Below are 228,891 nucleotides of genomic sequence, written 5' to 3'. Positions count from 1 at the left end.
AGCAACAGGTCCCCAACGACCCACAGGCCGGCATCTATAGCAGCGACGCCAGCAGCGCCACCTATACCCGCCTGCATGAAATCGCCGCAGCGATCCTGCGCGCCGGATTCCCGGTGGTGATCGATGCCACCTACCTCAAGCACGATCAGCGCGACGCCGCGGAAAAAGTCGCCGAGGCCACCGGTACTCCGTTCCTGATCCTTGACTGCAACGCGCCGCAAGCGGTCATCGAAAGCCGGCTGGCACAGCGCCAGGCCGACCAGCAAGACCCCTCCGATGCGAACCTGGCGGTCATCGCCGCACAACAGTCCAGCCGCGAAGCACTGACCCCGGCGGAAATTCTCTGCAGCAAACGGGTCCAAACCAACGAAAGCGGCACGCTCGACATCGTGGTCGCGCAGATCCGCCAGCGCCTGCCAGGCCTGTAACTATTTTTGGCCGTGAAGCGATGCCCGGCTTCACGGCCGCCAAATAGTGGCACTATACTGGCGTCATAAAACCAACAGGTGATATGAAATGAGCCTCCCCAAGCTTCTCAATACCCCGCTTTATGCCTTGCTGCGCAAAGACGATATCGCCGGGTTCAACAGCGAACGCCCACAAGGCCCGATCGACATGCGCGGCGGCGACTTTCGAGGCCTTGATCTGCGAGAACTGAACGCGGACGACGTTGACTTCAGCGACGCCTACTTCCGTTCCGCCGATTTGCGTGGCATCGATTTTCGCAAGTCGTCATTGGAAGGCGCGAGCCTGGCCCATGCGCAAATATCCGGCGCCTACTTCCCGCCCGAGTTGTCTGCGGACGAGATCCTGATGTCGATGAACTTCGGCACCCGCCTGCGCTACCGCAGCCGCTGACAGGTAAACCAGGTCGGCCAACGCGCCGACCTGCCACCACCGAACAGATCTCCAGCGCCCCCGCTTGCGCTGGAGAATACAGCCTTTTCCCACCTCATCGTGCGTAATGCATTAGAAGCTTTTGCGTCGAATCCGACCAAAGAATCACGCTTTTCCTACTGACCGCTACACTGCTCAGAAGCTTGCCCACTGCACCAGTCGGCCGTCGCAAGGAGGCTCGATGAATGATGAACTGCAACACCTGAAGAATCTGGGCAAGACATCAGCCCAGTGGCTGCACGCCGTGGGCATTCACAGTGCCTCGGATCTACGCCGGCTTGGCGCGGTGGACGCCTATCGCGCCGTGCGTACTCGGGGCTTCCGGGCCTCCAAGGTGTTGCTGTACGCCATCGAGGGCGCGTTGATGGATGTGCATTGGAATGACATCCCCGCCGAGCGCAAAGAAGCCCTGAATAAACAGCTGGACGCCATTTCGACGCGCCATAAGACCTGACGCCCCTTTCGTTTCCAGCGCGAACCCTGGCCGCGAGGTTATTTCGGCGAATCGCAAAACAATGTTTGACATGGTAATGAGAATCGCTATGATTACCACATCCAGTCGCGAGACTGGTCGATATTTGAACAGCCCTTGGTTCGGACTCTCAGATATCTCCTCATCAGGCTAATCACGGTTATTTGACCCGGCTTTTGCCGGGTCTTTTTTTGCCTGCAATATCACTTACCGACGTGTTCGCGCATCTGCGCACAATAATCCTGGGCCGGCATGGCCGGCGTGTACCACACGTAATCCGCCATGGCCGACGTCACCTCACTGCCCTCCTCGGCCAGCATCAGGACGATAGGCGCCTCGCTGGCACCGAGATCCAATGCATGCAGCGGCACACCAACATCCTTTCGCGCATGCCAGGCACCGGCGAACAACAGTGCCGGTGTCGGCGCTTGCAACAGGCGCTCGGCCATGCGCCGGTCACGCTGTTGCTGCACGGCCAGCATCGCCGGCATTTGCGACTCTGGCAGCAAACCGCAGTGGGATTCACGGATTTGCCCCAACAACGCGTCCTTCACCGTGGCTGCATTGGAGCGAGTGCCCATCAAGTTGGGAGCTTGTCGATAGAAACGTTGGATCTCGGCGGCGTCCAGATTGGCGGCCAGCAACGGATAGCGCTGCGCCAGGGCAAACTCGACGACAGGGCCATACAGGCTCCAATCCCAGCCGGGCGACCAGTCCAGCGCGTCGGGCAGGTCCTTCGGCAAGGCGGGTAGCTGGCGGACTGAATCAACGCGTGGCTGCTGGGCGGGGGTGAGCATTTCCAGCAACAGGCTGCCCTGGGCCCGCTGCCCGGCCAGGGCCTGGAGCAGCCATACCTGCAGTGCGTGGTGATCGCGATTGTCGTGCCGCTCTCCCACCACCACCCGAGGCGCCGTGGCCAAGCGCTCGACCAGGGCCTGGGGCGTCACGGCCTGGCCAGTGTGCAAATCACGGATTCGTCCGCCGAGTGGGGGCGGTGCGATGCTCTGACACGCCGTCAGTACACTCAATGCCAGAATCAGGAGCAGGCGCACGTCCATATCCTCCAGGGCGCCCTCAGCGGGCAATGATCAATGGATGCCCGCGCTCCGGATGGTCTTGCACCAGCACGTCCAAACCAAACACCGCCTTGAGCGGTTCCGGGCGCAGCACGTGCCGGGGCGTGTCCAGGGCCACCGGCCGACCGGAGGCGAGCAGCAACAGGCGATCACAGTAACGCGCCGCCAGGTTCAGGTCATGCAGGATCACCAGCACGGCAGCGCCGCGACTGGCGAATTCACGCACCGCCTGGAGGATGGTGTGCTGGTGCAGCGGATCGAGCATCGAGGTCGGCTCGTCCAGCAACAGGGTTTGCCCCGCTTCACCCGGCCACAATTGCGCCAACACTCGCGCCAGATGCACCCGCTGGCGTTCGCCGCCGGACAACGCCAGGTAACTGCGACCGTGCAGATGCGCGGCGTCAGCCGCTTGCAGCGCCGCGGCAACGATTTGCTCGTCGCGCGCTCGACCACTCTGGTGTGGCAGGCGCCCCATGCCGACGACTTCCTCGACACGGAAGGCAAAATCCAGGGTCGAGGACTGCGGCAAGACCGCCAGGCGCCGGGCGCGCTCAGCACCCTGCCACTGGGCCAGTGGCCGGTCATCGAGCCAGACCTGCCCCTGGGCCGGGCGCAACTCGCCGCACAGCCCGGCCAAAAGGGTACTTTTGCCCGCACCGTTGGGCCCGAGCACGCCGAGCACTTCGCCAGGGTTGAGCTCGAGATCGACGTCCGCCAGTACCGTCTTGCGGCCGCGGTGAATGTGCAGGTTCTGCGCTCGCAGCATCAGGCGCGCCCTCGCACCAATAGATAAAGGAAGAACGGCGCGCCGATGAAGGCCGTGACAATGCCGATCGGCAATTCCGCGGGGGCCAGTGCCAGGCGCGCCACCAGATCGGCGAACAACAGCAGGCTTGCACCCGCCAACACCGAAGCAGGCAACAACACCCGGTGGTCGGGGCCGGCCACCAGCCGCACCAGATGCGGCACCACCAGCCCGACGAAGCCGATCATGCCCGCCGCCGCCACCGCCGCGCCAACCCCCAAGGCGGTACAAAACACCAGCTCACGCTTGAGGCTTTCGACGTTAACGCCCAGGTGGGCAGCCTCGGATTCCCCCAGCAACAGCGCATTGAGTGCCCTGGCCCGGCGTGGCAGCCAGAGCGCCACGCCGGCGCTGACCAGCAACAGCGGCCACAAGCGCGCATAGCTGGCGCCGTTGAGACTGCCCAGGTTCCAGAAGGTCAGGGTGCGCAGGGTCGCGTCATCCGCCAGGTAGGTGAACAGGCCGACGGCCGAACCGGACAGTGCGGTCAGGGCAATACCGGCCAGGAGCATGGTCGCGACATGGGTCTGGCCGTTGCGGCGGCCGAGACGATAGACCAGCGCCGTCACGCCGAGCCCGCCCAGGAACGCACACAACGACAACACGTAGGGGCCGAAGGCTTCCGGCAACCCGCCCAGTGCCGAGCCACCAACAATGGCGAACGCGGCGCCCAGCGCCGCACCGCTGGACACGCCCACCAGCCCCGGGTCCGCCAGTGGGTTGCGAAACAGTCCCTGCATCGCCACACCGGACAACGCCAATACCCCGCCCACCGCCAACCCCAGCAAGGTACGCGGCAAACGGATCTGGCCGAGGATCAGTTCGGCCTGCTCCAGACCATCGGCAGCCACAGGTAAACCTAACAAGCGCAAGGCGGCGTGCAAGGTATCGAGCAGCGGCAGGCTCACCGGCCCCAGGGCCAGGGATAGCCAGGTCGCCAGCAGACACAGCAGGCTCAGGCCAATGAACAAGGTGCGAGGCTTGACCAACGAGGTCATGGCGCCGTGGCCGACTCAGCTGGATAGAAGCCCGCCGTCAGTGTCGCCAGGCTTTGTGGCAACCGCGGGCCCAACCCGCCCACCAGCAGCGTCGGGTCGAGCTCCATGACACGTCCATCCCTGGCGGCCCGGGTCGAGGAAAGAATCGGGTTTTCCCGGAACAGTGCGGCACGCGCTTCCCCACCGCTCAGGGCACGGTCGGCAAAGACCAGTACTTCGGGATTCAGGCTGGCCAGGCTTTCCACGGAAAAAGATTTATAGCCGCTGTGGGTCGCCAGGTTGTGACCGCCGGCCTGCTGTAACAGCCAATCAGCAGAAGTGCCCTTGCCTGCGACCAGTGGCTTGCCGCCGGAACTGCCCACCAACAGCAATACACCGGGGGCCTTTTGTTTGCGCTGGGCCTCTGTCACCCGGGCCTGTTGCTGGGTGAGTTGTTTTTGATAACGGTCGAACAACCGCGCCGCCTCGGCCTCGGCCCCCAGCAACTGTCCCAGGTGCCGCAGATTGCCCTGCAGGGCCGGCAGGTCTGGTGTGGCCGAGAACAATTCGACCTGCACACCGGCGCTGCGAATTTGCGCCAGCACGGGCGGTGGCCCCATTTCCTCGGTGCCGACCAGGATCTGCGGACGCAGGCTCAGCACGCCCTCCGCCGATAGCTGTCGCTGATAACCGATACTGGGCAAGGCCCGCAAGGATTCAGGATGCTGGCTGGTGGAGTCCACGCCCACCAGCTTCGACTCGCCCCCCAGCGAACTGACCCACTCCGACACGGCGCCACCGGCGCTGACCCAGCGTTGCGGCAACTCAGCAGCGCTGGCCCCCTGGTTGAGCAACAGTGCGACACAGAGCGCAACAACGCGGATGTTCAGGCGCATCGGGCAGCTTCCTCAAAGAAGTTTTTCACAGGACCGGTCCCGGCCAAGTATCCTCAGCCACCTGCGAAGGAGGCGCCATTTGATAATTGTTTTCATTTGACCGTCAAGCATAGACATCTGTGGCATGAACCTCTGTGGGAGCGAGCCTGCTCGCGATAGCGGTGTGTCAGTCACATTAAGGCTGGCTGATCCACCGCTATCGCGAGCAGGCTCGCTCCCACAGGGGACTTTTCAACACAAATATTGAGACACCCATGAAGTTTCTTTGTACCGCCGCCGAAGTGCCCGACAACGGCAGTCGCGGTTTCGACATCAATGGGCGCAAAGTACTGGCCGTGCGACGCGCCGGCCAGGTGTATGCCTATCTCAACCGCTGCCCGCACCGGGGCGTGCCGCTGGAATGGCAACCCGACCAGTTCCTCGACCCCAGCGCCAGCCTGATCCAGTGCGCCACCCACGGCGCGCTGTTTCTGATCGAGAGCGGTGAATGCGTGGCCGGCCCCTGCGCCGGTCAGTTCCTCGCTGCCTTAGACAGCCGGGAGGACGAGCAAGGCATCTGGGTCGAGCTCTAGCAACACCGGCAACGCACGGTCCACCCACATCTGCTCGGGCGTCAACGTAACCCCGTAGGCCAGCACCTCCACACCCGCCGCCACCGCATCACGCAGGGCTGCGGCGTACACCGGGTCGATTTCCTGTGCCGGGCGCACCGCTTCGATGCCGCTCAGGTTCACACAATACAGCTGCACCGCCCGCACACCTTCCCGGGCCAGGCAGGCGAGTTCCCTCAGGTGCTTGGCCCCGCGCTGGGTCACCGCATCGGGAAACGCCGCCACATTCGTGCCATCGAACCCCAGCGTGACGCTTTTGACTTCGACCCAGGCCGAGCCTTGTTCATAGTCCAGGCGAAAATCGATACGGCTGTTTTCCACACCGTAAGCCACTTCACGCTTGAGCCCGGTAAACCCGTTCAATTCGCTGATGACCCCAGCGCGCAAGGCCTCTTCGATCAACGCGTTGGCCCGCGCGGTATTGATGCAGGCGAGCCGTCCCTGAGGGGTTTCGCCGATTTCCCAGGTGCCGGGCAACTTGCGCTTGGGGTCGCTGGAGCGACTGAACCAGACACGCGCGCCCTCAGCCATGCAATTGAGCATCGAGCCGGTGTTGGGGCAATGAATGGTGAGCAACTCGCCGTGAACGGTCTCGATATCGGCAAGAAAACGCTTGTAACGTCGAATCAAGCGACCTTCTTCCAACGCAGGGGAAAAACGCATCAGCCTTGCCAGCTCCGTAGTCCGCGTTCGATTCGTGCCACCGCTTCCTGTAGTCGCGGCAGGCTCTGGGTGTAAGCAAAACGCACATGATGGCCGGCCTGATGACGGCCGAAATCCAGGCCCGGCGTGAAGGCCACGTGCTCGGTTTCCAGGAAGTGCTGGCAAAACGCAAAGGCATCGCCGCCGAACGCGCTGATATCGGCATAGAGGTAAAACGCCCCTTCCGGCTCCACCGCAATACCGAAGCCCAACCCACGCAAGGCCGGCAGTAGAAAGTCACGGCGCCGCGCGAACTCGGCCCGCCGCTGCTCGAAGATCTCGATGGTCGCGGGCTCGAAACAGGCCAGGGCGGCGTACTGGGCCATGCTCGGCGCGCTGATGTAGAGGTTCTGCGCGAGCTTTTCCAACTCGCCGACGGCCGCCGGAGGGGCCACCAGCCAGCCAAGTCGCCAGCCGGTCATGCCGAAATACTTGGAGAAACTGTTAAGGACAAAGGCATCGTCATCGACTTCCAGCACGCTGGCGGCGTCGGTGCCGTAGGTCAGGCCGTGATAGATCTCGTCCACCACCAGATGGCCGTTGTGGCCCTTGATGGCCTTGGACAACCCCGCCAGCTCGTCCCGGGTGAGAATCGTCCCGGTCGGGTTGGCCGGCGAGGCCACCAACGCACCGACGCTGTCCTGGTCCCAATGACGGTTCACCAGGTCCGGCGTCAATTGGTAACGCACCTCCGGCCCCACGGGCACCAATTGCGCCGCACCTTCGACCAGGCGCAGGAAATGACGGTTGCACGGATAACCGGGGTCGGCCAGCAGCCAATGCTTGCCTGGGTCCACCAGCAAAGCGCTGGCCAGCAGCAACGCGCCGGACCCGCCTGGGGTCACGAGGATGCGTCGGGGATCAATTTCCACCCCATAGCGTTGGCCGTAGAAACCAGCGATGGCCTCGCGCAGCTCGGGAATGCCACGGGCCGCGGTGTAATGGGTCTTGCCCGCCGCCAGCGCGGCCTGGCCGGCCTGGATGATCGGCTCGGCGGTGGTGAAGTCCGGTTCGCCGATCTCCAGGTGGATGACGTCATGCCCGGCGGCCTGCAGCTCGTTGGCACGGGCCAGCAGCGCCATCACATGGAAAGGTTCGATGGCGCGGCTGCGCGCACTGTAGGGCTGAGCCATTGGCCTTCCTTCAGGGGAAAAGAGAACCGATTCTACCCAACTCTCCCGCCAAGTCAGAAACAACTGCGCGAACACGCGCGAACCGCAAGCGGTCTGAGCCCGTGGATTGCTGGAAATGACTCCCGCGATTGGCCCAGGCTTGACTAGAATCAAGCATTGAGCAGGTTTACATCCTCACCGAAGCGAACCCCGTCACGTTTTACAGGCCCCGGCCGCCGCAGGCTCGACAACCGGGAGTAGCGCGGCCCGATTTGATCTGGTAAGTTCGCCCGCTTGCAGCCGCAGGGCCGGCAGGTGTCGGTGATGGAGCAATCCTGCGTAGTGGATTACAAGAGTAGAGGCGGTCCATTCATGCCCACCCAAGCAAAGCAAAATCAAAATCAGTCGCTCAGCGGGTTTGAGCCTTACGTCCCGCAAGCTGGCGAAGAGTACATGGGCGCCCCCATGCGCGCGCACTTCACCAAGATCCTGAACAAGTGGAAACAGGACTTGATGCAGGAAGTCGACCGCACCGTGGATCACATGAAAGACGACGCGGCCAACTTCCCCGACCCGGCCGACCGTGCGAGTCAGGAAGAAGAGTTCAGCCTCGAGCTGCGCGCCCGTGATCGCGAGCGCAAGCTCATCAAGAAAATCGACAAGACCCTGCAACTGATCGAAGACGAAGAATACGGTTGGTGCGAGTCCTGCGGCGTCGAGATCGGCGTCAAGCGACTGGAAGCCCGTCCGACCGCCGACATGTGTGTCGACTGCAAGACCCTGGCGGAAATCAAGGAAAAACAGGTCGGTAAATAATCGCCTGGGCTGTCACCGAAACGGAGCGTTCATACGCTCCGTTTTTTATTTGCGTTGTTTACCCAAGCCTAGTGAGCCCTTGTGGGAGCGGGCTTGCTCGCGAAGACGATGAATCATTCAACCTATGCTTTACCTGACACACCGCATTCGCGAGCAAGCCCGCTCCCACAGGGGAATATCGTGATCACAAGATGTATGCCTCTGCCCGCCCGGACCCAGTAACATTCGCCCTATGACTGCCACCGCCCCCTACATCGGCCGCTTCGCCCCCACCCCCAGCGGCCACTTGCACTTCGGCTCACTGGTCGCCGCACTGGCGTCGTACCTGGATGCCCGCGCCGTGGGCGGGCGTTGGTTGCTGCGCATGGAAGACCTTGACCCTCCGCGGGAAGAACCGGGCGCGCAAACGGCGATTCTCAAGGCACTGGAAAGCTACGGGTTCGAATGGGACGGCGAGATGATTCGCCAGAGCGAGCGCCATGACGCCTACGATCAGGTGATCAGCCGGCTGTTCAGCCAGGGCCTGGCCTACGCCTGCACCTGTTCGCGCAAACAACTGGAAGCGTACCAGGGCATTTATCCGGGGCTGTGCCGCAACGCCGGGCACAGCACCGAGGACGCCGCCATCCGCCTGCGCGTCCCCGAGCTTGAGTACCACTTCACCGACCGGGTCCAGGGCGAGTTCCGCCAGCACCTGGGCCGCGAGGTCGGCGACTTCGTGATCCGCCGCCGCGACGGGCTCTACGCCTATCAACTGGCCGTGGTCCTGGACGACGCCTGGCAAGGGGTGACCGATATCGTGCGCGGCGCCGACCTGCTGGACTCCACGCCACGCCAGCTCTACCTGCAAGAACTGCTTGGGTTGCCGCAACCGCGTTACCTGCACGTGCCGCTGATCACCCAGCCCGACGGGCACAAGCTCGGTAAATCCTACCGCTCACCGCCCCTGGCAGGCGATCAGGCCACGCCATTGTTGTTACGGGCGTTGCGCGCGCTGGGCCAGCAACCGGGCCTCGAACGGGTCGATGCCAGCCCACGGGAACTGCTGGCCTGGGGCATTCGCCACTGGGACGCGGGCAAGATCCCGCGCACACTGAGCCTGCCCGAAGCGCAAATACGTTGACGGCCCTTGCAGCTTGGCGCCCATCCGTTACCATCGCCGCACGTTTTTTGGGCACGCGCATAAATTAGAGAGGCCGGGATGTATATCTATCGCTTGGTCCTGCTCCTGGTAGTGGGGATTTATCTGTTCTCCCCGGCCATCATGGATTGGTGGATCGATGCCACGGGTGCCTGGTATCGGCCGTATCTGCTCTGGCTGATCCTGATTGTCGTGACCTTCATCCTGCAGAGCCAAAAAGATGCCGATGAGCTTTAGCCTGACCCAGATGATCCTGATCAGCGCCGCCTACCTGGCCGTGCTGTTCGGCGTAGCCTGGATCAGCGAACGAGGCATGATCCCCCGGGCGATCATCCGCCACCCGCTGACCTACACCCTGTCGCTGGGTGTCTATGCCAGCGCATGGGCGTTCTATGGCACCGTCGGGCTGGCCTACCAGTACGGCTATGGCTTCCTCTCCAGTTACCTGGGGGTGTCAGGGGCGTTCCTGCTGGCGCCGGTGTTGCTCTACCCGATCCTGAAAATCACCCGCACCTACCAACTGTCGTCGCTGGCCGACCTGTTCGCCTTTCGTTTTCGCAGCACCTGGGCCGGCGCACTGACCACGATTTTCATGCTGGTCGGGGTGTTGCCGCTGCTGGCCCTGCAGATCCAGGCCGTGGCCGACTCCATCAGCATCCTGACCCGCGAGCCGGTGCAGCACCGGGTGGCGTTGAGCTTCTGTGTGCTGATCATCCTGTTCACGATTTTCTTCGGCTCCCGGCACATTGCCACGCGGGAAAAGCACGAAGGCCTGGTGTTCGCCATCGCTTTTGAATCGGTGATCAAGCTGATCGCCATCGGCGGCGTCGGACTCTATGCCTTGTACGGCGTGTTCGATGGCCCGCAGCAGCTTGAGCTTTGGCTGTTGCAGAACCAGACCGCCCTCGCCGCCCTGCACACGCCTTTGCAGGAAGGCCCATGGCGCACGCTGTTGCTGGTGTTCTTCGCATCGGCCATCGTGATGCCGCACATGTACCACATGACCTTTACCGAAAACCTCAACCCGCGCTCGCTGGTGAGCGCCAGTTGGGGCCTGCCACTGTTCCTGCTGCTGATGAGCCTGGCGGTACCGTTGATCCTCTGGGCCGGCCTGAAGCTGGGCGCCAGTACCAATCCGGAATACTTCACCCTGGGTATCGGCATCGCCGCCAACAGCAAGGCCCTGGCGTTGCTGGCGTATGTCGGCGGCCTGTCGGCGGCCAGCGGCTTGATCATCGTCACCACGCTGGCATTGTCGGGCATGGCCCTCAACCACCTGGTGCTGCCGCTTTACCAGCCACCGGCCGAAGGCAATATCTACCGCTGGCTGAAATGGACACGGCGGGCGCTGATCGTCGCGATCATCATGGCCGGCTACGGTTTCTACCTGATGCTGGGTGAGGGACAGGACCTGGCCAACCTGGGCATCGTCGCCTTTGTCGCCACCCTGCAGTTCCTGCCCGGCGTGTTGTCGGTGCTGTATTGGCCGACCGCCAATCGCCGCGGCTTCATCGCCGGTCTGCTGGCAGGGATCCTGGTATGGCTGGTCGCGATGCTGTTGCCGCTGATGGGCAACCTGCAGGGCTTCTATATTCCGCTGCTGAACATGATCTACGTGCTCGACGACACCAGTTGGCATATGGCGGCCATCGCCTCCCTGGCCGCGAACGTGCTGATGTTCACCCTGATCTCGCTGTTCACCAACGCCAGCAGCGAAGAGGCCAGCGCCGCCGAAGCCTGTGCCGTGGACAACGTCCGCCGCCCGCAGCGCCGCGAACTGCACGCCGCCTCGCCCCAGGAATTCGCCACGCAACTGGCCAAGCCCCTGGGCGCCAAGGCCGCGCAAAAGGAAGTCGAACAGGCCCTGCGTGACCTTTACCTGCCTTTCGATGAGCGCCGTCCGTATGCCTTGCGACGCCTGCGGGACCGGATCGAGGCCAACCTGTCCGGCCTGATGGGCCCCAGCGTGGCCCAGGACATGGTCGAAACCTTTCTGCCCTACAAGGCCGGCGGCGAGAACTATGTCACCGAGGACATTCACTTCATCGAAAGCCGCCTCGAGGATTACCATTCGCGCCTCACCGGCCTTGCCGCCGAACTGGACGCCTTGCGCCGTTACCACCGCCAGACCTTGCAGGAACTGCCGATGGGCGTGTGCTCCCTGGCCAAGGATCAGGAAATCCTGATGTGGAACAAGGCCATGGAAGAACTCACCGGGATCGCGGCCCAGCGCGTGGTCGGTTCCCGCCTGAGCACCCTGGGCGAACCGTGGAAAGGCTTGCTGCAAGGTTTCATCGATCTGCCGGACGAGCACTTGCACAAACAGCACCTGGCCCTCGACGGCCAGACCCGTTGGCTGAACCTGCACAAGGCAGCGATCGACGAGCCGTTGGCACCGGGTAACAGCGGCCTGGTGCTGCTGGTCGAAGACCTGACCGATACCCAGATGCTCGAAGACAAGCTGGTCCACTCCGAACGACTGGCAAGCATCGGCCGGTTGGCCGCCGGGGTGGCCCATGAAATCGGCAACCCGATTACCGGCATTGCCTGCCTGGCGCAGAACCTGCGCGAAGAGCGTGAGGATGACGGCGAGCTGACGGAAATCAGCGGCCAGATCCTCGAACAGACCAAGCGCGTGTCACGCATCGTCCAGTCGCTGATGAGCTTCGCCCATGCCGGCGGCCACCAGCACAACGATGAGCCCGTCTGTCTGGCCGAAGTGGCCCAGGATGCCATTGGTCTGCTGGCGCTCAACCGGCGCAATTTCGAGGTGCAATTCTTCAACCTGTGCGATCCGGATCACTGGGTCGATGGCGACCCCCAGCGGCTCGCCCAGGTGTTGATCAACCTGCTATCCAACGCGCGGGACGCCTCACCGGCCGGCAGCGCGGTGCGGGTCAAGAGTGAAGCCTTCGAACACACGGTCGACCTGATCGTCGAAGACGAAGGCAGCGGTATCCCACAGAACATCATGGACCGATTGTTCGAACCTTTCTTCACCACCAAGGATCCTGGCGAAGGCACCGGTCTGGGCCTCGCACTGGTCTATTCCATCGTTGAAGAGCATTATGGACAAATCACCATCGACAGCCCGGCCGATGTACAAAGCCAACGCGGCACCCGTATCCGGGTGACCTTGCCGCGTCATGTCGAAGCGACGTCCGCTGTGAACTGAGACCGTCGAGAGAATCGAATCAATGCCGCACATTTTGATCGTCGAAGACGAAACAATTATCCGCTCCGCCTTGCGCCGCCTGCTGGAACGCAACCAGTACCAGGTCAGCGAAGCCGGTTCAGTGCAGGAAGCACAAGAACGTTTCAGCATTCCCACGTTTGACCTGATCGTCAGCGACCTGCGCCTGCCTGGCGCCCCGGGCACCGAGCTGATCAAGCTCGGCCAGGGCACCCCCGTGCTGATCATGACCAGTTACGCCAGCCTGCGCTCGGCGGTCGACTCCATGAAAATGGGCGCGGTGGACTACATCGCCAAACCGTTCGACCACGACGAGATGCTCCAGGCCGTGGCCCGCATCCTGCGCGACCGACAGGCGGCGACCAGCAACCCGGTGGAGCCCGCTGGCAAGGCCAGCGCCTCGGCGAAAGCCGGCGCCAGCAACAATAATGGCGAAATTGGCATCATCGGTTCCTGCCCACCCATGCAGGACCTGTACAGCAAGATCCGCAAAGTGGCGCCAACCGACTCCAATGTCCTGATCCAGGGCGAGTCCGGTACCGGCAAGGAGCTGGTAGCCCGTGCCCTGCACAACCTGTCACGCCGGGCCAAGGCGCCGATGATCTCGGTGAACTGCGCGGCGATTCCGGAAAGCCTGATCGAGTCCGAACTGTTCGGTCACGAGAAAGGTGCGTTCACCGGCGCCAGCGCCGGGCGGGCCGGGCTGGTGGAAGCGGCGGACGGCGGCACGTTGTTCCTCGATGAAATCGGCGAGCTGCCGTTGGAAGCCCAGGCGCGGTTGCTGCGGGTGCTTCAGGAAGGCGAAATCCGCCGGGTCGGCTCGGTGCAGTCACAGAAGGTCGATGTCCGCCTGATCGCGGCCACCCACCGCGACCTCAAGAGCCTGGCGAAAATCGGCCAGTTCCGCGAAGACTTGTATTACCGCTTGCACGTGATCGCCTTGAAGCTCCCTGCCCTGCGCGAGCGCGGCGCGGACGTCAATGAAATTGCCCTGGCGTTTTTGGCCCGCCAGAGCGCGCGGGTCAACCGCACCGACCTCAAGTTCGCCCCGGACGCCGAACAGGCCATTCGTCATTACGCCTGGCCGGGTAACGTTCGCGAGCTGGAAAACGCGGTCGAGCGGGCGGTGATCCTGTGCGAGAGCCCGGAAATCTCCGCCGACCTGCTGGGCATCGACATCGAACTGAGTGACCTGGACGATGAAGAATTCATCGGTCTGGCCCCGCAACAGGGCGGCGCTGCCAACAACACCAGCCACGAACCCACCGAAGACCTGTCCCTGGAAGACTACTTCCAGCACTTCGTCCTGGAGCACCAGGACCACATGACCGAGACCGAACTGGCACGCAAGCTGGGCGTCAGCCGCAAGTGCCTGTGGGAACGTCGCCAGCGCCTGGGGATTCCACGACGCAAGACCGGTGCGACCAGCGAAAGCTGAGGTGTGGGGGTAACACCGCTGAATGTGAAAAAACTGTTACCTCAGCTTTTTCACGTAACAGAAGCCGGGGTTTACGGTAACGAAACCCCGGCTTTTTTTCGCCCCGAAAAAATGGTTATAACCCTAGAACCCCCAGTTTCTCTGGGCCTCGCAAAAGTTGGCACGCACCCTGCTATAGCTTTGGTACAAGAACAATAACAAGCAATGCAAAAGACAATAAAAATAAGACGAATCGACTCACGCACAATAAAAACAAGACGGCGAGAGGCGCAGCTAACTGATTCTTTTGGAGAGGCGTTGTATTTGGGGCTTGCCCCACAACCAGGCCGAGAACAATAAAAACTGTCTCAAGACAGGTGCCTGAACTGGTTGGATCGATAGATCACTGCAACACAGCGATCAAAGCAATCCGTTTGCTCTTGGCTCCCGATTGGGAGGGTCACGAAGGGAAAACCTCGTGACGCGGGCACTCAACAAAAACAAGAAGCCCGAAACCAATAATAAAAACAGAGCACGCAACTAATTCTGGGGGAGCTTCGGCTCCCCTTGTGGTTTCTGTCGTTCCGCCTCCCCGCAGCCTACAAGGCTTGTCGCTGAAGCTTGCAGCTCTAAACTGCTCCGTCCTACACCATCCCTCGACTAAATGCTAGAATCTCGGCCCATCATGCGGTCATTCTTCGTTTTTGGCCGAATATTCCTTCAAACAGTGCATCCCATGCTGAAGAAGCTGTTCCAGTCATTCCGTTCTCCCTTGCGTCGTACGCAACACATTCGCAGCACGCCTGAAGTGCTCAACAGCGGCCAGCATTCACTGCAAAAGGCCCAGTTCAGCCGTTATGCGGTGAACATCGTCGAACGCTTGCAGAACGCCGGCTACCAGGCTTACCTGGTCGGCGGCTGCGTGCGCGACATGCTGCTCAACATCACCCCCAAGGATTTCGACGTTGCCACCAGCGCCACGCCGGAACAGATACGGGCCGAATTTCGCAATGCGCGGATCATTGGCCGGCGCTTCAAGCTGGTCCACATCCACTTCGGTCGCGAAATCATCGAAGTGGCGACCTTCCGCGCCAATCACCCGCAAAACGATGAAGAGGAAGACAGCAACCAGTCCTCCCGCAACGAGAGCGGGCGCATCCTGCGCGACAACGTCTACGGCACGCTGGAAGAAGACGCGCAACGCCGCGACTTCACCATCAACGCCCTGTATTACGATCCGGTCAGCGAACGCATCCTCGATTACGCCAACGGCGTACACGATATTCGCAATCGCCTGATCCGCCTGATCGGCGATCCCAAGCAGCGCTACCAGGAAGACCCGGTGCGGATGCTGCGGGCCGTGCGTTTCGCCGCCAAGCTGGACTTCGGCATCGAAAAACACAGCGCCGTGCCCATTCGCGAACTGGCGCCGATGCTGCGGGAAATCCCTTCGGCGCGCCTGTTCGAGGAAGTGCTCAAGCTGTTCCTCTCGGGCAACGCCGCAGACACCTTCGAGATGCTCGTGGACCTGCAGCTGTTCGATCCGCTGTTCCCCGCCAGCGCCGAGGCCCTGGAGCACAACCCGACCTACACCCACACCTTGATCAGCGAAGCCCTGATCAACACCGACCTGCGCATCAAGCAGAACAAGCCGGTGACGCCTGCGTTCCTGTTCGCCGCGTTGCTCTGGCCTGCCCTGCCCGCCCGGGTGCTGCGCCTGCAAGAGCGTGGCATGCCGCCGATCCCGGCGATGCAGGAAGCTGCCCACGAGCTGATCGCCGAACAGTGCCAGCGCATCGCCATTCCCAAACGCTTCACGATGCCGATCCGCGAGATCTGGGACATGCAGGAGCGCCTGCCACGGCGCAGCGGCAAACGTGCCGACCTGCTGCTGGACAACCCGCGCTTCCGCGCCGGCTACGACTTCCTGCTGCTGCGTGAAAGCGCGGGCGAGCAGACCGATGGCCTGGGTGAATGGTGGACCGATTACCAGGACGCCAACGACAGCGAGCGCCGCGACATGATTCGCGAGCTCAGCGGCAAGGATGACGGCGCCAGCGGCCCGCGCAAGCGCCGTCGCAGCAGCGGTGCCAAGCGCAAGCGTGCCGGTGTACCGAGCGCATCGGGCGAGTAATCGATGGAACGCATCTACATCGGCATGGGCAGCAACCTGGCCGAACCTACCGAACAATTGCGCAGTGCCGTCCAGGCGCTGGCGCAATTGCCCGACACCCAACTGGTGGGGGTCTCGGCGTTTTATCAAAGTGATTCCCTGCTGCCCGGCCAGCCGCGCTACACCAACGCGGTGGCGGCGCTGGACAGCCGCCTGGCACCGCTGGACCTGCTCGATGCGCTGCAAGCCATCGAAACCGGACAGGGTCGCGAACGCCTGGAACGCTGGGGTCCGCGCACCCTGGATCTGGACATCCTGCTGTTCGGCGATCGCCTGATCGACGAGCCTCGCCTCAAGGTCCCCCACTACCACATGCAAGCCCGGGCCTTTGTGCTGTACCCACTGGCCGAGTTGGCACCCGCCGACCTGCGCCTGGCCGATGGGCGCTCACTCAAGGATCTGCTCGCGGCGTGCCCATTCGTTGGTCTGGAACGCTTTCCGCCGCACTGAAGCAGTTCCTCTTGTGGGAGCAAAGCTTGCTCGCGATTGCGGTGGGCCAGTGAACATTCATGCCGTCTGATCCACCGCCATCGCGAGCAAGCTTTGCTCCCACAGGATGCGGTACTGGACCGTCATGCCGGGGACACGCCTCTACGCTGAAACGCATCAGTAACCCCGGTAACACCCGGCGGTAACACATCCAATTGACTTCCCGAGTGCTCCTCACGACTATAGGCGTCCCGTTGCCGCCAATACGGCGCTGAAGGGCGCAATCCAGGCCTTACAAGCACCACACATAAGAAGGTGCGCCTGTATCGATAACGAATCATGCGCGTTACTTGCAGTAATTCACGAGCGCCTAATGAGGACTTTTTCATGCCAGCTATTACCCTGACCACGCTGCAAGGTCTCAAGCAAAAAGGTGAAAAAATCACCATGCTGACCTGCTATGACGCAACTTTCGCCCACGCCTGCAATGAGGCCGGTGTCGAAGTGTTGCTGGTGGGCGATTCCCTCGGCATGGTGCTGCAAGGTCACGACAGCACGCTGCCGGTGACCACCGCCGAGATGGCCTACCATGTGGCCGCCGTCAAACGCGGTAACACCGATGCACTGATTCTCGCCGACCTGCCGTTCATGGCCTACGCCACCCTCGAACAAACCATGACCAACAGCGCCATGCTGATGCAGGCCGGAGCCCACATGCTCAAGGTCGAAGGCGCGTTGTGGCTGGCCGATTCGATTCGGCTGCTGGCCGAGCGGGGTATCCCGGTATGCGCGCACATGGGCCTGACCCCACAATCGGTCAATATCTTCGGTGGCTACAAGGTCCAGGGTCGCAATGAGAACCAGGCACGGCAGATGCGCGCCGATGCAATTGCGCTGGAGCAGGCTGGTGCGGCGATGTTGCTGCTCGAATGCGTGCCCAGCGAGCTGGCGGAAGAAATCACCCAGGCGGTGAAGATCCCGGTGATCGGGATCGGCGCCGGCCACGCCACCGATGGCCAGGTACTGGTGCTGCACGACATGCTCGGCCTGTCGATCACCGGTCGCGTGCCCAAGTTCGTGAAGGACTTCATGGCCGGGCAGACGTCCATCCAGGGCGCCTTGAGTGCCTACGTCGCCGAAGTCAAGGCCGTAACCTTTCCTGGCGCCGAGCACGGGTTTTCTGCATGAACACCGTCAAAACCGTACGCGAACTGCGGGCCGCCGTGGCCCGTGCCCGCGGCGAAGGCAAACGCATCGCCTTCGTGCCGACCATGGGCAACCTGCACAGCGGTCATGTGGCGCTGGTCACCAAGGCCACGCAACGGGCCGACTTCGTGGTGGCGAGCATTTTCGTCAATCCGCTGCAATTCGGCGCAGGCGAAGACCTGGACAAATACCCCCGCACCCTGGCGGCCGACCAGGAGAAACTGCTCCAGGCCGGCTGCCATCTGCTGTTCGCGCCCAGCGTCGAAGAGATGTACCCCGACGGCATGGCCGGGCAGACCCGGGTCAGCGTCCCGCAATTGTCCGAAGGCTTGTGCGGCGCCAGCCGTCCAGGGCATTTCGAGGGTGTGGCGACGGTGGTCAGCAAACTGTTCAACATGGTCCAGCCTGACCTGGCGGTGTTTGGCCAGAAAGACTTCCAGCAACTGGCGGTGATCCGCGCACTGGTCCATGACCTGAACATGCCGATCCAGATCATCGGCGAGCCGACCGTTCGCGCCGAGGACGGCCTGGCACTGTCCTCGCGCAACGGCTTCCTCAGCCCGGATCAACGTGCCGTCGCGCCCGTGGTCTATCGCGTCCTGAGCCAGATCGCCGAGGCCATCAAACAGGGCCGACGAGATTTCCCGGCACTGATCGACGAGCAGCTCAAGCAACTCGAAGCCGCCGGCCTGCGTCCCGACTACCTGGAAATCCGTCACGCCAAGACCTTGCGTCCGGCATTGAGCGAGGACCGTGACCTGGTGATTCTGGTGGCGGCCTTCCTGGGCACCACGCGCCTGATCGACAACCTGCACCTGGACCTCGACACCCCCGCCTAAACCCACACCCGTCCCAATCTGGGAATTGGCCTTGTGGGAGCAAAGCTTGCTCGCGATAGCGGCCTGATATTCGGCATACGTGTCGAATTTGACCCCGTCATCGCGAGCAAGCTTTGCTCCCACATACAGACTGCACTTGCAAATCCCTCGCGTATTGCCGCCCCACAAGCCTTCAGGCAGACTGCCCGCCGTTCGGACCCGACCAGAGGAAACATTCATGCATGCCATCATGCTCAAGGCCAAGCTGCACCGCGCCGAAGTCACCCACGCCGTGCTCGATTACGAAGGCTCCTGCGCCATTGATGGTGAATGGCTGGACCTGTCGGGGATCCGCGAATACGAACAGATCCAGATCTACAACGTCGACAACGGCGAACGCTTCACCACCTACGCCATCCGTGGCGAGGAAGGTTCGCGGATGATCTCGGTGAACGGTGCCGCAGCGCACAAGGCCAAGGTCGGTGACCGCGTCATCATCTGCGCCTACGCCCACTACAGCGAAGCCGAACTGGTCAACTTCAAGCCCCGCATGCTGTACATGGCCCCGGGCAATGAACTGAGCCACACCAGCAATGCGATTCCGGTGCAGCTCGCCTGATCGAACCCGAACGATATCTGTGTACAAGCCTGTGGGAGCAAAGCTTGCTCGCGATAGCAGTGTGTCAGACGACATCCATGCAACTGGTCCATTGCAATCGCGAGCAAGCTTTGCTCCCACAGCGAACCATTCCCGCCCCCTGCTGTATAAAAAAGTACCGGGAATCGGTCAGACAAAGCCAAGACAGATCGCAACACGAGGTTTACTGTAGTCGCCCTGCGTCCGGCGATCGTGTCGATGCAGTGTCCGGACGCCCACCTCGAGCCGCGTCGGAATTTTTAGTGTACAAAAGGCCGTTCAAGTAAAAAGGAAACCCGCAGCGATGGCGTATTACCGAACCCCTCATGACGTGACCGCTCTGCCAGCCTGGCAAGCGCTGAATGATCACCGCAAAGCCATGCAGGATTTCAGCATGCGCGAAGCGTTCAATGCCGATCCGCAGCGTTTCACTCAATTCACCCTGTCGAGCTGTGGCCTGTTTCTCGACTACTCGAAAAACCTGATCAACGCCCAGACCCGCGACCTGCTGGTGGGCCTGGCCAACGAAGTCGACCTCAAGGGCGCGATCAAGTCGCTGTTCGAAGGCGAAATCGTCAACGCCTCGGAAAACCGCCCTGCCCTGCACACCGCCCTGCGTCGGCCGGTGGGCGACAAGTTGCTGGTCAACGGCGTCAACGTGATGCCGGACGTGCACAAAGTGCTGAACCAGATCACCGACCTGGTGGGCCGCATTCACGACGGCCTGTGGCGCGGCTACACCGAAAAGCCCATCACCGACGTGGTAAACATCGGCATCGGTGGTTCTTTCCTCGGCCCGGAGCTGGTGTCCGAAGCGCTGTTGTCCTACGCGCAAAAAGGTGTTCGCTGCCACTACCTGGCGAACATCGACGGCAGTGAGTTCCATGAACTGACCATGAAGCTGCGCGCCGAGACCACGCTGTTCATCGTCTCGTCGAAATCCTTCAACACCCTCGAAACCCTGAAGAACGCCCAGGCCGCCCGCGCCTGGTACCTGGCCCAGGGTGGCTCCGAAGCGGAGCTGTATCGCCACTTCATCGCGGTATCGAGCAACAACGCCGCCGCCGTGGCCTTCGGCATCCGTGAAGAAAACATCTTCCCGATGTGGGACTGGGTCGGCGGGCGCTACTCGCTGTGGTCGGCCATCGGCCTGCCGATCGCCTTGGCCATCGGCATGTCGAACTTCAAGGAGTTGCTCTCCGGCGCCTATTCCATGGACCAGCATTTCCAGAGCGCCCCGTTCGAGCAGAACATGCCGGTGCTGCTGGCGCTGTTGGGCGTGTGGTACGGCAACTTCTGGGGCGCGCAGAGCCATGCGATCCTGCCGTACGACCACTACCTGCGTAACATCACCAAGCATTTGCAGCAGTTGGACATGGAATCCAACGGCAAGAGCGTGCGCCTGGACGGTACGCCGGTGTCGACCGACACGGGCCCGGTGATCTGGGGCGGCGTTGGCTGCAACGGTCAGCACGCCTACCACCAGTTGCTGCACCAGGGCACCCAGTTGATCCCGGCCGACTTCATCGTGCCGATCGTCAGCTTCAACCCGGTTTCCGATCATCACCAGTGGCTGTACGCCAACTGCCTGTCCCAGAGCCAGGCACTTATGCTCGGCAAGACCCGCGCCGAAGCCGAAGCCGAGCTGCGGGACAAGGGCGCCAGCGAAGAAGAGGTGCAGAAACTGGCCTCCCACAAGGTGATCCCGGGCAACCGTCCGAGCAACACCCTGGTGGTCGAACGCATCAGCCCACGTCGCCTCGGCGCGCTGGTGGCGCTGTATGAACACAAGGTGTTCGTGCAGAGCGTGGTCTGGGGCATCAACGCCTTCGACCAATGGGGCGTGGAACTGGGCAAGGAGTTGGGCAAGGGCGTCTACAACCGCCTGGTGGGCAGTGAAGAAAACCCGGCCGAAGATGCTTCGACCCAGGGCTTGATCAACTACTTCCGCGGGCGTCATCGCGGCTGATCGTCCCCCCGCTCCCACAGCTCACCGCTGATCCCTGTGGGAGCGAGCCTTGTGGGAGCAAAGCTTGCTCGCGATAGCGGTCTGACATCAACCTATCTGTTGAATGTGACGCCGTCATCGCGAGCAAGCTTTGCTCCCACCAAGCTCGCACACAGTTGCTTTGTGCCTGACTTGAACCCTCTGGCTACTGGGCGCATCTTTATATCTTGTCGCAAAACAAGAATAAGGAACCGTCATGTTCGATATCAGCCAGTACCCCCAAGCCGATGCCGTCCGCCGGGCTGCGCAACTGAGTCAGGACGAGTACAAGCGGCTCTACAAAGAATCCATCGAACACCCCAGCGCCTTCTGGGCCGAGCAGGCCACGCGCTTTCTCGACTGGATGACGCCCTGGCAAACCGTCCAGCGCTATGACCTCAAGAACGGCGACGCGACCTGGTTCGCCGGTGGCAAGCTGAACGTCAGCGCCAATTGCATCGACCGTCACCTGGAAACGCGCGGCGACCAGACGGCAATCATCTGGGAAAGCGACGACCCCGCCGAATCGGCAGAAATCACCTACAAAAAACTACACAACCATGTGTGCCGCCTGGCCAACGTGCTGAAAAGCCGTGGCGTGAAGAAAGGCGACCGGGTCTGCATCTACATGCCGATGATCCCCGAGGCCGCCTACGCCATGCTCGCCTGTACCCGCATCGGCGCGGTGCATTCGGTGGTGTTCGGTGGTTTCTCACCGGACTCCCTGCGCGACCGGATCCTCGACGCCGATTGCCGCACCGTGATCACCGCTGACGAAGGTGTCCGCGGCGGGCGCTTCGTACCGCTCAAGCGTAACGTCGACAAGGCCCTGGAAAGCTGTCCGAACGTCAGCACCGTGCTGGTGGTCGAGCGCACCCAGGGCGAGGTGGACTGGGTTGAAGGTCGTGACCTCTGGTACCACCAGGCCATGCATGACATCAGCGACGATTGCCCACCCGAACCGATGGACGCCGAAGACCCGCTGTTCATCCTCTACACCTCCGGCAGCACTGGCAAACCCAAGGGTGTGCTGCACACCACGGGCGGCTATCTGCTGCAAGCGGCGATGACGTTCAAGTACGTGCTCGACTACCGCGACAACGAAGTGTTCTGGTGCACCGCCGATGTCGGCTGGGTCACCGGCCATAGCTACATCGTCTATGGCCCGCTGGCCAATGGCGCCACCACGCTGATCTTCGAGGGCGTGCCGAGCCACCCGAGCAGTTCGCGTTTCTGGCAGGTGATCGACAAGCATCAGGTCAACATCTTCTACACCGCGCCGACCGCCCTGCGCGCGTTGATGCGCGAAGGGCCCGGACCGTTGCAGGAAACATCGCGCAAAAGCCTGCGATTGCTCGGCACCGTCGGTGAGCCGATCAACCCGGAAGCGTGGGAATGGTATTTCAACGTGGTCGGCGAACAGCGCTGCCCAATTGTCGATACCTGGTGGCAGACCGAGACTGGCGGCATCATGCTCAGCCCGTTGGTGAGTGCCCCACGGCTCAAGCCAGGCTGCGCCACCCGGCCGATGTTCGGCGTGCAACCGGTCTTGCTGGATGAAGTGGGCAAGGAAATCAATGGCCCCGGCAGCGGCGTACTGGCGATCAAATCCAGTTGGCCCGGGCAGATTCGCAGCGTCTACGGCGATCATCAACGCATGGTCGACACGTACTTCAAGCCCTACCCCGGTTATTACTTCACTGGTGATGGGGCGCGCCGCGACGAAGACGGCGATTACTGGATCACCGGGCGCATCGACGATGTGATCAACGTCTCCGGGCATCGCATCGGCACCGCCGAGGTGGAAAGCGCCCTGGTACTGCACGACAACATTGCCGAAGCCGCCGTCGTCGGTTACCCCCACGACCTCAAGGGCCAGGGCATCTATGCCTTTGTCACGCCGATGAACGGGGTCGAGGCCAATGACGAGTTGAAGAAGGAACTGCTGGCCCACGTCAGCAAGGAAATCGGCAGCTTCGCCAAACCGGAACTGATCCAGTGGGCACCGGCGCTACCCAAGACCCGTTCGGGCAAGATCATGCGGCGCATCCTGCGCAAGATCGCCTGCAACGAACTCGACAGCCTCGGCGACACCTCGACCCTGGCCGATCCAAGTGTGGTGGAGGGGTTGATCGACAAGCGCCTCAATCGCTAAGCCAAACAACTCGGTTCCCCTGAGGCATCGAGTCCTTGCGCCGCTGGACTGTGGGAGCAAAGCTTGCTCGCGAAACAGGCACCTCGATTTCTGAAAGACCGCATCGCCTGCATCGCGGGCAAGCCTTGCTCCCACAAAGCACCTGGCCATTAGGGGGACTAGCTCACATCTGTATGCAATACCCGTGTTTACAGAACTGCTAAACTCCCGCGCCTCATTTCTCTAAGGCGCGCCCGGCATGTCTTCCTTGAATCAGGCGCTGCGCGCCGCCCTCGACCAGCGCCAGGAGCTGCTCGGCCAACTGCACCAGCAAGGCACCGACTGCTATCGCCTGTTCCATGGCAGCCAGGAAGGCGCCCCCGGCCTGACCATCGACCGCTACGGCCCGCAACTGCTGGTGCAGAGCTTCCACCAGTCGCTGGAGCGCGACGACCTGCTGCAACTGCACGGCATCGTCAACGAACGGCTGGGCCTGGACACTCTCTTGGTCTACAACGATCGCGCCCGGGGCAATTCGCGTGTCGACCGCCAGGACACCGTCTATCAGGCGGACGAGGCCGCCCTGCAAGACCTGGTCGGGCATGAATGGGGCTTGAATTATCGCGTCCGCGGTCGCCATGCCGGGCAGGATCCACTGCTGTTTCTCGACCTGCGCAACGCCCGGGGCTGGGTCAAGGCACACAGCCGCGACAAAAGCGTGCTGAACCTGTTCGCCTACACCTGCGGCGTCGGCCTGAGCGCCGCGGCCGGTGGTGCGCGGGAGGTGTGCAACCTGGACTTCGCCGAAGGCAACCTGGCGGTGGGCCGCGAAAACGGCCTGCTCAACCCCGATTTGCCGCCGATGGAATTCGTGCAGTCGGATTACTTTCCGGCGATTCGCCAACTGGCCGGCCTGCCCATCAGCCAGCGGCGCGGGCAGAAACTGCCCAGCTACGTGCGCCTGGAGCAACGCCAGTACGACCTGGTGCTGCTCGATCCACCGGCCTGGGCGAAAAGTGCGTTCGGCACCGTCGACCTGTTGCGCGATTACCAAAGCCTGCTGAAACCGGCGCTGCTCACCACCGCCGACAATGGCGTGCTGATCTGCTGCAACAACCTGGCAAAAGTGCCCATGGACGACTGGCGCGAACAAGTGCTGCGTTGCGCGGAAAAGGCCGGCCGCCCGGTGCGCGAGTGGAGCGTGCTGACGCCCGGCAGCGATTTCCCCTCCCAGGACCAGCAGCCACCACTCAAGACGCTGATCCTCCAGCTCTAGGCCCGCGTCGGAATTCTCACCGAGAAAACCAGACAAATCTCATAAATCACAGTGGCTTCGGAACCGTAAACGCATGCCATACTCCAAGGCATTCCGAATTCACACCAAGATGAAGCCGCACATGCCCAAAGGATTGATTCGCGCCATCGGCGCTCTGTTGACCGCACTGGCCCTCTACAGTCTGTTGGGCTTTCTGATTTTGCCGGGCATCGCCTTGCGCATCGCCAACCAGCAATTAGCCGCCCTTGCGACGGTCCCGGCCCAGATCCAGCGCATCGAACTCAATCCCTTCAGCCTTGAAGTCACCCTCTGGGGCCTGAATATCGGCGAACCGGGCAAGGAACAGGTCGGCTTCGAACGGCTGTACGCCAATTTGCAACTCGACAGCTTGTGGTCCGGCGCCCTGCACCTGGTCGACATCGAGCTGGACAAGCCCAAGACCGAAGTGGTGTTCGCCAAGGACGGTCAGTTGAACCTGCTGGGTCTGTTCAAGCTGCCGGCCAGCGAACCGACGCCCGCCGACCCCGAGGCCAAGCCGTTCCCCCTGCGGGTCGATCGAATCAAGTTGGCCGGCGGTTATGTGCATTTCCAGGACCTGCGCCCCAGCGAGCCCATTGAGTTTCTCTACGACACCCTCGATTTCGAGCTGAAGAACCTCAGCACCCTGCCCGACGACAATGCCGACATGACGCTGGTGGCGGTAGGTCCCAACGGCGGACAGATCGACTGGACCGGTAATTTCAGCCTCACCCCGATTGCCTCCCAAGGCACGCTCAAAGTCACCGACGGCCAGATGAAAGCCTTTTGGCCCTACGTGCGCGACGCCGTACCGCTGGTGTTGGAAAACGGTGTCCTGAACCTCAGCACCGACTACAAGCTCAACCTGGCCAAAGGCACCGAGCTGCTGCTCAACAACATCGCGGTCAGTGTCGCGCCCTTCGCCATCAAGGCGCCCGATGGCCGTCCACTGGTGAAGCTCGAACGCCTGGACGTGAGTGAAACCTCGGTGGACCTGGCCAAGCAGCAAGTTATCGTGGGCAAGATCCGCAGCCAGAAGCTGGAAACCTGGGCCGCTCGCGAGGCGGACGGGCAACTGGACTGGCAGAAACTCTTCGCCAGCCAGCCGGCCAAACCGCAGGTCAAGGCTGAGCCGGCATCTGCCCCGGCGGCGGCCGACTCGCCAAAAGCTGAACCGGCACCGCCGAGCAAACCATGGCAGGTGATGTTGAAGGACGTGCAGCTACGCGACTATAAGGTGCACTTGGCTGACCGTCAGGCCCAGCCCGCCGTGGCACTGGAGGTCGGCCCGCTGAACCTCGACCTGCAGAACTACGACACCCTCAACGGCTCACCCTTTACCCTCAAGCTGGACACCGGGATAGGCAAGCAGGGCAAGATCCTCGCCGACGGCGAGGTCAACCTGAACCCGATCACCGCCAAGCTCAAGGTCAAGACCCAGGACGTCGACCTGCGCGTCGCCCAGTCGTACATCAACCCGTTCATTCGCCTGGAGCTGCGCTCCGGGATGCTCGGCAGCGACCTGGCAGTCGACCTCAAAAGCACCGTGCCACTGGCATTTGCCGTCACCGGCCGCGCCCAGGTCGATCAGTTGCACACCCTCGACACGCTCAAGACCCGTGACTTCCTCAAGTGGCAGCGCTTGGTCCTCGAAGGCCTGAACTATCAGCACGGTGACAGCCTGTCCATCGACAAGGTCAACCTGTTCCAGCCTTACGCGCGCTTCATGATCAACGACGACCGCACCACCAACGTCGATGACCTGCTGATTCCGCAACCGGCCGACAGCGGCACCAAGAAAACTGCGGCAAAACCGGCGTCCCAGGAAAAACCGCTGGGTATCCACATCGGCGGCATCGCCATCAATGACGGTTCGGCCAACTTCGCCGACTTCAGCCTGACGCCCAATTTCGCCACCGCCGTCCAGCAGCTCAACGGCCAGATCGGCACCATCGACAGCCACCAGGCCAAACCGGCCAGCGTCGACATCAAGGGCAAGGTCGACCGTTACGCGCCTGTCACCATCAAGGGGGCGGTCAACCCCTTCGATCCGATGGCCAGCCTCGACATCGCCACCAGTTTCAAACGGGTCGAGCTGACCACCCTGACCCCCTACTCCGGCAAGTTCGCCGGCTATCGCATCCGCAAGGGTCGGCTCAATCTCGACCTGCATTACCGGATCACCCAGGGCAAGCTCCAGGCGGAGAACAAAGTGGTGGTCGAGCAACTGCAACTGGGTGAGAAAGTCGACAGCCCGGACGCCGTGAGCCTGCCACTCAAATTGGCCGTCGCATTGCTGAAGGATTCCGAGGGCAGGATTTCCATCGAACTACCGGTTTCCGGCGATCTCAACGACCCGCAATTCAGTGTCATGCCAATCGTCTGGCAGACCCTGCGCAACCTGGTGGTCCGCGCGGCCCAGGCGCCGTTCAAGCTTATCGGTGGGCTGGTGGCCGGTGGCGGCTCGGAAGATCTGGGCAGCGTGGCGTTTGCGCCGGGCTCCAGCGACCTGAGCAAGGACAACGAAGGCACACTGCTCAAACTGTCCGAAGCCCTTGGCAAACGTCCGGAGCTGCGCCTGGAGATCGAAGGCACCGCCGCCGAAAGCAGCGACGGTCCGTTGCTCGCCGCCCAGCGCCTGGAGCGCGAGTACCAGTACAACTACTACAAGATGCTGCAGCGTCGGGGCGACAAAGTCCCGGCCCAGGCCTCGCTGATACAGGTGCCCGAGGACGAAAAGGCGCCGCTGCTCGAAGGCATCTACCGCACCCGCCTCAAGACCCAACCGCCCGCCGAATGGACGCAACTGGACAAAAAGGCGCGCATCGAGAAACTGCGTGAAGGCGTGATCAAGTTCTGGAGCGGCAGCGACGTGCTGTTGCGTCAACTGGGCCAGGAACGGGCCAGCAGCATCAAGGACTTCCTGGTAGACAAAGGCCAGTTGGCCGACGACCGCGTGTATTTCATCGACGCCAGCCTCGGCCAGGCCGAGAGCGATGGCCGGGTGATTACCCCGATGCATCTGGATGCCGAATAAGATGAAACCCTGGTTCGGGCTCTGTCTATTGCTAGCCGCCGGCCAAGCCGCGGCTGCCGATACGCTGCGCTGCGGCAGCCAGTTGATCAGCGTCGGCGACCGCTCGAGCGAAGTGCTGCAAAAGTGCGGTCAGCCAGCGGCGCGGGATGACCTGGGCTACAAGCGCAGTGTCAATCGCCGGGAGGAATACCCGGTGGAAGAATGGACCTACGGCCCCAACAGCGGCATGTATCAGTACCTGCGTTTCGAGGGTAATCGGCTGGTGCAGATCACCAGCAAGCGGGGGCGGTGACCGGGCCACTACACAACTAGCTGGCATGTGTGTTGATTGTGCCGCCGCCTTCGCGAGCAAGCCCGCTCCCACAGTGGATCGCATTCTTCCTGAAGAAACTCGGTCCACTGTGGGAGCGGGCTTGCTCGCGAAAAGGGCAACTCGACTCTCCAGACTGCCCCAGCTACTTTTTGCACCCCAGAATAGAACAGGCCCCCGGCACGAATGCCGGGGGCCTGTAATGGCCACGTCCGTGTGGCCTTTCGCATGAACTCCAAAGCGACGGCAAACGTATATCCTGGCCCGCTTGCCGCGCCTTCTCCCAGTCCAGGCGAGAAGTCTTGGCCTTACTCGGCTTTCAGGCCGTCAGCCGATACGGCCTTGACGCCTTTGATTTTCTTGGCAATTGCCACAGCGGTGTCTTTTTGTGCATCAGTGACTTTGGTCATCGAAGACAGGGACACAACACCTTTGTTGGTTTCGACTTTGATATCTGTGCCTGGAATGCCTTTTTCAGTGACCAGATCAGCTTTGACCTTGGTGGTGATCCAGGTATCGGAAACGTCTTCCTTGGCCTCTGTCACTTCGCCTGCAGCCAGCATCATTGGCGCCTGAGTTGCTTGAGTGGTCTCGGCGAATGCGCTAGCCATGGTCAGGGTCAGAGCGGTAGCAGCGGCGGCAGTGATAGCGAACTTCTTCATACGAGTAACTCCTGTTTTTCTCAAAAACTGCCGGAGGTGCATCCCGGCAGGGTTATCAGGAGTAGTGCGAAGGTTGTGCCAGTTTTAAGAAACTAATTAATTCTTTATAAATCAATCAGTTAAGCGAAACGGTGAAATTCAGAATCATGCAAATTGCATGAGCCTCCCATTTTCAACATGCAACATGCCGATCCTGCCTTGCCGCTAAGCCGATAAATCAAGAACGGTTTGCACGGCGAGGGAGCGGCCCCCCTCGCCGCGCGAGTATCAGGTGCCAGGGCAAGCGGTCGGCAGGTATTCCTTGGCTGCGGTGGATGCGCATGTCCAGGCGCCGTCGACATCACGGCTGAGGGTGATCGTCTTACCTGCTACGGAGGCAGGGGCGTTCAGGAGGGTACAAACGATGGTGCCTGCCGTCGTAGCCGTACCTGTTACCGAAACTGTGCAGTTGCTGGTTGTGGTCGGGGCGTTCATGAGGGCCAACGTTGGAGTAACGCCCTGATTCATCTGATCCTCGTACGCCACCTTCAGCGCCGAGATTTCCCCCAGCCCGGCGGTAGCCTTCGCCCGCGCTTGGTACCTGGAATATTGCGGCAACGCAAACGTCGCCAGAATGCCGATGATCGCCACGACGATCAGCAGTTCGATCAGCGTAAAACCCTTCTGCTTACTCATAGATATCTCCGTAGCATGAGTCGAAATCTCATGACCTGAAATGGCCTTTGCAGGGCACATGCCAACCCTCAAGCCTCATCAATAAAGGGGGTTGAACCCGCACAATGGCAACGTCCTACCTCAACAACCGCACTATCTGACGTTTTTTGTCACCCTGCCCCGCTGGTTTGGCGCCAAGCCTTGACTAGGCTATAAGTCATGAATTGTTCGCCGCCGGGATTCCCATGAATGACATCGCCCTCAGCGGCCTGACCAAGCAATTGGTGTTGGCCGAACTGCTCACCGAGCAAAGTGCGCAACAGGCGTATCAACAGGCCCAACGCAGCCGCATCCCCCTGGTCAGCTACCTGGTGCAGAACAAACTGGTCCAGAGCCGCCAGGTCGCGGAGATTGCTTCGGAGCATTTTGGCGTTGCCCTGCTGGACCTCAACAGCCTCGACAAGGAAACCCAACCCACCGGCCTGGTCAGCGAGAAACTGGTGCGCCAGCACCACGCCCTACCGCTGTGGCGGCGTGGCAACAAGCTGTATGTAGGTATCTCCGACCCCACCAATCATCAGGCCATCAACGACATCCAATTCAGCACCGGCCTGACCACCGAAGCCATCCTGGTGGAGGACGACAAGCTCAGCGACGCCATCGAAAAGTTTTTCGAGTCCAGCAGCACCGGCCTGGAAGGCATGGGCGATGTCGACCTCGACGGCCTGGACATCGAATCGATCGACGACACCAGGCAGGACTCCATCGCCGGCCAGGACACCGACGATGCGCCCGTGGTGCGCTTCGTCAACAAGATGCTGCTGGACGCAATCAAGGGTGGCTCTTCCGACTTGCACTTCGAGCCCTATGAAAAGATCTACCGGGTGCGGGTGCGCACCGACGGCATGCTGCGAGAAGTGGCCAGGCCGCCGATCCAACTGGCCAGCCGTATCGCCGCACGCCTGAAAGTCATGGCCAGCCTGGATATTTCCGAGCGGCGCAAACCCCAGGACGGGCGCCTGAAAATGCGCCTGTCGAAAACCAAGTCCATCGATTTCCGGGTCAACACCCTGCCCACGCTCTGGGGCGAAAAAGTGGTGATCCGGATCCTCGACCCGTCCAGCGCACAAATGGGCATCGATGCCCTGGGCTACGAACCGGACCAGAAAGACCTGTACATGGCCGCCCTCAAGCAACCGCAAGGGCTGATCCTGGTGACCGGCCCGACCGGCTCGGGCAAGACCGTGTCGCTGTACACCGGGCTGAATATCCTCAACACCGTGGACATCAACATTTCCACCGCCGAAGACCCGGTGGAAATCAACATGGAAGGCATCAACCAGGTCAACGTGAATCCGCGTCAGGGGCTGGATTTCGCCCAGGCCCTGCGCTCGTTCCTGCGCCAGGACCCGGACGTGATCATGGTCGGCGAGATCCGCGACCTGGAAACCGCCGAGATCGCCATCAAGGCCGCCCAGACCGGGCACCTGGTGCTCTCCACCCTGCACACCAACAGCGCCGCCGAAACCCTGATCCGCCTGCAAAATATGGGCATTCCAGGGTTCAACATCGCCACCGCAGTGCACCTGATCATTGCCCAACGGCTGGCGCGCAAGCTGTGCAACCACTGCAAGAGAGCCATCGAGATTCCCGAAGAAACCCTGCTCAAGGAAGGTTTCAGCCGGGAACGCATCGGCACATTCACGATCTATGAGCCGGTCGGTTGCGAACAGTGCAACCAGGGTTACAAAGGGCGCGTGGGGGTTTACGAAGTGGTCAAGAACACGCCCGAGCTGCAACGGTTGATCATGGCCGAGGGCAACTCGCTGGAAATCGATCTGCAGATGCGCAAGGACGGCTTCAATGACCTGCGCACGTCGGGGCTGCTCAAAGTGATGCAGGGCGTCACCAGCCTCGAAGAAATCAACCGGGTCACCAAGGATTAAGCATGGCGGTCAAGGCAGTAAAAACCGACGTCTATACGTGGGAAGGCAAAGACCGCAAAGGCGTGAAAATGACCGGCGAGCTGACGGGTCAGAGCCCGGCCCTGGTCAAGGCACAGCTGCGCAAACAAGGCATCAACCCGCAGAAGGTGCGCAAGAAATCCACCTCGATATTCAGCAAGGGCAAGCGCATCAAGCCGCTGGATATCGCCCTCTTCACCCGCCAGATGGCCACGATGCTCAAGGCTGGCGTACCGCTGCTGCAAGCGTTCGACATCATCGGCGAAGGCTTCGACAACGCCAACATGCGCAAGCTGGTGGACCAGGTGAAGCAGGAAGTTGCCGCTGGCAACAGCTTCGCCGCCTCGCTGCGCAAATGCCCACAGTATTTCGACGACCTGTACTGCAACCTCGTCGACGCCGGTGAACAGGCCGGCGCCCTGGACACACTGCTGGACCGGGTCGCGACCTACAAGGAAAAGAGCGAAGCCCTCAAGGCCAAGATCAAGAAAGCCATGACCTACCCGACGGCGGTGATACTCGTCGCAGCGGTGGTCACCGGCATCCTGCTGGTCAAGGTGGTGCCACAGTTCGAATCGGTATTCTCCGGGTTCGGTGCGCAGCTGCCGGCCTTCACGGTGATGGTCATCGGCCTGTCGGAGTTCATGCAGGAATGGTGGTGGATGCTGCTTGGCGGCTTGGCGGGGGCTTTTTTCGGGGTGAAATATGCCCTCAAGCGTTCCCAGGCGTTTCGTGACTGGCGAGACACATGGCTGCTCAAGCTCCCGTTGATAGGTACCTTGATGTACAAGTCTGCGGTGGCTCGCTATGCCCGCACGCTCTCGACGACATTCGCCGCTGGCGTGCCGCTGGTCGAAGCCCTCGACTCGGTATCGGGTGCCACCGGCAACGTGGTATTCAAGCGTGCCGTGCAGCGCATCCGCCAGGACGTCTCGACCGGCATGCAGTTGAATTTTTCCATGCGCGCCTCAGGGATCTTTCCGAACCTGGCGATCCAGATGACCGCCATCGGCGAGGAATCCGGCGCGCTGGACGACATGCTCGACAAAGTGGCGAGCTTTTATGAGGCCGAGGTGGACAATCTGGTGGACAACCTCACCAGCCTGATGGAACCCTTCATCATGGTGGTCCTGGGGGTGGTCGTCGGTGGCCTGGTGGTTGCCATGTACTTGCCCATCTTTCAACTCGGCTCTGCGATCTGACATGCCCCTGAGCGAATTCTTCGTGCTGTACCCCCTGGCTTTCGTGCTCGTTGCGGCATTGCTCGGCCTGATCATCGGCAGTTTCCTCAACGTGCTGGTGTGGCGCCTGCCGAAGATGCTCAACCGCGAATGGCGCCTGCAAGCCCACGACCTGCTGGGCCTGCCGGCCGAAACCCCGGGCCCGGTCTACAACCTGATGCTGCCCCACTCCCAGTGCCCGCACTGCGGCCATCGCATCCGCGCCTGGGAAAACATCCCCCTGCTCAGCTACCTGATGCTGCGCGGTCGCTGCTCAAGCTGCGCCGCGCCCATCGGTAGGCGTTACCCCCTGACCGAAGTGGCCTGCGGCGCGTTATCGGCGTTCGTCGCCTGGCATTTCGGCTTTGGCTGGCACGCCGCGATGGTGATGGTGTTGACCTGGGGCCTGCTGGGCATGAGCCTGATAGACGCCGAGCATCAATTACTGCCCGATACCCTGGTGCTGCCGTTGTTGTGGCTGGGCTTGATCATCAACAGCTTCGGACTCTTCGTGCCCTTGAACCAGGCGATGTGGGGCGCCGTGGCCGGCTATCTGGCGCTGTGGTCGGTGTTCTGGGTGTTCAAGCTGATCACCGGCAAGGAAGGCATGGGCTACGGGGATTTCAAGCTACTGGCGATGCTCGGCGCCTGGGGTGGCTGGCAGATCCTGCCGCTGACGCTGCTGCTGTCGTCGCTGGTGGGTGCCGTTGTCGGGGTGATTGTGCTGCGCTTGCGTGATGCTCCCGGGTCGACGCAGATCCCCTTTGGACCTTATCTGGCCATTGCCGGCTGGATTGCCTTGCTCTGGGGTGGTCAAATAACCGACTTCTATTGGCAGTCTGTCGGTTTTTAATGAATACCTCAGTGAAAAAACCCTGGATTCTCGGCCTGACCGGTGGCATCGGCAGCGGCAAGAGCGCAGCGGCCCAGCATTTCATCGACCTGGGCGTGCACGTCATCGACGCCGATCATGCGGCGCGCTGGGTGGTCGAACCCGGGCGCCCGGCGCTGGCGAAAATCGCCGAGCATTTCGGCCCCGGCGTATTGCAGGCCGACGGCGCCCTGGACCGGGCGGCGCTGCGCAAGCTGATCTTCGAGAATGCCGATGAACGCCGCTGGCTCGAGGCGCTGCTGCATCCGCTGATCGCCGAGGAAATCGCCCATCATCTGGCCCAGGCACAATCGTCCTACGCGATTCTGGTATCGCCACTGCTGATCGAGTCAGGGCAGTACACCATGACCCAGCGGATCCTGGTGATCGATGCGCCGGAACAACTGCAGATCGAACGGACGTTGCAGCGCGACCAGACCAGCGAACAGCAGGTCCAGGCGATTCTCAAGGCCCAGTCCAGCCGCCAGGATCGCCTGGGCCATGCCGACGACGTGGTGGTCAATGATCGCGACCTCGCCTGGCTGCACAGCGAGGTCGAGCGCCTGCATCACTTTTACCTTACTTTGCGTGGAGGCCAATCATGAGCCAGACCCCAACCGTTGATTGCCCAACCTGCGGCGCCCCTGTGGAATGGAGCCCGGAGAGCACATTCCGGCCGTTCTGTTCTGATCGCTGCAAACTGATCGACCTCGGCGCCTGGGCGTCGGAAGAACACAAGATTCCGGTCAGCCCCGACGCCGAGGACGAGCTGTTCAGCGAAGACTTCGAGCCTCGCTCACATCATTAAGGCCGCATGAAACCGTAGTCCTGTTCATCGTCGAGGTTTTCCGCCAGGAAACTCAACTCATCGGCCAGGTCTTCAGGGCTGCGCACTGTCTTGCTCTGTTGCACGATCGCACTGAGCAAGGCACGCAGGCTCAAGCCCGGGTCAAAACCGATCTCCATCGCGGCATCGTGACTACGCCTGATCTCTTGTCTCGCCCACTCATAAACACTCATGGTTGTGCTCCTGGAAATTTTCCAAAGCATGAAGGGCGTGTGGTGGTGCAGCCTTGACGTGAATCAAGGCTTGTCATCATCGTTCCACGGAGCCGACAGGTAGCGCGTGCGGTTGAAGGTCTCCAGCCATTCGGGACTGAACACCACCAACGCACTGATCACCATGCCGTTGATGAAGGCCTCGGGGAAGATGATCAGCCAGAGGTAGCCGACAAAATCTTCCAGCCAGTAAGGCATGGCGAATATACCGTCGTACCACAGCAGGCCAAGTCCCAGCAGCAGGCACGCCAACGCCGAAAGCGCGGCGGCGAGAAACCCCGAGCAGAAGATATACACAAACAGATTGCGCGGCTGGGCGCGCTCCACCAGGATCGCGCAACATTCGGTGATCAACACCGGCAACAGGATCAGCAGCGCACCGTTGATCCCTACCGCCGCCATGTCCTGACGGCCCAGCAGCACCAGCGCGAGCTGCGCGCACAGGCCACCGAGGATCGCCAACGGCCAGTCCAGCAACAGCGTCACGGCAGTCATGCCGATGAAGTGATACGAAACGCCGGTATCGAAATCCCGGCGCACCAGCCACAGCATGAACAACGCCAGCACCGTGCCGAACAACAGATGCTGGCGACGGCTGTCGGTGAACAGCTCGACCCACGGCGCCCGCACCACGGCCCAGACCAACACCGGCACATACATCAGCCAGCCGGCCGCCAGGGTCTGCGGTGAAAGCAGTTCGGCACCGATCATGGGCTACTCCTGCGAGAACTTGAACGCCGTCCGCGCGCTACTTAAGTAGCGACACTTCCTGGCTGTTGTACCAAGGCCATTGCAAACTTGCCAAAGCCTACCGACCAATCCGAATAGTCATTCTCGTGCATGAAGATGAAAACGTCTTGCGGACGAACCTGGGCTTGAACCCCGAGATTGTCCGCGATTTTTTTGTAGAGCTCGCGCTTCATCGCATCACTGCGGCCCCTGCGCATCGTAATCTCAATCACGATCAAATGGTCTGAACGAGCCACACCGTTAAAAGTGCGGCTGTAGAAAAACTGTTCAGGGTCGTAGTCCGTGACCAGGTTGAACAATTCATCCTCGGGCATACCAATGCTCTCGACCAGCGCTTGGTGTATGCCATCGACGATGCGCTGACGTTGTTGTTGGCTGGTGCCCTTGATGACGGCGGTACGAACGAATGGCATGTGAGGTGCTCTCAATTTTATAGGGAATGCCCCTCAATCCTGGCGACCCGGAACAGTCGGCAAACACTGCAGGAACTGGGGAATTCTGCAAAATCCGCGCGATACCTGATATCGATTTATGCGCTCTATGTAATTGAGTTAAAGTCACTTTATGAAACGTCGCCTCCCCCCATTGAATGCACTGCATACCTTCGAGGCCGCTGCCCGACTGGGCAAAATGATCGCGGCCGCCGAGGAGCTGTCTGTCACGCCTGGCGCTGTGAGTCGCCAGGTACGCCAGCTGGAGCTGAGCCTTGGCGTGGACCTGTTCGAAGGCCCAAAAAACAAACCTCAGCTCACCGTAGCCGCAAGAGAACTGCTGCCGGAACTGACGGCCGCACTGGATCAGATCGAGGCTGCGGTGAGCAGGGTCCGAGACACGGCGACAGGCACCTTGGACGTGTCCTGCTTCAGCACCTTTACGGTCAAGTGGCTGATACCGCGTCTTTTCGACTTCAATACGACTTACCCAGAGATCAAGATTCGCCTGAGCTCACCGGTTCACGGGACCGATCCGGGCCGGGATCGCTATGACGTGATGATCACGGCTGAACAGGGCATCGTGGGCGAACAGAAAAACACCGTCCGGCTGTTTCCTGAACGATTGGGCGCCGTGTTGTCGCCCACCTTGTCCGCGCGAATTCAATTGACCGACTTGGGCTCGATTTTCCGCCATCCCCTCCTGCATACCAAAACCCGTCCGGATGCCTGGGCAAATTGGGGGGATGCGATTGGACACCAGGCCACTGCGCCGGCCGGGCTGGAATACGAGCATTATTACTTTACGTTGGAGGCGGCGATTGCCGGCCTGGGGATTTGTGTCGCACCGTGGCACTTGGTGGCTGACGACATTCGCCTGGGTCGTCTGGTGGCGCCGTTCGGGTTTCGCCCGAGCCGCTACGTCTATGTCGCTAAGCGCAGCGCGCAGCAGAGCAAGAAACTGGATCTGTTTTGCGCTTGGTTGGCGTGTCAGGCTGAACAGGATGATCTATTGGGCCCTGCCTGGGGGTAATGCTGTTCACTTGAGCGCTTATCGGAATTTTATCTTCCATTCCTAGGGCTGTTTCAGGGTGGTGCGTATATCCATTTCTTCGGTAACGGCTACTTAGGGTTGCGCCCTGACGGCGGGTCACTTTCGAAAAGCCCGGAAGCCGGCCCAGTCGAAAGTAACCAAAGCGCTTCTGCCCCACCACTCGGTGCCTCGCCCAGGCTCGGCATGCCTGAACGAAGGCATTGCTCCGTGGGCCGCCGCGAAGGGCTATCCATGGCCCAGCGCGGCTAACCCGGTCGTACATCCGTTAGCTCTGTGGGAGCAAAGCTTGCTCGCGATAGCGGTCTGTCAGGCAACATCAATGTTGAATGCGCCGACGTCTTCGCGAGCAAGCCCGCTCCCACAGGTTTTGCGGTATGCATGAGTTTTGTGTCTGCTGAAGATTCAGTGTGGGAGCGAGCCTGCTCGCGATAGCGGTCTGTCAGGCAACATCAATGTTGAATGCGCCGACGTCTTCGCGAGCAAGCCCGCTCCCACAGGTTTTGCGGTATGCATGAGTTTTGTGTCTGCTGAAGATTCAGTGTGGGAGCGAGCCTGCTCGCGATAGCGGTCTGTCAGGCAACATCAATGTTGAATGCGCCGACGTCTTCGCGAGCAAGCCCGCTCCCACAGGTTTTGCGGTATGCATGAGTTTTGTGTCTGCTGAAGATTCAGTGTGGGAGCGAGCCTGCTCGCGATAGCGGTGGTGCAGATGCATGGAGGCTTGGCCCCTTGCTTTAGGCTCTAAGTGAGCAGCATTACCCGGCCCGGGCGGAAATTTGCCCCTTCACTGCACGCTTTATTTTTTTTGATCACATTTGAACGCTAAGCTTGGGCTCATGGATGACTCCGATTACTTACGCCTGCTGACCATCGCGGCCGAGCAAGCCAACGCCTTTCTCTCCAATGCCCGCAAATGGGAGCGTGAGCGTTGGGTCTGCCAGCGCCTGCTGCAGGGGCTGAACGTGCCTTACCGCGCCGACGAGTTCGCGCCGGCCGGCGAGCCGCCGGACGTGTTGTTTCGCGATGCCAACTTCGAGGTGTTTTTCGTGCTCGACGAGGGCCGGCGCCTCAATGACGAATGGCGCGATGAACTGCAACGCCGTCGCAGCGCCTTTTCCCTGAGCCAACTGGTGCGTCGCGAGGCCAAACCGCGGCGGATCCCGGCCAATGAGTTCCTGATGCGGCTGGCCCCGACCTTGCGCAAGAAAGCCCATAACTACACCGAGCGCGGCATGGACTTGGGCGACCTCGACATCATCGCCTTCGCCAGCCTCAAGCGCGAAGTGCTGGACCTCAACAGTCACTTCCCACCGCCGACCGAATACCTGCGCCAGGGCTGGCGCTCGCTGTCACTGGTAGGGCCGACGTTCGCCCGGGTGCTGTTCGCCCACCCTGACGCGCCGGACTTCCTGCGCAGCAACCTGGGTCGCAGCATTGTTTTCGATGTCGGGATCAGCCTGTGAGCCCACTGCAGGAACTGATTGCCGCTGTGCCCCAGCAAGGCCGCGTACGCTGGATTGGCGTAAGACCTCAGGGCCATGCACCGATGATCGAACTGGACGCCGTGGAGGCCCGCCTGGAGGCTGGGCTGACCGGCGATCATGCCCGTCCCGGCGTGCGCAATACGCGGCAAGTGACGCTGATCCAATGGGAGCACCTGGCCGTGATCGCCTCGCTGATGGGCCGTCCCGAGGACCGGCCCGTGCTGCCACAGGAGCTGCGACGCAATATTGTGGTCAGCGGCATCAATCTGTTCAGCCTCAAGGGCCGGCGCTTTCGCATTGGCCAAGCCATTTTTGAAACCACCGGCTGGTGCCAGCCGTGTGCCCGATTGGAGCGAAACCTCGGCGAAGGTACGTTCCAGGCGGTACGCGGCCATGGCGGAATCACCGCCCGGGTGTTAAAAAGTGGAATCATTCGCCTGGACGACAGCCTGATCGTCGAACCCGTTCCGGCGAGCGGCTACTCTGCTTTCAATGCCGGCTAGCCGGACGCTGTAACGTCTTCACATTCCGCAACGTCTACCTGACGAGGCCTTTATGACCAGTCGCCTGAACCCAGATGACCAGAAGCATGTCGAAGAGTACCTGCAACTGTCCCAGCACCGAGTCGAGCGCCGGCCTTTCCGGCCGTGGATGCTCCTGGTGGTGGTACTGGCCGTGACCATCGGCCTGGGCCTGTTGAGCCGACTGATCAGTTACCTGACGCTATGAGCCGCTTGATGCTCGCGCAGGTAACGGCACTGATTTCCTTTAGCCTTGCGAGATATCCCCATGACTCATCGTATTGTCATCGTTGGCGGCGGCGCCGGCGGTCTGGAGTTGGCTACCCGTCTGGGTAAGACTCTGGGCAAGCGCGGCACGGCCAGTGTGATGCTGGTCGACGCGAATCTGACCCACATCTGGAAACCGCTGCTGCACGAAGTGGCCGCCGGCTCCTTGAACTCCTCCGAAGACGAACTCAACTATGTCGCCCAGGCAAAATGGAACCACTTCGAGTTCCAGCTGGGGCGCATGAGCGGCCTGGATCGCGAGCGCAAGAGAATCCAACTGGCCGCCACCTATGACGAGGCCGGCGTCGAGCTGTTGCCAGCCCGGGAACTGGGCTACGACAGCCTGGTGATTGCCGTCGGCAGCACCACCAATGACTTCGGCACCGAAGGCGCGGCGCAGCACTGCCTGTTCCTCGACACCCGCAAACAGGCGGAGCGCTTCCATCAGCAATTGCTGCACCACTATCTGCGCGCCCACGCCGGGCAAACCGATATCGTCGAGCGCATCAGCGTCGCCATTGTCGGCGCCGGTGCGACCGGGGTCGAACTGGCCGCCGAGCTGCACAATGCCGCCCACGAACTGCACGCCTACGGCCTGGACCGGATCAAACCGGAGAACATGCACATCACCCTGATAGAGGCGGGCCCAAGGGTCTTGCCGGCACTGCCGGAGCGTATCGGCGGCCCGGTGCACAAGACCCTGGAAAAACTCGGCGTCAACGTCATGACCAACGCCGCCGTCAGCCAGGTGACCGCCGACAGCCTCATTACCGCGGACGGCAAAGTGATCGACGCGAGCCTGAAAGTCTGGGCCGCCGGGATTCGCGCACCGGACTTCCTCAAGGACATCGACGGACTGGAGACCAACCGGATCAACCAGTTGCAGGTGCTGCCTACGTTGCAGACAAGCCGCGACGAGAACATCTTTGCCTTCGGCGACTGCGCCGCCTGCCCGCAACCCGGCAGCGAGCGCAACGTCCCGCCCCGCGCCCAGGCCGCGCACCAGCAGGCCTCGCTGCTGGCCAAATCCTTGAAGCTGCGGATCGAAGGCAAGGCCCTGCCCGAATACAAATACACCGACTACGGTTCGCTGATCTCGCTGTCGCGGTTCTCGGCGGTGGGCAACCTGATGGGCAACCTGACCGGCAGCGTGATGCTCGAAGGCTGGCTGGCGCGGATGTTCTACGTGTCGTTGTACCGCATGCACCAGATGGCGCTGTACGGCATGTTCCGCACGGCCATGCTGATGCTGGGCAGCAAGATCGGGCGCGGGACCGAGCCTCGGCTGAAGTTGCACTGAGGCCTTACTGACGATCGTTCCCACGCTCTGCGTGGGAATGCAGCCCGGGACGCTCCGCGTCCTTTGTGACGCAGAGCGTCACTGGATTCACTCCCACGCAGAGCGTGGGAGCGATCATCCCTTCATGTCCCTTCAATAATCAAACCTGAAACCGCTGCACCATCGTGCGCAGCGAATTCGCCAGCTGCGACAACTCATGGCTGGATGCACTGGTCTGGTCCGCGCCAGACGCCGAGCGCACCGACAAATCACGAATGTTCACCAGGTTGCGATCCACCTCGCGGGCCACTTGTGCCTGCTCTTCGGCGGCGCTGGCGATCACCAGGTTGCGTTCGTGGATTTCATTGACCGACGCCGTGATGGTCTGCAACGCGTCCCCCGCCCGCTCAGCCATGGCCAGGGTACTGGCGGCGCGACTGGAGCTGGCCTGCATGGAGTCGAGTGCCTGGGTGGCACCGCTGCGCATGCCTTGGACCATTTGCTCGATTTCCTGGGTCGATTGCTGTGTGCGATAAGCCAGCGCCCGCACTTCATCGGCCACCACCGCAAACCCACGTCCGCTCTCACCCGCCCGGGCCGCTTCGATGGCCGCGTTAAGGGCCAGCAGGTTGGTCTGCTCGGCGATGGCGCGGATCACGTCCAGCACCTTGCCGATATCCTGCGATTGGTTGGCCAGGGATTGCACCAGGCCACCGGTCACCTGCACATCGCTGGCGAGGGCGCCGATGGCGTCGACCGTATCGCTGACCCGCTGCTGCCCAAGGGACGCCGACTCACTGGACTGACGCGTGGCATCGGAGGTGGAGACCGCATTGCGCGCAACCTCCTCCACGGCAGTGGTCATTTCGGTGACGGCCGTGGCGGCCTGTTCAATTTCGTTGTTCTGCTGTTGCAGGCTGTGGGTGCTGTCGAGCGTGACCGCGTTCAGTTCATCGGCCGCGGTGGCCAACTGCGCGGCCGAGCCGCTGATGCCCTGCAACGTCTCACGCAGATTCTGTTGCATGGCCGCCAATGCCTTGAGCAAGCGGCTCACTTCGTCGTTGCCATGGGTCTCGATTGGCCGGGTCAGGTCACCCCGGGCGACGTTCTCCGCAGCGTTGAGCGCCTCACCCAAGGGCTTGACGATACTGCGCGTGAGCAGCATGGCCAGGGCCACCGTGGCCAGGGCAGCGAGCACAACGAACAGGCTGACGATCATGCGGGAATTGGCGTAGTGCTCCTGGGACTTCTGGCTCTCGATGGACACCTGCTTGGAGAATAGCTCCGCCAGGTCGTTGAGCTGCTTGCCGGAACCGTCCACCACGGTCTTCATGTCCACCAGCAGCAGCTTGATCAACTCGTCCCGCCGCCCTTGTTCGGCCAGGGTGAAGGATTGGGCGATACCCGTACGGTAAGCGGCAAAGGTTTGCTTGAACTGGTCGTAGAGGGCCTTGCCTTCAGGCGTCACAACGAGCTTTTCGTAGGCCGCGATTTTTTCGCTCAGCTCCTTGTCACGCGTGTCCATCTGCCCGCGATACACCACAACGTTCTTCGGGTCCTGGTCCAAGGCCATGCGCAGGGAAATGGTGCGGATCCGCAGCATCCACTCGCGGATCTCATCACCGCCGCGAATGCTCGGCAGCCACTGGGTTTCCACCGCGACTTCACTGTCACGAATACTCGACATCTGCCCCAGCGCGAACACCCCGAGCAATGCCACCAGCACGGCGATCAAGGCAAAACCCAACGCGGCACGTGGGGCGATATTCAACTGACGAAGAACCATAGGGAATGCCTTTTTTTATTGTTGGCCTGAAGTGGGGCCAGGCCCCTGTCGGCGGGTTATCGGCAGGTTGTACGATGTCTTAAGTCCTACCCACTTTATCGCAGGCAAAAAAAATCCCCGTATCTTTCGATACGAGGATTTTTAATATGGTCGGGGTAAGGGGATTCGAACTCCTGACATCCTGCTCCCAAAGCAGGCGCGCTACCGGACTGCGCTATACCCCGGTAAAAAAAAGGCGACCTTTGCAAGTCGCCTTCTCGATCAGGGCTTTTGGCCTCTGATCTTAAGATTCGATTCCAGCGAACTGGTTTCAAAAATGGTGGGTCGTGTGGGATTCGAACCTACGACCAATTGGTTAAAAGCCAACTGCTCTACCAACTGAGCTAACGACCCAAAGATGGTCGGGGTAAGGGGATTCGAACTCCTGACATCCTGCTCCCAAAGCAGGCGCGCTACCGGACTGCGCTATACCCCGATTGAAATGGCTCCGTGACCAGGACTCGAACCTGGGACCCAATGATTAACAGTCATTTGCTCTACCGACTGAGCTATCACGGAACTGATATTTCAAGTTGCAACATTGAAGCTAGCTTCAACCTCTTCTACCCTTACGCATCGCTGCGTTCGTGTGTCTGAGGCGCGCTATTCTACAATCTTAAAAACCTCTGTCAACCCCTTAAATTGCTTTCAAGACAATGATTTGCAACTTATTTTGGATTCCTTCTCAGCGAGAAGTAACCCTTGGGGTGACGTACTGCGGGGCGCACTTTACAAGCCTTTTCCTTTGAGTTCAACGGCCTGATGAAAAAAATGGCCTCGCAAAGCAAACACGCCCTGTGGCAAGCGATGGACTGTGCAGGAGCTGCCGAAGGCTGCGATCTTTTGATCTTTCGCTTGAGACTCAAGTGTCTGGGGAAAGATCGCAGCCTCGTTGCACTCGACAGCTCCTACATAGCTCCTACAGCACCCTCCAGCGAGAGCAAGTTCCCTCGCCACAAAAGCCCTGTCAATCGACTCAGTCAAAGACGATTTCGTCGTTCTCCACTGTACCGGTCACGGTTTCGCCCGGCATGAAACGACCCGACAGGATCAACTGCGCCAGCGGGTTTTCGATCCAGCGCTGGATCGCCCGCTTCAGCGGCCGTGCGCCATAGACCGGGTCGTAACCCACCGCAATCAGCTTGTCCAACGCCTCGTCGCTCAACTGCAGTTTCAGCTCACGTTCGGTGAGGCGACTGCGCAGGCGACCCAACTGGATCTCGGTAATGCCGGCAATCTGATCACGGGCCAACGGCTCGAAGATCACCACTTCGTCGACCCGGTTGATGAACTCCGGCCGGAAGTGCGTAGAGATCGCGTCCATCACCGCCGCGCGCTGCGCCTCGCGGTCGCCCACCAGTTCCTGGATCTGCGTCGAGCCCAGGTTGGAGGTCATCACGATCACCGTGTTGCGGAAGTCCACCGTGCGCCCGTGGCTATCCGTCAGGCGACCATCCTCCAGCACTTGCAGCAGGATGTTGAACACATCCGGGTGCGCCTTCTCGACTTCATCGAGCAGGATCACCGAGTACGGCTTGCGACGCACGGCCTCGGTGAGGTAACCGCCCTCTTCATAACCGACATAACCCGGTGGCGCACCGATCAGCCGTGCCACGGAATGTTTCTCCATGAACTCGGACATGTCGATGCGCACCATGGCCTCTTCGGTGTCGAAGAGAAACTCGGCCAGCGCCTTGCACAGCTCGGTTTTACCGACCCCGGTCGGGCCGAGGAACATGAACGAGCCGCTCGGCCGGTTCGGGTCCGACAGCCCGGCACGGGAACGACGCACGGCGTTGGACACCGCCACCACTGCCTCTTCCTGGCCGATCACACGCTGGTGCAGCAGACTTTCCATCTTCAGTAGCTTGTCGCGCTCGCCTTCGAGCATTTTCGAGACCGGAATGCCAGTCCACTTGGAGACCACTTCGGCAATCTCTTCCTCAGTGACCTTGCTGCGCAGCAACTGGTTTTCGCTCTTGCCATGCTGGTCGACCATTTGCAGGCTGCGCTCCAGGTCCGGGATCACCCCGTACTGCAGCTCGGCCATGCGGTTGAGGTCGCCTTTACGACGGGCCGCCTCCAGTTCCTGACGGGACTGTTCGATCTTCTGCTGGATCTGTGCGGAACCCTGGACTTCGGCTTTCTCCGAGTTCCAGATTTCCTCGAGGTCGGAATACTCACGCTCGTGACGAACGATCTCTTCCTGCAACCTTTCCAGACGTTTCTTCGCCGCTTCGTCGCTTTCTTTCTTCAGGGCCTGGGACTCGACCTTGAGTTGAATCAGGCGCCGCTCCAACCGATCCAGCACTTCGGGCTTGGAGTCGATTTCCATGCGAATGCGGCTGGCCGCCTCGTCGATGACGTCGATGGCCTTGTCCGGCATGTGCCGGTCGTTGATGTAGCGCGAGGCCAGCTCAGCCGCCGCGCGCAGGGCTTCATCGCTGTACTCGATGTTGTGGTGCAGCTCGAAACGCCCTTTCAGGCCGCGCAGGATACCAATGGTGTCTTCCACCGAAGGCTCCGACACATCGACCTTCTGGAAACGCCGGGCCAAGGCACGGTCTTTCTCGAAGATCCCGCGGAACTCCTGGAACGTGGTCGAGCCGATGCAACGGATATCACCCGACGACAGCAACGGCTTGAGCAGGTTCGACGCATCCATGACCCCACCCGACGCTGCACCGGCACCAATAATGGTGTGGATTTCGTCGATGAACAGGATGATCTGCCCTTCCTGCTTGGACAGCTCATTGAGCAACGCCTTGAAGCGTTTCTCGAAATCGCCGCGGTACTTGGTACCGGCCAGCAAGGCACCCAGGTCGAGGGAATACACCACGCTGTTGGCCAGCAGGTCCGGCACCTGGTTGTCGACGATGCGCTTGGCCAGGCCTTCGGCGATTGCGGTCTTGCCCACACCCGCCTCGCCCACCAGCAATGGGTTGTTCTTGCGACGCCGAGCCAGGATCTGGGCAACACGCTCGACTTCCGCTTCGCGCCCGACCAGCGGGTCAATGCGGCCCTGGCGTGCCAGTTCGTTCAGGTTGCTGGCATAGGCATCCAATGGGTTGCCTGAAGAAGAAGACTCACCGCCCTCGTCGTCCTGCATATCCTGCTCACCCTCGGAATGATCGCCATGCCCCGGCACCTTGGAGATGCCATGGGCGATGTAGTTGACGACATCGATACGCGCAACGCTCTGCTGCTTGAGCAGGAACACCGCCTGGCTTTCCTGCTCGCTGAAGATGGCAACCAGCACGTTGGCGCCGGTGACTTCACGTTTGCCCGAGCTCTGTACATGGAAGACAGCACGCTGCAGGACACGCTGGAAGCCCAGGGTTGGCTGGGTTTCGCGATCCTCGTCATGCACGGGGATCAGTGGCGTGGTGGAGTCGATGAACTCCTGCAGATCATGCTTGAGTTTGTCGAGGTTCGCGCCGCAGGCACGCAAAACGGTGGCGGCAGCCTCGTTATCCAATAGGGCCAGCAGCAGGTGTTCGACGGTCATGAATTCATGACGCTTCGAACGAGCCTCCTTGAAGGCAAGATTGAGGGTGACTTCGAGCTCGCGGTTTAACATAGCTTCACCTCATACCCAAGTGGTCGGCGTTAACCGTCCTTCTCGATTTCACAGAGTAGCGGATGCTGGCTTTCCCGGGCGTACTGGTTGACCTGCATGGCCTTAGTCTCGGCGATGTCGCGGGTAAACACTCCACATACTGCCCGTCCCTCTGTATGGACGGCCAGCATGACCTTGGTCGCCAGCTCCCGATTCAGGTTAAAAAACACCTCGAGCACTTCGACGACGAAATCCATCGGTGTGTAGTCATCGTTGAACAAAACCACCTTGTACATCGGTGGCGCCTGTAATGCGGGCTTTGCTTCCTGAACAGCAATGCCTGCGGAATCGTCGTCGTGTAGATCCGGGCGATCCTGATTGAATGTTAGTCGAATCTGGCTGACTGCATGCATGGAAAGAAAGGTTCGTTTAGTTGGCGAATACAGTGATGGGGGCGCTTGTGGGTGATTTCAACCACGACCACCCGGCCACCTTGACTATCGGCAAAACGGTGTTACAACCAATAGAGCCCATCGTGGGTTAAAAAGGTCCGTGGAATCTATCCTTACTTCAAGATTAGCCTGCGGATGGACTGGATGATACTCCAGTGATGGAGTGCGTTGCAGAGGGAAATGGCTTATGTCGGTCGTCAAGATGAATGGCAAGGTGAAATGGTTCAACAATGCCAAGGGCTACGGTTTCATTATCGCGGCCGGCAGGGACGATGAAGACCTTTTCGCCCATTACTCGGCCATCAACATGGAAGGCTATAAAACCCTGAAGGCCGGACAGCCTGTGACGTTCGACGTCATCCAGGGACCCAAGGGCCTGCACGCGGTCAACATCAGGCTTGTCACCGCCGAAGATGTGCCCGCTCCTGTCAATGTCAGGGTCACCGAGACTCATTGACCGACCGCCGCACCGGACAAATGAAAATGCCCGACTCGATCACTCGAGCCGGGCATTCGCGCTGAGCGCCGATTCGCTTACATGTGCGAGATCAGGGCGTCACCGAAGCCCGAGGACGACACCAGCTTGGCGCCCTCCATCAGACGTTCGAAGTCATAGGTCACGGTCTTGGCCGAAATCGCGCCGTTGGTGCCCTTGATGATCAGGTCGGCCGCTTCGGTCCAACCCATGTGACGCAGCATCATTTCCGCCGACAGGATCAGCGAGCCCGGGTTGACCTGGTCCTTGCCGGCATACTTGGGCGCGGTACCGTGAGTGGCTTCGAACATTGCCACGGTGTCGGACAGGTTGGCGCCCGGCGCAATACCGATACCGCCCACTTCCGCCGCCAGGGCGTCGGACAGGTAGTCACCGTTCAGGTTCAGGGTGGCGATCACGTCATATTCAGCCGGACGCAGCAGGATCTGCTGCAACATCGCATCGGCGATGGCGTCCTTGACGACGACATTCTTGCCGGTCTTCGGGTTCTTGAACTGCATCCACGGCCCGCCGTCGAGCAGGGTCGCGCCGAACTCCTCGGCTGCCACTTCGTAGGCCCATTCCTTGAAGGCACCTTCGGTGAACTTCATGATGTTGCCTTTATGCACGATGGTCAGCGAATCGCGGTCGTTGTCGACAACATATTGCAAGGCCTTGCGAGCCAGGCGCTGGGTGCCCTGCTTGGAAACCGGCTTGACGCCGATGCCGCAATCCTCGTCGAAACGGATCTTGGTCACGCCCATTTCTTCTTTCAGGAACTTGATGACCTTGGTGGCTTCGGCCGAACCGGCCTTCCACTCGATGCCAGCGTAGATGTCCTCGGAGTTCTCGCGGAAGATCGTCATGTCCACGTCGCCAGGCTTCTTGACCGGGCTTGGCACGCCTTCGAACCAGCGCACCGGACGCAGGCACACGTACAGGTCGAGCTGCTGGCGCAGGGCCACGTTCAGCGAACGGATACCACCGCCCACCGGCGTGGTCAGTGGGCCCTTGATGGAAACCACGTAATCCTTGACCGCGTCCAGGGTTTCCTGGGGCAGCCAGGTGTCCTGATCGTAGACTTGAGTCGCTTTCTCACCGGCATAGACTTCCATCCAGGAAATCTTGCGCTTGCCGCCATAGGCCTTCTGAACCGCAGCGTCCACAACCTTGATCATGACCGGACTGATATCGACGCCAATGCCGTCGCCTTCGATGAAGGGGATGATCGGGTTGTCGGGAACATTAAGAGAATGGTCTGCATTGACGGTGATTTTGTCACCGACGGCTGGAACCTGAATCTTTTGATACCCCATGCTGAACTCCATTGCTTGGATTGAACATCTGGCTGCGTTCGAGCGTACCCCACTTGAATCGGCGCGCAAACCCTACGTTAGGCTCATCCGGGGTAAAGCGTTGCAGTTCGCGGTGTACAACCCTGAAAACCAAGGGAAAAGCGCCAAACATGAGCATAGTCCGCGCCTTGGGTACTGCGACGTTTAGACCAATGGACGTGTACGGAAGTCTATGAACCATCGGCAGATTGCCAGCTACCTATGTATAATGCCGCCGCTGACCACAGGGTCACACTGGCTGAGCGCTCTATCACAGGACTTTCCGTCAGTTTAAAAGCCGGACCGTTACCGCGGCCCAACCGCTTGACGCTCGACTGATGCACCCAACATCACCGCGAAGAAACCTCGACATTCGGTTCACGGATGACTTTGAACGAACGCGCTTACCCGGCGCCCCTCGAGTTTCTGCGCATGCTTTAGCAAAGAAGAGAGTTAATCCGAATATGCCCACCCGCTCGAAGATCATCTATACCTTCACCGACGAAGCGCCCGCCCTCGCCACCTATTCGCTGCTGCCGATCGTCGAAGCCTTTACCGCTTCGGCCGATATCGCCGTGGAAACCCGCGATATCTCCCTCGCAGGGCGCATCCTGGCCAGCTTCCCCGAGCAACTGGGTGACAAAGCCGTAGCCGACCACCTCGCCGAACTGGGCGACCTGGCCGTTACGCCTGAAGCCAACATCATCAAGCTGCCGAACATCAGCGCCTCGGTGCCGCAACTGCAGGCCGCGATCAAGGAATTGCAGGCCCAGGGCTACGCACTGCCGGACTACCCGGAAACCGTGAGCAGCGACGCCGAGAAAGACGCCCGCGCCCGCTACGACAAGATCAAGGGCAGCGCCGTGAACCCGGTCCTGCGCGAAGGCAACTCCGATCGTCGCGCGCCGCTGTCGGTCAAGAACTACGCCCGCAAGCACCCGCACAAAATGGGCGCCTGGGCAGCCGACTCCAAGTCCCACGTGGCCCACATGAGCACCGGCGATTTCTACGGCAGCGAAAAAGCCGCCCTGATCGACGCCGCCGGCAGCGTGAAAATCGAGCTGATCGCCCAGGACGGCACTGCCACTGTCCTGAAGGAAAAAACCACCGTACAAGCCGGTGAGATCCTCGACTGCGCCGTGATGAGCAAAAACGCCCTGCGTGACTTCATCGCCGCTGAAATCGAAGACGCCAAGCAAAAAGGCGTCCTGCTGTCGGTTCACCTCAAGGCCACCATGATGAAGGTCTCCGACCCGATCATGTTCGGCCAGATCGTTGCCGAGTTCTATAAAGACGCCCTGGCCAAGCACGCACAAGTGCTGGAGCAGATCGGCTTCAACCTGAACAACGGCATCGGCGACCTGTACGCCCGCATCAAGGCCCTGCCGGCCGAGCAGCAGGCGCAGATCGAAGCCGACATCCAGGCGGTCTACGCAGCGCGCCCATCCCTGGCGATGGTCAACTCCGACAAAGGCATCACCAACCTGCACGTGCCGAGCGACGTCATCGTCGACGCCTCGATGCCAGCCATGATCCGTGACTCCGGCAAGATGTGGGGCACCGACGGCCAGCTGCACGACACCAAGGCCGTGATCCCGGATCGCTGCTACGCCACCATCTACCAGGCGGTGATCGAAGACTGCAAGCAACACGGCGCCTTCGACCCAACCACCATGGGCAGCGTGCCGAACGTTGGCCTGATGGCCAAGAAAGCCGAAGAGTACGGCTCCCACGACAAGACCTTCCAGATCAAGGTCGACGGCGTGGTCCGTGTTTCGGACAGCAACGGCCGCACCCTGCTGGAGCAGAGCGTCGAAGCTGGCGACATCTTCCGCATGTGCCAGACCAAAGACGCGCCGATCCAGGACTGGGTCAAACTGGCCGTCAACCGCGCCCGCGCCAGCAGCACCCCGGCGATCTTCTGGCTGGACCCGATGCGCGCCCATGACGGCGTCGTGATCGAGAAAGTCCAGACTTACCTGAAGGACTACGACACTGCCGGCCTGGACATCCGCATCATGTCGCCGGTCGACGCGATGAAGTTCACCCTGGCCCGCACCCGCGAAGGCAAGGACACCATCTCGGTGACCGGCAACGTACTGCGCGACTACCTGACCGACCTGTTCCCGATCATGGAACTGGGCACCAGCGCCAAGATGCTGTCGATCGTGCCGCTGATGAACGGCGGTGGCCTGTTCGAAACCGGCGCTGGCGGCTCGGCCCCCAAGCACGTGCAGCAGTTGCTGGAAGAAAACTTCCTGCGCTGGGATTCCCTGGGCGAGTTCCTGGCCCTGGCCGCGTCCCTCGAGCACCTGGGCGTGACCTACAACAACCCGAAAGCACTGGTGCTGGCCAAGACCCTGGACCAGGCTACCGGTGAGTTCCTGGACCGCAACAAGTCGCCTTCGCGCAAGGTCGGCGGCATCGACAACCGCGGCAGCCACTTCTACCTGACCCTGTTCTGGGCCCAGGCACTGGCCGCCCAGGACGACGACGCAGCCCTCAAGGCCCAGTTCGCTTCCCTGGCCAAGACATTGACCGACAACGAAGAAAAAATCGTTGCCGAACTCAATGCCGTCCAAGGCAAGCCCGTGGACATCGGCGGCTACTACTTCGCCAACCCGGAGCTGACCAGCAAGGCCATGCGCCCGAGCAACACCTTCAACGCGGCGATTGCTGCGCTGGTGTAAGGTTGTAGGCAGTACCACAAACCCCGGCCTAGTGCCGGGGTTTGTGTTTCTGGCATTTGGAACCCACCCCTGTGGGAGCGAGCTTGCTCGCGATTGCAATTCATCATTCAATTCAAATATTGACTGACACACCGCTATCGCGAGCAAGCTCGCTCCCACAGTTGGATTGAAGTACAACCGGCAGAAACAGGCCGGCCGTTAGGCCGCCTCGCGAGCAAGCTTTGCTCCCACAGATCTGATGGGTGTACGACCGGGAGAACCAGGTCGGCTACTAGGCCGCCTCGCGGTGGACGTTGATCTGGGCCGCCCCGTTAACCACGATGGCCGAACGCAGGCATTGTGGAGTGGGCATCCCGGCATGGATGCCGGGATAGCCGCGCTGGGCCATGGATGGCCCTTCGCGGCGGCCCACGGAGCAATGCCGGAGTGAGGGCATGCCGAGCCTAAGCGAGGCACCGAGTGGTGGGGCAAAAGCGTTTTGCTTACTTTTGCGCTTCTCAAAAGTGAGCCGCCGTCAGGGCGGAACCCTAAGCGGCCGTTACTACAAAAACGGATATGTACTCGATCCCCCCCAATCTGAGCAATGAAGGAACCTTATGAACTGGCACCCCCACATCACCGTCGCCACCATCGTCGAAGACAACGGCCGCTTCCTGATGGTGGAAGAATCCAAGGCCGGACGCGCAGTACTCAACCAGCCCGCCGGCCACCTGGACCCCAACGAAACCCTCATCGAAGCCGCCGTACGCGAAACCCTCGAAGAAACCGGCTGGGACGTCGAACCCACCAGCGTCACCGGCATCTACCTCTACACCGCCCCGAGCAACGGCGTGACCTACCAGCGAGTCTGTTTCGCCGCCAAGGCCTTGAAACACCACCCCGAGTACCAACTGGACGACGGCATCCTCGGCGCCAAATGGCTCACCCGCGACGAACTGCTCGAACAGCGCGAACACTGGCGCAGCGAGCTGATCATCCGTTGCATCGACGATTATCTGGCCGGCCATCGCCATAGCCTGGAGCTTATCCGTCCTTCTCTTTAGCCTTGCGCGCCCGGGCCTGATAGAATCGCGTCCTTTTTCAAGACACTCATTGAATTCCTATGCGTGATCCAGCCTCTTCGAACACTCCCAAGCAACGCGTCATTGTCGGCATGTCCGGCGGCGTGGACTCTTCCGTTTCCGCCCTACTGCTGATCGAGCAGGGTTATGAGGTGGAAGGCCTGTTCATGAAGAACTGGGAAGAAGACGACGGCACCGAATACTGCACCGCCATGGACGACCTGGCGGACGCCCAGGCCGTGTGCGACAAGATCGGCATCAAGCTGCACACCGCCAACTTCGCCGCCGAGTACTGGGACAACGTGTTCGAGCACTTCCTGGCCGAATACAAGGCCGGCCGCACGCCGAACCCGGACATCCTCTGCAACCGCGAAATCAAGTTCAAGGCGTTCCTCGACTACGCCATGATGCTCGGCGCCGACCTGATCGCCACCGGCCACTACGTGCGCCGCCGCGACATAGACGGCCGCACCGAACTGCTCAAGGGCCTGGACCCGAACAAGGACCAGAGCTACTTCCTGCACGCCGTCGGCGGCGAGCAGATCGCCAAGACCCTGTTCCCGGTAGGCGAACTGGAAAAGCCCGAAGTGCGTGCGATCGCCGAAAAACACCAGCTCGCCACCGCCAAGAAAAAAGACTCCACCGGGATCTGCTTTATCGGTGAGCGGCGCTTCAGCGACTTCCTCAAGCAATACCTGCCGGCCCAGCCGGGCGAGATCAAGACCACCGAAGGCGAAGTCATCGGCCGCCACCATGGCCTGATGTACCACACCATCGGCCAGCGCCAGGGCCTGGGCATCGGCGGCCTGAAAGACGCCGGGGAAGAGCCGTGGTACGTGCTGGTCAAGGACCTGGAGCACAACGAGCTGATCGTCGGCCAGGGCAACGACCACCCATGGTTGTTTTCCCGCGCCCTGCTCGCCTCCGACATTTATTGGGTCAACCCGATCGACCTCAGCGAACCTCGTCGCCTGACGGCCAAGGTTCGCTACCGCCAGAGCGACCAGCCCTGCACCCTGGAAAAAACCGCCACGGGCTACCGCGCCACCTTCGATGACCCGCAGCGGGCAGTCACGCCCGGCCAGTCCGTGGTGTTCTATGACGGCGAAATCTGCCTGGGCGGCGGCGTGATCGAAGTCGCAGAACCCTGGAGCAGCAAGGCATGAGCCCCATCCAGGAACAACTGACGGCATTGGGCGGTGTGTTTCTCGCCGCTGTGCTGGTGGACAGGATCGCCAAGACCGGCCAGGCCACCGAAGCGGGCGTGGCCTGCATGCTCGGCAGCCTGCTGGTTCGCGACCCCAAGGACACCCTGGAAGTCTACGGCGGCGACGACTTGAACCTGCGCGAAGGCTATCGTGCGCTGATCGGCGCCCTGGAGCGCGATCCCAGCGCCCTGCAACGCGAACCGCTGCGCTACGCCCTGTCGATGCTGGGCCTTGAGCGCCAGCTGGCCAAGCGCGACGACCTGCTGGAAACCATCGGCAAACGCTTGCCGCAGATCCAGTCCCAGGTCGAGCACTTCGGCCCGTCCCACGAAAACGTCGTCGCGGCCTGCGGCGCGCTGTACCAGGACACCCTGAGCACCTTGCGCCAGCGCATCCAGGTGCATGGCGACATGCGCAACCTGCAGCAACCGAGCAACGCCTCGAAGATCCGCGCCCTGTTGCTGGCCGGAATTCGCTCGGCACGGTTGTGGCGGCAGTTGGGCGGCCATCGCTGGCAACTGGTGATCAGCCGGCGCAAATTGCTGAAAGAGCTTTACCCGTTGATGCGCAACGAATAAGTCGCCTCGACCGTTTTTTTTGGTGGACTTGAAGGCTGCCTTGCAGCTCAGCGGGAGCAAGCTCCCTCGCCACAGGTATTAAAAGTTTTATCTCGTTACGCGTAACACGCCGGTCAGTTGGCGACGGACCGGCGATTGTTTTCATGTATGATACGCGCCCCATTTCGTTGCCCGACTGTCCGAGAACACCCTATGCAGCTCTCTTCGCTCACTGCGGTTTCCCCTGTTGACGGCCGCTACGCCGGCAAAACCCAGGCCCTGCGCCCGATTTTCAGCGAGTACGGCCTGATCCGTGCCCGCGTCCTGGTTGAAGTGCGCTGGCTCCAGCGCCTGGCCGCCCACCCTGCCATCCCTGAAGTCCCGGCGTTCTCCGCCGAAGCCAACGCGGTGCTCAACACCCTGGCGGACAACTTCGCGCTGGAGCACGCCGAGCGCGTCAAAGAGATCGAGCGCACCACCAACCACGACGTCAAGGCCATCGAGTACCTGCTCAAGGAGCAGGCGGCCAAGCTGCCGGAACTGGCCAATGTCAGCGAGTTCATCCACTTCGCCTGCACCAGCGAGGACATCAACAACCTGTCCCACGCCCTGATGCTGCGCGAAGGCCGCGATGAGGTGATGCTGCCACTGATGCGCCAGACCGCCCAGGCCATCCGCGAGCTGGCGATTCGCTTCGCCGACGTGCCGATGCTGTCGCGCACCCACGGTCAACCGGCTTCGCCGACCACCCTGGGCAAGGAGCTGGCGAACGTGGTCTACCGCCTGGAGCGCCAGATCGCCCAAGTGGCCGCCGTGCCGCTGCTGGGCAAGATCAACGGCGCCGTGGGCAACTACAACGCCCACCTGTCGGCCTACCCGGACATCGACTGGGAAGCCAACGCCCGCGCCTTCATCGAAGACGAGCTGGGCCTGAGCTTCAACCCCTACACCACCCAGATCGAACCGCATGACTACATCGCCGAGCTGTTCGATGCGATCGCGCGCTTCAACACCATCCTGATCGACTTCGACCGTGACATCTGGGGCTACATTTCCCTGGGTTACTTCAAGCAGCGCACCATCGCCGGCGAAATCGGTTCCTCGACCATGCCGCACAAGGTCAACCCGATCGACTTCGAAAACTCCGAAGGCAACCTGGGCATCGCCAACGCGCTGTTCCAGCACCTGGCGAGCAAACTGCCGATCTCCCGCTGGCAGCGCGACCTGACCGACTCCACCGTGCTGCGTAACCTGGGCGTGGGTTTTGCCCACAGCGTCATTGCCTACGAAGCCAGCCTCAAGGGCATCAGCAAGCTGGAACTGAACGAGCAGAAGATCGCCGCCGACCTGGACGCCTGCTGGGAAGTCCTGGCCGAGCCGATCCAGACCGTGATGCGTCGCTACAACATCGAAAACCCGTATGAAAAGCTGAAAGAACTGACCCGTGGCAAGGGCATCAGCCCTGAAGCGTTGCAGACTTTCATCGATGGCCTGGACATGCCTGCCGCGGCCCGCGCCGAGCTGAAAAAGCTCACGCCAGCCAATTACATCGGCAACGCAGCGGCACAAGCCAAGCGCATCTGATCTACGGCTTACCCTTGAGACGCCCGGCCGCGCCGGGCGTTTTTATTCGCGTCTGAAAAGTATATTTTTTCAATAGGTTACACATGAATCCTGATATTCCTCTGCAACTCCTGGGCGGCATCACGGCACGGGAGTTCCTGCGCGACTACTGGCAGAAAAAACCCCTGCTGATCCGTCAGGCGATTCCTGACTTCCAAAGCCCGATCGATGCCGACGAACTGGCCGGCCTGGCCCTGGAAGAAGAAGTCGAATCGCGCCTGGTGATCGAGCACGGCGAGCGCCCCTGGGAATTGCGTCGCGGCCCGTTCGCCGAAGACGAATTCAGCAAGCTGCCAGAGCGCGAGTGGACCCTGCTGGTGCAGGCGGTCGATCAGTTCGTACCGGAAGTCAGCGAGCTGCTGGAGAACTTCCGCTTCCTGCCGAGCTGGCGCATCGACGATGTGATGATCAGCTTCGCTGCTCCGGGTGGCAGCGTGGGTCCGCATTTCGATAACTACGACGTGTTCCTGCTGCAGGGCCATGGCCAGCGCAACTGGAAAATCGGCCAGATGTGCGACTCCGAAAGCCCATTGCTGCAGCACGCCGACCTGCGCATCCTCGCCGAATTCGAAGCCACCGACGAGTGGACCCTGGAACCGGGCGACATGCTCTACCTGCCGCCGCGCCTGGCCCACTGTGGCGTGGCCGTGGATGACTGCATGACCTACTCGGTGGGTTTCCGTGCACCAAGCGCCGCTGAAGTGCTGACCCACTTCACCGACTTCCTCAGCCAGTTCCTACCGGACGAAGAACGCTACACCGACGCCGACGCGCGCCCTGTAGCCGACCCGCACCAGATCCAGCAGGACGCCCTCGACCGCCTCAAGGGCCTGCTGGCCGAGCACATGAGCGACGAGCGCCTGCTGCTGACCTGGTTCGGCCAGTTCATGACCGAGCCGCGCTACCCGGAACTGGTGGTAGGCCCGGAACTGGAAGAAGACGACCTGCTGGCCAGCCTGGAACAAGGCGCCGTGATCATTCGCAACCCGAGCGCGCGCCTGGCCTGGTCGGAAGTCGATGACGACCTGCTGCTGTTCGCCAGCGGCCAGAGCCGTTACCTGCCGGGCAAGCTGCGCGAGTTGCTGAAAATGATCTGCGCCGCCGACGCCCTGCACATCGAGAACCTCGGTCCGTGGCTGGCCGACGAAGACGGTCGCGGCCTGGTCTGCGAGCTGGTCAAGCAAGGCAGCCTGGGGTTCGCCGATGAATAAAATTCACGTTCGTGTCGCAGACTGGCAAAAGGATAACGCCGAGATCCGGCGCATTCGTGAGACCGTGTTCATTGCCGAGCAGTCCGTTCCACCTGAGTTGGAATGGGATGCCGACGACCAGAGCGCGGTGCATTTTCTGGCGTTTGAAGGTGACTTTCCCATCGGCACCGCCCGCCTGTTGACCGACGGCCATATCGGCCGTGTCTCGGTCCTCAAGGACTGGCGCGGCCTGAAGGTGGGCGATGCGCTGATGCATGCCGTGATCGCCGAAGCCGAGAAACGTGGGCTCCAGCAACAGATGCTCAGCGCCCAGGTGCACGCCACGCCGTTCTATGAGCGGCTGGGGTTTGCGGTGGTCAGCGAGGAGTTCCTGGAAGCCGGGATTCCTCATGTGGACATGGTCCGTCATTCGGCCTGAACACCGCTGGAAGCAGCAACACAATACCCTGTGGCGAGGGGATTTATCCCCGCTGGGCTGCGTAGCAGCCCCCTTGATCAACCTGACACCGCAAGACATCAGCACCGTGTGGGGCCGCTTCGCGCCCCAGCGGGGATAAATCCCCTCGCCACAAAAAAGCATCATGCAACAACATCCTGCAACACCACAAAACGCCCCGCCATCCACCGATGCCGGGGCGTTTTGCCGTCTAACATTCAACTTGCGCCACCCGGGGCCGACAAACTGGCAATATCAGGCCTTTGTCTCACGGAGAAATGGACATGCTTCTACGCACCCTGCTGACCCTCTTGCTGCTTGGTAGCAGCCTGTCAGCCATGGCCGATACGCAAGTCGTGCCACTGAACTACCGCACCAGCGCCGACCTGCTGCCGGTGGCGCAGAACTTCATCGGCAAGGACGGCCAGGTCAGCGCCTACGGCAACCAACTGATCGTCAACGCCGAGCCGGGCAAGATCGAAGAACTTCGGCAATTCCTGGCCCAATTGGACACCGCGCCCAAGCGCCTGCTGATTACGGTCGATACCAACGAAAACAACCTGCAGGGCGACCAGGGTTACTCGATCAACGGTGCCGCGCCCAGCCAAACCCGCATCATCAACCGCAGCACCGCCAGCCGTGACGGCGGCGTGCAGCAGGTGCAAGCCAGCGAAGGCCAGCCGGCGCTGATCCAGGTCGGCCAGAGCGTGCCCTTCACCAGCAGCCAGACCGACAACTACGGCCGCCTGCAAAGCCAGACCGAATACCGCAACGTCACCCAGGGTTTTTATGTCACGGCGAGCGTCACCGGTGAGACCGTTCACCTCAGTATCAGTACCAACCGTGACCGCATGAGCCAGGAACGTCCCGATGTAGTGAACGTTCAGAGTACCGACACAACCGTCAGCGGCCGCCTGGGCGAATGGATCACCCTGGCCGGCGTCAATCGCCAGACTCAAGCCGACAAGCAGGGCCTGACCCGCAGCTACTCTACCCAGGGCCGCGACGACATGATTTTGCGGGTCAAGGTCGATACCCTGAACTGAAGCACCAAAAACTGACTGATGAGTCGTATTAGACCAAAGATGTAGTGCCACAAAAAAAGCACTACAAAACGTTTGACGAGCCAAAAAACCAAAGGCATGATGGCCTCGCTCCCGCTAATCAGGGGCCCTGGCAAGGGCCTTCGGGTCGACGCTTGCAACTACCCTGCGAGCCGATTCGTGTCTGTACCGCCCACAAGGTGTGTTTGACGAGGTTGCGACTGGAACGAAGTTGTCCCGAGGGACGGAAGCGTAACTAGGTAACCCGGCATCACTCTGAGTTCGTATGGAGGCCCACGACGCCCGAATGCGCCCGCAGTTCGCCCCTACCTGCTCACTTTCCCCTCGAGCCCATCGTTCATCCCGTCGCCTCCCCGCCTGAACCGACTTGTACGCCAATCCCTGGTCGGCAGGAGCAAGGAATTTTCCACCAAGACCTATGCGACGAGGTTTATCTCCATGGCACTGACACGCGAACAGCAAATTGCAGCCCTTGAAAAAGACTGGGCTGAAAACCCGCGCTGGAAAGGCGTGAAGCGCAATTATTCCGCTGCTGACGTCGTCCGTCTGCGTGGCTCGGTTCAACCTGAGCACACCTTTGCGAAACTGGGCGCCGAGAAGCTTTGGAACCTGGTGACCCAGGGCGCCAAGCCAGCCTTCCGTCCCGAGAAAGATTTCGTCAACTGCATGGGTGCCCTGACCGGCGGCCAGGCTGTGCAGCAAGTCAAGGCCGGCATCCAGGCGATCTACCTGTCGGGCTGGCAAGTGGCCGCGGACAACAACTCCGCCGAGTCGATGTACCCCGACCAGTCGCTGTACCCGGTGGATTCGGTTCCAACCGTGGTCAAGCGCATCAACAACTCGTTCCGTCGCGCCGACCAGATCCAGTGGAAAGCCGGCAAGAACCCGGGCGACGAAGGCTACATCGACTACTTCGCGCCGATCGTGGCTGACGCTGAAGCCGGTTTCGGTGGTGTCCTGAACGCCTACGAGCTGATGAAGAGCATGATCGAGGCAGGCGCCGCCGGCGTTCACTTCGAAGACCAATTGGCTTCGGTGAAGAAATGCGGCCACATGGGCGGCAAGGTACTGGTTCCAACCCAGGAAGCCGTGCAGAAGCTGACCGCTGCCCGCCTGGCTGCCGACGTTGCCGGTGTACCGACCATCATCCTGGCCCGTACCGACGCCAACGCCGCCGACCTGCTGACCTCCGACTGCGACCCGTACGACCAACCGTTCGTGACCGGTACCCGCACCCAGGAAGGTTTCTACAAGGTGCGCGCCGGTCTCGACCAGGCTATCTCCCGTGGCCTGGCCTACGCGCCGTACGCCGACCTGATCTGGTGCGAAACCGCCAAGCCAGACCTGGACGAGGCACGTCGCTTCGCCGAAGCGATCAAGAAGGAATACCCGGACCAACTGCTGTCGTACAACTGCTCACCTTCCTTCAACTGGAAGAAAAACCTGGACGACGCGACCATCGCCAAGTTCCAGCGCGAACTGTCCGCCATGGGCTACAAGCACCAGTTCATCACCCTGGCCGGCATTCACAACATGTGGCACAGCATGTTCAACCTGGCGCACGACTACGCCCGCAACGACATGACCGCCTACGTGAAGCTGCAAGAGCAAGAGTTCGCTGACGCCGCCAAGGGCTACACCTTCGTGGCTCACCAGCAGGAAGTGGGCACCGGCTACTTCGACGACATGACCACCGTGATCCAGGGCGGCACTTCGTCGGTGACCGCACTGACCGGCTCCACCGAAGAAGAACAGTTCCACTGATACACGCCGTAAACGGCCCTTGCGGACCGAGTAAAAGCTAACCGCAAAGCCGATGATCTGACGCCCCGACTGGTTCGGGGCTTTTTTTGCCGGTTTTTCCCGCTCCGCTTTTCACACCTTGAAGTGACTGACCATCTGCTGCAACTGGTTACCCAGGCGCGCCAACTCGATGCTGGAGGCTGCGGTTTCTTCGCTGGCGGAGGCGGTCTGTTCGGATACATCGCGCACGCTCAGGATACTGCGGCTGATTTCCTCGGCCACCGAGCTTTGTTGCACCGCGGCGGCGGCAATCTGTTGGTTCATGGCCTGGATGCCAGAAACCGCCTGGGTGATGTTGCTCAGGGAGGTGCCGGCTTTGCCTGCCAATTCCACGCTGCTATCGGTCAGTTCGCGGCTGTTTCGCATGATGCTCGATACCTGGCGCGTGCCGTTCTGCAAGCCCGCCACCAGGCTTTCAATCTCTTCGGTGGAATGCTGGGTACGCTGGGCCAATCCACGTACTTCATCGGCGACCACGGCAAAACCGCGCCCGGCGTCACCTGCGCGAGCGGCCTCGATGGCGGCGTTAAGGGCCAGCAAGTTGGTCTGTTCAGCCACCGCCCGGATCACGTCCATGATCTTGCCGATGCGCCCGCTTTCCTGTTCCAGCTCGTTCATGGCTTCGACGGAGCGCCCGACTTCGCCGGCCAAGCGCTCAATCTGAACGATGGCCTGCGCGACCACCTGGTCGCCAATACGGGCGTGGGCATCGGCCTCTGATGCAGCTGCGCGAGCTTGTTCGGCATTACGCGCGACTTCATGCACGGTGACCGACATTTCGTGCATGGCGGTAGCCACCTGATCGGTCTCGGTCTTCTGACTGTTGACCCCGGCACTGGTCTGCTCGGTGACAGCCGATAGCTCTTCGGCGGCACTGGCGATTTGGGTGACGCCATCGCGGATGCCACCGATCAGGTCGCGCAAGGTGGTGCCCATGCGCTCAATACCCTGCTGCAAGACACCCAGCTCATCACGACGGGTCACGGTCATGTGTTGCGTAAGATCGCCCGCTGCAATGCGATCGACCACAGCCAATGTGTCCTGCAACGGTCGCGTAATCTGGCGGGTGATGATCAGGGCGGCAAGAATCCCCAACAACATCGCCAAGGCAGTGCAGCTCAGTTGCAGGATGCGAGCCTGGGCGCTGTCTTCGTCGCGGGAGACCAGTTGGCTGGCATACATTTCGTCAGACAGACGAGTGATGGTTTCACCCAAATCGACAGTGTCCTGCACGGCCTTGCCAATGGCCTGATTGCTGGCAGTGAAGTCCAGCACCGAACGGCGGTAAGCGATCAGCGCGGCTTCCAGCTGCTTGATGGTGTCGGCATAGGTCGGACCGAAAGCGCTGTTGAGGGTTTCGATGCCCTTGAGCGCATTTTCGAGCTGGCGGGTGGCGGCGAGCTCGGTGGCGCTGTTGGGGTTGCCGGTATAGCCACGCACTTCATAACGCACCAGTGCCACGTCCTCTTTTGCCTTGAGGATGATCCTGTACAGCTCGAAACGGCGCTCATCCGAGGCAGGCATTGCTTCAACGTCATTGATGACCTTGGCAATCAGCGCGGCACCCTTGACCGCATTGACGCCCATCTCCTTGCGCATGGCGGCGTCATTGCGATAAGCCTCGCGCATCGTATTCAGTGCCACTTGATACTGCGTGCTGGCCTGCTCGATCAGCGCAAGTTTTTTCAGGTTTTCAGGTTTTCTCAACTCGTTTGCGAGGCTTTTCTGCTTGGCGACAAACTGCTCCAGCGACGCCTGGATCAACGCACCCTTTTGTTCATCTCCCCGGTCCAACTGATATTGCAAGCGAGCCCTGCGCAGGTGATCAAGACGATCGCCGAGTTCAGCAATGCTGGCCATTCGATCAGTACGCTGGATCATTTTGCCCAAGCTGACCCAGCCGGTCGCGGCGAGGATAGCGGTCAGAAGCAGCACAACGGCAAAGCCCAAAGCCAGCTTGAGCATAACGCTCATATTCGCGATCCAAGAGTTCATGGCATTCCTTATGGTCATCCGCCGCGAACGATGAAACCTGGCGCGGCTATCTAAGAAGGGGCGTCAGCCTAATCAAGCATTGATATAGATGATTAGATGAATGAGGCACAAAGATAGCCATTTGACATCATTCCTTCAAGGGAAGTCGCGATGTATCGATTAAGCGGGGGGGGCTGACGAGCAAAAATCGGCACGAGGCTGGTTTTTTCACCCGTTTTCTTTGAAGCAACCTACGCTGTAAGAGCAAGCCTGCATCTGTGGGAGTCAGGCTCGCCCGCGATGAACGATTACGCTGTCTGCCTCGGGACCGCGTTGCCGGCATCGCGAGCAAGCCTGGCTCCCACAGGAGCAGTCCCCCACGCAGATCCAACCCTCAGCAACCCCCTCCCCCACAAAACGTCGGCGCACGGCTAGAAAAATTGATCGAACGCAGTATTGGGCAGTCCGAAAAGGAGTAAAACGTGCGGCGCTGACAATTGCAGTAGCGGCGATGTAAGACAGTCTCTCAGGCACAATACTAAGTGCACCGCAGAAAGGCCGCTACAGATAATAATAATTATCATTTGGAAGTCGTTATCATTGTTACATTCCGCACGAAATATTATTGATGAATAGCCGGCCAACGCCCACCAGGTCTGGGCCGCAGGGTCCTGGAGGTGCGCTATGTCCTTATTCCAATAAATAATTTCGCTATAGGAATTTTACTTGCCCGGTGTTTAGCCATAAAATCACCGCGATTGATTGCTGCGACATATCGTCACTGCGTTATTTCATTCAAGCTCAGAGACCTTTGCTCTCTGTTAAGGATTTCCAGCATGTCCGAAGCGACAGGACTCATGGCCCACAATTGGGGCTTTGCCATTTTCCTTCTGGGCGTTGTTGGCCTGTGTGCTTTCATGCTCGGTGTGTCGAGCCTGCTTGGGTCAAAAGCCTGGGGCCGCAGCAAAAATGAACCGTTCGAGTCCGGCATGCTACCTACCGGTGGCGCCCGCTTGCGGCTCTCAGCCAAATTCTATCTGGTCGCGATGCTCTTCGTGATCTTCGATATCGAAGCCCTCTTTCTCTTTGCATGGTCTGTGTCCGTCCGCGAAAGCGGCTGGACCGGATTCGTCGAAGCTCTCGTTTTCATAGCAATTCTGTTGGCAGGTCTTGTCTACCTTTACCGAGTGGGGGCGCTTGATTGGGCTCCGGAAGCTCGGCGCAAGCGGCAAGCGAAGCTGAAACAATGAGGCTTTGGCAATGCAATACAATCTCACCAGGATCGACCCCGATGCTCCTAACGAGCAGTATCCGATTGGCGAACGGGAAACCGTCGCCGATCCGTTAGAAGATCAAGTCCACAAAAACATCTTCATGGGCAAGCTCGAAGACGTGCTGAACAGCACGGTCAACTGGGGTCGCAAGAACTCCCTGTGGCCGTACAACTTCGGCCTTTCGTGCTGCTACGTGGAAATGACCACCGCCTTCACGGCGCCCCACGACATCGCGCGCTTTGGCGCCGAGGTGATCCGGGCATCGCCACGCCAGGCGGATTTCATGGTTATCGCCGGTACCTGCTTCATCAAGATGGCGCCGATCATCCAGCGTCTCTACGAGCAAATGCTCGAGCCCAAGTGGGTTATCTCCATGGGTTCGTGCGCCAACTCCGGTGGCATGTACGACATCTACTCCGTCGTTCAAGGGGTGGACAAGTTCCTGCCCGTGGACGTCTACGTGCCCGGCTGCCCGCCTCGCCCTGAAGCTTTCCTGCAAGGCCTGATGCTGTTGCAGGAGTCGATTGGCCAGGAGCGTCGCCCACTGTCCTGGGTCGTTGGCGATCAAGGCGTCTATCGCGCCGACATGCCATCGCAAAAGGAACAGCGCCGCGAACAGCGTATCGCAGTCACCAACCTGCGCAGCCCCGACGAAGTCTGATCCAGCTCTGTTCCTCTAAAAGAAACGAGAACCTGGCTTCATTCTTTACGTTGACCGAAAGCGATAAATAACCATGACTACAGGCAGTGCTCTGTACATCCCGCCTTACAAGGCAGACGACCAGGATGTGGTCGTCGAACTGAACAACCGTTTTGGCCCCGAGGCGTTCACCGCCCAGCCGACCCGCACCGGCATGCCGGTGCTTTGGGTTGCCCGCGCCAAACTCGTCGAAGTCCTGACGTTCCTGCGCAACCTGCCCAAGCCGTACGTCATGCTCTATGACCTGCACGGCGTGGACGAGCGCCTGCGCACCAAGCGTCAAGGGCTGCCCGACGGCGTCGACTTCACCGTGTTCTATCACCTGATGTCGATCGAGCGTAATAGTGACGTAATGATCAAGGTCGCCTTGTCCGAGAGCGACCTTAGCGTGCCGACCGTGACCGGCATCTGGCCGAACGCCAACTGGTACGAGCGTGAAGTGTGGGACATGTACGGGATCGACTTCCCCGGCCACCCGCACCTGACCCGCATCATGATGCCGCCGACCTGGGAAGGTCACCCGCTGCGCAAGGACTTCCCGGCCCGCGCCACCGAGTTCGACCCGTTCAGCCTGTCCCTGGCCAAGCAACAGCTCGAGGAAGAAGCCGCGCGCTTCAAGCCTGAAGACTGGGGCATGAAGCGTTCGGGCGCCAACGAGGACTACATGTTCCTCAACCTGGGTCCGAACCACCCTTCGGCCCACGGTGCGTTCCGCATCATCCTGCAGCTGGACGGCGAAGAGATCGTCGACTGCGTGCCTGACATCGGCTACCACCACCGTGGCGCCGAAAAAATGGCCGAGCGCCAGTCCTGGCACAGCTTCATCCCGTACACCGACCGCATCGATTACCTCGGCGGCGTGATGAACAACCTGCCGTACGTGCTTTCGGTCGAGAAACTGGCCGGGATCAAGGTTCCGGAGAAGGTCGACGTCATCCGCATCATGATGGCCGAGTTCTTCCGTATCACCAGCCACCTGCTGTTCCTGGGGACCTATATCCAGGACGTGGGCGCCATGACACCGGTGTTCTTCACCTTCACCGACCGCCAGAAGGCCTACACGGTGATCGAAGCCATCACCGGTTTCCGCCTGCACCCGGCCTGGTACCGCATCGGTGGCGTTGCCCACGACCTGCCACGCGGCTGGGAAAAGCTGGTCAAGGATTTCGTCGAGTGGATGCCCAAGCGCCTGGACGAATACACCAAGGCCGCCCTGCAGAACAGCATCCTCAAGGGTCGTACCATCGGGGTCGCCGCCTACAACACCAAAGAGGCCCTGGAATGGGGCGTCACCGGTGCCGGCCTGCGTTCCACCGGTTGCGACTTCGACCTGCGCAAGGCACGCCCCTACTCCGGCTACGAGAACTTCGAATTCGAAGTACCGCTGGCGGCCAATGGCGATGCCTACGACCGCTGCATGGTTCGCGTCGAGGAAATGCGCCAGAGCATCAAGATCATCGACCAATGCATGCGCAACATGCCGGAAGGCCCGTACAAGGCGGATCACCCGCTGACCACGCCGCCGCCCAAAGAGCGCACGCTGCAACACATCGAGACCCTGATCACGCACTTCCTGCAGGTTTCGTGGGGCCCGGTCATGCCGGCCAACGAATCCTTCCAGATGATCGAAGCGACCAAGGGCATCAACAGTTATTACCTGACGAGCGATGGCGGCACCATGAGCTACCGCACCCGGATTCGCACCCCAAGCTTCCCACACCTGCAACAGATCCCTTCGGTGATCAAAGGCAGCATGGTCGCGGACATGATTGCGTACCTGGGTAGTATCGATTTCGTTATGGCCGACGTGGACCGCTAAGCATGAACAGCACGCTTATCCAGACTGACCGTTTCGCCCTGAGCGAAACCGAGCGCTCGGCCATCGAGCACGAGCTGCATCACTACGAAGACCCGCGCGCGGCGTCGATCGAAGCCCTGAAGATCGTCCAGAAGGAACGTGGCTGGGTGCCCGACGGCGCGCTCTACGCCATCGGCGAGATCCTCGGCATCCCGGCCAGCGACGTCGAAGGCGTGGCCACCTTCTACAGCCAGATTTTCCGCCAGCCCGTAGGCCGTCACATCATTCGTGTCTGCGACAGCATGGTCTGCTACATCGGTGGCCACGAATCGGTGGTCAGCGAGATCCAGGGCAAGCTGGGCATCGGCCTGGGCCAGACCACCGCCGACGGTCGCTTCACCCTGCTGCCGGTGTGCTGCCTGGGTAACTGCGACAAGGCACCGGCGCTGATGATCGACGACGACACCTTCGGTGACGTCCAGCCAGACGGCGTCGCCAAACTGCTGGAGGGCTACGTATGACCCTGACTTCCTTCGGGCCTGCCAACCGCATCCAGCGTTCGGCCGAAACCCATCCCCTGACCTGGCGTCTGCGTGACGACGGCGAAGCGGTATGGCTGGACGAATACCAGGCCAAGAACGGCTACGCCGCCGCGCGCAAGGCGTTCAGCGACATGGCCCAGGACGACATCGTCCAGACCGTGAAAGACGCCGGCCTCAAGGGCCGTGGCGGCGCGGGCTTTCCCACGGGTGTGAAGTGGGGCCTGATGCCCAAGGACGAGTCCATCAACATCCGCTACCTGCTGTGCAACGCGGATGAAATGGAGCCCAACACCTGGAAAGACCGCATGCTGATGGAGCAACTGCCCCATCTGCTGATCGAAGGCATGCTGATCAGCGCCCGCGCGCTGAAAACCTACCGTGGCTATATCTTCCTGCGCGGCGAGTACACCACCGCCGCCAAGCACCTGAACCGTGCCGTGGAAGAAGCCAAGGCCGCAGGCCTCTTGGGCAAGAACATCCTGGGCAGCGGTTTTGATTTCGAGCTGTTCGTCCACACCGGTGCCGGGCGCTACATCTGCGGTGAAGAAACCGCACTGATCAACTCCCTGGAAGGCCGTCGCGCCAACCCACGTTCCAAGCCGCCCTTCCCTGCCGCCGTAGGCGTGTGGGGCAAGCCGACCTGTGTGAACAACGTCGAGACCCTGTGCAACGTGCCGGCGATCATCGCCGACGGCGTGGACTGGTACAAATCCCTGGCCCGTGACGGCAGCGAAGACATGGGCACCAAGCTCATGGGCTTCTCCGGCAAGGTCAAGAACCCTGGCCTGTGGGAACTGCCGTTCGGCGTCACCGGCCGCGAGCTGTTCGAAGACTACGCCGGCGGCATGCGCGACGGCTACACGCTCAAGTGCTGGCAGCCTGGCGGCGCCGGTACCGGGTTCCTGTTGCCGGAACACCTGGACGCCCAAATGTACGCCGGCGGCATCGCCAAGGTCGGCACCCGCATGGGTACCGGCCTGGCAATGGCGGTGGACGACAGCGTCAACATGGTGTCGCTGCTGCGCAACATGGAAGAGTTCTTCTCCCGCGAGTCGTGCGGTTTCTGCACCCCTTGCCGCGATGGCCTGCCGTGGAGCGTCAAGCTGCTGCGAGCCCTTGAGAACGGCGAAGGCCAGGCCGGCGACATCGAGACCCTGCTGGGTCTGGTGGGTTTCCTCGGCCCAGGCAAGACCTTCTGTGCTCACGCACCGGGTGCCGTGGAGCCGTTGGGCAGCGCGATCAAATACTTCCGTCCAGAGTTCGAAGCCGGCATCGCGCCCACCAGCGCCGTCGTCCCGCCTCTGGCAAAGCCGATCGTAGTCGGCGCGTAAACGCTTAAAAAGACGAAGGGTCCGTGCCCTTCGTCTTCTCGTGTGATGACGCCGTAAACGGCTGTGTTGATTCACGCGAATAACAAGATTCCATTAGCCACGCCCGCTGACACCGGGCCAACGAAGAACTTTGAACCATGGCCACTATCCACGTAGACGGCAAAGAGCTCGAAGTCGATGGCGCAGACAACCTGTTACAGGCATGTCTGTCGCTGGGCCTCGACATTCCTTATTTCTGCTGGCACCCCGCCCTTGGCAGCGTTGGCGCTTGTCGCCAGTGCGCGGTCAAGCAGTACACCGACGAAAACGACAAGCGTGGTCGGATCGTCATGTCCTGCATGACCCCTGCCACCGACGGCAGCTGGATCTCCATCGACGACGAAGAAGCGAAAGTGTTTCGCGCCAGCGTCGTCGAATGGCTGATGACCAACCACCCTCACGACTGCCCGGTCTGTGAGGAAGGCGGCCACTGCCACCTGCAAGACATGACCGTGATGACCGGCCACAACGAGCGCCGTTATCGCTTCACCAAGCGCACCCACCAGAACCAGCAACTGGGCCCGTTCATTTCCCACGAGATGAACCGCTGCATCGCCTGCTATCGCTGCGTGCGTTTCTACAAGGACTACGCCGGCGGCACCGACCTGGGTGTGTTCGGCGCCCACGACAACGTGTACTTCGGTCGCGTTGAAGACGGCACCCTGGAAAGCGAGTTCTCCGGCAACCTCACCGAGGTCTGCCCGACCGGTGTGTTCACCGACAAGACTCACTCCGAGCGCTACAACCGCAAGTGGGACATGCAGTTCTCGCCGAGCATCTGCCATGGCTGCTCCAGCGGTTGCAACATCTCCCCGGGCGAGCGCTACGGTGAACTGCGTCGCATCGAAAACCGCTTCAACGGTTCGGTGAACCAGTACTTCCTGTGTGACCGTGGCCGCTTCGGCTATGGCTACGTCAACCGCAAGGATCGTCCACGCCAGCCGCTGCTGGCAAACGGCGCCAAGCTGAGCCTGGACCAAGCGCTGGACAAGGCCGCCGAGCTGCTGCGCGGTCGCAACATCGTCGGCATCGGTTCGCCACGGGCCAGCCTGGAAAGCAACTACGCGCTGCGTGAACTGGTCGGCGCCGAGCACTTCTACAGTGGCATCGAAGCCGGTGAGCTGGAACGCATCCGCCTGGTGCTGCAAGTGCTCAAGGACAGCCCGCTGCCCGTGCCGAACATGCGCGACATCGAAGACCACGACGCGGTGTTCGTCCTTGGCGAAGACCTGACCCAGACCGCCGCCCGCATGGCCCTGGCCCTGCGCCAGTCGGTCAAGGGCAAGGCCGAGGACATGGCCGACGCCATGCGCGTCCAGCCATGGCTCGACGCTGCCGTGAAGAACATCGGCCAGCACGCGCTGAACCCACTGTTCATCGCCAGCCTCGCTGAAACCAAGCTCGACGACGTGGCCGAAGAATGCGTCCACGCAGCTCCCGACGACCTGGCCCGCATCGGTTTCGCCGTGGCCCACGCCCTGGACGCCAGCGCCCCGGCCGTCGAAGGCCTGGACAGCGAAGCGGCCGCCCTGGCCCAACGCATCGCCGACGCCCTGCTGGCGGCCAAGCGCCCACTGATCATCGCCGGCACCTCCCTGGGTTCCAAGGCGTTGATCGAAGCCGCGGCCAACATCGCCAAGGCCTTGAAGCTGCGCGAGAAGAACGGCTCCATCAGCCTGATCGTCCCGGAAGCCAACAGCCTCGGCCTGGCCATGCTCGGTGGCGAATCGGTGGACGCCGCCCTGCAAGCGGTGATCGACGGCAGCGCCGACGCCATCGTGGTGCTGGAGAACGATCTGTTCACCCGCACTGACAAGGCCAAGGTCGATGCCGCGTTGAACGCAGCCAAGGTTGTGATCGTCGCCGACCATCAGAAAACCGCCACCACCGACCGCGCCCACCTGGTGCTGCCGGCGGCGAGCTTCGCCGAAGGCGACGGTACGCTGGTCAGCCAGGAAGGTCGCGCCCAGCGCTTCTTCCAGGTGTTCGACCCGACTTACCTGGACGCCAGCATCCTGGTCCATGAAGGCTGGCGCTGGCTGCACGCCCTGCGCGCCACCCTGCTGGACCAGCCGATCGACTGGACGCAACTGGACCACGTTACCGCCGCCGTCGCTTCGAGCAGCCAGCAACTGGCCGCCATCGTCGACGCCGCACCGTCCGCCTCGTTCCGCATCAAAGGCCTGAAGCTGGCGCGCGAACCGCTGCGCTACTCCGGTCGCACCGCCATGCGCGCCGACATCAGCGTTCACGAACCGCGCACCTCCCAGGACAACGACACCGCGTTCTCGTTCTCCATGGAAGGCTACTCGGGCTCGACCGAACCGCGTTCCCAGGTGCCATTCGCCTGGTCGCCGGGCTGGAACTCGCCGCAAGCCTGGAACAAGTTCCAGGACGAAGTCGGTGGTCACCTGCGTGCAGGCGACCCGGGCACCCGCCTGATCGAAAGCCAAGGCGATGGCCTGAGCTGGTTCGCCAGCGTGCCGCGCGCCTTCAATCCGGCACCGGGCACCTGGCAGGTCGTGCCGTTCCATCACCTGTTCGGCAGCGAAGAGAACTCTTCCAAGGCCGCTCCGGTGCAGGAACGCATCCCGGCCGCTTACGTGTCGCTGGCCAAGTCCGAAGCCGACCGCCTGGGCGTCAACGACGGTGCCCTGCTGAGCCTGAACGTGGCCGGCCAGACCTTGCGTCTGCCGCTGCGCATCAATGAAGAACTGGGCGCCGGCCTGGTGGCCCTGCCGGCCGGCCTGGCAGGCATCCCGCCAGCGATTTTCGGCAAAACCGTCGACGGTCTGCAGGAGGCAGCGCAATGAGCTGGTTCACCCCTGAAGTGATCGCTGTGATCCTGACGGTCCTCAAGGCCATCGTGATCCTGCTGGCCGTGGTGGTCGCAGGCGCACTGTTGAGCTTCGTCGAACGTCGCCTGCTGGGCTGGTGGCAGGACCGCTACGGTCCGAACCGCGTTGGCCCGTACGGGATGTTCCAGATCGCCGCCGACATGATCAAGATGTTCTTCAAGGAAGACTGGACGCCGCCGTTTGCCGACAAGGTGATCTTCACCCTGGCACCGGTCGTGGCCATGAGCGCCTTGCTGATCGCCTTCGCGATCATCCCGATCACCCCGACCTGGGGCGTGGCGGACCTGAACATCGGCCTGCTGTTCTTCTTCGCCATGGCTGGTCTGTCGGTGTATGCGGTGCTGTTCGCCGGCTGGTCGAGCAACAACAAGTTCGCCCTGCTGGGCAGCCTGCGGGCCTCGGCCCAGACCGTGTCCTACGAAGTGTTCATGGGCCTGGCGCTCATGGGCATCGTGATCCAGGCCGGCTCGTTCAACATGCGCGACATCGTCGAGTACCAGGCCCAGAACCTGTGGTTCATCATTCCGCAGTTCTTCGGTTTCTGTACCTTCTTCATCGCGGGCGTAGCCGTGACTCACCGTCACCCCTTCGACCAGCCGGAAGCGGAGCAGGAACTGGCCGACGGTTACCACATTGAATATGCCGGCATGAAATGGGGCATGTTCTTCGTCGGTGAATACATCGGCATCATCCTGATCTCGGCGCTGCTGGTAACGCTGTTCTTCGGTGGCTGGCACGGTCCGTTCGGCATCCTGCCGCAACTGTCCTTCGTCTGGTTCGCCCTGAAGACCGCGTTCTTCATCATGCTGTTCGTCCTGCTGCGCGCCTCGATCCCGCGCCCACGCTACGACCAGGTGATGGACTTCAGCTGGAAATTCTGCCTGCCGCTGACCCTGATCAACATGCTGGTGACCGCTGCGATCGTTTTGATGAACGCGCCTGCGGCCGCGGTTCAGTGAGGATTTGACCCATGTTCAAATATATTGGCGACATCGTTAAGGGTACTGGTACCCAACTGCGAAGCCTGGTCATGATCTTCGGCCATGGCTTTCGCAAGCGTGACACCCTGCAATACCCGGAAGAGCCGGTCTACCTGGCACCACGCTATCGTGGCCGCATCGTCCTGACCCGCGACCCCGACGGCGAAGAGCGCTGCGTGGCCTGCAACCTGTGCGCCGTGGCGTGCCCGGTGGGTTGCATCTCGCTGCAGAAAGCTGAAACCGAAGACGGTCGCTGGTACCCGGACTTCTTCCGCATCAACTTCTCGCGCTGCATTTTCTGCGGCCTCTGCGAGGAAGCCTGCCCGACCACCGCGATCCAGCTCACGCCGGATTTCGAAATGGCCGAGTTCAAACGTCAGGACCTGGTGTACGAGAAAGAAGATCTGCTGATTTCCGGTCCCGGTAAAAACCCTGATTACAACTTCTATCGTGTTGCAGGTATGGCCATTGCCGGTAAGCCAAAAGGCGCCGCGCAGAACGAAGCCGAACCGATCAACGTGAAGAGCTTGCTGCCTTAAGGAAGAAAGATGGAATTCGCTTTCTATTTCGCATCGGGTATCGCGGTGGTGTCCACGCTTCGTGTGGTCACCAACACCAACCCCGTGCACGCCCTGCTCTACCTGATCATTTCGCTGATCGCCGTGGCCATGACCTTCTTCGCCCTCGGTGCACCGTTCGCCGGTGCCCTGGAAGTGATCGCCTACGCCGGCGCCATCATGGTGCTGTTCGTGTTCGTGGTGATGATGCTCAACCTCGGTCCGGCCGCGGTCCAGCAGGAACGCTCCTGGCTCAAGCCCGGCATCTGGGCGGGACCGGTGATCCTGTCCGCCCTGCTGCTGGGTGAACTGCTGTATGTGCTGTTCGCTCACCAGAGCGGCCAGGCCATCGGCCACACCACCGTAGACGCCAAGGCCGTGGGCATCAGCCTGTTCGGTCCGTACCTGCTGGTGGTCGAACTCGCCTCGATGCTGCTGCTTGCCGCAGCCGTCACGGCGTTCCATTTGGGCCGTAACGAGGCGAAGGAGTAATCACATGCCTGCTATCCCTCTCGAGCATGGTCTGGCGGTTGCCGGCATCCTGTTCTGCCTCGGTCTGGTTGGCCTGATGGTCCGCCGCAACATTCTGTTCGTGCTGATGAGCCTGGAGGTCATGATGAATGCCTCCGCCCTGGCTTTCATCGTCGCGGGCGCTCGCTGGGCGCAGCCGGATGGACAGATCATGTTCATCCTGGTGATCAGCCTGGCAGCCGCCGAGGCCAGTATCGGCCTGGCGATCCTGTTGCAGCTGTATCGCCGCTTCCACACTCTCGATATCGACGCTGCCAGCGAGATGCGCGGATGAACCTACTCTTTCTGACTTTCGTATTCCCCCTCATTGGTTTCCTGCTGCTGTCGTTCTCTCGTGGACGCTGGTCGGAAAACCTTTCGGCACTGGTTGGCGTGGGTTCCATCGGCCTGTCTGCCATCGTCACGGCCTACGTGATCTGGCAATTCAACGTCGCCCCACCGGAAGGTGGCAGGTACGTGCAGGTGCTGTGGCAGTGGATGGCCGTTGAAGGCTTCACACCGAACTTCGCCCTCTACCTGGACGGCCTGTCGGTGACCATGCTCGGCGTGGTGGTCGGGGTGGGTTTCCTGATCCACCTGTTCGCCTCCTGGTACATGCGCGGTGAAGCCGGTTATTCGCGCTTCTTCGCCTACACCAACCTGTTCATCGCCAGCATGCTGTTCCTGGTGCTCGGCGATAACCTGTTGTTCCTGTACTTCGGCTGGGAAGGCGTGGGCCTGTGCTCGTACCTGTTGATCGGTTTCTACTACAGCAACCGCAACAACGGGAATGCCGCACTCAAGGCGTTCATCGTCACCCGGATCGGCGACGTGTTCATGGCCATCGGCCTGTTCATCCTGTTCCAGCAACTGGGCACGCTGAATATCCAGGAACTGCTGGTCAAGGCACCCGAGCACTTCAAGGTCGGTGACTTCTGGATCGTCCTGGCGACCTTGATGCTGCTGGGCGGCGCCGTTGGTAAATCCGCGCAACTGCCGCTGCAAACCTGGTTGGCGGACGCGATGGCCGGCCCTACCCCGGTCTCGGCACTGATCCACGCCGCGACCATGGTGACCGCCGGTGTCTACCTGATCGCCCGTACCCACGGCCTGTTCGCCCTGGCGCCGGACATCCTGCACCTGGTCGGCATCGTCGGCGGCGTGACCCTGGTCCTGGCCGGTTTTGCCGCCCTGGTACAGACCGACATCAAGCGCATCCTCGCCTACTCGACCATGAGCCAGATCGGCTACATGTTCCTGGCCCTGGGCGTCGGTGCCTGGGAAGGCGCGATCTTCCACCTGATGACCCACGCCTTCTTCAAGGCGCTGCTGTTCCTTGCTTCCGGTGCGGTGATCGTGGCCTGCCACCACGAGCAGAACATCTTCAAGATGGGCGGCCTGTGGAAGAAACTGCCGCTGGCCTACACCAGCTTCATCGTTGGCGGCGCGGCCCTGGCGGCCCTGCCACTGGTCACCGCCGGTTTCTACTCCAAGGACGAGATCCTCTGGGAAGCGTTCGCCAGCGGTAACCAGGCGCTGCTCTATGCCGGCCTGGTGGGTGCGTTCATGACCTCGCTGTACACCTTCCGCCTGATCTTCATCGCGTTCCACGGTGAAGCCAAGACCGAAGCCCATGCCGGCCACGGCATTGCCCACTGGCTGCCACTGTCGGTGCTGATCGTGCTGTCGACCTTCGTCGGCGCCCTGATCACCCCACCGCTGGCCGATGTGCTGCCGCAAAGCGTCGGCCATGCCGGCGGCGAAGCCAAGCACAGCCTGGAAATCGCCTCGGGTGCCATCGCCCTGGCGGGTATCCTGCTGGCCGCCCTGCTGTTCCTGGGCAAGCGTCGTTTCGTCACGGCGATCGCCAACAGCGGCATCGGGCGATTCCTTTCGGCCTGGTGGTTCGCCGCCTGGGGCTTCGACTGGATCTACGACAAACTGTTCGTCAAGCCATACCTTGCGATCAGCCACATTCTGCGCAAAGACCCGCTCGACCAGACCATTGGCCTGATCCCGCGCATGGCCAAGGGCGGCCACACTGCCCTGAGCCGTACCGAGACCGGTCAACTGCGTTGGTATGCGGCTTCCATGGCGGCTGGCGCCGTGTTGGTTATCGGCGCCATCGTGCTGGTAGCGGTCTGATATGAACCTTGCGAACTTGCGAAAGGAAACGAGCCCGTCATGATTCTGCCCTGGCTAATCCTGATCCCCTTCATCGGCGGCCTGCTGTGCTGGATCGCGGAGCGCTCCAGCTCCACGCTCCCGCGCTGGATTGCGCTGCTGACCATGTCCCTGGAACTCGCGCTCGGCCTCTGGCTGTGGGCGACCGGCGACTATTCATTTGCTCCGGCCCCTGGCGCCGATCCGACCTGGGCGCTTGAATTCAAGCACGTCTGGATCGCGCGCTTCGGCATCAGCGTGCACCTGGCCCTCGACGGCCTGTCGCTGCTGATGATCCTGCTGACCGGCCTGCTGGGTATCCTCTCGGTACTCTGCTCCTGGAAAGAGATCCAGCGTCATGTGGGTTTCTTCCACCTGAACCTGATGTGGATCCTGGGCGGCGTCATCGGCGTGTTCCTGGCGCTGGACCTGTTCATGTTCTTCTTCTTCTGGGAAATGATGCTGGTGCCGATGTACTTCCTCATCGCGCTCTGGGGTCACAGTTCTTCGGACGGCAAGAAAACCCGGATCTACGCGGCGACCAAGTTCTTCATCTTCACCCAGGCTTCCGGCCTGATCATGTTGGTGGCGATCCTTGGCCTGGTGCTGGTCAACTTCAACAACACCGGCGTGATTACCTTCAACTACGCCGACCTGTTGAAAGTGCAGATGTCCAAGACCACCGAGTACGTGCTGATGCTCGGCTTCTTCATCGCCTTCGCGGTGAAGCTGCCGGTGGTGCCGTTCCACTCCTGGCTGCCCGACGCTCACGCCCAGGCGCCGACCGCAGGTTCCGTGGACCTGGCGGGTATCTTGCTCAAGACCGCGGCCTACGGCCTGCTGCGCTTTGCCCTGCCGCTGTTCCCCAACGCTTCGGCCGAGTTCGCGCCGATCGCCATGACCCTGGGCCTGATCGGGATTTTCTACGGTGCGTTCCTGGCATTCGCCCAGACCGACATCAAGCGCCTGATCGCGTTCTCCAGCGTTTCGCACATGGGCTTCGTGCTGATCGGGATCTACTCCGGCAGCCAGCTCGCCCTGCAAGGCGCGGTGATCCAGATGTTGGCTCACGGCCTGTCGGCGGCAGCGCTGTTTATCCTCAGCGGCCAGTTGTACGAGCGTCTGCACACCCGGGACATGCGTGAGATGGGCGGCATCTGGTCGCGCATCGCCTACCTGCCGGCCATCAGCCTGTTCTTCGCAGCCGCTTCCCTGGGCCTGCCAGGCACTGGCAACTTCGTCGGCGAGTTCCTGATCCTGATCGGCACGTTCGCCAGCGCTCCGTGGATCACCGCCATCGCCACTTCCGGCCTGGTGTTCGGTTCGGTCTACTCGCTGATCATGATCCACCGTGCCTACTTCGGCCCGACCAAGTCGGACGAAGTGCTGCGTGGCATGGACGGTCGCGAACTGATCATGGTGCTCGGCCTTGCGGTGCTGCTGGTTTACCTCGGCGTTTTCCCGCAACCGTTCCTCGACACCTCTGCCGCCACGATGCATGGCGTGCAGCAGTGGCTCGGCACCGCCTTCTCTCAACTCGCTTCGGCCCGGTAAGAGCGCTATGGAATTCACGATTCAACACTTTATCGCGCTTGCGCCGCTGTTGATCACCAGCGCCACGATCATCGTGGTGATGCTGGCGATCGCCTGGCGGCGCAATCACTCACAGACCTTCCTGCTGTCGGTGGCGGGGCTGAACCTGGCCCTGCTGTCGATCCTGCCGGCCCTGAAAGTCGCGCCACTGGCGGTCACCCCGCTGATACAGATCGACAGCTTCGCCTGCCTCTACATGGCGTTGATCCTGGTCGCCACCCTGGCCTGCGTCACCCTCGCCCACGCCTACCTCGGCGATGGCGGTTCGGGTTACCCGGGCAACCGCGAAGAACTGTACCTGCTGATCCTGATGGCCGCCGCCGGTGGCCTGGTCCTGGTCAGCGCGCAGCACCTGGCCAGCCTGTTCATCGGCCTGGAACTGCTCTCGGTACCGGTCTACGGCCTGGTGGCCTACGCCTTCTTCAACAAGCGTTCCCTGGAAGCCGGCATCAAGTACATGGTGCTGTCGGCGGCCGGTTCCGCGTTCCTGTTGTTCGGCATGGCCCTGCTCTACGCCGAAGCCGGCACCCTGAGCTTCGTTGGCATCGGCCAGGCCCTGGCGGCCACCGGCCTGCCTAGCCCGATCGCGCAACTGGGCCTGGGCATGATGCTGATCGGCCTGGCGTTCAAGCTGTCGCTGGTACCGTTCCACCTCTGGACCCCGGACGTCTACGAAGGCGCCCCGGCGCCAGTGGCGGCGTTCCTGGCCACCGCGTCGAAAGTGGCGGTGTTCGCGGTCATGGTGCGGCTGTTCCAGATCTCGCCAGTGGCCAGCAGCGGTGTGCTGAGCAACGTGCTGACCATCATCGCCATCGCGTCGATCCTGTTCGGTAACCTGCTGGCACTGACCCAGAGCAACCTCAAGCGTCTGCTGGGTTACTCGTCCATCGCCCACTTCGGCTACCTGCTGATCGCCCTGATCGCCAGCAAAGGCCTGGCCGTGGAAGCCATCGGCGTGTACCTGGTCACCTACGTGATCACCAGCCTCGGCGCGTTCGGCGTGATCACCCTGATGTCCTCGCCGTACAACGGCCGCGACGCCGATGCCCTGTACGAATACCGCGGCCTGTTCTGGCGCCGTCCGTACCTGACCGCCGTGCTGACCGTGATGATGCTGTCCCTGGCCGGCATCCCGCTGACCGCCGGCTTCATCGGCAAGTTCTACATCATCGCCACCGGCGTCGAGGCTCACCAATGGTGGCTGGTCGGCTCCCTGGTGCTGGGCAGTGCCATCGGCGTGTTCTACTACCTGCGCGTCATGGTCACCCTGTACCTGATGGAACCGAACCTGCGTCGCCACGACGCCGAGTTGCACTGGGAACAGAAGGCAGGCGGCGTGATGCTGCTGGCCATCGCCGCACTGGCGTTCTTCCTCGGCGTATACCCGCAGCCGTTGCTGACCCTGGTTCAGCAGGCTGGTTTGACGGGCTGATTACTTGAGAGTCCTAAGCTGACAAAAATGCCCGTATCGTGAGATGCGGGCATTTTTTTTGAGGCGGACTTGAAGTGCCTGAACGTGACGAGGGAGCTTGCTCCCGCTCGGCTGAGCCTGGGCCGCGTTCGGACGATCTTTTGATCTTTCGCTTGGGACTCAAGTGTCTGGGGAAAAATCGCAGCCTCGTTGCACTCGACAGCTCCTACGGGCGGACACAAATATCCTCCTGTAGCTGGGACTATGCTCAAACTCTATCGTGCCCCCCTTGAAGGAGACTCAGCGTTGAGCGTGGATATTGAATGCGTAGTGGTCGGCGCAGGCGTCGTTGGCCTCGCCGTGGCACGGGAAATGGCCCGTGCCGGTCATGAAGTGCTGCTGATCGAAGCGGCCGAAGCCATCGGCATGGGCATCAGTTCGCGCAACTCCGAAGTCATCCACGCGGGCATCTATTACCCACCGGGCAGTCTCAAGGCGCAGTTGTGCGTCGAAGGCCGGCGACGGCTGTATGACTATTGCGAAAGCCACGGCGTCGCGACCCGCCGGCTCGGCAAGTTGATCGTTGCCACGGATCAGGCGCAGGTGGCCGGACTCGAGACATTGCTTGAGCGGGGCTTGATGAACGGCGTGGACGACCTGCGCCTGCTCGACCAAGAACAGGCGCAGGCTTTGGAACCGGCCCTGGCCTGTGTCGCCGCGCTGTATTCGCCTTCCACCGGTATTGTCGATTCCCACGCTCTGATGCTGGCCTTGCAGGGTGACGCCGAAGCGGCCGGGGCGAACATTGTTTTCCACACGCCTTTACTGGGTGCTCGCGTCATCACCGGGGGGTTCATGCTGGAGTTGGGCGGCACGGCGCAGATGACCCTGTCCTGTCGCCTGCTGATCAACGCCGCCGGCCTCCAGGCACCCGCCCTCGCCCGCCGCATCGAAGGCCTGGAGTTGCAATCGGTGCCCGAGGACTTTTTGTGCAAGGGCAACTACTTCAGCCTCACCGGGCGGGCACCGTTCCGGCACTTGGTCTATCCCGCCCCGGAAGCCGCCGGCCTGGGCATCCACATGACGCTGGACCTGGCCGGCCAGGCGCGTTTCGGGCCGGACACCGAATGGGTCGAGGGCGAGGACTACCGAGTGGATCCGGCCCGGGCCGAAGCGTTTTACCCGGCGATCCGCAGTTATTGGCCGGGCCTGCCGGACCAGAGCCTGCAACCGGCCTACAGCGGCATCCGCCCGAAGATCTCCGCGCCCGGCGAACCGACCCGCGACTTTGTCATCAGCAGCGAGGCCGAACACCGGGTGCCAGGGTTGATCAACCTGCTCGGGATCGAGTCGCCCGGGCTGACGTCCTGCCTGGCACTCGCCAGCCGGGTCCGACAACGGATCGAACATGTCTAGCCACCAGCGCAAAGTGCAACGCGTTTTGCACCCCGCTCATGCAGCTTGCACGACCCCTGAAATTATTATCGTTTCAACTTATTGTTTTTAAAGAATTTTAAATCGATCCTCAGCTGGCACAACCGATGCAATTCAGCTCTTACGCGGCGTCGGCGCTCGAAGCCTGCCCGCATCCGTGTATTGCCGAGGAGCTACCTATGAATGCCATCGATCTGTTGAAAGCCGACCACGAACGCGTCAAAGCCATCCTGACTCAACTGAGCGAGTCGACCGAACGCGCGGTGAAAAAACGTACCGACCTGTTGGCGAAACTGGAAATGGAAATTTCCATCCACACCCGCCTGGAAGAAGAAATTCTTTATCCGGCTTTCAAGCAGGCCGGTGGCAAGGACGAGGCCGAAATGTATTACGAGGCCAAGGAAGAACACCGTACCGTCGACTCGCTGGTGCTGCCGGACCTGAAAGCCACCGATCCCACCCAGCCGGAATTCGCCGGTCGGGTGAAAGTGGTCAAGGAACTGCTTGAGCACCACATCGAGGAAGAAGAAAAGGAAATGTTCCCCCACGCGAAAAAACTGCTGGGCAAGGCCAAACTCGATGCCTTAGGTGCAGACATGGAAACCATGAAAGCGCAGTACAAAAAAGAACTGAGCAGCGCCAACCTCGCCGCCTGATCAAAGCGCCGTAGATGCTTCAGCCGTCATGTGACGGCTGAATGCGTTGCGGCGCTTTATTGCATTTGTTCGCGCAAGAACTCCACCAACGCCTGCACCGGGCGTGCACTTTGCCGATGCTGGGGATACACCGCCGACAGCGCCAGCGGCTCGGTCTCGAAACCTTCCAGGACCTTGATCAGCCGCCCATCCTTCAAGGCATCGCCGAGGATGAAAGCGGGCAGATAGGTGATGCCCATCCCGGCGATGGCCGCGTCCCTGAGCAAATCCCCATTATTGGCGCGCATGCGTCCCGTGACCTCCAGGGTCAGCGGTTTGCCGGCCCCCACGAAACGCCACTGCACCTGACGGCTGTGACCATAGGGCAAGCAGTCGTGATTGCGCAGGTCTTCAGGCCGCACGGGTGTGCCTTTTTGCGCCAGGTAGGTGGGGCTGGCGCAGTACACCCGCTCGATGGTCGCGATGCGCCGGGCAATCAGCGTCGAATCCTCCAGCACGCCGATGCGCAGTGCCAGGTCATAGCCCTCCCCCAGCAGATCCACCGAGCGGTCGCTCAGGTCCACCTCGACGCTCACGCCCGGATAGCGCTTCAGGAACAGCGGCAGCAGGCTGCCCAGGTGCGCCACCGCGAAGGACAGCGGCGCACTGAGGCGAAGGGTGCCGCGAGGCTCGCTGGTCTGGCCGCTGATGCCCTGCTCCACCTGTTCAACGTCATTGAGCAGGCGCAGCGCCGCTTCGTAATAGCGCTGACCCAGAGGCGTGACGTCCAACCGCCGGGTCGAGCGATTGAGCAGACGCACACCCAGGCGTTGTTCCAGTTCCATCAGCTTGCGGCTGACGAACTGCTTGGACAGCCCCAGTTTTTCCGCCGCCGCGGTGAAACTGCCCGACTCCATGACCTGGGCAAAGATGCGCATTTCTTCGAAGGGGTTCATTGTCATTCCTGGGGTGGACAGTCAGGGGGGATTGGCTGGGCATTGTGGTCTTGGTGAGTCTGATTGCCTAGCTGTGGGGATGTGCCACCGTCATCGCGAGCAAGCTTTGCTCCCACATTGGATCTGTGGGGAAACCTGTGGGAGCAAAGCTTGCTCGCGATAGCATCGGCACAATTTGCGAGGCGCTAATGCCAAACAAAAAAACGCCCGCACAAGGCGGGCGTCATTCAGCATGGACCGCTTACTTGGCCGTCAGCGCCGAGTAGCTGTTCATCAGGTTGCGGTAGTTCGGAATGCGCTGGGACAGCAGGTTGCCCAGGCCTTCGATGTCGTTGCGCCAGTCGCGATGCAGCTCACAGGCCACCGAGAACCAGTTCATCATCTGCGCGCCGGCAGCGGTCATGCGTACCCAAGCGGCCTGTTGCACGGTTTCGTTGAACGTACCCGAGGCGTCGGTCACCACGAACACGTCAAAACCTTCAGCCAGCGCCGACAGGGTCGGGAACGCCACGCAGACATCGGTGACCACGCCAGCGATGATCAGTTGCTTGCGGCCGGTGGCCTTGATCGCCTTGACGAAATCTTCGTTGTCCCAAGCATTGATCTGGCCTGGACGGGGGATGTACGGCGCGTCCGGGAACATTTCCTTGAGCTCCGGCACGATCGGGCCGTTAGGGCCTTGTTCGAAGCTGGTGGTCAGGATGGTCGGCAGTTCAAAGAACTTCGCCAGGTCGGCCAAGGCCAGCACGTTGTTCTTGAACTCGTTGGGCGAGAAGTCCTGGACCAGGGAAATCAGGCCGGTCTGGTGATCGACCAGCAGGACGACCGCGTCGTCTTTGTTCAGACGGTTGTAGGCGGGAACGTTGCTCATGGGATGACTCCTTTGGGATGGATGCTATGAACCCAATGTGGGAGCGGGCTTGCTCGCGAAGGCGTCGTCACATCCAACAACCTTGCAAGCTGACACACCGCTTTCGCGAGCAAGCCCGCTCCCACAGGGGATAGGTGTTTGTACTCAGTCAAAAGGCAAAGCAGGAACAGCCAAACGCGCCCCAGAAGCCTTGGAAATCGCTGACCGGGACGTTAGACAACCGTGCCCGTTCATGGCTGTGAGAATGCACCGTGCACGGACCGCTGCACTGGTGGACCTGAGCCTGCAACGGTGACGTCGGGCGCCAGTGGCCCGGTACCTTGACCACCGGCGACCAGTCGGGCAGCACCGGGACGCTGGCCGGCCCGAGTTTTTCGAAGTCGCCGGCGGCATACACCACCTTGCCGTCGACCACGGTCAGCACCGACTCGATCCACTTGATGGCTTCTTCCTCGACGCTGAAGAAATCCGCGCTCAGGGCCGCCAGGTCCGCCAGTTGGCCAACCTTGATCTGGCCTTTCTTGCCCTGCTCCGACGAGAACCAGGCACTGCCGTGGGTAAACAGTTCCAACGCAGTCAGGCGCGGCAGGCCCTCTTCGTGCAACGAAAGGCCGCCGACGGTGCGACCGCTGACCATCCAGTACAACGAGGTCCACGGGTTGTAGCTGGAGACGCGGGTGGCGTCGGTGCCGGCGCCCACCGGCACGCCTTCGGCCAACATGCGCTTGATCGGCGGCGTGGCTTCGGCGGCCTTGGCGCCGTAGCGGTCGACGAAGTATTCACCCTGGAAGGCCATGCGATCCTGGATCGCAATCCCGCCGCCCAACGCCCGTACGCGCTCGATGTTCTTCGGCGTGATGGTCTCGGCGTGATCGAAAAACCAGGGCAGGCCGTTGAACGGAATGTAGCGGTTGACCTTTTCGAACACATCGAGCATGCGGCTGATGGATTCGTCGTAGGTGGCATGCAGGCGGAACGGCCAGCGCTGTTCCACCAGGTGCCGGACCACCGGTTCCAGGTCTTGCTCCATGCCCGGCGGCAGATCCGGACGCGGTTCGAGGAAGTCCTCGAAATCCGCTGCCGAGAACACCAGCATTTCCCCGGCGCCGTTGTGCCGCAGGAAATCATCGCCCTGGTGCAACTTGACGCTGCCGGTCCAGTTCTTGAAGTCGCTGAGTTCTTCCTTGGGTTTCTGGGTGAACAGGTTGTAGGCGATGCGCACCGTCAACTGCTGCTCGCGGGCCAACTGCTCGATCACTGCGTAGTCGTCCGGGTAATTCTGGAAGCCGCCGCCGGCATCGATGGCACTGGTCAGGCCCAGGCGATTGAGTTCACGCATGAATTGGCGGGTGGAGTTGACCTGATATTCCAGCGGCAGCTTCGGTCCCTTGGCCAGCGTCGAGTAAAGAATCATCGCGTTGGGCCGCGCCACCAGCATGCCGGTGGGCTCGCCCTTGCTGTCACGCACGATCTCGCCGCCCGGCGGGTTCGGCGTGTCACGGGTGTAGCCGGCCACCCGCAGCGCGGCCCGGTTGAGCAAGGCACGGTCATACAGGTGCAACACGAACACCGGCGTATCGGGAGCGGCCTGGTTGAGCTCTTCCAGGGTCGGCATGCGTTTTTCGGCGAACTGGAATTCGTTCCAGCCGCCCACCACGCGTACCCATTGTGGCGTCGGCGTGCGGTCGGCCTGGTCCTTGAGCATGCGCAAGGCATCGGCCAGGGATGGCACGCCTTCCCAGCGCAGCTCCAGGTTGTAGTTCAGGCCGCCGCGGATCAGGTGCAAGTGCGAGTCGTTGAGCCCAGGAATGACCGTGCGGCCCTTGAGGTCGATGAGCTGGGTGCCGCTGCCGCGCAAGGCCATGGCCTCGGCGTCGGTGCCCACGGCAACGAAGCGGCCCTGGCTGATGGCAACCGCACTGGCGCGCGGTTTCTCGCGGTCGACGGTATGGAACTGGCCATTGAACAGAATCAGATCGGCGTTCATGGGATTTCCTTTGACGATAAATGAATCGATAGGCGGCGACATTTAGAGGGATCGCTTCGCGATCCCACGGGGATAAATCCCCTCGCCACAACAGTGCTTGTCACAAAAGTTCGGCGCTGCTTAGGGCTCCAGGTGTTCATGGGCCTTGGACGCTTCCAGCCACGGCGCGAACAGCCGGGTCGCCAGCGGCATGCACACGTACACCACCGAGAGCACGATGGTCACGGTGATCAGGAACGTGGCGACCACGTAGTTGGACAGAAAGGCGTTAAGTTGCAGCAACGGGCCCCAGAGCAACGGCACCAGCAAGGTGTGGGGCAGGATGACCAGCAGCGTCACCACCGATTGTTTCCAGCGCGGCGGTGGCGTGGCGGCATCGGCCAGCGGGGCGAACCAGAATTCCTTGTGGGAACCGACCTCAATCTGATCGCCGTCGGCCAACAGTGGCGCGGCCTCGGCCACTAATTCACGCCGCTCGGGGGAGTCCAGCCAGCGCTGCATGGCCTCGGTGGAGCGAAAACGCAGCACGCAGGTAAACAGCGACAACCCATCCTGCTTGCCCCGGACCACATCGACGCCCAAGTGCCCCGGCCACTGACCGGCCACAGTCACGATGCGCCGCAACCAGGCCTCGTAGGCATCGTTCTGTCCAACCTTGATCCGGTGCTTGACCACCAAGGTGACGATTTCATCGAAACCGGGCACTGCCGGGCTTGCGGTGGATTCCAGGGTTCGGGATTCAGACATGGCGAAGCACTCCATCAAAACGCGTGTTCAGCGCCAGGCGTCCAGGGCCGGCAATGAACACACTGGTAAATACAATCAGCAGCAACCAGCCAAACTGGCCTTCTTCCAGGCTCCACTGCGGGTGCACCAGCAGCAGCGCCACCGCTAGGAGAAACAGGATCGGCAGGCACGCCAGGCGCGCCAGCACACCGGCCATGATCAGCAGCGGACACAGCACCTCGGCGAAAATCGCCAGGATCAGGGTCGGCGCCGCGCCCAAGTGAAACGGGTCTTCGATGCGGGTCAGCTCGACGCTGTAGTGCAACAGCTTCGGCAGCCCATGGACCCACAGCAGGAACAGCCCGCCGCTCAGGCGCAGGAACAACAAGCCCAGGTCCTGCAACGGGCGCTCATCGGTCAGGTTCATCGGTGGGCTCCGTCCGGGGCGGCCGAGGCAGCGGCAGCGGCCGGCAATGGTTGGGACATGTGGCTGGCAATGCGCGAGCGCAGCCAGCGCTCGGCCGGGTCGTTGTCATGCACCCCGCTCCAGACCATCGACAGTTCAGCGGCATTGATCTCGAACGGCGGGTCCTCGGCACGCAGCGCGCAGCCTTCCACCAGCGCGCAGGCGGCATAGTCGGGCACGGTGGCGATCAGCTCGGTGCCGGCCAGCAAGGCCCGCAGCCCACTGAATTGCGGCACCGCCAGCACCACTTTGCGGGTCCGACCGATGCGGGCCAGGTCCAGGTCGATGTTGCCGCTCAGGTCGCCCGAGAACGAAACCATGGCGTGGGGCCGCGAACAGTATTCATCCAGGGTCAGCGGCCCCGGGCGCTTGTCGCCACGCAAGACCTTGCAAGGAATGTCCCGCAGTTTCTTGCGCTTGGCATTGGCCGGCAGGTCGGTGGTGTAGCTGACACCGACGCTGATTTCACCGCTGGCCAGCAGCGACGACATCAGCAGGAAGTTGGCCCGGCGCACCACCACGATGATCCCCGGCGCTTCTTCGCGCAGTTGGCTCAGCAATGGAGGAAACAGGCCGAATTCGGCGTCGTCGGACAGACCGATGCGAAACACGTCGCAACTGGTGGACGGATCGAACGCCTTGGCCCGGCTGACCGCGCCAGAGATGGTGTCCATGGCCGGTTGCAGCTCTTGCAGGATCGCCAGGGCCCGCGGCGTCGGCTCCATGCCGCGACCGTGGCGGATCAGCAACGGATCATCGAACAGATCCCGCAGCCGCCCCAGCGCCGCGCTCACCGCCGGCTGGCCCATGAACAGCTTTTCGGCGACGCGGGTCAGGTTTTTCTCGAACATCAGCGCCTCGAAGATCACCAGCAGGTTCATGTCGAGACGGCGTAAATCGTTGCGGTTCATGGGTGTGAGGTCCCGTTTTAACTGTGGGAGCGAGCCTGCTCGCGATGGCGGTGGGTCAGCTTGCATTCATATCTACTGTCCTGACGCCTTCGCGAGCAGGCTCGCTCCCACAGGTCTTAGCTTGCTTGCGTCAACCCTGGATGAACGCCAGCAGGTCCGCGTTCAGGCGGTCCTTGTGGGTGTCGGTCAGGCCGTGGGGCGCGCCGGGGTAGATCAGCAGCTGCGAGTGCTTGAGCAACTTGGCGGCGGCAATGCCGGCAGCTTCGATGGGGACCATCTGGTCGTCATCGCCATGGACCACCAGGGTCGGCACGTCGATGTTGCGCAGGTCTTCGGAAAGATCGGTCTCCGAGAACGCCTTGATGCAGTCGTAGGTGTTCTTGTGGCCGGCGAGCATGCCCTGCATCCAGAACCAGTCGATCATGCCTTGGGAGACTTTGGCGCCCGGACGGTTGGCTCCGAAAAACGCGCTGGCCACATCTTTGTATAGCTGAGAACGGTCGGCCAGGGAGGCCTGGCGGAAACCGTCGAACACTTCCACAGGCAGACCGCCGGGGTTGGCCGGGGTCTTGAGCATCAGCGGCGTCACCGCCGAAATCAGGCCGAGCTTGGCGACACGGGCAGCACCATGGCGGCCGATGTAGCGCGCCACTTCGCCACCGCCAGTGGAGAAGCCGAGCAACACCGCGTCCTTCAAGTCCAGCCGCTCGATCAGCTCGGCCAGGTCATCGGCGTAGGTGTCCATGTCGTTGCCGTCCCAGGGCTGGCTGGAGCGCCCGTGCCCACGGCGGTCATGGGCGATCACCCGGTAGCCATTGGACGCCAGGAACATCATTTGCGCCTCCCAACTGTCCGAGTTCAGCGGCCAGCCGTGGCTGAAGACCACCGGTTGACCACTGCCCCAGTCCTTGTAGTAAATCTCGGTGCCGTCGCGGGTAATGAAGGTGCTCATGACATGACTCCTTGAGGTGGGTGGATCGCTTTATGGTCCGGCCATGGGGGGCACCTGCGTGAGTTAAACGTTGTTAATTTTTTCGGAACGGCGGTGTTAAAAAAACCAGCGGAGATTGCTTTTGTGGCGAGGGGATTTATCCCCGCTGGACTGCGAAGCAGTCCCAAGGACTGACATTTAGGTGTGTCAGGCTTATTGCAGATGGGGCTTCTGGGGCTGCTACGCAGCCCAGCGGGGATAAATCCCCTCGCCACAGGAACGCGGTGTCTGTCAGGGAGGTGTGAGGGATCTGCACCGTTGCGCTTGACGCCAAACCTGAGGAATATGCTCGGGTAAAGCCCAGGCACCGGGACCAGAACATTGAGAGCAACATGAGCCAATTCCTCAGCCTGCCCGTCGAACAGACGGTGCATTTCGGTCCTTACCGGGTCCATCCTCGCCAGCGCCTGGTGCTCGAGGGTGGGCAACCGTTGCGCCTGGGCAGGCGGGCCGTGGAGATTCTGCTGGTGTTGCTCGAACAGGCTGGCGAGGTGGTGAGCAAGCAGCAACTGATCGCCCGGGTCTGGCCCAGGAGCGTGGTGGAAGACACCAACCTGCGCGTGCACGTCGCGGCACTGCGCAAGGCCCTCGGGGATGGCCAGGCCGGGCAGCGCTACATCGTCACCGTGGCGCAGCGCGGCTACAGCTTTGTCGCGCCGCTGTCATTCGAACCGCTCGACCAATGGGCGCACATCCCTCATCCGTCTTTGACGCGCAACCTGCCGCTGCAGCGCACGCGCCTGATCGGACGCCAGGCCCTGGTGGAAAACCTGGTGACCCAGCTACCGCGAAAACGCTTCATTACCCTGGTCGGCACCGGCGGCATCGGCAAGACCACCGTTGCCCTGCGGGTCGCGGAACGGCTGATCGGCCATTACCGTGACGGCACCCATCTGCTGGACCTGGCGTCGCTCAACGATGCGGCCATGATCGCCCCCAACCTCTGCGCATTGCTCGACCTGCCACTGCAGGACGGCGATCCACTGGACGCCATCGCCCGGCAGCTCAGGGAGCGGCATCTGCTGCTGGTGATCGACAACTGCGAGCACCTGATCGACGCCATCGCCCAGCTCAGCGAAACCCTGCTACGCGGCGCCCCTCACCTGCACATCCTGGCCACCAGTCGCGAAGGCCTGCGCGCCGAAGGCGAACACGTGCAACGCCTGGACGCCCTGGCGTTCCCGCCTCGGGAGATGCCCATCGAGGGCTATCCCGCCCTGCAATACCCGGCGTTGCAACTGTTTGCCGAACGGGCGATGGCCAGCCGTGACGACTTCGCACTGACCGATCGCGAGGTGCCGTTGGTGATCGACATCTGCCAGCGGCTGGATGGCATTCCCCTGGCCATCGAACTGGCCGCTGGACAACTCGGCCGCTTCACCCTGGAGGAACTTCACCGGCAACTGCAAGACAACGTCGCCCTGCTTCACAACGACACCGACGCCGCACCGCGCCAGCAAACCCTGCGCGCCACGCTGGACTGGAGCTTCGCCTTGCTCACGGCCTGCGAGCAGACCTGCCTGCGGCGACTGGCGGTGTTCATGGGCAGTTTCAACCTGGCCTCGGCCGCCGCGGTGATCGTCGGCCAGCATGTCGCGCCCGAGCAGGTGCTGGTGTCGGTCAGCCAGTTGGTCGCCAAATCGTTGCTCAATGTAGAGATCGGCGATGAAGAGGTGCGCTATCGCCTGCTGGACACCACCCGCCGCTATGCCTTGGAGCAACTGGCCGAGGCCGGGGAACTGGCGGCCAGCCAGGAACGCCACGCCGAGCGCTGCCTGGCGCTCATGGGGCAAGCGGAAAGCGATTGGGAAAACACCCCCACCCGACTGTGGATCGCCCGCTACGCCGACTATCGCGACGACATCCGCGCGGCGCTCGACCGAGGCTTGGGCCCGCAAGGTTCACACGCCGTCGCGATCCGCCTGACCGCCCGTACCCTGCCCCTCTGGCAGGAGCTGTCGCTGCTCAAGGAACACGGCCTCTACGTCAACAAAGCGCTGCGATTGTTGCGGGCCAGTCCCGCGCCATGCCCGCGCTTGACCCTGGCCCTGGAACTGGCCCACGCCAGTTTCAACTACCACACCGAGGGCGGCACACCGGCCACTGTTCGCGCCTTCGCCACGGCCCGGCAACTGGCCCGGCAATGCCAGGACCTGGCCGGCGAGCTGCGGGCCGTGTCCGGACAAATGACCGTCGACCTCAGTTGCGGTGACTACCAACAGGCCCTGGCACACAGCCGGGATTTCGACCGATTGGGCTTGCAGGGCGACCCGACCCTGTCCTTGAGCACCCAACGCCTGCGGGTGCTGGCGTTGCACTTCACCGGCGACCAGGGCGCGGCGCGGCGCGAAGCCGAACAGGTGATCCAGCGCCTGGCCCAGAGCGGTCACCTCAGCCGCTTCAGCCACGGCTTCGGCGTGCAATACGATCAGAGCGTGGCCGCGCTGACGGTTCTGGCGCGCATCCTCTGGCTGCAAGGTTTTGCCGAGAAAGCCCGGCGCACCGCCAACCTGGCGTTGCAGATCGCCGTGCAGATCAACCACGGCATTTCGATCTGCTACACCTTGGCGCTGACCGGTTGCGTGATCGCCCACTACACCGGCGATCATCCGACCGCCCGAGAAAGGCTCGACCTGCTGAAGCAGCAAGCCAAGAAACACTCGGTGATGCTGTTCCATGACTGGGCTTGCCATTACGACCGCGCATTCGACGGCCTGCCCCTGGCAACGCGCCCGACAAACGGCTTGATCCAGGACATCGCCGTCACCCTGCGCAGCGACGTCGTCAGCCCGGCGCAAATCGATCGGGCGCGCAGTGGCGCCGCGGGCTGGTGTTCGGCGGAGATCCTGCGGGCCGATGCCGAGACCTTGCTGGCCCGCAACGAACCGTCTCTTGAAGAAGCAGCCGAAGCGCAACTGCTGGCCGCCCTGGGCATCGCCCGTCGTCACCAGGCCCTGGCCTGGGAACTGCGCAGCGCCACGTCCCTGGCCCGTTTGTGGCAGCGCCAAGGGCAAGCGCATGCCGCGCAGGCACTGCTCGGCCCCGTCTATCGACGCTTCACCGAAGGTTTCGAGACCCCCGACCTATTGGAAGCCGGCGCGTTGCTCCAGGCGTTGACTTGACGATTGCGGCCGTGAACGCCGGACTCCCCAAGCACCTTGCAGCACGTAACGCCGATGAAACACAGGCCACTGACCACTGCGCCGCAGTTTGTCCATGGCATAGGTGCGAGTGGTGTGGAGCAGGTAGAAGCGAACCCCTTCGGCACGCGGCTCGACCATCAGCAGCGACACGCTCGCCAGCCGCGACAGCAGCGGGGGCAATTGTCCGACACTCAGTTCAGCGCAACTGATCACGGCCAGCGCCGCCTTGAGCGAAAACGGCCCTTCGAACACCGCCAGGCGCTGGAATGCGGTTTGTTCGTCAGCGCTCAACCGCTCGAAACTCGAGTCCAGCACCGCCTCCAGGCTGCGATGCCGAGCCACCGCCGTACGCCGTCCGTGGCTCAAGAGTGATAAACCGTGATCCAGTTGTTCCAGGACCCCGGCCACCCCCAACGCATCGACCTGGGCCGCCGCCAATTCCAACGCCAGCGGCAATCCGTCCAGGCGCTGGCAGATCTGTGCAAGGGTCGGCCAGTCGCGGCCACCCGGTTTGAATCCCTGTTGTCGGGCGCCCACCCGCTCGATCAGCAACTGCACCGCCGGGCATGCCTCGATCTGGTGCTCGGGTTCCAGGGGCGACGCCACGGCCAGGCCCGGCAGTGACACAATCCTTTCGTCCGGCAAGTCCAAGGGTTCGCGACTGCTGAGCAGCAGCGACACCCCGGGCGCCGCCGCAGCCAGTGTCTGGACCAGTTCCCGACAGGCATCGAGCATGTGCTCGCAGCCGTCGAGCACCAGCAACATCCGACAGGGTTCGAGGACGCGGCCCAAAGCCCCCTGCTCCACGCCCAGCACACCGGCCACTTGCGCCACTACTTGTGAGGGATCGCTGACGGCCGCCAGGTCAACGAACCAGGCACCGTCCTCAAAGTGTTCGAGCAGCAGCTCCGCCACCCGCACCACCACGGTGGTCTTGCCGACCCCGCCGGGGCCGGTCACTGTGGTCAGCGACTGACGGGGCACTTGCACCAGTAACCGCCCCAGGACGTGGTCGCGACCCACCACCGGGCTCAAGCGCATGGGCAGGTTGTGCCGTTCGGTTTGGGGACTGAAAGGTGACCCAACGCGCTCTTGCACCGCCAGGGGCACCGCAAGGCAATAGCCTTGCCGAGGATGATTGAGGATATAGCGAGCGCCATCGCGCCCGTCACCGAAGGCCCGCCGCAGCGCCGCGATGTGCACCCGCAGGTTGATGGCCTCCACGACGCTGTCCGGCCAGACGTGGGCGATAAGTGTTTGCTTGCTGACGTAGTGGCCGGCGTGCTCCACCAGCACCTGCAGGACATCCAGGGCACGGCCGCCCAGCGCGAGGGGCTGGCCGTCACGGGTGACCAGCCGCTGCTGCCGGCAGAAGGCAAACGGACCGAAGCCCACCGCCGGCTCGCTATCGGGTTTGACGAAACTGTTCATGGGCGATCCAGCGCCGGATAACCGGTGCGGGCGTCAGCGTGCGGATTACCGAACACGTCTGCCCTGGCTCCTGCGCATCCTTTCCAAAGGGTTCGTCGTTATCTTGGCAGGCACAGGCTTCAGGACAATGCTGGCACAGGGAGCGCCACGGACATCACGGTGCCCTGGACGGACACCGATGGCTCAACTGAACTGCTGGCGATACTGCACCGGGGTCAGACCGAGCTTCTCACTGAACAAAAATCGCATATGCCGCACACTGCCGAAGCCACTGCGAAACGCCACGGTCTTGAGCGGCAGGTCGGTGGTTTCCAGCAACTGACGCGCCCGGTCGATGCGCGCGCCTTGCAGGAACTCCATGGGCGTCATCTTCACTTCACGGGCGAAGACCCGGGCGAAATGCCGCGAACTCATGGCGGCCAACGCGGCCATGCGCTCGATGGTGAAGGGTTCTTCCAGATGTTTCATCACATGATTCTGCACCCGGGTAATGGCCGATTCCTGCGTCGACACCGCCACCACCGAGGGGCTGAACTGCGCCTGTCCGCCCTGGCGTTTCATCACCACCAGCAGCACCTTGGCCACGTCCAACGCGACTTTACGGCCGTGGTCCTGAGCGACGATGGACAGCGCCAGGTCGATCCCGGCGGTGACACCACCGGAGGTGATCAGGCGCCGGTCCTGCAGGAAGATCTTGTCGGTTTCCACCAGGGCCTTGGGGAAACGTTGGATCAGGCGTTCGGTGTAATGCCAGTGAGTGGTGACGCGATAACCGTCGAGCAAGCCCGCCTCACCGAGCACAAAGGCCCCGGTGCAGATGGAGCCGTAGCGCGTAGCCCGTTGCGCCGCCGCCCGCAACCAGGTGTGCAGCCCCGGATGCTGGTCGTTATAGGCCCCCGGCCCGCCCGGTACCAGCAACACGTCATAGGCCGCCCATGCCTGGTCGATATGGATATCGGCCTGCACCACCACGCCATTGGACGCCCGCAACGCCCCGCGCTCGGTCCCCAGGGTCAGCAGTTGATAACGCAGATCCCCTGCGAGGTAACGATTGGCGATGGAAAACACCTCAAGGGGCCCGGCCATGTCGAGCAGCAAGAAATCCGGGAACAGCACCATTGCAACGGTTTTCATCGGGAAAGACGCCAAAAAATCCAGGGAAACGGCAGGCAGCAGATGATCCCATGTGGGAGCGGGCTTGCTCGCGAAAGCAGTGTGTCAGTCGATGAGAATATTGCTTGTTACGCCGCTTTCGCGAGCAAGCCCGCTCCCACAGGTTCATCGTCAGGCTAACGATCAGCATTATGTCGAAGCGAAGCATCTGCCGGTAGGGCTCTCTATTGTCCACCCAAAGCGGACAGTCTTTCGTTTTCCACCTGCTTATTGAACATCTGGATAACCATTAACCTTCTTCTGAACCCGGCGAACGGCCCAGCCGTCGCCCACAGACATCAGGAGAATTGATCATGCTGACCCTTCGCAAAGCTTCGGACCGCGGCATTGCCCGCCACGGCTGGCTGACCTCGTTCCACACCTTCTCGTTCGCCAGCTACCGCGACCTCAACGAACAGGGCTTCTCCGACCTGCTGGTCATCAACGACGACCGGGTCGCCGCGGCCAAGGGTTTCGGCCAGCATCCGCACCGGGACATGGAGATCTTTTCCTATGTGCTCGAAGGCGCGCTGGAACACAAGGACACCCTGGGCACAGGCTCGGTCATTCGCCCGGGTGACGTGCAGTTGATGAGCGCCGGCAGCGGCGTGGCCCACAGCGAGTTCAACCATAGCGCGGACGAGTCGGTGCACTTCCTGCAGATCTGGATCGTGCCCAACGTCAGCGGCGCCACCCCGCGCTATCAACAGGAACACTTCAGCGCCGAACAAAAACGCGGTCGCCTGCAACTGATCATTTCCCCGGACGGCGCCGCCGGCTCGCTGCAGGTGCGCCAGGACGCCCGGGTCTACGCTGGGCTGTTCGATGGCGAGCAAAGCGCCACCCTGACCCTGGCCGCGGATCGCTATGCCTACGTGCACGTGGCCCGAGGCGCTGTCGAGCTCAACGGCGTGCCGTTACAGGAAGGTGATGGCGTGCGAGTGCGCGAGGAGCAGGTCCTGACCTTCAGTAACGGCCAGGATGCCGAGGTGCTGGTGTTCGATCTGCGGCCGCAGGAGCTGCCACAGATGCCCTGACAGCAGTGCCTGTGACTTCCAATGAAACTGTGGGAGCGGGCTGGCTCGCGAAAGCGGTGTATCAGTCGACGACGCTGTTGGCTATACCGGCCCTTTCGCGAGCAAGCCCGCTCCCACAAGTTCTCATTCGTTTTCCCGCGCAGAAGTATTTACCTATTCGGCGCTGTTCAATACCAGCCGTGGGTGTTCAGGTGAAAAAATCTAAAAAAACCCGGCAATCCGGCGAATTCAAGCTTCACTCTGTGAGGCGCAGCCCAGCGGTGTCGAGGAAAACGTTTACCCACTCGCGCGCCTGTTGCGCATGAACCCTGATCCTCTATAAAGTTCCGCTGGCAATCGGGCTTTCTGACGAACTGTTACCAAGCCGTGCCCGTTGAATTGTTGACTCAATGTTACAAGCCGAGCAAAATGATTTCACTTTGCCACTCCACCCCTTAGCTTCAGCTTTATTTCATGGAAGAAAGCATGAAAACGGTTATATCGATCGCCGTACTTTTCGTAGCGTGCAGCGCCACAGCGGACGTTCAGAAAATCAAATATAACTACGACGATTCGGATGCCGAATATTCCATCGTCTCGTTTGATGAAAACGGTCCTGCCATTCATGCCACTGTACGAAGAGCGGGGGCTTATTTCACCAGCTATACGAAATTGGAGCTCGACTGCGCCAACCACAATGTCCGTCACACGGGCATGTACAACAGCGTTGAGGCCTTGGAAAACGTTCAGTTTGACGAAATGCAGGGACGAATCGTCGAGGGCACGGTGGCCGATGAAGTAGGGAAAGTGCTCTGCAACGGCTCCACCTTGACCGCCTCGCAGTCCGATGAACTGCCTGCCGAAGTACAACCAGACGACAAGAGCTGATCCCGACATCGCTAGTCTGCGGCGTCGTCTTTCGCCCCCGTGCGAAAGCCACTACTAGAGCAAAACGCTCTGACATGGATGTCTTCGTATTTGATGGCGAGGCCTTGCAACCACTCGCCAGCAAATACTGCAAGACCCTTTTATTTCTGCACAGACGGAAAAAAGGCAACCTGACCCGATAACCTGAAGCGCCTGCCTACTTTTGGCGGGTGGGGAAGATTCATGCACGCAAAAAAGATATTCGAACTGCTGATGTCGCTGTTGGCCTACGCTGTTGTCTCACTGCTTTGGTTCGCGTATGCCGTTCCAGACATGATCGAGCAAGACTCAGACCTCCTACTGATCATGGCTGCGACCGGGTCGATCATTTGGATGTGTGCCACAGGTTGTATCGTTCTGTACATGATCCAGAAGGTCCGAGCGACCTGATCGAGAGATCGAGCCGCTCGCCGCACGGAAAAGCGCGTAACCCCCAGGCCTCACCGCAGCGCGTGTTTTCGCTCAAGCTTGGAACGATAACTGCCCGGTGGAACGCCGAAAAATTCCCGGAAACGCCGCTGGAAGTGCGGGGAGCTGACGAAGCCTGTCGCCACGGCGATTTCGGTCACGGATCGATTGGTTTGCTGGATGAGCTGGCGGGCACGCGTCAAGCGCAGCTCCAGGTAATAGCGGGTGGGGGTCGCACCGAGAAAGCTGCAGAACCGCCGCTCCAATTGCCGCTTGGAAATCTTCACGCACGCCGCCAGCTCATCGATGGTCAACGGCTCTTCTACGTTTTGCCACATCAGCTCCAACGCCAGCTTGAGGCTTTCCGGCAACGTCGGGTCGGTCTCGACGAAAACCGGCGGCAAATCCGAAGCATCATCGCCTGACTCGTCACAGCGAAGAATTTCCTCGATGGCGCCCACCAGTGCCGCCCCGCCCGTCTGGCGAATCAACTGGAGCATCATGCGCAGCGAGCTATTGGCGCCCGCGCAACTGACTCGCTCCCGGTCAACCACATAGGCCCGGCTGGACACTTTCACGTGGGGAAACACCTCCACCATCATGGCGCGGCTTTCCGGGTGGACAGCGCATTCGAAACCGTCCAGCAGATTGGCATCGGCCACAAAGAAGGCGCCGTTCCACAGCCCTCCCAGGATCGCCCCGCACGCCGCATTGGCGCGTAGCTTGCGCCGCAGCAAGGGGTGGCCTTGCAACTTCACGCGAAAGCCCCCGGCGACAATCAGCACGTCCTGGTTCTCCGGCATCTGCGCCAGTTCGATGTCGGTCGAGATGACAATGCCCAGGTCGCTCGTCACCTGCCCTCCTGAAACCCCCACCGTCAGCACTTCATAGAGGGGCATGTCGCTCATCAGGTTGGCCGTCACCAGCGCGTCCACCGCACCGGTGAAAGACATCATCGAGAAGTTGTCCATCAATACAAACGCAACGCGGATCGGCGCCTGACTGGCGGGTGCCGATCCGAGTGGCCGATAAGCCATGTTCTTGTTTTTGAGTACGCTCTCGAATGCGCTTGGCATAGGGCCTCGTTAATACATCAAAGACGATGAGGATTGGCTGTACGTAGGTGCCTTGAGCCGCAGGGCGAAGACGAAGGGCAAACCACGCTATCTTCCAGGCTAATCAAGCCGGCTGCAGTCGCGCCTGCGTCGTCTACCGATCGGTCCGCGCCATGATGGAAAGCCTCAAGTGCCTACGACTTTGGTCGATACACTGACAGTAGGCATGGGCGCTTTTCCCTTCCAGAGACTCGCAACGCCAACCACTGCTGTTTCCGCCGTTCCAACACTTAAAATATTCCGCGGGAGAAGTCATGAATATCAAACAGAAGCTGACATGGGCGTTCGCGGCCATTGCCTGCCTTCCGGTTATCCTGGTGGCGGTGCTTGTCGTGCTGAACCTGCGCGACGCCGCAAAAGCCAACTTCCTGGACAGCAGCGGCCGTGAAATCCGTCAGATCGACAACGGCATGAAGCAGTTCTTCGATGGCATCAGCCAGAACGTCGAACTCTTCGCCAGGGATCCGCGGGTCATCGCCGCCAAGGGCTTGAAAAACTATTCCAGCGCCGACGCCGCACAAGCCCCCTTCCCTGAGATCAATCAACAGCTTCTGGAGATCTTCGAAAGATTCGCCAAGAGCCATCCGACCACCGCCTATCTTTCCGTGGGCATGGATGACGGCGGCTACGCGAGCTGGCCGGACGATCCCAAAATGGCCAAGTACGATCCGCGCGTGCGCCCATGGTACAAGGCCGCCATGGCCGCACCGGGCACGACTGTGCGTACAGACGCCTATTACTGGGCGCCGGATGATGTGTCGCTGATCGGCACCGTACAAACTGTCGCTGACGCCAGCGGCAAATTGGTAGGTGTTGTTTGCCTGGACGTGTCGCTCAAACAGCTCACCGAACTGGTCAAGAACATCAAGCTGGGCGAAAGCGGCTACCTGATGCTGGTCGAAGCCAACGGCAACGTCCTGGTGGACGCCGCCGATGCCAAGCACAACTTCAAGCCGCTGGCCGACCTGGGCCCCAACTATGCCGCGCTGGCCAAAAGTAGCGATGGCGTGACCCAGATCGAAATCGACGGCGTGCCCTACATGGCCAACGTGGTCAGCTCCAAAGGGTTGGGCTGGCGCTTCATCGGCCTGATCAAACGCGATGAAGTGATGGCCGAGGCTTCGAGCCTGACTTGGCTGATCGCCGCCATTGCTGCCGTGCTGGCCGTGGTGTTCGCTGTGGTGGGTGCCAGTTTCGCCAGCGTCATCGTGCGGCCGATTCGCGGTGTTGCCAACGGCCTGCAGGAAATCGCCGAAGGTGAAGGTGACCTCACCCGCAAACTTTCCGTGCAAGGCAAGGACGAAACGGCCACCTTGGCCGGCTGGTTCAACCAGTTCCTGGGCATGATCGCGCAACTGATGCAGCGCATCGGCAGCGCCTCTTCCGACCTGCAAACTGCCGCAGCCGATACCAGCCACGTGGCCCAGAACATGAACGACGCTGCCGGGCGCCAGCGCCAGGCCGTGGAACTGGTGAGCACCGCGTTCAACGAAATGGTCGCCACCGCCAACGAAGTGGCCCGCTCTTGCAGCCAGGCCGCCTCCAGTGCGGATGAAGGCTATCGCGACGTGCACGATGGCCAGCATCACATCGGCGAAGCCACCGGCAGCGTGATGAAACTGAGCGACGACCTGCAAAAGTCGACCCAGACCATGCAGGCGCTGGAACAAGACAGCAAGAACATCAACACCATCCTCGACACCATTCGCTCGATCGCCGAGCAGACCAACCTGTTGGCCCTCAACGCCGCCATCGAGGCCGCGCGCGCCGGTGATCAGGGACGCGGCTTTGCCGTAGTCGCCGATGAGGTCCGAGCGCTGGCCCGGCGTACCGCCGATTCCACCGGCGAGATCGACAGCCTGCTGGGCAACCTTGCTCGGCGCACCCAGGAAGTCACCCAGCAGATGCAAAGCAGCCTGCAGGTGTCGCAAACCAGCGTGGAACGCATCCAACAGGCCCGCGACAGCTTCGACAAGATCCGTAACTCGGTGGACTCGATTCGCGACCAGAACACCCAGATCGCCACAGCCGCAGAGGAGCAGCACCAGGTAGCCGAAGACATCAACCGGCACATCGCGCAGATCCATGCCGATGCCCAGTTGGTCGAGGAATTCGCCCACTCGGCGCAGACCGGTTCGGGGCGCTTGACCGATATTTCCGGGCAGCTCAAGGGCTTGGTGGGGCGCTTCAAGTTCTAAACCGGGCTTACGTCCACTGAAGATCAAATGTGGGAGCGAGCTTGCTCGCGAATGCGTTGTCACAGCCAATGAATATGCTGGATGTGCCGGCCTCTTCGCGAGCAAGCTCGCTCCCACAGGAATATGCGTTCGATGGAAAACAGGCCGCTTTGGCCAGGAACCAGTAGCCAGATCGCTGAGTATCTGCCAGACCACTACCCTTTCGCTTTGATTGCGTACATGCCACCTGCAATCACCAGACACGCCCCCACCACCGTCCATGTGTCTGGTAGCTCGCGTTTCTCCCGGTTCATGGCGCTCCCAGTCAACTCTGGCCGTTGCGCTCAAGCATCACCCACCACCGGGACTTAAAGTCGAAGTGCCAGGGGACATTCCCCCGCTCACAATTCCAAGAATAGAGCCACTTCAATGAGCCTGACCAAATCCCTGCCAGCGTGCCTGGCACTCAGCTTCGCGTCATTTGCCGCCCATGCAACACCAAGTCCGAGGACGAAGTGCTGCGCACCTCGGTGTTCTGGGACGTGGGCAGCGTCTATTCCGACAAGTGCTACCTGAGCACCACCCAGGGATGCGACGGGGTCGACCTCGGCCAGATCAATAAATCTCAAAAACAGAGGATAACGGCCGATACCCAGGATAAGACCCCGCGACTGGGGCGCAGGACAGAACGGTAGGTCAGTCATGACAGAGATTTATTTGCTGATAGCGCACGGCACGGACCAGGGCGAAGCTTACGTCCTGGGCTGGTTCGACGACCGGAGCAAAGCCCGGGAAGTGGCCGAGCAGAAAGAATGGGAAGCGTACCGCGCCAGCCTGAAGGAGAAACATCCATGGTCCAGCCACAAACCGCTGGCGCCGGACCAGACGGACTATCGCCGCTACTGGATCAAGACCATTTCAAAATTCGAGCATGTGCCGGTGCCAAGGTCCTTTGCGGTTCATTGATCACCACGCATGAATATTCAACGAAACGCGCGTTATCGGTAGCGGTCTAGACGATTAAGCCCATCCGATGAGAGCGTTTTTATGTTGAAATTCCTTGGCGGTACCGTAGGTATCATTTTCCTGATTGGCCTGATCGTGGTGATTGCGCTGTTCAAGTTCATTTTTTGAGCGTGGCGGCGGCGATCATTGGCTTGGTGTTCCACCTCCCTGGAGAGCAGATCGCAATAACATGACAATCACAGGGACGGATAAGGCTGACTGGGAGCCGCTGCAGCTTGAATGGCATCAAGGTTTCGCCTTCGTCGACGGTGTGCTGCTGGGCGACGGGCAAGTACCTGATGTGTACATCATGCTCAACCCCGAAGGTGCACCACCCGGCGAGTTAGCACAATCTGCCAGCGCTGGGCACTATCCGCCCTCGCCCTTGCTTGCCGATCAGCCGGTTTGGCGACATCGACGCAACCCGTGGATCTTGCGCGACGCCCTGCGCGATTACTACCTGCTTCCGGCCTACCGGGAACGCCATGGCTACCACGCGCTGCAGGCCCTGCCGTTTCGTTTCGATAACGGCCTGGAAAGCCTCGGCCACCAGTACTGGCGTGACGCAACCGGCGCCTATTGGTTCGGCGACTACGCGATCAGCCAGATCCCCGAGGCACGGCACGACAGCCTGGCCCTGTTGCCAGCGTCACCAGCCTCGGTGACTTCAGCGTCCGCCCTGTTCAGCGACGGGGTGAATATCTTTTTGCAGGGGCATTTTATCGCCAGCGCCACGGTGCGGGTGCGGTATTGCAACCACCCGTCCTATCGAGTGATCGACGGTCAGGTCTACAAGGGCTTCAAGCCCCTGCACCAGAAGGACGGCACGCCGCTGCCGATCGCAAACCCGGACGACTTCCAGATGCTCGCCCATCGCTGGGGCACCGATGGGCAGTCGATCATCGTGCAAGCGCAGCAAGGTTCGAGCATTTCCTATGAATACTTCTACCGCATCGACAGTGCCGACCTGGCGACCTTCACCGTGCTTAACGAACGCTACGCCAAAGACCGACACCGCGCCTATTACCTGACCGGCAAGAGCATTCGCTACGTTGGCGATTTCCACCTGCTCAAATGCTCGCAGCCAGTGTTTGATGAGTGCGGCCGCGTGGTCAGCGCCAGCGAATACGAGGATGACTATTTTGCCGTGGACGACACGTTCGTCTACGTCGCCGGGACCCGCTTGCGTGAAGCCCATGGCCCGAGCTTTCGCCACTTGGGGTTCGACTATTACCGTGATCACCGGCACGTCTACAGGCGCCAGAAACGCCTTGATGTCGACGTAGAAAGCTTCGTAGTGACCCAGCTCTATCGCAATGACCAGGATTACTCGCCCGTGCTGGTCGGTGACAAGCACGGCCCGCTGGGCTCTGGCGGCATCATCGATGCGGCCATGCAACAGGCCTGGGCGCCTTACTTCGAAGCCCATCCGCAGTTGGAGGGTTATTGGTGGCACCGTTTGCAGGCATTGCCTGAAGCCGCGCAACCGCACACGGAAACGCAGCCGTTACAGGCCATCGGTCTCGGTTTCGAACTGGGCGACCAGGTGTATTTCCATGGACGCGTGATCAACGGGCTGGACGCGGCGAGTTTCAAATTGCTGGACACGCATCTGTGCGGCGACGCCCAGGGTTTGTATCTGATCCCGTTTCATAACGCCGAAACCGAGGTACCCGAACGATTTTCCCAGGAACCCGCGGAGCATTTCCGCTCACTGGGTGCGCCCTACCTGACTGACGGTAAGACCGTGTTCTGTCACCGGATTTTTTACCACCTCCCGGAGCCGATTCGTAAGGCGCAAGCGGCCACGTTCGAGTCCTGCGGGCATGGTTGGGCCAAGGATCGGGATGCGGTGTATTACTACGGCGAGGCGAAAAAGCGGCTACACCCCTCGGATACCCGCATTCTCGGCACCTATGCCATCAGCCCTACCCTGATTCTCTCGGAAGGCAAGCCGCTGGAGGTGGCGTTCGATCCTGAGGAGGTCCGCGTGCCCCATCCCGACTTCCTGCAACTGGGCACGCGCAAGTTGTTCTGCCACCGACGCCCGCTGAGCGCCAAGCGGATCGACCTGGCTACCCTCCAATTCCTGAACGACCGCTACGCCCGAGACCAACATCGAATCTATCACTACGACGGCTATGCAACCCTGACCGAGGTCGACGAAGCGCATTATCGCGAATCCCTCGGCCAGCCGGCGGCGAACGCCTAGAACTGCGTCACGACCGTAACGCCTGCCGTGTCAAACCGATCCATGTTCATGAGCGCATCAATGGATTGTTCGAGGCTGATGGTCTTGCCGACCAGTTTTTCAGGCGCCAGCTTGCCGGACGTGATCATCTCCATCATCGCGCCGTAACGGTGAGCCTGCATGCCATGGCTGCCACAGATCTCCAGCTCGTAGGCAATGACTTTGCTCATCGGAATCGCCGGCGTACTCTGGTCCGCCAGCATCAACCCGACCTGGACATGCCTGCCACGCCGTCTCAGATTATTGATGGAGTTGAAGCAGGTCGTTGGATGACCCAGGGCATCCAGCGAAACGTGAGCGCCACCCTTCGTCATCTCGAGCACCGCCTCGGTCACATCCGGCACCCGGCTTGCGTTGACCGTCGCGACGGCGCCGAGCGACTGGGCAAGCTTGAGTTTATCGTCGCAGATATCGATGGCTATAACGTTCGCCCCGATAGCGTGGGCGATCATCACCGCGGACAGCCCCACACCGCCACAACCATGAACCGCCACCCACTGGCCCGCCGTAATCTTGCCTTGATCGACAACCGCGCGGAACGAGGTGACGAAGCGACAGCCCAGGCTCGCCGCCGTGGCGAAATCCATGTTTTCAGGCAGCGCGACCAGGTTCAAATCCGCCTTGTGGATCCCCACATACTCGGCGAAAGAGCCCCAATGGGTGAAGCCCGGCTGAAACTGGCTGTGGCACACCTGCTGGTTGCCGCTATTGCATTCCGGGCACGCCCCACAGCCACCGACAAAAGGGACGGTAATGCGATCGCCCACCTTCCATCTTGTGACATCTTTACCGACCTCAGCCACGATCCCTGCCAATTCGTGACCGGGCACATGGGGCAGTTGAATATCTGGATCATGACCTTTCCAGCCATGCCAGTCGCTTCGGCATACGCCCGTGCCAAGGACCTGAACCACCACACCGTGACGCTCGGGGGTCGGGTCTTCGACGGTCATCAAACGTGGGGGTTGGGAAAAGGCTTCGTAAACTACGGCTTTCATGAGGATCCCTCTACTTTGGAAAAGCGCTATGCCTGAATCCGATAAGCGGCTTGGGCTCAATCTACTATCAGATGGATTGATCACGCAGCACTGATCCGCCCCCCCTGCCTGACACTCCCATGAAAAACCCAATCTTTTTCAGATTGAGCTGGGCCGTTCCGGCATTCGCTAACGGGCCAAAACATCATGGCTCTATGCCACTTATTTCAGCGCCCACGCTTTCAATCGGGCGGTGTATTCACTACATTGAGCATAACCCTGCTCTGTCGACACGGACTGTCATGACTACCCTATCCCCGATCAGCCCTGCCATTCCCATCCAGATCCCGACTCGCTCTGCCGTCGCGGCATCGCCTGCAACAGTGATAGAGAGTGCTGATGCCCTCCCGGCTCGACCATCGGCAACGGTCAGCCTGGGCAACCCCGTGGCCGATGTCGAATCACAGACCTATTCCCGACTCGGGCAACTGCCCGGCCAGGAGATTGTTCGTGTCTGGGAAAAGACCAGTCAGGATGCCGTCACTCGCGTCATGGGGACCAACCCCAGATCGCTGTCGATAGCCAACCGTTTCCACGGCCTGGGCGCAGCCTTGGTGGAGCAGTTCGCCAAGAGTGGTTCGAGCATTTCCCAGTCAGTGCTCCATACCACCACGGACAGGGCTCACAACGCCGCCGAGATAAAATCCGAACAGGCGCTGCTGCACAATAAAGCCGACAACCTGATCACCCTCAGCATCAAGACCGCCAGTGGCAAGACGGTTACCTTCAGCCTGACCAGCCAGGACGATGGACTTGGCGTTCAGGCCACGGTGGACGGGGGCCCGCTGAGCGAGGATGAACTCAAGGCGATTGGTGTGCTTGGCAGCGCCTTCCAGGCCGCTGTCGACGGGTTGACCGCCGAGCCTCCCAAGCTCGACCTGGGCAAGCTGACGCAGTTCGACTCCAGCGTATTGGCATCCATTGATCTGAACGCCAAGCTCAAGGGCGTGGACGGTGAGGACCTGATCCTTGCCTACCGCGCCGACAGTCAGAGGCGCACCACGCAAATGAGTGGTCCGGATGGCGAATTGAACCTGAGCGTGGATCTGAAGAACAGCGCAATCCTGGGCGATGCCAAGCAACAGGCCAACGCACTGAACAGCTACCTCGCCCAGTTTGAGCGAGTGCAGGAGCGTGGCAGCGCCAAGGTTGCCCTGATGGAGATGTTCAAGGACGCCTTCAGCGCCATGAACAGCCACTATCCACAGGGCGTTACCCCGTCACAGTCACTGACCCGTAACGCGACGGACAAAGGCCTGCTGACTGGGCTGGCAGACTTCGAGGCGTCCATCAAACAAACCAACAACGCGTCCAACCCGATGCGCCCGTCAGAAGTCGATAGCTTTGCTTATACCCTGTCGCAGAAAACTGTCGTTGCAGGTTCCATAATGAGCAATCGCAGCGTCGATCAAGTCCAGCAATCGAGTTTATCGGCCAGTTATCACAAGAGCCTGAAGGGCGGGAAAGCACCTGCGATAGGCAAAACGACCGACTCGCAGAACTATCTCTACGTACAAGTGCATGACGAGGCCCGCAGTTCGGCCAGCCTCGCCTACAAGGACGGCCGACTGAGCAAAGCCTCCGTCACGCAAAGCGCCAGCCAGGACACACGGACACAGAAGTACGTCATGGGCAAAATGATTGAAGAGACGGTGGTGCCGAAACAAGCTTCAGCCAGCCGCAGTCACTTGGTATTGCTGGAATACGCCGCCAAGCAAAGCAAGAAGTCCCAGGATGCGCAGGATCAATCCCTATTGAAGGAAGCGCTCGCTACCCTGCACAACTCGGTGCTGCTGCAGGAAAACCCTTCGGCACTGGTGCGTTGAAAGCAAAAGGCAGTCGACTCGGCCTTCAAGATAAAAGTGGATAGCGCCTTCTACGCCAAGGCGTATCTGAGGGGGCCAACGCCGTCCTGCCTAGCGGCTTCAACTCGCCTCGGCATGCCTGGGTAAAGCGATGGAAATCAAGGCGGCCAGCAACACGAATGCGCTTGATATCCAAAGGCATGCGCCCAATCCAAACACCTGGTAAATCCAGCCAGAGAGCACGGTGCCGATCAAGCGCCCCATGGCGTTCGACATGTAATAAAACCCCACATCCAGCGACACGCCGTCTTCCTTGGCGTAGGACACGATCAGGTAGCTGTGCAGCGACGAATTCACGGCGAACAAAGCACCAAAAACCATCAGTCCACCCAACAGCACCATTTGTGGCGACAGCCCGGTGTCCAGACCGAGCGCAATGGCCGCAGGCAGACCCGCCAGTGCAAGTGCCCACAGAAACGCCGCACGACCATCCGGCACGTGACCTCGTTTCTTTCCAGTGATGTTGGGCGCGAAGGACTGGACGATGCCGTAGCCAATCACCCAGGCAGCCAGGAAGCCACCAACCTTCCAGAAATCCCAGCCGAACACGCTGCTCAGGTACACCGGCAAGGCCACCACGAACCAGACATCACGGGCGCCGAACAGGAACATCCGCGCCGCCGAAAGGATGTTGATCGCCCGGCTCTTGGACAGGATGTCACGAAACCTGGGCTTGGCTTTGGCCTTGCCCAGGTCCTTCTTCAACAGGATCAAGCTACTGATCCAAATCAGCGTCAGGCCACCTGCCATGGCCAGCAACGCGCCTTTGAAACCGAGCAATGCCAGCAAAGCTCCGCCAAGAAAGAAGCCGACACCCTTGAGCGCGTTCTTTGAGCCAGTGAGGATCGCCACCCATTGGTAGAGTTTGCCCTGTTGCCCATCGGGGACCAGAAGTTTGATGGAGCTTTTGGCGCTCATCTTGTTCAGGTCTTTGGCGATCCCGGACAACGCCTGAGCCCCCATCACCCAAGGGATGGTCAGCCAAGCTACCGGCACTGTCAGCATCAACAGCGCCGCCACCTGGAGGCCCAGCCCGATGTTCATGGTTCGGTTCAGGCCCAGCCGGGCGCCGAGGTAACCACCCACCAGGTTGGTGATCACGCCAAAGAGTTCGTAGAACAGAAACAACGCCGCGATTTGCAGCGGGCTGTAGCCCAACGCGTGAAAGTGCAGCACCACCAACATGCGCAAAGCGCCGTCGGTGAGGGTGAAGGCCCAGTAGTTACCCGTCACGAGCAGGTACTGCCGCACTGACGGCGCGAGGGCTGACAACGCTTTCATGGCCGCTCCTCAGACTGCCAGACCGACCATTCTGGCCAGTTCGACCGTGCGGTTGGCATAGCCCCACTCGTTGTCATACCAGGCGTAAAGTTTGACCTGGGTGCCGTTGATGACCATGGTCGACAGCGCATCGATGATCGATGAGCGCGGGTCGGTACGGTAGTCGATGGACACCAGCGGGCGCTCCTCAAAACCGAGGATGTCTTTGAGCTCATTCTCGGCAGCGTCCTTGAGCAACTGATTGACCTCTTCGACGGTGGTGGCCCGTTCGACTTCAAAGACACAATCAGTCAGCGACGCATTGGCCAGCGGCACACGTACGGCGTGACCATTGAGGCGCCCACGCAGCTCCGGGAAGATTTCGGCAATGGCGGTGGCCGAGCCGGTACTGGTTGGAATCAGGCTCATGCCGCTGGCACGCGCACGACGCAGATCCTTGTGTGGCTGATCGAGAATGCTCTGGGTGTTGGTCAGGTCGTGAATGGTGGTGATCGAACCGTGGCGAATGCCCAGCTTTTCATGGATGACTTTCACGACGGGGGCCAGGCAATTAGTGGTGCAAGAGGCAGCGGTGACGATACGGTGCTGCGCCGGGTCGAACAGGTGCTGGTTGACGCCCATGACGACGTTCAACGCACCTTTTTCCTTCACCGGAGCGCACACCACCACACGCTTGACCCCCTGGGCCAGGTAAGCCTGCAGCACTGCGACGGTTTTCATCTTGCCGCTGGCTTCGATCACCAGATCGCAGCCCGACCAATCTGTGTCGGCAATCGCCTTGTTGGCCGTGACTTTGATCCGTTTATTGTCAATGACGACGCTGTCGCCTTCGGCGCGGGCTTCGTTGTTCCAACGGCCATGCACCGAGTCGAAGTTGACCAGGTGAGCATGAGTGGCCGCGTCACCCGCTGGATCGTTGATCTGCACGAATTCGAACTCAGGCCAACTCCAGGCAGCCCGCAGAGCGAGGCGACCGATACGACCAAAACCATTGATGCCAACTTTGATAGTCATGTTGTTGTGCTCTGTATCTGTTGTGAGTGGGCGTTCGACTGGGTGTCGAACGGGCCGATGTATGCGATATGGGGTCAGATAGAACGCTGATTGACACGTTTCATGAGTTCTTGCGCCGATTCCTTGCGCTCGGAATAACGATCAACCAGATAGTCCTGACGGTCGCGAAGCAGCAGCGTGAACTTCACCAACTCCTCCATCACATCCACGACACGGTCGTAGAACGGCGAAGGTTTCATCCGACCGTTATCGTCGAACTCCATGTAGGCCTTCGGCACGGAAGACTGGTTGGGAATGGTGAACATGCGCATCCAACGTCCCAGTACCCGCAGTTGGTTGACCACGTTGAACGACTGCGAACCGCCGCACACCTGCATGACGGCAAGGGTCTTGCCCTGGGTCGGACGTACCGCGCCCATTGCAAGTGGCACCCAATCAATCTGCGCTTTGAACACTGCGCTCATGTTTCCGTGGCGCTCCGGAGAGCACCAGACCTGTCCCTCGGACCACAACACCAAGTCGCGCAGTTCTTTCACACGCGGATGATCGTCGGGCGCGTCATCGGGCAGTGGCAAACCTGACGGATTGAAAATCCGCGTCTCGGCGCCGAGGTGCTCCAGCAACCGAGCAGCCTCCTCCACCAGCAGACGACTGAAGGAACGCTCACGGGTGGATCCGTACAGCAGCAAAATGCGCGGCTTGTGGATGGAGGTCTCTTCGATACCGAGTTTGTCCGCCGAGGGGAGATCAACCAGCTCAGTATCGAGCTGGGGAATAGGGTCATCAAACATCGTCTTTGTCCTGCGCAATTATTCCGAAGGCGTCGTCGAAGGCGTAATCAGGCGGTCTGGCTTTCGCAGCAAACGGCTGCACGCACAGGGCGATCACCCATTCCATCCAGGCGTTTGGCATCAGGGCTTAACCAGTGCTTGTTGCTTTCCAGCGTCGTGGTCAGCACGTGATGAACCCAATCGGGGAGATTCGGGTGCAGTCGGTAATACACCCATTGGCCTTGCCGACGGTCCGACAACAGGCCGCAAGTACGCAACTGCGCCAGGTGCCTGGAGACCTTTGGCTGACTCTGGTTCAACGCGCAGGTCAGCTCGCAAACACAAAGCTCTCCTTCACGAGTGATGAGCAGCATGGTGCGCACGCGAGTGTCATCAGCCAGGCATTTGAAAACAGTGACGGGTGTCAGACGGTCAGCCATATCGATTCTCAGCGGACAGGACACGCGCTTTGCTGGTCATTGTGAAGCCTCGATTCATATACGGTTTTTCGAATATATGGTTTTTCAAATAATAGATAAACCCCTCCCATCGGAAAACTCGAAAGTTGCCTGCTAAACAGGCACATCACGAACAAATCGCATCAAGCTGGGCATGATGTAGGCCGCATCCTGGCCGACACCTCTGAGTGTCGCTGAAGCAAAATTCCGTTGTTTCGGCAGACCGACAAAATACAGCCCAGGCAGGTGCTTCGCCTGCCCGTTACGATGAGCCCAATATTCATCGCTTGGGCATTCCAACCCGCTCAAAAATTTCAGGTTCGGGCGAAATCCTGTAGCAAACACCAAACTATCAACCTCAGTGTGCTGCCCATCAGACCAGATCACGCCGGTTGGGGTTATCGCCTCGAACATCGGCTTACGCTCGAAAAGCCTTTGCTTGAGGGCTCGACGATAGATGCCGTCATCAAGCACCGGCGTACTTTGATCACTCAACCAACGGGTCTTTTCCAACCCTGACCACTTCAACCACGTGTGAAAATCCAGGCCGAGTATCTTTTGCGGAAAAAACCGAATGGGCTCCCTGCTTGCCAGCACGACGTTGCTCACATGGGCCAGTTCATAAGCAATTTGAACAGCCGAGTTTGCAGCACCGACCACAACCACTCGCTGCCCACCAAAGCCATCGGCATTTCGATATTCCGCGCTGTGCAAACTGCGCCCAAGAAAGCCCTGAAGCCCTTGAATATCGGGAATGAAAGGCTGATTGAATCCTCCCGTGCAGACGATCAGCGCCTTGGAGCAAAAGTTTTCCCCATCGTCCGTTTGAAGCTGAAACAGCCCGCGCTCTCTGCGTACATGCTGTACGCGGGTGGACTGACAAACTGGCAATTTGAATGCCTTTGCATAGTCTTCCAGATAGCGCACGACCTCATCACGAAGTGGGTAATGATCAGGTTCCGCCGGGAAGCGCATGCCCGGTAATGACGAGTAAGCCGCTGGAGAAAAAAGCTTCAAACTGTCGTAGTAATTGCGCCAATTCCCTCCCGGAGATCGCTCAGCATCCAGAATCAGGAACCTGAGGTTGTGCTGCTGCAAGTGCCAACCGCACGCTAATCCTGCCTGGCCCGCGCCAATCACGATGACATCCAGGACTTCATTCGTTACATTCATATATGCACACTCATGCACACTACAAGGCAAAAAAATATCAGGACGTACCTGGGCAACAGAACGGGGCCAGGCTTTTCATATGCTCAAGAATGGCTTCGAGGCGTGCCACCACCGCCGGACCATCCACCTCGTAGAACATCTGCCTGCTGACCTTGGTGCCGCGGACGATACCTGCCTCTAACAGCACTTGCAGATGTCGGGAAACAACTGAACGTTCCTGGGGCAACCCTTGGGCAATTTCGGCGATATCGGCGCGCCCCAGTTGCATCACACGCTTGAGCACAGCGACACGCGAAGGCTCGCAAAGTGCCTTGAAGAAAGCGCCATCGAGCGACTCGATGGCGGCGTCAATTGCGCGGGTTCGGTGAAGGATTCGATCAGTCATGCAACCGACTATATGTGCATGCTTATGCACGCGTCAATACTCTGCAATGACACGCCCTCCCCCAGGCAGTGCGCTTTCTGGAAGGCCTACAGCCTAGGGAGCAAGATGTCCGTACCCGGCTGCACGGGTGAAGTCGGCCAGATGCCAAATATCACCGTTCGCCCCCCAAGTACCATCGACCACATCCTGGATCTGTATTGAGGTCAGCAACTGGCGCTGATCCTCCGTTGTCAGGCTCGATTGTATTGCGCAATGCAATTCACGCACGTAGCGCTGGCGCATCGGCGCATCAAGAACGCCGGCAGGCACCTTGACGATGACAATGCATGGAACGGCCCTGGCATGAGGAGCAACGCCTCCGCACAGCCATTCATCGGCCTGAATTTCCTCAATGAGCACCCAGCACAAAGCACGCTGCTGAGGAGCATCGCCCATGTGTTCATTAAGCATTGCCACGTCGCTCACGCTTCGAAGCAGTTGTTGGCGCTGTGGCTGATTGAAAGCGCCCGTAGGCACCTTGATCAAGATGTTTGGCATGGCGAAACCTCACTGTTAACTGGAAGCGCCATTGGGCCAGTTATCTCTCCACGCCATAAGCGACCGATTCGTCTTCTTTCGGGCATAATCGGACAATGTACGATTTCACTGTTCTAGTCTTTCCCGAGTCGTTCGCCTCAAGCGTCGCGGCCACCCTGGACATCCTCGGCACCGCCGCGACACTTGCGCAGCGCCAAGGCCTTGCCGTGCCACGCTGGCGAGTTTGCGGGCCGCAGCCAGGGCTGATTACGCTAGGGCAAGGCATGCAACTGTTGGTCGACGAACTGACGACAGACGTCGAGGACAACTCCTGCTGGGTCATTCCGGGCCTTGGCATCAGCGACCTCGACGCGCTGCTGCAGCGTCTTGAGCAAGACTGGGTACTGCAGACACTGCCAGCGCTGAGGGCACATGTGAATGAAGGCAAGGAGATTGCCGCCTCGTGCTCGGCTGTCTTTCTCCTGCATGCCGCAGGATTGCTGGACGGTCGAAAGGTAACGACCTCCTGGTGGCTCGCCCCTTGGCTGTCGAGCATTGCGCCTGACTGCATTGTCGACCCCAACGTCATGGTGCTTTGCGACCCACCCTTGACGACCGCTGGCGCAGCCTTCGCGCAAACCGACCTGATGCTGCACCTGCTGCGCAGACGCCTGTCGCCGACGCTCGCCGACTATGTGGGCAAGGCTCTTCTACTCGACGGCCGACAGTTGCAATCCCCATTCATCAACCCAGCGATCATGGCCCGGGGCAATACACTGGTCGCCAACCTCACCGCTTACATAGAAGCCTGCCTGCCCCACCCTCCCAGCGTTCCGAGCCTTGCAGCGTACGTCGGCATGTCTGAGCGAACGCTGTCCCGGCACCTTCGAAAAGCAACCGGCCTTTCAACCCAATATTTGATCCAGCGTGTGCAGCTGAACAGGGCCCGCGTGCTACTGGAAACCAGCAGACACTCCGTTGAATCTATCGCCGAGCAGGTGGGATACCAGGATGCCACGGCCCTACGGCGACTTATGCGCCGCCTGTTGAACGCATCCCCAAGACAACTGCGCCAGTAGCTCAAATGAGTACCGCACGAAGCGCATCTACCTCCGCGAGCCTCTGACCAACGTGCTGGAGCTGGACTTTCCTGCTTCCACACCGCAACCGCCAGCCTGCGCGCCGCTGAAGAGCGAGAGCAACCGCACAGTCTGATGACGAGCCCTAGTCCAAACTGATCTCAATGTCTTTTGGGAATACGAGCTTTCCATACCAGCCGTGCCCGGCCGTAAGAATGGCCGTTTTTATTGGCGCTCGCTGCAATCGAATGCCTACAAGTGCTTACCAAGAGCCAATTACTGGCGCTGGTAGGCGAACATGTGCTGTACGTAATCAGCTTTCCCGAGAGGTACGCCGTTATGACGAAGGATGTTGTACGCCGTGACTAGATGAAAATAGAACTGTGGCGTGACCCAGTTCACCGCGTATTCACTGCCGGTCATATCGAACGTTATGCCATTTGGTAGCGCGATAGCGATTTGTCGCTCTGCACCTTCATCCACCTGGGCACGGTCCACCGAAGCAAGAACCGCCAGAGTACGCTCGATCAGTGCCTTCGCTGCAGCCAAGTTTTCGGGGGGAGCGAGCGATTGCAACGGCTGCTGTGTAAGCCGCTGGACCGCCTCCTGCGCCTGAGTACAAGCATACTGAACTTGTCGGGCTAGATTGTGCATATCCGGTGCAAGCCGAGCTTCAAGCAGAATTTGCGAGTCATAGCCGCGTTCACGAGCGCCAGTCTCGCCCTTAGACAAAAGAGACGATAGGGATCGCAGCATCTGTGCGAAACAGGGGATGGTAACTGAGTAGACCGACATATCTTTTCCCTAAGTAGTCATTCAAAGCGGGCACAAGCGACCAGCCTTTCTTCCGTCCAGCGGGCTGAATGCTAGCAGATTGCTGCACTTCATCCGCCAACAGCAGCGTCTTCTTCCCCGACACCACCCGAATGCACTCTCCTCCGTGCCCAACGGCGACCAGCGGAAAGGTTCGCGAGCCCTACCCGATGACGTGGGAAGAGCAATCGATCCTCTTCGGGGAATTGCCGGCGCACCTGCAGACAATGGACTTGTTCAAGGTGAACACAGGTTGCCGCGAGCAAGAAGTCTGCAAGTTGAGATGGGATTGGGAGATTCCGGTGCCGGGACTTGGCACCAGCGTGTTCCTGATTCCGTCAGACTTCGGCGGCAGGAACGAGCGGTCGGGTGTGAAAAACGGTGATGAGAGATTGGTCGTGCTTTGAAGAGGAAGCAGGCGTGAAAAATCTAGGAGTCACACAAAAATCACGCACATGAAAAAGGCCAATGCTGTGAACATTGGCCTAAGTCATTGAAAAATATGGTCGGGACGGAGTGATTCGAACACTCGACCCCTAGCACCCCATCTCCTTTTTCATACTTCTTGAAAGATCCCAAAATTTTACTCTGGATTTTTCTAAGCTAGTATTTACTTGAGCTCCAGCGATGTTCTGCTCTGCGAGAGTCCAGGAACGTCCATCAAGAGCCGACGTTTTTGTGGGGGTAAAAGTAGGGATAACCTATTTTATGGCCAAAATCACCATCAAAGAACTCGAGTCGCTGACCGCTGAAGATGCCGGCCGAATCCTCAGGGAGGATGGCAATCTCGCCGGTCGAATTTCGGTGCGTAAGGACGGAGTGTCGGTCAGTTTTTTCTATCGTTATTGGGGTAATCCTTTGGACATTCAGACTGACTGAGCACCGCTTGCTGGCCTATCAACGCTTGAGCTGAAATACAGAGGCCGCCTTATAACAAGCCAACAACACACACGTGAAAAAGCCCGACGCTGAAATGCTCGCCGGGCTTTTCCCGTCATTGTTCGGCAATGACGGCGTATCGGGTTTAAGGCAAAGGATCGAACTTCAAACTGCTGAGGCTCTGCACTTTATCCTCGCGAACCATTTTGTACTCGGTGTTCGGGCCGATCCAGCGATCCCAGATTGCGTCGATCTCCCCGGCTTTTTCCATTGCCGCCAATGACTCGTTGACCTTGGCGAGGAATGCCGGCTCATCCCGGCGCATGCCCGCGCCAATCGGTTCGAGCGCCATCGGCTCCTTGGCAAGCGCCAGTTCCACGCCACTGGCCTTGGCTTGATTGACCAGTTTCAAAGCGGTCATGGTGTTGGTCACCAGGCCCACGACCTTGTTTTGCTGCAAGGCCATGTAGGCCGAGCCGGTGTCCTGGAATGTTACCGGCGTGGCCCCGGCGATACGGATCGACTGCTCGGACGTCGAGCCTTTGGTGGAGCTGATGCGCTTGTCCTTGAAGAAGCTTTTCGGTTGACCGGCGTTGACCGCGCGCACCACCAGCGTTTCCTTGGCGATGTAGTACGGGTCGCTGAACTGGATCTGTTCGGCGCGGGTCTTGGTGTAGGCCAGGTTGGCGAAGATCACATCGACGCGGCCCATCTTCACTTCAGGAATCCGTGCTTCAACAGACAGCGGTTTGAGCTCCAGTTCCACCCCTATTGTCTTGGCCAGGGCCTTGCACAAATCGACGTCCATCCCTACCAGTTCGCGGGTTTTCGGATCGGGTGCGGAAAAAGGCGGCACGTCAGCATACACACCGCAGCTCATGGACTTCTTGGCCATGATGTCGCTCAATTGATCGGCCTGGGCGACCGCAACAGCCAAAGGACCTAACGCCAGCGTGACAAACAGATGCTTCATACGCATGGAAAAACTCCTGGGATTGAAAAGTCTGATGGCAGAGGTAACAAAACCGCTGCGGCTCAATGGGCGCGCAGATCGGCGATAAATCGTTGCGCTCGGGGGTGCGAGGGTTGGTTGAAGAAGCTCTCGGGCGTGCTCTTTTCCAGAATCTGACCCGCGTCCATGAACCAGATGGTGTCAGCCACTTCACGGGCAAAATTCATCTCGTGAGTCACGCACATCATGGTCATTCCATCCTTGGCCAAACTCTTCATGACGTTCAGCACTTCCCCAACCATTTCCGGGTCGAGTGCGCTGGTGGGTTCATCGAACAGCATTACCGGCGGCTCCATCGCCAGTGCCCGGGCAATCGCCACCCGTTGCTGTTGACCGCCGGACAACTGCGCCGGATAGGCGCCAGCCTTGTGCGCCAGCCCTACCCGATCAAGCAAGGTCATGGCCTGCTGCTTCGCGGCCGAGCCTTTCAGACCGCGAATTTTGCTCGGCGCCAAAGTGATGTTTTCCAGCACCGACAGGTGCGGAAAAAGGTTGAAACTCTGGAACACGAAACCCACCCGACTGCGCAGCCGGTTGATGTGCGCGTCAGTGCCGTGCACGTCCTGACCGTCGAACAGGATCTGGCCCTTCTGAATGTCTTCCAGGCGGTTGACCGTGCGGATCAGCGTCGACTTGCCGGACCCTGACGGACCACACAACACCACCACCTCGCCGGGTTTCACCTCGGCGGTGATGTCGGTCAGTGCGTGGTACTCGCCGTACCATTTGTTGATGTTTGAAAACATGATCATTGGATGCATGGACGCAACCCTCTTCAATTATCGATGGCCAGCAAGGGATCGGCAGCCACGGCCGGACCACCGTTGCCCAGACGCTTGCGAGCGATACGGCGCTCCACCCAGCCGGCCAGATGCGTCAGGCCAAAACAGAGCAGGTAGTAGATGATCGCCAGGATAAAAAACACCTGGAACGGCTTGGTCAGTAGCTGGTTATTGACCTGGTTGGCAGCGAAGGTCACCTCCTGGACGTTGATCACATAGCCCAGCGAGGTTTCCTTGATGATCGAGATGAATTGGCTTATCAGGCTCGGCAGCGCGTTGTAGAGCGCTTGCGGCAGGATCACCCAGATCGTCGTGCGCAGGTAACCGAGGCCCAGTGCGCGGGACGCTTCGTACTGACCCGGCGGTAACGCCTGGATGCCGCCACGAATGATTTCGCACAGGTAGGCGCTCTGGTAGATCACCAACGTGCAGAGCATGGTGACGAACCCGGTGATGTTGTGACCGATCAACAACGGCACCAGGAAGTAGGTCCAGAAAATCACCATCAGCAGCGGAATACCGCGTAGCACATAGACCCACACCGTGGCCGTCCAACGCAGGCCCTTCCACGGCGAAACCCGTGCCAGCGCCAACAGCAAACCGAACGGGAATGCCAACAACAGAGCCAGCGCCGCCAGGATCAAGGTGCTGGCCAAACCACCCAAGGGGCCATGCGGGTATTGGCCGATCAGAAACAGCGTCCAGTTGTTTTGCACAATCGAGAAAAGATCGAACATGCTCATCTACCTCGCCAGCGCTTTGTTGAAGCGCCGCGCCAACAATGCGCCGAGCCCCATCAACAGCAGTGAAAAGACCAGGTAGAACACCGTGGCAACCAGGTAGGACTCGAACGTGCGGAAGGTGTAATTCTCGACTTCGCGGGTGGCGTAGGTCAGTTCGACCACGCCGATGGCCATGGCCAGGCTGGTGTTCTTGAACAACAGCACAGTGTGGTTGATCAGCGAGGGCAGGCAATTACGCACGCCCTGCGGCAGGATCACGTAGCGCATCGAACGCACATAACCCAGCCCCAGCGCTCGGGATGCTTCGGTCTGCCCCGCCGGAATGGCACGCAAGCCACTGCGGATGTCTTCACAAAAATACGCGGCCTGGCACAACCCCAAGGCAATCACCGAGAACAGGTATTCAGTGCTGTAGTTGGCCAGCCACAACTGAGTGGATTCGCTCAACAGCGTCGGCACACCGAAGTACCACAGCATCAATTGCACCAGCGTCGGCACGTTGCGGTGATAAGACACGTAACCGGCCACCAGACGATCAGCGAGCTTGTTGCCGGTCAGGCGAACGGTCACCAGCAACAGCGCCAGGGCCATTGCCAGCAGCCAGGCGAACAGCGCCAGTTGTAGAGTCGTTTCGATGCCCTTGACGATCAGCTCGGCATATTCGCCTTGCAGAACCGCGGCCAAATCGAAGTCATGCTTCATGATCAATCCCTACGGGCATTGGGCTAGGGCAGAATTGACAAGCGTCTGGCGAGCCATGACGTGAGTACCGCGTGACGGATTGATCCGTTCTTCTGGGGGCGTCCGTTGCCAGGAAATCTCAGCCCTGGTAATCCTGTGGGCGAGCCGTGGACAGACCGCCGGGCACTTGCAGGGTCGGGGTGATTTCCATGTGCCCGACGTTCACCGCAACCGGGGCGGCGATGGCAAACGCGATGGCATCGGCGATGTCCTTGGCCTGGGGCAGCTCGAAGCCTTCGACGAAGCGCTTGTAGGTCTCTTCGGAGTCGCCATGGACGTGGGCAAAAATATCGGTGGCCACGCGGCCCGGGCAGATCTCGGTGACCCGCACCCGCTTGCCGAACGCGTCGATACGCAGTTGCCGCGAGAGCATGCTCACGGCGGCTTTCGTCGCGTGGTACGTGGAGTTGCCGCCGAAGTTGTATGCGCCGGCAATCGAACTGATGTTGATGATATGGCCGCAATCACGCTCGACCATCCCCGGCAACGCCAGGCGTGCCAGGTGCAGGACCGCCCGCAGGTTGACGTCGATCAGCAAGTCGATGCCTTCGGCGTCCGCCTTGAGAATCGAGCCCGGTTTATCGACACCGGCGTTGTTCACCAGAATGTCGAACTGCTGGGTTTCGAACAAACGGGTCAGCCCGGCCAGGTCAGTGACATCGATGGCGTGCGCGATACAGCCGGTCTTGGCCGCCAGTTCTTGCAGCTTGTCGGCGCTGCGGGCCAATGCGTGTACCTGCACGCCTTCCTGACACAGGCGTTCGACGACGGCGGCGCCGATCCCGGAAGAAGCACCGGTCACCAGCGCGGTTTTGTAATCTGAAAATGGCATGAAGTTGTCCTCGTATTACGTGTGCGGATCACTCGGTGATCGCGATGACTTCGACTCTATCCAGCCCTGAAGCCGTGGACCAAGACGGAATGACTGTGTGGCAATAAGCCCTGCTTATGACCGTGCAACCGTTACGCCAACAGCTGCGAAATGGGTGTGACGCAACCACCCGCCAGCTCGATTTCTCGACGGATGGTGCGGGCCAGTTCGACGGCGCCAGGCGTATCGCCGTGCAACAGGATCGAATGCGCCGGCACCGCGATGTGCTTGCCGTTGAGCGTGGTCACGGTACCCTCCTCCAGTAACTGTCGAACCCGCTGCAGCACGTCCGCCGGTTCCTTGATCACCGAGCCCGGCACCTTGCGCGGCACCAGCAGGCAGTTATCGTCGTAGGCGCGGTCGGCCAAAAACGTGGTGGCGACCCGCAACCCACATTTGTCAGCAGCGTTCTCGATGGCACGACTGCTCGATGAGCTGATAATCAGTGTCGAATCGAACGCTGCCACCGCGCGCACCAAAGGCTCTGCCAACGCCGCATCGGCGGCGACCATATTGCCCAGCGCGCCGTGAAAGCTCATGTGCGTCATGCGGTGGCCATTGACCGCCGCCATCCCGGCCAGCGCGCCGAGCTGATACACCACGTAGGTCGCCAGTTCCTTGAGCTCGATGTTCATCTGCCGCCGGCCAAAACCCATCAAGTCGGGAAAACCCACATGGGCGCCCAGATCGATACCGCCTGCCTTGGCCAGCCGCACGGTGTTGTCCATGATCAGCGGATCACCGGCATGGAAACCGCACGCCACGTTGGCCGATGAGATCAGGCTCATCAACGCTTCATCCTCACCCATGCGCCACGGGCCGAAGCCTTCGCCCAGATCAGCGTTCAAATCAATCTTCATCACTTGCCCTCGCTCGTCATGCCGCATCCAGGCGCATGAACGCCTCTCCATAACCGACGGTCGTGCCACACACCGTCAACACCGCCGCCAGCCGTCCGGCCTTCTGGCTGCGCACCGGCAGCAGCAAGTCGCCGACTTGCAGCAACGCCACCAGCTGCCCTTGCTCCACTCGACTGCCGACCGATGCCAGCACCTCGTTCTGTTGCGGATGCGTTAGTAACAACTGGCCCAGACCGGGGCTCTTCAACAACAATTCATCTGTAACCTTTGGCGCCATGGGGGTTGCGATTTGAATGGGTGCTACCACCTCGTCGACACAGCGCTTGAGCAGTAAATGCAGCCCCGGACGGCGGATTTCTGCGCCGGCCAGGTGGGTCTCCTTGAGCCACACCGCCAACTGGCGGATTTCCTGATTTGTCATGGTCGAATGTCCTTAACACGAGGCCAGCCCGTGAAGATCGACCAAGCGGCTGACCTCCGCGAGATAGCGCGAATTATCTTCCAAGGCCGCAACGGCTTCGGCATAGCTGCACTCGATAAACCGCACCTTGCTGCCAATCGGCGCCTGACCCAAGCGCCACAGATCGGCCTCGATCACCGTGCCGAATTTCGGGTAACCGCCGCTCGGTTGCGCGTCACGCATCTGAATGATCGGCTGGCCACCGTGGGGCACCTGAATCACGCCGGGGACGATGCCGTGGGAACGGACTTCCATCGGCACCTTGGGCAAGATCGGCGCGCCTTCGAGCCGGTAGCCGTAGCGGTTGCTCTGGGTCGTGACCTTCCACTCGCCCGCCCAGAACGCCACACGGGATTCGTCCAGAAAACACTCGTATTCGGCCGCAGGCAGGACGCGCATGGCCGGTAATCCATCGAGTTGCAACGCCAGCGCCTGATTCGGGGACACGACGCCGAAATCCGTAGGCAGTGCACTCAGGCCTGGACGCAGCGCTGCAACCCGGTCGCCCTGCTGCAAGGCTCGCCCCTGTAAGCCTCCGAATTCACCGCGTAATTGAGTGCTGCGCGAACCCAGCACCTGCGGCACGTCGACACCGCCGGCCAGGCATAGATAAGCGCGGCTGTCGGAGGTCGGAAAGCCGAGGTTCAACACCTGGCCTTCCCGCGCCTGCGTCACCCAGGATGGCGGCAATGGCTGGCCGTCGAGGGAGGCCTCGCAAGCCGCGCCGGTCACCGCAAAGGCGCAGTCTTGAACAAACCGCACATCGAATGGGAACAGCGGGATTTCGATGGCCGCTGCGCCCTCGGGATTGCCCAGCAGCAGATTGCCCAACGCCAGCGCCAAATGGTCCATCGCACCGGAGGTTCCCACCCCGTAACCGAGGCTGCCAAAGCGGCCGAAGTCCTGCACCGTGGCCAGGGCGGTGGCCGATAAAATCTCGATCATCGAATGATCCTCTCGATGCGCAAGCGCAACATGTCGCCCGGCCTGAGCATCGCCGGAGGGTTTTGGGTCGGGTCAAAAAACGCCATTTCGGTGCGGCCGATGGTGTTCCAGCCACTGGGGCCGGCGGAGGCGGAGACGCCAGTCTGCACCCCGCCAATCGATACCGAGCCGGCGGCTATGCTGATCACCGGCACTTGGCGTCGTGGCGTGGCCAGGCGCGAATCCATGCCGCCGAGGTAGCAGTAACCGGGATGGCTGCCCAAGGCATATACCGGGTACAACGGCTCGCAATGCAGATTGGCGATGGTCTCGATGTCCAGCCCGGTGTGCGCCACCACATCATTGATGTGCGGGCCGAACTCGCCACCGTAGACCACCGGCAATTCAACGATTCGACCTTCCAGTGGCAATGGCCGACTGGCCTCCCACGCCTCCTGCAATCGCTCGCACAAGCCATTGATGTCGCGTGGCGGCTTGATGAACGTCAGCATCAGGTTGTTCATGCCTGGGACCGCTTCGTGGATCTCGGCCCACTCCCCGGCCTGCAAAGCCAAGCTCCAAATGCGTTGTTGCGGCGCTAGATCGAGTTCGCCCGGCGCCTCGAACAGCAAGGCCGTGGAGCCCAGCAGGCTGATGTGCGGACGCGGCGATACAGATGCTGTGTTCATGTCGGACTCCGTTGTTGCAGCCAGCGCTCCAGGTGATGAATGTCCACGCCTCCGGCACAGAACGCCGGGTCGTCGAGAATGTCGCGGTGCAAGGGAATATTGGTCGAGATGCCTTCCACCACCAACTCACTCAGGGCCAGGCGCATCCGCGCCATCGCCTCATCGCGCGTGGCGCCGTGGGTGATGACCTTGGCCACCATCGAGTCGTAATACGGTGGCACCCGATACCCGGTGGTGACGTGGGAATCGACCCGAACGCCAAAGCCACCGGGGACTTCCCAGCGCTGGATCAACCCCGGCGTGGGCATAAAGGTGATCGGGTCTTCGGCGTTGATCCGGCATTCCAGGGAGTGGCCATTGAGCTGGACGTCTTGTTGGCGCAGTTCCAGTACTTCGCCACGGGCCATGCGCAATTGCTGTTGGACGATATCGATGCCAGTGGTCATCTCCGTCACCGGGTGTTCGACTTGCAGCCGGGTGTTCATTTCGATGAAGAAGAACTCGCCGTCCTCGTACAGAAATTCGAAGGTGCCGACGCCGCGATAGCCGATCTGCCGGCACGCGGCGGCACAACGCTCACCGACCTTGGCGATCAGTTCCGGATCAATGCCCGGCGCCGGCGCCTCTTCCAGAACTTTCTGGTGCCGACGCTGCAACGAACAATCGCGGCAACCCAGCCAGATCGCATGCCCATGGGCATCGCACAACACCTGGATTTCCACATGCCGTGGATGGCCGAGGAACTTCTCGATGTAGAGTTCCGGGTTGCCGAAGGCCAGCCGCGCTTCTTCGCGGGTCAGGGCGATGGCATCGAGCAGTTCGCCCTCTTCTTTCACCACGCGCATGCCACGACCACCGCCACCACCGGCCGCCTTGACGATGACCGGGTAACCGATTTCCCGAGCGATGGCGAGGATGCTCGCATCGTCGGCGGGCATCACTGAATCCGGCCCGGGTACGCAGGGAACACCGGCTTCACGCATCGCCCGTTTGGCCGCGACCTTGTCGCCCATGGTGCGAATGCACGCCGCGCTCGGGCCGATGAAAGTCAGTCCTGCGTTTTCTATACGCTTGGCGAACCCGGCGTTCTCCGACAGAAAACCGTAACCCGGATGAATCGCCTGAGCGCCGCTGACCTTGGCGGCGAACAGCAGCGCCGCCTGGTTCAGATAACTCTGGCCCGGTGACGCCGGTCCGATGCACAGGGCCTGGTCAGCGTTTTGCACATACTGGGCGTGACGATCAGCCTCAGAGTGCACGACCACGGTTTGTATCCCCAGGCCATGGCAGGCTCGCTGAATGCGCAGGGCGATTTCGCCACGGTTGGCGATCAGCACTTTGTCGAACATTGAATTCACCTGAAAGAGGATGGGCTTGGAATCAGTCGAAACGGAACAGCGACTGTCCGGCTTCGACTTCGTCGCCACTGTGGGCAAGGATCGCGGAGACCCGACCACCGATTTTGGCCTTGACCGGGTGGAACATTTTCATCGCTTCGAGGACCGCCAGGGTTTGCCCTGGCTCGACCTGATCACCGACCGCGACAAACGGTGCCTCTCCTGCCGCGGGCGTCAGATGCAGGACGCCATACAGGCTGGCCTTGATCTCGGTAGCGGCCATCGCCAGGGTTCCTGGTGTGGGCAAATCCGCGGTCGGTGTCGGCCAAGGCTCTGCCGTCGACTCGGTCGTCACGACCTTCCCAGCCTGTTTGAAAAGGCGAATCGTACTGTCGCCTTCAGTCAGACTCAGTTCGAGCAGATCGGATTCGGCGAGCAAATCGATCAACCCCTTGATGCGTTCTGAATCCATGCGTGAGCCCCTGCCTGTCGAGCATGTCTTAAGTGGATGGGGTCAATGTAGCGAGCCCTTCCATCGGCGACCAAGACGCTTTGGCTTTGGGGTGATAAGCCGTCCTTATGACCGTTCAGATCAAGCTGCCGCGCATCTCCGCGACCAGTTCCAGCAGGATTGCCTTGACCGCTTGAGCCGGCACCGACAACGGCAGGTGCCCGGACAGACACAGCGCCAGGGGCGCCTCGATTTCAGGCTCGACAATTCGGCACATGTGCACCGACGTGGCCGCGACCATCACCCGCGCCGAGGATTCGGGCAGGATGGTCGAGCCAAAGTGCTCGGCGACGGCGGCGGTCAACGTGATCGATGATTCGATTTCCGCCACCACCCGCGCGCTCAGGCCAATGCGCTGGAAAGCTTCATCCGCCAGTCGCCGCATGACGTTGTAGGGACGCGGCAGGAGCATGTCCATGTCCGCCAGTTCAGCCAGCGGGATCTCTTCGAGAGAGCTGATCGAAGGATCGGCACTCACCAGATAGAGGTGCTCGCGCAGCAGCGAGACGAAACTCAAGCCATGGACTTCGCGCCCGCCATAGAGCACGGCCATGTCCATCCGGCCGTTCATGATCAACTCGCTCAAGGTGGTGCCGAAGTTTTCGTTGAGGTACAGCAGAATGCCCGGATGGCGTTCGCGCACCCTGCGCAGCAGCGGCAGTGACAGCGTCGATGCCGCAGTGCCTGGCGCCAGGCCGACCGAGACCTGCCCGGACAACGCCTGCCCCGTGGCATTGATGTCACTCTGAGCCTGTTCGCATTGACGCAGAATGATCTGGGCATGGCCATAGAGCACCTTGCCTGCCTCGGTCGGGGTGACGCCGCGTTTGGTCCGAATCAGCAACTGCTGTTGCAACTCCGCTTCCAGCGTAGCCAGTTGCTGACTGAGTGCCGGTTGCGCGACATGCAGCACATCGGCGGCCTGGGTCATGCTGCCAATATCGACGAGCTTCACGAAATACTTCAAACGGCGCAGGTTCACGTTGGCGGTGCTCTTGCTCGAAAAAGGAAGACAGCCCATAGGCTTTAGCAAGAGCCAGGCCAGCCACGAGACGTCGCGCGCGGGGTTAACGGCAAGACCCAAACCATAAGCCTTTGCTATGGCTGGATCGTAGTGGCCGTGAATGACACCCGCCACGGGCAGCCAGGCTTGATCGCACCGTCTTGGTGCAAGGGCTGTTCAGTTCCAGCCATAAGCGATGCCTATCCGACCAGAACGATCTCATCTTATGGCTGCCCGTGTAGCGACTCGTACTGTAGGACCTCGTCAACGCCATCAACGAGGAACGACACGTGACCGCCTCCCGCATCGCCGCCCGTGTGCAACGCATCAAACCGTCCCCCAGCAGCGCTGCTTCCGACCGTGCGAACGAACTTCGCCGGCAGGGCAAATCCATCATCAATCTGGTGGTCGGCGAGCCGGACTTCGATACCCCGGCGAACATTCGGCAAGCAGCGAACGCCGCCATCGAACGTGGCGAAACCCGTTACACGCAAAATGCCGGTACCCCGGAACTGCGGCAGGCCATCGTCGCCAAGCTGGCACGGGAAAACGGCCTGACTTATGCGGCGAATCAAATCCTGGTCACCAGCGGCGCGAAGAGTGCGATCTTCAATGCCTTCGCAGCCACCCTTGGCGCCGGCGATGAAGTGCTGATTCCGGCACCGTACTGGGTCTCGTACCCGGATATGGTGCTGGCCTGCGAAGGCGAACCGGTTACCCTCGCCTGCCCGGAAGAACACGCCTTCAAGCTGACCCCGGAGCAACTGCGCGGCGCGATCACCGAACGCACTCGCTGGTTGCTGCTTAACTCGCCGAGCAACCCGACCGGCGCCAGCTACAGCGCTGCCGAACTGCGCGCGCTGGCCGATGTGCTGCTCGATCATCCACAAGTGTTGCTGATGACCGACGACATCTACGAACACATCCGCTACGAAGGCCTGGACAACCCGCACATCCTCGCCATCGAACCGGCGCTGACCGAGCGCACCCTGGTGGTCAACGGCGTGTCCAAGACCTATGCCATGACCGGCTGGCGCATCGGCTACGCCGCAGGCCCGGCCGACCTGATCGGCGCCATGGCGACCCTGCAATCTCAATCGACCAGTAATGCCTGCTCAGTCAGCCAGGCGGCCGCGGTCGAGGCGCTCAACGGCGACCAGGCCTTCGTCAAGGAAAGCGTGGCGGTTTACCAGCAACGTCGGGATCGCTGCCTGGACCTGCTCAACGCCATCGATGGCCTGAGTTGCCGCAAACCCGATGGCGCGTTCTATCTCTATGTGAACTGCTCCGGGCTGCTGGGCAAATCAACCCCTCAAGGCAAGCGCCTGGACACCGACTACGACGTGGTCATGTATCTGCTGGAAAGCCAAGGTGTGGCGGTGGTGGCAGGTACCGCTTATGGCCTGGCGCCGTTCTTCCGGATGTCGATTGCCACCGACATCAAGACCCTCGACGAAGGTTGCTCGCGCATTGCTGCTGCCGTTGCAGCGTTGAGCTGAGGACTGACGATGGCCGTGGCGACCCACCCTCCCCTGAGCTTCAAACAGGCCCTGCTGGCGATGCTCGGCATCTCGTTGGTGCTGATGCTTTCGGCGCTCGACCAGACGGTGATCGGCAACGCCTTGCCGAGCATCGTCGCCGAGCTCAAGGGTTTTGAACTCTACGCCTGGGTTGCCACGGGCTACATGCTGGCGTCAATCGTCACTATCCCGATCTTCGGTCGATTAGGGGATTACTACGGGCGCAAGCCCTTCGTGATTGCCGCCACGCTGATCTTCACCCTGGCGTCACTGGCCTGCGCGTTGGCCAGCGACATGCTGTTGCTGGTGATCGGCCGCGCCTTGCAGGGCGTCGGCGGCGGCATGCTGATCGGCACGGCGTTCGCCTGCATCCCGGAACTGTTTCCCGACACCCGACAACGCCTGCGTTGGCAAATGTTGTTGAGTGCCCTGTTCAGCGTAGTCAACGCTATAGGCCCCGGATTGGGTGGCTATCTCACCGGGGCGTTTGGCTGGCGCTCGGTGTTCTACCTCAATCTGCCGCTGGGTTGTCTGGCGCTGTTCTTCGCCTGGCGCTACCTGCCTTACTACCGCCCTCAACAACCGACAAAAATCAGCCTCGACTGGCCCGGTGCATTGCTGATTGCCCTGGCGCTGGGAAGCCTGCAACTGTTTGTCGAATGGCTGGGGCATTCCAGCCTGATGTTGAGTGCGGCGCTGGGCTTGTCCTGCTTGGCTGCAACCGGCGCATTGTGGTTTTGGGAGCGGCGCTGCCAGCACGCACTGCTGCCCTCGGCATTGCTGCGACTGCCAAGCATACGCCTGCTATTTCTGCTGTCGGTGACGGCCGGCGCGATCATGTTTTCGCTGCTGTTCTATCTACCGTTGTTACTGCAGGGCAGCTATGGCTACTCGCCGCAGGATGCAGGTCTGTTGATTACGCCGCTGGCGCTGAGTATCACGCTGGGGGCGATCGTCAACAGTCGCATCGTCACTCGCCTGCGCAATCCAAACTGGTTGCCGCTGGGAGGGTTCGTCGCGCTGTTGCTGGCCTGCCTCAGCCTTGCCGTTGCCGGACGCGGCGCGTCTTTCAACCTGTTGCTCGGTTTGATCCTGCTGGCAGGTCTTGGCTTGGGCTTCATTCTGCTTAACCTGACCGTCTTCACCCAGACCCTCGCCGAGCGGCAGTTTCTTGGGATCGCCACGGCGCTGACGCAATCCTTGCGACTGGTGGGTGGACTGCTCGGAACCGCCTCGATGGGCGTGCTGGTCAACCTGCTTTACAGCACCAACCTGCAACGTCTTTTTATCGCCCAAGGGCACGCTGACGGTTTGGCGCTGTACGCCGACCCGCAGGTCCTTTTACGCCCCAATGCCGCCCTGCTCGAACATCCGCAATGGCTAAACCTGGCCCGTGATGCCCTGGCCCAGTCAGTAGGCGTCGGCTTGCTGCTGTGCGCCGGCATCGGCGTGCTGGCGCTGTTCATTCTGTACCGCTTGCCGCCCGTGAGATTGAACGTCTTGCCGGCCACCGTCGCTCCTGAAAAACAATAAAAACCTTTACTGCCGCCTTTGACTGCCTCTCACAACATTCGACAACTCATGGGGATGACTCCGATGGAGCTTTTCAATCGCGCACCTAAAGTAGTGGCCGGCATTTGCGGCCTGATCATCGCTCAACAGGGTTACGCCGCAGGCCTGGTAGAAGACAGTAAGCTGAGCGTGCTGGCCCGCAACTTTTTCAGTAATGCTGACAACCGCAGCGGCTCCGCCGACCCCAACTACACCCAGGAATGGGGCCAGGGTTTTATCGCCAACTTTCAGTCCGGCTACACCCAGGGCTCGGTCGGCTTCGGCGTGGATGCCATTGGCATGTTCGGGGTCCGCCTGGACTCCGGTAAAGGCCGGCACTACAACCCTGAAAGCAGCGCCTTCAACGGCAACATCTTCCCGACCGACAGCGATGGCCGTGCGGTCGATGAGTTCGGCAGCCTGGGCCTGACAGCCAAAGCGAAGTTCTCCAACACCGAACTCAAATACGGCACCCTGGTTCCGATGTTGCCGGTGGTGATGTCCACTGACCGCATGCTGCAACAAACTTTCAACGGCGGGCAGATTCAGTCCAAAGACCTGGAGAATTTCACCTTCACCGTCGGTCAGTTGGAGCATGTGAAAGGTCGCGGTTCAAGTAACCAGATGGGCATGTCCATCCCCGGTGCAAACAACGCTCAGACGGGCGAGTTCGTCAACAAGTTCTATTACGGTGGCGTGGACTACAAGCCGACCAAAGACCTGACCTTGCAGTACTACTATGGCAACCTGCAGGACTTCTACAAACAGAACTTTCTGGGTCTCAAATACGACTGGCAGGTCGGCCCCGGTACCCTGCGCACCGACCTGCGTCACTTCGACAACCGCTCCGATGGCGCCAATGGCCATGATCCCGACTTCTTTACATTCGGCTACTACGGCAACGGCGTGACCAAAGGTAAAGTCGACAGTCGCCTGAGCAGCGCGCAATTCACTTACCTGGTGAACGGCCACACCATCGCTGCCGGCCTGCAGCAAGTCAGCGGCGACAGCGATGCGGTCTGGTTGAATCAGGGTGACGGCTCTACCGCCTACTTCATGACGGAGTCGATGATCGGTAAGTTCCAGCGCGCCGGGGAAACCACCTGGCAGGTTCGCTACGGCTATGATTTCGCCAAGGTCGGGGTTCCTGGTTTGAGTTTCTTGGGCATGTACGAAAGCGGCTCGAACATCCGAACTCCGACAGGCGATAAAAGCGAATGGGAACGCAACCTGACCGTGAGCTATGTCTTTCAGCAAGGACCGCTGAAAGACCTGAGCATTGCCCTGCGCCACGCCTCATTGCGCACCGAAGTGTCTACGCAACGGGACAGTGATGAGCATCGGGTAATTATTAGTTATCCGCTGAATATTCTGTAAAAGCCGACACACCGGGTGATGCGCATCGTCACCCAGTGTGCTCAGCGAATTTACCGGATAGTTTTGCGCGGGTTTTGCGCAGACACAAAAAAGCCGATCCATGTGATCGGCTTAACTGCCTGATTTTACTCAGTAAATATGGTCGGGACGGAGTGATTCGAACACTCGACCCCTAGCACCCCATGCTAGTGCGCTACCGGACTGCGCTACGCCCCGACTAGGCGTGAATCTTGTTCCGCTTCTCAACGGAACGCTCAGGAATATATCGCAAGCTTTTGAAAACTGGAAGTATTTAAAAGCAGAAATTTATTTCTTGAGCACCACCAGTACATCTTCGAGCTCGGCGATCATCTGGCGGATCATCTGTTTGTACTGGGTTGTATCGTCTTTGGCCTCATCACCGGAGAGGCGCAAGCGCGCTCCGCCGATGGTGAACCCCTGATCGTACAGCAGCGCGCGGATCTGCCGGATCATCAGCACGTCTTGGCGCTGATAATACCGACGGTTTCCGCGGCGCTTGACCGGGTTGAGTTGAGGAAACTCCTGCTCCCAATAGCGCAGCACGTGTGGTTTTACCGCACACAGCTCGCTGACTTCACCAATGGTGAAGTAGCGTTTGCCCGGGATGACGGGTAGTTCGTCGTTATGACTTGGTTCCAGCATAAGCCTCAACTCGGGCCTTCAACTTCTGCCCTGGACGAAAGGTGACCACACGGCGAGCCGTGATCGGGATTTCTTCTCCCGTTTTCGGATTGCGGCCAGGCCGCTGACGTTTGTCCCGCAGGTCAAAATTGCCGAAACCGGACAATTTGACCTGTTCGTTGTCTTCCAGAGCGTGCCTGATTTCTTCGAAAAACAGTTCGACCAATTCTTTGGCCTCCCGTTTATTCAGGCCCAGCTCCTCATACAGACGTTCCGCCATCTCAGCTTTCGTCAGAGCCCCCATACGTCACTTCCTTAACGTGGCGTTCAACCTGGTTTCGAGCGAGGTGAGGATATTCTGCGTTGCGGTATTCACCTCATCGTCATTAAGAGTGCGCGATGGATGCTGCCAGGTCAAGCCAACTGCAAGGCTTTTTCTATGCGGATCAATGCCTTTACCCTGATACACGTCAAATAGCCTGAGGTCCGTCAGCCATTCGCCTGCATTTTCACGAATTACGTCCAATACAGCACTGGAAGCAACCTCACGGTCGGCCAGCAACGCAAGGTCACGACGCACTTCAGGAAAGCGCGATAACTCCTGGAATTTCGGCATTTTCCCCAGTGCCACTTCGGCCAGAACCAGCTCGAAAACGAAGACTGGACGATCAAGGCCCAGGGTTTTCGACAGTTCAGGGTGAATGGCACCGACATAGCCGACTTCACGCCCGTCTCGCTCGATGCGCGCGGTCTGCCCCGGGTGCAGCGCCGGGTGCTTGCCCGGAACGAAAGTGAATGCGTCGAGCGCGCCGGCGAAGCCCAGCACCGCTTCGACGTCAGCCTTGACGTCGAAGAAGTCGACGACATCGCGACCTTGCGCCCAGCCTTCCGGCAAGCGGCTGCCACAGACGACACCGGCCAGCATCGGCTCTTGCTTCAAGCCATCCAGCTGACCGACAAAACGCAGGCCGCTTTCGAACAGACGCACGCGATCCTGCTGGCGGTTCAGGTTGTGCTGGAGCGACTTGACCAGGCCTGGCCACAGGGACGAGCGCATGGCAGCCATGTCGTTGGAAATCGGGTTGGCCAACAACAGCGGCTCGACACCCGGATTGAACAGCTCGAACTGGCGTGGATCGATGAAGCTGTAGGTGATCGCTTCCTGATACCCACGGGCCACCAACAGGCGGCGCAGTTCCGGCAGGTCGCTGCGGGCTTCAGCCTTGGCCTGTGGGGCCAGGCGTGCTTGCGGGTAGCGAACCGGCAGGCGGTTGTAGCCGTACAAGCGGGCCAGTTCTTCGATCAGGTCGACTTCCAGGCTGATATCGAAGCGATGGCTTGGCACTTCGACGTGCCACTGCCCTGCCCCATCGGCGCTGATGTTCAGGCCCAGGGCGCTGAGCAGGCGTTCGACTTCGACCGGGTCCATTTCCATACCCAGCATTTGGGTGATGCGCTGGGCACGCAGGGTCACCGGGGCAATCTTGGGCAGGTGCTGTTCGCTGACGGTCTCGATGATCGGGCCGGCTTCGCCACCGGTGATGTCCAGCAGCAGGCCAGTGGCGCGCTCCATGGCTTCACGGGCCAGTTGCCAGTCCACACCACGCTCGTAACGGTGCGAGGCGTCGGTGTGCAGGCCATAGGAGCGGGCCTTGCCAGCGACGGCGATCTGGTCAAAGAACGCGCTTTCCAGGAATACATCGCGGGTCGTGGCGGAGACGCCACTGTGCTCGCCGCCCATCACGCCGGCAATCGCCAGGGCGCGGGCGTGGTCGGCAATCACCAGGGTGTCGCTGCGCAGGGTCACTTCCTGGCCGTCGAGCAGCACCAGCTTCTCACCCTCTTCGGCCATGCGCACGCGGATGCCACCGTTGATTTCGGCGAGATCGAACGCATGCAGCGGCTGACCCAGCTCCAGCATCACATAGTTGGTAATGTCGACAGCGGCGTCGATGCTGCGCACGTCGGCGCGACGCAGGCGCTCGACCATCCACAGCGGCGTCGGCTTGGACAGGTCGACGTTACGGATCACACGGCCCAGGTAACGCGGGCACGCGGCCGGCGCGAGGACTTCAATCGAACGCACTTCGTCGTGCACGGCCGGCACGCTCGCAACCACAGGACGCGTCACGGGAGCGGCATACAGCGCGCCGACTTCACGGGCCAAGCCGGCCAGGGACAGGCAATCGCCACGGTTCGGCGTCAGGTCGACCTCGATGCTCGCATCGTCCAGGCCCAGGTATTCACGGATGTCCTGGCCCACCGGCGCATCCGCCGGGAGTTCCATCAGGCCATCGTTGCCTTCGCCAATCTGCAGTTCGGCCTGGGAGCACAACATGCCGTTGGACTCGACGCCGCGCAGCTTGGCTTTCTTGATCTTGAAGTCGCCCGGCAGTTCGGCACCGATCATGGCGAACGGAATCTTCAGACCCGGGCGCACGTTGGGCGCGCCGCAGACGACCTGGAAGGTTTGCGCGCCATTGCTGACCTGGCAAACCCGCAGTTTGTCAGCGTCTGGGTGCTGCTCGGTGCCCAGCACCTCGCCCACGACCACACCGCTGAAATCACCGGCGGCCGGCGTGACGCTGTCGACCTCAAGGCCGGCCATCGACAGGCGAGCAACCAGCTCGTCCCGACTTACCTGCGGGCTTACCCAGCCGCGCAGCCATTGTTCACTGAATTTCATCCTGCTCTCCTAATAGATTCGTTACGGACTAGCGACCTAGCGAAATTGCGCAAGGAATCGCAAGTCGTTGTCGAAGAACAGGCGCAAGTCATTCACACCGTAACGCAGCATGGCCAGGCGCTCGACGCCCATGCCGAAAGCAAAGCCGGAGAACTCTTCCGGATCGATCCCGGACATGCGCAGCACGTTCGGGTGAACCATGCCGCAGCCCATGACTTCCAGCCAGCCAGTCTGCTTGCAGACGCGGCAGCCTTTGCCGCTGCACATCACGCATTCCATGTCGACTTCAGCCGACGGCTCGGTGAACGGGAAGTACGAAGGGCGGAAACGCACGGCCAGTTCTTTTTCGAAGAACACCCGCAGGAACTCTTCGATCGTGCCTTTCAGGTCGGCGAAATTGATGTCGCGATCAACCAGCAGGCCTTCGACCTGGTGGAACATCGGCGAGTGGGTGATATCGGAGTCGCTGCGGTACACACGGCCTGGGCAGACGATGCGGATCGGCGGCTGTTGCGATTCCATGGTGCGGACCTGTACCGGCGAGGTATGGGTGCGCAACAGCATGTTCGCGTTGAAATAGAAGGTGTCATGCATCGACCGGGCCGGGTGATGGCCTGGGATGTTGAGCGCTTCGAAGTTGTGGTAGTCGTCTTCGACCTCAGGGCCTTCGGCAATGCCGTAGCCGATGTGGGTGAAGAACTGCTCGATGCGTTCCAGGGTCCGGGTCACCGGATGCAGGCCACCGGAAGTCTGGCCACGGCCAGGCAGGGTCACGTCGATGGACTCGGCGGCGAGCTTGGCAGCCAGATCCGCCTCCTCGAACAACGCCTTGCGCGCATTGAGGACCTCTGTGACACGCTCCTTGGCAACGTTGATCAGCGCACCGACCTGCGGACGCTCTTCGGCTGGCAGGTTCCCCAGGGTCTTCATCACCTGAGTCAACTCGCCCTTCTTGCCAAGGTAGTGAACCCGGATTTGCTCCAGGGCATTGATATCTTCAGCGCTTTGCACAGCCTCTAGTGCTTGAGCGACCAGCGCGTCCAGGTTTTCCATGTACAGACTCCAGATACGAAATAGGGGAAGAGCTTTAAGGCTCTTCCCCTATTTATGACGTTTGACACCTGGGCCCACAGATGTGGACCCCGGTGACTGCCGGGGGTACTTAAGCCAAGGTGGCTTTAGCTTTCTCGACAATCGCAGCAAACGCCGCTTTTTCGTTCACTGCCAGATCAGCCAGAACCTTACGGTCGATCTCGATGGACGCTTTTTTCAGGCCAGCGATGAAACGGCTGTAGGACAGACCGTTAACACGAGCACCAGCATTGATACGAGCGATCCACAGAGCGCGGAACTGACGTTTTTTCTGACGACGGTCACGGTAGGCGTATTGGCCTGCCTTGATTACCGCTTGCTTGGCAACACGGAATACGCGGGAACGCGCGCCGTAGTAGCCTTTAGCAAGTTTCAGAATTTTTTTGTGACGCTTACGGGCAATGACGCCACGCTTTACACGAGCCATGAGTTACTTCCTCTATTCTTGATCCAAAAATTAACGAAGGCGCAGCATGCGCTCGACTTTTGCCACGTCAGACGGATGCAGCAAGCTGCTACCGCGCAGTTGACGCTTACGCTTGGTCGACATTTTGGTCAGGATGTGGCTCTTGAAAGCGTGCTTGTGCTTGATACCGTTAGCAGTTTTCAGAAACCGCTTAGCAGCACCACTTTTGGTCTTCATCTTTGGCATGTTCGGATACTCCGCATTCAGTTGATAAACATAATCGCAAGGCCTGCCGTGCCCTGGTGATTACTTCTTCTTTTTCGGGGCGATGACCATGATCAGCTGGCGTCCTTCCATCTTAGGATGCTGTTCGACCGAACCGTACTCGAGCAGGTCTTGTTCAACCCGCTTGAGGAGTTCCATCCCCAGCTCCTGGTGGGCCATCTCACGGCCGCGGAATCGCAAGGATACCTTGGCCCTGTCCCCATCACTCAGGAAACGTACCAGGTTGCGCAGTTTTACCTGGTAATCCCCTTCCTCCGTCCCTGGACGAAACTTGATTTCTTTTACCTGAATCTGCTTCTGGTTTTTCTTCGCCGCGGCAATCTGCTTCTTCTTCTCGAAGATCGACTTGCCGTAGTCCATCACCCGGCAAACCGGTGGGACTGCGTCTGCGGAAATTTCTACCAGATCAAGCTTGGCTTCTTCAGCAATACGAAGCGCTTCATCAATCGAGACGATGCCAATCTGCTCGCCGTCAGCGCCAATTAACCGAACCTCGCGTGCCGAGATATTCTCGTTGATCGGGGCTTTCGGTGCAGCTCGTTTATCTTGTCTCATTTCACGCTTAATAATAATTACTCCAAATCTGGGCGACCACGCCGGGAAACCGCTTGCGCGAGAAACTCAGCGAATTCGGCGACGGGCATCGAGCCCAGGTCAGCACCTTCACGAGTACGCACAGCGACAGTCTGCATCTCGACCTCCCGATCTCCGATAACCAAGAGAAAGGGAACCTTGAGCAAAGTATGCTCGCGGATTTTAAAGCCGATCTTTTCATTTCTCAAGTCGGACTTGGCACGAAATCCGCTTTGATTGAGAGTTTTTTCGACTTCAGCGGCAAAATCTGCCTGTTTATCAGTGATATTCATGATCACTGCCTGGGTCGGCGCCAGCCACGCAGGGAACGCACCCTCGTAGTGTTCGATCAGAATCCCGACGAAACGCTCGAACGAACCGAGGATCGCGCGGTGAAGCATGACCGGGTGCTTGCGACTGTTGTCTTCGGACACATATTCAGCGCCCAGACGGATCGGCAGGTTGAAATCGAGCTGCAAGGTACCACACTGCCACACACGACCGAGGCAATCTTTCAGCGAGAATTCGATCTTCGGACCGTAGAAGGCCCCCTCGCCCGGCTGCAGGTCGTACGCAAGGCCCGCGCTATCAAGGGCGGCGGCCAGGGCCGCTTCGGCGCGATCCCACAGCTCGTCGGAGCCAACGCGTTTTTCCGGACGAGTGGACAGCTTCATCTCGACTTCGGTGAAGCCGAAGTCACGATAGACGTCCATGGTCAGCTTGATGAAGGCGGCGGATTCGGCCTGCATCTGCTCTTCGGTGCAGAAGATGTGTGCATCGTCCTGAGTGAATGCACGCACGCGCATGATGCCGTGCAGCGCACCCGACGGCTCGTTGCGGTGGCAGGCACCGAACTCGGCCAGGCGCATCGGCAGTTCGCGGTAGCTCTTCAAGCCCTGGTTGAACACCTGCACGTGGCATGGGCAGTTCATCGGCTTGATGGCGTAGTCGCGGTTTTCCGACTGGGTGGTGAACATGTTGTCGGCGTAGTTGGCCCAGTGCCCGGATTTCTCCCACAGGCTGCGGTCCACCACTTGCGGCGTCTTGATTTCCAGATAGCCGTTCTCACGCTGGACCTGGCGCATGTACTGCTCGAGCACCTGGTACAGGGTCCAGCCGTTCGGGTGCCAGAACACCATGCCCGGGGACTCTTCCTGGGTATGGAACAGGCCCAGGCGCTTGCCGATCTTGCGGTGATCGCGTTTCTCGGCTTCTTCAATGCGCTGGATGTAGGCCGCCAGTTGCTTCTTGTCCGCCCAGGCAGTGCCATAGACGCGCTGCAACTGCTCGTTCTTCGCATCGCCACGCCAGTAGGCGCCGGACAGCTTGGTCAGCTTGAAGGATTTCAGGAAGCGCGTGTTCGGCACGTGCGGGCCACGGCACATGTCGACGTATTCTTCGTGGTAGTACAGGCCCATGGCCTGCTCGTCCGGCATGTCTTCCACCAGACGCAGCTTGTAGTCCTCGCCACGGGCCTTGAAGACTTCGATGACTTCGGCGCGCGGGGTGACTTTCTTGATGACGTCGTAATCTTTCTCGATCAGCTGCTGCATGCGCTGTTCGATGGCCGCCATGTCGTCCGGCGTGAAAGGACGCTCGAAGGCGATGTCGTAATAGAAGCCTTCGTCGATGACCGGACCGATGACCATCTTCGCGCTCGGGTACAGCTGCTTGACCGCATGGCCGACCAGGTGCGCGCAAGAGTGGCGAATGATCTCCAGCCCCTCTTCATCCTTTGGCGTGATGATTTGCAGCGTGGCGTCGCTGTCGATGACGTCACTGGCGTCGACCAGCTTGCCGTTGACCTTGCCGGCCAGGGTGGCCTTGGCCAGGCCCGCACCGATGGATGCGGCGACCTCGGCTACGGAAACCGGGTGATCGAATGAACGTTGACTGCCGTCGGGAAGAGTAATAGTTGGCATGGCGCCTCCTCTCCTAGTGGTGACCCCTACCAAAGGTCACGTGGGTTGGGATGAGCCAGTACAAGATCCAGTCCAGGCCATTCAATGACGAACGCCTGCCTTACAGCGGCAGGAGCCTTGCGGCCAACCGGGAAAACCGAACCAGAGTGACTGGGATTCAAATCAGGGTTATTTCGAACATTTGCCGCCGGGACGAGTTGTCATCCGCAGCCTGGAAATACCCGAGCCCGGCATGCTAGCACAGATGAACGGTCATCGCCGCGCTCGAATTGAAGCAGGCGTAAATCCAGGGTTTTTATGCCAGAGTGCTGAACTGAACCGAGCGCAACGCCTCAGATATCAAGACATCGACCCGAAAGGAGCATCTTCGCATGCGTCTCAATACATTGTTTGCAGTAGTCGCCCCCCTCGCCCTGCTGCTTCCACTGACCGCCCATGCCGACTGGCCCAAAGGCGAGCGCGAAAAATACATGGCCCAATGCACGGAGGCGGCAACGCCCCAGATCGGCCCGGCCGCTGCCAAGGCTCATTGCGCCTGTGGCGCCGATGCGATCAAGTCCTATCCCGCCTCGGACATCCAGGCCTTGATGGACAACAAGGCCACCCCGGAGCTGCAACAAAAGGCACTGGGCCAGATCGCAAAATGCAAGGCCGACAACAAGACGAAAAAGTGAGAAAGCAGGCTTCCTGAGCGGGCCCGGCAGGGTTGAAAAACACTGATTTCAGGCTTTTTTGAACGATTTATTCAGGTTTTACAGCTTTTTTTATCGTCTTTACTTTCGGCTGAAAGCCTTTAAAACCGGGCCTTTCAGCGGGTAAAGGCAGTAAAGTAAACACGACTGATTGGCAAACAGCGCGTCTGGGGGGGTCCCAAATCGAACATTTCGACTATGATACCCGGGTGTGCCCAGTTGGCCTGAGCAGCACAGTACACTGAAAATATATGTTTCTTGGAGATACACCATGTCTAATCGCCAAACCGGCACCGTTAAATGGTTCAACGATGAAAAAGGCTTCGGCTTCATCACTCCTCAAGGTGGCGGTGACGACCTGTTCGTACACTTCAAAGCTATCGAAAGCGACGGTTTCAAAAGCCTGAAAGAAGGCCAGACCGTTTCCTTCGTGGCTGAGAAAGGCCAAAAGGGTATGCAAGCTGCACAGGTTCGCGCTGAGTAATTTCTCCGCGTACTAAAAAACCCCGTCCATGTGACGGGGTTTTTTATGGGCGATTGAAAACCGGCAATCAGCCGCAGTTCACCCGGTTGACCACCAGGTTGGCATCGGTATTGAGGTTCAGGCGATCGGAGCGGTACTCAAGCGTCACCATGTCGTTGGGCTTGAGGATCCGGGCAATCTGAGCGCCGGCTCGGGTACGGGCCTGCTCCAGCAATTGTGGCGAGGCCTGCTTGCCAATGGCGAACTCGGCGCCCTTTGCTTCGCAGCGGCTGTGACCGGTCTCGGTCGCCACGGGTTCGGGGGTCGATTCCGAGGTGCTGCTGCAACCGCTCAAGACCACGGCGGCCAACAGAGTACTCAATGACGCGAGCTTCCAAGGCATGAAGCCTCCTTTTTTCTATAGATAAACAGAGAGCGTGCGACAACCCAAACGGCGCTTGGTTTCAACACCACAGCCGTCGGCCTGGCTCATCCGGAAACCGGCAGTTTGCCTGAGCCGCCACTGCTGTTCAGACATGAATCGTGACTGGATATGAACACCGCTCAATAAACGTCGATGTAATCGAACGGGGGATTGGGCCAGTTATCCTTCAGCGCATTGTAGATCTGCATGACCCAGACCTCGTCGCTGGCAGCGACCCGTCCGACGTATCCCGAGCCCTTGGCCCAGGTCTCGAGCCGAAACAGCAAACCATCGATGTCAGCGCCACCGACCACACCCGAGGACAAATAGGCGATACCGCCCTTGGTCACGCGCAGCTGGGTATGCTCGTCATCACTGGCCGAGGCCAGCAATTGACGAACCGCCTCTAGGGTCAGGCCATCCGGAGCGTTCAAATCGATCTGCACGGCGGGGCTCCTTTAAAAACAAAAAAAAGAGTGTCGCACAGCCCTCCTCCAATGCCTAAGTCGCAGTGCCAAACCGGGGGCAAAAATGCTTAACTCCACTTACAGCCCTCCAACTCGCGAGCCCTACCATGAGCACCGTCAGCATCGAAGCCACCATCAATGCCAAATGGTCGGAGGGCCATAGCTCCTATAGCCCGAGCAGCCCCGAGGAATTGGCAATCATCGGCATAGAATTGCTGGTGAGGGAACTGGGGACGGAGGTCGCCCGCAACTTCATCCAGCAGGCATTCGAACGCTACCCGAGCGTCGTCGACACCGTGGACTGATGCTCACGCACCCGCAGGCCCAACCTGCGGGCGCACAGCCAGGCAGGTTACTTGAGGCGCGCCAGGCGCTCGGTCAGCAGGTCGAAGAAGCCCTGGGCATCACCGTTTTCCACCCAGAACGCGTTCTTCGGCGCTTTCAGGCCATCGTACCAGTCGACGATGGTCTGCCCGAACGTCGGGCCCTCGCGACTGTCCACCACGACATTGACCGAACGGCCAGTGAACAACTGCGGCTTGAGCAGGTAGGCAATCACCGTCGCGTCATGCACCGGCCCGCCCGTCATACCGTAGTGCTCCATGTCGCCCTTGACGTATTCGTTGAGGATATCGCCCACCAGCTTGCTGGCATTGTTGTTCAGCGCCGCGATCTGCTTCAGGCGCGCTTCGCTGGTGAGGATCTTGTGGGTCACGTCCAGCGGCAGGTACGTCAGCTTCACGCCGCTCTTGGCCACCACCTCGGCCGCCTGCGGGTCGGCGAACAGATTGAACTCCGCCACCGGCGTGATATTGCCGCCGTTGAAATGCGCACCGCCCATGATCACCACTTCCTTGATGCCCTGGACGATGTCGGGCTCCTGCACCAGCGCCAGGGCCAGGTTGGTCTGCGGGCCCAGCATGGCAATGGTGATGCTGTGGGGCTTGGCCGCCTTGAGGGTGTCGATCAGGTAGTTGACGGCATTGCCTTCGGCCAACCCCTTCTTCGGCTCGTGCACGGTGACACCCGACAGGCCTTCCTTGCCATGGATGTTTTCCGCGTAGATGGGCGTGCGCATCAACGGTTTCGGCGCCCCGGCATACACGGGCACGTCTTCGCGCCCCGCCCATTCTCGCGCCAGGCGAGCGTTGCGCGAGGTCTTGTCCAGGCGCACATTGCCGGCGACAGTGGTCAGCGCACGGATATGCAGCTCCTCGGGTGACGCCAGGGCGAACAACAGCGCCACCACGTCATCGGCCCCTGGATCGGTGTCGATGATCAGGTCGATCTTTTCCGCCGCCTGGGCGCTCGTTGCGGTGATCAATGACAAAAGCAGCAGACTCCGGATCAGTTGATGCATTTTCTGAGCATAGCGGTGCATGGCGCACTCCTTGTGCAAGGTTGAACAGGGTTAGAACGTCACTCCAGCGACCAGCACGATATTGCAGTACGGAGAGCACTCGCCTGTGCGAATGATCGCCCGCGCCTGTTGGCTGATGACCTTGAATTGTTCATGGCTGACCAGCACCCGCTCGCCCAGCGCACCCTCGGCATGCAGCGCCTCCAGGGCCGCCAGGGCCAATGGTTGTTTTTCGAGGATCTCCTCGGCCAGGACATGGCTTTCCACCTGCATTTCGCTGAGCACCACCTTCAAGGTACTGACGAAGTCAGGAATGCCATGGGTCAGGGCCAGGTCGATCAATTCGACCTGAGGCGGCACGGGCAGGCCGGCATCACCGATGACCACCTTGTCGCCATGGCCCAGGGAAGCGATCAGTCGTGACAGTGCCACATTCAACAACGGTGTCTTTTTCATGATTTGAAAGCCTGTACTTCCAGCAACGTGGGGATTGAAGGCTGCGCGCCCGCGCGGGTGACCGACAGCGCGGCGGCGGCCTGGCCGAAACGAATCGCGTCGACCTCGCTTTTGCCGCTCGCCAGGGCTGCCGCGAAACCGCCGACAAAGGTGTCTCCGGCCGCCGTAGTGTCCACTGCCCTGACCCGCGGAGCCGGGAAGTGTTCGAAGCTGGCACCGTTGGCGAACATCAGCCCCTGGGCACCCAGGGTCACGATCACCTTGCCAGCGCCGGCGGCGATCAGATGCGCCGCGGCGACTTCGGCGGTTTCCAGGGAATCCACCGCCAGCCCGCTCAAGACCGCTGCTTCGCTTTCATTGGGAATCAGGTAGTCGATGCAGGCGTACCAGTCGGCCGGCAACGTCCGGGAGGCTGGCGCCGGGTTGAGGATGACAATTTTGCCCAACTCACGAGCGCGCTTGAGGGCGTGGCCGACGGTGGCATCCGGCACTTCGAGCTGGCAGATGATGACATCGGCGCCTTGCAGCACTTCATCGACACGGTCCAGGACCTCGGCGGTGAGCGCGCCGTTGGCACCGGCAACGATAACGATCGCATTCTGGCTGTTGTCGTCGACGACGATCAGCGCCACGCCGCTGGCCCCCTCCACCACGCTGACCGCCTGGCAGTCGATGCCCTCGGCCAACAGCCCGCCACGCAATTGTTCGCCGTAGGCATCATTGCCCACGCAACCGACCATCGATACCTGCGCCCCCAGGCGCGCGGCGGCCACCGCCTGGTTGGCACCCTTGCCGCCCGGAATGGTGGAGAACGACTCGCCAATCAGTGTTTCACCACCACGCGGCAGACGCGGCGCCCGGGTCACCAGGTCCATGTTCAGGCTGCCTATTACCACTACTTTTGCTGGCATACATCACTACTCATCAATTCGGTTCAGCGGTATTGGGCGAATGTACCGGACAGCGGCGCAGTCGACTCCCGCAGGACAATACTCGGCGTCACAATCCGCTGGTCGGTGGCAAGGCTCGGTGTCGCGATACGCAGCAGCAGCACTTCGGCCGCCATCTCGCCGAGCTGCAGGATCGACTGCCCGACCGTGGTCAACGCCGGGTAGACATAACGGCTCATCTGGATGTCATCGAAACCGATGACCGACAGTTCGCTGGGCACGCGCACGTTGCGTTCAGCGGCGGCGCGCAACACACCGATACCGATCATGTCGTTGGCCGCAAAAATCGCGCTTGGCGGCTGCTGTTCAAGCAGTTGCGCGGCGGCGCGGTAGCCACCGGTACTGGTGAAATCGCTCTCGAGCATGCGCCCGACGGGCAGCTCGATCCCAGCCTCTTTCAGCGCACGACAGTATCCGGCCAGACGCATTTGCGCCACGCTGGTATCAGCCGGACCACCGATGAAGGCGATATCGCGATGGCCCAGCTCCAGCAGGTGCCGGGTCGCCAGGTAGGCGCCGTATTCATGATCGATACGCACCAAGTCTGCGTCGACGCCATCGAGCCCGCGGTCGACGATCACCATGGGCGTGCGCACGTTGGCCAGCCCCTCGGCCAGGCCGACATCGCCGCCGGCGGACGCGAAAATCAGGCCGTCGATGCGTTTTTCCAGCAGCACCCGCAGGTAGCTGCGTTGCTTGTCCGGGTTGTCGTCGGAGTTGCACAGGATCACGCAGTAGCCGTTGCGCTCACAGTAATCCTCGATGCCCCGGGCCAACTCGGCAAAGTAAGGGTTGAGGCTGTTGGGCACCAGCAGGCCGATGGTCGCCGTGGTCTTGGCCTTGAGCGAGCGGGCCACGGCGCTGGGCACGTAGTCCAGGCGTTCGATGGCCGCTTCGACCTTGAGCCGCACTTCCTCGCTGACCGGCCGCGTCTTGTTCACCACGTGGGACACGGTGGTGTAGGAAATTCCGGCGAGCGCTGCTACATCCTTGATCGTCGCCATGGTTCAGCCCCGCCGACTGGCGCGCTGGCTGCGATAGGTATCGAGCACGACCGCCACCACGATCACCGCGCCAGTAATGATGCGCTTGGTCGGCTCAGTGGCGCCGATTTGCGCCAGGCCCGCCGCCAGCACGGAGATGATCAGCACACCAAAGAAGGTGCTGATGACCGAACCGCGGCCACCCATCAGGCTGGTGCCACCGATGACCACGGCAGCGATGACTTGCAGCTCAAGCCCCGAACCGGCGTTCGGATCCGCCGCCTCCAGGCGCGAAATCTGGAACAGCGCGGCCACACCGGCCAGCAAGCCCATCAGGCTGAACACCAGGATCTTGTAAGGCTTTGGATTGATACCGGCCAGGCGCACGGCCTCTTCATTGGTGCCGATGCCGATCAGGTAGCGGCCGAACACCGTACGGGTCAGCACCGCCTGGGCAATGAAGATCACCAGCAAGGCGATGATGAACGAAGGCGAGATACCAAAAGCGATGGGGTTGGACAGCCAGGCGAACGAGTCGCCGATGTAGGCAGTCCGCGAGCCGGTCATCTGGTACGCCAGGCCCCGGGCCATCTCCAGTACGCCGAGGGAGACGATGAACGATGGAATCCGCCACGCCACGGTAATCGAACCGGTGACCGTACCCGCCAGCGCCGCCACGGCCATGCCGAGCAAGGCCGATGGCCAGACGCTCCAGCCCCAGCCAAGCACGGCCACGCTGACCGTCGATGCGGCCAGCGCCAGCACCGATCCCACCGACAGGTCGATGCCACCGATGATCAGGATGAACGTCATGCCGACCGCCAGCACCATGAGGTCCGGAATCTGGTTGGCCAAGGTGCTGAAGGTGTCATAGGACAAAAAATGGCTGCTCAGGGCCGAGAACAGCGCGATCATGGCCAGCAGCGCGCCAGCCAGGCCCAGGTAGGTCCCGAGGCCATAGAAATTGCCACTCGATTTGCCGACGGCAGATGCGGTTTTCATGAAAAATCCCTAGGCGCTGCTTCGTTGAGCAACGCATCACGTTTCTGGTAGCCGGCGAATGCGGCGGCAAGCAAGTCATCCTGGGTCCAGCTGTCGCGCTCGAAGGTGTCGATCAAGCGTCCGGCGGACAGTACGCCGATCCGGTCACAGATCAACATCAGTTCCCGCAGGTCACTGGACACCACGACCAGCGCCTTGCCCTGGCGAGTCAGCTCGCCGAGCAGCGCATAGATGTCGAATTTGGCGCCGACGTCGATACCACGGGTCGGCTCATCGAACAACATGACCGCGCAATCGCGTTCGAGCCAACGCCCGATCACCACTTTCTGCTGGTTGCCGCCCGACAACTCGGACACCAACTGGGTCGGGCTGGAACTGCGGATACGCATGGCGTCGACCTGCCGCTGCGCCAAGGCCAGTTCGGCGCTGCCATTGACCAGGCCGGCGCGGGAAATCTCCGGCATGTTGCCCAGAGCAATGTTGGCGGCGATGGATTGGGTCAGCAGCAGGCCTTCGCCCTTGCGGTCTTCGGTGATCAACGCAATGCCATGGGCCACCGCATCGGACGGGGAGCGAATGCTCACGACCTGGGCCGGCGAACCCAGCGCCACCGTGCCACTGTCAGCGGTATCGGCACCGAAGATCAGCCGCAACAGTTCAGTGCGCCCTGCCCCGATCAGGCCGGAGATGCCGAAGATCTCGCCACTGCGCACTTCAAAGGACACATCACGGACCTTGTCCGAGCGTGTCAGGCCTTTAACGGTCAGCGCCGGCGCGCCGATCTGGCGTGGGCCCAGGTCGATATGCTCGCCCAGCTCCCGGCCAACCATCAGGGTCACCAGTTGCTCGCTGTCGTAGTTGGCCATCGGCTCGACGCAGACCAGGTTGCCATCGCGCAGCACGGCAATGCGCTGAGCGACCCGCGCCAGTTCTTCGAGGCGATGAGAAATGTAGATGATCGACACGCCGCGTGCCTGCAGGCGAGTGATCTGCTCAAAGAGCATCTCGACTTCGCGGGCCGTCAGCATCGCTGTCGGCTCATCGAGAATCAGCACATGGCAATCGCCAATCAGGTTGCGGGCGATCTCGACCATCTGCTGGTGACCGATCCCCAGTTCGCCGACCAACGTGTCAGGATCGATTGCATCGAGCCCCACCTGGGCCATGGCCTCGATGGCCGCCTTGCGCAATTGCTTGCGACTGATCCAGCCGCCGTGGCTGGGCAGGTTGTCGAGAAACAGGTTTTCGGCCACGGAAAGGGTCGGCAGCAGGTTGAGTTCCTGCATCACCATGCGCACGCCCAGCTCTTCAGCCTGGGTCCGGCTGCCAGGGCGATAATCCTGACCTTGAAATTGCATCTGCCCGGTTGTCGGCGTCACCAGCCCGCCGATGATCTTGGACAAGGTGCTTTTGCCGGCGCCATTTTCGCCGGTCAGCGCCAGCACTTCACCGCGCATCAACGTCAGGTTGATGTCGGTCAGTACCGGTTGGGCATAGGTCTTGCCGATACCGCTGACGCACAGGACAGCGTTCGGGTCGCGAACGGACATAACAAACTCTCCAATGCGCTCGCCCGGAGGGGCGAGCACCGTTGTGTCGCCAGGATAACTACTTGGTCACCAGCTCGACCGGAGTTTCGATAACGCCGTGGGTGCCGCTGTCGACTTTTTCGCCCTTGAGCATCTTCAAGGCCGTCTCGATGCCGAAGACCGCTTGCTTGGCGGCGAACTGGTCGGCCGTCGCCAGGACACGACCGTCCTTGAGCATCGGCTTGATGGCATTGATGTTGTCGTAGCCGACCACCTGCACCTTGCCCGCCTTGCCCGCCGCGCGCACGGCCGACACAGCGCCGACCGCCATGCTGTCGTTACCGGCCAGCAGTGCCTTGATGTTCGGGTATTCGCTGAGCATCGACGCGGCAACCTGGTTGCCCTTGTTGATTTCCCAGTCGCCCGATTGCAGGGAAACGACCTTGACCTGCGCCGCTTCCATCGCATCCTTGAAGCCCGCAGTGCGTGCCTGGGCATTGGTGGTGGTGGACACGCCTTCGATGATGCCGACTTCGTCACCGGCCTTGAGTTGCTTGGCCAGGTACTCGCCCACCAGGCGCGCACCCTTGCGGTTGTCCGGGCCTACGAACGGCACGTTGATGTTCTTGCTTTTGACCACGGCCGGATCGAGCTGGTTATCGATGTTGATCACGGTGATGCCAGCGTCGACGGCTTTCTTGATCACCGGCACCATGGCCTTGGAGTCCGCTGGCGCGATGATCAGCGCATCGACCTTGGACACGATCATCTGCTCGACGATGCGGATCTGGTTGGCGGTGTCGGTTTCATCCTTGATCCCGTTGGAGATCAGATCGAAATCGGCGGAGTGTTCCTTCTGATACGCCTTGGCGCCGTCTTCCATGGTCAGGAAGAACTCGTTGGCCAGGGATTTCATGACCAGGGCGACCTTGGGTTTTTCTGTGGTCTGGGCGAATGCCGAGGAGATAGGCAGCGCAGCGGATGCAGCCGCGAGCATGGCAACAGCGAGAAGGCGTCCAGCGAATGGCAACTTCATGGGTTCACTCCGATCTTATGATTATTGTGAGCAAATCAATGCACGGAACGCCGCGCAAACGTTTGCGTGAAGTGAACTATGGTAAGGCTTCGGGGATTTGTCAACGTTGCGGTTTGATCCGCAACGTCGCGGCTCAACGTCCAAGCTCAGGCCGTCGTATTGACCACCGTACCCGAACTGGCGCCCTTTGCCAGCTCCGTGACCAAACGGCCGGTGACCTCCAGCAACGCACCACTGGTGTCGGCGACCTGTCCCTGAATCGCCATGACCGCCGAGGTCTTGGCTTCCGGGGTTGGATAGGTCTGCGCCTGTGCGGCGGCCAGTTGTTGCTGCTGCTCCCTGAGCTGTTGCTGAAGCTCTTGCATCCGCTTGAGCAAAATCTGGACGGCAATGCTCTGGGTGCTGCCGCTCTCTTGCGCCTGATCGGTCGCTTCAGCGCCCGTACCCGTACGGACCTGGCCGGGCGTTGGCGTCTCGCCAAGGGCCTCATCGGCGGCCTCGGTACTCGCCTCGTTCAAGGCCTTCAGGGTGGCTGCGGACTGACCGCCAATGGTCACGGCCGCCGCATTGGGAAAGCCGATAGAAAACGACATGACAAAACTCCATGGATGGGATTCCTACGCAGGACATCGCCCGCTGAGACAATTTCTTTAGCGCTCGCGCAAATCCGCCACAGGCCAGAGCGGTTGAGCCACCCGTTTATTCCAGACAATAAAAAATTCCTTTCCCCTACACCAAAACGAAAAAAGCGCTGTCAGACGATTTTCTTGAATTTTAAGTAGTTGCGTAAACGCCTACGGTTAAATACTGTATGCACGTACAGCTTAATAAGGATAATCCTGTGGCCCCGCCCTCCGCTGCAACTACCCCCTTAGATTCCTATACGCGACTCGGCCTGCGGGTCTCGAAAATCATCAACGCCCCCACCGCGCAAAAAGCCAAGGCAGCCCTGATCTTCCGTCTCCCCGACGAGCCGATGGATGAGTGGGAGCGTCTGCTGGAAGAAATCGACGAGAACGACAACGTGACCCTCGCCTATCGCGACGATGGTGGTGTGCAGGTTTTCTGGGTTGTGCCGAAGGAAGATTGAGTCTGATGAGTGTTCGCTGTTTAGCTTTATTGCTTGTGTTTATCGCCATGGGCGCACAGGCCGGTGCGCCACGCACCTTCAACGAAGCCAAGAAAGTCGCCTGGAAACTCTACGCACCGCAATCCACCGAGTTCTACTGTGGCTGCAAATACACCGGCAATCGCGTGAACCTGGCCGCCTGCGGCTATGTACCGCGCAAGAATGCCAGCCGCGCCGCCCGCATTGAATGGGAACATATTGTCCCGGCGTGGCAGATCGGCCATCAGCGTCAATGCTGGCAACAAGGTGGTCGCAAGAACTGCACCCGCTATGACCCGGTCTATCAACGGGCCGAGGCCGACCTGCACAACCTGGTGCCAAGCATCGGGGAAGTGAACGGTGATCGGAGCAATTTCAGTTTCGGCTGGTTGCCGGTGCAGAAGGGTCAGTACGGCTCATGCCTGACCCAAGTGGATTTCAAGGCCAAGAAGGTCATGCCCCGCCCTTCTATCCGAGGGATGATCGCCCGGACCTATTTCTACATGAGCAAGCAATATGGCCTGCGCCTCTCGAAACAGGACCGGCGCCTGTATGAAGCCTGGGACAAGACCTACCCGGTCGAGAGCTGGGAGCGTCAGCGCAACCAGAGCGTGGCATGCGTCATGGGCCGTGGGAACGAGTTCGTGGGGCCGGTGAATTTGAAGGCCTGCGGCTGACCTCGCATTCGTGAACAGCTCGCTCCCACAGGTTTTGTGGTTTGGCTGACTTGTTTGTGCTGCCCGATTACTGGGCCGTCGGGTAATCCACCACCAACGTCTCGATGTTGCGTTTTTTCGCCCGGACCAGGGCAGCCGTCACCTGTTCCTGCTTGGCTTCGGCCTCGGCCTTGGAACTGAAAGGGCCGACCAGGACGCGCACCTGGCCGTTTTCCCGCACCACGTTCGACATGAAGCTGTGTTCGATGAGCCAACCGGTCAGGTCGCTGACTGCTTGCGGCGTCTCGCCGCGAACCTCGACGGCCCACTGCGGGGCGGCAGCGGCGGCCGGTGCGGAGGTCGCTACGGGTTTGGGCTTCGGTGCTTCGACGTCACGCCCTTCACCGCATCCTGCCAGCACCAATACCGCGATAACCCAAGCCAATTTGCGCACAACGTTTCCCCCGGAAGACATGAGGCACGGATTTTAGCACCCGTGACCGTCAAGATCGCCGCAAACAATGCTCAAAACACGAGAATCCTGCCCGGCGTCTCTGTATAGTCGCACCCTGGGAATTAATGCAGCATCTGCACGTCAGAAAGAGGCACCCACATTGTGACACTTAGCACTAATCTATAAGCAGTACCGACATCTGCACTGTCTGAATCAGGTGCCCTATAAAGCAATCAAGGAGAACACCATGCTGATACTCACCCGCAAAGTCGGTGAAAGCATAAACATTGGTGACGACATCACGATCACCATTCTGGGCGTAAGCGGCCAACAGGTCCGGATCGGCATCAACGCCCCGAAAAACGTTGCGGTGCATCGCGAAGAGATTTACCAGCGTATTCAGGCGGGCCTCACTGCCCCCGACAAGCCGCAAACTCCCTGAGCCTTGCTGCAGTCCGTAGCCAGCCCGTTTGCATCGTCGCAATGGCTGGCTAAAGATTCTGGTCGACCGTACCTCACCCTGCCCCCGCCTTTTTTCGTCCAGCCCGTTGAACCGATACTAATGACATGGCGCTTAGCATGGCTGTCAGACGTTTCGTTTTAATGATGACGAAGCAGGCGTTCGCGGTCGGTCAACCCAGGCTCACGCCGCGCGCCATGCCCGTGGCGGCGATCACCATCAAGATCAGCAACAAAGCTTCAATGTGGCTGATCCGTGCAAACCGGCCGGCTTTCGAAGGATCGATCGCAGCCCCTTTGCCCAGGGCCATCCGCCATTTGATCAGGGCGATCATTGGCGCGATCTCAAGCAACAGGATCAGCAGGAACAAAGTCATCTTCAGGTGAAACAGCGGTTGGTGCAGGTAATAATCCGTGCCTTTTTCGTACCCGCCAAACGCCCGCATCCCCCCCGTCACCAACAACACCAGCGCCGACAGGCCCCACAGGTTGTCAGCAACCAAGACACTCCGAACCGCATCCACACCGCTCGCCAGTCGTCGCAGTGCCGTGCCGCGCGTCAGCACCGCCCAGAACCCGAGGGCGAAGGCCAGCAGATGAATTGCCGCGAGAGACCAATGAGCCAACATGGAAGAACCCTGCCAGAGAGAACGTCGAATCGACCTGACAGTACTAGCTCATAAAACAATGATTGCCAGGGTTGGCATGCAAAAAACTGTGGGAGCGGGCTTGCTCGCGAATGCGGTGTGTCAGTCAACAAATCACTAACTGATACACCGCATTCGCGAGCAAGCCCGCTCCCACAAGGGTATTGCGAACGCTAAAAGATCTTAGTCCGCCAGACGCCAGGTCGTGCCGCCCTTCCCATCCTCCAGCACCACGCCCATGGCGGTGAGCTGGTCGCGGATACGGTCGGATTCGGCCCAATCCTTGTTGGCGCGCGCAGTCAGGCGCGCCTGGATCAACGTCTCGACTTCGGCGGCGTCCACGCGGCCTTCGGCACCGGCCTGCAGGAAGTCATCAGCTTCGAGCTGCAACACACCCAGTACGCTGGCCAGTTCTTTCAGGCGGGCCGCCAGACCGGCCGCCGCATTGAGATCGCTCTCACGCAGGCGGTTGATCTCACGCACCATCTCGAACAGCACCGCGCACGCTTCCGGCGTGCCGAAGTCGTCGTTCATCACTTCGGTGAAACGTGCCACGAACGCTTCGCCACCAGCGGCCGGCACGTTCGGCAGGCCCTTCAACGCGTGATAGAAACGCTCCAGGGCACCCTTGGCGTCCTTGAGGTTGTCTTCCGAGTAGTTGATAGCGCTGCGGTAGTGGCTCGACACCAGCAGGTAACGCACGACTTCCGGGTGGTACTTGTCGAGCACGTCGCGGATGGTGAAGAAGTTGTTCAAGGACTTGGACATCTTCTCGCCATTGATCCGGATCATGCCGCAATGCATCCACGCGTTGGCGTAGGTCTTGCCGGTGGCCGCTTCGCTCTGGGCGATTTCGTTTTCGTGGTGCGGGAACTCCAGGTCGCTGCCGCCGCCATGAATGTCGAAGGTCTCGCCCAGGCAGCAGGTGGACATCACCGAGCATTCGATGTGCCAGCCCGGACGCCCGGCGCCCCACGGCGACGCCCAGCTCGGCTCACCCGGCTTGGCGCCCTTCCACAGCACGAAGTCCAGCGGGTCTTCTTTCGACTCGTCGACTTCGATACGCGCGCCGATGCGCAGGTCTTCGATCTTCTTGCGCGACAGCTTGCCGTAGCCCATGAACTTGGCGACGCGGTAGTACACGTCGCCATTGCCCGGTGCGTAGGCGTAGCCCTTGTCGATCAAGGTCTGGATCATGCTCAGCATGCCAGGGATGTGGTCCGTGGCACGAGGCTCCAGATCCGGCTTGCGGATATTGAGGCGCGCCTCATCCTCGTGCATGGCCTTGATCATCCGCTCGGTCAGCGCATCGTAAGGCTCGCCGTTTTCGCGGGCACGGTTGATGATCTTGTCTTCGATGTCGGTGATGTTGCGCACGTAGGTCAGGTCATAACCGCTGAACCGCAGCCAGCGGGTCACCAGGTCGAAGGCGACCATGCTGCGGCCATGACCAATGTGGCAGTAGTCGTACACGGTCATGCCGCAGACGTACATGCGGACCTTGTTGCCATCCAGCGGCTTGAAGACTTCTTTGCTCTTGGTGAGCGTGTTGTAGATCGTAAGCACAGGGTTTCCCTTAAGACTTGATCACTGACCCCAGGAATCGCGCAAGGTCACGGTACGGTTGAATACCGGAGCACCGGGTTTCGAGTCCTTGATATCCGCGCAGAAGTAACCTTCGCGCTCGAACTGAAAACGGTCTTCCGGCTGTGCGTTGCCCAGCGAAGGCTCGGCACGACAACCAGTGAGTACTTGCAGGGAGTCAGGGTTGATGTTGTCCAGGAAGCTGGCGCTGTCTTCGGCCTTTTCCGGGTTCGGCGAACGGAACAGGCGATCGTACAGGCGCACTTCGCACTCGACGCTGGCGGCGGCCGGCACCCAGTGGATCACGCCCTTGACCTTGCGACCTTCCGGATTCTTGCCCAGGGTGTCGGGATCGTACGAGCAACGCAGTTCGACGATGTTGCCGTCGGCGTCCTTGATGGCCTCGTCGGCGCGGATCACGTAGCTGCCACGCAGGCGCACTTCGCCGGTAGGCTCCAGGCGCTTGTAGCCTTTTGGCGGCTCTTCCATGAAGTCATCACGGTCGATGTAGATTTCCCGGGCAAACGGCAGGACGCGCACGCCCATGTCTTCTTTCGGGTGGCGCGGCAGCTCGAGGTTCTCGACCTGGCCTTCCGGGTAGTTGGTGATCACCACTTTCAGCGGACGCAGCACGCACATGGCGCGCGGGGCGCTGTGGTCGAGGTCGTCACGGATGCTGAATTCCAGCATGCCGAAGTCCACCACGCCGTCGGAACGGTTGGTGCCGACCATTTCGCAGAAATTGCGGATCGACTTGGGCGTGTAGCCACGACGACGGAAGCCCGACAGCGTCGACATGCGCGGGTCATCCCAGCCGTTGACGTGCTTCTCGTCCACCAGTTGCTTGAGCTTGCGCTTGCTGGTGATGGTGTAGTTCAGGTTCAGGCGGCTGAATTCGTACTGGCGCGGGTTGGCCGGCACCGGTAGGTGCTCGAGGAACCATTCGTACAATGGACGATGGCTTTCGAATTCCAGGGTGCAGATCGAGTGGGTAATGCCTTCGATGGCGTCCGACTGACCGTGGGTGAAGTCATAGTTGGGGTAGATGCACCATTTGTCGCCGGTCTGGTGGTGATGGGCGTGACGGATGCGGTACATGATCGGGTCGCGCAGGTTCATGTTCGGCGAAGCCATGTCGATCTTGGCGCGCAGCACCCGAGCGCCGTCCGGGAACTCACCGGCGCGCATGCGGGCGAACAGGTCCAGGTTCTCTTCCACGCTGCGGTCACGGAACGGGCTGTTCTTGCCCGGCTCGGTCAGGCTGCCACGGTATTCCTTGGCCTGCTCGGGGGTCAGGTCGCACACGTAGGCGTTGCCGGCCTTGATCAGTTCCACGGCCCAGTCGTGCAACTGGTCGAAATATTGCGAGGCGTAGCGCACCTCACCGGACCATTGGAAACCCAGCCACTTGACGTCGCTTTCGATCGCGTCGATGTATTCCTGGTCTTCCTTGGCCGGGTTGGTGTCGTCGAAACGCAGGTGCGTGACGCCACCGAACTCCTGGGCCAGGCCGAAATTCACGCAGATCGACTTGGCATGGCCGATGTGCAGGTAGCCGTTGGGCTCTGGTGGGAAGCGAGTGACGATCTGTGTGTGCTTACCCGAGTCCAGGTCCGCCTGGATGATCGGGCGCAGGAAGTTGACCGGCACGGCCGGGCCGGTCTTGGAATTCGAGGTAGGGTCGACAGTGGGCTTGCTCATAGGATCCTTGAACAGACAAGTGCGCGGCCGGGTACGGCCTGATAAATCAAAGCCCGTATCATAGCCGATGCTGTCAAGCACCTGACAGGCCAGGCCGGCAAACGATTGAATTTAATCGACGACCAGATGAAAAACAGCCTCGAAATTCGTGCCCGGCACGCTAAACTGCCCTGCCTGGCCGATTACAGCCAGACCGGTTGCGGGCAGTGAAGCCCCGAAACCCACGAATTCCTTGAAAGAGTACCGATCATGAGCAAAGTCAAACTGACCACCAACCACGGTGACATCGTTCTGCAACTGAACGCCGAGAAGGCGCCGCTGACCGTGGCCAACTTCATCGAATACGTCAACGCCGGCCACTACGAAAACACCGTGTTCCACCGCGTCATCGGCAACTTCATGATCCAGGGCGGCGGTTTCGAGCCAGGCATGAAGGAAAAGAAAGACAAGCGCCCAAGCATCCAGAACGAAGCCGACAACGGCCTGCCGAACAAAAAGTACAGCGTTGCCATGGCCCGTACCATGGAGCCGCATTCGGCCTCCGCGCAGTTCTTCATCAACGTGGCGGACAACAGCTTCCTGAACCACAGCGGCAAAACCACCCAGGGCTGGGGCTATGCGGTGTTCGGTGAAGTGATCGAAGGCACCGACGTAGTCGACAAGATCAAAGGCGTTTCCACCACGTCCAAGGCCGGCCACCAGGACGTCCCGGCAGAAGACGTGATCATCGAGAAAGCCGAGATCGTTGAGTGATATTGCTGATTTCAGACTTGCATCTGGAAGAGGAGCGCCCGGACATCAGCCGGGCGTTTCTGGATTTACTCGCCACACGCGCCCGCTCGGCGCAAGCGTTGTACATTCTGGGCGACTTTTTCGAAGCCTGGATCGGCGACGATGCCATGACGCCGTTCCAGCGTTCCATCTGCCAGGCCCTGCGCGACTTGAGCGACAGCGGCACGGCCATCTTCCTGATGCACGGCAATCGCGACTTCATGCTGGGGCAGGCCTTTTGCAAAGCGGCCGGCTGCACCCTGCTCAAGGACCCGAGTGTCGTGCAGTTCAATGGCGAGCCGGTGCTGCTGATGCACGGCGACAGTCTCTGCACCCGCGACGAAGGCTACATGAAGCTGCGGCGCTGGCTGCGCAACCCGGTCACGCTGTTCGTCCTGCGGCACCTGCCGCTGGGCAGCCGGCAGAAACTGGCGCGCAAACTGCGCAGCGAAAGCCGCACGCAGACACGCATGAAAGCCAATGACATCGTCGACGTCACGCCCGAAGAGATCCCGCGGATCATGCAGCAATACGGCGTGAAGACCTTGATCCACGGCCACACCCATCGTCCCGCCATCCACAAGCTGCAACTGGGCGAACACGCCGCCCGGCGCATCGTGCTGGGGGATTGGGACAAGCAAGGCTGGGCGTTGCAGGTGGACGAACAGGGCTTTGCGTTGGCGCCGTTTGGGTTCGGTAATGCGCAGTTGGCGTTGCCAAGCACCTAAAGCCCGCAGATCTCCTTTGTGGGCGCGAGCCTGTGGGAGCAAAGCTTGCTCGCGATGAACGATGACACGGTCTTGCAGTTGAACCATGTCGCCTGCATCGCGGGCAAGCCTTGCTCCCACAGGTACGCTCCCGCAGGGTGTTGTGTGTGGATCAGTGTCCTGCCGATGCAGGCCCCGCCTTCGCCGCAAACGGCGGCTTCGCCAGCCACACCAGCACGATCAACCCCATGAACGCCCAACCCAGCAGCGTGAAGTAATCCACGGTGGAGAGCATGTACGCCTGGCTGGTGAGGATCTGGTCGAGCTGGGCATAGGCCGGGGCACTCGCGCCACCGAGTTGGTTGAGTGCTTCGCGGGTGGCCGGCTCGAAAGTGCTGATGCTTTCGCTCAGGTAGGCGTGATGCTGGTCGGCCCGGCGGATCCAGATCCAGGTGGTCAGGGACGCGGCAAAGCTGCCGCCCAGGGTCCGCAGGAACGTCGCCAGCCCCGCGCCGTCGGCAATCTGGTGCGGCGGCAGGTCCGACATCAGAATGCTCAGGGTCGGCATGAAGAACAGCGCCACGCCGATGCCCATGAACAACTGCACCATCGCAATGTGCTGGAAATCCACCTCATTGGTAAACCCGGCGCGCATGAAGCAGCTCAGGCCCATGGCCAGGAACGCCAGCCCGGCCAACACACGCAGGTCGAACCGGTGGGCGTACTTGCCGACGAAGGGTGACATCAGCACCGGCAGGATGCCGATGGGCGCCACCGCCAGCCCGGCCCAGGTCGCGGTGTAGCCCATCTGGGTCTGCAACCACTGCGGCAGGATCAGGTTGATGCCGAAGAACCCGGCATAGCCCCCCACCAGCACAATGGTGCCGATGCGAAAGTTGCGATAGGCGAACAGGCGGAGATTGACCACCGGGTGGCGGTCGGTCATTTCCCAGATCACGAACACCGCCAGGGCAATGATCGAAATCAGCGCACCGCTAATGATGAAATTCGATTCGAACCAGTCCAGGTCGTTGCCTTTGTCGAGGATCACCTGGAGCGCGCCGACGCCGATGATCAGCGTGATCAACCCCACGTAGTCCATTGGTTGATGGCTGGTGACCACCGGTCGCGCCTTGAGCTGCTGTTGCACGACCATCGCCGCGAAGACGCCGATGGGTACGTTGATGAAGAAAATCCACGGCCAGCTATAGCTGTCGGTGATCCAGCCACCGAGGATCGGCCCGGCAATCGGCGCCACCACCGTGACCATCGCCAGCAACGCCAGGGCCATGCCGCGCCTGGCCGGCGGGTACACGGCTATCAGCAAGGTCTGGGTCATCGGATACAACGGCCCGGCCACCAGCCCTTGAAGTACGCGAAAGCCAATCAGCTCCGGCATCGAGGTGGAAATACCGCACAAGAACGACGCGAGCACGAACAGCATCGTCGCCCACAAAAACAGCTTCACCTCGCCAAACCGCCGGCTCAACCAGCCGGTGAGCGGCAAGGCGATGGCGTTGCTCACCGCGAACGAGGTAATCACCCAAGTGCCCTGCTCCGAGCTCACGCCCAGGTTGCCGGAAATGGTCGGCAAGGCGACGTTGGCAATGGTGGTGTCGAGCACCTGCATGAACGTCGCCAGCGACAGCCCGATGGTGCTGAGCAACAGGCTGGGCGGCGTGAAAGACGCATTATTGCTCATTGCGAGAATCCTATGAAGCGAAGGTGGCGAAATCCCTTGGGACAAGACCCAACCCCTGTGGGTGCAAGATCCTTAAACCCTGTGGGAGCAAGGCTGTGTGGGAGCAAAGCTTGCTCGCGAAACAGGCGCCTCGATTTCTGAAAGACCGCATCGCCGCCATCGCGGGCAAGCCCTGCTCCCACAGTGGGCAGTGCGTGCCTTGTCTGCAATGCATCAGGACTTGTTGGGCGACAACTCCGCCATCCCCTTGAGCAATTCAATCGGCAAGGGGAAGACGATGGTGGAGCTTTTATCCCCGGCAATCGAGCCCAGTGTCTGCATGTAGCGAAGTTGCATGGCGCCTGGCTGGCGGCCGAGCATTTCGGCGGCCTGCATGAGTTTTTCCGAGGCTTGCAGTTCGCCTTCGGCGTGGATCACCTTGGCCCGGCGTTCGCGCTCGGCTTCGGCTTGGCGGGCGATGGCGCGGATCATTGATTCGTTGAGGTCCACGTGCTTGATCTCGACATTTGCCACCTTGATACCCCAGGCATCGGTCTGGGCGTCGAGTACTTGCTGGATGTCGCCGTTCAATTGCTCGCGTTCGGCCAGCAGTTGGTCCAGGTCATGCTTGCCGAGGACCGCGCGCAAGGTGGTCTGGGCCAGTTGGCTGGTGGCCATGAGGAAGTTCTCGACCTGGATAATGGCTTTCTGCGGATCGAGCACGCGGAAATACAGCACCGCGTTGACCTTCACCGAGACGTTGTCGCGGGTGATCACGTCCTGGGGCGGCACGTCGAGGACAATGGTGCGCAGGTCGACGCGGATCATCTGCTGCACCACCGGAATCAGCAGGATCAACCCCGGCCCCTTGACTTGCCAGAACCGACCGAGCTGGAACACCACTGCTCGTTCGTATTCACGCAGGATCCGGAACGTCGCACCCGCCAGTGCGATCAACAGCAACAACAGCACTACAAAACCTATTTGCATGCCCATCTCATACCCCTCCAGAGTCAGCGGCGGCCACTTCCAGCAGCAACCCCTTGCGTGCGATGACCCGCACCGCTTGCCCAGACCGCAGCGGCGTCGCACTTGCCACCTGCCAGCGTTCGCCTTCCAACTGGACCCAGCCATGATGATGATTGCCGGCCTGCAACGCGGTCACCATCGTGACGCTGCCCAACAGCGCGGCATCGCCGCTGACGGGTTGGCGCGGTCGGGTTTTCAACGCACGGACCAGCAGGAAGATCAGCAGCAGCGCACTGATCAGGCCCAGGCCGAGCATCAGCGGAACCGGGACATCGGCGTTGGTCAGGATGACCGCGCCAATCACACACAGGACCATGCCACCCAGCCCCGCGACGCCGTAATTGGGCAGCGCTGCCTCGAAGACCAGCAAGGCCACGCCAACGGCAACCAGCCAGAACCCCAGGGGATCGGTGCCCAGTGGCACGAGACCCTCGGCACCGAACGCAGGCCCGCTGATCGCCAGCAGTGCAACCGTCAACCAGTGAATGTTCACAGGACCCTCCGCAACGTGTATTCGTCGGGACGTTATTCAAAGTCTAGTCGAGTCGTGGGTTGATTGAATTTTGATCAGTATGGCGGTCATTCAGGGCTAGACTGCGGGAAAGCACCCAATCACCCGTCTTATCCTCAGGAGCCTCGCATGGAATCCCCGATCCACAGCCTGCCCGCGCTGTTCAAACAATTGGGCCTGTCTGATGACGCCGTTGATATCGACAAATTCATCGCGGCCCATTCCCCTCTCAAGCCTGAACTTCACTTGGCCGATGCGTATTTCTGGAATGAGGGCCAGCGGCAAATGCTGCGCGACGAAATCCTCGAAGATGCGGACTGGGCGGAAGTGATAGATCAGTTGGATGTGTTGTTGCGCAAGGGGCGTAGCGAGTGAGACCGACGCAATACCACAGAGTTGATTTGTTATTCCTTTAAAGAATTAACAAATAGCTTCTTATTCCTTAAATAATATAGCTCTCCTCCTTATACTCGTCCGGGAACAGACACGCAGGAGAGCACCCATGCGCAACGAATCGATTCGCTACCTGATTGTGCCGGGCTGGCAAGGATCGCCGGAAAATCATTGGCAAACCCACTGGCAGAACAGCCTGCCCAACAGTGCCAGGGTCGAGCAGGCCGACTGGGTCACGCCTCGGCGTGAAGACTGGGTGGCGGCGCTGGCCGAGGCCGTGGCCGCCGACAGCACACCAGTGATCCTGATTGCCCATAGCCTGGGTTGCATCACGGTGGCCCATTGGGCCGCCACCGCGCCGGTGCAGTTCCTGCGACAGGTGCGTGGGGCGTTGCTGGTGGCGCCGGCGGATGTCGAACGGCCGGCCTGCGTCCCGGCACTGCGCAACTTCGCGCCGATTCCCACTGATCTGTTGCCGTTCCCAAGCCAAGTGGTCAGCTCCGACAACGACGCCGCCGTGAGCGCCCCGCGCGCCCTGGAGCTGGCGCGCAACTGGGGCGCCGAGGCCGGGATTCTGTCCGGGGCGGGGCATATCAACGTGAAGTCCGGTCATCAGCGTTGGGAGCAGGGTTTCGCTTACCTCTATCGTCTGCAAAACCGCATGGAGCATCACGCCCTGCGTCGCGCCTGAATTTTTAGCGCCCCCCGTCTCCCGGCGGTCTGGGGCGGGAGCCTGCCATGAGTTTGCATGAAACCTTCGGTCAGCCCTTGCTGACCTTTCCCGATGCGGAAAAAAGCCCCCTGAGCATTCGCGCCAAGGCGCTGGTGTTCGTCGACCCCCGTTCGCGGCAATTGCGCCAGGCATTGGAGCAACTGGCGCCGCGTGCGATCTCGGTGCTGATACGCGGCGAAACCGGTAGCGGCAAGGAATTGCTGGCCCGGCATATCCACCGCGAAAGTGATCGCGGCGGGTTGTTTGTCTCGGTCAACTGCGGCGCGATCAGCCCGACTTACGCCGACGCTGAACTGTTCGGCTATGCCGCCGGTAGCTATAGCGGTTCGGCCAGCAGCCGGGCCGGTTGGTTTGGGTCGGCCAATGGCGGCACCCTCTACTTGGATGAAATCGGTGATTTGCCGCTGCCGATCCAGATCAAATTGCTGGCGGCCCTGGAAAACCATGAAGTCACCCGCGTGGGTGCGCATCAGCCCAGCCCGGTGGATGTCCGCCTGGTGGCAGCGACCAGCATCGACCTGGCACAAGCGGTGGCGGCCGGGAAATTCCACGAACGGCTCTACCACTACTTGAGCGAAGGCCAACTGGAACTGCCGGCCCTGCGCGAGCGGGTAGGCGATATCCTGTCCCTGGCCGAATATTTCCTGGGCATCTACAGCCAGCGACTCGGCCTCAGCGTGCCGCTGATCAGTGAAGCGGCGCAGTACGCCCTCGAGCGGCACAGTTGGCCGGGCAACACCCGCGAGCTGGAAAACGTCATTCACTTCGCGTTGCTGGTGAGCACGGGGGATGAGATTTTGCCGGAGCACTTGAATCTGCCGCCCCAGCCTTCAGCCTTGGAGCTGATTGATCAGCAGGTGGCGCAGGTCATTGCACAGGGTTCGGACGCCGAGCGCCTAGCCCTCAAGGCGCTGCTGAATCGACTGGAGCAAACGCTATAGGGCACACCTCGCCGGGCCTGCAGGAGCTGTGTAGGAGCTGTCGAGTGCAACGAGGCTGCGATCTTTCCCCAGACAATTGAGTCGCAAGCGAAAGATCAAGATCAAGATCAAGATCAAAAGATCGCAGGCTTCGCCAGCTCCTACACAGAGCGGGAGCAAGCTCCCTCGCCACAAAAGCGGTGCTTTTCTATATGAGTAAAATGAATATGAACTTGAATAAAAGATATTTTTAAGGAATAAAAAATATCGGTATTGTCCGCATCACGCCAGCGATAGCACTTCACTGGCACTCCACATTTGGCCGTCGTCCATGACGACCGTGATTTTCGATAAGGACACTGCATGAAAAAGGTTCTGTTGTTCACCGCATTGGCGGCAGCCCTGGCCTCGGGCCTGGCCCAGGCCGCGGAGAAACTGGTCGTGGCCGCCACCCCGGTGCCACACGCTGAAATCCTCGAGCTGATCAAGCCGGCCCTGGCCAAAGAAGGCGTGGACCTGGAAATCAAGGTCTTCACCGACTACGTCCAACCCAACGTACAGGTTGATCAGAAGCGCCTGGACGCCAACTACTTCCAGACCCTGCCGTACCTGACGAACTTCAACGAAGGCAAAGGCACTCATCTGGTGACCGTGATCGGCGTTCACGTCGAACCGTTCGGCGGCTACTCGAAGAAGTACAAAAAATTGGCTGATCTGCCAAACGGCGCAACCATCGCGCTGCCCAACGAAGGCAGCAACAGCGGCCGTGCCCTGCTCCTGCTGCAGAAGGCTGGCCTGATCGAGTTGAAAGACCCGAAAAATGCGTTGGCAACCCCGAAAGATATCGCCAAGAACCCGCACAACTTCAAGTTCAAGGAACTGGAATCGGCCATGCTGCCGCGCGTGCTGGACCAGGTCGACCTGGACCTGATCAACACCAACTATGCCCTGGAAGCGGGTCTTAACCCGGCCAAGGATGCACTGGTGATCGAAGGCGCGGACTCGCCTTACGTCAACTTCCTGGTGGCCCGTCCGGACAACAAGGACAGCCCGGCCATCCAGAAACTGGCCAAGGCCCTGACCAGCCCTGAAGTGAAGGCGTTCATCGAGAAGAAATACAGCGGCGCGGTACTGCCGGCGTTCTGATTCGCGGGCTATATCCTTTCACGGTTTCAAACGCCGACGGCTGATACAGCGTCGGCGTTTTTTATTGTGGGAGCGAGCTTGCTCGCGATTCGGTTGATCAGGCGCAGATTAGTCCGGCCAATGCCACGCCGGTTCATCCAGCACCCGCTGCCCGACAATCCCGGTCTGCCCAAGCTCCTTTTCCAGCACGATGCAATTGCACTGCTCATCCTGCTCCAGGGCGGCGATCAGGCGCGTGGCGTGGGACACCACCCAGACCTGGCAATTGACTGAAGCACGGATGATCAGGCGCGCCAAGGCTGGCAACAGATCGGGGTGCAGGCTGGTTTCCGGTTCGTTGAGCACCATCAGCGAGGGTGGTCGTGGTGTGAGCAGGGCGGCCACCAGCAACAGATAGCGCAAGGTCCCGTCCGACAGTTCGGCGGCGGACAGCGGCCGCAGCAGGCCGTGCTGTTGAAACGCGATGGCGAAACGTCCGCCTTGCAGTTTCTCAATGCGTAGATGGGCACCGGGGAACGCGTCGCCGATGGCGGCATGCAAGGCCTCGACGTCACCGATTTCAAGGATGGTCTGCAACGCGGCGGCCAGATCGCGTCCGTCGTGGTGCAGCACCGGCGTGCGAGTGCCCAGTTGCGGTTGGCGCACCGGGGCGTCGGCGTCGCTGCGAAAATGATCGTAGAAGCGCCAGCGACGAATGAACTCGCGCATCTGCAGGACCTCCGGCGAGGTGCGCAGGCTGCCGACCTGGTCGAACAGGCTGTCGAAGGTCGGCGTGTGCTGGGCCAGCACATCCCAGGAACGACTTTCGCGGGCTCGGATCATCGGCCCGTTGCGGTCCACCAGCAGGCTGGCTGGCCGAAACACCGGGCCTGCCCAGAGGCATTCGCGCTTGATTTCAGGGTCCAGTGAAAACGCCGAACGACTGGGTTCCGGCAAGCCCAGGGCGATCGAATAGCTGAAGTCCTCCCCAGCGAAGCCCAGGCGCAGGCGCTTGGTGCCCTGGCGCACAATCGCCTGGACCGGCACCTCGCCGTTACGCATGCGCCGGCTGATTTCTTCCGGCCCGGCCCAGAAGGTCGAGTCCAGTCCGCCTTCGCGGGCCAGGGCGTTGACCACCCCGCCCTGGGCTGTCTCGGCCAACAGGCGTAGGGCGCGGTACAGATTGGACTTGCCGCTGCCGTTGGGACCGGTGATCAGGTTCAGCCGGCCCAGGGGGATGACCAGTTTGTTGATCGATCGATAGTTGGCCACCGCCAATGTCTTGAGCATGGGCAGACTCCTGCTGCATGGGTTCGTAGGAGCTGTCGAGCGAAGCGAGGCTGCGATCTTTCCGAACCCCATTGATTCTCAAGTGAAAGATCAAAAGATCGCAGCCTCGCTTCGCTCGGCAGCTCCTACAGGCGGCGATCAGTTTGCCTGATTTGCTGCACCCGTTGTATTCGTGGAACCCTGTTCTAAGCTCACAGTCGTATCGTCACTGGTACGTCCGTACAACGCAAAGGAGTCTGCATGGCTGGTCCCGGAATCAAATTGATGATTGGTTTGGGCGTGTGCGTGTTGTTGACGGGGTGCGGTGATAAGAAGCCCGAAGAAAAAGCCCTGCCGCGGGTTTTCGTGCAGCAAGCCGTACCCAGCGAATACGCCGCTTCGGTGACCTTGACCGGCGATGTCCAGGCGCGGGTGCAGGCTGACTTGTCGTTTCGCGTGGGCGGCAAGATCATCGAACGCAAGGTCGATGTCGGCGCCCGGGTCTCGGCCCGGCAAGTGCTGGCCCGGCTCGACCCCCGGGACCTGCAGACCAACGTCGACTCCGCCGAGGCTCAGGTGGCCGCCGAGCAGGCGCGAGTCAAGCAGAGTGCGGCGGCGTTCGTGCGCCAGCAGAAACTCCTGCCCAAGGGCTACACCAGCCAGAGCGAATACGACGCGGCCCAGGCCCAACTGCGCAGCAGCCAGAGTGCATTGAGCGCCGCCCAGGCCCAACTGGCCAACGCCCGCGAACAACTGAGCTACACCGCACTGATTGCCGAGGCCCCGGGCATCATCACCGCGCGCCAGGCGGAAGTCGGCCAGGTGGTGCAGGCCACGGAGCCGATCTTCAGCCTGGCCCGGGACGGCGAGCGCGACGCGGTGTTCAATATCTACGAATCGCTGTTGAGCGAACCGCCTTCGGACCCTGCAATCACCATCAGTTTGTTGGACAACCCCGCCGTCAAGACCACCGGCACGGTGCGCGAGATCACCCCGGCGGTGTCGGCCCAGACCGGCACCGTGCAGGTCAAGGTCACCCTCAATGATTTGCCCGAAGGCATGCGCCTGGGCTCGGTGGTCAGTGCCACGGCCAAGTCCGCCGGCAAGACCGCCTTCGAGCTGCCTTGGTCGGCCCTGACCAAAAACCTCAGTGACCCGGCCGTTTGGCTGGTGGACGGCGAGGGCAAGGCGCAGTTGCAAACGGTGACGGTCGGCCGCTACCTGACCGGCAAGGTCATCATCAGCGATGGGCTCAAGGGGGGCGAGAAAATCATCATCGCCGGTGGGCAATTGTTGCACCCCGGCGTACGCGTCGAGATCGCTGAAAACGCCGCTGGAAAAACCACGCAGGGGACCCAACCATGAAGCGTTTGTGGATGGTCTCGGTCGGCCTCTTGCTGGCTGCCTGCTCCAAGGAAGAAGCGCCGCCCGAACCGGTGCGCCCGGTGTTGTCCGTTGAAGTCCGGGCCCTCGACCAGCAGGCACTCGGGCGGTTCGCTGGCAATATCCAGGCGCGCTACGAGAGCAACGTGGGTTTCCGTGTGCCTGGACGGATCGCCAGCCGCAATGTCGATGTCGGTGCGCAAGTGAAGAAGGGCGACCTGCTCGCCACGCTCGACCCTACCGACCAGCAAAACCAGTTGCGCGCCGCCCAGGGCGATCTGGCGCGGATCGAGGCGCAGTACATCAATGCCCAGGCCAATGCCCGTCGCCAGCAGCAATTGTTCGACCGTGGCGTGGGCGCCCAGGCGCAACTGGACATCGCCCAGACCGACCTGAAAACCACTGGCGCCTCTCTCGAACAGGCCAAGGCCTCGGTGGAGCAGTCCCGCGACCAGCTCAACTACAGCGCGCTGCACACCGACCACGACGCCGTCGTCACGGCCTGGAATGCCGAAGCCGGGCAGGTGGTCACCGCCGGCCAGCAAGTGGTGACCCTGGCCCGCCCGGACATCAAGGAAGCAGTGATCGACCTGCCAGCCGGGCTGGTCGAGCGCCTGCCCACGGACGTGGTGTTCGAGGTTGCCGCGCAATTGGACCCGAACATCCACACCACCGCCATCGTGCGTGAGATCGAACCTCAGGCCCAGAGCGCGACCCGCACCCGCCGCGCGCGCTTGACACTGACCGACACGCCACCAGGTTTTCGCCTGGGCACGGCCATCAGCGTGACCCTGAGCTCGACCATCGAACCACGCATCGAGCTGCCACTGAGCGCGCTGCAAGAGATCGACGGCAAGGCGCGCATCTGGCTGGTCGACCCGCAAACCCAGACCGTCTCGCCCCGTGACGTACGGATTCTCGAACGCTTGGCCAACTCGGTGCTGGTGGCCAACGGCATCAAGGCCGGCGATCGCGTGGTCAGCGCTGGGGTGAACAGTCTCCAGCCGGGGCAGAAAGTGAAACTCGACGAGGACGCACGATGAAAGGGCCTTTCAATCTGTCCGAATGGGCCCTGCGGCATCAGTCGTTCGTCTGGTACCTGATGTTCGTGGCATTGCTGATGGGCGTGTTTTCGTACATGAACCTGGGGCGCGAAGAAGACCCATCGTTCACCATCAAGACCATGGTCATCCAGACCCGTTGGCCTGGCGCGACCCAGGAAGAAACCCTCAGGCAGGTCACCGATCGCATCGAGAAAAAACTCGAAGAGCTCGATTCCCTCGACTACGTCAAAAGCTACACCCGACCGGGAGAATCGACGGTGTTCGTGTACCTGCTCGACACCACCGGGGCCAAGGAAATCCCCGAGATCTGGTACCAGGTGCGCAAGAAGATCAACGACATTCGCGGCGATTTCCCTGACGGCTTGCAAGGGCCCGGGTTCAACGACGAGTTCGGCGATGTCTACGGTTCGGTGTACGCCTTCACCGGCGATGGCCTGTCGATGCGCCAGTTGCGCGACTACGTGGAACAGGTGCGCGCCGAGATCCGTGGCGTACCGGGCCTGGGCAAGGTCGAGATGGTGGGCGAGCAGGACGAAGTGCTCTACCTGAACTTCTCCACGCGCAAACTTGCCGCCCTGGGGATCGACCAGCGCCAAGTCGTGCAAAGCCTGCAGACCCAGAACGCCGTGACTCCGGCAGGGGTGATCGACGCCGGGCCGGAGCGGATTTCCGTGCGCACGTCCGGGCAGTTCCAGTCGGAAAAGGACCTGGCCAACGTCAACCTGCGGCTCAACGACCGCTTCTATCGACTGGCCGACATCGCCGATATCAGCCGCGGTTACGTTGACCCTGCCACGCCGATGTTCCGTTTCAACGGTACACCGGCCATCGGCCTCGCCATCGCAATGAAGAAGGGCGGCAACATCCAGGACTTCGGCAAGGCGTTGCATGCGCGCATGAGCGAGCTGACCGCCGACCTGCCGGTGGGCGTTGGCGTGCATACCGTGTCGGACCAGGCCGAAGTGGTGGAGGAGGCGGTCGGCGGCTTCACCAGCGCCTTGTTCGAGGCGGTGATCATCGTCCTGCTCGTCAGCTTCGTCAGCCTCGGCGTCAGGGCCGGGTTGGTGGTGGCCTGCTCGATTCCGCTGGTGCTGGCGATGGTCTTCCTGTTCATGGAATACAGCGGCATCACCATGCAGCGGATTTCCCTTGGCGCGTTGATCATCGCCCTCGGCCTGCTGGTGGACGACGCGATGATCACCGTGGAAATGATGGTCACGCGCCTGGAAAAAGGTGACACCAAGGATCAGGCCGCGACGTTCGCCTACACCTCGACGGCGTTCCCGATGCTCACCGGGACCCTGGTGACCGTGGCGGGTTTCGTGCCCATCGGCCTGAACGCCAGTTCCGCCGGTGAGTACACCTTCACCCTGTTCGCGGTCATCGCCGTGGCGATGCTGGTGTCATGGATCGTCGCGGTGTTGTTTGCCCCGGTGATTGGCGTGCACATCCTCAGCACCAACGTGAAACCCCACAGCGCCGAGCCGGGGCGGATCGGCCGGGCATTCAACGGCGGCCTGCTGTGGGCGATGCGCAATCGCTGGTGGGCCATTGGCATCACCGTGCTGCTGTTCGTGCTGTCGGTGTTTTGCATGCGTTTCGTGCAAAACCAGTTCTTCCCGTCCTCGGACCGGCCGGAAATCCTGGTGGACCTCAACCTGCCGCAAAACGCCTCGATGGACGAGACCCGCCGGGCGGTCGATCGCCTGGAAGCGACCCTCAAGGGCGACCCGGACATCGAGCGCTGGAGCAGCTACATCGGCGAAGGCGCGATTCGCTTTTACCTGCCGCTGGACCAGCAACTGCAGAACCCGTACTACGCGCAACTGGTGATCGTCAGCAAGGGCCTGGAGTCGCGCACGGCCCTCACCGAGCGTCTGCAAAAGCGTCTGCGTGAGGATTTCGTCGGGATTGGCAGCTACGTGCAGGCCCTGGAAATGGGCCCGCCGGTGGGCCGGCCGATCCAGTACCGGGTCAGCGGCAAGGACATCGACCAGGTGCGCAAGCATGCGATCGAACTGGCCACCGAGCTGGACAAGAACTCGCACATTGGCGAAATCATTTACGACTGGAACGAACCGGGCAAGGTGCTGCGCATCGACATCGCCCAGGACAAGGCGCGGCAGCTGGGCCTGTCTTCCGATGATGTGGCCAGGGTGATGAACAGCATTGTCAGCGGCTCGCCCGTGACCCAGGTCAACGACGATATTTACCTGATCGACGTGGTCGGCCGTGCCGAAGATGCCGAGCGTGGTTCGCCGGAAACCCTGCAGAACCTGCAAATCGTCACCCCGGGCGGCACCTCGATTCCGTTGCTGGCGTTCGCCACGGTGCGCTATGAACTGGAACAGCCCTTGGTGTGGCGTCGTGACCGCAAGCCGACCATCACCATCAAGGCCGCGGTGCGCGACGAGATCCAACCCACCGACCTGGTCAAGCAACTGCAACCGGCCATCGACACGTTCGCCGCCGGCCTGCCAGTGGGCTACAAGGTCGCCACGGGCGGTACGGTGGAAGAGAGCAGCAAGGCCCAAGGGCCGATCGCCAGTGTCGTGCCGCTGATGCTGTTCTTGATGGCGACCTTCCTGATGATCCAGCTGCACAGCGTGCAGAAACTGTTCCTGGTGGCGAGTGTCGCGCCTCTCGGATTGATCGGTGTGGTGCTGGCGCTGGTGCCGACGGGCACGCCCATGGGCTTCGTGGCGATCCTCGGGATCCTCGCGTTGATTGGCATCATCATCCGTAACTCGGTGATCCTGGTGACCCAGATCGATGAATACGAACGTGACGGCTACGAGCCCTGGGATGCGGTGGTGGAAGCCACCGAACACCGGCGCCGACCGATCCTGCTCACGGCGGCCGCGGCGAGCCTGGGGATGATCCCGATTGCCCGGGAAGTGTTCTGGGGGCCGATGGCCTACGCGATGATCGGCGGGATCATCATCGCGACGCTACTGACGCTGCTGTTCCTGCCGGCGCTGTATGTGGCCTGGTACAAGATCCGCGAGCCGAAGCGTGATTGAGTTGGCGTTAAATCATGGGGGCTGCTGCGCAGCCCATCGCGAGCAAGCTTTGCTCCCACAGCAGATCCGTAGTGAATTCAGATTCTGTATTCGCAAAGACCTGTGGGAGCAAAGCTTGCTCGCGATGAGGCCCTCCCTGTCACCGCAAACTTTACTTGCGTAGCAACCGCAACCCATTGAACACCACCAGCAAACTCACCCCCATGTCGGCAAACACCGCCATCCACATGGTGGCGAACCCGGCGAAAGTGAACCCGAGGAAGATCGCCTTGATCACCAACGCCAAGGCAATGTTCTGTTTCAGGATGCTTGAAGTCTGCCGCGACAGGCGAATGAACGCCGGGATCTTGCGCAGATCATCGTCCATCAAGGCGACATCGGCGGTTTCGATGGCGGTGTCGGTGCCGGCCGCCGCCATGGCGAAACCGATTTCCGAACGGGCCAGGGCCGGGGCGTCGTTGATGCCGTCGCCGACCATGCCGACGCGGTGACCCTGGGCGTACAACGCTTCGATGGCTTGCAGCTTGTCTTCGGGCAACAGGTCGCCTCGGGCTTGGTCCATGCCCACCTGTGCAGCAATCGCGTCGGCGGTGTGGGCGTTGTCGCCGGTGAGCATCAAGGTCTTGATGCCCAGGTCATGCAGTTGCCGGATGGCTTCGCGACTTGAGTCCTTCACGGTGTCGGCCACGGCAAACAGCGCCAAGGGGCCTGTAGCGTCGAGCAGCAGCACCACGGACTTGCCTTGTTTTTCCAGGGCGAAGAGTTTCTCTTCCAGTTCGGGGGAGCACAGGCCGAGGTCTTCCACCAGGCGGTGATTGCCCAGGTGATACGTCTGCCCGCCGATGTCGCCGCGCACGCCACGCCCGGCAAGCGCCTCGAAGTTATCCACAACCTGCTGTGCCAGTTGCTTATCCACAGCCGCGTTGGCAATCGCCCGGGAAACCGGGTGATCGGAGCGGGCGGCGAGGCTGGCGGCCAGGGCCGGAGCGATGGTTTCCACGCTCGGGTCCAGCGCCACATAGTCGGTTTGCACCGGCTTGCCGTGGGTGATCGTGCCGGTCTTGTCCAAGGCCAGGTAGTCGAGCTTGTAGCCGCCCTCCAGGTACACGCCGCCCTTGACCAGGATGCCTTTGCGCGCGGCGGCAGCGAGGCCGCTGACGATGGTCACAGGGGTGGAAATCACCAGCGCGCAGGGGCAGGCGACCACCAGCAGCACCAGCGCCCGGTAGATCCAGTCGAACCACGCCGCGCCCATGAACAACGGTGGGATGACGGCCACGGCCAAGGCCAGGACAAACACCGCCGGGGTGTAGATTTTCGAGAACTGGTCGACGAAGCGTTGGGTCGGCGCGCGGGAGCCCTGGGCCTGTTCCACGGCGTGGATGATCCGCGCCAGGGTGGAGTGATCGGCCGCTGCGGTCACGGTGTATTCCAATTCGCCGGCCTGGTTGATGGTGCCGGCAAACACCTTGTCGCCGATGGTTTTTTCCACCGGCAGGCTCTCGCCGGTAATCGGTGCCTGGTCGATGGTCGAACGGCCGGCGACCACGTCACCGTCCAGGCCCACCCTTTCGCCCGGGCGAACCCGTACCCGCGCACCGAGGGCGATGATTTTTACGTCTTGTGCCTGCCAGCTGCCATCAGCCTGTTGCACGGTGGCCTGTTCCGGGGCCATCTGCATCAGGCCGCTGATGGCGTTGCGCGCCCGGTCCAGGGATTTGGCTTCGATCAGCTCGGCCACGGTGAACAGGAACATCACCATCGCCGCTTCTGGCCATTGGCCGATCAGCACGGCGCCGGTCACGGCGATGCTCATCAACGCATTGATGTTCAAGTTGCGGTTTTTCAGGGCGATCCAGCCCTTCTTATAGGTACCCAGGCCACCGCTGAGGATCGACACCAATGCCACCACTGCGACCACCCAGTTTGGCGCGGCGTTGGTGAAGTGGATCATCTCGGCGCCCAGGGCTGTCACGCCGGACAGCGCCAGCGGCCACCAGGGCTTGGCCGGGGCGGGCAAGTCAGGGGTGGTTTTCTCTTTGCCCGGTGTCATCGGCTCGGCCTGCATCCCTAAGGACTCGATGGCCTTGATGATCGGCGCGTCGCTTGGCAAATCGTGGGTCACGCCCAGTACGCGGTTGATCAGGTTGAAATCCAGTTGCTGCACGCCTTCGAGCTTGCCGAGCTTGTTCTGGATCAGCGTCTGTTCGGTGGGGCAGTCCATGGCTTCGATGCGGAAGCTGCTCAGCCGCGCACCGTCCGTCGGCGTTTTGCCGAGGATGACCTGCGACGGGGCTGCTTTCGATGCGCAGCAGGAATGCCCGTGGTCATGGCCGTGGTCGGGTTTGTGGATGTGAAGGGAATCGCTCATCGGGTGACGTCCGTGAAAAGTGCCTGTTGCGCAGTAAAGACCCTGTAGCCACTATAGGGTCAAGCACCTATTTGGGAGGTCGCAGCATGAAGATCGGAGAACTGGCGAAAATCACCGACTGCCAGGTCGAAACCATCCGCTACTACGAGCGCGAAGGCTTGCTGCCGGAACCGGCCCGTAGCGACGGCAATTACCGTGTCTACACCCAGGCCCATGCCGAGCGGCTGACGTTCATCCGTAATTGCCGCACCCTGGACATGACCCTGGAAGAAATCCGCAGCCTCCTGGCCCTGCGCGATAGCCCCCAGGACCAGTGCGAAAGCGTCAACGCGCTGATCGACGAACACATCCAGCACGTCAAGGCCCGCATCGACGGCCTGCTGGCCTTGCAGACGCAACTGATCGACCTGCGCCATCGCTGTGGCGAAGGACCGGACCTGGATCAATGCGGGATCTTGCAGCGCCTGGAGGTGAGCGGGGCGGTGGCGCCGGAGGTGGAGCATTCCCATGTGGGGCGTAGTCACGGGCATTGAGCCCTTGCCACCAATCCCCAATACACAGAGTCGCCTATGGGCGAGCCTGTGGGAGCAAAGCTTGGTGTGAGCCTGTGGGAGCAAAGCTTGCTCGCGATGAACGATAACGCGATCTTCTGACGGATCGAGGCGTTTCCATCGCGAGCAAGCTTTGCTCCCACAGGCCCGCACACAGGGGGATGGTGGGATTCTTCTAGACCGCCATCGGCGCGGTCATCGGCGCATGGTGCTGGTAGCCTTCGAGGGAGAAGTCGCCCGGCTCCACCAACTCCAGCCACTCAGGCTGGTACACGCCGGTCTTGGCGAACTCCGGCACACGCTCGGAAATCACCAGCTTGGGCATCGGGAACGGCTCGCGCGTGAGCTGTTCGTTGAGCATGTCCAAGTGGTTTTCGTAGACGTGGGCATCGCCGATGAAATAGGTGAACCAGCGCGGCGTGTAGCCGGTCAGGCGGCCGATCAGGCTCAGCAGTGCGGCGCCTTCGGTGAGGTTGAACGGCGTGCCCAGGCCCAGGTCGTTGGAGCGGATGTAGAGGGTCAGGGAGATTTCCCTGGTCTCGACATTCGGGTGGAACTGGTAGAGCAGGTGGCACGGCGGCAGGGCCATTTCATCGAGCTGGGCGCAGTTCCAGCCGTGGAACAGGATGCGCCGGCTGCCCGGGTCCTTGATGATGGTGTCGACGCACTGGCGAACCTGGTCGATGGCCTTGTACAGCACCACGTAGGCCTGGCCGTTTTCTTCGCCCTCGGCGATCTGCCGGTAACCCTGGGCCAGTGTCTGCTCGATGGCGGCCGGGTTGCTCAAGGGGATCTGTTTGTAGGCCGGCCACTTGCGCCATTGCACGCCGTAGATCTCGCCCAGGTCGTCTTCGCCCTGGCGGAACGGGTTGGCCAGCCACTGGGCGTTTTCGTTGGCGTTCTGGTCCCAGACCTTGCAGCCCAGGGCACGGAATTCGGCGGCATTGTTCACGCCACGCAGGAAGCCGCACATCTCGCCGATGGCCGATTTGAAGGCCATTTTGCGGGTGGTGATGGCCGGGAAACCGTCTTTCAAGTCATAGCGCAGCATGGCGCCGGGGAAGCTGATGGTGTTCACACCGGTGCGGTTGGCTTGCTTGGTGCCGTTCTTGATGACGTGGGCCACCAGATCGAGATATTGCTTCATGGGTTACCTGTGTCCTTGAACCCGGGGCCAACGCCCCGGGGTTCGAATTTTAAACCTTGGCCGCCGCAGCCGGCGCACGATGATAAGCCAGCCAGATCAGCGCCAGGCCGCCGATGATCATCGGCAGGCACAACACCTGGCCCATGGTCAGCCAGTTCCACGCCAGATAGCCGAGCTGGGCGTCCGGGACGCGGACGAATTCAACGATGAAACGGAAGATGCCATAGAACAGCGCGAACATGCCCGACACCGCCATGGTTGGCCGCGGCTTGCGCGAGAACAGCCAGAGAATCAGGAACAGTGCCACGCCTTCGAGGGCGAATTGATAAAGCTGCGACGGGTGGCGCGGCAACTGCGCCGGGTCGCTGAACGGCGGGAAGATCATCGCCCACGGCACGTCGGTCGACTTGCCCCATAACTCGGCATTGATGAAGTTGCCGATGCGCCCTGCGCCCAGGCCGATCGGCACCATTGGCGCGACGAAGTCCATCAGCTCGAAAAACGACTTGTTGTTGCGCTTGCCGAACCACAACGCCGCCAACATCACGCCGATGAACCCACCGTGGAACGACATGCCGCCCTTCCAGACTTCGAAGATCAGCGTCGGGTTGGCCACATAGGCGCTCAGGTCGTAGAACAGCACATAGCCCAGGCGTCCGCCGACGATCACGCCCATGGACAGCCAGAACACCAGGTCGGAAAGTTTTTCCTTGTTCCAGGTCGGGTCGAAACGGTTGAGCCGGCGCGACGCCAGCAACCAGGCGCCGCCGATGCCGATCAGGTACATCAGGCCGTACCAGTGGATTTTCAGCGGGCCGATGGCCAGGGCTACCGGATCGATCTGCGGGTAAGGCAGCATTGATATTCCTCGTAAACGTCAAAAATACCCGGGCGACGCTGCCACCTCGGGATTAAGCCAGGATTGCGTCAGAACAGAAAACTCAAGCCCACGCAGAATAGCAGGGCGGCAAACAACCGCTTGAGCAAGCGCGGTGACAGGCGATGGGCCAGCCGCGCGCCGAAACGGGCGAAGACCATGCTGGTCAAGGCGATGCCCAGCAGCGCCGGCAAATACACAAAACCGAGACTATGGGCCGGCAGCAGCGGATCGTGCCAACCCAAAATCATGAAACTTAATGCGCTGACCACGGCGATGGGCAGTCCGCAGGCCGATGACGTCGCGACCGCTTGCTGCATCGGTACGCTGCGCCAGGTCAGGAACGGCACGGTCAGTGAACCGCCACCGATGCCGAAAATCGCCGAGGCCCAGCCAATCACCGTGCCGGCCAGGGTCAGTCCGGCCTTGCCCGGTACGTTGCGACTGGCGTTGGGCTTGAAGTTCAGGGCCAGTTGCACGGCAATGATCAGGGCGAACACGCCGATGATCTTTTGCAGGTGCGGGCCGGAAATCGCTTCGGCGATGATCGCACCGAATCCGGCACCGATCAGGATGCCGACGGTCATCCAGGCGAACACCGGCCAGCGCACCGCGCCTTTGCGCTGATGCTCGCGCACCGCATTGACCGAGGTGAAGATGATCGATGCCAGTGAGGTGCCGACGGCCAGATGCGTCAACACCTGCGGGTCGAAACCCTGCAGGGTGAAACTGAACACCAGCACCGGGACAATGATGATCCCGCCCCCCACACCGAACAACCCGGCCAGCACGCCGGCGCAGGCGCCGAGCAGCAGATAGAGCACAAATTCCACCAGCGTCTCCCCGACCATCCCTGAAATAAGAGCGGCATGGTAACGGATCGAGGGGCTTGGGCTCTACTGAAGGCGATGGATGCATGATGGAGGTATGGGTAGAGTAGGTGCAACGCGTGGTTTTTGTGGCGAGGGAGCTTGCTCCCGTTGTAGGAGCTGTGTAGGAGCGGTGTAGGAGCTGTCGAGTGCAACGAGGCTGCGATCTCTCCACTGGCAATTGAGTCGCAAGCGAAAGATCAAGATCAAGATCAAGATCAAAAGATCGCAGGCTTCGCCAGCTCCTACAGAGCCCAGCGGGAGCAAGCTCCCTCGCCACAAAAGCAGTGTTGCTCAGCTTCATTTTTAAACAGGACAACCTGATGTGCCTGATCGTATTTGCCTGGCGCCCCGGCCACGCCCGGCCGCTGATCGTGGCGGCCAACCGCGACGAGTTCTATGCCCGGCCGACCTTGCCCCTGGCCCAGTGGCCTGATGCGCCCCATGTGCATGCCGGTCGCGACCTGGAGGCTGGCGGCACCTGGCTCGGCATTGGCGCCGAGGGGCGCTTTGCGGCGCTGACCAACATCCGTGACCCAGGCCAATTGCCGGCCTTCAAGTCGCGCGGCGAGCTGGTGGCGCGGTTCCTGACCGGGAATCTGTCGATTGCCGACTACCTGAGCGAAGTCGTGCCCCGCGCCGGCGAGTACGGTGGCTTCAACCTGCTGCTCGGCGATGGCGTCGAGCTCTGGCACCACAACGCCCGCGATACCCCGCCGCAGCGGTTGGGCGAGGGGCTCTATGGCGTGTCGAACGCAGGGTTGAACACGCCCTGGCCCAAGTTGCTCAAGGCTCGTGCGGCGCTGGGCGAGGTGCTGGATGATCCGCAGCCCGAGGCGTTGCTGGCGCTGCTGAACGACCCGCAACCTGCTCCGGTGGCTGAGCTGCCTGATACGGGGGTGGGCGTGGCGACCGAGACGCTGTTATCGAGTGTGTTCATCGCCAGCCCGGCCTACGGGACGCGGGCGAGTACGGCGCTGATTGTCCATGCCGATGGGACGCGGCAGATGGTCGAGCGCAGTTTCGGGCCGCATGGGGGGCATTTGGGGGAGGTGGCGCTGCACATTTGATTCAGCCCTGTAGGAGCTTGTAGGAGCTGTGTAGGAGCTGACGAGCGAAGCGAGGCTGCGATCTTTCCCCAGACACTTGAATCTCAAGCGAAAGATCAAAAGATCAAAAGATCGCAGGCTTCGCCAGCTCCTACAGAGCCCAGCGGGAGCAAGCTCCCTCGCCACAGGTGCTCGTGCCTAGAGGGTTTTGTTCGAAGCCGGATTGATCATCCGCGCCAACCCAAGGTTCTTCAGCGCCAGTTGCAAGGAGCTGTGGATCACTTGCGGGTTGTCGATGGTCATCACTTCCGCGAGCAATTCCTGGGCCTTGCTGAGGTTGATCTGGCGCAGCATCCATTTCACTTTCGGCAGGTTGGTGGCGTTCATCGACAAGCTGTCGAACCCCATCGCCATCAGCAGCACCGCGGCCGCGGGGTCGCCAGCCATTTCGCCGCAGATGCTCACCGGCTTGCCTTCGGCATGGGCGTCACGCACCACGTTCTGCAAGGCTTGCAGCACCGCCGGGTGCAGGTAGTCGTACAGGTCCGCGACCCGCGGGTTGTTGCGGTCCACGGCCAGCAGGTACTGGGTCAGGTCGTTGGAACCCACCGACAGGAAGTCCACCTGCCGCGCCAGTTCCTTGGTCTGGTACACCGCGGCCGGAATCTCGATCATCACCCCGACCGGCGGCATCGGCACGTCGGTGCCTTCGTCGCGTACTTCGCCCCAGGCCCGGTGGATCAGGTGCAGGGCTTCTTCCAGTTCATGGGTGCCGGAGATCATCGGCAGCAGGATGCGCAGGTTGTTCAGGCCTTCGCTGGCCTTGAGCATGGCGCGGGCCTGGACCAGGAAAATTTCCGGGTGGTCGAGCGTCACGCGAATGCCGCGCCAGCCGAGGAACGGGTTGTCTTCCTTGATCGGGAAGTAGGACAGGGACTTGTCGCCACCGATGTCCAGGCTGCGCATGGTCACCGGTTGCGGGTGGAACGCGGCCAGTTGTTCGCGGTAGATCGCCAGCTGTTCCTTTTCGCTGGGGAAGCGCTGGTTGATCATGAACGGCACTTCGGTGCGGTACAGGCCTACACCTTCGGCGCCACGTTTCTGCGCCCGGGCCACGTCGGCCAGCAGGCCGGTGTTGACCCACAGTGGCATGCGGTGGCCGTCAAGGGTTATGCACGGCAGGTCCCGCAGCGCATCCAGGCCCAGGGACAGTTGTTTTTCTTCCTCGACCACATCGGCAAACTGCTTGCGCAGCACGTCGCTGGGGTTGGTGTAGACCTCGCCGTGGTAGCCATCGACGATCATCTGGATGCCGTCGACCTTGGAGTACGGCAGGTCCACCAGGCCCATCACCGTCGGGATGCCCATGGCCCGGGCCAGGATCGCCACGTGGGAGTTGCCCGAACCCAATACCGAGACCAGCCCCGCCAGCTTGCCTTCGGGCACTTCGCCGAGCATGGCCGGGGTCAGCTCTTCGCTGACCAGGATGGTGTTGTCGGGGTAGACCAGGGTCTGCTGGCGTTCCTGCTGCAAGTAGGCCAGCAAGCGGCGGCCAAGGTCCTTGACGTCCGAGGCCCGCTCGCGCAGGTAGGCGTCGTCCATCAGTTCGAAACGGTTGACGTGGTCGGTCACCACCTGGCGCAGCGCGCCCTGGGCCCACTGGCCGGTCTTGATGACGGTGGTCACTTCACTGCCCAGGGAGGCATCGTCGAGCATCATCAGGTAAACGTCGAACAGCGCGCGCTCTTCAGGGCGCAGCTGTGTCGCCAGCTTGGCCGACAGGGCCCGCATGTCGGCGCGTACGCCTTCGATGGCGGTCTTGAACAAACCCAGCTCGGCCTCGATGTCGGCGATGGCCTTGTCCGGCACCACGTCGAGGTCGGCGGGCGGCAACATGACCACCGCCGTGCCCACCGCCGCGCCCGGTGAGCCCGGTACGCCGACGAACTTGGCTTCCTGGATGCCCTTGCCCTGGCGACCCAGGCCGCTGATCGAGCCGGTGGCCTCGGCGTGGGCGATAACCCCGGCCAGTTGCGCGCTCATGGTCACGAGGAAGGCTTCTTCACCTTCGTCGAACTGGCGGCGCTCTTTTTGCTGGATGACCAACACGCCGACGACGCGGCGGTGGTGGATGATCGGTGCCCCGAGGAACGAGGCGTAGCGTTCTTCGCCGGTTTCGGCAAAGTAGCGGTAGCGCGGGTGATCCGCGGCGTTTTCGAGGTTCAGGGGTTCTTCGCGTGTGCCGACCAGACCGACCAGGCCTTCATTGGGGGCCATGCTGACCTTGCCGATGGAGCGCTTGTTCAAGCCCTCGGTGGCCATCAGCACGAAACGATTGGTCTCGGGGTCCAGCAGGTAGACCGAGCAGACCTGGCTGCCCATGGCCTCTTTGACACGCAATACAATAATCCCCAACGCCGCCTTGAGATCCTTGGCGGAGTTAACTTCCTGGACGATCTTGCGCAGCGTATTGAGCATGGCTCGGGGTCGAACTCCGTCGTCAGTCGCGCGTCAGCAGGCGCGGGGCAAGCTCTTTGAGAGCGCGTCGGTACACTTCGCGCTTGAATGTCACCACCTGGCCCAACGGATACCAATAGCTGACCCAGCGCCAGCCATCGAACTCCGGTTTACCGGTCAAATCCATCCGCACCCGCTGCTCGTTGGAGATCAGGCGCAGGAGAAACCATTTCTGCTTCTGGCCGATGCACAGCGGTTGGCTGTGCGTCCTGACCAGGCGTTGCGGCAAACGATAGCGCAACCAGCCGCGGGTGCAGGCGAGTATTTCGACATCTTCTCGCTCAAGCCCCACTTCTTCATTCAATTCGCGGTACAAGGCCTCTTCCGGCGTCTCCTGGGGGTTGATCCCGCCCTGGGGAAACTGCCAGGCGTCTTGATTGATACGGCGTGCCCATAGCACCTGCCCAGCATCATTCGTAAGAATGATCCCCACATTGGGACGGAAACCATCGGGATCGATCACGGCAACAACCTCGCAAACGCATGTCGCCGCATTGTTCCACAAAGGTTGTGAAAGCAGCAACGAGCGTCCCTAGCTTATGTGCACTCTTGTGAAAAGTCCGTATTCTGGACGCCTTTCTTCAGATTTTTCAGCGAGTAACTGCAATGCGGCTGGCTTTATTCGACTTGGACAACACATTGCTGGGCGGCGACAGCGACCACGCGTGGGGCGATTACCTGTGCGAGCGCGGTTTCCTGGACGCTGTCACGTACAAGGCACGCAACGACGCGTTCTACCAGGATTACCTGGCCGGCAAGCTCGACAACGCCGAGTACCTGAATTTTTGCCTGGAAATCCTCGGTCGCACCGAAATGCACGTGCTGGCCCAGTGGCACCTGGACTACATGCGCGACTGCATCGAGCCGATCGTGTTGCCCCAGGCCATCGAATTGCTGGAAAAGCACCGTGACGCTGGCGACAAGCTGGTGATCATCACCGCCACCAACCGCTTTGTCACCGGGCCGATTGCCGAGCGCCTGGGCGTCGAGACCCTGATCGCCACCGAGTGCGAGATGATCGACGGGCGCTACAGCGGCCGCAGCACCGACATCCCGTGTTTTCGCGAGGGCAAGGTGACCCGGTTGAACCGTTGGCTGGAAGAGACCGGGCATTCGCTCGAGGGCAGCTATTTCTACAGCGACTCGATGAATGACCTGGCGCTGCTGGAGGTGGTGACGCATCCGGTGGCGGTGGATCCGGATCCGAATCTTCGGGCCGAGGCCCAGAAGCGGGGTTGGCCGGTAATTTCGTTGCGCAATTGAACTGTGGGAGCAAGGCTTGCTCGCGAGTGGCTGTGGGAGCAAAGCTTGCTCGCGATTGGCTGTGGGAGCAAAGCTTGCTCGCGATTGGCATACGTACCTTTGCATCGCGTAAAGCCAATCGCGGGCAAGCCTTGCTCCCACAGAATCGCGAGCAAGCTTTGCTCCCACAGACTGTGTTTTAAACCGGCTTGGCCCCCATCAACCCCGCAATGGCGACAAAGCAGACAACACTGAACAGCGCCAAGGCAAAGGTAAACTTCCCGCTACCTCCCGGTGCCTTGCGCAATTTGTTCAGTCGCACCACCAGCCAGAACCCCGCCAGCGCCGCCAAGGTGTAGAGCACGCTGGAAGCCAGCAACCAGGTCTGCCCCAGCGGCCAGCCAACCTGATGCACCATCCACCAGCCCGTGAAGGGCAGGCTCGCAAGAGCCAGGATCATCACCAGCCAGATGAACAGCCGCGGACGTTGCAGCGTGCGTGCCGCCGCCGTGGCATCGCCATTGCGGCGCGTGCGCCAGACCCAGACGGCCAGCCCCAGGGCGCCTGCCAGCAGCAGTACGGTGGCGATGACGTGAGCGATCTTCAGCGCAGTCAATGTTTCCATTGTTGGATTTTCCTTAAGTCTTGCTCACAGCCTAGCCCGGCTTTATCAACCCAGGAACAGTTGATAGGCCGGGTTATCGCTTTCATCCCAGTACGGGTAGCCGATTTCTTCCAGGGCAGCCGGTACCAGGTGACGCTCATCGTGCGGCACCTGTAGCCCGGCGACCACACGGCCATCGGCCGCGCCATGGTTGCGGTAGTGGAACATCGAGATATTCCAGCGCCCACCCAGCTTGTTGAGGAAGTTGAACAGCGCCCCCGGGCGTTCCGGGAATTCGAAGCGCAGCACCACTTCGTCGATGACATGGGCTGCATGCCCGCCGACCATGTGGCGAATGTGCAACTTGGCCAGTTCATTGTCGGTCAGGTCCAGCACCGGGAAGCCTTGTTCGGTCAGGCTGGCGATCAGCGCGCTGCGCGGGTCGTTTTCCGGGTGGGTCTGCACGCCGACGAAGATGTGCGCTTCGCTGCCGGTGTTGTAGCGATAGTTGAATTCGGTGATCTGGCGCTTGCCGACGGCTTCGCAGAACGCCTTGAAGCTGCCCGGCTTCTCGGGGATGGTCACGGCGATGATCGCTTCGCGGCCCTCGCCCAGTTCGGCGCGTTCGGCAACGTGGCGCAAGCGGTCGAAGTTGACGTTGGCACCGGAGTCGATGGCCACCAGGGTCTGGCCGCTGATGCTCCGTGACTCGACGTACTTCTTGATCCCGGCCACGCCCAGGGCGCCAGCAGGTTCGGTGATCGAGCGGGTATCGTCGTAGATGTCCTTGATCGCGGCGCAGATCTCGTCGGTGCTGACGGTGATCACTTCGTCCACGTAATGCTTGCAGATATCAAAGGTGTGCTGGCCGATCTGCGCCACGGCGACGCCGTCGGCGAACAGCCCCACGGTCGGCAGGACCACGCGCTCGCCAGCGGCCATGGCCGCTTGCAGGCAATTGGAATCGTCCGGCTCGACGCCGATGATCTTGATGTCCGGGCGCAGGTATTTCACGTAGGCCGCGATCCCGGCAATCAGTCCGCCACCGCCCACCGGGACGAAGATCGCATCCAGGCGCCCCGGGTGCTGGCGCAGGATTTCCATCGCCACGGTGCCCTGCCCGGCAATGGTGTGGGGATCGTCATACGGGTGGATGTAGACGTAGCCTTTTTCGTCGACCAGTTTCAGCGAATAGGCCAGGGCTTCGGGGAACGAATCACCGTGCAGTACCACCTTGCCGCCACGTGAGCGCACGCCCTCGACCTTGATTTCCGGGGTGGTCTTGGGCATCACGATGGTGGCCTTGACGCCCAGCACCTTGGCCGCCAGGGCCAGGCCCTGGGCGTGGTTGCCCGCCGAAGCCGTGACCACGCCGCGTGCGCGCTCTTCGTCGCTGAGCTGGGTCAGCTTGTTGTAGGCCCCGCGAATCTTGAACGAGAACACCGGCTGCAAGTCTTCGCGCTTGAGCAAGATGCTGTTGCCCAGCCGCTCGGAGAGCTGGCGAGCGGTCTGCAGCGGGGTTTCTACGGCAACGTCGTAAACGCGCGAGGTGAGGATCTTTTTGACGTACTGTTCAAGCATCGGAAAGCATCACTGAGCGGGTTGGGCAGGGCCAAGGAGTCTAACCCGGCTTTTAGCTGGGCGACCACACGAATCCCAAGGTTTTGTTGGGTTATACTCGCGCCCCTCTTTACTTCCTGCCCGCTTTCGGAGCTCGCATGACCCAGGATCAACTCAAACAGGCCGTGGCCCAGGCCGCCGTCGACCTCATCCTCCCGAAGCTGGATGACAAGAGCGTCGTCGGGGTTGGCACCGGCTCCACGGCCAATTGCTTCATCGACGCGCTGGCGCAACACAAGGGCGCGTTCGACGGCGCGGTCGCCAGCTCCGAAGCGACCGCCGCGCGCCTCAAGGGCCACGGGATCCCGGTGTACGAGCTCAACACCGTGAGCGACCTGGAGTTCTACATTGACGGTGCCGACGAAAGCGACGCGCACCTGAACCTGATCAAGGGCGGCGGCGCGGCCCTGACTCGCGAGAAGATCGTCGCGGCCGTGGCCAAGACCTTCATCTGCATCGCCGATGCCAGCAAGCTGGTGCCGGTGCTTGGCGCGTTCCCGCTGCCGGTTGAAGTCATTCCCATGGCCCGCAGCCATGTGGCCCGCCAATTGGTGAAGCTGGGCGGCGACCCGGTGTATCGCGAAGGCGTGTTGACCGATAACGGCAACATCATCCTGGACGTGCACAACCTGCAGATCACCAACCCGGTGGAGCTGGAAAGCCAGATCAACGCCATCGTTGGCGTGGTCACCAACGGTTTGTTCGCTGCGCGTCCCGCGGATGTGCTGCTGCTGGGGACCCCTGAAGGGGTGAAGACCCTGCGGGCTGAATAAGTCAGGCAATTAGTGATTGATTCAACACCCAACCCTGTGGGAGCGGGCTTGCTCGCGAAGGCGGTGTGTCGGTTGACATTCAGTGTCTGATACACCGCATTCGCGAGCAAGCCCGCTCCCACATGGGTTCTGCGTCAGGCCAGGATCAAGGCTGCGGCTTCTTGAACACGTAGAACAGGTTCGGCTCGCTCACCAGATACAGGTTGCCGTCGTCGTCCATGGCGAGGCCTTCGGCCTGGGGCACGTTTTTTTGCAGGCCCTGCCGGCCTTTGCTCAACGACAGCGTGCTCAACGGCCGGCCGTCGATATCCAATTCGATAATCAGCCGCGACTCATCGGACAGCGCCAGCAAATGGCCGCTGCGCTCGTCGTATTGCAGGCTTGAAAGGTCGCGCACGAACAGCCCGGCATCGCGCTTGGGGTTGTTGATCACATGGACCGCGTAGGACTTTTCTGGATTGTGGTGGGGAAACCCATGCACTTCATAAATCAGCATCGGGTCGCGTTCCTTCGCCACGAACAGGCGTTTGCCCACCGAGTCGTAGGCCAGCCCTTCGAATCCCTTGTTGCCGCTCATGTGCACGCCGAGGGTCATTTGCTCGGCGTCGGCTGCGTCGAGGAATCGGGTGTCGGCCTCCAGGTGAATCTTGATCAGGCGATGCTGGCGCTCGTCAGTGATGACATAAGTGTCTTCGCTGATGAATTCCACCGCCTCCGGATCGCCAAAGCCGATCAGGGCGATACGCCGCAAGATCTTGCCGTCCAGCGATAACTCGATCATTTCGGCATTTTTATTGGTGACGGTGAACAGGCTCTTGCGGATAGGATCGAACGTCAGCGCTGAAACATCATCGTCCAGGCCCTCGATCACCTGCGCTTCGAGCGTGACCCGGTATTGGTCCAAGGCGATGGTTTTTTCGCTGATGGGGTGCCAATAGGTGTTGAGGTTGAACCAGGCGCGTTCGAACAGGCGCAGGTGCTGGCCGGCTGCGATCAGGAGAATCAGCACCAGCGTCAGCAGTATCAACGGTTTGGGGCGGGCGAGTCGACGCATGTAGGGGGCTCGGATGAGAACAGGTGAGTGGAAATACCACGGCTGCCTGAACTGAAACTTAATGGCTGTGTGCCACACCCTACAACGAAGGAAGACTTATCCTGCAGAGTTAGTGCTGTCAGCGCTGTTTTTCGAAACGATAGAACAGGTTCGGTTCGCTGACCATGTACAGGTTGCCGGCCTCATCGACGGTGACGCCTTCGGCACGCGGGATCGTATTTTTCAAGCCGTTGAAACCGCCCAGCAAGGTCATGAAGCTGACCTGCTCGCCTTTTTCGTCCAGTTCCAGCAGCAGATGGGAGTCGGCCGAAAGCACCAGCATGTGACCGGTTCGCGGGTCGATCGCCAATGCCGAGAGGTTGCGCAGGTCCAGTTCATTGCTAACATGGATCTGCTTGTCGCCCTTGAGCAGCTGGCTGCCATCGCTTTTCCAGGTAAACAGCGCCGGCGGGCGTTCCTCTCCGAGCGTCAGTTGCTGGTTGCGTGGATCCCAGGTGACTCCTTCGAACCCTTTGTTCTGGTTTTCTGATGCACCCAGGTCGTAGTGAGGGAAGTCAGTGCTGTTGAGCTCGCGTGTGTTGGCGTCCACCTGGACGATCGAGAGGGTGTGACGGCGTTCGTCGGTAATCGCTAACAGGCCATTGGGCATATAGGCCACGCCCTCGGGATTGCTCCAACCCACCAAAGGTATCTTGCGCAGCACATCGCCTTGAAGGCTCAGTTCCACCAGGGACGGGTGCTTGCCCATGACGGCGAACAGGGTCTTGGTCTGGGGGTTGTAGGCCACATCGGACGCCTCGTCCTCCTCCATGCCTGGTAGCGGCTTGGCGTCGATCACGGCGTGGTAGTCCGGCAGCCAGACACTCACCTGGCGTTGAGTCGGGCTCTGGAGGTGTTCCGATAGCCAAAGCAGGCCGCGGTCGTCCCAGTGCATCGCGAACGCCAGGCCGTAGGCAGCGGCCACTGCCAGCAGCGACCAGGCATACCTGAGCCTAGGGCGACGGGCAGGTTTGGCGGCTGGCAGTGCTTGGGTTGTGGCCATCGGGGAATGCGTTCCAGAAAATTCGGCGAGGGGAATGGCTAGCTCAGACGCCACATTCCCTGGAATTATCCGGATGGCATGTGAAAAAAACGGTAAATGATCGGATATGCGCCCTGTATACCCTGTGGGAGCGGGCTTGCTCGCGAATGCGGAGTGTCAGTCGACATATATCTTTCTGATACACCGCATTCGCGAGCAAGCCCGCTCCCACATTTGATCTGTTGTGGTCACAAAACCGAGTTAACGAACGCTGCTTTCGAAGCGGCTTGCCCCCGGCAGCTCCAGTACCAGTTCATCGCCTGCATTCAGCGGCCCGACGCCTGCCGGGGTGCCGGTGAGGATCACGTCGCCGGCCTGCAGCGAGAAGCAGCCGGCCATGTACTGGATCATCGGCACGATGGGGTTGAGCATCAGGCTGCTGTTGCCGTCCTGGCGCACTTCACCGTTGATGGTCAGGCGAACGGGGATGTCGGTCAGGTCGGCAAAGGTGCCGCTCGACACGAACGGTGCGAGCACCGCCGCGCCGTCGAAGGACTTGGCCACTTCCCACGGCAGGCCCTTGGCCTTGAGCTCGGCCTGCTTGTCCCGCAGGGTCAGGTCCAGGGCCGGGGCGAAGCCGGAGATCGCGTCCAGTACTTCTTCAACGCTGGGCTTGGTGGACAGCGGCTTGCCGATCAGCACGGCGATTTCCGCCTCGTAGTGCACCGAGCCGCGGTCGGCCGGAATACTGAAACCGCCTTCCAGCGGCACCACGCAACTGCCCGGCTTGATGAACAGCAAGGGTTCGGTGGGCACCGGGTTATCCAGTTCCTTTGCATGTTCGGCGTAGTTGCGGCCAATGCACACCACTTTCCCGAGCGGGAAATGAATACGTGTACCGTCGACATACTGGTGCTGATAGCTCATTTACCGACTCCTGCTTCTGGGATTCATCAGGTGTTTTTAGGCGTCAAACCGCGAAAATCTTGCCCGGGTTCATGATGCCGTTCGGGTCGAATACCGCCTTCACGGCTTTCATGTACTCGATTTCCACAGGTGAACGACTATAGGTCAGGTAGTCGCGCTTGGTCATGCCCACGCCATGTTCGGCGGAAATCGAGCCGTTGTACTTCTCGACGGTTTCAAAGACCCATTTGTTCACGGTCGCGCACTTGGCGAAGAACTCATCCTTGCTCAGGTTTTCCGGCTTGAGGATGTTCAGGTGCAGGTTGCCGTCGCCGATGTGGCCGAACCAGACGATTTCGAAGTCCGGGTAGTGTTCGCCGACGATCGCGTCGATTTCCCGCAAGAAACCCGGAACCTTGGAGACGGTCACCGAGATGTCGTTCTTGTACGGTGTCCAGTGGGAGATGGTCTCGGAGATGTACTCGCGCAGCTTCCACAGGTTCTGCAGTTGGGTTTCGCTCTGGCTCATCACGCCGTCGAGCACCCAGCCTTGTTCCACGCAATGCTCGAAGGTCTCCAGGGCGTGGTTGGCGACTTCTTCGGTGGTGGCTTCGAATTCCAGCAGGGCATAGAACGGGCATTCGGTTTCGAACGGTGCTGGCACATCGCCGCGAGCGAGGATCTTGGCCAGGGCCTTGTCGGAGAAAAATTCGAAGGCGGTCAGGTCCAGCTTGCCCTGGAAGGCGTGCAGCACCGGCATGATCGAATCGAAGTCCGGCGTGCCGAGCACCATGGCGGTGAGGTTTTTCGGCGCACGGTCCAGGCGCATGGTGGCCTCGACCACGAAGCCCAGGGTGCCCTCGGCGCCGATGAACAGTTGCCGCAAGTCGTAGCCGGTGGCGTTCTTGATCAGGTCTTTGTTCAGCTCCAGCAGGTCACCCTTGCCGGTGACAACCTTCATGCCCGCCACCCAGTTGCGGGTCATGCCGTAGCGAATGACCTTGATCCCGCCGGCATTGGTGCCGATATTGCCGCCAATCTGGCTGGAACCGGCCGAAGCGAAGTCTACCGGATAGTACAGGCCATGTTCTTCGGCCTTGTTCTGCAGTTGTTTGGTGACCACGCCAGGCTGGCAGACCGCGGTGCGGTCGGTGAGGTTCACGTCGAGCACCTGGTTCATGTAGTCGAACGACACGACCACTTCGCCGTTGGCGGCCACGGCTGCGGCGGAAAGCCCGGTACGTCCGCCCGATGGCACCAGCGCGACCTTGTGTTCGTTGGCCCAGCGCACGATGGCCTGGACCTGTTCGGTGGTCTTGGGAAAGACGATGGCCGAAGGCGCAGGGGCAAAATGCTTGGTCCAATCCTTGCCGTAAGCGTTCAGGGAGTCGGCATCGGTCAAGACCTTGCCAGGCTCAACCAGGGTCTTCAGCTCATCTATCACGGCAGGATTGGTCATCGACAGAACTCTCGAACAATTCATGGTCATCCTGAGAACGCTTCACGTCGCAGGAATGAGTGTTTAGCGGGGTGCATATGCTAGCATACCGACCCCGCAGCGTAGTGCCCAACGGCTGTTCTGCGGCGACGGCTGTTACGCCGGTCGGGCCAGCATGCGCTGTCCGATTCCCTGCCATTTTTCTCCGGGACACAGGTTTACGCAGATGAGCAAGACTTCTCTCGATAAGAGCAAGATCAAGTTCCTTCTTCTCGAAGGCGTCCACCAATCGGCTGTCGACGTCCTCAAGTCGGCGGGCTACACCAGCATCGAGTACATCACCAGTTCTCTGCCGGAAGCCCAGCTCAAGGAAAAGATCGCCGATGCTCACTTCATCGGCATTCGCTCCCGTACTCAATTGACCGAAGAGATCTTCGACCACGCCAAGAAACTGGTGGCGGTCGGCTGCTTCTGCATCGGCACCAACCAGGTTGATCTCAACGCGGCGCGCGAGCGCGGTATCGCGGTGTTCAACGCGCCGTACTCCAACACTCGTTCCGTTGCCGAACTGGTGCTGGCCGAAGCGATCCTGCTGCTGCGCGGCATCCCTGAGAAGAACGCTTCCTGCCACCGTGGCGGCTGGATCAAGAGTGCGGCCAACTCCTTCGAAATCCGTGGCAAGAAGCTGGGTATCGTCGGCTACGGCTCGATCGGCACCCAATTGTCGGTACTGGCTGAAGGCCTTGGCATGCAGGTGTTCTTCTACGACACCGTGACCAAGCTGCCTCTGGGCAACGCCACCCAGGTCAACAACCTGCACGAGTTGCTGGGCATGTCCGACATCGTGACCCTGCACGTGCCGGAAACCGCTGCCACCCAGTGGATGATTGGCGAGAAGGAAATCCGCGCCATCAAGAAGGGCGGGATCCTGATCAACGCCGCGCGCGGCACCGTGGTCAAGCTCGACGCCCTGGCCGACGCGATCAAGGACAAGCACCTGATCGGCGCCGCCATCGACGTGTTCCCGGTGGAGCCACGCTCCAACGACGACATCTTCGAAAGCCCGCTACGTGGCCTGGACAATGTGATCCTGACCCCGCACATCGGCGGTTCCACCGCTGAAGCCCAGGCCAACATCGGTCTGGAAGTGGCGGAAAAACTGGTCAAGTACAGCGACAACGGTACGTCGGTATCGTCCGTGAACTTCCCGGAAGTGGCCCTGCCGGCACACCCTGGCAAGCACCGCTTGCTGCACATCCACGAAAACATCCCGGGTGTGATGAGCGAGATCAACAAGGTCTTCGCCGAAAACGGCATCAACATTTCCGGTCAGTTCCTGCAGACCAACGAGAAAGTCGGCTACGTCGTGATCGACGTCGACGCCGAATACTCGGACCTGGCGCAAGAGAAGCTGCAGCACATCAACGGCACCATTCGTTGCCGCGTGTTGTTCTAAGCAGGCCTGGCTTGCAATAAAAAACGGGAGCCTCGCAAGGGGCTCCCGTTTTTTATTGACTGACACAACCTGAAACCTTGTGGGAGCAAGCTTTGCTCCCACAGGTGGTTGTGTTGTGTCAGTCGGTATTACTTCACATCCACCGTGATTTTTTCGGACACGATCGACGGATCGAACGGCATGTGGCCGCTGTCACCCAGGATCAATTGCAAGGTGTGCTTGCCCGGGGCCAGTTTGATGTCGGCCTGGGTTTGTGCCTTGCCGAAGTGCATGTGGTTGGCGTCGTTTGGAATCGGCGCGCCGGCGGCGGGCAGTTTGTCGACATCGATCAGCAAATGGTGATGGCCAGTATTTTTGGTCACGTCGCCGGCCGGGGCCAAGGCGATATCCTTGACGCCGAACTTGACTGTGAATTCCTGGGCGACGGTGGCGCCGTCTGCCGGGGAAACGATGAACACTTCTGCACCTTTGGGCGCCGGGGTCGCGGCGGTTGCCAGCATCGAGGCGCCCAATAACAGGCCGGCCAACGTGGCACGAGACATAAAGCTTTTCATTTTTTTCTCCAGTTTTTCCATGAAATCCGCCTGGCCATGACAACTTCATGACCAATCGTTGTCGAAGCCTGCAACAACCATAGCAAAGCGAGCCTGAAACGAGCGTCGCTTGTATAAATACAAAGGAGTGACCATGCGCTTTCTGCCTGGCCTGATTTGCCTGCTACCCCTTTTGAGTCCCCTGGCTCATGCCGAACTGATCGATGACATCAATGACCGTGGTGAACTGCGCATTGCCCTCGAGGCCAACACCGCGCCCTTCAACTTCAAGGAAGACGGCAAACTCACTGGTTTCGAAGTGGAGCTGGGCGAAATGCTTGCCGGTGAGCTCGATGTACGCCCCGACTTCGTGGTCACCGATGCCGGGGATCTGCTGACCGGCGTGGAGAGCGGCAAGTACGACGTTGCCATCAACCACATAGCAATGACCCCGGAACTGGCGGAACGTTTCGACCTCAGTGCGGCTTACAGCCAACCGGATGCACAACTGCTGGCGAGCAAGGATGAGACGCCACGTCCGTTGGTCATGGCGCAGTCGTTCCAGCCAGAAAAAAAGAGCGAGCCGGCGCCGAGCCTGGTGATTCCGTTCCAGAAGGGCAACCCGGCGTTCAAGGCCAGCCTGGACAATGCCCTGACGCGCATCAAGGATGACGGACGGTTGGAGCAGTTGTCGCAGAAGTGGTTGGGTCGGTAGGAGCTGACGAGTGTAACGAGGCTGCGATCTTTCCAAGAACGCTTGAATCTCAAGCGAAAGATCAAAAGATCGCAGGCTTCGCCAGCTCCTACGAGGGATTGGTCTTCAAACCTTACGCCAGACACTCGCCAACCAAGGCTGTTGTTCCCGCGGCAGCCCAGCCGGTCGGTAGTAATGTTCCAGTTCCACGAAGCCTGCGTGGCCAAGCAGCGTGCGCCACGCCGCGAGGTCGTGGTAAGCGCCGAAGCGCTGGCCGTTCCAGCCCTCCTGGTTTTCGCCCCGTGGGTTTGAGCTGAACAGCACGCCGCCGGGCTTGAGGGTGGCGTGCAGTTGCTTGAGCACCCGAGGCAGTTCCTGGACGGGCACATGAAACAGCACCGCGTTGGCGAAAATCCCGTCAAAACGCTCGGCCGGCAGGTCGAGTTCCAGGAAGTCCTGTTGCCACACCTCGCAGCCGCTGTCCTGGCGCGCCATCCGGGCAAACGCTTCTGAACCGTCGAGGCCGACCGCCACATGGCCCATGGCCGTGAATGTGCGCAAGTCGCGCCCCGGGCCGCAGCCCAAATCCAGGATGTGCAGCGGCGCCTGGCCCTGGATATGGCGCAGCAAGGCGTCGATGTTCTGGCTGACATCGTGATCGCGGGTGCCTTCGCGAAAGCTTTCTGCCACGGTGTTGTAATGGCCCAGGGTCGTGGCGGTGATGGCGTGCAGGTCTTCGGTGGTGTGTTTCATGATTGGGGGCTTGAGTGGGGAGCGTCAGGGGACTATACCGCAAGATCATTGGTCTACCTGTGGGAGCAAAGCTTGCTCGCGATTGCGGTCGTCCAGCTGGCATCCATGTTGGATGGAATACTGCTATCGCGAGCAAGCTTTGCTCCCACAGATCAACTTCTCCCACAGATCAACTGCTCTCCCCGGTCAGCGCTTATTCAAGCCGCGTGACAAGCGGTCGCCGCCCAACTGGATCACTGCCACCAACGCCACCAGCAACACGATCACCGTGAGCATGATCTGGCTGTCGAATCGCTGGTAGCCGTACCGGTAGGCGATGTCGCCCAGACCGCCGGCGCCGATCGCGCCGGCCATGGCCGAAGAGTTGATCATGGTCACCAAGGTGATGGTAAAACCGCCGACGATGCCTGGCAGGGCTTCGGGCAGCAGCACATGCCAGACAATGTGCCAGCGCCGGCAACCCATGGCCTGGGCCGCTTCGATCAGGCCATGGTCGACCTCCCGCAGGCTGACTTCGGCGATGCGGGCAAAGAACGGCGTGGCGGCGATGGTCAATGGAACCACCGCAGCCCAGACACCGTAGGTGGTGCCGACAATGAGCCGGGTGAACGGGATCAACGCCACCATCAGAATCAGGAACGGTATCGAGCGGAACAGGTTCACGAACGCGCCCAGGGCCCGGTTCAAGACCGGCGCTTCATAGATCCCACCCTTGCCGCTGGTCACCAGGATCACCGCCAGCGGGATGCCCGCCAACAGCGCGATCAGCGACGACACGCCGACCATCAGGAACGTGTCGATGAAGCCCTGCAACAACCGGTCAAACCACATAACCCAGCACCTCCACACGTTGCGCCCAATTGCCCGCCCGTTGCCGCAGTTCCTCGGCGCCCCACGACGAACCGCTCACGGCCAGCAGCAATTGCCCCAGCCCGTGGCCCTGAATTCGCTCGATGCCGCCGTGCAGCAGCCGCACCCGTCCACCGAGGGCGCTGAACAAAGCGGCGAGATCCGGCTCTTCACGATCGATGCCGGTGAATTGCAGGCGTAGCACAGTGGCGGCATCCGCCGATGCCGGCTGCACCTGCAAGCGGTTTTGCAGCTCTTCCGGTATCGCGTGTTGCAACGGCGCCAGCAGCGTCCGACTGACCTCGTGTTGCGGATTGCCGAACACTTCCCAGACCGGCCCCTGTTCGACGATCCGCCCCTGTTCGAGCACCACCACCCGGTCGCAGACTTCGCGAATCACCGCCATTTCATGGGTGATCAACACGATGGTCAGGCCCAGTCGCTGATTGATCTCACGCAGCAAACCGAGGATCGATTGGGTGGTCTCCGGGTCCAGGGCCGAGGTGGCCTCGTCGCACAACAGGATCTGCGGGTCATGCACCAGCGCTCGGGCAATCCCGACCCGCTGCTTCTGCCCGCCTGAGAGTTGCGCCGGGTAGGCCTTGTGCTTGCCTTGCAGGCCGACCAGTTCCAGCAGCTCGCGGACTTTGCGCTGGCGCTGTTCCTTGGGCACGCCGGCGACTTTCAGTGGCAGCTCAACGTTCTGCCACACGGTCTTGGCCGACATCAGGTTGAAGTGCTGGAAGATCATGCCGATGCGCCGACGCAGTTCCACCAGACGGTCTTCATCGAACTCGCCGATGTCTATCTGATCGATCAACACCCGGCCACTGGTGGGTTGTTCGAGGCGGTTGATGGTGCGGATCAGCGACGACTTGCCGGCGCCGCTGCGGCCGATGATGCCGAACACCTCGCTGCGCTGGATCGCCAGGTCGATGCCTTGCAGCGCGGCCACCGGACCCTGGGCGCCGTTGTAGGTCTTGCCCAGGCCGATGAAGCGCACATGGGCACGGTTGAGCTCCGGATGCAGTTCGGTGTGTTCGGCGCTTCGGGGCGTGGGGGCTTCTTGTCGAAGCCGAGCGTTGACGGCGTTCATGTCAGCTTTCCCAGCCGGCTTGGTAGAGCTTGCCGTGGGCCTTGTCCAGGGCGGCGCGCACGACGGGTGAATGTTGGTAGATGTCGACGAACTTGATCAGCCGCGGATCGTTCTTGCTCTTGGGCTGGATCACGAACTGAATCACGTATTCCTTGTGATCGAGGCCGTCGAACAGCAAGGCAGAGCTGGCATCGAAGGTCTTGGCCAGGCGGATGTAGGCGGGATAACCCTGCACCAGGTCGGCGTCTTCATAAGCACGCACCAACTGCACGGCTTCGACCTGCAGGATCTTGAGCTGCTTCGGGTTGGCGACGATGTCGTCTTCAGTGGCCTTGTAGCCGACGCCCGGCTTGAGGGTGATCAGCCCGGCCTTGGCCAACAGTTGCAGGCCGCGACCGCTGTTGATCGGGTCGTTGGCAATGGCGACGCTGGCGCCTTCTGGCAGTTCGTCGAAGCTTTTGTATTTTTTCGAATAGAGGCCGACGTTGTTGATGATCCCCGGCGCAAAGGGCACCAGATCGAACCCGGCGGCGGCCTTGGCATTTTCCAGGAACGGGATGTGCTGGAAGTAATTCACGTCGATATCGCCGGAGGCCAGGCTGACGTTGGGCGCGATCCAGTCGCTGAACTCCACCAACTCGACCTTCAAGCCTTGCTTGCCGGCTTCTTCGACGGCCGCCTCCAGGGGAATGGCGAACGCCGCGGTGGTGCCGATTTTCAACGGTGCGTCGGCGGCAAACAGTGCCGAGCTGAACAGGCCGAGGGCCAGGGCCAATGCTTTGACTGGCAGGGTGAGGAAGTGTTTGGTCATGTCAGTTATTCCAGTCATTTAGGGGGAGGTGCATATTTTTTGGCGAACAGAGCTATGTGGGAGCAAGGCTTGCCCGCGATGAAATTGATGCGGTCTCCAGAAAACGAGGTGTCTGCATCGCGAGCAGGCTTTGCTCCCACAGTGCCTTGTTCCCACAGGGTCAGTGTCGGTAGCCCCAGGGTCAGTGCCGGTGGGTTGAACCGGTGTGTTGTCCAGGCAAATGGGCCTCTGCGTGAAACAGCTTTTCGCGCAGGGTGCCGTTGTCGTATTCAGTCTTGTACGAGCCGCGTCGCTGCAACTCGGGGATCACCAGGTCGATGAAGTCCACGTAGCTTTGCGGCGTGACGATGCGGGTCAGGTTGAAGCCATCGAGGCCGGTTTCGGCGATCCAGGACTCCAGCTCGTCGGCCACTTGCTCGGGTGAGCCCACGACTGTGATGTAGCGACCACCGAGGGCGTGTTGCTCAAGCAGTTTGCGCCGGGTCCAGTCGTTGTTCTGCAAGGTCTTGGTGGCGGACTGGATGGCGTTGCTCTTGATGTACTGGATCGGTTCGTCCAGTTCGTACTGGGAAAAATCGATCCCCGTCGACGCGGAAAAATGCGCCACCCCGGCCTCGGCGCTGGCGTAGCCCAGGTACTCGGCATGCTTGGCCCAGGCGGCCGCTTCGGTCTCGCCGACGATCACGTTCAGGCCCATGAACACCTTGATGTCCCCGGGGTTGCGCCCGGCCTCTACGGCGCTGGCGCGGACCTTGTCCACCTGGGCCTTGGTCGCCGGTTTGTTCTGGCCGCTGATGAACACGCACTCGGCATGCCGCCCGGCGAACAGCAGGCCGCGCTCGGAACTGCCGGCCTGGAACAGCACTGGCGTGCGCTGGGGTGAGGGTTCGCACAGGTGATAACCCTCGACCTGGTAGAACTCGCCCTGGTGCCGGACCTTGTGCACTTTCTCTGGCCGTGCATAGATCCGCTGCTCGCGGTCGTTGAGCACCGCGTCGTTTTCCCAACTGCCTTCCCACAGTTTGTAGAGCACTTGCAGGTATTCGTCGGCCTGGTCGTAGCGGCGGTCATGCTCGACCTGCGCCGTCAGGCCCATGGCCTTGGCGGCGCTGTCCAGGTAGCCGGTGACGATGTTCCAGCCGACCCGACCACGACTCAGGTGGTCGAGGGTGCTCATGCGTCGGGCGAACAGGTAGGGCGGTTCGTAGGTCAGGTTGGCGGTGAGGCCGAAGCCGAGGTTTTTCGTCACGGCAGCCATCGCAGACACCAGCAGCAACGGGTCGTTGACTGGTAGCTGGATCGACTCCTTGAGCGTGAAGTCCACTGATTGTTGATAGACGTCGTAGACGCCGACGATGTCGGCGATGAACAACCCGTCGAACAATCCGCGCTCGAGCAATTGCGCCAGGGCGGTCCAGTATTCGATCGTGTTGAACTGGGTCGAGGTGTCCTGGGGGTGGGTCCACAGGCCGTGATTGATGTGCCCGATGCAGTTCATGTTGAACGCGTTGAGCAGGATCTTTTTCTTGCCGGCCGCCATCAGATAGTCCCTCGCAGCGGCGGTTTTTCATCGTTGAGGTAGAAGTTGCCCACTGCGTGGTATTTCCAGCGCACCGGGTCATGCAGGGTGTGCACCCGGGCGTTGCGCCAGTGGCGGTCTAGGCCATGTTCGGCCAGGGTCGCCTGACTGCCGGCCAATTCGAACAGCGTGCTGCTGGCGGCCAGGGAAATTTCGGTGCTGATGGCACGGGCTTCGGCCACGGCAATCGAGGCGGCGGCGACTGTGTCGGCCCGGGTGTCGGCCTGGGCCCGGTCGAGAAACTCACCGGCACGTTCCAACAGGGCTTCGGCGGCGTGCAGGCGGATGCTCAGTTGGCCGAAACTCTTGAGGGTGTGCGGGTCTTCGGTGGCGACGTCGCTGGTGGCGTCGATCCAGGGGCGGGTTTTATTGCGGACAAAATGCAGGGCGTCTTCGTAGGCGGCGCGGGCGATGCCGGTGTCGATGGCGGCGTGAAGAATCTGCGCCAGCGGCCCCACCGGCGTCGGGCGTTCGAAGGCGCTCTGGAAGGGCACGATGTCGGCGGCGGCGACATACACGTCTTCGAACACCACCGAACCACTGCCCGTGGTGCGCTGGCCAAAACCGCTCCAATCGTCGATCACCGTCAGGCCCTGGCTGTTGCGAGGGACGAACGCCAGCTGTTGCACGCCGTTTTCATCCACCACCGATGTGGGGATGCGTTGGGCGTAGATCGCGCCCGTGGCGTAGAACTTGCGACCGTTGATGCGATAGCCCTCGCCGTCGCGGCGCAGTTGGGTGATGCGGTCATGGGCAGTCTTGGTGCCAAGTTCGGCCAGGGCGTTACCAAAGCGCTGGCCGGCGAGCACTTCGGCGTACAGGCGTTGTCTTTGCGCTTCGCTGCCGTTTACCCGCAGCACTTCCAGGGCGTAGAAATGATTTTGCGGAATCTGTCCCAGCGAGCCGTCGGCCTGAGAAATTAGCGCGATGACTTTGGCCAGGGTGACGTTGGACACACCGGCGCCGCCATAGGCCTTGGGCACGCTGATACCCCACAGGCCCGAGCGGGAGAAGGCCTCCAGTTCCGGGTACGGCAAGCGGCGCTCGCGGTCGCGCAGGGCGCTGTCGCGCTTGAAGTCATCGGCCAGGTCGCTGGCCACGATCAGGGCTTGTTCATCGCTGGTGATCACCGCGACGTGTTGAGAAAACGTCATGTACTGCTCCAGAGGTCGGGTCGTCAGATCCAGGAATGGCGGGCCGGCAAGGTGCCGTTCAGGTGGTAGGCGCCTACCGCGTGATACTTCCAGCGCACCGGGTCGTGCAGGGTGTGGACCCGTGCGTTGCGCCAGTGGCGATCGAGGTTGAATTCGGCGAGGGTGGCGCGGCTGCCGGCCAGCTCGAAGAGTTTTTCGCTGGCTTGCAGGGCGATTTCGGTGGTGAGCACCTTGGCCTCGGCCACGGCAATCGAGGCGCGGGCGGACGATTGCGCCGTGATAGGGGCGGCACTGACCTGGTCCAACACCTGTCCGGCCTTGCGCAGCAACGCTTCGGCGGCGTGCAGTTCGATTTTCAGTTTGCCAATGTCGGCGATCACGTAGAGGTCGTCACTGGCTCGGTCGACCTTGGCATCGATCCAGGGGCGGGCCCGTTCGCGAACGAAGGCGATGGCATCGTCGATGGCGCCACGGGCGATCCCCGCATCGATGGCGGCCTGGATCAGTTGGGAAATCGCGCCTTGCACACCGGGCGTTTCGTTGATGCGCCAGTTATCCAGCACCAAGTCGGCATCCACCCGGACATTGTTCAGCAGCACGGTGCCGCTGGCGGTGGTGCGCTGGCCGAACCCCGACCAGTCGTCGACGATCCGCAGGCCCGGGGTGCCGCGCCGCACGAAGGCCAGCACCTGGCGGCCTTCGTCATTCAGCGCCTTGACCGCGACCCAATGGGCAAACAGCGCGCCGGTGGAATAGAACTTCTGACCATTGATGACAAACCCGTCACCGTCAGCGGTGATCCGCGCCTTGAGTTCAAGGGTATTGCGGGTGCCACGTTCCGGCCCGGCATTGCCGATGCGCCAGCCTTCGAGCACGCTCTGCAAGAGGATTTTTTTCTGCCGTTCGGTGCCGGTGCCGAGTATCAACTGGAGCACGCCGAACTGGTTCTGCGGGATCTGCCCGAGGGCCGGGTCAGCGGCGGAAATGATCGCGAACACGTCGGCCAGGGTGACGAACGAAACCTGTGGGCCGCCGTATGCCCGGGGAATGGCGATGCTGCCCAGTCCGCTGCGGGTGAATTGCTCGATTTCTGCCCAGGGCAGTTTGCGTTGCTGGTCACGACGCGCGGCCTGCTGACGGGCGACCTGCGCCAGTTCATGGGCGGCTTTGATGGCCTCGGCATCATTGCGCAACACCTGTGCGGGCAACAACAGCGGTGCGATATCCAGGTCGCTCTGGACTTTTGCTTGCGCCAAATCCGACATTACAGCCACTCCGTGGCTGCAGGCAGTGCCTGGGCGTATTGCACTGGGGTGATTGTGTTTCGTTCCATACCCACCTCACATCTCAAGAAACGCCGCGATGAATGCGGCGAGCGAAAATCAAGAATGTCCGGTGGTCCGGTGCATATACCCTAAGCGCGTATAAATTATTTTTGAACTAACTTTTAGGAATATAGATAGGTTGGTTTTAATTGAAGGCCGTACGCTCATCCAGGGCTAAGTAGCTTTTTGTGGCGAGGGAGCTTGCTCCCGCTATGTGGGAGCAAGGCTTGCCCGCGATGGACGCGATGCGGTCTTGCAGAATCGAGGCGCCTGTTTCGCGAGCAAGCTTTGCTCCCACAGCCCAAGCGGGAGCAAGCTCCCTCGCCACAAAAGCTTTTTCAGGGTGTTCACATTCGGCGGCGCGTTTCGGCGGCCATGAGCGGCTGTTTCGGTGCAGTGTTCAGGTACGGATTGGCGCAACCGATCTTCAACGTCCGTGGCGGTGCCCAGTGGGAGTTGTTGCCCACACGGTCGAGGATGCAGTAGGTCACTTCCAGGCGCAGGTCTTCTCCTGCCTCCAGGATGATCTGCGGCGGGACCCAGATATTGATCGGCTGGCCGACCTCGCTGGCGGTGACCGCTGGCAAGTCCATGCGCACATCACCCCAGCGCAGGGTCACGGCATCGCCGGCGGCCATGTTCAGGTAGGGTTCGATGGTCAGCGGTACGCCGCGCTTGATCTGGTTGGGGTTCACCCCTTGGCGTCGGATAGTGCCGGGAATGCGCACTGGCGCCAGGCCCTGGTTTTCATCGCCGCTCAGGGCCGACGGTTGCCCACCGGGGCAATCGAGCTTCACCTGCACCTGTTGCTTGGCGGATAGCGCCGGCCCACGCCCGACCTGCATCACCCGATAGTGGATGCGCGAGCTTCCATCGACGATGAAACTCTCCGGGACCCGCAGGGTGACGCTGTCTTGCACATCGGCCTGCGACAGCACGCGCGAGCCAACGTAGCAGTTGTCCCAGAACAGTTCGATCAGATCACCTGCGTCCATGCCCGGGTAGGGCGCAATGGCAACCTCCAGATGAGCGGCGTTGGCGATATTGATGCCGGTGGGGTGGGCATTGGCCAGGGTGGGGGCGGCCAGTTCAGGACTCTTCGACTTACATGTCATGGTGTTCTCCTTGATGCTTGAAAACTAAGTCCGTTTCGGGAAGATCAACGGCGATGACTGATCGCGACATATTTTATGTGCAGCCATATAGGCTAGGCTGCGCCTAGTCACTGTGCAGAAAATAAATAATGTGCATCGCCTGTTGGGCACTAGATAAGGGCTCAATAGTTTCAGTGTCAATAGAGGCACTTGCTTAATAATTCATTGTGAAAGGCTTCAGAAACGTCCTACGCATGCATGTTAAGAATGCGCGGCGTCACAGGCCTTTTTCCTAAGCCAGCCGGTTTTTTAAAAGGCTCGAAAGAGCGTCTTGAGACTAAAGAGGAGGGGCGCTTGGGCCGCAGGGAAGTGTTACGAGAGGTATGTCCATGCGCACATAAAACGGTCGCGGATGTTGAGTGGGGCGCAAGTTTCAAGTTGTTTCGTTATAGCCAAGTTGATGGCAGTGTTGTGTTGAGTGTGTGGCAGCGGTCCCACTTCCATCCCTGGAAGTGATGACGCTCACCATAACTTACTGAGCGCCGTGTCCGGCCGAGAGGAACTTGCTGAGGAACTGTCGCGTGCGTTCTTCCTTGGGCGCTGCAAACAAGGCCTTGGCTTCGCCTTGTTCGACGATCACGCCTTTGTCGAAAAACACCACGCGGTTGGCCACGTCCCGGGCGAAACCCATTTCGTGGGTCACGATGACCATGGTGCGTTTTTCTTCGGCCAAGCCGCGAATGGTTGCCAGCACCTCGCCCACCAGTTCCGGATCGAGGGCCGAGGTCGGCTCGTCGAACAGGATCACCGCCGGTTCCATCGCCAACGCCCGGGCAATCGCCACGCGCTGTTGCTGGCCGCCGGAAAGGCGCCGTGGATAGGCGTCCTCCTTGCCGGCCAAGCCGACCTTGGCCAAGAGCTTGCGCCCCATGGCTTCGGCTTCGGCGCGGGGGATTTTCTTCACCACCTGCGGGCCTTCAGTGACATTTTCCAAGGCGGTGCGATGGGGAAACAGGTTGAAGTTCTGGAACACGAAGCCCACCTGCTGGCGCAAACGGCGCACCAGGCCCTGTTGCTGGTTCAGCGGGCGACTGCCATCGATTTCGATGTCGCCGACCTTGATCCGGCCACTGGTAGGCTCTTCGAGGAAGTTCAAGCAGCGCAGGAAGGTGGTCTTGCCCGAGCCGCTGGGACCGATGATCGCAACCACTTCGCCTTCTTCGATCTTCAAGTCGATGCCGTTGAGCACCACCTGACCCTTGAACTGCTTTGTCAGTTTTTCCACGACAATCATGGGTCAGGACTCCTGGTCATGCCGATTGACCCGGGCTTCCAGGACGTTCTGCAGGTGCGAGAGCACGCTGGCCAGAACCCAATAGATCAGCGCGGCGGCAAGGTACATGGTGAAGATTTCGAAGGTTCGCGCGGTGATCAACTGCGCCTGGCGGAACAGCTCCGGTACCTGGATGGTCGCCGCCAGCGCGGTGTCCTTGACCAGGGAAATGAAGCTGTTGCCCAACGGCGGCAGGGCCGTGCGTGCGGCTTGCGGCAGGATGGCCCGGCGCAGGGTCTGGGCGCGGGTCATGCCGATGCTTGCCGCCGCTTCCCACTGGCCGCGCTCGATGGAGCTGATGGCGGCCCGCAGGATTTCACACGCGTAGGCGGCCATGTTCAGCGAGAAACCGATCAGGGCCGCCGGTAGCGGATCCAGCTCGATGCCCAGTTGCGGCAACCCGTAATAGATCACGAACAACTGCACCAGCAACGGCGTGCCGCGAAAGAACGACACGTAGATGCGGGCGATCCAGCTCACCAGTTTGAAGCGCGACAGGCGCATCAGCGCCAGGCCGAACCCCAGCAGCAAGCCGAAAAACATGCCGCCCAGGCTGAGGATGACCGTGTAATACGCGCCCTTGAGCAGGAAGGGCGCGGAGTCCAGTGCGAGTTGAAGAGCTGCTTCCATTATTGGGTAACGTCAGCGCTGAAGTATTTTTCCGAAAGCTTTTTCAGCGTACCGTCGGCGCGCAGTTTTTCGATGGCCTTGTTCACGGCTGCCAGCAGCTCAGGCTCGCCTTTGCGCAGGGCAATACCGGACTCCTGGCGCGAAAAGGCTTCGCTGGTGACGGAGGTGTCCTTGGCTTTCTTGGCGTATTCCAGCGCGGCCAGGCGGTCGATCAGGATGGTATCGATACGGCCGACGCGCAGGTCCTGGAACTTGGTTGGGTCGTCATCGTAGGTTTTGACTTGGGCGCCCGGTACTGCTGCCTTGACCCACTGTTCGTAGTTGGTGCCCAGGCCCACGCCGACTTTTTTACCGTCCAGGTCGGCGGCCTTCTTGATGTTCAGCTCGGCGGCTTTCTTGGTCAGGACCAGCGCTTGAATCCCGGAAACGGTGTACGGCTCGGAGAAATCGTACTTTTTCTTACGCTCCTCGGAGATGGTCACCTGGTTGACCACTGCGTCCAGACGCTTGGATTCCAAAGCCGCGAGGATGCCGGCCCATGGGGTCGTCTGCAGCTTGACCTTCACACCCAGCTCCTTGGCCAGGGCTTCGGAGAACTCCACTTCGAAGCCGGTCAGTTTGCCGCTCTCATCAACGAAACTGAACGGTGGATAAGTGCCTTCCAGGCCGATCTTGATTTCGCCGGCGTCCTTGATCTTCTGCAGTTGCTCACCGGCAACCGCTTGCCCCAACAAGCCGGCGCTCAATGCCAGGCCCAGCGAACCTACCAACAGGTTGCGACGTAATGCGGAAAAATTCATGACAAGCCCCTGTGTTTTCTTATGAAGCGGTTATTTTGGCTGAGATAAGGCGTAGCCGCGATCCGAAAAGATTGCCACATCCTGCCTTAAAGCAGCTTGGGCGTCTCGCGGCAAATGCGCCTGCGGCGAGACTATAGGGTGGCTTTTATAGATTGGAAAATAATATTAAATCAACTACATATTCCAATATGTAATGGATTTCTCCTGTGGGAGCGAGCCTGCTCGCGATGGTCTTTCAGCCAAATTGATCTTGGCTGATCCACCGCTATCGCGAGCAGGCTCGCTCCCACATAGAGGTTCCCCCGATATCTCAGAACGCCGCGCTGTAGGCAAACAACGCCGGTGCGCCGCCGGTGTGCAGGAAGATGATCGGGCCTTCGTCGAAACGGTCGCGCCCCATGCCGTCGAGCAGGCCGGCCATGGCCTTGCCGGTGTAGACCGGATCGAGCAGCAGCCCTTCCTGGCTGGCCAGCAGCTTGACCGCTGCCAGTGTCCCGGCGTTGGGTTCACCGTAGCGGGGGGCGAAATACTCGTCCCACAGGTTCACTTTGAACGCTTCTGGAAGGGCGACGTCGAGCAACGCTGCCGTGCGCTCGGCCAGGCCCTGGACCTTTGGAAACTGGTCCTCCTCGCTGCGCGAAACCGTCACGCCGATGACAGGCAACACCGGCAGGGCTTCGCTCAGCGCCAGCGCCAGGCCGCTGTGGGTGCCGGCACTGCCCGAGGCCAGTACCACGGCGGCGAACTCAATCCCGGTGTCCTTGATCTGCTCGGCCAGTTCCAGGCCTGCGCGCACATAACCCAGTGCGCCCAAGGCGTTCGAACCACCAATCGGCACCAGGTAGGGTTTTTTCCCGTTGCTGCGCAGGCGACCGGCCAGCGCCTGTAGCTGCTCATCGGCGTTGTCCAGGTTGTCCACCAGTTCGACCTTGGCGTCGAACAACTCCAGCAGCAGCCGGTTGCCGTTGCCCAGGTAATTGCTGTCTTCGGTGCCGATGGGGTTTTCCAGCAAGGCCACGCAGCCCAGGCCCAGCTTTGCGGCGAGGGCGGCGGTCTGGCGTACATGGTTGGACTGGATCGCCCCGGCGGTGATGAGGGTATCGGCGCCTTGGGCGATGGCATCGGCGGCCAGGTATTCGAGCTTGCGCAGTTTGTTGCCGCCCATGGCCAGGGGCGTCAGGTCGTCACGCTTGATATAGATGTCCCGGCCGAGCCAGGTGGAGAGGCGGTCGAGTTTTTCCAGCGGTGTCGGATGGCCGAGCAGGTCGAGACGGTTAAAGCGAGACAGCTGTTGTTTGATCATGGGTCCGTACTGGTTGTAGGCGATGCCTGGACTATAGGCACGCCGATATTCATGGGCAACCGGCAATCATTTGTCAGGACATAAACCGGCGGGTGATCTGAAGGAAGGCATGCTTTGCGGACCCCCAAAAATCCTGTGGGAGCGGGCTTGCTCGCGAAGGCGGACTGTCAAGCTACATCCATGTTGAAGGTGATGGCCCCTTCGCGAGCAAGCCCGCTCCCACAAGGTGGCTGCTCTACCCGTTGGCTACTGAACGAATGCGTACGAAGCAACGTCATACCCTCCCGTAGGCTAGTGTAGGAAGCGTGCCGTCGAGCCCTGCGATTAGTCCTTAGCTACCTATTCATGTTTAACTTGAACGTTCATTCAAGTTAAACCGTCGGTTTGCTGCCCGCTCACAACAGGAGGCTTGCCTTTGCCGAGTCCGTTTTCGACCGCCATGATTTTTTCTCCCGAGGTACTTGTTTCATGAGTGCCTCGTCCCTTCCACCCAGCGGCCTGGTCCGCATGAACCCGCCGGTCTTTTACTTCGCCGCGACCTTCATCCTGCTGTTCGGCCTGGTGGTGATTGCCATGCCCGCGCAGGCCGGCGCCTGGTTGCTGGCGGCGCAGAACTGGGCGGCCAATACGGTCGGCTGGTATTACATGCTGGCGATGACGCTGTATCTGGTCTTCGTGGTGGTCACCGCCTTGTCCGGCTACGGCAAGATCAAGCTCGGTGCCGACCACGACGAGCCCGAATTCAGTTATCTGTCCTGGGCCGGCATGCTGTTCGCCGCCGGCATCAGCATCACGCTGTTTTTCTTCTGCGTGTCCGAGCCGCTGACCCACATGGTCCAGCCGCCCCAGGGCGAGGCTGGCAACGCGCAAGCGGCACGGCAGGCCATGCAGATCCTGTTCTTGCACTGGGGTCTGCACGGCTGGGGCGTTTTCGCGTTCGTCGGCATGGCCTTGGCGTACTTCGCCTACCGGCACAATTTACCGCTGGCCCTGCGTTCGGCGCTGTACCCGCTGATCGGCAAACGCATCAATGGCCCCATCGGCTACGCCGTGGACGGCTTCGGCATTATCGCCACGGTGTTCGGCCTCGGCGCGGACATGGGCTTTGGTGTGTTGCACCTCAATTCCGGGCTCGATTACCTGTTCGGCATCGCCCACACCCAGTGGATTCAAGTCGGCCTGATCGTGCTGATGATGGGCGCGGCGATCATTGTGGCGGTGGCCGGTGTCGACAAGGGCGTGCGGGTCATGTCCGACATCAACATGCTGCTGGCCTGCGCGTTGTTGCTGTTCGTGCTGTTCGCCGGACCCACCCAGCATTTGCTCAACACCTTGATCCAGAACATTGGCGATTACCTCGGCGCCCTGCCGATGAAGAGCTTTGACCTGTACGCCTACAACGAACCCAGCGACTGGCTGGGCGGCTGGACGGTGTTTTACTGGGCCTGGTGGATCGCGTGGTCGCCGTTCGTGGGGCTGTTCATCGCACGGATTTCCCGTGGCCGCACCATCCGTGAATTCGTCTTTGGCGTGTTGCTGATTCCGCTGGGTTTCACCCTGGCGTGGATGTCGATCTTCGGCAACAGCGCCATCGACCAGGTGCTGAACCACGGCATGAGTGCCCTGGGCATGTCCGCCCTGGAAAACCCATCGATGAGCCTTTACCTGCTGCTGGAAACCTACCCCTGGAGCAAGACCGTCATCGCCGTCACCGTGTTTATCAGCTTCGTGTTCTTCGTCACGTCCGCCGACTCGGGCACCGTGGTGCTGTCGACGTTGTCGGCCAAGGGCGGCAACCCCGATGAGGACGGGCCGAAATGGCTGCGGGTGTTCTGGGGCGCGATGACGGCCCTGGTGACCAGTGCGCTGCTGTTCTCCGGCAGCATCGATGCCTTGAAGTCGGCGGTGGTGCTGACGTCCTTGCCGTTCTCGTTGATTCTGCTGCTGATGATGTGGGGCCTGCACAAGGCGTTCTACCTGGAGTCGCAGAAGCAGATCGCGCAATTGCACTCCCTGGCGCCGGTATCGGGTTCGCGTCGGGGCACGGGCGGCTGGCGCCAACGCTTGAGCCAGGCGGTGCATTTTCCGTCCCGTGATGAGGTGTACCGTTTCCTCGACACCACGGTGCGCCCGGCCATTGAAGAAGTGACCGCGGTGTTCGTCGAAAAGGGCCTGACGGTGGTGACCCAGCCCGACCCGGCCAACGACAACGTCAGCCTGGAGATCGGCCACGGCGAGCAGCATCCGTTCATCTACCAGGTGCAGATGCGCGGCTACTTCACGCCGTCCTTCGCCCGCGGCGGCATGGGCTCGAAGGAACTCAACAACCGTCGTTACTACCGTGCCGAGGTGCACTTGAGCGAAGGCAGCCAGGATTACGATCTGGTGGGCTACACCAAGGAGCAAATCATCAACGACATCCTCGACCAGTACGAGCGACACCTGCAGTTCCTGCATTTGGTGCGCTGATCGAGGCGCTAGGCCTTCCATTGTCACTGGCCTCATCGCGAGCAAGCTCGCTCCCACAGGGTTAAGTGAAGGTTAGTGATTTCCTTGTGGGAGCGAGCTTGCTCCGGGCGGCGATCCGACGATAGCGGCTTGACTGGCGACGCAGGAAACAGCCTCAGACCAGCCCGCCATTGGCCCGCAGGATCTGCCCGTTCACCCAGCCAGCGGCCGGGCTCACCAGAAACGCGATGATGCTGGCAATGTCTTGCGGCTGGCCGAGGCGCTCCAGGGGCGGCATCTTGGCGTAGTGCTGCACCTGCTCCTCACTCTTGCCATGCATGAACAGTTCGGTCGCGACGGGGCCGGGGGCCACGGCATTGACCGTGATCTGCCGACCACGCAGTTCCTTGGCGAACACCTGGGTCAGGGATTCCACTGCGGCCTTGCTGGCGATGTACACCGAATAGCCGGGCAGGTTCAGGCCCACGGTGCTGCTGGAAAAATTCACGATCCGGCCACCGTCATTCAAACGGGTCGCGGCCTCGCGCAGGGTATTGAAGGTGCCACGGGTGTTGATGGCGAACGTCTGGTCGAACAGCTCGTCGCTGTGCTGCGCCAGGGGCATCACCTGGAGGATGCCGGCGTTGTTGATCAACACGTCGACCTTGCCCAGTTGCGCTTCGGTTTCATCGAACATCCGACGAACATCGGCGGCAGAGGACACGTCTGCCTTCACCGCTATGGCTTGGTGGCCGGCCTGGCGCAATTGCACCACCAACTTGGACGCCTCGCTGGCGCTGTTGGCGTAGTTGATGACGACGGCGAAACCCTCGCTAGCCAGTTGCTTGGCGATTTCGGCGCCGATGCCGCGGGAAGCACCGGTAACGATGGCAACTTTGGACGTTTGAGTCGGCATGCTTGAGTCCTCTTGAAGTGGGTGAGGCCAGGTTCACATGTTTACTCTCGGCGATAAATGCCCGAAAGTTGCCTTGACTGTTCAACAATCACTAACAATAAAGGCGCCGGATTCAGATGGATCAAGTCAGAGCGATGAAGGTGTTCGTGCGCATCTACGAGCGAAGCAGTTTCACCCTGGCCGCTGAAGACTTGAACATGCCACGGGCCACGCTGACCCACATCCTCAATCAATTCGAAGCCTGGCTGAGCGTTCGCTTGTTGGAACGCAGCACTCGCAAGGTGCGCCCGACCCTCGATGGCGAAGCCTATTACCCACGCTGCGTGCAATTGCTGGCGGAACTTGAAGAAGCCGAACTGGCGTTTCGCGGCGTGGCGCCCAAAGGCAAGTTGAGGGTGGACTTGCACGGAACCCAGGCACGGTATTTCGTGATTCCGGCGTTGCCGCAATTCATGGCCCGTTATCCCGAAATAGAACTGTTCATCAGCGAGGCCGATCGTTTCGTCGACCTGATTGCCGAAGGCGTCGATTGCGTGCTGCGCTCCGGTGAGCTGGCGGATTCGTCATTGATCGGCCGGCGTGTCGCCAATCTCCGGCAGATCACCTGTGCCAGTCCCGGTTACCTGCGCCAGTACGGTGAGCCGAAAAGCCTCGATGACTTGAAACATCACAGAGCGGTGAACTACGTCTCGCGGACCACCGCCAAACTCTATCCGTTTGAGTTCATGGTCGATGGCGAGCTCAAGGAGGTCCCGATCGGGGGCTCGCTGTCGGTGTCCGGCGCCGAAATCTATGCCGCCTCGGCCATCGCCGGCCTGGGCCTGATCCAATGCCCGCATTACCGGATGCAAGAGCCGATCCGCCAGGGCCTGATGCAGGAAGTGCTCACCGCCACCCCACCACCGTCCATGCCTGTGTCGGTGCTCTATCCGCAGAACCGACTCATGTCGCCGCGGGTTCGTGTATTCGTGGATTGGGTGGCGGAGGTGTTTGCGCAGGCGCGATGACCGAGTGGTGATGGCGGTGCATTGGCTGGAGAGTTGAGCTAAAATTTTTTCAGGGTGTGTATTGTGTGTATCGAAATCATCTTTCGCAGCTAGAGTTTTCCGGCAGAGCTGTCGAATAAGGCAAAGGTGATGCGAAGTCGGGAAATGATCAGGAAGATCGAAGAGGATGGTTGGTATCTAGTGGCAATCAAGGGTAGCCATCACCAGTACAAACACGCCTTCAAGGCTGGGAGGGTGACGATCAAACACCCTGACGCCGATCTGCCCAGAGGCACGATCAATAGCATATTGAAACAGGCGGGCCTGAAATGAAGCCCATGACCGATTACGAAATCCCCGATGGGGATGCATTGTTATCAGACCGGTTGCTGCGGTTGCCGGATCTGGAGGAAGGATTCGTCCACATGAAATTTCCGGTCGTTCTGCACAAGGATGCCGATTCCGAATACGGAGTGACGGTCCCGGATGTACCGGGTTGTTTCTCCGCAGGCAGTACCGTGAGCCAGGCATTCGAAAATGTGAAAGAAGCGCTCTCGTTGCACTATGAAGGTCTGATAGCCGACGGCGAACCGCTGCCGCAGATCCATGAAATTGACGATCATCTCGACGATCCGCAATACGCCGGTGGGATATGGGGGGTGGTTGAGTTTGATGTCACGCCCTATTTCGGGAAATCAGTGCGGTTCAACGCCACACTGCCCGAGCAATTGCTTGAACGCATCGATCAAACGGTGCGACGTGACCAGCGTTACAGCTCGCGTTCGGGTTTTCTGGCTGCGGCGGCCTTGCGCGAACTTTCAGCCTGACCGATGCGTCTGTGAAGTGTTAGCTTCTGCCACCAGCGTCCGAACAGAGAGCCTTTCGATGACCTACACCGCTGCGCAAGACCGCTACGAGTCCATTCCTTATCGCCGTGTCGGTCGCAGCGGGCTGGTGCTGCCGGCGCTGTCGCTGGGGTTGTGGCACAACTTTGGCGACAGCACGCCTATCGATACCCAGCGCGCCTTGCTGCGCACGGCGTTTGACCTGGGCATCAACCACTTCGACCTGGCAAACAACTACGGCCCTCCCTACGGCAGCGCCGAGATCAATTTCGGCCGGTTGCTGCGCGAAGATTTCAAGCAGTACCGCGATGAGTTGATCATCTCCAGCAAGGCCGGTTGGGACATGTGGCCGGGCCCATACGGCCAGGGCGGTGGCTCGCGCAAATACGTGCTCGCCAGCCTCGACCAGAGCCTGCAACGCCTGGGGCTGGACTATGTGGATATCTTTTATTCCCACCGCTTCGACCCCGACACCCCGCTGGAAGAAACCGCCAGCGCGCTGGCCACTGCCGTACAGCAGGGCAAGGCGTTGTACATCGGTATTTCCTCGTATTCCGGGGTGAAGACCCGGGAAATGGCGGCGCTGCTCAAAGAGTGGAAAGTCCCGCTGCTGATTCACCAGCCGGCCTACAACCTGCTCAACCGCTGGGTGGAAAAGGACCTGCTGGACGCCACCGACGAACTGGGTACCGGTGTGATCGCTTTCACGCCACTGGCCCAGGGCCTGTTGACCGACAAGTACCTCAAGGGTATTCCGGCCGATGCGCGGGTGAATCGTCCGGGCGGCGGCTCTTTGCAGGCTTCGCACCTGTCGGAGGAAAACATCGCCCATGTACGTGCCCTCAATGAGATCGCCCAGCGGCGCGGCCAAAGCCTGGCGCAAATGGCCCTGGCCTGGACCCTGCGCGATCCCCGCGTGACCAGCGCGCTGATTGGTGCCAGCCGGCCGGAGCAGATTATCGAGAACGTCGGGGCGCTGAAGAACCTGAGCTTCAGTGCTGAAGAACTGGCGCAGATCGATCGGTTTGCCCTGGAGGGCGGGATCAATCTTTGGGAGAAGCCTTCGTCGGCTGAGTAACGAATCGGCTGATCTGCAGTGATCAGCTGAATACACAATCTTGTGGCGAGGGGATTTATCCCCGCTGGGCTGCGTAGCAGCCCCAAATCCTGTCACCCCGGTGTGTCAGGCCGATCGCATTTAGATGTATTGGGGCTGCTGCGCAGCCCAGCGGGGCGGTGCGACGTTTCGCTAAATCCCCTCGCCACAAGAGCAGTCCAGATTCAGTGCCTCACCTGAAAAACGGCACATCCCCCAACACCGTCGCCCGGTGCATCACCCGGCGGGCGGGGCGGTAGTCATCGACGGCAAAGTGCTGGGTGACGCGGTTGTCCCAGAACGCCACGTCGTTGACCTGCCAGCGCCAGCGAAGGGTGAACTCCGGGCGGGTGGCGTGGGCGAAGAGCAGTTTCAGGATCACCTCGCTTTCGGTTTCCGACAGCTCGTTGATCCGTGTCGTGAAGCCTTCATTGACGAACAGCGACCGTCGCCCGCTCACCGGATGAGTGCGGATCACCGGATGGGACAGTGGCGGGTTTTTCCGCCGCGCCGCTTCCCAGCGCGCCAGGTCTTCGGCGGTGTTGCCAAACCGTTCCAATGGAAAGGACCGGGTGAAATCGTGGGCCGCTGTCAGGCCTTCCAGCAAGCGTTTCAAAGGGGCTGACAGCGCTTCGTAGGCCGCGATGCCGCTGGCCCACAACGTGTCGCCGCCAAACGCCGGCAGTAGCTTGGCGCTGAGCACCGCGCCCATGGCCGGCGTCGGTAAAAAAGTCACGTCGGTGTGCCACACGGCGTTGTCGCGGACATCGGTGACGGCGGTGTCGAGCACCAATACTTCGGGCTGCTCCGGTACGTTGGGGTAGATCGGGTGAATGTGCAGGTCGCCAAAATACCCGGCGAAATGCGCTTGTTGCGTCGGGTCGATCGGCTGGTCGCGAAAGAACACCACCTGATGCTTGAGCAAGGCCTGCTCGATGGCCTCGCGATGTTCCGGGCTCAGCGGCTGGCTGATATCGATCCCACTGATCTGCGCGCCGAGGGCTGTGCTCAAGGGAGTAATGGTCGGGCGGTTCATCGTCGTGTTCTCGGATTGGGGCGCCGAATGGTCGGCGTGGTCATTGGCTATCAATGGGCCAAGCCGTGCCATGGCACCAGTTTGCGTTGCAGGGCGCGCAGGCCCATTTCCATGGCGAAGGCGATCAGCGCGATCACCAGGATCCCCAGCACCACCACATCGGTGACCAGGAACTGCGCCGCTGACTGCACCATGAACCCCAGGCCGCTGGTGGCGGCGATCAGCTCGGCGGCCACCAGCGTCGACCAACCCACGCCCAGGCCAATGCGAATGCCGGTGAGAATGTCCGGCAGGGCACTGGGCACGATCACGTGGCGAATCAACTGGGCCCGCGTGGCGCCCAACGATTGCGCCGCGCGTAGCTTGGCCCGGTCGACCGTGCGCACGCCGGTGGCGGTGGCAATGGCAATCGGGGCGAAGATCGCCAGGTAGATCAACAGCACCTTCGACAACTCGCCGATGCCGCACCAGATCACGATCAACGGCAAGTACGCCAACGGCGGAATCGGCCGGTAGAACTCGATCAACGGGTCGAGCACGCCGCGCGCGATGCGGTTGGCGCCAATGGCGATGCCCACCGGCACCGCCGTCAGCACCGCGAACAACAGGCCCAGGCCGATGCGTTCAAGGCTGGCGGCCAGGTGCTGCCAGAGGGTCGAGTCCATGTAGCCGCGGGTCGCCAGCAGCCAACCTTTTTGCAGTACGGCAGACGGCGAGGGCAGGAACAGCGGTTCGATCAGGCCGCTGGCGGTGACGGCCCACCAGACCGCCAGCAGTGCGATCAGGGTCAAGCCGCTGATCCAGCGCGTACTCAGGCTGGGCCTCAAGCCGCCGGCTGGGCGCTTGCTCGTCGTTTCACTGACGGCGGCTGGAATTTCGTAGCTGCTCATGCGCGCTCCTGTGGCCGAGTGGCGCTGCGTTGGGAGAACACCTTGGCGAGCACATGTTCGCGGGTTTCGATAAAGCGCGGGTCGGACTTGATCGACCGCGCCGATTCCCCGGCCCCGTAGCGCTGGCCGAAATCCAGGCTCAGGCGCTCGACGATCTGCCCCGGGTTCGGTGCCAACAGAATCAAGTCAGTGGCGAGGAACACGGCTTCTTCAATGTCATGGGTGATCAGGAACACCGGCTTGGCGGTGCGCTGCCAGACCTGCAGCAACAGTTCCTGCATCTGCTCGCGGGTGAAGGCGTCCAGCGCACCGAAAGGTTCGTCCATCAACAGCACGCGCGGGTCGGCCGCCAGTGCCCGGGCCAGGCCGACGCGTTGCTTCTGGCCGCCGGAGAGCTGCCAGACACGGCGTTGCTCGAAACCGGCCAGGTCCACCAGGGCAAGCATTTCCCGGGCCCGGGCTTCACGCTGTTGCTTGCCGACCCCGGCCAGTTCCAGGCCGAACCCGACGTTTGCCAGCACGTCCTGCCAAGGCAGCAGTGCATCGTCCTGGAACACCACGCCGCGCTCGGCGCTCGGGCCCTTGACCGGCGTGCCGTCGAGGGTGATCTGCCCGGCGCTGGGCTCGACGAACCCGGCAATCAGGTTCAACAGCGATGTCTTGCCACTGCCGGACGGGCCGAGGGCCACCAGCAATTGCCGGGGCCCCAGGGTCAGTGAAATATCCGCCAGCACAGGTTCCGCCGCGCCGGGGTACTGTGCGCTGATGCGCTCCAGCTGTAGCAAGGCCATCGCGTGTCTCCCTTTTTTCGCTCAACGAGTGATGTATTTGGCGCTGACGTAAGGCGCGTAGTCCGGCAGCACGGCTTCGACCTTGCCTTGCTCCTTGAGGAACGCTGCGGTGTCGGTGATGGCTTGGGTGGTCGGTGCGCCGAGGCTCACGACCTGATCGGCCGCCAGGGGAAAGACGTTGCCTTGCAGCAACAGCGGGATATCGCTGGCCTTGGCGCCGGAGAGCTTCACCAGTTTGTCGACGTTGGACGCATCGGCCAGCCAGGCTTGTGGGTCCTTGCGGTAGTGGGCGTAGGCATCCAGGGTGACTTTGGCGAAGGCTGTGACAATTTCAGGGTGCTTCTGGGCGAAGTCCTTGCGCACGATCCAGGCGTCGAAGGTCGGTGCGCCGAACTTCGCCAGTTCCGCGGACGTGATCAGGACTTTGCCGTTTTCCTTGGCCACGCCCAGGGCCGGGTCCCAGACGTAGGTGGCGTCGATGTCGCCGCGCTTCCAGGCGGCGATGATGGCCGGTGGCGCCAGGTTGAGCACGGTGACTTTCGACGGGTCAATGTTCCAGTGCTTCAACGCGGCGAGCAGGCTGTAATGTCCGGTGGACACGAACGGCACGGCGATCTTCTTGCCGATCAGGTCTTGCGGGGAGTTGATGCCGGAACCGTCACGCACCACCAAGGCCTCGGCGGCGCCGATCTGGGTGGCGATGAGGAAGGTTTCCACCGGGACCTTGCGGGTGATGGCCGCCGTCAACGGGCTGGAACCGAGGTAGCCGATCTGCACGTCGCCCGAGGCGATGGCGGTGATGACATCGGCGCCGTTGTCGAACTTGCGCCAGTCGATCTTGGTTTGGGTGGCTTTTTCATAGGCGCCATCGGCCTGGGCGACTTTGGCCGGGTCGACGGTGGTCTGGTAAGCGACGGTCAGGTCGGTCGCCTGGGCAAAAAGACTCGTTGCAGCCAGGGAGGCGGCCGCGAGAAGGCGAAGGGGGAAACTCAAAGACATGGGAAAGCTCCTCAACAGGCCGCCGGATGGTCGGCGTTGGAGGAGACTAAATGATCTAAGAATTGGAAAATAAATAACTTTTTCGAATGAGCTTATTTTCGAAAAAATCTATGCAAGGGGCAGAAATGGGAGTTGTACATGGCTTTTGTGGCGAGGGGATTTATCCCCGCTGGGCTGCGTAGCAGCCCTAAAGCTCCTCTTCAGTGTGTCAGACAGATCGCTTCCCGCCGTTTTGGGGTCGCTTCGCAACCCAGCGGGGATAAATCCCCTCGCCACAAAGCTGCATCCCCACGCAGGAATCATGGGAATGCTCGGTTAGTTACTGATCGCCAGGATGCTCGCCTGATACGAACCCACGAACACGTCGAAATCCCCCACCTCGTTCTGCTCCAGATCGGCCTGTTGGACCAGTGATTCCCGGGCGGTTTCTTCGAATGCAGCCTGTTCCTGGGCAGGCAAAGGCTCGGCGCGGAAGAACTCGGCGTGGGCCTTGCTTTGGCGCAGGGAGAACTGGGCGAAGCTTTCCTGATGTTCGGCCATGGCGGCCAGTACCTGGGCGGAGGGGGTCAGGGACGGGTCGCGGACTTTCGCCAATTGCGCGTCCAGCGCCTGGCGGTGGGCATCGCCACCTTGGCTCTGGTCGAGCAGCGAGGCCAGCGGGGCGATTTTTTCCAGCAATTCGACGGCCCAGGCCTGCATGTCCACCGATTGACCCTGGCGCTGCAATTGCAGGCCAGGCTTGCGGCCTTCCTTGACCACGGTCAGGAAGTTGCTCGTGGCGTTGCCGCATTCGTTGTTTTCCAGCTGCGGGCTGTCATTGAGGCCGCAATACAGCAGGAACGCATCGAGGAATCGCGACTCGGTGAGGTCGATGCCCATCGGCAGGAACGGGTTGATGTCCAGGCAACGCACTTCGACGTACTGGATCCCCCGGGCCATCAAGGCCTGGATCGGCCGCTCTCCGGTGTAGGTCACGCGTTTGGGGCGGATGTTGGAGTAGTACTCGTTTTCGATCTGCAGGATGTTGGTGTTGAGCTGCACCCACTCGCCGTTCTGGTGAGTGCCGACTTCGACGTACGGCGCATAAGGCGTCGCCACCGCTTTGCGCAGGCTGTCGGTGTAACTGGCCAGGTCGTTGTAGCAAGGCGTGAGGCCGGCCTGGGCGTTGCTCTGGTAACCCAGGTCGCTCATGCGCAGGCTGGTGGCGTAGGGCAGATACAGGGTGTCCGGGTCCAGTTGCTCCAACTGGTGCGGGCGACCGCGCAGGAAACCGGCGTCCAGGGCCGGCGAGGCACCGAACAGGTACATCAGCAACCAGCTGTAGCGGCGGAAATTGCGGATCAGCGCGATGTAGGCCGACGACTGGAAATCACGGTCGCTGGTCTCGACGCCTTCGGACTGCCGAAGCAGGGGCCAGAGCTTTTCCGGCAGGGAAAAGTTGTAGTGGATCCCGGCAATGCATTGCATGGTCTTGCCGTAGCGCAGGGCCAGGCCCTTGCGATAGACGTACTTGAGACGACCGATGTTCGAGGTGCCGTAATACGCGATCGGGATGTCCTCTTCCGCCGGCAGTGGGCACGGCATCGAAGGGCTCCACAGGTACTCGTCGCCGAGTTTGCTGTAGGCAAACCGGTGGATCTTGTCGAGGCTGCGCAGGGTATCGGCCGGGTTGGCCAGGGCTGGCGTGATGAACTCCAACAGCGACTCGGAATAGTCGGTAGTGATCTGTTCGTTGGTCAGCGCCGAACCCAGGGCTTTGGGATGCGGGGTCTGCGCCAGGTGCCCATCGCCGGTGACGCGCAGGCATTCACGCTCGATGCCGTGCAGGCACCGTTCGAGCAGGGAGAGGTTGGCGCGCTCGCCGAGCAGGGCCAGGCGGCGGTTTAAAAGGTCGCTCAAGTTGAATTCCTTCACGCGTCAGTCGCCCCAATATGGGGGTGGGCAAGACGGTCTACAAGGGTGAAGTTAAAACTGGCGTTTTCGCCTGGTTTTCATGCTGCCAAAGACAATCATCACACCCCCTGTGGGAGCGAGCCTGCTCGCGATAGCGGTCTGTCAGTCAACTTTTATGTTGACTGGTCCACCGCTATCGCGAGCAGGCTCGCTCCCACAAGGGGTTTCGGCGCGGCATTCATGGCATCGAAATTACCGCAAATCGATGACAGGGAGCTATAGGACAGCGAACGTGCCTTGCGCTTTTGCGACCAGTTTGTCGCCTTGCATCACCTCGGCCTCGACCACCAGCGTGCGTCGGCCCGGGTGGATGACCCGGGCGGTGCACAACACGTCGCCGTCGGACACGGCGCGAATGTAGTTGATCTTGCATTCGATGGTCGCGCTCTGCTGGTCAAAGCCATGGACACTGGAGCAGGCCAGTCCCATGGCGATGTCCACCAGGCTGAACAGCGCGCCGCCGTGCAGCTTGCCGCCGCGATTGCGCAACGGCGGCTCAAGGCTCAGGGCGACTTGCGCCACCCCGTCCCCAAGGCTGTGCAAACGGCAGCCGAGCAGCTTGAAGAACGCGCTCTCCACCAACCCGGCTGGCACGTCCATCAGCGTTTCTTCAACTGCTTGGCGTTGGCGAACAACGAAGCCATGGCGTTGTTGGACGGAGCCGCGGTGGTGGTCTCCTTGCGTGGCGCGGTGTTCTGCGACTGACGAGGCGTCGAGCCAGGACGTGCACCACGGGCACCGTCGACTTTCTCGCCCGGCGTGTCGCTCATGCGCATCGACAGGCCGACGCGTTTGCGCGGGATGTCGACTTCCATGACCTTCACTTTCACCACATCACCGGCCTTCACCGCTTCGCGCGGGTCCTTGATGAACTTCTCGGACAAGGCCGAGATGTGCACCAGACCGTCCTGGTGCACGCCGATGTCGACGAAGGCACCGAAGTTGGTGACGTTGGTCACCACGCCTTCGAGGATCATGCCCGGTTGCAGGTCCTTGAGGTCTTCGACGCCGTCCTGGAACTCGGCGGTCTTGAACTCGGGGCGTGGGTCGCGGCCCGGTTTCTCCAGTTCCTGGAGGATGTCGGTGACGGTGGGCAGGCCGAAGGTTTCGTCGGTGAATTTCTTCGGATCCAGGTGCTTGAGGAACCCGGCGTCACCGATCAGCGAACGGATGTCGCGGTCGGTCTGGGCGGCGATGCGTTGCACCAACGGGTAGGCTTCAGGGTGGACCGCGGAGGAGTCCAGCGGGTTATCGCCGTTCATCACCCGCAGGAAGCCGGCGGCCTGTTCGAAGGTCTTTTCACCCAGGCGCGGGACTTTCTTCAACGCGGCGCGGGTCTTGAACGCGCCATGTTCGTCACGGTGGGTGACGATGTTCTGCGCCAGCGTGGCGTTCAGACCGGAGATACGCGCCAACAGCGCCACCGAAGCGGTGTTCACGTCCACGCCCACGGCGTTCACGCAATCCTCCACCACCGCGTCCAGGCCGCGGGCCAGTTTCAGTTGGGAAACGTCGTGCTGGTACTGGCCGACACCGATGGATTTCGGGTCGATCTTCACCAGTTCCGCCAGCGGGTCCTGCAGGCGACGGGCGATGGACACCGCGCCACGGATCGACACGTCCAGGTCCGGGAATTCCTTGGAGGCCAGTTCCGATGCCGAGTAAACCGAAGCGCCGGCCTCGGAGACCATGACCTTGGTCATCTTCATGGCTGGGTATTTCTTGATCAGCTCGGCGGCCAGCTTATCGGTCTCGCGGCTGGCGGTGCCGTTGCCGATGGCGATCAGGTCCACCGAATGCTTGGCGCACAGGGCGGCGAGCACGGCGAGGGTCTGGTCCCACTTGTTGTGCGGCACGTGCGGGTAGACCGTGGCGTGGTCCAGCAGTTTGCCGGTGGAATCCACCACCGCCACCTTGCAACCGGTGCGCAGGCCAGGGTCCAGGCCCAGGGTGGCGCGTGGGCCGGCCGGTGCGGCCAGCAGCAGGTCGTGCAGGTTGTGGGCGAACACGTTGATCGCCTCGGTCTCGGCGTTATCGCGCAACTCGCCCAGCAGGTCGGTTTCCAGGTGGGTGTAGAGCTTGACCTTCCAGGTCCAGCGCACCACCTCGGCCAGCCATTTGTCGGCGGCGCGATTCTGGTTCTGGATGCCGAACTGCTGGCCGATCATGCCTTCGCACGGGTGCATGGTGCCGGGCAATTCTTCACCGACTTTCAGTGCGGAGCTGAGAATGCCTTCGTTGCGACCACGGAAAATCGCCAGGGCACGGTGGGACGGCATGCTCTTGAGCGGTTCGTCGTGTTCGAAGTAGTCGCGAAACTTCGCGCCTTCCTCTTCCTTGCCGGCGATCACCCGGGCGCTGAGGGTGGCTTCCTGCTTGAGGTAGCTGCGCAGTTTTTCCAGCAGGTTGGCGTCTTCGGCGAAGCGCTCCATGAGGATGTACTTGGCGCCTTCCAGCGCCGCTTTCACGTCCGCCACACCTTTGTCGGCATCGACGAAGCGCGCGGCTTCGGCTTCCGGGGCCAGGGTCGGGTCGTTGAACAGGCCGTCGGCCAGCTCGCCGAGGCCGGCTTCCAGGGCGATCTGGCCCTTGGTGCGGCGCTTTTGCTTGTAGGGCAGGTACAAGTCTTCGAGGCGGGTCTTGGTGTCGGCCAGCTTGATGTCGCGCTCAAGTTGCGGGGTCAGCTTGCCCTGCTCCTGGATGCTGGCCAGGATGCTGATGCGCCGTTCGTCGAGTTCTCGCAGGTAGCGCAGGCGCTCTTCCAGATGCCGCAATTGGATGTCATCGAGGCTGCCGGTCACTTCTTTCCGGTAACGGGCGATGAAAGGCACCGTGGAACCTTCATCGAGTAGCGCGACGGCCGCTTCGACCTGTTGTGGGCGTACGCCGAGTTCCTCGGCGATGCGGCTGTTGATGCTGTCCATAAAACCACCTGACAAATTGTGAAATCAGGCTCGCCACCGCAGAAGCCGGGCTCGGCGAGACTGGTTGAGCGGCCTGGCATGCGCCGCTGCCTGGGTCAAAAGGCTGCCTGTTGACCCGCGAAATTCAAAAAGTGCTGCCTGGCCAAGGGGAAAAAATGGCACGCCGGGTCACGATCCGGCATTCCCTGGCACAAAAGGCCGCGCATTATAACCAGCGTTCCGTCCTGAGGGGGGGACATGGTCTGTAGGCTTGATGCCCGGATTTGTGGAGATAGAGGAAAAATCTGCTAACAATGCACACCGTGCGTATAACGGCAGCTAGGCCATAATGCGCGCCGAGATCAAAGGAGCTTCCTATGAGCAGCACTGCACAAACTGCTGAAGGCGAAAAAATTCTTATTGTTGACGACGATCCGGGGCTGAGCAGCTTGCTGGAACGCTTTTTCGTCAGCAAGGGCTACCGCGCCCGCACCGTACCGAACACCGAGCAAATGGACCGACTGCTGGCCCGTGAAGTTTTCAACCTGGTGGTGCTCGACCTGATGCTGCCCGGTGAAGACGGCCTGACAGCCTGCCGCCGCCTGCGCGGTGCCAACAACCAGATCCCGATCATCATGCTCACCGCCAAGGGCGACGAGCTGAGCCGTATCAAGGGCCTGGAACTGGGCGCCGACGATTACCTGGCCAAGCCGTTCAACCCTGACGAGCTGATGGCCCGCGTCAAGGCGGTGCTGCGTCGCCAGTCGGCGCCGGTACCTGGCGCGCCAGGCAGCGAAGATGAGAGCGTGACCTTCGGCGACTATGAGCTGTCCCTGGCCACTCGCGAGCTCAAGCGCGGTGATGAGGTCCATATGCTCACCACCGGCGAGTTCGCGGTGCTCAAGGCGCTGGTGATGAACGCCCGCCAGCCGCTGACCCGCGACAAGTTGATGAACCTGGCCCGTGGTCGTGAATGGGATGCGCTGGAGCGCTCCATCGACGTGCAGATTTCCCGCCTGCGCCGGATGATCGAACCCGATCCTTCCAAGCCGCGGTACATCCAGACCGTCTGGGGCGTGGGTTATGTATTCGTACCGGATGGCGCCGCCAGCAAGTGATCGGCGATTTGTAGGAGCGGGTGGCCTGGCCGGTTGAAATGTCTTCTTCCAGGCGACTCGCGGTCTGTCATTGTGCGAGCATCGCTCGCTCCTGCAAGTGTGTAGCGGTTATTCATGAAAACCCCCGTTTGGTTCCCCCAGAGTTTCTTCTCCCGCACCCTCTGGCTGGTGCTGATCGTCGTGCTCTTCTCCAAGGCACTGACGCTGGTGTACCTGCTGATGAACGAAGACGTTCTCGTGGACCGGCAGTACAGCCACGGTGTTGCCTTGACCCTGCGGGCCTATTGGGCGGCGGACGAAACCAACCGAGCGAAAATTGCCGAGGCGGCGACGCTGATCCGCGTTGTCGGTGCCGGCGTGCCGGAGGGCGAGCAACACTGGCCCTACAGCGAGATCTATCAACGCCAGATGCAGGCCGAACTGGGCGCCGATACCGAGGTGCGATTGCGCATGCACTCGCCGCCGGCGCTGTGGGTGCGGGCCCCGAGCCTGGGGGATGGCTGGCTGAAAGTGCCGTTGTACCCGCATCCGCTGCGCGGCCAGAAAATCTGGAACGTGCTCGGCTGGTTCCTGGCCATCGGCCTGCTGTCGACGGCGTCGGCGTGGATCTTCGTCAGCCAGCTCAACCAACCATTGAAACGCCTGGTCTACGCCGCCCGCCAACTGGGCCAGGGGCGCAGCGTGCGGCTGCCCATCAGCGATACGCCCAGCGAAATGACCGAGGTCTACCGTGCCTTCAACCAGATGGCCGAGGATGTCGAACAGGCCGGGCGTGAGCGTGAGTTGATGCTCGCTGGCGTCTCCCATGACCTGCGCACGCCGCTGACCCGGCTACGGTTGTCGCTGGAGTTGATGGGCGAGCACACCGACCTGACCGACGAGATGGTCCGCGACATCGAGGACATGGACGCGATTCTCGACCAGTTCCTGGCGTTCATTCGCGACGGTCGTGACGAGTCGGTGGAAGAGGTGGACCTCAGTGAATTGGTGCGGGAGGTGGCCGCGCCCTATAACCAGAACGATGAGAAATTGCACCTGCGCCTGGAGCCGATCCAGCCGTTCCCGTTGCGCCGCGTGTCGATGAAGCGCTTGCTGAACAACCTGATCGGCAATGCGCTGAACCACGCAGGCACCGGTGTCGAAGTCGCGGCCTATGTCTCCGGTGACACCAGCGCGCCTTATGTGGTGCTGAGCGTCATGGACCGTGGCGCCGGCATCGATCCCTCTGAGCTGGAAGCCATTTTCAACCCCTTCACTCGCGGTGATCGCGCCCGGGGCGGGAAGGGCACGGGGCTGGGCCTGGCCATCGTCAAGCGCATCGCCTCGATGCACGGCGGCAATGTCGAGCTGCGTAACCGCGTCGGTGGTGGGTTGGAAGCTCGGGTGCGGTTGCCGTTGGGCTTGATGCTGCCTCGGGATGCGGTGTAGCGGCTTTTCTCAAGTAAGACAGAGAACCTGTGGGAGCGAGCCCTGTGGGAGCCGAGCTTGCTCGCGATGAACGATAACAGGGTCTTCCAGTAGACCGAGGCGCCTTCATCGCGAGCAAGCTCGGCTCCCACAAAGGCCCGCTCCCACAGGTTTTGTACTGGTGCGTTAACCCTTGCCCTTGGTCCGGGTCATGTTCGGCCCGCCATTCTTTTCCAGATGCTCGATGATGATCCCGGCCACGTTCTTGCTCGTGGTGGTCTCGATCCCTTCCAGGCCTGGCGAGGAGTTGACCTCCATCACCAGCGGTCCGTGGTTGGAACGCAGGATGTCCACGCCCGCCACGGCCAGGCCCATGACTTTCGCGGCCCGCAGGGCGGTCATGCGTTCTTCCGGGGTGATCTTGATCAGGCTGGCACTGCCGCCGCGATGCAGGTTGGAGCGGAACTCTCCGGGCTTGGCCTGGCGTTTCATCGAGGCGATCACCTTGTCGCCGACGACGAAGCAGCGAATGTCCGCGCCACCGGCTTCCTTGATGTACTCCTGGACCATGATGTTCTGCTTCAGGCCCATGAACGCCTCGATCACCGATTCCGCCGCCGTTGCGGTTTCACACAAGACCACGCCGATGCCCTGGGTACCTTCCAGCACCTTGATCACCAGCGGTGCGCCGTTGACCATCGCAATCAGGTCGGGAATGTCATCGGGGGAATGGGCAAAACCGGTGACGGGCAGGCCGATCCCGCGCCGTGACAGCAACTGCAGCGAGCGCAGCTTATCCCGGGAGCGGGCGATGGCCACCGACTCGTTGAGGGGAAACACCCCCATCATTTCGAACTGACGCAACACGGCGCAGCCATAGAACGTCACCGATGCGCCGATGCGCGGGATCACCGCATCGAACCCTTCCAGCGGCTTGCCACGGTAATGGATCTGCGGCTTGTGGCTGGCGATGTTCATGTAGGCGCGCAGGGTATCGATCACCACCATTTCATGGCCTCGTTCGGTCCCGGCTTCAACCAGGCGACGAGTGGAATACAGACGCGGATTACGCGACAGCACAGCGATCTTCATGCAACACCTGTGGCAGAGGTAGTGGACACCGGGAATGCCGGCTTGTCTTGAACGTATTTGGTACCCGGATTGACCACCAGCTGGCCGTCGATCAAGGCTTTGGAACCCAGTAACAGGCGATATCGCATGGATTTGCGGCAGGCAAGGGTGAACTCGACCCGCCAGACCCGGTCACCCAGCGCCAGCGTTGTGCTGATCACGTAGCGGACCTGAGCGTGGCCGTTGGAACTCTTTATGGTCTTGCGGGCCACCAGTGGCGCTTCGCAGCGGCGATGGCGCAACTGCACCACCGTGCCGAGGTGCGCCGTGAAGCGCACCCACTTTTCGCCATCGCGCTCGAACGGCTCGATGTCGGTGGCATGCAGGCTGGAGGTGCTGGCGCCGGTGTCGATTTTTGCCCGCAGGCCCACGACTCCCAGATCCGGGAGCGCCACCCACTCGCGCAGACCGACAACGGTCAAATGGTCAAAAGTCTTCAATAAAAAAACCTGCGATCAGTACATCGGATCGTGGACTCCGCGAATCGCGGTATTCACGCAGAATAATCACAAAATGGCGACAGTTATCTACGCACTTGTTTGTGCTTGTAACCGATTGCGACCCAAGCCATGTGTGTGACGGTGGTTCGGCGGGCATTCTATCCGTCGAGCCGGATTCGTGCGCTCGACAAAAACGGTAGTACAGTTCTGGCTATTGGCAGAAAAGAGGAAACGCAGTGGCACAAAAAAAGGAAGAGGACGACAAGGTCCGTCTCGATAAATGGTTGTGGGCGGCGCGATTCTACAAGACGCGGGCCCTGGCCAAGACCGCCATCGAAAGCGGCAAGGTTCATCACCGGGGAGAGCGTTGCAAGCCGGGCAAAGAGCCACGCGTTGGCGATGAATTTGTCATCCGCACCGGCTTCGATGAAAAGACCGTGGTGGTCGAGGCCCTGTCGATCGTGCGTCGCGGCGCGCCTGAAGCGCAGGCGCTGTATCGCGAAACCGAAGCCAGTATCGCCAAGCGTGAAACCGCCGCCGCGCAACGCAAGGCCGGCGCCCTGGGGGTCAGCACCGACGGCAAGCCGAGCAAGAAGCAGCGCCGGGACCTGTTCAAGTTTCGTGGCAGCAATAGCGAATAAAGCGCCGGTCATTTCACCCGTGGCGAGGGAGCTTGCTCCCGCTCGGTTGCGCAGCGACCGTAAGATTTTGGGGCCGCTGCGCAGCCCAGCGGGAGCAAGCTCCCTCGCCACAATGCCTCAGTCCTGCATATTCAGGTGAGGTGTCAGTACCTTCCCGTCAGGCAAACCCAAGCCTTGCTTGGAACCCACCCTGAATGCCCATAAAATGCCTGCCATCATTTGTCATCACCTCAGATACCAGACCCTATGACTGATTTACCGGATACCGACTACACCCAACGTTTCATCTTCGATGACAGCGACGCCCGTGGCGAGCTGGTGGCGTTGGAGCGTAGCTACGCCGAAGTCCTCGCCAAGCACCCCTACCCGGAGCCGGTCGCACAAATGCTCGGCGAGCTGATGGCGGCTGCGGCGTTGTTGGTGGGCACCTTGAAGTTCGATGGCCTGCTGATTCTCCAGGCGCGTTCCGATGGTCCGGTGCCGTTGCTGATGATCGAGTGCTCCAGTGAGCGCGAAATCCGTGGCCTGGCCCGTTATGACGCCGAGCAGATCGGGCCTGACGCAACGCTGGCCGACATGATGCCCAATGGCGTGCTGGCCCTCACGGTCGATCCGACCCAAGGCCAGCGTTACCAGGGAATTGTCGATCTGGACGGGGCAACCCTGGCCGATTGCTTCACCAACTACTTCGTCATGTCCCAGCAGACCAATACCCGCTTCTGGCTCTACGCCGACGGGCGGCGCGCTCGCGGTTTACTGCTGCAGCAACTGCCTGCCGACCGCCTGCGTGACCCGGAAGAACGCGACGCCAGTTGGCAGCACGTCACCGCTCTGGCCAGCACCCTGAGCGCCGATGAGCTGTTGAGCCTGGACAACGAAACCGTGTTGCATCGCCTCTATCACGAGGAGCAGGTACGCTTGTTCGACGGACAGCCGTTGCGCTTCCAATGCAGTTGCTCTCGTGAACGTTCCGCCAATGCGCTGGTCAGTCTGGGTCTGGAAGATGCGCAGCAACTGGTGATCGAGCATGGCGGTGCCATCGAGGTCGATTGCCAGTTTTGCAACGAGCGCTACCTGTTCGACGCGGCGGACATCGCTCAATTGTTCGCGGGTGCGGGTGTCGACACACCGTCAGATACTCGTCACTAAAACGTTTCAGCGCAGGTAAATCTCCTGGCAAGTGCCGGATTTACGCCGTACTGACGGGAGGGCCCTACTCTTTTTGGGGTTTTCTGGCATAATCCGGCCCACTTTTTTCGGGTAGTAGTGCGCGACTTCCTACTACAAAACGTTTGGAGCACTCGGCCACGGGCCGACGGGGAATCTCATGACGCAAGCCAATAACGCCGTGTACACCGATCTGAGTGTCGATGATCTGGTCAAAGAAGCCCTGAATCGCGGTGAAGGCGAGCTTGCCGATACTGGCGCGCTGGTTGTTCGTACCGGTCATCGTACCGGTCGCTCGCCAGTCGACCGTTTCATCGTGGAAGAGCCAACCACCCAGGACGCCATCGCCTGGGGCCCGATCAACCGCAAGTTCCCGGCCGACAAGTTCGATGCCCTGTGGAGCCGCGTCGAAGCCTACCTGGGCGAGCGCGAGCGTTTTGTATCCCACGTGCATGTAGGCTCCGACCCTGCGCACTACCTGCCAGTCAAGATGACCACCGAGACCGCGTGGCACAACCTGTTTGGCCGTTGCCTGTTCATCAACCCCGAGCAGTACAACGCCGGTGGCAAGGACGAGTGGCAGATCCTCAACGCGCCGAACTTCGTTTGCGAGCCTGAGCGTGACGGCACCAACTCCGACGGTACCGTGATCATCAACTTCGCGGCCAAGAAAGTGCTGATCGCCGGCATGCGCTACGCCGGTGAAATGAAGAAAGCCCTGTTCTCCGTACAGAACTTCCTGCTGCCGGCCGTTGACGTGCTGCCGATGCACTGCGCCGCGAACATGGGCGAAGAAGGCGATGTGACCCTGTTCTTCGGCCTGTCGGGTACCGGCAAGACCACCCTGTCCGCCGACGAAAGCCGTTACCTGATCGGTGACGACGAGCACGGCTGGGGCGTGGGCGTGGTCTTCAACATCGAAGGCGGCTGCTATGCCAAGTGCATCGACCTGTCCGAGAAGAACGAGCCGGTTATCTGGAAAGCCATCCAGCACGGCGCCGTACTGGAAAACGTCGTCCTGGACCCGGTCACCAAGAAAGCCGACTACGCCGACGACAGCCTGACCCAGAACAGCCGCGCCGCCTACCCGCGTGAGCTGATCGAAAAACGCGCACCGAAAAACCTCGGTGGCGAGCCAAACGCCGTGATCTTCCTGACCTGCGACCTGACCGGTGTACTGCCGCCTGTGTCGATCCTCAGCGAAGAACAAGCTGCCTACCACTTCCTGTCCGGCTACACCGCGCTGGTGGGTTCGACCGAAATGGGTTCGGGCAGCGGCATCAAGTCGACCTTCTCCACCTGCTTCGGCGCCCCGTTCTTCCCGCGTCCAGCCGGTGAGTACGCTGAGCTGCTGATCAAGCGCATCCGTGGTTTCGGCTCCAAGGTCTACCTGGTCAACACCGGCTGGACCGGCGGCGGCTACGGCGTTGGCAAGCGCTTCAACATCCCGACCACCCGTGCGGTGATCGCGGCGATCCAGAGCGGCGCGCTGATCGGTGCTGAAACCGAACACCTGGACATCATCAACCTGGACGTGCCACTGGCTGTTCCAGGCGTCGAGACTGTCCTGTTGAACCCACGCAACACCTGGGCCGACAAAGCTGCCTACGACGAAGCGGCCAAGGCATTGGCCGGTCTGTTCACCGAGAACTTCAAGAAGTTCGACGTGAGCGACGCGATCAAGGCTGCCGGTCCACAGCTGTAAGGCTTGGTTAGCGAATGAAAAAACCGCCCTTCATGGGCGGTTTTTTATGGGCGGCTATTTGTGTGAAAGCTGGAATGCGGACGCCATATTGTCCTGATCTCGCCTCGATAGCCCCAAAGCTCCAGCTAGTACGGGCCATTGGCTGATCACCTCTTGGAATTGCGCAATGATCTCCTGGGCATCGATCTGACTGACCCGAAAGTACTCAGCCACCTCAAGGGCGAGCTCAAGATCCAGGGCATTGTCCGCATCGGTGATGTTGAGTTTCAGTCCATCGGCGTGTGGTACCGGGTTCATGTCGTAGGCAGGAGACAAGCGCCATCCTCGGCCTGGATCGAGGATAAAACCGTGATTGCGCAGATGGTCGTCGGTGTTGGAGACCAGAATGTTGAACACAATCCTAGACCATAGCTCACGCAGATCCGCCTTCGGCTGTGAGCCATGTTTCATCAAGACCTCCGCCAGCTCCAGATAACTGGCGCCTGTCGAGGCATCATCACCGTCCATCCTGTCGGTCATGGTCATGGCTGAGGAAAAGTGCAGTCGGCCACCTCGTTCTGTACGGTCGAATCGCTTGACCATGAAACAGTGATGATCACTTCCGTAGCGTCGAGCAGTGCCGGTAGCAACCCGTAGACCACAATGATTGGCCAGCGCGTTCACCACCATCTCCCAACCGCCGACGTCATAGTCATCGCGAGTGCTTGGAAACTTGGCGATCCATAGGTGTCCGTGCTCATCTGCGACGCTGGCCTTGGGCCTGGCTCCACCGAGTGATCCTCCAGGGGCGATCAGCATTCTCAGCCATTCGCGGCCATTGAGGGCTGTGTTGTCTGGATCGTTTTCCAGTGCTCGGCTTGCTTGCTCCAAGGCGCGTAGTTCGACAAAAGGGGGGGCTGCGACACCGTCGCGGTCATCGAGGAAGTTGCCTTCGTCATTAAGTTTGTATCGGAGCGCCCCGACTCGATAGTGATCATGCACCCCTAAAAGGTAGTCGGACTCGTACAGCTTGCTGTCCTTGGGAAGCAATCCGTCCCGAATGTCTCGCTCCAGTCGCCGCTTCATCAGCAGTTGTCCCCAACGGTCAGGGCTCGAATCGGCGAACACGCCAAAGCGAGTCTGGTGCTGGCCAGGAAATTGACGACCCTCAAAGGGTCTGATGCGGGGGTCCAGAGATGTGGAACTCAACTGCGGATCGGACAGCGCGGCAGCGTCGTACTCAAACTCGAACACATTGGTGGAGCGAGCCTTCCGCGCATGCAGGAAGCCAAGGCGTCTCGGACCACCCAGCGACTCCCAGTCGGCATACACAGCAATCAATGTCATTGTTCACCCGTCGAAGGTTTGGGTTGTTTTTTCTGGGTCAACAAATTGGAAAGAGAGTGGGTATTGAAAGGAAAGTCAGTAGAGGCATCAGAAATTTGCCTGTTGCCCTCAACCACGTCCGTATTCTTGTCTTGGGCTGGGGGAGGGCTTTCCAAGGAAGTTGCTCTGCGGACTCGCGAACCTTTGCCGGTCATTGTGCTTGCTGACGGAAGCAATTGAGCATCTTGCAGTTGCCTTCCGATTTCATCGGTTGCTGCAAGTTTGTTCAAATCTCTTTCCAGACCCAACACCTGCATGACTGACAGATAAGCGCCAATGGTGACCCCTGCCCCACCTGACTCAAGAGAGCGCAGAGTTGTCAGGGACATGCCCGCTCTCTCTGCGACTTGCTTGGCGGTCAGCTTGCGGCGTAGCCGGGCAAGCTTCAGCCGCTCGCCGAATGCGGACAGCAGTTTGGATGCGGCGGGCAAGAGAGGCGCTGTTTTCTTGGCCATATGCCAATATTCCTTTATTTTTAAGCATTAACTACCAGAATATTAGCACTTAGCTTGGAGGCTCGCTGCGCTGGCTTGGGGAAAATGAAAAGGCTGCGATTCCTGCGAGGCTTATGAACGTCGACCTCAAGTAACTGCCATTATTCCACCTCAAATAGAGGAATACAGCCAGAATAATGCCACTTAAGCCGTGCAGGTTGACTAGCCCCCTTCCACTTCCCGCGTATCCCATCGTTGCGCCTTGATTGCCTTGTAGAGCATGCCGATGGTCAGTGGCGTCTTGTTCCCACGGCCCTTGGCTCTGCGCTTTTGAAACACATCAAATCCTTCAGGCTGAAAATAGCGGTAGGCGTCGTAATCGATGAGCTCGATGGCGAAGCGCTCCTCCAGTGCCTCCATCAGATGCCGGGCGTCCGCGCCATCGCAACCCAGGTCGAGATTGATCGCGGTGTCCAGGCGAATCGTCTTGCGTTCAGGCAGGCCGATTTCTTCGTGGAGCAGCTCCATGAGCTGGCGCATGGTGTGATCGTCGGGGAAGTCTGGGGCGAGGTGCATGGCGGGGGTTCCGGGATGTTGGCGTGCGTCCGTCTGGAGGGAAAGTTTAGGGGGAATCGCAGGCCATTGGAAAAAGAAGAAAGGTCTCACAGTAGTCTCGGAACCGTCTGCTGAGTATTTCCCTGGCCGCTCGGTAAGGTTCGCCACGCCCTTTCAATGGGGGTAACGGCGACCGAGCAGGGATGAAGCATGACGAAAGGAAAGACCAGTGTTCCGCAGGTCTGGGAGCATTACGGTGGCGATCGGGGCTACAGGATCCTGCGGGACATGACCCCCAGCGAACTGGCAAAAAGAGATGCCGATCAACACGCCTATGAGGCCATGCTCGCCAGGCAGGCGGCGTACATGAGCGAGCGTCTGGCCCAGGTCCGCGAAGCATTACCTTCCGACGTGAAGGGTTGCGTATTTGCCAAGTCCTGCAAGCTGCCTGATTCAGTCATCGACTACCACAACCCGACCGGGTACATCCCGACTGAAGCCCTGAGGGAGTACGGCCAATTTACCTTGTTGGGTGGCCGTCAAGCTGACGAGTCAGGGCGCATTCAGCTTAAGAGTATCAGTGGGTCGTTACCGGCAAGCTTCGGTACGTTTGCCTTGGGTCGGACGATGCCGGTCTCCCTTGGTGCTGCTGCCGGGGCTGCTGGTGCGATCAGCGCTCCTGTGGCGGCGGGTGTACTGATCGGTCTGGTGGGGTTGCTGATGCCCTCGAACCTGGGTGACGGTTCGTTGTACACAGAAGAGCAACTGCGCTCCCTGGAGCAGGCACGTACGCGGGTGCGGTTGCATGTCGAAATCCAGGCCGATGGCACGCTCAAGGGATACGGCTACAACACCCAGGCGCGACGTGGCTGGGAAATGATTCCTGTGGTGACGTTCCAGGCTCGCGGCGAGCAGCAAGTGGCGGACTTTGGCGAAGGGGTCGAGTTGATCTGGACGCCGGCAGTCGATCCTTCCGCGACGCTGGGCATCCCGGCGCTGGAGGCCGCGCCACAGGCTCCGCACATCTGGATTTTTCCGCCGACGCCTGCGGCGGACAGCATCATCGTCAACCCGATCTATCCGCCGGAGTACAAGGATTTCATTCTTGTGTTTCCGGCAGATTCTGGGGTTTCGCCGTTGTATATCGTGCTCAGCATTTCTGATCACAAATATCACCCGACCCCGAAAGGTGCAATTCCTGCTTTTCCTGATCTTGTTCGCGGTCGGTCAAAAACTCCCGTACAAGGAGGTGGAGGATTACGTCCACGTTGGCACGACCGGAAAGGCAATATTTATGAATGGGACCGGCAGCATGGTGCCCTTGAAAAGTACAACCCGCGTGGAAACCATTTGGGTGAGTTCAATCACATCACGGGCGAACAGACCAAAAAAGCGGATAAGACAAGGAAGGTAGAGCCATGAGTTTTGGGGTGTTGGGTTTTTATCCTGGTAAGGATGAGCTGGTATTTGAGCAGAGCATCAGCTTGTCGGTGGAGGACTTGAAGCCCGTGATGCAATGGGCAGGTAGTAATGATCATATTGGTGCGGACTTCAGGCTTTCAACAAAGCAAGTACTTGAAATCGAACGGTTGGCATCGTTGGTTCTTCCTCAAGGACTGGATCTTTATTTAACGTCTTATGACTGAACACCAAGCTCAAACTGTCAGCTATCAAACGTCTTCGCGCTTGCGTTGACTCCCGAGTCGATCAGCGTCACGGCCATTCAGGCTGTATCATCCCGTATCGATTCGACCCCGACCTTTTCTCGACTCGCTGCATTGTCCCGCTAGGCTTTGGGCATCGCAGCAGTCAAAGGAGCGACCGCGCATGCACAGCACCCTGGAACAGGTTTTCGGTTATCCACAGTTTCGTCCCGGTCAGGAGGCGGCCATCGGCGCCGTGCTGGCCGGTCGGTCGGCGGCGGCCATTTTCCCCACCGGCTCGGGCAAGTCCCTGTGTTATCAATTGTCGGCCCTGCTCTTGCCGCACCTGACCCTGGTGGTCTCACCGTTGCTGGCGCTGATGCAGGACCAGTTGGCGTTCCTCAAGCGCCACGGCATCGCGGCGGCGAGTATCGATTCGGCCCAGGGTCGTGACGAAACCAACGATGCCATGGCGCGGGCCCGGTCGGGCGAGTTGAAGATCCTGATGATCTCCGTGGAGCGCCTGAAGAACGAGCGCTTTCGCAATTTCCTGCAGCAGGTGCCGATCTCGTTGCTGGTGGTGGACGAGGCCCACTGTATTTCCGAATGGGGGCATAACTTCCGACCTGACTACCTCAAGCTTCCCGATTACCAGCGTGAGTTCAATATTCCCCAGGTGTTGCTGCTGACGGCCACCGCCACACCCAAGGTCATCGCGGACATGCAGGCGAAATTCGCCATCGCCGCCGCCGATGTGGTGACGACCGGTTTCTACCGGTCGAACCTCAATCTGCTGGTCGAGCCTGTACTGGGTGCCGACAAGCGCGCACGGCTGGTGCAATGGCTGGGCGAGCGGGCCGGGCAACCGAGCATTGTCTACGTCACCTTGCAGCGAACCGCCGAGCAGATCGCCGAACACCTGGGCCAGCACGGTATCGTGGCCGAGGCCTATCACGCCGGTTTGCCCCATGAACAACGCGAAGATATCCAGCGGCGGTTCATGGGCGGGCAATCCAATTGCATCGTCGCGACCATCGCTTTCGGCATGGGCATCGACAAGAGCGATATCCGCAATGTCGTGCATTTCGATCTGCCCAAGTCCATCGAGAACTACAGCCAGGAAATCGGCCGGGCCGGGCGGGATGGGCAGCCGTCCGATTGCCTGGTGCTGGCCAACCGCGACAGTCTCAACGTGCTGGAAAACTTTGTGTATGGCGATACGCCGGAACTTGCAGGCATTCGTTGCGTGCTCGATGACCTGAAGGCCGCCGGCCCCGATGGGCAATGGGAGTTCTTGCTGGGCCCCTTGGCGGACCAGAGCAACATCCGGCAACTGCCGCTCAAGACGCTGCTGGTCCAGTTGGAGCTGCGCCGGCTGATCGCGCCACGCTATGCCTATTTCGCGGAGTATCGCTTCAAGTACCTGAGCGAGCCGCACGAGCTGCTGGCGCACTTCGAAGGTGAGCGAAGGGACTTCGTCTCGGCCATCATCCAGACCTCCAGTCGCGCCCGGGCCTGGGCCACGGTAAATTTCGATGGGATGTACCAGCAATATCACGCTGAGCGTAATCGTGTGGTCAAGGCGCTGGATTATTTCCAGGAAAAGGGCTGGATCGAGCTGGAAAGCAAACAGATGACCGAGGTGTACAGCGTGCTGCAAGCGGACCTGGATACGCAGGTCTTGAGTGCCGAGCTACACGCCTATTTCACCCGACACGAACAAGGTGAAATCGCGCGAATCCACGCCATGCTCGAGTTGTTCGCCACCGACCGTTGCCTGGGTTACCGCCTGGCGCAATATTTCGGCGATGACCATGCGCCAATCCAGTGTGGCCATTGTTCGGTGTGCCATGGGCATGTCGCTCGCCTGCCGGAGCCGCCTGCGTTGCCGGCGCTTGTGGATAAAAACTTCGAGGCGCTGTGCGGCGACTTTATCCACAAGCACGAGCAGCATAGCGGCAGCGTGCCGTCTGCCGAGCGCCTCACCCGCTTCCTGTGCGCAATCAGCGTGCCGCTGTTCACCCGATTGAAGGCGCGGAAGATCCACGGATATGCCGCACTGGAAGCGTATCCATACGCTGAAGTTCGCCAGTGGACCCAAGCGCACCTGTGAGCTGCATCCATCCGCTGAATGCCCTTCATCACACGAATAAATTTCAAAAATATTCGGCGGCTGACTAAGGTGAAGGCTGTCTTCGGATCGCCAACAAGAGAGCCAACATGAACCAGACACCTTTCGATATTCAGCGTGCCGCGGTGGTCGGAGCAGGCACCATGGGCAGGGGCATCGTGATGTGCCTGGCCAACGCTGGCGTAGCGGTGCAGTGGGTCGACAACAATCCGCAGATGCTCGAGCAGGCCCTGGTCGCCGTGGCCGAGACCTATGCCCATGGCGTGCGCCAGGGCCGTATCGACCAGGGTGAGGCCGATGCGCGGATCGCCCGGGTGACACGGGCGGAGGATTACGCGGCAATCCGCAATGTGGACCTGGTGATCGAAGCGGTTTACGAAAACCTTGAGCTCAAACAGAAAATCTTTCGTGAGCTGGACGGCCTGCTCAAGCCCGAAGCCATCCTGGCGAGCAACACCTCGGCGCTGGACATCGATTCCATCGCCGCTGTCACCCGCCGGCCAACCCAGGTCCTGGGCCTGCATTTCTTCAGCCCGGCGCACATCATGAAGCTGCTGGAAATCGTTCGCGGAGCACAAACCTCCAAAACGGTGCTGGACGCGGCGTTGGTGCTGGGCAAGCGCATGGGCAAGGTCAGCGTTGTATCGGGCAATTGCCATGGATTCATTGGCAACCGAATGCTTCATCCTTATGTGCTGGAAGCGCGCAAGATGCTGCTGGAGGGGGCATTCCCCCTTCAGGTGGATGCGGCGTTGCAAGGCTTCGGCTTCGCCATGGGGCCGTTTCGCATGTACGACGTCGTCGGCATCGACCTGGAATGGCGCGCCCGTGAGCTGGCGGGCAAGGGCCAGGACGCGCCCGAGGTGCAAGTGGACAACCGTTTGTGCGAGCTGGGGCGGTTCGGCCAGAAAAGCGGCAATGGGTACTATCACTACGAGCCGGGCAGTCGACAGGCCGAGCATGATGTCGAGGTCGATGCGCTGGTGCTGCGGGTCAGTGAGGCGCTGGGTTTCCAGCGTCGCGAGATCGGCCCGGAGGAAATCCTCGAGCGGTGCTTGCTGGCGCTGGTCAACGAGGGGGCAAAGATCCTGCAGGAAGGCATTGCCGAGTCGGCCCACGATATCGACCTGGTCTACCTGAACGGTTACGGCTTCCCAGTGGACAAGGGCGGGCCGATGGCCTGGGCCGACGGGCAGGGGCTGGAGAATATCCACACACGCCTGCTGGAGCTCGAAACGAAGCAGGGCGACCAGTGGAAGCCCGCGCGCCTGATCGGCGAGCTGGCAGCACAGGGCAAGGGGTTCGCGAACCGATAGGTCGCCATCCCGTGAACCATTGAACAACCATGAAGAGCACTTGATGCCCCAACGCAACGAATACCCACACTTGCAACCCATCACCACACGCTGGCACGACAACGATGTGTACGGTCATGTCAATAACGTCACCTACTACAGTTTTTTCGACACCGCCGTGAATACCTACCTGATCGAAGTGGGTGGCCTGGATGTCCATGACGGAGAGGTGGTGGGGTTCGTGGTGAGCTCGGCCTGCGACTACTTCGCCTCGATTGCCTTTCCAGACCGGATTGAAATTGGCCTGCGGGTCGGCAAGCTGGGCAGCAGTTCGGTGCAATACGAGCTGGCGGTGTTCAAGGCGGGCGAGGAGGAGGCTTGCGCGGCGGGGCGTTTTGTTCACGTATTCGTGGACCGGGCGTCGAATCGGCCAGTGGCGATTCCGGATCGGCTGCGTGGGGCTTTGGAACAGTTGGTGGTCTGAAACAAAAAATCGCAGCCTCCTGTCAGCTCTGGGAGCTGCCGGAGGCTGCGATCTTCAACGGCGGATATCAGTCAGCCGTTAGTCGCGGTAGTGGCGATGATGTTTTTTGCGATGCCCGTAGGCATGGCCGCGACCTGGGTGGCCGTCACGGTAGTAGCGGCGGTCACCACGGCGACCGTCATAACGACGATCATCGTCATCGTCCTTGCCCATGTAGTTACCCAGCGCGCCACCCGCGCC

At 60.9% G+C, this 228,891-nt stretch carries 213 protein-coding genes, 5 tRNA genes and 4 pseudogenes (1 of these 222 only partly in view); 104 read left to right on the top strand and 118 right to left on the bottom strand.

Annotation, left to right across the window (positions count from 1 at the left end; genetic code table 11):
- The 3 genes from CFII68_RS10260 to CFII68_RS10270 form a co-directional block, all read left to right on the top strand.
- Positions 1-428, top strand: the final stretch of a protein-coding gene (locus CFII68_RS10260; protein ID WP_018609350.1) for a bifunctional aminoglycoside phosphotransferase/ATP-binding protein. It extends 1,129 nt beyond the left edge of the window; 428 of the gene's 1,557 nt are visible here — the last part of the coding sequence; the start codon falls outside the window, past its left edge; the stop codon is at positions 426-428.
- Positions 429-516: 88 nt separating this feature from the next.
- Positions 517-858 carry a pentapeptide repeat-containing protein gene (locus CFII68_RS10265; protein ID WP_018609348.1) on the top strand — a complete coding sequence of 114 codons (342 nt, stop codon included), beginning with the start codon at positions 517-519 and terminating at the stop codon, positions 856-858.
- A 220-nt stretch (positions 859-1,078) separates the two neighbouring features.
- Positions 1,079-1,351, top strand: a complete 273-nt coding sequence (locus tag CFII68_RS10270) for a TfoX/Sxy family protein (RefSeq protein ID WP_018609346.1) — start codon at positions 1,079-1,081, stop codon at positions 1,349-1,351.
- A 221-nt stretch (positions 1,352-1,572) separates the two neighbouring features.
- On the opposite strand, the gene CFII68_RS10275 is transcribed toward CFII68_RS10270, so the two are convergent.
- From CFII68_RS10275 to CFII68_RS10290, 4 genes are read right to left on the bottom strand one after another with little or no spacing between them, the layout of a single operon-like run.
- Complete coding sequence (locus CFII68_RS10275) at positions 1,573-2,427, bottom strand: ChaN family lipoprotein (RefSeq protein WP_018609344.1); 855 nt, start codon at positions 2,425-2,427, stop codon at positions 1,573-1,575.
- Positions 2,428-2,443: 16 nt separating this feature from the next.
- Positions 2,444-3,211: a heme ABC transporter ATP-binding protein gene (locus tag CFII68_RS10280; RefSeq protein ID WP_018609342.1), complete on the bottom strand. Its 768-nt coding sequence runs from the start codon at positions 3,209-3,211 to the stop codon at positions 2,444-2,446.
- Positions 3,211-4,194 (bottom strand): iron ABC transporter permease, encoded by a 984-nt coding sequence (locus CFII68_RS10285; RefSeq protein WP_177325050.1) that lies wholly within the window; start codon positions 4,192-4,194, stop codon positions 3,211-3,213. The genes CFII68_RS10280 and CFII68_RS10285 overlap by 1 nt, the downstream gene beginning before the upstream one ends.
- Before the next feature lie 50 nt (positions 4,195-4,244).
- Positions 4,245-5,123, bottom strand: a complete 879-nt coding sequence (locus CFII68_RS10290) for a hemin ABC transporter substrate-binding protein (protein WP_018609339.1) — start codon at positions 5,121-5,123, stop codon at positions 4,245-4,247.
- Between the two features lie 254 nt (positions 5,124-5,377).
- Here CFII68_RS10290 and CFII68_RS10295 point away from each other — a divergent pair, with 254 nt between their 5' ends.
- Positions 5,378-5,695, top strand: coding sequence for a Rieske (2Fe-2S) protein (locus tag CFII68_RS10295; protein WP_018609337.1), 318 nt, complete (start codon positions 5,378-5,380; stop codon positions 5,693-5,695).
- Here the strand turns inward: CFII68_RS10295 and sfsA are convergent.
- A complete protein-coding gene (gene sfsA, locus CFII68_RS10300; protein ID WP_018609334.1) occupies positions 5,651-6,397 on the bottom strand; it encodes a DNA/RNA nuclease SfsA in 747 nt (248 codons plus the stop codon). The genes CFII68_RS10295 and sfsA overlap by 45 nt on opposite strands.
- Positions 6,397-7,569, bottom strand: coding sequence for a pyridoxal phosphate-dependent aminotransferase (locus CFII68_RS10305; protein WP_018609332.1), 1,173 nt, complete (start codon positions 7,567-7,569; stop codon positions 6,397-6,399). The genes sfsA and CFII68_RS10305 overlap by 1 nt, the downstream gene beginning before the upstream one ends.
- Before the next feature lie 351 nt (positions 7,570-7,920).
- Here CFII68_RS10305 and dksA point away from each other — a divergent pair, with 351 nt between their 5' ends.
- From dksA to CFII68_RS10380, 15 genes are all read left to right on the top strand, one after another.
- Positions 7,921-8,364, top strand: a complete 444-nt coding sequence (gene dksA / locus CFII68_RS10310) for an RNA polymerase-binding protein DksA (protein WP_018609331.1) — start codon at positions 7,921-7,923, stop codon at positions 8,362-8,364.
- A gap of 232 nt (positions 8,365-8,596) precedes the next feature.
- A complete protein-coding gene (gluQRS, locus tag CFII68_RS10315) occupies positions 8,597-9,487 on the top strand; it encodes a tRNA glutamyl-Q(34) synthetase GluQRS (RefSeq protein ID WP_018609329.1) in 891 nt (296 codons plus the stop codon).
- A 78-nt stretch (positions 9,488-9,565) separates the two neighbouring features.
- Positions 9,566-9,742, top strand: coding sequence for a hypothetical protein (locus CFII68_RS27525; RefSeq protein WP_003176118.1), 177 nt, complete (start codon positions 9,566-9,568; stop codon positions 9,740-9,742).
- Positions 9,726-12,680, top strand: a complete 2,955-nt coding sequence (locus CFII68_RS10325; RefSeq protein ID WP_024618745.1) for a sensor histidine kinase — start codon at positions 9,726-9,728, stop codon at positions 12,678-12,680. Before CFII68_RS27525 ends, CFII68_RS10325 begins: the two co-directional genes overlap by 17 nt.
- Positions 12,681-12,702: 22 nt before the next feature.
- On the top strand, positions 12,703-14,136 hold the full coding sequence (locus tag CFII68_RS10330; protein ID WP_018609289.1) for a sigma-54 dependent transcriptional regulator: 1,434 nt from the start codon (positions 12,703-12,705) through the stop codon (positions 14,134-14,136).
- A gap of 715 nt (positions 14,137-14,851) precedes the next feature.
- Positions 14,852-16,249 carry a polynucleotide adenylyltransferase PcnB gene (locus CFII68_RS10335; RefSeq protein WP_018609287.1) on the top strand — a complete coding sequence of 466 codons (1,398 nt, stop codon included), beginning with the start codon at positions 14,852-14,854 and terminating at the stop codon, positions 16,247-16,249.
- A 3-nt stretch (positions 16,250-16,252) separates the two neighbouring features.
- Complete coding sequence (gene folK, locus CFII68_RS10340; protein WP_018609285.1) at positions 16,253-16,738, top strand: 2-amino-4-hydroxy-6-hydroxymethyldihydropteridine diphosphokinase; 486 nt, start codon at positions 16,253-16,255, stop codon at positions 16,736-16,738.
- Between the two features lie 366 nt (positions 16,739-17,104).
- The gene (panB, locus tag CFII68_RS10345) at positions 17,105-17,905 is read left to right on the top strand and encodes a 3-methyl-2-oxobutanoate hydroxymethyltransferase (protein WP_018609283.1); all 801 of its coding nucleotides are present in this window, start codon (positions 17,105-17,107) and stop codon (positions 17,903-17,905) included.
- The gene (gene panC / locus CFII68_RS10350; RefSeq protein WP_018609280.1) at positions 17,902-18,762 is read left to right on the top strand and encodes a pantoate--beta-alanine ligase; all 861 of its coding nucleotides are present in this window, start codon (positions 17,902-17,904) and stop codon (positions 18,760-18,762) included. The genes panB and panC overlap by 4 nt, the downstream gene beginning before the upstream one ends.
- Positions 18,763-18,979: 217 nt before the next feature.
- Entirely contained in the window at positions 18,980-19,360 is a 381-nt protein-coding gene (gene panD / locus CFII68_RS10355; protein ID WP_003205654.1) for an aspartate 1-decarboxylase, read from the top strand.
- A gap of 322 nt (positions 19,361-19,682) precedes the next feature.
- On the top strand, positions 19,683-21,347 hold the full coding sequence (gene pgi, locus CFII68_RS10360; protein WP_014340245.1) for a glucose-6-phosphate isomerase: 1,665 nt from the start codon (positions 19,683-19,685) through the stop codon (positions 21,345-21,347).
- A 235-nt stretch (positions 21,348-21,582) separates the two neighbouring features.
- Complete coding sequence (gene acs, locus CFII68_RS10365; RefSeq protein ID WP_018609274.1) at positions 21,583-23,520, top strand: acetate--CoA ligase; 1,938 nt, start codon at positions 21,583-21,585, stop codon at positions 23,518-23,520.
- Positions 23,521-23,758: 238 nt separating this feature from the next.
- Positions 23,759-24,775: a class I SAM-dependent rRNA methyltransferase gene (locus CFII68_RS10370; protein WP_018609273.1), complete on the top strand. Its 1,017-nt coding sequence runs from the start codon at positions 23,759-23,761 to the stop codon at positions 24,773-24,775.
- A gap of 121 nt (positions 24,776-24,896) precedes the next feature.
- Entirely contained in the window at positions 24,897-27,830 is a 2,934-nt protein-coding gene (locus tag CFII68_RS10375) for a DUF748 domain-containing protein (protein ID WP_018609271.1), read from the top strand.
- 1 nt (position 27,831) lies between these two features.
- Positions 27,832-28,122, top strand: coding sequence for a DUF2845 domain-containing protein (locus CFII68_RS10380; protein WP_018609270.1), 291 nt, complete (start codon positions 27,832-27,834; stop codon positions 28,120-28,122).
- 326 nt (positions 28,123-28,448) lie between these two features.
- Here CFII68_RS10380 and CFII68_RS10385 read toward each other — a convergent pair whose 3' ends face one another.
- Together CFII68_RS10385 and CFII68_RS10390 are read right to left on the bottom strand one after the other, a co-directional pair.
- Positions 28,449-28,802, bottom strand: a complete 354-nt coding sequence (locus CFII68_RS10385; RefSeq protein WP_003205664.1) for a BON domain-containing protein — start codon at positions 28,800-28,802, stop codon at positions 28,449-28,451.
- 267 nt (positions 28,803-29,069) lie between these two features.
- Positions 29,070-29,477 carry a pilin gene (locus CFII68_RS10390; protein WP_018609267.1) on the bottom strand — a complete coding sequence of 136 codons (408 nt, stop codon included), beginning with the start codon at positions 29,475-29,477 and terminating at the stop codon, positions 29,070-29,072.
- Positions 29,478-29,701: 224 nt separating this feature from the next.
- Between CFII68_RS10390 and pilB the strand changes: the two genes are divergently transcribed.
- The 5 genes from pilB to yacG are packed head-to-tail and all read left to right on the top strand — an operon-like array spanning position 29,702 to position 34,319.
- On the top strand, positions 29,702-31,402 hold the full coding sequence (pilB, locus tag CFII68_RS10395) for a type IV-A pilus assembly ATPase PilB (protein ID WP_018609265.1): 1,701 nt from the start codon (positions 29,702-29,704) through the stop codon (positions 31,400-31,402).
- A 2-nt stretch (positions 31,403-31,404) separates the two neighbouring features.
- Complete coding sequence (locus CFII68_RS10400; protein ID WP_018609262.1) at positions 31,405-32,622, top strand: type II secretion system F family protein; 1,218 nt, start codon at positions 31,405-31,407, stop codon at positions 32,620-32,622.
- Between the two features lies 1 nt (position 32,623).
- Positions 32,624-33,493, top strand: a complete 870-nt coding sequence (locus CFII68_RS10405) for an A24 family peptidase (protein ID WP_018609261.1) — start codon at positions 32,624-32,626, stop codon at positions 33,491-33,493.
- The gene (gene coaE / locus CFII68_RS10410; RefSeq protein WP_033062721.1) at positions 33,493-34,116 is read left to right on the top strand and encodes a dephospho-CoA kinase; all 624 of its coding nucleotides are present in this window, start codon (positions 33,493-33,495) and stop codon (positions 34,114-34,116) included. The genes CFII68_RS10405 and coaE overlap by 1 nt, the downstream gene beginning before the upstream one ends.
- A complete protein-coding gene (gene yacG, locus CFII68_RS10415) occupies positions 34,113-34,319 on the top strand; it encodes a DNA gyrase inhibitor YacG (RefSeq protein WP_018609255.1) in 207 nt (68 codons plus the stop codon). Before coaE ends, yacG begins: the two co-directional genes overlap by 4 nt.
- On the opposite strand, the gene CFII68_RS0126080 is transcribed toward yacG, so the two are convergent.
- The 3 genes from CFII68_RS0126080 to CFII68_RS10425 form a co-directional block, all read right to left on the bottom strand.
- Positions 34,316-34,531, bottom strand: coding sequence for a hypothetical protein (locus CFII68_RS0126080; RefSeq protein WP_013694234.1), 216 nt, complete (start codon positions 34,529-34,531; stop codon positions 34,316-34,318). The genes yacG and CFII68_RS0126080 overlap by 4 nt on opposite strands.
- Positions 34,532-34,594: 63 nt before the next feature.
- Positions 34,595-35,281 carry an energy-coupling factor ABC transporter permease gene (locus tag CFII68_RS10420; RefSeq protein WP_018609251.1) on the bottom strand — a complete coding sequence of 229 codons (687 nt, stop codon included), beginning with the start codon at positions 35,279-35,281 and terminating at the stop codon, positions 34,595-34,597.
- A gap of 41 nt (positions 35,282-35,322) precedes the next feature.
- Positions 35,323-35,733: a tautomerase family protein gene (locus CFII68_RS10425; protein WP_003205679.1), complete on the bottom strand. Its 411-nt coding sequence runs from the start codon at positions 35,731-35,733 to the stop codon at positions 35,323-35,325.
- 151 nt (positions 35,734-35,884) lie between these two features.
- Here CFII68_RS10425 and CFII68_RS10430 point away from each other — a divergent pair, with 151 nt between their 5' ends.
- The 5 genes from CFII68_RS10430 to CFII68_RS10450 all read left to right on the top strand — a co-directional run bounded on the left by CFII68_RS10430 (position 35,885) and on the right by CFII68_RS10450 (position 40,377).
- On the top strand, positions 35,885-36,784 hold the full coding sequence (locus tag CFII68_RS10430; RefSeq protein WP_018609248.1) for a LysR substrate-binding domain-containing protein: 900 nt from the start codon (positions 35,885-35,887) through the stop codon (positions 36,782-36,784).
- Positions 36,785-37,641: 857 nt separating this feature from the next.
- Positions 37,642-38,268 (top strand): DUF1780 domain-containing protein, encoded by a 627-nt coding sequence (locus CFII68_RS10435; protein WP_003205682.1) that lies wholly within the window; start codon positions 37,642-37,644, stop codon positions 38,266-38,268.
- Positions 38,265-38,792 carry an MOSC domain-containing protein gene (locus tag CFII68_RS10440; RefSeq protein WP_018609245.1) on the top strand — a complete coding sequence of 176 codons (528 nt, stop codon included), beginning with the start codon at positions 38,265-38,267 and terminating at the stop codon, positions 38,790-38,792. The genes CFII68_RS10435 and CFII68_RS10440 overlap by 4 nt, the downstream gene beginning before the upstream one ends.
- A gap of 52 nt (positions 38,793-38,844) precedes the next feature.
- Positions 38,845-39,018 carry a DUF3094 domain-containing protein gene (locus tag CFII68_RS10445; RefSeq protein WP_003185543.1) on the top strand — a complete coding sequence of 58 codons (174 nt, stop codon included), beginning with the start codon at positions 38,845-38,847 and terminating at the stop codon, positions 39,016-39,018.
- A gap of 60 nt (positions 39,019-39,078) precedes the next feature.
- Complete coding sequence (locus CFII68_RS10450; RefSeq protein ID WP_018609242.1) at positions 39,079-40,377, top strand: NAD(P)/FAD-dependent oxidoreductase; 1,299 nt, start codon at positions 39,079-39,081, stop codon at positions 40,375-40,377.
- Positions 40,378-40,516: 139 nt separating this feature from the next.
- On the opposite strand, the gene CFII68_RS10455 is transcribed toward CFII68_RS10450, so the two are convergent.
- From CFII68_RS10455 to clpS, 7 genes are all read right to left on the bottom strand, one after another.
- Complete coding sequence (locus tag CFII68_RS10455; RefSeq protein WP_018609240.1) at positions 40,517-42,142, bottom strand: methyl-accepting chemotaxis protein; 1,626 nt, start codon at positions 42,140-42,142, stop codon at positions 40,517-40,519.
- Between the two features lie 147 nt (positions 42,143-42,289).
- Positions 42,290-42,366, bottom strand: a tRNA-Pro gene (locus tag CFII68_RS10460).
- A 93-nt stretch (positions 42,367-42,459) separates the two neighbouring features.
- A tRNA-Lys gene (locus tag CFII68_RS10465) sits at positions 42,460-42,535 on the bottom strand.
- Between the two features lie 5 nt (positions 42,536-42,540).
- A tRNA-Pro gene (locus CFII68_RS10470) sits at positions 42,541-42,617 on the bottom strand.
- Between the two features lie 7 nt (positions 42,618-42,624).
- Positions 42,625-42,700 (bottom strand) — tRNA-Asn (locus tag CFII68_RS10475).
- A 457-nt stretch (positions 42,701-43,157) separates the two neighbouring features.
- On the bottom strand, positions 43,158-45,761 hold the full coding sequence (locus CFII68_RS10480; RefSeq protein ID WP_018609238.1) for an AAA family ATPase: 2,604 nt from the start codon (positions 45,759-45,761) through the stop codon (positions 43,158-43,160).
- 29 nt (positions 45,762-45,790) lie between these two features.
- Positions 45,791-46,153 (bottom strand): ATP-dependent Clp protease adapter ClpS, encoded by a 363-nt coding sequence (gene clpS, locus CFII68_RS10485; RefSeq protein ID WP_003180089.1) that lies wholly within the window; start codon positions 46,151-46,153, stop codon positions 45,791-45,793.
- Positions 46,154-46,379: 226 nt separating this feature from the next.
- On the opposite strand from clpS, the gene CFII68_RS10490 reads away from it, so the two are divergent.
- Positions 46,380-46,649 carry a cold shock domain-containing protein gene (locus CFII68_RS10490; protein WP_018609236.1) on the top strand — a complete coding sequence of 90 codons (270 nt, stop codon included), beginning with the start codon at positions 46,380-46,382 and terminating at the stop codon, positions 46,647-46,649.
- A 77-nt stretch (positions 46,650-46,726) separates the two neighbouring features.
- Here the strand turns inward: CFII68_RS10490 and icd are convergent, their stop codons facing one another.
- The gene (gene icd, locus CFII68_RS10495; protein ID WP_018609234.1) at positions 46,727-47,983 is read right to left on the bottom strand and encodes an NADP-dependent isocitrate dehydrogenase; all 1,257 of its coding nucleotides are present in this window, start codon (positions 47,981-47,983) and stop codon (positions 46,727-46,729) included.
- A 482-nt stretch (positions 47,984-48,465) separates the two neighbouring features.
- On the opposite strand from icd, the gene CFII68_RS10505 reads away from it, so the two are divergent.
- Complete coding sequence (locus tag CFII68_RS10505) at positions 48,466-50,691, top strand: NADP-dependent isocitrate dehydrogenase (RefSeq protein ID WP_018609229.1); 2,226 nt, start codon at positions 48,466-48,468, stop codon at positions 50,689-50,691.
- Between the two features lie 271 nt (positions 50,692-50,962).
- Here CFII68_RS10505 and CFII68_RS27520 read toward each other — a convergent pair whose 3' ends face one another.
- Positions 50,963-51,127: a hypothetical protein gene (locus CFII68_RS27520; protein ID WP_156886101.1), complete on the bottom strand. Its 165-nt coding sequence runs from the start codon at positions 51,125-51,127 to the stop codon at positions 50,963-50,965.
- A 160-nt stretch (positions 51,128-51,287) separates the two neighbouring features.
- Here CFII68_RS27520 and CFII68_RS10515 point away from each other — a divergent pair, with 160 nt between their 5' ends.
- From CFII68_RS10515 to aceA, 8 genes are all read left to right on the top strand, one after another.
- A complete protein-coding gene (locus tag CFII68_RS10515) occupies positions 51,288-51,734 on the top strand; it encodes an NUDIX hydrolase (RefSeq protein WP_018609225.1) in 447 nt (148 codons plus the stop codon).
- Positions 51,735-51,793: 59 nt separating this feature from the next.
- Positions 51,794-52,918 (top strand): tRNA 2-thiouridine(34) synthase MnmA, encoded by a 1,125-nt coding sequence (mnmA, locus tag CFII68_RS10520; RefSeq protein ID WP_018609223.1) that lies wholly within the window; start codon positions 51,794-51,796, stop codon positions 52,916-52,918.
- Entirely contained in the window at positions 52,915-53,538 is a 624-nt protein-coding gene (gene hflD, locus CFII68_RS10525) for a high frequency lysogenization protein HflD (RefSeq protein WP_018609221.1), read from the top strand. Before mnmA ends, hflD begins: the two co-directional genes overlap by 4 nt.
- A gap of 192 nt (positions 53,539-53,730) precedes the next feature.
- Positions 53,731-55,101 carry an adenylosuccinate lyase gene (purB, locus tag CFII68_RS10530; protein ID WP_018609218.1) on the top strand — a complete coding sequence of 457 codons (1,371 nt, stop codon included), beginning with the start codon at positions 53,731-53,733 and terminating at the stop codon, positions 55,099-55,101.
- 83 nt (positions 55,102-55,184) lie between these two features.
- Positions 55,185-56,351 carry a cupin domain-containing protein gene (locus tag CFII68_RS10535; RefSeq protein WP_003203358.1) on the top strand — a complete coding sequence of 389 codons (1,167 nt, stop codon included), beginning with the start codon at positions 55,185-55,187 and terminating at the stop codon, positions 56,349-56,351.
- Entirely contained in the window at positions 56,344-56,769 is a 426-nt protein-coding gene (locus tag CFII68_RS10540) for a GNAT family N-acetyltransferase (protein ID WP_018609216.1), read from the top strand. The genes CFII68_RS10535 and CFII68_RS10540 overlap by 8 nt, the downstream gene beginning before the upstream one ends.
- Positions 56,770-57,071: 302 nt before the next feature.
- Positions 57,072-57,833, top strand: coding sequence for a secretin N-terminal domain-containing protein (locus CFII68_RS10545; protein WP_014337680.1), 762 nt, complete (start codon positions 57,072-57,074; stop codon positions 57,831-57,833).
- Between the two features lie 456 nt (positions 57,834-58,289).
- Complete coding sequence (gene aceA, locus CFII68_RS10550) at positions 58,290-59,615, top strand: isocitrate lyase (protein ID WP_018609214.1); 1,326 nt, start codon at positions 58,290-58,292, stop codon at positions 59,613-59,615.
- A gap of 111 nt (positions 59,616-59,726) precedes the next feature.
- Here aceA and CFII68_RS28255 read toward each other — a convergent pair whose 3' ends face one another.
- Together CFII68_RS28255 and CFII68_RS28250 are read right to left on the bottom strand one after the other, a co-directional pair.
- Entirely contained in the window at positions 59,727-60,431 is a 705-nt protein-coding gene (locus CFII68_RS28255; protein ID WP_371103549.1) for a methyl-accepting chemotaxis protein, read from the bottom strand.
- Positions 60,432-60,629: 198 nt separating this feature from the next.
- A pseudogene (locus CFII68_RS28250) lies at positions 60,630-61,514 on the bottom strand (methyl-accepting chemotaxis protein); the annotation flags it as partial.
- Positions 61,515-62,464: 950 nt separating this feature from the next.
- Here CFII68_RS28250 and CFII68_RS10560 point away from each other — a divergent pair.
- From CFII68_RS10560 to CFII68_RS10630, 15 genes are all read left to right on the top strand, one after another.
- Positions 62,465-62,878: an NADH-quinone oxidoreductase subunit A gene (locus CFII68_RS10560; RefSeq protein WP_003203367.1), complete on the top strand. Its 414-nt coding sequence runs from the start codon at positions 62,465-62,467 to the stop codon at positions 62,876-62,878.
- Positions 62,879-62,888: 10 nt separating this feature from the next.
- The gene (locus tag CFII68_RS10565) at positions 62,889-63,563 is read left to right on the top strand and encodes an NADH-quinone oxidoreductase subunit B family protein (protein ID WP_013693708.1); all 675 of its coding nucleotides are present in this window, start codon (positions 62,889-62,891) and stop codon (positions 63,561-63,563) included.
- A gap of 73 nt (positions 63,564-63,636) precedes the next feature.
- Complete coding sequence (nuoC, locus tag CFII68_RS10570) at positions 63,637-65,421, top strand: NADH-quinone oxidoreductase subunit C/D (RefSeq protein ID WP_018609203.1); 1,785 nt, start codon at positions 63,637-63,639, stop codon at positions 65,419-65,421.
- Positions 65,422-65,423: 2 nt separating this feature from the next.
- Positions 65,424-65,921: an NADH-quinone oxidoreductase subunit NuoE gene (gene nuoE / locus CFII68_RS10575; RefSeq protein WP_018609201.1), complete on the top strand. Its 498-nt coding sequence runs from the start codon at positions 65,424-65,426 to the stop codon at positions 65,919-65,921.
- Positions 65,918-67,273 (top strand): NADH-quinone oxidoreductase subunit NuoF, encoded by a 1,356-nt coding sequence (nuoF, locus tag CFII68_RS10580; RefSeq protein ID WP_018609199.1) that lies wholly within the window; start codon positions 65,918-65,920, stop codon positions 67,271-67,273. The genes nuoE and nuoF overlap by 4 nt, the downstream gene beginning before the upstream one ends.
- 137 nt (positions 67,274-67,410) lie before the next feature.
- Positions 67,411-70,125 (top strand): NADH-quinone oxidoreductase subunit NuoG, encoded by a 2,715-nt coding sequence (gene nuoG / locus CFII68_RS10585; RefSeq protein ID WP_018609197.1) that lies wholly within the window; start codon positions 67,411-67,413, stop codon positions 70,123-70,125.
- Positions 70,122-71,129, top strand: coding sequence for an NADH-quinone oxidoreductase subunit NuoH (nuoH, locus tag CFII68_RS10590; RefSeq protein WP_014337673.1), 1,008 nt, complete (start codon positions 70,122-70,124; stop codon positions 71,127-71,129). The genes nuoG and nuoH overlap by 4 nt, the downstream gene beginning before the upstream one ends.
- An 11-nt stretch (positions 71,130-71,140) precedes the next feature.
- Positions 71,141-71,689, top strand: a complete 549-nt coding sequence (gene nuoI, locus CFII68_RS10595; RefSeq protein ID WP_003180051.1) for an NADH-quinone oxidoreductase subunit NuoI — start codon at positions 71,141-71,143, stop codon at positions 71,687-71,689.
- Between the two features lie 9 nt (positions 71,690-71,698).
- A complete protein-coding gene (nuoJ, locus tag CFII68_RS10600; protein ID WP_003203382.1) occupies positions 71,699-72,199 on the top strand; it encodes an NADH-quinone oxidoreductase subunit J in 501 nt (166 codons plus the stop codon).
- 4 nt (positions 72,200-72,203) lie between these two features.
- Positions 72,204-72,512, top strand: coding sequence for an NADH-quinone oxidoreductase subunit NuoK (gene nuoK, locus CFII68_RS10605; RefSeq protein WP_003180046.1), 309 nt, complete (start codon positions 72,204-72,206; stop codon positions 72,510-72,512).
- A complete protein-coding gene (nuoL, locus tag CFII68_RS10610) occupies positions 72,509-74,362 on the top strand; it encodes an NADH-quinone oxidoreductase subunit L (RefSeq protein WP_018609186.1) in 1,854 nt (617 codons plus the stop codon). The genes nuoK and nuoL overlap by 4 nt, the downstream gene beginning before the upstream one ends.
- 39 nt (positions 74,363-74,401) lie before the next feature.
- Positions 74,402-75,934, top strand: coding sequence for an NADH-quinone oxidoreductase subunit M (gene nuoM / locus CFII68_RS10615; RefSeq protein WP_014337671.1), 1,533 nt, complete (start codon positions 74,402-74,404; stop codon positions 75,932-75,934).
- 7 nt (positions 75,935-75,941) lie between these two features.
- Positions 75,942-77,405 (top strand): NADH-quinone oxidoreductase subunit NuoN, encoded by a 1,464-nt coding sequence (gene nuoN / locus CFII68_RS10620; RefSeq protein ID WP_014337670.1) that lies wholly within the window; start codon positions 75,942-75,944, stop codon positions 77,403-77,405.
- 285 nt (positions 77,406-77,690) lie between these two features.
- Complete coding sequence (locus CFII68_RS10625; RefSeq protein ID WP_018609183.1) at positions 77,691-78,800, top strand: NAD(P)/FAD-dependent oxidoreductase; 1,110 nt, start codon at positions 77,691-77,693, stop codon at positions 78,798-78,800.
- A 197-nt stretch (positions 78,801-78,997) separates the two neighbouring features.
- Positions 78,998-79,474 (top strand): hemerythrin domain-containing protein, encoded by a 477-nt coding sequence (locus CFII68_RS10630; RefSeq protein WP_003203396.1) that lies wholly within the window; start codon positions 78,998-79,000, stop codon positions 79,472-79,474.
- A gap of 56 nt (positions 79,475-79,530) precedes the next feature.
- Here CFII68_RS10630 and CFII68_RS10635 read toward each other — a convergent pair whose 3' ends face one another.
- The 7 genes from CFII68_RS10635 to CFII68_RS10665 all read right to left on the bottom strand — a co-directional run bounded on the left by CFII68_RS10635 (position 79,531) and on the right by CFII68_RS10665 (position 86,322).
- A complete protein-coding gene (locus CFII68_RS10635) occupies positions 79,531-80,409 on the bottom strand; it encodes a LysR family transcriptional regulator (protein WP_018609180.1) in 879 nt (292 codons plus the stop codon).
- A gap of 241 nt (positions 80,410-80,650) precedes the next feature.
- Complete coding sequence (gene ycaC / locus CFII68_RS10640) at positions 80,651-81,280, bottom strand: isochorismate family cysteine hydrolase YcaC (RefSeq protein ID WP_014337664.1); 630 nt, start codon at positions 81,278-81,280, stop codon at positions 80,651-80,653.
- Positions 81,281-81,428: 148 nt separating this feature from the next.
- Positions 81,429-83,267: an amidohydrolase gene (locus CFII68_RS10645; RefSeq protein WP_018609177.1), complete on the bottom strand. Its 1,839-nt coding sequence runs from the start codon at positions 83,265-83,267 to the stop codon at positions 81,429-81,431.
- A gap of 120 nt (positions 83,268-83,387) precedes the next feature.
- Complete coding sequence (locus CFII68_RS10650) at positions 83,388-84,014, bottom strand: antibiotic biosynthesis monooxygenase (protein ID WP_018609175.1); 627 nt, start codon at positions 84,012-84,014, stop codon at positions 83,388-83,390.
- Entirely contained in the window at positions 84,007-84,420 is a 414-nt protein-coding gene (locus CFII68_RS10655; protein ID WP_018609173.1) for a DoxX family protein, read from the bottom strand. Before CFII68_RS10655 ends, CFII68_RS10650 begins: the two co-directional genes overlap by 8 nt.
- The gene (locus tag CFII68_RS10660) at positions 84,417-85,370 is read right to left on the bottom strand and encodes a LysR family transcriptional regulator (protein ID WP_018609171.1); all 954 of its coding nucleotides are present in this window, start codon (positions 85,368-85,370) and stop codon (positions 84,417-84,419) included. Before CFII68_RS10660 ends, CFII68_RS10655 begins: the two co-directional genes overlap by 4 nt.
- Positions 85,371-85,500: 130 nt before the next feature.
- Positions 85,501-86,322: an alpha/beta fold hydrolase gene (locus tag CFII68_RS10665; protein WP_018609170.1), complete on the bottom strand. Its 822-nt coding sequence runs from the start codon at positions 86,320-86,322 to the stop codon at positions 85,501-85,503.
- Positions 86,323-86,693: 371 nt separating this feature from the next.
- On the opposite strand from CFII68_RS10665, the gene CFII68_RS10670 reads away from it, so the two are divergent.
- Complete coding sequence (locus CFII68_RS10670; RefSeq protein ID WP_018609168.1) at positions 86,694-89,483, top strand: winged helix-turn-helix domain-containing protein; 2,790 nt, start codon at positions 86,694-86,696, stop codon at positions 89,481-89,483.
- Here CFII68_RS10670 and CFII68_RS10675 read toward each other — a convergent pair.
- Positions 89,445-90,935, bottom strand: a complete 1,491-nt coding sequence (locus CFII68_RS10675; RefSeq protein ID WP_018609166.1) for a winged helix-turn-helix domain-containing protein — start codon at positions 90,933-90,935, stop codon at positions 89,445-89,447. The two genes, CFII68_RS10670 and CFII68_RS10675, sit on opposite strands and share 39 nt — an antisense overlap.
- A gap of 183 nt (positions 90,936-91,118) precedes the next feature.
- On the bottom strand, positions 91,119-92,069 hold the full coding sequence (locus tag CFII68_RS10680; RefSeq protein WP_033062719.1) for a GlxA family transcriptional regulator: 951 nt from the start codon (positions 92,067-92,069) through the stop codon (positions 91,119-91,121).
- A 332-nt stretch (positions 92,070-92,401) separates the two neighbouring features.
- Between CFII68_RS10680 and CFII68_RS10685 the strand changes: the two genes are divergently transcribed.
- A complete protein-coding gene (locus tag CFII68_RS10685) occupies positions 92,402-93,124 on the top strand; it encodes a pirin family protein (protein ID WP_018609161.1) in 723 nt (240 codons plus the stop codon).
- A 465-nt stretch (positions 93,125-93,589) separates the two neighbouring features.
- The gene (locus tag CFII68_RS10690) at positions 93,590-93,991 is read left to right on the top strand and encodes a hypothetical protein (protein WP_018609159.1); all 402 of its coding nucleotides are present in this window, start codon (positions 93,590-93,592) and stop codon (positions 93,989-93,991) included.
- A 479-nt stretch (positions 93,992-94,470) separates the two neighbouring features.
- Here the strand turns inward: CFII68_RS10690 and CFII68_RS10700 are convergent, their stop codons facing one another.
- Positions 94,471-95,514, bottom strand: coding sequence for a GlxA family transcriptional regulator (locus tag CFII68_RS10700; RefSeq protein ID WP_018609153.1), 1,044 nt, complete (start codon positions 95,512-95,514; stop codon positions 94,471-94,473).
- A 293-nt stretch (positions 95,515-95,807) separates the two neighbouring features.
- Between CFII68_RS10700 and CFII68_RS28245 the strand changes: the two are divergent.
- From CFII68_RS28245 to CFII68_RS10720, 4 genes and pseudogenes are all read left to right on the top strand, one after another.
- Positions 95,808-96,890, top strand: a pseudogene (locus CFII68_RS28245) (cache domain-containing protein); the annotation flags it as partial.
- A gap of 6 nt (positions 96,891-96,896) precedes the next feature.
- Positions 96,897-97,751: a methyl-accepting chemotaxis protein gene (locus tag CFII68_RS28240; RefSeq protein WP_371103548.1), complete on the top strand. Its 855-nt coding sequence runs from the start codon at positions 96,897-96,899 to the stop codon at positions 97,749-97,751.
- A gap of 681 nt (positions 97,752-98,432) precedes the next feature.
- Positions 98,433-98,696, top strand: coding sequence for a hypothetical protein (locus CFII68_RS10715; RefSeq protein ID WP_003203536.1), 264 nt, complete (start codon positions 98,433-98,435; stop codon positions 98,694-98,696).
- A 229-nt stretch (positions 98,697-98,925) separates the two neighbouring features.
- Entirely contained in the window at positions 98,926-100,947 is a 2,022-nt protein-coding gene (locus CFII68_RS10720) for a DKNYY domain-containing protein (protein ID WP_018609146.1), read from the top strand.
- On the opposite strand, the gene CFII68_RS10725 is transcribed toward CFII68_RS10720, so the two are convergent.
- Positions 100,944-101,984, bottom strand: a complete 1,041-nt coding sequence (locus tag CFII68_RS10725; protein WP_018609144.1) for a zinc-dependent alcohol dehydrogenase family protein — start codon at positions 101,982-101,984, stop codon at positions 100,944-100,946. The two genes, CFII68_RS10720 and CFII68_RS10725, sit on opposite strands and share 4 nt — an antisense overlap.
- Before the next feature lie 425 nt (positions 101,985-102,409).
- On the opposite strand from CFII68_RS10725, the gene CFII68_RS10730 reads away from it, so the two are divergent.
- Complete coding sequence (locus CFII68_RS10730; RefSeq protein WP_018609142.1) at positions 102,410-103,849, top strand: hypothetical protein; 1,440 nt, start codon at positions 102,410-102,412, stop codon at positions 103,847-103,849.
- Between the two features lie 99 nt (positions 103,850-103,948).
- On the opposite strand, the gene arsJ is transcribed toward CFII68_RS10730, so the two are convergent.
- The 7 genes from arsJ to CFII68_RS10755 form a co-directional block, all read right to left on the bottom strand.
- Entirely contained in the window at positions 103,949-105,169 is a 1,221-nt protein-coding gene (gene arsJ / locus CFII68_RS10735) for an organoarsenical effux MFS transporter ArsJ (protein ID WP_018609140.1), read from the bottom strand.
- Positions 105,170-105,178: 9 nt separating this feature from the next.
- The gene (locus tag CFII68_RS10740) at positions 105,179-106,183 is read right to left on the bottom strand and encodes an ArsJ-associated glyceraldehyde-3-phosphate dehydrogenase (RefSeq protein WP_018609138.1); all 1,005 of its coding nucleotides are present in this window, start codon (positions 106,181-106,183) and stop codon (positions 105,179-105,181) included.
- A gap of 74 nt (positions 106,184-106,257) precedes the next feature.
- Complete coding sequence (gene arsH / locus CFII68_RS10745; RefSeq protein WP_014337583.1) at positions 106,258-106,974, bottom strand: arsenical resistance protein ArsH; 717 nt, start codon at positions 106,972-106,974, stop codon at positions 106,258-106,260.
- 47 nt (positions 106,975-107,021) lie between these two features.
- Positions 107,022-107,393, bottom strand: a complete 372-nt coding sequence (locus CFII68_RS26920) for a metalloregulator ArsR/SmtB family transcription factor (protein ID WP_018609136.1) — start codon at positions 107,391-107,393, stop codon at positions 107,022-107,024.
- A 132-nt stretch (positions 107,394-107,525) separates the two neighbouring features.
- Positions 107,526-108,584, bottom strand: coding sequence for an NAD(P)/FAD-dependent oxidoreductase (locus tag CFII68_RS0126075; RefSeq protein ID WP_033062717.1), 1,059 nt, complete (start codon positions 108,582-108,584; stop codon positions 107,526-107,528).
- Positions 108,585-108,621: 37 nt separating this feature from the next.
- Complete coding sequence (locus tag CFII68_RS10750) at positions 108,622-108,969, bottom strand: helix-turn-helix transcriptional regulator (RefSeq protein ID WP_018609130.1); 348 nt, start codon at positions 108,967-108,969, stop codon at positions 108,622-108,624.
- 93 nt (positions 108,970-109,062) lie between these two features.
- Complete coding sequence (locus tag CFII68_RS10755; protein WP_018609128.1) at positions 109,063-109,506, bottom strand: tautomerase family protein; 444 nt, start codon at positions 109,504-109,506, stop codon at positions 109,063-109,065.
- 95 nt (positions 109,507-109,601) lie between these two features.
- Here CFII68_RS10755 and CFII68_RS10760 point away from each other — a divergent pair, with 95 nt between their 5' ends.
- Positions 109,602-110,564: a GlxA family transcriptional regulator gene (locus tag CFII68_RS10760; protein WP_018609127.1), complete on the top strand. Its 963-nt coding sequence runs from the start codon at positions 109,602-109,604 to the stop codon at positions 110,562-110,564.
- Between the two features lie 276 nt (positions 110,565-110,840).
- On the opposite strand, the gene CFII68_RS10765 is transcribed toward CFII68_RS10760, so the two are convergent.
- Positions 110,841-111,359, bottom strand: a complete 519-nt coding sequence (locus tag CFII68_RS10765; protein WP_018609125.1) for a DUF1993 family protein — start codon at positions 111,357-111,359, stop codon at positions 110,841-110,843.
- Between the two features lie 173 nt (positions 111,360-111,532).
- Between CFII68_RS10765 and CFII68_RS10770 the strand changes: the two are divergent.
- Positions 111,533-111,781: pseudogene (locus CFII68_RS10770) on the top strand (site-specific integrase); the annotation flags it as partial.
- Positions 111,782-112,085: 304 nt separating this feature from the next.
- A pseudogene (locus tag CFII68_RS27515) lies at positions 112,086-112,232 on the top strand (site-specific integrase); the annotation flags it as partial.
- 169 nt (positions 112,233-112,401) lie between these two features.
- Here CFII68_RS27515 and CFII68_RS10775 read toward each other — a convergent pair.
- The 12 genes from CFII68_RS10775 to nac all read right to left on the bottom strand — a co-directional run bounded on the left by CFII68_RS10775 (position 112,402) and on the right by nac (position 122,168).
- On the bottom strand, positions 112,402-113,235 hold the full coding sequence (locus CFII68_RS10775; RefSeq protein ID WP_018609120.1) for an ABC transporter substrate-binding protein: 834 nt from the start codon (positions 113,233-113,235) through the stop codon (positions 112,402-112,404).
- Between the two features lie 56 nt (positions 113,236-113,291).
- The gene (locus tag CFII68_RS10780; protein WP_018609118.1) at positions 113,292-114,020 is read right to left on the bottom strand and encodes an amino acid ABC transporter ATP-binding protein; all 729 of its coding nucleotides are present in this window, start codon (positions 114,018-114,020) and stop codon (positions 113,292-113,294) included.
- A gap of 23 nt (positions 114,021-114,043) precedes the next feature.
- Positions 114,044-114,787, bottom strand: coding sequence for an amino acid ABC transporter permease (locus CFII68_RS10785; protein WP_033062724.1), 744 nt, complete (start codon positions 114,785-114,787; stop codon positions 114,044-114,046).
- A gap of 6 nt (positions 114,788-114,793) precedes the next feature.
- Positions 114,794-115,495 carry an amino acid ABC transporter permease gene (locus CFII68_RS10790; RefSeq protein WP_018609115.1) on the bottom strand — a complete coding sequence of 234 codons (702 nt, stop codon included), beginning with the start codon at positions 115,493-115,495 and terminating at the stop codon, positions 114,794-114,796.
- 118 nt (positions 115,496-115,613) lie between these two features.
- Positions 115,614-116,366, bottom strand: a complete 753-nt coding sequence (locus CFII68_RS10795; protein WP_018609113.1) for an SDR family oxidoreductase — start codon at positions 116,364-116,366, stop codon at positions 115,614-115,616.
- Between the two features lie 131 nt (positions 116,367-116,497).
- Positions 116,498-117,265 (bottom strand): LamB/YcsF family protein, encoded by a 768-nt coding sequence (locus CFII68_RS10800; RefSeq protein ID WP_018609112.1) that lies wholly within the window; start codon positions 117,263-117,265, stop codon positions 116,498-116,500.
- Positions 117,266-117,281: 16 nt separating this feature from the next.
- A complete protein-coding gene (locus CFII68_RS10805; RefSeq protein WP_018609109.1) occupies positions 117,282-117,686 on the bottom strand; it encodes a biotin/lipoyl-containing protein in 405 nt (134 codons plus the stop codon).
- 12 nt (positions 117,687-117,698) lie between these two features.
- Positions 117,699-118,670, bottom strand: coding sequence for a biotin-dependent carboxyltransferase family protein (locus tag CFII68_RS10810; RefSeq protein ID WP_018609108.1), 972 nt, complete (start codon positions 118,668-118,670; stop codon positions 117,699-117,701).
- Complete coding sequence (gene pxpB, locus CFII68_RS10815) at positions 118,667-119,338, bottom strand: 5-oxoprolinase subunit PxpB (RefSeq protein ID WP_018609105.1); 672 nt, start codon at positions 119,336-119,338, stop codon at positions 118,667-118,669. Before pxpB ends, CFII68_RS10810 begins: the two co-directional genes overlap by 4 nt.
- The gene (gene accC, locus CFII68_RS10820) at positions 119,335-120,687 is read right to left on the bottom strand and encodes an acetyl-CoA carboxylase biotin carboxylase subunit (protein WP_018609104.1); all 1,353 of its coding nucleotides are present in this window, start codon (positions 120,685-120,687) and stop codon (positions 119,335-119,337) included. The genes pxpB and accC overlap by 4 nt, the downstream gene beginning before the upstream one ends.
- A 31-nt stretch (positions 120,688-120,718) precedes the next feature.
- Positions 120,719-121,147, bottom strand: a complete 429-nt coding sequence (locus CFII68_RS10825; protein WP_018609101.1) for an acetyl-CoA carboxylase biotin carboxyl carrier protein subunit — start codon at positions 121,145-121,147, stop codon at positions 120,719-120,721.
- 115 nt (positions 121,148-121,262) lie between these two features.
- On the bottom strand, positions 121,263-122,168 hold the full coding sequence (gene nac / locus CFII68_RS10830; RefSeq protein ID WP_018609099.1) for a nitrogen assimilation transcriptional regulator NAC: 906 nt from the start codon (positions 122,166-122,168) through the stop codon (positions 121,263-121,265).
- Positions 122,169-122,479: 311 nt separating this feature from the next.
- Here nac and CFII68_RS10835 point away from each other — a divergent pair, with 311 nt between their 5' ends.
- From CFII68_RS10835 to CFII68_RS10845, 3 genes are all read left to right on the top strand, one after another.
- Positions 122,480-123,688: an aspartate transaminase gene (locus tag CFII68_RS10835; protein WP_018609097.1), complete on the top strand. Its 1,209-nt coding sequence runs from the start codon at positions 122,480-122,482 to the stop codon at positions 123,686-123,688.
- A 9-nt stretch (positions 123,689-123,697) separates the two neighbouring features.
- Entirely contained in the window at positions 123,698-125,242 is a 1,545-nt protein-coding gene (locus CFII68_RS10840; protein ID WP_018609096.1) for an MFS transporter, read from the top strand.
- 63 nt (positions 125,243-125,305) lie between these two features.
- Positions 125,306-126,637 carry an OprD family porin gene (locus CFII68_RS10845; protein ID WP_018609094.1) on the top strand — a complete coding sequence of 444 codons (1,332 nt, stop codon included), beginning with the start codon at positions 125,306-125,308 and terminating at the stop codon, positions 126,635-126,637.
- 139 nt (positions 126,638-126,776) lie between these two features.
- On the opposite strand, the gene CFII68_RS10850 is transcribed toward CFII68_RS10845, so the two are convergent.
- The 9 genes from CFII68_RS10850 to thrS all read right to left on the bottom strand — a co-directional run bounded on the left by CFII68_RS10850 (position 126,777) and on the right by thrS (position 134,243).
- Positions 126,777-126,853, bottom strand: a tRNA-Pro gene (locus tag CFII68_RS10850).
- Between the two features lie 90 nt (positions 126,854-126,943).
- Positions 126,944-127,300 (bottom strand): MerR family transcriptional regulator, encoded by a 357-nt coding sequence (locus CFII68_RS10855; protein WP_003179985.1) that lies wholly within the window; start codon positions 127,298-127,300, stop codon positions 126,944-126,946.
- A complete protein-coding gene (gene ihfA / locus CFII68_RS10860; RefSeq protein ID WP_002553164.1) occupies positions 127,281-127,583 on the bottom strand; it encodes an integration host factor subunit alpha in 303 nt (100 codons plus the stop codon). The genes CFII68_RS10855 and ihfA overlap by 20 nt, the downstream gene beginning before the upstream one ends.
- 3 nt (positions 127,584-127,586) lie before the next feature.
- Positions 127,587-129,965 carry a phenylalanine--tRNA ligase subunit beta gene (gene pheT, locus CFII68_RS10865; protein WP_018609054.1) on the bottom strand — a complete coding sequence of 793 codons (2,379 nt, stop codon included), beginning with the start codon at positions 129,963-129,965 and terminating at the stop codon, positions 127,587-127,589.
- A gap of 36 nt (positions 129,966-130,001) precedes the next feature.
- Entirely contained in the window at positions 130,002-131,018 is a 1,017-nt protein-coding gene (gene pheS, locus CFII68_RS10870; RefSeq protein WP_003203624.1) for a phenylalanine--tRNA ligase subunit alpha, read from the bottom strand.
- Positions 131,019-131,127: 109 nt separating this feature from the next.
- On the bottom strand, positions 131,128-131,484 hold the full coding sequence (gene rplT, locus CFII68_RS10875) for a 50S ribosomal protein L20 (RefSeq protein ID WP_002553161.1): 357 nt from the start codon (positions 131,482-131,484) through the stop codon (positions 131,128-131,130).
- A 30-nt stretch (positions 131,485-131,514) separates the two neighbouring features.
- Positions 131,515-131,709 (bottom strand): 50S ribosomal protein L35, encoded by a 195-nt coding sequence (gene rpmI / locus CFII68_RS10880; protein ID WP_002553160.1) that lies wholly within the window; start codon positions 131,707-131,709, stop codon positions 131,515-131,517.
- Between the two features lie 60 nt (positions 131,710-131,769).
- Complete coding sequence (infC, locus tag CFII68_RS10885; RefSeq protein ID WP_169432615.1) at positions 131,770-132,321, bottom strand: translation initiation factor IF-3; 552 nt, start codon at positions 132,319-132,321, stop codon at positions 131,770-131,772.
- Positions 132,321-134,243, bottom strand: coding sequence for a threonine--tRNA ligase (gene thrS / locus CFII68_RS10890; RefSeq protein WP_014337550.1), 1,923 nt, complete (start codon positions 134,241-134,243; stop codon positions 132,321-132,323). The genes infC and thrS overlap by 1 nt, the downstream gene beginning before the upstream one ends.
- Before the next feature lie 371 nt (positions 134,244-134,614).
- Between thrS and CFII68_RS10895 the strand changes: the two genes are divergently transcribed.
- The gene (locus CFII68_RS10895) at positions 134,615-134,917 is read left to right on the top strand and encodes a hypothetical protein (RefSeq protein ID WP_018608945.1); all 303 of its coding nucleotides are present in this window, start codon (positions 134,615-134,617) and stop codon (positions 134,915-134,917) included.
- A 289-nt stretch (positions 134,918-135,206) separates the two neighbouring features.
- Positions 135,207-135,419 carry a cold-shock protein gene (locus CFII68_RS10900; RefSeq protein WP_007905882.1) on the top strand — a complete coding sequence of 71 codons (213 nt, stop codon included), beginning with the start codon at positions 135,207-135,209 and terminating at the stop codon, positions 135,417-135,419.
- 67 nt (positions 135,420-135,486) lie between these two features.
- Here CFII68_RS10900 and CFII68_RS10905 read toward each other — a convergent pair whose 3' ends face one another.
- On the bottom strand, positions 135,487-135,801 hold the full coding sequence (locus CFII68_RS10905; RefSeq protein WP_003203630.1) for an I78 family peptidase inhibitor: 315 nt from the start codon (positions 135,799-135,801) through the stop codon (positions 135,487-135,489).
- A 161-nt stretch (positions 135,802-135,962) separates the two neighbouring features.
- Positions 135,963-136,268: a hypothetical protein gene (locus CFII68_RS10910; protein ID WP_003203632.1), complete on the bottom strand. Its 306-nt coding sequence runs from the start codon at positions 136,266-136,268 to the stop codon at positions 135,963-135,965.
- Positions 136,269-136,396: 128 nt separating this feature from the next.
- On the opposite strand from CFII68_RS10910, the gene CFII68_RS10915 reads away from it, so the two are divergent.
- Positions 136,397-136,594, top strand: coding sequence for a hypothetical protein (locus CFII68_RS10915; protein WP_018608935.1), 198 nt, complete (start codon positions 136,397-136,399; stop codon positions 136,592-136,594).
- A 47-nt stretch (positions 136,595-136,641) separates the two neighbouring features.
- Here CFII68_RS10915 and CFII68_RS10920 read toward each other — a convergent pair whose 3' ends face one another.
- From CFII68_RS10920 to CFII68_RS10955, 8 genes are all read right to left on the bottom strand, one after another.
- A complete protein-coding gene (locus CFII68_RS10920) occupies positions 136,642-137,670 on the bottom strand; it encodes a nucleoside hydrolase (RefSeq protein WP_003203636.1) in 1,029 nt (342 codons plus the stop codon).
- A 30-nt stretch (positions 137,671-137,700) separates the two neighbouring features.
- The gene (gene rbsD / locus CFII68_RS10925; protein WP_018608934.1) at positions 137,701-138,105 is read right to left on the bottom strand and encodes a D-ribose pyranase; all 405 of its coding nucleotides are present in this window, start codon (positions 138,103-138,105) and stop codon (positions 137,701-137,703) included.
- Positions 138,102-139,016, bottom strand: coding sequence for a ribokinase (gene rbsK / locus CFII68_RS10930; protein ID WP_033062714.1), 915 nt, complete (start codon positions 139,014-139,016; stop codon positions 138,102-138,104). Before rbsK ends, rbsD begins: the two co-directional genes overlap by 4 nt.
- 23 nt (positions 139,017-139,039) lie before the next feature.
- Positions 139,040-140,059 carry a LacI family DNA-binding transcriptional regulator gene (locus tag CFII68_RS10935; RefSeq protein ID WP_018608930.1) on the bottom strand — a complete coding sequence of 340 codons (1,020 nt, stop codon included), beginning with the start codon at positions 140,057-140,059 and terminating at the stop codon, positions 139,040-139,042.
- Between the two features lie 3 nt (positions 140,060-140,062).
- Positions 140,063-141,040 (bottom strand): ABC transporter permease, encoded by a 978-nt coding sequence (locus tag CFII68_RS10940; RefSeq protein ID WP_018608928.1) that lies wholly within the window; start codon positions 141,038-141,040, stop codon positions 140,063-140,065.
- A complete protein-coding gene (locus CFII68_RS10945; RefSeq protein WP_018608927.1) occupies positions 141,037-142,590 on the bottom strand; it encodes a sugar ABC transporter ATP-binding protein in 1,554 nt (517 codons plus the stop codon). Before CFII68_RS10945 ends, CFII68_RS10940 begins: the two co-directional genes overlap by 4 nt.
- Before the next feature lie 58 nt (positions 142,591-142,648).
- Entirely contained in the window at positions 142,649-143,605 is a 957-nt protein-coding gene (locus CFII68_RS10950; protein WP_018608925.1) for a sugar ABC transporter substrate-binding protein, read from the bottom strand.
- 146 nt (positions 143,606-143,751) lie between these two features.
- Positions 143,752-144,198, bottom strand: coding sequence for a hypothetical protein (locus tag CFII68_RS10955; RefSeq protein WP_018608922.1), 447 nt, complete (start codon positions 144,196-144,198; stop codon positions 143,752-143,754).
- Between the two features lie 218 nt (positions 144,199-144,416).
- Here CFII68_RS10955 and CFII68_RS10960 point away from each other — a divergent pair, with 218 nt between their 5' ends.
- Positions 144,417-144,695, top strand: coding sequence for a DUF1654 domain-containing protein (locus CFII68_RS10960; protein WP_050585407.1), 279 nt, complete (start codon positions 144,417-144,419; stop codon positions 144,693-144,695).
- A 5-nt stretch (positions 144,696-144,700) separates the two neighbouring features.
- The gene (locus tag CFII68_RS10965) at positions 144,701-145,390 is read left to right on the top strand and encodes an endonuclease (RefSeq protein WP_033062713.1); all 690 of its coding nucleotides are present in this window, start codon (positions 144,701-144,703) and stop codon (positions 145,388-145,390) included.
- 67 nt (positions 145,391-145,457) lie between these two features.
- Here the strand turns inward: CFII68_RS10965 and CFII68_RS10970 are convergent, their stop codons facing one another.
- Positions 145,458-145,823 carry an SPOR domain-containing protein gene (locus CFII68_RS10970; protein ID WP_018608918.1) on the bottom strand — a complete coding sequence of 122 codons (366 nt, stop codon included), beginning with the start codon at positions 145,821-145,823 and terminating at the stop codon, positions 145,458-145,460.
- A 247-nt stretch (positions 145,824-146,070) separates the two neighbouring features.
- Here CFII68_RS10970 and csrA point away from each other — a divergent pair, with 247 nt between their 5' ends.
- Positions 146,071-146,265, top strand: coding sequence for a carbon storage regulator CsrA (gene csrA, locus CFII68_RS10975; RefSeq protein ID WP_003179932.1), 195 nt, complete (start codon positions 146,071-146,073; stop codon positions 146,263-146,265).
- A 190-nt stretch (positions 146,266-146,455) separates the two neighbouring features.
- Here the strand turns inward: csrA and CFII68_RS10980 are convergent, their stop codons facing one another.
- The 3 genes from CFII68_RS10980 to CFII68_RS10990 all read right to left on the bottom strand — a co-directional run bounded on the left by CFII68_RS10980 (position 146,456) and on the right by CFII68_RS10990 (position 150,214).
- Positions 146,456-146,911, bottom strand: a complete 456-nt coding sequence (locus CFII68_RS10980; protein WP_018608906.1) for a DUF2214 family protein — start codon at positions 146,909-146,911, stop codon at positions 146,456-146,458.
- A gap of 201 nt (positions 146,912-147,112) precedes the next feature.
- Entirely contained in the window at positions 147,113-148,495 is a 1,383-nt protein-coding gene (gene cysS / locus CFII68_RS10985; protein WP_018608904.1) for a cysteine--tRNA ligase, read from the bottom strand.
- A gap of 21 nt (positions 148,496-148,516) precedes the next feature.
- Positions 148,517-150,214 carry a glutamine--tRNA ligase/YqeY domain fusion protein gene (locus tag CFII68_RS10990; RefSeq protein ID WP_018608902.1) on the bottom strand — a complete coding sequence of 566 codons (1,698 nt, stop codon included), beginning with the start codon at positions 150,212-150,214 and terminating at the stop codon, positions 148,517-148,519.
- 249 nt (positions 150,215-150,463) lie between these two features.
- On the opposite strand from CFII68_RS10990, the gene CFII68_RS10995 reads away from it, so the two are divergent.
- Together CFII68_RS10995 and CFII68_RS11000 are read left to right on the top strand one after the other, a co-directional pair.
- The gene (locus CFII68_RS10995; RefSeq protein WP_018608900.1) at positions 150,464-150,967 is read left to right on the top strand and encodes a peptidylprolyl isomerase; all 504 of its coding nucleotides are present in this window, start codon (positions 150,464-150,466) and stop codon (positions 150,965-150,967) included.
- Entirely contained in the window at positions 150,964-151,713 is a 750-nt protein-coding gene (locus CFII68_RS11000; RefSeq protein ID WP_018608898.1) for a UDP-2,3-diacylglucosamine diphosphatase, read from the top strand. Before CFII68_RS10995 ends, CFII68_RS11000 begins: the two co-directional genes overlap by 4 nt.
- Before the next feature lie 151 nt (positions 151,714-151,864).
- Here CFII68_RS11000 and CFII68_RS11005 read toward each other — a convergent pair whose 3' ends face one another.
- From CFII68_RS11005 to CFII68_RS11015, 3 genes are all read right to left on the bottom strand, one after another.
- On the bottom strand, positions 151,865-153,394 hold the full coding sequence (locus CFII68_RS11005; protein ID WP_018608896.1) for a DHA2 family efflux MFS transporter permease subunit: 1,530 nt from the start codon (positions 153,392-153,394) through the stop codon (positions 151,865-151,867).
- A gap of 213 nt (positions 153,395-153,607) precedes the next feature.
- Positions 153,608-154,369 (bottom strand): slipin family protein, encoded by a 762-nt coding sequence (locus tag CFII68_RS11010; RefSeq protein ID WP_014335987.1) that lies wholly within the window; start codon positions 154,367-154,369, stop codon positions 153,608-153,610.
- Between the two features lies 1 nt (position 154,370).
- Positions 154,371-154,895, bottom strand: coding sequence for an NfeD family protein (locus tag CFII68_RS11015; RefSeq protein ID WP_018608894.1), 525 nt, complete (start codon positions 154,893-154,895; stop codon positions 154,371-154,373).
- Positions 154,896-155,042: 147 nt separating this feature from the next.
- Here CFII68_RS11015 and CFII68_RS11020 point away from each other — a divergent pair, with 147 nt between their 5' ends.
- From CFII68_RS11020 to CFII68_RS11035, 4 genes are all read left to right on the top strand, one after another.
- Positions 155,043-155,288, top strand: a complete 246-nt coding sequence (locus CFII68_RS11020) for a DUF2789 domain-containing protein (RefSeq protein ID WP_018608893.1) — start codon at positions 155,043-155,045, stop codon at positions 155,286-155,288.
- Positions 155,289-155,415: 127 nt separating this feature from the next.
- Entirely contained in the window at positions 155,416-155,997 is a 582-nt protein-coding gene (locus CFII68_RS11025; protein WP_018608891.1) for an alpha/beta hydrolase, read from the top strand.
- 47 nt (positions 155,998-156,044) lie between these two features.
- Positions 156,045-156,980, top strand: coding sequence for a sigma 54-interacting transcriptional regulator (locus tag CFII68_RS11030; protein ID WP_018608889.1), 936 nt, complete (start codon positions 156,045-156,047; stop codon positions 156,978-156,980).
- 342 nt (positions 156,981-157,322) lie between these two features.
- Positions 157,323-158,105 (top strand): MetQ/NlpA family ABC transporter substrate-binding protein, encoded by a 783-nt coding sequence (locus CFII68_RS11035; protein WP_018608887.1) that lies wholly within the window; start codon positions 157,323-157,325, stop codon positions 158,103-158,105.
- A gap of 108 nt (positions 158,106-158,213) precedes the next feature.
- On the opposite strand, the gene CFII68_RS11040 is transcribed toward CFII68_RS11035, so the two are convergent.
- Entirely contained in the window at positions 158,214-159,374 is a 1,161-nt protein-coding gene (locus CFII68_RS11040) for an AAA family ATPase (RefSeq protein WP_018608885.1), read from the bottom strand.
- Between the two features lie 240 nt (positions 159,375-159,614).
- Between CFII68_RS11040 and CFII68_RS11045 the strand changes: the two genes are divergently transcribed.
- Genes CFII68_RS11045 through CFII68_RS11055 form a run of 3 tightly spaced genes read left to right on the top strand, consistent with a single transcriptional unit; the run spans position 159,615 to position 164,823 of the window.
- Positions 159,615-160,718 (top strand): efflux RND transporter periplasmic adaptor subunit, encoded by a 1,104-nt coding sequence (locus tag CFII68_RS11045; protein WP_018608883.1) that lies wholly within the window; start codon positions 159,615-159,617, stop codon positions 160,716-160,718.
- Entirely contained in the window at positions 160,715-161,779 is a 1,065-nt protein-coding gene (locus CFII68_RS11050) for an efflux RND transporter periplasmic adaptor subunit (protein WP_018608881.1), read from the top strand. The genes CFII68_RS11045 and CFII68_RS11050 overlap by 4 nt, the downstream gene beginning before the upstream one ends.
- Positions 161,776-164,823, top strand: coding sequence for an efflux RND transporter permease subunit (locus CFII68_RS11055; protein ID WP_018608879.1), 3,048 nt, complete (start codon positions 161,776-161,778; stop codon positions 164,821-164,823). Before CFII68_RS11050 ends, CFII68_RS11055 begins: the two co-directional genes overlap by 4 nt.
- A 151-nt stretch (positions 164,824-164,974) precedes the next feature.
- Here the strand turns inward: CFII68_RS11055 and CFII68_RS11060 are convergent, their stop codons facing one another.
- Positions 164,975-167,194 (bottom strand): heavy metal translocating P-type ATPase, encoded by a 2,220-nt coding sequence (locus CFII68_RS11060; protein WP_018608877.1) that lies wholly within the window; start codon positions 167,192-167,194, stop codon positions 164,975-164,977.
- Positions 167,195-167,280: 86 nt separating this feature from the next.
- On the opposite strand from CFII68_RS11060, the gene cadR reads away from it, so the two are divergent.
- Positions 167,281-167,727 (top strand): Cd(II)/Pb(II)-responsive transcriptional regulator, encoded by a 447-nt coding sequence (gene cadR / locus CFII68_RS11065; protein WP_003196623.1) that lies wholly within the window; start codon positions 167,281-167,283, stop codon positions 167,725-167,727.
- Positions 167,728-167,920: 193 nt separating this feature from the next.
- Here cadR and CFII68_RS11070 read toward each other — a convergent pair whose 3' ends face one another.
- From CFII68_RS11070 to CFII68_RS11080, 3 genes are all read right to left on the bottom strand, one after another.
- Positions 167,921-168,892 carry a thymidylate synthase gene (locus CFII68_RS11070; RefSeq protein WP_014335997.1) on the bottom strand — a complete coding sequence of 324 codons (972 nt, stop codon included), beginning with the start codon at positions 168,890-168,892 and terminating at the stop codon, positions 167,921-167,923.
- A gap of 49 nt (positions 168,893-168,941) precedes the next feature.
- The gene (gene lgt / locus CFII68_RS11075; RefSeq protein WP_018608873.1) at positions 168,942-169,751 is read right to left on the bottom strand and encodes a prolipoprotein diacylglyceryl transferase; all 810 of its coding nucleotides are present in this window, start codon (positions 169,749-169,751) and stop codon (positions 168,942-168,944) included.
- Positions 169,752-169,819: 68 nt separating this feature from the next.
- A complete protein-coding gene (locus tag CFII68_RS11080; protein WP_018608871.1) occupies positions 169,820-170,602 on the bottom strand; it encodes a sulfite exporter TauE/SafE family protein in 783 nt (260 codons plus the stop codon).
- Positions 170,603-170,961: 359 nt separating this feature from the next.
- Between CFII68_RS11080 and CFII68_RS11085 the strand changes: the two genes are divergently transcribed.
- Positions 170,962-171,708, top strand: coding sequence for an NRDE family protein (locus CFII68_RS11085; RefSeq protein WP_018608870.1), 747 nt, complete (start codon positions 170,962-170,964; stop codon positions 171,706-171,708).
- A gap of 177 nt (positions 171,709-171,885) precedes the next feature.
- Here the strand turns inward: CFII68_RS11085 and ptsP are convergent, their stop codons facing one another.
- Both ptsP and CFII68_RS11095 read right to left on the bottom strand, forming a co-directional pair.
- On the bottom strand, positions 171,886-174,165 hold the full coding sequence (gene ptsP / locus CFII68_RS11090; protein ID WP_018608868.1) for a phosphoenolpyruvate--protein phosphotransferase: 2,280 nt from the start codon (positions 174,163-174,165) through the stop codon (positions 171,886-171,888).
- Between the two features lie 22 nt (positions 174,166-174,187).
- The gene (locus CFII68_RS11095; RefSeq protein WP_003186867.1) at positions 174,188-174,667 is read right to left on the bottom strand and encodes an RNA pyrophosphohydrolase; all 480 of its coding nucleotides are present in this window, start codon (positions 174,665-174,667) and stop codon (positions 174,188-174,190) included.
- 143 nt (positions 174,668-174,810) lie between these two features.
- Between CFII68_RS11095 and CFII68_RS11100 the strand changes: the two genes are divergently transcribed.
- Complete coding sequence (locus CFII68_RS11100; protein ID WP_018608864.1) at positions 174,811-175,467, top strand: HAD family phosphatase; 657 nt, start codon at positions 174,811-174,813, stop codon at positions 175,465-175,467.
- A gap of 178 nt (positions 175,468-175,645) precedes the next feature.
- Here the strand turns inward: CFII68_RS11100 and CFII68_RS11105 are convergent, their stop codons facing one another.
- Positions 175,646-176,071, bottom strand: a complete 426-nt coding sequence (locus CFII68_RS11105) for a DUF2269 family protein (RefSeq protein WP_018608863.1) — start codon at positions 176,069-176,071, stop codon at positions 175,646-175,648.
- A 45-nt stretch (positions 176,072-176,116) separates the two neighbouring features.
- On the bottom strand, positions 176,117-177,631 hold the full coding sequence (gene ilvA / locus CFII68_RS11110; protein WP_018608861.1) for a threonine ammonia-lyase, biosynthetic: 1,515 nt from the start codon (positions 177,629-177,631) through the stop codon (positions 176,117-176,119).
- A 137-nt stretch (positions 177,632-177,768) separates the two neighbouring features.
- Here ilvA and rpiA point away from each other — a divergent pair, with 137 nt between their 5' ends.
- Positions 177,769-178,443 carry a ribose-5-phosphate isomerase RpiA gene (gene rpiA / locus CFII68_RS11115; RefSeq protein WP_014336005.1) on the top strand — a complete coding sequence of 225 codons (675 nt, stop codon included), beginning with the start codon at positions 177,769-177,771 and terminating at the stop codon, positions 178,441-178,443.
- Positions 178,444-178,588: 145 nt separating this feature from the next.
- On the opposite strand, the gene CFII68_RS11120 is transcribed toward rpiA, so the two are convergent.
- The 4 genes from CFII68_RS11120 to CFII68_RS11135 all read right to left on the bottom strand — a co-directional run bounded on the left by CFII68_RS11120 (position 178,589) and on the right by CFII68_RS11135 (position 182,883).
- The gene (locus tag CFII68_RS11120; RefSeq protein WP_018608859.1) at positions 178,589-179,497 is read right to left on the bottom strand and encodes an SdiA-regulated domain-containing protein; all 909 of its coding nucleotides are present in this window, start codon (positions 179,495-179,497) and stop codon (positions 178,589-178,591) included.
- 118 nt (positions 179,498-179,615) lie between these two features.
- The gene (locus CFII68_RS11125) at positions 179,616-180,539 is read right to left on the bottom strand and encodes an SdiA-regulated domain-containing protein (RefSeq protein WP_018608857.1); all 924 of its coding nucleotides are present in this window, start codon (positions 180,537-180,539) and stop codon (positions 179,616-179,618) included.
- Positions 180,540-180,779: 240 nt separating this feature from the next.
- Positions 180,780-181,445: a fumarylacetoacetate hydrolase family protein gene (locus CFII68_RS11130; protein WP_018608855.1), complete on the bottom strand. Its 666-nt coding sequence runs from the start codon at positions 181,443-181,445 to the stop codon at positions 180,780-180,782.
- A 43-nt stretch (positions 181,446-181,488) separates the two neighbouring features.
- A complete protein-coding gene (locus CFII68_RS11135) occupies positions 181,489-182,883 on the bottom strand; it encodes an FAD-binding oxidoreductase (protein ID WP_018608853.1) in 1,395 nt (464 codons plus the stop codon).
- Between the two features lie 205 nt (positions 182,884-183,088).
- On the opposite strand from CFII68_RS11135, the gene serA reads away from it, so the two are divergent.
- Positions 183,089-184,318 carry a phosphoglycerate dehydrogenase gene (serA, locus tag CFII68_RS11140; RefSeq protein ID WP_003186856.1) on the top strand — a complete coding sequence of 410 codons (1,230 nt, stop codon included), beginning with the start codon at positions 183,089-183,091 and terminating at the stop codon, positions 184,316-184,318.
- Between the two features lie 128 nt (positions 184,319-184,446).
- Here the strand turns inward: serA and CFII68_RS11145 are convergent, their stop codons facing one another.
- Entirely contained in the window at positions 184,447-184,872 is a 426-nt protein-coding gene (locus tag CFII68_RS11145) for a DUF4399 domain-containing protein (RefSeq protein ID WP_024618984.1), read from the bottom strand.
- 133 nt (positions 184,873-185,005) lie between these two features.
- On the opposite strand from CFII68_RS11145, the gene CFII68_RS11150 reads away from it, so the two are divergent.
- Positions 185,006-185,566 (top strand): transporter substrate-binding domain-containing protein, encoded by a 561-nt coding sequence (locus tag CFII68_RS11150; RefSeq protein ID WP_018608848.1) that lies wholly within the window; start codon positions 185,006-185,008, stop codon positions 185,564-185,566.
- A 105-nt stretch (positions 185,567-185,671) separates the two neighbouring features.
- On the opposite strand, the gene CFII68_RS11155 is transcribed toward CFII68_RS11150, so the two are convergent.
- From CFII68_RS11155 to CFII68_RS11210, 12 genes are all read right to left on the bottom strand, one after another.
- Positions 185,672-186,298 carry a bifunctional 2-polyprenyl-6-hydroxyphenol methylase/3-demethylubiquinol 3-O-methyltransferase UbiG gene (locus tag CFII68_RS11155; RefSeq protein WP_018608845.1) on the bottom strand — a complete coding sequence of 209 codons (627 nt, stop codon included), beginning with the start codon at positions 186,296-186,298 and terminating at the stop codon, positions 185,672-185,674.
- A gap of 186 nt (positions 186,299-186,484) precedes the next feature.
- Positions 186,485-187,129 (bottom strand): methionine ABC transporter permease, encoded by a 645-nt coding sequence (locus CFII68_RS11160; protein ID WP_018608843.1) that lies wholly within the window; start codon positions 187,127-187,129, stop codon positions 186,485-186,487.
- On the bottom strand, positions 187,119-188,243 hold the full coding sequence (locus CFII68_RS11165) for a methionine ABC transporter ATP-binding protein (RefSeq protein WP_018608841.1): 1,125 nt from the start codon (positions 188,241-188,243) through the stop codon (positions 187,119-187,121). The genes CFII68_RS11160 and CFII68_RS11165 overlap by 11 nt, the downstream gene beginning before the upstream one ends.
- Position 188,244: 1 nt before the next feature.
- Positions 188,245-189,054, bottom strand: coding sequence for a MetQ/NlpA family ABC transporter substrate-binding protein (locus CFII68_RS11170; protein WP_018608840.1), 810 nt, complete (start codon positions 189,052-189,054; stop codon positions 188,245-188,247).
- A 181-nt stretch (positions 189,055-189,235) separates the two neighbouring features.
- Positions 189,236-190,594: an LLM class flavin-dependent oxidoreductase gene (locus CFII68_RS11175; protein ID WP_018608838.1), complete on the bottom strand. Its 1,359-nt coding sequence runs from the start codon at positions 190,592-190,594 to the stop codon at positions 189,236-189,238.
- Positions 190,594-191,787 (bottom strand): SfnB family sulfur acquisition oxidoreductase, encoded by a 1,194-nt coding sequence (locus tag CFII68_RS11180; RefSeq protein WP_018608836.1) that lies wholly within the window; start codon positions 191,785-191,787, stop codon positions 190,594-190,596. The genes CFII68_RS11175 and CFII68_RS11180 overlap by 1 nt, the downstream gene beginning before the upstream one ends.
- A gap of 23 nt (positions 191,788-191,810) precedes the next feature.
- Positions 191,811-193,052, bottom strand: coding sequence for an SfnB family sulfur acquisition oxidoreductase (locus CFII68_RS11185; protein WP_018608834.1), 1,242 nt, complete (start codon positions 193,050-193,052; stop codon positions 191,811-191,813).
- Positions 193,053-193,459: 407 nt separating this feature from the next.
- Positions 193,460-194,227 (bottom strand): hypothetical protein, encoded by a 768-nt coding sequence (locus CFII68_RS11190; protein WP_018608832.1) that lies wholly within the window; start codon positions 194,225-194,227, stop codon positions 193,460-193,462.
- A 511-nt stretch (positions 194,228-194,738) separates the two neighbouring features.
- A complete protein-coding gene (gene tcyN / locus CFII68_RS11195) occupies positions 194,739-195,500 on the bottom strand; it encodes an L-cystine ABC transporter ATP-binding protein TcyN (RefSeq protein ID WP_018608830.1) in 762 nt (253 codons plus the stop codon).
- Positions 195,501-195,503: 3 nt separating this feature from the next.
- Positions 195,504-196,169, bottom strand: coding sequence for a cystine ABC transporter permease (tcyL, locus tag CFII68_RS11200; protein WP_018608828.1), 666 nt, complete (start codon positions 196,167-196,169; stop codon positions 195,504-195,506).
- The gene (gene tcyJ / locus CFII68_RS11205) at positions 196,169-196,969 is read right to left on the bottom strand and encodes a cystine ABC transporter substrate-binding protein (RefSeq protein ID WP_018608826.1); all 801 of its coding nucleotides are present in this window, start codon (positions 196,967-196,969) and stop codon (positions 196,169-196,171) included. Before tcyJ ends, tcyL begins: the two co-directional genes overlap by 1 nt.
- 310 nt (positions 196,970-197,279) lie before the next feature.
- Positions 197,280-198,272 (bottom strand): D-cysteine desulfhydrase, encoded by a 993-nt coding sequence (locus tag CFII68_RS11210; protein ID WP_018608825.1) that lies wholly within the window; start codon positions 198,270-198,272, stop codon positions 197,280-197,282.
- A gap of 507 nt (positions 198,273-198,779) precedes the next feature.
- Here CFII68_RS11210 and betT point away from each other — a divergent pair.
- Positions 198,780-200,741, top strand: coding sequence for a choline transporter BetT (gene betT / locus CFII68_RS11215; protein ID WP_162843731.1), 1,962 nt, complete (start codon positions 198,780-198,782; stop codon positions 200,739-200,741).
- Between the two features lie 154 nt (positions 200,742-200,895).
- Here the strand turns inward: betT and CFII68_RS11220 are convergent, their stop codons facing one another.
- Positions 200,896-201,636 carry an SDR family oxidoreductase gene (locus tag CFII68_RS11220; protein WP_018608821.1) on the bottom strand — a complete coding sequence of 247 codons (741 nt, stop codon included), beginning with the start codon at positions 201,634-201,636 and terminating at the stop codon, positions 200,896-200,898.
- Between the two features lie 116 nt (positions 201,637-201,752).
- Between CFII68_RS11220 and CFII68_RS11225 the strand changes: the two genes are divergently transcribed.
- The 4 genes from CFII68_RS11225 to mgrA all read left to right on the top strand — a co-directional run bounded on the left by CFII68_RS11225 (position 201,753) and on the right by mgrA (position 204,545).
- Positions 201,753-202,643, top strand: a complete 891-nt coding sequence (locus CFII68_RS11225; RefSeq protein ID WP_033062710.1) for a LysR family transcriptional regulator — start codon at positions 201,753-201,755, stop codon at positions 202,641-202,643.
- A gap of 129 nt (positions 202,644-202,772) precedes the next feature.
- On the top strand, positions 202,773-202,955 hold the full coding sequence (locus CFII68_RS11230) for a type II toxin-antitoxin system HicA family toxin (RefSeq protein ID WP_018608816.1): 183 nt from the start codon (positions 202,773-202,775) through the stop codon (positions 202,953-202,955).
- Positions 202,956-203,047: 92 nt separating this feature from the next.
- Positions 203,048-203,449, top strand: coding sequence for a type II toxin-antitoxin system HicB family antitoxin (locus CFII68_RS11235; RefSeq protein WP_024619603.1), 402 nt, complete (start codon positions 203,048-203,050; stop codon positions 203,447-203,449).
- Between the two features lie 58 nt (positions 203,450-203,507).
- Positions 203,508-204,545: an L-glyceraldehyde 3-phosphate reductase gene (gene mgrA / locus CFII68_RS11240; protein WP_018608812.1), complete on the top strand. Its 1,038-nt coding sequence runs from the start codon at positions 203,508-203,510 to the stop codon at positions 204,543-204,545.
- Positions 204,546-204,756: 211 nt separating this feature from the next.
- Here mgrA and tauD read toward each other — a convergent pair whose 3' ends face one another.
- The 7 genes from tauD to CFII68_RS11270 all read right to left on the bottom strand — a co-directional run bounded on the left by tauD (position 204,757) and on the right by CFII68_RS11270 (position 213,156).
- A complete protein-coding gene (tauD, locus tag CFII68_RS11245; RefSeq protein ID WP_018608810.1) occupies positions 204,757-205,599 on the bottom strand; it encodes a taurine dioxygenase in 843 nt (280 codons plus the stop codon).
- Between the two features lie 50 nt (positions 205,600-205,649).
- Positions 205,650-206,489 carry a taurine ABC transporter permease TauC gene (gene tauC, locus CFII68_RS11250; RefSeq protein ID WP_018608808.1) on the bottom strand — a complete coding sequence of 280 codons (840 nt, stop codon included), beginning with the start codon at positions 206,487-206,489 and terminating at the stop codon, positions 205,650-205,652.
- Positions 206,486-207,280, bottom strand: a complete 795-nt coding sequence (gene tauB, locus CFII68_RS11255; RefSeq protein WP_018608806.1) for a taurine ABC transporter ATP-binding subunit — start codon at positions 207,278-207,280, stop codon at positions 206,486-206,488. Before tauB ends, tauC begins: the two co-directional genes overlap by 4 nt.
- Positions 207,281-207,301: 21 nt before the next feature.
- Positions 207,302-208,279 (bottom strand): taurine ABC transporter substrate-binding protein, encoded by a 978-nt coding sequence (gene tauA, locus CFII68_RS11260; RefSeq protein WP_018608804.1) that lies wholly within the window; start codon positions 208,277-208,279, stop codon positions 207,302-207,304.
- Positions 208,280-208,594: 315 nt separating this feature from the next.
- Complete coding sequence (gshA, locus tag CFII68_RS11265) at positions 208,595-210,178, bottom strand: glutamate--cysteine ligase (RefSeq protein ID WP_018608803.1); 1,584 nt, start codon at positions 210,176-210,178, stop codon at positions 208,595-208,597.
- 270 nt (positions 210,179-210,448) lie between these two features.
- Positions 210,449-210,832, bottom strand: coding sequence for a PaaI family thioesterase (locus CFII68_RS26325; protein ID WP_014336033.1), 384 nt, complete (start codon positions 210,830-210,832; stop codon positions 210,449-210,451).
- Positions 210,832-213,156, bottom strand: coding sequence for a Tex family protein (locus CFII68_RS11270; RefSeq protein WP_018608799.1), 2,325 nt, complete (start codon positions 213,154-213,156; stop codon positions 210,832-210,834). The genes CFII68_RS26325 and CFII68_RS11270 overlap by 1 nt, the downstream gene beginning before the upstream one ends.
- 356 nt (positions 213,157-213,512) lie before the next feature.
- Between CFII68_RS11270 and ompR the strand changes: the two genes are divergently transcribed.
- Positions 213,513-214,253, top strand: a complete 741-nt coding sequence (ompR, locus tag CFII68_RS11275) for a two-component system response regulator OmpR (RefSeq protein ID WP_003196691.1) — start codon at positions 213,513-213,515, stop codon at positions 214,251-214,253.
- A gap of 114 nt (positions 214,254-214,367) precedes the next feature.
- On the top strand, positions 214,368-215,681 hold the full coding sequence (locus tag CFII68_RS11280) for an ATP-binding protein (RefSeq protein ID WP_018608795.1): 1,314 nt from the start codon (positions 214,368-214,370) through the stop codon (positions 215,679-215,681).
- 165 nt (positions 215,682-215,846) lie between these two features.
- Here the strand turns inward: CFII68_RS11280 and rimK are convergent, their stop codons facing one another.
- Together rimK and CFII68_RS11290 are read right to left on the bottom strand one after the other, a co-directional pair.
- A complete protein-coding gene (rimK, locus tag CFII68_RS11285) occupies positions 215,847-216,752 on the bottom strand; it encodes a 30S ribosomal protein S6--L-glutamate ligase (protein WP_003196697.1) in 906 nt (301 codons plus the stop codon).
- Positions 216,749-217,213 carry an ATP-dependent zinc protease gene (locus CFII68_RS11290; protein WP_172436084.1) on the bottom strand — a complete coding sequence of 155 codons (465 nt, stop codon included), beginning with the start codon at positions 217,211-217,213 and terminating at the stop codon, positions 216,749-216,751. The genes rimK and CFII68_RS11290 overlap by 4 nt, the downstream gene beginning before the upstream one ends.
- Positions 217,214-217,467: 254 nt before the next feature.
- On the opposite strand from CFII68_RS11290, the gene CFII68_RS11295 reads away from it, so the two are divergent.
- From CFII68_RS11295 to CFII68_RS11305, 3 genes are all read left to right on the top strand, one after another.
- Complete coding sequence (locus CFII68_RS11295; RefSeq protein ID WP_018608790.1) at positions 217,468-217,872, top strand: RNA-binding S4 domain-containing protein; 405 nt, start codon at positions 217,468-217,470, stop codon at positions 217,870-217,872.
- A 246-nt stretch (positions 217,873-218,118) separates the two neighbouring features.
- Positions 218,119-219,021, top strand: a complete 903-nt coding sequence (gene hslO / locus CFII68_RS11300; protein ID WP_018608788.1) for an Hsp33 family molecular chaperone HslO — start codon at positions 218,119-218,121, stop codon at positions 219,019-219,021.
- A 178-nt stretch (positions 219,022-219,199) separates the two neighbouring features.
- Entirely contained in the window at positions 219,200-220,744 is a 1,545-nt protein-coding gene (locus tag CFII68_RS11305; RefSeq protein WP_014336039.1) for a phosphoenolpyruvate carboxykinase, read from the top strand.
- Between the two features lie 54 nt (positions 220,745-220,798).
- Here CFII68_RS11305 and CFII68_RS11310 read toward each other — a convergent pair whose 3' ends face one another.
- From CFII68_RS11310 to CFII68_RS11320, 3 genes are all read right to left on the bottom strand, one after another.
- Positions 220,799-222,070, bottom strand: coding sequence for a type II toxin-antitoxin system HipA family toxin (locus tag CFII68_RS11310; RefSeq protein WP_018608786.1), 1,272 nt, complete (start codon positions 222,068-222,070; stop codon positions 220,799-220,801).
- Entirely contained in the window at positions 222,067-222,564 is a 498-nt protein-coding gene (locus CFII68_RS11315; protein WP_018608784.1) for a helix-turn-helix domain-containing protein, read from the bottom strand. The genes CFII68_RS11310 and CFII68_RS11315 overlap by 4 nt, the downstream gene beginning before the upstream one ends.
- A 201-nt stretch (positions 222,565-222,765) precedes the next feature.
- The gene (locus CFII68_RS11320; protein WP_018608782.1) at positions 222,766-223,119 is read right to left on the bottom strand and encodes a DUF1493 family protein; all 354 of its coding nucleotides are present in this window, start codon (positions 223,117-223,119) and stop codon (positions 222,766-222,768) included.
- A 189-nt stretch (positions 223,120-223,308) separates the two neighbouring features.
- Here CFII68_RS11320 and CFII68_RS11325 point away from each other — a divergent pair, with 189 nt between their 5' ends.
- The 5 genes from CFII68_RS11325 to CFII68_RS11345 all read left to right on the top strand — a co-directional run bounded on the left by CFII68_RS11325 (position 223,309) and on the right by CFII68_RS11345 (position 228,651).
- Positions 223,309-224,520, top strand: coding sequence for a colicin E3/pyocin S6 family cytotoxin (locus CFII68_RS11325; RefSeq protein ID WP_018608780.1), 1,212 nt, complete (start codon positions 223,309-223,311; stop codon positions 224,518-224,520).
- Positions 224,517-224,744, top strand: a complete 228-nt coding sequence (locus tag CFII68_RS11330) for a hypothetical protein (RefSeq protein ID WP_018608778.1) — start codon at positions 224,517-224,519, stop codon at positions 224,742-224,744. The genes CFII68_RS11325 and CFII68_RS11330 overlap by 4 nt, the downstream gene beginning before the upstream one ends.
- Positions 224,745-224,925: 181 nt before the next feature.
- A complete protein-coding gene (locus CFII68_RS11335; RefSeq protein ID WP_018608777.1) occupies positions 224,926-226,854 on the top strand; it encodes an ATP-dependent DNA helicase RecQ in 1,929 nt (642 codons plus the stop codon).
- A gap of 107 nt (positions 226,855-226,961) precedes the next feature.
- Entirely contained in the window at positions 226,962-228,188 is a 1,227-nt protein-coding gene (locus CFII68_RS11340; protein WP_018608775.1) for a 3-hydroxyacyl-CoA dehydrogenase, read from the top strand.
- 43 nt (positions 228,189-228,231) lie between these two features.
- On the top strand, positions 228,232-228,651 hold the full coding sequence (locus CFII68_RS11345) for a thioesterase family protein (protein WP_018608773.1): 420 nt from the start codon (positions 228,232-228,234) through the stop codon (positions 228,649-228,651).
- Positions 228,652-228,891: the final 240 nt, after the last annotated feature.

It is taken from the genome of Pseudomonas sp. CFII68, assembly GCF_000416195.1.
Lineage (GTDB): Bacteria > Pseudomonadota > Gammaproteobacteria > Pseudomonadales > Pseudomonadaceae > Aquipseudomonas > Aquipseudomonas kilonensis.
This window is presented reverse-complemented; position numbering and strand designations above follow the sequence as displayed.

Coding starts and splice junctions, on each gene's coding strand:
- CFII68_RS10265 (WP_018609348.1), top strand. CDS start 517: ATGAGCCTCCCCAAGCTTCTCAATACCCCGCTTTATGCCTTGCTGCGC.
- CFII68_RS10270 (WP_018609346.1), top strand. CDS start 1,079: ATGAATGATGAACTGCAACACCTGAAGAATCTGGGCAAGACATCAGCC.
- CFII68_RS10275 (WP_018609344.1), bottom strand. CDS start 2,427: ATGGACGTGCGCCTGCTCCTGATTCTGGCATTGAGTGTACTGACGGCG.
- CFII68_RS10280 (WP_018609342.1), bottom strand. CDS start 3,211: ATGCTGCGAGCGCAGAACCTGCACATTCACCGCGGCCGCAAGACGGTA.
- CFII68_RS10290 (WP_018609339.1), bottom strand. CDS start 5,123: ATGCGCCTGAACATCCGCGTTGTTGCGCTCTGTGTCGCACTGTTGCTC.
- CFII68_RS10295 (WP_018609337.1), top strand. CDS start 5,378: ATGAAGTTTCTTTGTACCGCCGCCGAAGTGCCCGACAACGGCAGTCGC.
- sfsA (WP_018609334.1), bottom strand. CDS start 6,397: ATGCGTTTTTCCCCTGCGTTGGAAGAAGGTCGCTTGATTCGACGTTAC.
- CFII68_RS10305 (WP_018609332.1), bottom strand. CDS start 7,569: ATGGCTCAGCCCTACAGTGCGCGCAGCCGCGCCATCGAACCTTTCCAT.
- dksA (WP_018609331.1), top strand. CDS start 7,921: ATGCCCACCCAAGCAAAGCAAAATCAAAATCAGTCGCTCAGCGGGTTT.
- gluQRS (WP_018609329.1), top strand. CDS start 8,597: ATGACTGCCACCGCCCCCTACATCGGCCGCTTCGCCCCCACCCCCAGC.
- CFII68_RS27525 (WP_003176118.1), top strand. CDS start 9,566: ATGTATATCTATCGCTTGGTCCTGCTCCTGGTAGTGGGGATTTATCTG.
- CFII68_RS10325 (WP_024618745.1), top strand. CDS start 9,726: ATGCCGATGAGCTTTAGCCTGACCCAGATGATCCTGATCAGCGCCGCC.
- CFII68_RS10330 (WP_018609289.1), top strand. CDS start 12,703: ATGCCGCACATTTTGATCGTCGAAGACGAAACAATTATCCGCTCCGCC.
- CFII68_RS10335 (WP_018609287.1), top strand. CDS start 14,852: ATGCTGAAGAAGCTGTTCCAGTCATTCCGTTCTCCCTTGCGTCGTACG.
- folK (WP_018609285.1), top strand. CDS start 16,253: ATGGAACGCATCTACATCGGCATGGGCAGCAACCTGGCCGAACCTACC.
- panB (WP_018609283.1), top strand. CDS start 17,105: ATGCCAGCTATTACCCTGACCACGCTGCAAGGTCTCAAGCAAAAAGGT.
- panC (WP_018609280.1), top strand. CDS start 17,902: ATGAACACCGTCAAAACCGTACGCGAACTGCGGGCCGCCGTGGCCCGT.
- panD (WP_003205654.1), top strand. CDS start 18,980: ATGCATGCCATCATGCTCAAGGCCAAGCTGCACCGCGCCGAAGTCACC.
- pgi (WP_014340245.1), top strand. CDS start 19,683: ATGGCGTATTACCGAACCCCTCATGACGTGACCGCTCTGCCAGCCTGG.
- acs (WP_018609274.1), top strand. CDS start 21,583: ATGTTCGATATCAGCCAGTACCCCCAAGCCGATGCCGTCCGCCGGGCT.
- CFII68_RS10370 (WP_018609273.1), top strand. CDS start 23,759: ATGTCTTCCTTGAATCAGGCGCTGCGCGCCGCCCTCGACCAGCGCCAG.
- CFII68_RS10375 (WP_018609271.1), top strand. CDS start 24,897: ATGCCCAAAGGATTGATTCGCGCCATCGGCGCTCTGTTGACCGCACTG.
- CFII68_RS10380 (WP_018609270.1), top strand. CDS start 27,832: ATGAAACCCTGGTTCGGGCTCTGTCTATTGCTAGCCGCCGGCCAAGCC.
- CFII68_RS10385 (WP_003205664.1), bottom strand. CDS start 28,802: ATGAAGAAGTTCGCTATCACTGCCGCCGCTGCTACCGCTCTGACCCTG.
- CFII68_RS10390 (WP_018609267.1), bottom strand. CDS start 29,477: ATGAGTAAGCAGAAGGGTTTTACGCTGATCGAACTGCTGATCGTCGTG.
- pilB (WP_018609265.1), top strand. CDS start 29,702: ATGAATGACATCGCCCTCAGCGGCCTGACCAAGCAATTGGTGTTGGCC.
- CFII68_RS10400 (WP_018609262.1), top strand. CDS start 31,405: ATGGCGGTCAAGGCAGTAAAAACCGACGTCTATACGTGGGAAGGCAAA.
- CFII68_RS10405 (WP_018609261.1), top strand. CDS start 32,624: ATGCCCCTGAGCGAATTCTTCGTGCTGTACCCCCTGGCTTTCGTGCTC.
- coaE (WP_033062721.1), top strand. CDS start 33,493: ATGAATACCTCAGTGAAAAAACCCTGGATTCTCGGCCTGACCGGTGGC.
- yacG (WP_018609255.1), top strand. CDS start 34,113: ATGAGCCAGACCCCAACCGTTGATTGCCCAACCTGCGGCGCCCCTGTG.
- CFII68_RS0126080 (WP_013694234.1), bottom strand. CDS start 34,531: ATGAGTGTTTATGAGTGGGCGAGACAAGAGATCAGGCGTAGTCACGAT.
- CFII68_RS10420 (WP_018609251.1), bottom strand. CDS start 35,281: ATGATCGGTGCCGAACTGCTTTCACCGCAGACCCTGGCGGCCGGCTGG.
- CFII68_RS10425 (WP_003205679.1), bottom strand. CDS start 35,733: ATGCCATTCGTTCGTACCGCCGTCATCAAGGGCACCAGCCAACAACAA.
- CFII68_RS10430 (WP_018609248.1), top strand. CDS start 35,885: ATGAAACGTCGCCTCCCCCCATTGAATGCACTGCATACCTTCGAGGCC.
- CFII68_RS10435 (WP_003205682.1), top strand. CDS start 37,642: ATGGATGACTCCGATTACTTACGCCTGCTGACCATCGCGGCCGAGCAA.
- CFII68_RS10445 (WP_003185543.1), top strand. CDS start 38,845: ATGACCAGTCGCCTGAACCCAGATGACCAGAAGCATGTCGAAGAGTAC.
- CFII68_RS10450 (WP_018609242.1), top strand. CDS start 39,079: ATGACTCATCGTATTGTCATCGTTGGCGGCGGCGCCGGCGGTCTGGAG.
- CFII68_RS10455 (WP_018609240.1), bottom strand. CDS start 42,142: ATGGTTCTTCGTCAGTTGAATATCGCCCCACGTGCCGCGTTGGGTTTT.
- CFII68_RS10480 (WP_018609238.1), bottom strand. CDS start 45,761: ATGTTAAACCGCGAGCTCGAAGTCACCCTCAATCTTGCCTTCAAGGAG.
- clpS (WP_003180089.1), bottom strand. CDS start 46,153: ATGCATGCAGTCAGCCAGATTCGACTAACATTCAATCAGGATCGCCCG.
- CFII68_RS10490 (WP_018609236.1), top strand. CDS start 46,380: ATGTCGGTCGTCAAGATGAATGGCAAGGTGAAATGGTTCAACAATGCC.
- icd (WP_018609234.1), bottom strand. CDS start 47,983: ATGGGGTATCAAAAGATTCAGGTTCCAGCCGTCGGTGACAAAATCACC.
- CFII68_RS10505 (WP_018609229.1), top strand. CDS start 48,466: ATGCCCACCCGCTCGAAGATCATCTATACCTTCACCGACGAAGCGCCC.
- CFII68_RS27520 (WP_156886101.1), bottom strand. CDS start 51,127: ATGCCCTCACTCCGGCATTGCTCCGTGGGCCGCCGCGAAGGGCCATCC.
- CFII68_RS10515 (WP_018609225.1), top strand. CDS start 51,288: ATGAACTGGCACCCCCACATCACCGTCGCCACCATCGTCGAAGACAAC.
- mnmA (WP_018609223.1), top strand. CDS start 51,794: ATGCGTGATCCAGCCTCTTCGAACACTCCCAAGCAACGCGTCATTGTC.
- hflD (WP_018609221.1), top strand. CDS start 52,915: ATGAGCCCCATCCAGGAACAACTGACGGCATTGGGCGGTGTGTTTCTC.
- purB (WP_018609218.1), top strand. CDS start 53,731: ATGCAGCTCTCTTCGCTCACTGCGGTTTCCCCTGTTGACGGCCGCTAC.
- CFII68_RS10535 (WP_003203358.1), top strand. CDS start 55,185: ATGAATCCTGATATTCCTCTGCAACTCCTGGGCGGCATCACGGCACGG.
- CFII68_RS10540 (WP_018609216.1), top strand. CDS start 56,344: ATGAATAAAATTCACGTTCGTGTCGCAGACTGGCAAAAGGATAACGCC.
- CFII68_RS10545 (WP_014337680.1), top strand. CDS start 57,072: ATGCTTCTACGCACCCTGCTGACCCTCTTGCTGCTTGGTAGCAGCCTG.
- aceA (WP_018609214.1), top strand. CDS start 58,290: ATGGCACTGACACGCGAACAGCAAATTGCAGCCCTTGAAAAAGACTGG.
- CFII68_RS28255 (WP_371103549.1), bottom strand. CDS start 60,431: ATGTCGGTCACCGTGCATGAAGTCGCGCGTAATGCCGAACAAGCTCGC.
- CFII68_RS10560 (WP_003203367.1), top strand. CDS start 62,465: ATGTCCGAAGCGACAGGACTCATGGCCCACAATTGGGGCTTTGCCATT.
- CFII68_RS10565 (WP_013693708.1), top strand. CDS start 62,889: ATGCAATACAATCTCACCAGGATCGACCCCGATGCTCCTAACGAGCAG.
- nuoC (WP_018609203.1), top strand. CDS start 63,637: ATGACTACAGGCAGTGCTCTGTACATCCCGCCTTACAAGGCAGACGAC.
- nuoE (WP_018609201.1), top strand. CDS start 65,424: ATGAACAGCACGCTTATCCAGACTGACCGTTTCGCCCTGAGCGAAACC.
- nuoF (WP_018609199.1), top strand. CDS start 65,918: ATGACCCTGACTTCCTTCGGGCCTGCCAACCGCATCCAGCGTTCGGCC.
- nuoG (WP_018609197.1), top strand. CDS start 67,411: ATGGCCACTATCCACGTAGACGGCAAAGAGCTCGAAGTCGATGGCGCA.
- nuoH (WP_014337673.1), top strand. CDS start 70,122: ATGAGCTGGTTCACCCCTGAAGTGATCGCTGTGATCCTGACGGTCCTC.
- nuoI (WP_003180051.1), top strand. CDS start 71,141: ATGTTCAAATATATTGGCGACATCGTTAAGGGTACTGGTACCCAACTG.
- nuoJ (WP_003203382.1), top strand. CDS start 71,699: ATGGAATTCGCTTTCTATTTCGCATCGGGTATCGCGGTGGTGTCCACG.
- nuoK (WP_003180046.1), top strand. CDS start 72,204: ATGCCTGCTATCCCTCTCGAGCATGGTCTGGCGGTTGCCGGCATCCTG.
- nuoL (WP_018609186.1), top strand. CDS start 72,509: ATGAACCTACTCTTTCTGACTTTCGTATTCCCCCTCATTGGTTTCCTG.
- nuoM (WP_014337671.1), top strand. CDS start 74,402: ATGATTCTGCCCTGGCTAATCCTGATCCCCTTCATCGGCGGCCTGCTG.
- nuoN (WP_014337670.1), top strand. CDS start 75,942: ATGGAATTCACGATTCAACACTTTATCGCGCTTGCGCCGCTGTTGATC.
- CFII68_RS10630 (WP_003203396.1), top strand. CDS start 78,998: ATGAATGCCATCGATCTGTTGAAAGCCGACCACGAACGCGTCAAAGCC.
- CFII68_RS10635 (WP_018609180.1), bottom strand. CDS start 80,409: ATGAACCCCTTCGAAGAAATGCGCATCTTTGCCCAGGTCATGGAGTCG.
- ycaC (WP_014337664.1), bottom strand. CDS start 81,280: ATGAGCAACGTTCCCGCCTACAACCGTCTGAACAAAGACGACGCGGTC.
- CFII68_RS10645 (WP_018609177.1), bottom strand. CDS start 83,267: ATGAACGCCGATCTGATTCTGTTCAATGGCCAGTTCCATACCGTCGAC.
- CFII68_RS10650 (WP_018609175.1), bottom strand. CDS start 84,014: ATGTCTGAATCCCGAACCCTGGAATCCACCGCAAGCCCGGCAGTGCCC.
- CFII68_RS10655 (WP_018609173.1), bottom strand. CDS start 84,420: ATGAACCTGACCGATGAGCGCCCGTTGCAGGACCTGGGCTTGTTGTTC.
- CFII68_RS10660 (WP_018609171.1), bottom strand. CDS start 85,370: ATGAACCGCAACGATTTACGCCGTCTCGACATGAACCTGCTGGTGATC.
- CFII68_RS10665 (WP_018609170.1), bottom strand. CDS start 86,322: ATGAGCACCTTCATTACCCGCGACGGCACCGAGATTTACTACAAGGAC.
- CFII68_RS10670 (WP_018609168.1), top strand. CDS start 86,694: ATGAGCCAATTCCTCAGCCTGCCCGTCGAACAGACGGTGCATTTCGGT.
- CFII68_RS10675 (WP_018609166.1), bottom strand. CDS start 90,935: ATGAACAGTTTCGTCAAACCCGATAGCGAGCCGGCGGTGGGCTTCGGT.
- CFII68_RS10680 (WP_033062719.1), bottom strand. CDS start 92,069: ATGAAAACCGTTGCAATGGTGCTGTTCCCGGATTTCTTGCTGCTCGAC.
- CFII68_RS10685 (WP_018609161.1), top strand. CDS start 92,402: ATGCTGACCCTTCGCAAAGCTTCGGACCGCGGCATTGCCCGCCACGGC.
- CFII68_RS10690 (WP_018609159.1), top strand. CDS start 93,590: ATGAAAACGGTTATATCGATCGCCGTACTTTTCGTAGCGTGCAGCGCC.
- CFII68_RS10700 (WP_018609153.1), bottom strand. CDS start 95,514: ATGCCAAGCGCATTCGAGAGCGTACTCAAAAACAAGAACATGGCTTAT.
- CFII68_RS28240 (WP_371103548.1), top strand. CDS start 96,897: ATGATCGCGCAACTGATGCAGCGCATCGGCAGCGCCTCTTCCGACCTG.
- CFII68_RS10715 (WP_003203536.1), top strand. CDS start 98,433: ATGACAGAGATTTATTTGCTGATAGCGCACGGCACGGACCAGGGCGAA.
- CFII68_RS10720 (WP_018609146.1), top strand. CDS start 98,926: ATGACAATCACAGGGACGGATAAGGCTGACTGGGAGCCGCTGCAGCTT.
- CFII68_RS10725 (WP_018609144.1), bottom strand. CDS start 101,984: ATGAAAGCCGTAGTTTACGAAGCCTTTTCCCAACCCCCACGTTTGATG.
- arsJ (WP_018609140.1), bottom strand. CDS start 105,169: ATGAAAGCGTTGTCAGCCCTCGCGCCGTCAGTGCGGCAGTACCTGCTC.
- CFII68_RS10740 (WP_018609138.1), bottom strand. CDS start 106,183: ATGACTATCAAAGTTGGCATCAATGGTTTTGGTCGTATCGGTCGCCTC.
- arsH (WP_014337583.1), bottom strand. CDS start 106,974: ATGTTTGATGACCCTATTCCCCAGCTCGATACTGAGCTGGTTGATCTC.
- CFII68_RS26920 (WP_018609136.1), bottom strand. CDS start 107,393: ATGGCTGACCGTCTGACACCCGTCACTGTTTTCAAATGCCTGGCTGAT.
- CFII68_RS0126075 (WP_033062717.1), bottom strand. CDS start 108,584: ATGAATGTAACGAATGAAGTCCTGGATGTCATCGTGATTGGCGCGGGC.
- CFII68_RS10750 (WP_018609130.1), bottom strand. CDS start 108,969: ATGACTGATCGAATCCTTCACCGAACCCGCGCAATTGACGCCGCCATC.
- CFII68_RS10755 (WP_018609128.1), bottom strand. CDS start 109,506: ATGCCAAACATCTTGATCAAGGTGCCTACGGGCGCTTTCAATCAGCCA.
- CFII68_RS10760 (WP_018609127.1), top strand. CDS start 109,602: ATGTACGATTTCACTGTTCTAGTCTTTCCCGAGTCGTTCGCCTCAAGC.
- CFII68_RS10765 (WP_018609125.1), bottom strand. CDS start 111,359: ATGTCGGTCTACTCAGTTACCATCCCCTGTTTCGCACAGATGCTGCGA.
- CFII68_RS10775 (WP_018609120.1), bottom strand. CDS start 113,235: ATGCGTATGAAGCATCTGTTTGTCACGCTGGCGTTAGGTCCTTTGGCT.
- CFII68_RS10780 (WP_018609118.1), bottom strand. CDS start 114,020: ATGATCATGTTTTCAAACATCAACAAATGGTACGGCGAGTACCACGCA.
- CFII68_RS10785 (WP_033062724.1), bottom strand. CDS start 114,787: ATGTTCGATCTTTTCTCGATTGTGCAAAACAACTGGACGCTGTTTCTG.
- CFII68_RS10790 (WP_018609115.1), bottom strand. CDS start 115,495: ATGAAGCATGACTTCGATTTGGCCGCGGTTCTGCAAGGCGAATATGCC.
- CFII68_RS10795 (WP_018609113.1), bottom strand. CDS start 116,366: ATGCCATTTTCAGATTACAAAACCGCGCTGGTGACCGGTGCTTCTTCC.
- CFII68_RS10800 (WP_018609112.1), bottom strand. CDS start 117,265: ATGAAGATTGATTTGAACGCTGATCTGGGCGAAGGCTTCGGCCCGTGG.
- CFII68_RS10805 (WP_018609109.1), bottom strand. CDS start 117,686: ATGACAAATCAGGAAATCCGCCAGTTGGCGGTGTGGCTCAAGGAGACC.
- CFII68_RS10810 (WP_018609108.1), bottom strand. CDS start 118,670: ATGATCGAGATTTTATCGGCCACCGCCCTGGCCACGGTGCAGGACTTC.
- pxpB (WP_018609105.1), bottom strand. CDS start 119,338: ATGAACACAGCATCTGTATCGCCGCGTCCGCACATCAGCCTGCTGGGC.
- accC (WP_018609104.1), bottom strand. CDS start 120,687: ATGTTCGACAAAGTGCTGATCGCCAACCGTGGCGAAATCGCCCTGCGC.
- CFII68_RS10825 (WP_018609101.1), bottom strand. CDS start 121,147: ATGGATTCAGAACGCATCAAGGGGTTGATCGATTTGCTCGCCGAATCC.
- CFII68_RS10840 (WP_018609096.1), top strand. CDS start 123,698: ATGGCCGTGGCGACCCACCCTCCCCTGAGCTTCAAACAGGCCCTGCTG.
- CFII68_RS10845 (WP_018609094.1), top strand. CDS start 125,306: ATGGAGCTTTTCAATCGCGCACCTAAAGTAGTGGCCGGCATTTGCGGC.
- CFII68_RS10855 (WP_003179985.1), bottom strand. CDS start 127,300: ATGCTGGAACCAAGTCATAACGACGAACTACCCGTCATCCCGGGCAAA.
- ihfA (WP_002553164.1), bottom strand. CDS start 127,583: ATGGGGGCTCTGACGAAAGCTGAGATGGCGGAACGTCTGTATGAGGAG.
- pheT (WP_018609054.1), bottom strand. CDS start 129,965: ATGAAATTCAGTGAACAATGGCTGCGCGGCTGGGTAAGCCCGCAGGTA.
- pheS (WP_003203624.1), bottom strand. CDS start 131,018: ATGGAAAACCTGGACGCGCTGGTCGCTCAAGCACTAGAGGCTGTGCAA.
- rplT (WP_002553161.1), bottom strand. CDS start 131,484: ATGGCTCGTGTAAAGCGTGGCGTCATTGCCCGTAAGCGTCACAAAAAA.
- rpmI (WP_002553160.1), bottom strand. CDS start 131,709: ATGCCAAAGATGAAGACCAAAAGTGGTGCTGCTAAGCGGTTTCTGAAA.
- thrS (WP_014337550.1), bottom strand. CDS start 134,243: ATGCCAACTATTACTCTTCCCGACGGCAGTCAACGTTCATTCGATCAC.
- CFII68_RS10895 (WP_018608945.1), top strand. CDS start 134,615: ATGCGTCTCAATACATTGTTTGCAGTAGTCGCCCCCCTCGCCCTGCTG.
- CFII68_RS10900 (WP_007905882.1), top strand. CDS start 135,207: ATGTCTAATCGCCAAACCGGCACCGTTAAATGGTTCAACGATGAAAAA.
- CFII68_RS10905 (WP_003203630.1), bottom strand. CDS start 135,801: ATGCCTTGGAAGCTCGCGTCATTGAGTACTCTGTTGGCCGCCGTGGTC.
- CFII68_RS10915 (WP_018608935.1), top strand. CDS start 136,397: ATGAGCACCGTCAGCATCGAAGCCACCATCAATGCCAAATGGTCGGAG.
- CFII68_RS10920 (WP_003203636.1), bottom strand. CDS start 137,670: ATGCACCGCTATGCTCAGAAAATGCATCAACTGATCCGGAGTCTGCTG.
- rbsD (WP_018608934.1), bottom strand. CDS start 138,105: ATGAAAAAGACACCGTTGTTGAATGTGGCACTGTCACGACTGATCGCT.
- rbsK (WP_033062714.1), bottom strand. CDS start 139,016: ATGCCAGCAAAAGTAGTGGTAATAGGCAGCCTGAACATGGACCTGGTG.
- CFII68_RS10935 (WP_018608930.1), bottom strand. CDS start 140,059: ATGGCGACGATCAAGGATGTAGCAGCGCTCGCCGGAATTTCCTACACC.
- CFII68_RS10940 (WP_018608928.1), bottom strand. CDS start 141,040: ATGAAAACCGCATCTGCCGTCGGCAAATCGAGTGGCAATTTCTATGGC.
- CFII68_RS10945 (WP_018608927.1), bottom strand. CDS start 142,590: ATGTCCGTTCGCGACCCGAACGCTGTCCTGTGCGTCAGCGGTATCGGC.
- CFII68_RS10950 (WP_018608925.1), bottom strand. CDS start 143,605: ATGAAGTTGCCATTCGCTGGACGCCTTCTCGCTGTTGCCATGCTCGCG.
- CFII68_RS10955 (WP_018608922.1), bottom strand. CDS start 144,198: ATGTCGTTTTCTATCGGCTTTCCCAATGCGGCGGCCGTGACCATTGGC.
- CFII68_RS10960 (WP_050585407.1), top strand. CDS start 144,417: ATGCACGTACAGCTTAATAAGGATAATCCTGTGGCCCCGCCCTCCGCT.
- CFII68_RS10965 (WP_033062713.1), top strand. CDS start 144,701: ATGAGTGTTCGCTGTTTAGCTTTATTGCTTGTGTTTATCGCCATGGGC.
- csrA (WP_003179932.1), top strand. CDS start 146,071: ATGCTGATACTCACCCGCAAAGTCGGTGAAAGCATAAACATTGGTGAC.
- CFII68_RS10980 (WP_018608906.1), bottom strand. CDS start 146,911: ATGTTGGCTCATTGGTCTCTCGCGGCAATTCATCTGCTGGCCTTCGCC.
- CFII68_RS10990 (WP_018608902.1), bottom strand. CDS start 150,214: ATGAGCAAGCCCACTGTCGACCCTACCTCGAATTCCAAGACCGGCCCG.
- CFII68_RS10995 (WP_018608900.1), top strand. CDS start 150,464: ATGAGCAAAGTCAAACTGACCACCAACCACGGTGACATCGTTCTGCAA.
- CFII68_RS11005 (WP_018608896.1), bottom strand. CDS start 153,394: ATGAGCAATAATGCGTCTTTCACGCCGCCCAGCCTGTTGCTCAGCACC.
- CFII68_RS11010 (WP_014335987.1), bottom strand. CDS start 154,369: ATGGGCATGCAAATAGGTTTTGTAGTGCTGTTGTTGCTGTTGATCGCA.
- CFII68_RS11020 (WP_018608893.1), top strand. CDS start 155,043: ATGGAATCCCCGATCCACAGCCTGCCCGCGCTGTTCAAACAATTGGGC.
- CFII68_RS11025 (WP_018608891.1), top strand. CDS start 155,416: ATGCGCAACGAATCGATTCGCTACCTGATTGTGCCGGGCTGGCAAGGA.
- CFII68_RS11030 (WP_018608889.1), top strand. CDS start 156,045: ATGAGTTTGCATGAAACCTTCGGTCAGCCCTTGCTGACCTTTCCCGAT.
- CFII68_RS11035 (WP_018608887.1), top strand. CDS start 157,323: ATGAAAAAGGTTCTGTTGTTCACCGCATTGGCGGCAGCCCTGGCCTCG.
- CFII68_RS11040 (WP_018608885.1), bottom strand. CDS start 159,374: ATGCTCAAGACATTGGCGGTGGCCAACTATCGATCGATCAACAAACTG.
- CFII68_RS11045 (WP_018608883.1), top strand. CDS start 159,615: ATGGCTGGTCCCGGAATCAAATTGATGATTGGTTTGGGCGTGTGCGTG.
- CFII68_RS11050 (WP_018608881.1), top strand. CDS start 160,715: ATGAAGCGTTTGTGGATGGTCTCGGTCGGCCTCTTGCTGGCTGCCTGC.
- CFII68_RS11055 (WP_018608879.1), top strand. CDS start 161,776: ATGAAAGGGCCTTTCAATCTGTCCGAATGGGCCCTGCGGCATCAGTCG.
- CFII68_RS11060 (WP_018608877.1), bottom strand. CDS start 167,194: ATGAGCGATTCCCTTCACATCCACAAACCCGACCACGGCCATGACCAC.
- cadR (WP_003196623.1), top strand. CDS start 167,281: ATGAAGATCGGAGAACTGGCGAAAATCACCGACTGCCAGGTCGAAACC.
- CFII68_RS11070 (WP_014335997.1), bottom strand. CDS start 168,892: ATGAAGCAATATCTCGATCTGGTGGCCCACGTCATCAAGAACGGCACC.
- lgt (WP_018608873.1), bottom strand. CDS start 169,751: ATGCTGCCTTACCCGCAGATCGATCCGGTAGCCCTGGCCATCGGCCCG.
- CFII68_RS11085 (WP_018608870.1), top strand. CDS start 170,962: ATGTGCCTGATCGTATTTGCCTGGCGCCCCGGCCACGCCCGGCCGCTG.
- ptsP (WP_018608868.1), bottom strand. CDS start 174,165: ATGCTCAATACGCTGCGCAAGATCGTCCAGGAAGTTAACTCCGCCAAG.
- CFII68_RS11100 (WP_018608864.1), top strand. CDS start 174,811: ATGCGGCTGGCTTTATTCGACTTGGACAACACATTGCTGGGCGGCGAC.
- CFII68_RS11105 (WP_018608863.1), bottom strand. CDS start 176,071: ATGGAAACATTGACTGCGCTGAAGATCGCTCACGTCATCGCCACCGTA.
- ilvA (WP_018608861.1), bottom strand. CDS start 177,631: ATGCTTGAACAGTACGTCAAAAAGATCCTCACCTCGCGCGTTTACGAC.
- rpiA (WP_014336005.1), top strand. CDS start 177,769: ATGACCCAGGATCAACTCAAACAGGCCGTGGCCCAGGCCGCCGTCGAC.
- CFII68_RS11120 (WP_018608859.1), bottom strand. CDS start 179,497: ATGCGTCGACTCGCCCGCCCCAAACCGTTGATACTGCTGACGCTGGTG.
- CFII68_RS11125 (WP_018608857.1), bottom strand. CDS start 180,539: ATGGCCACAACCCAAGCACTGCCAGCCGCCAAACCTGCCCGTCGCCCT.
- CFII68_RS11130 (WP_018608855.1), bottom strand. CDS start 181,445: ATGAGCTATCAGCACCAGTATGTCGACGGTACACGTATTCATTTCCCG.
- CFII68_RS11135 (WP_018608853.1), bottom strand. CDS start 182,883: ATGACCAATCCTGCCGTGATAGATGAGCTGAAGACCCTGGTTGAGCCT.
- serA (WP_003186856.1), top strand. CDS start 183,089: ATGAGCAAGACTTCTCTCGATAAGAGCAAGATCAAGTTCCTTCTTCTC.
- CFII68_RS11145 (WP_024618984.1), bottom strand. CDS start 184,872: ATGAAAAGCTTTATGTCTCGTGCCACGTTGGCCGGCCTGTTATTGGGC.
- CFII68_RS11150 (WP_018608848.1), top strand. CDS start 185,006: ATGCGCTTTCTGCCTGGCCTGATTTGCCTGCTACCCCTTTTGAGTCCC.
- CFII68_RS11155 (WP_018608845.1), bottom strand. CDS start 186,298: ATGAAACACACCACCGAAGACCTGCACGCCATCACCGCCACGACCCTG.
- CFII68_RS11160 (WP_018608843.1), bottom strand. CDS start 187,129: ATGTGGTTTGACCGGTTGTTGCAGGGCTTCATCGACACGTTCCTGATG.
- CFII68_RS11165 (WP_018608841.1), bottom strand. CDS start 188,243: ATGAACGCCGTCAACGCTCGGCTTCGACAAGAAGCCCCCACGCCCCGA.
- CFII68_RS11170 (WP_018608840.1), bottom strand. CDS start 189,054: ATGACCAAACACTTCCTCACCCTGCCAGTCAAAGCATTGGCCCTGGCC.
- CFII68_RS11175 (WP_018608838.1), bottom strand. CDS start 190,594: ATGGCGGCCGGCAAGAAAAAGATCCTGCTCAACGCGTTCAACATGAAC.
- CFII68_RS11180 (WP_018608836.1), bottom strand. CDS start 191,787: ATGACGTTTTCTCAACACGTCGCGGTGATCACCAGCGATGAACAAGCC.
- CFII68_RS11185 (WP_018608834.1), bottom strand. CDS start 193,052: ATGTCGGATTTGGCGCAAGCAAAAGTCCAGAGCGACCTGGATATCGCA.
- CFII68_RS11190 (WP_018608832.1), bottom strand. CDS start 194,227: ATGACATGTAAGTCGAAGAGTCCTGAACTGGCCGCCCCCACCCTGGCC.
- tcyN (WP_018608830.1), bottom strand. CDS start 195,500: ATGATTGTCGTGGAAAAACTGACAAAGCAGTTCAAGGGTCAGGTGGTG.
- tcyL (WP_018608828.1), bottom strand. CDS start 196,169: ATGGAAGCAGCTCTTCAACTCGCACTGGACTCCGCGCCCTTCCTGCTC.
- tcyJ (WP_018608826.1), bottom strand. CDS start 196,969: ATGAATTTTTCCGCATTACGTCGCAACCTGTTGGTAGGTTCGCTGGGC.
- CFII68_RS11210 (WP_018608825.1), bottom strand. CDS start 198,272: ATGATCAAACAACAGCTGTCTCGCTTTAACCGTCTCGACCTGCTCGGC.
- betT (WP_162843731.1), top strand. CDS start 198,780: ATGAACCCGCCGGTCTTTTACTTCGCCGCGACCTTCATCCTGCTGTTC.
- CFII68_RS11220 (WP_018608821.1), bottom strand. CDS start 201,636: ATGCCGACTCAAACGTCCAAAGTTGCCATCGTTACCGGTGCTTCCCGC.
- CFII68_RS11225 (WP_033062710.1), top strand. CDS start 201,753: ATGGATCAAGTCAGAGCGATGAAGGTGTTCGTGCGCATCTACGAGCGA.
- CFII68_RS11230 (WP_018608816.1), top strand. CDS start 202,773: ATGCGAAGTCGGGAAATGATCAGGAAGATCGAAGAGGATGGTTGGTAT.
- CFII68_RS11235 (WP_024619603.1), top strand. CDS start 203,048: ATGAAATTTCCGGTCGTTCTGCACAAGGATGCCGATTCCGAATACGGA.
- mgrA (WP_018608812.1), top strand. CDS start 203,508: ATGACCTACACCGCTGCGCAAGACCGCTACGAGTCCATTCCTTATCGC.
- tauD (WP_018608810.1), bottom strand. CDS start 205,599: ATGAACCGCCCGACCATTACTCCCTTGAGCACAGCCCTCGGCGCGCAG.
- tauC (WP_018608808.1), bottom strand. CDS start 206,489: ATGAGCAGCTACGAAATTCCAGCCGCCGTCAGTGAAACGACGAGCAAG.
- tauB (WP_018608806.1), bottom strand. CDS start 207,280: ATGGCCTTGCTACAGCTGGAGCGCATCAGCGCACAGTACCCCGGCGCG.
- tauA (WP_018608804.1), bottom strand. CDS start 208,279: ATGTCTTTGAGTTTCCCCCTTCGCCTTCTCGCGGCCGCCTCCCTGGCT.
- CFII68_RS26325 (WP_014336033.1), bottom strand. CDS start 210,832: ATGGACGTGCCAGCCGGGTTGGTGGAGAGCGCGTTCTTCAAGCTGCTC.
- CFII68_RS11270 (WP_018608799.1), bottom strand. CDS start 213,156: ATGGACAGCATCAACAGCCGCATCGCCGAGGAACTCGGCGTACGCCCA.
- ompR (WP_003196691.1), top strand. CDS start 213,513: ATGAGCAGCACTGCACAAACTGCTGAAGGCGAAAAAATTCTTATTGTT.
- CFII68_RS11280 (WP_018608795.1), top strand. CDS start 214,368: ATGAAAACCCCCGTTTGGTTCCCCCAGAGTTTCTTCTCCCGCACCCTC.
- rimK (WP_003196697.1), bottom strand. CDS start 216,752: ATGAAGATCGCTGTGCTGTCGCGTAATCCGCGTCTGTATTCCACTCGT.
- hslO (WP_018608788.1), top strand. CDS start 218,119: ATGACTGATTTACCGGATACCGACTACACCCAACGTTTCATCTTCGAT.
- CFII68_RS11305 (WP_014336039.1), top strand. CDS start 219,200: ATGACGCAAGCCAATAACGCCGTGTACACCGATCTGAGTGTCGATGAT.
- CFII68_RS11310 (WP_018608786.1), bottom strand. CDS start 222,070: ATGACATTGATTGCTGTGTATGCCGACTGGGAGTCGCTGGGTGGTCCG.
- CFII68_RS11315 (WP_018608784.1), bottom strand. CDS start 222,564: ATGGCCAAGAAAACAGCGCCTCTCTTGCCCGCCGCATCCAAACTGCTG.
- CFII68_RS11320 (WP_018608782.1), bottom strand. CDS start 223,119: ATGCACCTCGCCCCAGACTTCCCCGACGATCACACCATGCGCCAGCTC.
- CFII68_RS11325 (WP_018608780.1), top strand. CDS start 223,309: ATGACGAAAGGAAAGACCAGTGTTCCGCAGGTCTGGGAGCATTACGGT.
- CFII68_RS11330 (WP_018608778.1), top strand. CDS start 224,517: ATGAGTTTTGGGGTGTTGGGTTTTTATCCTGGTAAGGATGAGCTGGTA.
- CFII68_RS11335 (WP_018608777.1), top strand. CDS start 224,926: ATGCACAGCACCCTGGAACAGGTTTTCGGTTATCCACAGTTTCGTCCC.
- CFII68_RS11340 (WP_018608775.1), top strand. CDS start 226,962: ATGAACCAGACACCTTTCGATATTCAGCGTGCCGCGGTGGTCGGAGCA.
- CFII68_RS11345 (WP_018608773.1), top strand. CDS start 228,232: ATGCCCCAACGCAACGAATACCCACACTTGCAACCCATCACCACACGC.